The 230686-nt window shown below is 45.9% G+C and carries 194 protein-coding genes, 30 tRNA genes, 10 rRNA genes, 1 other RNA gene and 1 riboswitch (2 of these 236 cut by a window edge); of the genes, 90 read left to right on the top strand and 145 right to left on the bottom strand.

The window, feature by feature from the left end; all coding sequences use genetic code 11:
- The 8 genes from nadC to yacG form a co-directional block, all read left to right on the top strand.
- A protein-coding gene (gene nadC / locus J4N44_RS13885) for a carboxylating nicotinate-nucleotide diphosphorylase (protein ID WP_074050812.1) crosses the window boundary here: on the top strand, positions 1 to 286 show its final stretch. It extends 602 nt beyond the left edge of the window; only the last 286 of its 888 coding nucleotides appear in the window; its start codon lies beyond the left edge, outside the window; the stop codon is at positions 284 to 286.
- A gap of 264 nt (positions 287 to 550) precedes the next feature.
- A complete protein-coding gene (locus tag J4N44_RS13890; protein ID WP_017189133.1) occupies positions 551 to 1009 on the top strand; it encodes a pilin in 459 nt (152 codons plus the stop codon).
- A 5-nt stretch (positions 1010 to 1014) separates the two neighbouring features.
- On the top strand, positions 1015 to 2700 hold the full coding sequence (gene pilB / locus J4N44_RS13895; protein ID WP_049535467.1) for a type IV-A pilus assembly ATPase PilB: 1686 nt from the start codon (positions 1015 to 1017) through the stop codon (positions 2698 to 2700).
- Positions 2701 to 2733: 33 nt separating this feature from the next.
- Positions 2734 to 3957 carry a type II secretion system F family protein gene (locus J4N44_RS13900; protein ID WP_005446256.1) on the top strand — a complete coding sequence of 408 codons (1224 nt, stop codon included), beginning with the start codon at positions 2734 to 2736 and terminating at the stop codon, positions 3955 to 3957.
- 72 nt (positions 3958 to 4029) lie between these two features.
- Complete coding sequence (locus J4N44_RS13905; RefSeq protein WP_005446255.1) at positions 4030 to 4899, top strand: prepilin peptidase; 870 nt, start codon at positions 4030 to 4032, stop codon at positions 4897 to 4899.
- Positions 4900 to 5514 carry a dephospho-CoA kinase gene (gene coaE, locus J4N44_RS13910; protein ID WP_017817675.1) on the top strand — a complete coding sequence of 205 codons (615 nt, stop codon included), beginning with the start codon at positions 4900 to 4902 and terminating at the stop codon, positions 5512 to 5514.
- 27 nt (positions 5515 to 5541) lie between these two features.
- Complete coding sequence (zapD, locus tag J4N44_RS13915; RefSeq protein WP_005446251.1) at positions 5542 to 6282, top strand: cell division protein ZapD; 741 nt, start codon at positions 5542 to 5544, stop codon at positions 6280 to 6282.
- Between the two features lie 62 nt (positions 6283 to 6344).
- On the top strand, positions 6345 to 6539 hold the full coding sequence (gene yacG, locus J4N44_RS13920; RefSeq protein WP_005446249.1) for a DNA gyrase inhibitor YacG: 195 nt from the start codon (positions 6345 to 6347) through the stop codon (positions 6537 to 6539).
- A gap of 366 nt (positions 6540 to 6905) precedes the next feature.
- On the opposite strand, the gene rplS is transcribed toward yacG, so the two are convergent.
- The 5 genes from rplS to ffh form a co-directional block, all read right to left on the bottom strand.
- Complete coding sequence (gene rplS, locus J4N44_RS13925; RefSeq protein ID WP_005379971.1) at positions 6906 to 7259, bottom strand: 50S ribosomal protein L19; 354 nt, start codon at positions 7257 to 7259, stop codon at positions 6906 to 6908.
- A 41-nt stretch (positions 7260 to 7300) separates the two neighbouring features.
- Positions 7301 to 8044 carry a tRNA (guanosine(37)-N1)-methyltransferase TrmD gene (gene trmD, locus J4N44_RS13930; RefSeq protein ID WP_005446247.1) on the bottom strand — a complete coding sequence of 248 codons (744 nt, stop codon included), beginning with the start codon at positions 8042 to 8044 and terminating at the stop codon, positions 7301 to 7303.
- Positions 8045 to 8071: 27 nt separating this feature from the next.
- A complete protein-coding gene (gene rimM, locus J4N44_RS13935; protein ID WP_005446245.1) occupies positions 8072 to 8620 on the bottom strand; it encodes a ribosome maturation factor RimM in 549 nt (182 codons plus the stop codon).
- 28 nt (positions 8621 to 8648) lie between these two features.
- A complete protein-coding gene (gene rpsP, locus J4N44_RS13940) occupies positions 8649 to 8897 on the bottom strand; it encodes a 30S ribosomal protein S16 (RefSeq protein ID WP_004410028.1) in 249 nt (82 codons plus the stop codon).
- 210 nt (positions 8898 to 9107) lie between these two features.
- Complete coding sequence (gene ffh, locus J4N44_RS13945; RefSeq protein WP_005446242.1) at positions 9108 to 10490, bottom strand: signal recognition particle protein; 1383 nt, start codon at positions 10488 to 10490, stop codon at positions 9108 to 9110.
- Between the two features lie 213 nt (positions 10491 to 10703).
- Here ffh and J4N44_RS13950 point away from each other — a divergent pair, with 213 nt between their 5' ends.
- Together J4N44_RS13950 and J4N44_RS13955 are read left to right on the top strand one after the other, a co-directional pair.
- Positions 10704 to 11498 (top strand): cytochrome C assembly family protein, encoded by a 795-nt coding sequence (locus J4N44_RS13950; protein WP_005446240.1) that lies wholly within the window; start codon positions 10704 to 10706, stop codon positions 11496 to 11498.
- 154 nt (positions 11499 to 11652) lie between these two features.
- Complete coding sequence (locus J4N44_RS13955) at positions 11653 to 12927, top strand: HlyC/CorC family transporter (RefSeq protein ID WP_047512919.1); 1275 nt, start codon at positions 11653 to 11655, stop codon at positions 12925 to 12927.
- Positions 12928 to 13019: 92 nt separating this feature from the next.
- Here the strand turns inward: J4N44_RS13955 and luxS are convergent, their stop codons facing one another.
- From luxS to pncC, 25 genes are all read right to left on the bottom strand, one after another.
- Positions 13020 to 13538, bottom strand: coding sequence for an S-ribosylhomocysteine lyase (gene luxS, locus J4N44_RS13960; protein ID WP_005448429.1), 519 nt, complete (start codon positions 13536 to 13538; stop codon positions 13020 to 13022).
- An 86-nt stretch (positions 13539 to 13624) separates the two neighbouring features.
- The gene (locus tag J4N44_RS13965; protein WP_029790340.1) at positions 13625 to 14230 is read right to left on the bottom strand and encodes a transglycosylase SLT domain-containing protein; all 606 of its coding nucleotides are present in this window, start codon (positions 14228 to 14230) and stop codon (positions 13625 to 13627) included.
- A 19-nt stretch (positions 14231 to 14249) separates the two neighbouring features.
- Complete coding sequence (gshA, locus tag J4N44_RS13970) at positions 14250 to 15818, bottom strand: glutamate--cysteine ligase (RefSeq protein WP_017817672.1); 1569 nt, start codon at positions 15816 to 15818, stop codon at positions 14250 to 14252.
- A 163-nt stretch (positions 15819 to 15981) separates the two neighbouring features.
- The gene (locus tag J4N44_RS13975) at positions 15982 to 18825 is read right to left on the bottom strand and encodes a M16 family metallopeptidase (protein ID WP_252044565.1); all 2844 of its coding nucleotides are present in this window, start codon (positions 18823 to 18825) and stop codon (positions 15982 to 15984) included.
- 9 nt (positions 18826 to 18834) lie between these two features.
- Positions 18835 to 19296: a YqaA family protein gene (locus tag J4N44_RS13980; RefSeq protein ID WP_009698760.1), complete on the bottom strand. Its 462-nt coding sequence runs from the start codon at positions 19294 to 19296 to the stop codon at positions 18835 to 18837.
- Positions 19290 to 20240 (bottom strand): NADP-dependent oxidoreductase, encoded by a 951-nt coding sequence (locus tag J4N44_RS13985; protein ID WP_252044566.1) that lies wholly within the window; start codon positions 20238 to 20240, stop codon positions 19290 to 19292. Before J4N44_RS13985 ends, J4N44_RS13980 begins: the two co-directional genes overlap by 7 nt.
- Positions 20241 to 20388: 148 nt before the next feature.
- Positions 20389 to 21519: a sodium ion-translocating decarboxylase subunit beta gene (locus J4N44_RS13990; RefSeq protein WP_005448436.1), complete on the bottom strand. Its 1131-nt coding sequence runs from the start codon at positions 21517 to 21519 to the stop codon at positions 20389 to 20391.
- A gap of 9 nt (positions 21520 to 21528) precedes the next feature.
- A complete protein-coding gene (gene oadA / locus J4N44_RS13995) occupies positions 21529 to 23322 on the bottom strand; it encodes a sodium-extruding oxaloacetate decarboxylase subunit alpha (protein WP_252044568.1) in 1794 nt (597 codons plus the stop codon).
- 33 nt (positions 23323 to 23355) lie between these two features.
- Positions 23356 to 23613, bottom strand: a complete 258-nt coding sequence (locus J4N44_RS14000; protein ID WP_005448441.1) for an oxaloacetate decarboxylase subunit gamma — start codon at positions 23611 to 23613, stop codon at positions 23356 to 23358.
- A 595-nt stretch (positions 23614 to 24208) separates the two neighbouring features.
- Positions 24209 to 24285, bottom strand: a tRNA-Arg gene (locus tag J4N44_RS14005).
- A 57-nt stretch (positions 24286 to 24342) separates the two neighbouring features.
- A tRNA-Arg gene (locus J4N44_RS14010) sits at positions 24343 to 24419 on the bottom strand.
- A gap of 57 nt (positions 24420 to 24476) precedes the next feature.
- Positions 24477 to 24553 (bottom strand) — tRNA-Arg (locus J4N44_RS14015).
- 57 nt (positions 24554 to 24610) lie between these two features.
- A tRNA-Arg gene (locus J4N44_RS14020) sits at positions 24611 to 24687 on the bottom strand.
- A gap of 57 nt (positions 24688 to 24744) precedes the next feature.
- Positions 24745 to 24821 (bottom strand) — tRNA-Arg (locus J4N44_RS14025).
- A gap of 57 nt (positions 24822 to 24878) precedes the next feature.
- Positions 24879 to 24955 (bottom strand) — tRNA-Arg (locus J4N44_RS14030).
- Between the two features lie 56 nt (positions 24956 to 25011).
- A tRNA-Arg gene (locus J4N44_RS14035) sits at positions 25012 to 25088 on the bottom strand.
- 85 nt (positions 25089 to 25173) lie between these two features.
- Positions 25174 to 25265 (bottom strand) — tRNA-Ser (locus J4N44_RS14040).
- 29 nt (positions 25266 to 25294) lie between these two features.
- Positions 25295 to 25371 (bottom strand) — tRNA-Arg (locus J4N44_RS14045).
- 31 nt (positions 25372 to 25402) lie between these two features.
- A tRNA-Ser gene (locus J4N44_RS14050) sits at positions 25403 to 25494 on the bottom strand.
- Positions 25495 to 25736: 242 nt separating this feature from the next.
- Complete coding sequence (csrA, locus tag J4N44_RS14055) at positions 25737 to 25934, bottom strand: carbon storage regulator CsrA (RefSeq protein WP_004415691.1); 198 nt, start codon at positions 25932 to 25934, stop codon at positions 25737 to 25739.
- 92 nt (positions 25935 to 26026) lie between these two features.
- Positions 26027 to 27214 (bottom strand): aspartate kinase, encoded by a 1188-nt coding sequence (locus tag J4N44_RS14060; protein ID WP_005452123.1) that lies wholly within the window; start codon positions 27212 to 27214, stop codon positions 26027 to 26029.
- Between the two features lie 202 nt (positions 27215 to 27416).
- Positions 27417 to 29999, bottom strand: a complete 2583-nt coding sequence (gene alaS, locus J4N44_RS14065) for an alanine--tRNA ligase (protein WP_252044569.1) — start codon at positions 29997 to 29999, stop codon at positions 27417 to 27419.
- 142 nt (positions 30000 to 30141) lie between these two features.
- Positions 30142 to 30609, bottom strand: a complete 468-nt coding sequence (gene recX / locus J4N44_RS14070) for a recombination regulator RecX (protein ID WP_009698765.1) — start codon at positions 30607 to 30609, stop codon at positions 30142 to 30144.
- 206 nt (positions 30610 to 30815) lie between these two features.
- Positions 30816 to 31859, bottom strand: coding sequence for a recombinase RecA (gene recA / locus J4N44_RS14075; protein WP_053050623.1), 1044 nt, complete (start codon positions 31857 to 31859; stop codon positions 30816 to 30818).
- Positions 31860 to 32060: 201 nt separating this feature from the next.
- Positions 32061 to 32543 carry a nicotinamide-nucleotide amidase gene (pncC, locus tag J4N44_RS14080; RefSeq protein ID WP_005452118.1) on the bottom strand — a complete coding sequence of 161 codons (483 nt, stop codon included), beginning with the start codon at positions 32541 to 32543 and terminating at the stop codon, positions 32061 to 32063.
- Positions 32544 to 32628: 85 nt separating this feature from the next.
- Between pncC and mutS the strand changes: the two genes are divergently transcribed.
- Positions 32629 to 35190: a DNA mismatch repair protein MutS gene (mutS, locus tag J4N44_RS14085; RefSeq protein WP_252044570.1), complete on the top strand. Its 2562-nt coding sequence runs from the start codon at positions 32629 to 32631 to the stop codon at positions 35188 to 35190.
- A 93-nt stretch (positions 35191 to 35283) separates the two neighbouring features.
- Here the strand turns inward: mutS and rpoS are convergent, their stop codons facing one another.
- The 13 genes from rpoS to rlmD form a co-directional block, all read right to left on the bottom strand.
- Positions 35284 to 36267 (bottom strand): RNA polymerase sigma factor RpoS, encoded by a 984-nt coding sequence (gene rpoS / locus J4N44_RS14090; RefSeq protein WP_005452115.1) that lies wholly within the window; start codon positions 36265 to 36267, stop codon positions 35284 to 35286.
- 80 nt (positions 36268 to 36347) lie between these two features.
- Positions 36348 to 37271 (bottom strand): peptidoglycan DD-metalloendopeptidase family protein, encoded by a 924-nt coding sequence (locus J4N44_RS14095; protein WP_252044571.1) that lies wholly within the window; start codon positions 37269 to 37271, stop codon positions 36348 to 36350.
- 14 nt (positions 37272 to 37285) lie between these two features.
- Positions 37286 to 37912, bottom strand: coding sequence for a protein-L-isoaspartate(D-aspartate) O-methyltransferase (locus J4N44_RS14100; protein WP_005452113.1), 627 nt, complete (start codon positions 37910 to 37912; stop codon positions 37286 to 37288).
- Positions 37912 to 38688, bottom strand: a complete 777-nt coding sequence (gene surE / locus J4N44_RS14105; protein ID WP_009698768.1) for a 5'/3'-nucleotidase SurE — start codon at positions 38686 to 38688, stop codon at positions 37912 to 37914. The genes J4N44_RS14100 and surE overlap by 1 nt, the downstream gene beginning before the upstream one ends.
- Positions 38688 to 39731 carry a tRNA pseudouridine(13) synthase TruD gene (gene truD, locus J4N44_RS14110; protein ID WP_252044572.1) on the bottom strand — a complete coding sequence of 348 codons (1044 nt, stop codon included), beginning with the start codon at positions 39729 to 39731 and terminating at the stop codon, positions 38688 to 38690. Before truD ends, surE begins: the two co-directional genes overlap by 1 nt.
- Before the next feature lie 45 nt (positions 39732 to 39776).
- Positions 39777 to 40253 (bottom strand): 2-C-methyl-D-erythritol 2,4-cyclodiphosphate synthase, encoded by a 477-nt coding sequence (gene ispF, locus J4N44_RS14115; RefSeq protein ID WP_009698769.1) that lies wholly within the window; start codon positions 40251 to 40253, stop codon positions 39777 to 39779.
- 14 nt (positions 40254 to 40267) lie between these two features.
- Positions 40268 to 40978 carry a 2-C-methyl-D-erythritol 4-phosphate cytidylyltransferase gene (gene ispD / locus J4N44_RS14120; RefSeq protein ID WP_038899663.1) on the bottom strand — a complete coding sequence of 237 codons (711 nt, stop codon included), beginning with the start codon at positions 40976 to 40978 and terminating at the stop codon, positions 40268 to 40270.
- 1 nt (position 40979) lies between these two features.
- Positions 40980 to 41261: a cell division protein FtsB gene (ftsB, locus tag J4N44_RS14125; protein WP_005452106.1), complete on the bottom strand. Its 282-nt coding sequence runs from the start codon at positions 41259 to 41261 to the stop codon at positions 40980 to 40982.
- A gap of 992 nt (positions 41262 to 42253) precedes the next feature.
- Entirely contained in the window at positions 42254 to 43555 is a 1302-nt protein-coding gene (eno, locus tag J4N44_RS14130; RefSeq protein WP_005425372.1) for a phosphopyruvate hydratase, read from the bottom strand.
- A 77-nt stretch (positions 43556 to 43632) separates the two neighbouring features.
- Entirely contained in the window at positions 43633 to 45273 is a 1641-nt protein-coding gene (gene pyrG / locus J4N44_RS14135) for a CTP synthase (protein WP_252044573.1), read from the bottom strand.
- Positions 45274 to 45424: 151 nt separating this feature from the next.
- Positions 45425 to 46222, bottom strand: coding sequence for a nucleoside triphosphate pyrophosphohydrolase (gene mazG, locus J4N44_RS14140; protein WP_239911504.1), 798 nt, complete (start codon positions 46220 to 46222; stop codon positions 45425 to 45427).
- A gap of 213 nt (positions 46223 to 46435) precedes the next feature.
- Positions 46436 to 48655 carry a GTP diphosphokinase gene (gene relA, locus J4N44_RS14145; protein WP_252044575.1) on the bottom strand — a complete coding sequence of 740 codons (2220 nt, stop codon included), beginning with the start codon at positions 48653 to 48655 and terminating at the stop codon, positions 46436 to 46438.
- A 127-nt stretch (positions 48656 to 48782) separates the two neighbouring features.
- Complete coding sequence (gene rlmD, locus J4N44_RS14150) at positions 48783 to 50102, bottom strand: 23S rRNA (uracil(1939)-C(5))-methyltransferase RlmD (RefSeq protein ID WP_050902232.1); 1320 nt, start codon at positions 50100 to 50102, stop codon at positions 48783 to 48785.
- Between the two features lie 192 nt (positions 50103 to 50294).
- On the opposite strand from rlmD, the gene barA reads away from it, so the two are divergent.
- On the top strand, positions 50295 to 53093 hold the full coding sequence (barA, locus tag J4N44_RS14155) for a two-component sensor histidine kinase BarA (protein ID WP_017189116.1): 2799 nt from the start codon (positions 50295 to 50297) through the stop codon (positions 53091 to 53093).
- 90 nt (positions 53094 to 53183) lie between these two features.
- On the opposite strand, the gene acpS is transcribed toward barA, so the two are convergent.
- From acpS to rpoE, 11 genes are all read right to left on the bottom strand, one after another.
- Entirely contained in the window at positions 53184 to 53564 is a 381-nt protein-coding gene (acpS, locus tag J4N44_RS14160) for a holo-ACP synthase (RefSeq protein ID WP_005449797.1), read from the bottom strand.
- A gap of 12 nt (positions 53565 to 53576) precedes the next feature.
- Positions 53577 to 54308, bottom strand: a complete 732-nt coding sequence (pdxJ, locus tag J4N44_RS14165; protein ID WP_005426507.1) for a pyridoxine 5'-phosphate synthase — start codon at positions 54306 to 54308, stop codon at positions 53577 to 53579.
- Positions 54305 to 55036, bottom strand: coding sequence for a DNA repair protein RecO (gene recO / locus J4N44_RS14170; RefSeq protein WP_009701980.1), 732 nt, complete (start codon positions 55034 to 55036; stop codon positions 54305 to 54307). Before recO ends, pdxJ begins: the two co-directional genes overlap by 4 nt.
- 128 nt (positions 55037 to 55164) lie before the next feature.
- A complete protein-coding gene (gene era / locus J4N44_RS14175) occupies positions 55165 to 56127 on the bottom strand; it encodes a GTPase Era (protein WP_005449795.1) in 963 nt (320 codons plus the stop codon).
- Positions 56120 to 56797: a ribonuclease III gene (gene rnc / locus J4N44_RS14180; protein WP_005449793.1), complete on the bottom strand. Its 678-nt coding sequence runs from the start codon at positions 56795 to 56797 to the stop codon at positions 56120 to 56122. The genes era and rnc overlap by 8 nt, the downstream gene beginning before the upstream one ends.
- A 20-nt stretch (positions 56798 to 56817) precedes the next feature.
- Positions 56818 to 57717, bottom strand: a complete 900-nt coding sequence (gene lepB / locus J4N44_RS14185; RefSeq protein WP_009703966.1) for a signal peptidase I — start codon at positions 57715 to 57717, stop codon at positions 56818 to 56820.
- A 104-nt stretch (positions 57718 to 57821) separates the two neighbouring features.
- Positions 57822 to 59615, bottom strand: a complete 1794-nt coding sequence (lepA, locus tag J4N44_RS14190) for a translation elongation factor 4 (RefSeq protein WP_005449790.1) — start codon at positions 59613 to 59615, stop codon at positions 57822 to 57824.
- A gap of 127 nt (positions 59616 to 59742) precedes the next feature.
- The gene (locus tag J4N44_RS14195) at positions 59743 to 60213 is read right to left on the bottom strand and encodes a SoxR reducing system RseC family protein (protein WP_005449788.1); all 471 of its coding nucleotides are present in this window, start codon (positions 60211 to 60213) and stop codon (positions 59743 to 59745) included.
- Entirely contained in the window at positions 60210 to 61175 is a 966-nt protein-coding gene (gene rseB / locus J4N44_RS14200) for a sigma-E factor regulatory protein RseB (RefSeq protein ID WP_005449786.1), read from the bottom strand. The genes J4N44_RS14195 and rseB overlap by 4 nt, the downstream gene beginning before the upstream one ends.
- Complete coding sequence (locus tag J4N44_RS14205) at positions 61172 to 61798, bottom strand: sigma-E factor negative regulatory protein (protein ID WP_005449785.1); 627 nt, start codon at positions 61796 to 61798, stop codon at positions 61172 to 61174. The genes rseB and J4N44_RS14205 overlap by 4 nt, the downstream gene beginning before the upstream one ends.
- A 26-nt stretch (positions 61799 to 61824) precedes the next feature.
- Positions 61825 to 62403, bottom strand: coding sequence for an RNA polymerase sigma factor RpoE (gene rpoE, locus J4N44_RS14210; protein WP_005449784.1), 579 nt, complete (start codon positions 62401 to 62403; stop codon positions 61825 to 61827).
- Positions 62404 to 62961: 558 nt separating this feature from the next.
- Between rpoE and nadB the strand changes: the two genes are divergently transcribed.
- Positions 62962 to 64569, top strand: coding sequence for an L-aspartate oxidase (gene nadB, locus J4N44_RS14215; protein WP_005449783.1), 1608 nt, complete (start codon positions 62962 to 62964; stop codon positions 64567 to 64569).
- A 34-nt stretch (positions 64570 to 64603) separates the two neighbouring features.
- Here the strand turns inward: nadB and J4N44_RS14220 are convergent, their stop codons facing one another.
- Positions 64604 to 65044: a protein YgfX gene (locus J4N44_RS14220; protein ID WP_309491745.1), complete on the bottom strand. Its 441-nt coding sequence runs from the start codon at positions 65042 to 65044 to the stop codon at positions 64604 to 64606.
- Positions 64992 to 65252 (bottom strand): FAD assembly factor SdhE, encoded by a 261-nt coding sequence (locus J4N44_RS14225; protein WP_009698777.1) that lies wholly within the window; start codon positions 65250 to 65252, stop codon positions 64992 to 64994. The genes J4N44_RS14220 and J4N44_RS14225 overlap by 53 nt, the downstream gene beginning before the upstream one ends.
- A 236-nt stretch (positions 65253 to 65488) precedes the next feature.
- Here J4N44_RS14225 and ygfZ point away from each other — a divergent pair, with 236 nt between their 5' ends.
- The 3 genes from ygfZ (at position 65489) to J4N44_RS14240 (ending at position 67782) form a co-directional block, all read left to right on the top strand.
- Positions 65489 to 66457, top strand: coding sequence for a tRNA-modifying protein YgfZ (ygfZ, locus tag J4N44_RS14230; protein ID WP_252044577.1), 969 nt, complete (start codon positions 65489 to 65491; stop codon positions 66455 to 66457).
- On the top strand, positions 66450 to 66923 hold the full coding sequence (locus J4N44_RS14235; protein ID WP_009698779.1) for an aminoacyl-tRNA deacylase: 474 nt from the start codon (positions 66450 to 66452) through the stop codon (positions 66921 to 66923). Before ygfZ ends, J4N44_RS14235 begins: the two co-directional genes overlap by 8 nt.
- 652 nt (positions 66924 to 67575) lie before the next feature.
- A complete protein-coding gene (locus J4N44_RS14240) occupies positions 67576 to 67782 on the top strand; it encodes a DUF1107 domain-containing protein (RefSeq protein WP_005449772.1) in 207 nt (68 codons plus the stop codon).
- Between the two features lie 78 nt (positions 67783 to 67860).
- On the opposite strand, the gene J4N44_RS14245 is transcribed toward J4N44_RS14240, so the two are convergent.
- From J4N44_RS14245 to J4N44_RS14255, 3 genes are read right to left on the bottom strand one after another with little or no spacing between them, the layout of a single operon-like run.
- Positions 67861 to 69069 carry an FAD-dependent 2-octaprenylphenol hydroxylase gene (locus J4N44_RS14245; RefSeq protein ID WP_009698780.1) on the bottom strand — a complete coding sequence of 403 codons (1209 nt, stop codon included), beginning with the start codon at positions 69067 to 69069 and terminating at the stop codon, positions 67861 to 67863.
- Positions 69070 to 69096: 27 nt separating this feature from the next.
- Positions 69097 to 70275 carry a 2-octaprenyl-6-methoxyphenyl hydroxylase gene (gene ubiH / locus J4N44_RS14250; RefSeq protein ID WP_252044578.1) on the bottom strand — a complete coding sequence of 393 codons (1179 nt, stop codon included), beginning with the start codon at positions 70273 to 70275 and terminating at the stop codon, positions 69097 to 69099.
- 40 nt (positions 70276 to 70315) lie between these two features.
- Entirely contained in the window at positions 70316 to 70894 is a 579-nt protein-coding gene (locus J4N44_RS14255) for a YecA/YgfB family protein (protein ID WP_252044579.1), read from the bottom strand.
- 250 nt (positions 70895 to 71144) lie between these two features.
- Here J4N44_RS14255 and J4N44_RS14260 point away from each other — a divergent pair, with 250 nt between their 5' ends.
- The 5 genes from J4N44_RS14260 to serA all read left to right on the top strand — a co-directional run bounded on the left by J4N44_RS14260 (position 71145) and on the right by serA (position 74449).
- The gene (locus J4N44_RS14260; RefSeq protein WP_005449766.1) at positions 71145 to 71447 is read left to right on the top strand and encodes a cell division protein ZapA; all 303 of its coding nucleotides are present in this window, start codon (positions 71145 to 71147) and stop codon (positions 71445 to 71447) included.
- Positions 71448 to 71461: 14 nt separating this feature from the next.
- Positions 71462 to 71646, top strand: a non-coding RNA gene (gene ssrS, locus J4N44_RS14265) — 6S RNA.
- A 5-nt stretch (positions 71647 to 71651) separates the two neighbouring features.
- Positions 71652 to 72245, top strand: coding sequence for a 5-formyltetrahydrofolate cyclo-ligase (locus tag J4N44_RS14270; RefSeq protein WP_005449765.1), 594 nt, complete (start codon positions 71652 to 71654; stop codon positions 72243 to 72245).
- 58 nt (positions 72246 to 72303) lie between these two features.
- Entirely contained in the window at positions 72304 to 72960 is a 657-nt protein-coding gene (rpiA, locus tag J4N44_RS14275; protein ID WP_005436473.1) for a ribose-5-phosphate isomerase RpiA, read from the top strand.
- Positions 72961 to 73219: 259 nt separating this feature from the next.
- Complete coding sequence (serA, locus tag J4N44_RS14280; protein ID WP_005449764.1) at positions 73220 to 74449, top strand: phosphoglycerate dehydrogenase; 1230 nt, start codon at positions 73220 to 73222, stop codon at positions 74447 to 74449.
- A 73-nt stretch (positions 74450 to 74522) separates the two neighbouring features.
- Here the strand turns inward: serA and J4N44_RS14285 are convergent, their stop codons facing one another.
- Together J4N44_RS14285 and J4N44_RS14290 are read right to left on the bottom strand one after the other, a co-directional pair.
- Positions 74523 to 75218, bottom strand: a complete 696-nt coding sequence (locus tag J4N44_RS14285) for an oxidative stress defense protein (RefSeq protein WP_009698785.1) — start codon at positions 75216 to 75218, stop codon at positions 74523 to 74525.
- A gap of 254 nt (positions 75219 to 75472) precedes the next feature.
- Positions 75473 to 76369, bottom strand: a complete 897-nt coding sequence (locus tag J4N44_RS14290; RefSeq protein ID WP_005449760.1) for a LysR family transcriptional regulator ArgP — start codon at positions 76367 to 76369, stop codon at positions 75473 to 75475.
- Between the two features lie 141 nt (positions 76370 to 76510).
- Here J4N44_RS14290 and J4N44_RS14295 point away from each other — a divergent pair, with 141 nt between their 5' ends.
- Positions 76511 to 77140 carry a LysE/ArgO family amino acid transporter gene (locus J4N44_RS14295; RefSeq protein ID WP_017189102.1) on the top strand — a complete coding sequence of 210 codons (630 nt, stop codon included), beginning with the start codon at positions 76511 to 76513 and terminating at the stop codon, positions 77138 to 77140.
- A 25-nt stretch (positions 77141 to 77165) separates the two neighbouring features.
- Positions 77166 to 77648 carry a YbaK/EbsC family protein gene (locus J4N44_RS14300; RefSeq protein ID WP_029790316.1) on the top strand — a complete coding sequence of 161 codons (483 nt, stop codon included), beginning with the start codon at positions 77166 to 77168 and terminating at the stop codon, positions 77646 to 77648.
- A gap of 62 nt (positions 77649 to 77710) precedes the next feature.
- On the opposite strand, the gene mscS is transcribed toward J4N44_RS14300, so the two are convergent.
- The 4 genes from mscS to epd form a co-directional block, all read right to left on the bottom strand.
- Positions 77711 to 78577 (bottom strand): small-conductance mechanosensitive channel MscS, encoded by an 867-nt coding sequence (gene mscS, locus J4N44_RS14305; RefSeq protein WP_005436480.1) that lies wholly within the window; start codon positions 78575 to 78577, stop codon positions 77711 to 77713.
- Positions 78578 to 79033: 456 nt separating this feature from the next.
- Positions 79034 to 80110, bottom strand: coding sequence for a class II fructose-bisphosphate aldolase (fbaA, locus tag J4N44_RS14310; RefSeq protein ID WP_005449757.1), 1077 nt, complete (start codon positions 80108 to 80110; stop codon positions 79034 to 79036).
- Positions 80111 to 80265: 155 nt separating this feature from the next.
- Positions 80266 to 81426 (bottom strand): phosphoglycerate kinase, encoded by a 1161-nt coding sequence (locus J4N44_RS14315; protein WP_005436484.1) that lies wholly within the window; start codon positions 81424 to 81426, stop codon positions 80266 to 80268.
- A gap of 153 nt (positions 81427 to 81579) precedes the next feature.
- A complete protein-coding gene (epd, locus tag J4N44_RS14320) occupies positions 81580 to 82617 on the bottom strand; it encodes an erythrose-4-phosphate dehydrogenase (RefSeq protein ID WP_252044580.1) in 1038 nt (345 codons plus the stop codon).
- A gap of 198 nt (positions 82618 to 82815) precedes the next feature.
- Here epd and J4N44_RS14325 point away from each other — a divergent pair, with 198 nt between their 5' ends.
- The gene (locus tag J4N44_RS14325) at positions 82816 to 83052 is read left to right on the top strand and encodes a hypothetical protein (protein WP_252044581.1); all 237 of its coding nucleotides are present in this window, start codon (positions 82816 to 82818) and stop codon (positions 83050 to 83052) included.
- Positions 83053 to 83102: 50 nt separating this feature from the next.
- On the opposite strand, the gene tkt is transcribed toward J4N44_RS14325, so the two are convergent.
- Positions 83103 to 85112 (bottom strand): transketolase, encoded by a 2010-nt coding sequence (gene tkt, locus J4N44_RS14330; RefSeq protein ID WP_047512970.1) that lies wholly within the window; start codon positions 85110 to 85112, stop codon positions 83103 to 83105.
- Positions 85113 to 85481: 369 nt separating this feature from the next.
- Here tkt and metK point away from each other — a divergent pair, with 369 nt between their 5' ends.
- The 8 genes from metK (at position 85482) to ruvX (ending at position 92140) form a co-directional block, all read left to right on the top strand.
- The gene (gene metK, locus J4N44_RS14335) at positions 85482 to 86636 is read left to right on the top strand and encodes a methionine adenosyltransferase (protein ID WP_005449748.1); all 1155 of its coding nucleotides are present in this window, start codon (positions 85482 to 85484) and stop codon (positions 86634 to 86636) included.
- A gap of 283 nt (positions 86637 to 86919) precedes the next feature.
- Positions 86920 to 87717, top strand: coding sequence for a DUF2189 domain-containing protein (locus J4N44_RS14340; RefSeq protein ID WP_005449746.1), 798 nt, complete (start codon positions 86920 to 86922; stop codon positions 87715 to 87717).
- Positions 87718 to 87784: 67 nt separating this feature from the next.
- The gene (locus J4N44_RS14345; protein WP_009697583.1) at positions 87785 to 88282 is read left to right on the top strand and encodes a SprT family zinc-dependent metalloprotease; all 498 of its coding nucleotides are present in this window, start codon (positions 87785 to 87787) and stop codon (positions 88280 to 88282) included.
- A 151-nt stretch (positions 88283 to 88433) separates the two neighbouring features.
- Positions 88434 to 89129, top strand: coding sequence for a deoxyribonuclease I (gene endA, locus J4N44_RS14350; RefSeq protein WP_005449743.1), 696 nt, complete (start codon positions 88434 to 88436; stop codon positions 89127 to 89129).
- Between the two features lie 146 nt (positions 89130 to 89275).
- Positions 89276 to 90007: a 16S rRNA (uracil(1498)-N(3))-methyltransferase gene (rsmE, locus tag J4N44_RS14355; protein ID WP_252044582.1), complete on the top strand. Its 732-nt coding sequence runs from the start codon at positions 89276 to 89278 to the stop codon at positions 90005 to 90007.
- 14 nt (positions 90008 to 90021) lie between these two features.
- The gene (gene gshB / locus J4N44_RS14360) at positions 90022 to 90972 is read left to right on the top strand and encodes a glutathione synthase (RefSeq protein ID WP_005449741.1); all 951 of its coding nucleotides are present in this window, start codon (positions 90022 to 90024) and stop codon (positions 90970 to 90972) included.
- 129 nt (positions 90973 to 91101) lie between these two features.
- Positions 91102 to 91665, top strand: a complete 564-nt coding sequence (locus J4N44_RS14365; RefSeq protein ID WP_005449740.1) for a YqgE/AlgH family protein — start codon at positions 91102 to 91104, stop codon at positions 91663 to 91665.
- 49 nt (positions 91666 to 91714) lie between these two features.
- Positions 91715 to 92140 (top strand): Holliday junction resolvase RuvX, encoded by a 426-nt coding sequence (ruvX, locus tag J4N44_RS14370; protein WP_005449738.1) that lies wholly within the window; start codon positions 91715 to 91717, stop codon positions 92138 to 92140.
- Between the two features lie 59 nt (positions 92141 to 92199).
- Here ruvX and J4N44_RS14375 read toward each other — a convergent pair whose 3' ends face one another.
- Positions 92200 to 93306 (bottom strand): PilT/PilU family type 4a pilus ATPase, encoded by a 1107-nt coding sequence (locus J4N44_RS14375; RefSeq protein WP_252044583.1) that lies wholly within the window; start codon positions 93304 to 93306, stop codon positions 92200 to 92202.
- Between the two features lie 31 nt (positions 93307 to 93337).
- Entirely contained in the window at positions 93338 to 94378 is a 1041-nt protein-coding gene (locus J4N44_RS14380; protein ID WP_005425810.1) for a type IV pilus twitching motility protein PilT, read from the bottom strand.
- 28 nt (positions 94379 to 94406) lie between these two features.
- On the opposite strand from J4N44_RS14380, the gene J4N44_RS14385 reads away from it, so the two are divergent.
- The 7 genes from J4N44_RS14385 to hemW all read left to right on the top strand — a co-directional run bounded on the left by J4N44_RS14385 (position 94407) and on the right by hemW (position 99359).
- Positions 94407 to 95117: a YggS family pyridoxal phosphate-dependent enzyme gene (locus tag J4N44_RS14385; protein ID WP_252044584.1), complete on the top strand. Its 711-nt coding sequence runs from the start codon at positions 94407 to 94409 to the stop codon at positions 95115 to 95117.
- A gap of 131 nt (positions 95118 to 95248) precedes the next feature.
- Positions 95249 to 96067 carry a pyrroline-5-carboxylate reductase gene (proC, locus tag J4N44_RS14390; RefSeq protein ID WP_017817652.1) on the top strand — a complete coding sequence of 273 codons (819 nt, stop codon included), beginning with the start codon at positions 95249 to 95251 and terminating at the stop codon, positions 96065 to 96067.
- Positions 96068 to 96120: 53 nt separating this feature from the next.
- On the top strand, positions 96121 to 96678 hold the full coding sequence (locus J4N44_RS14395) for a YggT family protein (protein ID WP_005425806.1): 558 nt from the start codon (positions 96121 to 96123) through the stop codon (positions 96676 to 96678).
- Positions 96678 to 96968: a DUF167 family protein YggU gene (gene yggU, locus J4N44_RS14400; protein ID WP_005425805.1), complete on the top strand. Its 291-nt coding sequence runs from the start codon at positions 96678 to 96680 to the stop codon at positions 96966 to 96968. The genes J4N44_RS14395 and yggU overlap by 1 nt, the downstream gene beginning before the upstream one ends.
- A 60-nt stretch (positions 96969 to 97028) precedes the next feature.
- Positions 97029 to 97460, top strand: coding sequence for a DUF4426 domain-containing protein (locus J4N44_RS14405; protein ID WP_005425804.1), 432 nt, complete (start codon positions 97029 to 97031; stop codon positions 97458 to 97460).
- A 105-nt stretch (positions 97461 to 97565) separates the two neighbouring features.
- Positions 97566 to 98168 (top strand): XTP/dITP diphosphatase, encoded by a 603-nt coding sequence (locus J4N44_RS14410; protein ID WP_252044585.1) that lies wholly within the window; start codon positions 97566 to 97568, stop codon positions 98166 to 98168.
- 18 nt (positions 98169 to 98186) lie between these two features.
- Positions 98187 to 99359, top strand: a complete 1173-nt coding sequence (hemW, locus tag J4N44_RS14415; protein WP_020197222.1) for a radical SAM family heme chaperone HemW — start codon at positions 98187 to 98189, stop codon at positions 99357 to 99359.
- A 170-nt stretch (positions 99360 to 99529) separates the two neighbouring features.
- Here hemW and glsB read toward each other — a convergent pair whose 3' ends face one another.
- The 3 genes from glsB to trmB all read right to left on the bottom strand — a co-directional run bounded on the left by glsB (position 99530) and on the right by trmB (position 102312).
- Positions 99530 to 100450, bottom strand: coding sequence for a glutaminase B (glsB, locus tag J4N44_RS14420; protein ID WP_252044586.1), 921 nt, complete (start codon positions 100448 to 100450; stop codon positions 99530 to 99532).
- Between the two features lie 102 nt (positions 100451 to 100552).
- The gene (locus J4N44_RS14425) at positions 100553 to 101581 is read right to left on the bottom strand and encodes a TRM11 family SAM-dependent methyltransferase (protein WP_038899447.1); all 1029 of its coding nucleotides are present in this window, start codon (positions 101579 to 101581) and stop codon (positions 100553 to 100555) included.
- A gap of 11 nt (positions 101582 to 101592) precedes the next feature.
- On the bottom strand, positions 101593 to 102312 hold the full coding sequence (gene trmB, locus J4N44_RS14430) for a tRNA (guanosine(46)-N7)-methyltransferase TrmB (RefSeq protein WP_005449665.1): 720 nt from the start codon (positions 102310 to 102312) through the stop codon (positions 101593 to 101595).
- A gap of 203 nt (positions 102313 to 102515) precedes the next feature.
- Here trmB and mutY point away from each other — a divergent pair, with 203 nt between their 5' ends.
- The 16 genes from mutY (at position 102516) to J4N44_RS14510 (ending at position 108618) form a co-directional block, all read left to right on the top strand.
- On the top strand, positions 102516 to 103592 hold the full coding sequence (gene mutY, locus J4N44_RS14435; RefSeq protein WP_050922738.1) for an A/G-specific adenine glycosylase: 1077 nt from the start codon (positions 102516 to 102518) through the stop codon (positions 103590 to 103592).
- 19 nt (positions 103593 to 103611) lie between these two features.
- Positions 103612 to 103884 carry an oxidative damage protection protein gene (locus J4N44_RS14440; protein ID WP_005425792.1) on the top strand — a complete coding sequence of 91 codons (273 nt, stop codon included), beginning with the start codon at positions 103612 to 103614 and terminating at the stop codon, positions 103882 to 103884.
- Positions 103885 to 103966: 82 nt separating this feature from the next.
- A complete protein-coding gene (gene mltC, locus J4N44_RS14445; RefSeq protein WP_252044587.1) occupies positions 103967 to 105106 on the top strand; it encodes a membrane-bound lytic murein transglycosylase MltC in 1140 nt (379 codons plus the stop codon).
- 100 nt (positions 105107 to 105206) lie between these two features.
- A tRNA-Phe gene (locus J4N44_RS14450) sits at positions 105207 to 105282 on the top strand.
- A gap of 52 nt (positions 105283 to 105334) precedes the next feature.
- Positions 105335 to 105410, top strand: a tRNA-Thr gene (locus J4N44_RS14455).
- Between the two features lie 7 nt (positions 105411 to 105417).
- Positions 105418 to 105493: transfer RNA gene (locus tag J4N44_RS14460), tRNA-Phe, on the top strand.
- A gap of 43 nt (positions 105494 to 105536) precedes the next feature.
- A tRNA-Asn gene (locus J4N44_RS14465) sits at positions 105537 to 105612 on the top strand.
- Between the two features lie 70 nt (positions 105613 to 105682).
- Positions 105683 to 105758: transfer RNA gene (locus J4N44_RS14470), tRNA-Thr, on the top strand.
- A 7-nt stretch (positions 105759 to 105765) separates the two neighbouring features.
- Positions 105766 to 105841, top strand: a tRNA-Phe gene (locus tag J4N44_RS14475).
- 43 nt (positions 105842 to 105884) lie between these two features.
- A tRNA-Asn gene (locus J4N44_RS14480) sits at positions 105885 to 105960 on the top strand.
- Positions 105961 to 106252: 292 nt separating this feature from the next.
- A complete protein-coding gene (locus J4N44_RS14485) occupies positions 106253 to 107878 on the top strand; it encodes a methyl-accepting chemotaxis protein (RefSeq protein ID WP_252044588.1) in 1626 nt (541 codons plus the stop codon).
- A gap of 233 nt (positions 107879 to 108111) precedes the next feature.
- Positions 108112 to 108187 (top strand) — tRNA-Phe (locus J4N44_RS14490).
- 51 nt (positions 108188 to 108238) lie between these two features.
- Positions 108239 to 108314, top strand: a tRNA-Thr gene (locus J4N44_RS14495).
- 21 nt (positions 108315 to 108335) lie between these two features.
- Positions 108336 to 108411: transfer RNA gene (locus J4N44_RS14500), tRNA-Asn, on the top strand.
- A gap of 40 nt (positions 108412 to 108451) precedes the next feature.
- A tRNA-Thr gene (locus J4N44_RS14505) sits at positions 108452 to 108527 on the top strand.
- Positions 108528 to 108542: 15 nt separating this feature from the next.
- Positions 108543 to 108618 (top strand) — tRNA-Asn (locus tag J4N44_RS14510).
- A 158-nt stretch (positions 108619 to 108776) separates the two neighbouring features.
- Here J4N44_RS14510 and J4N44_RS14515 read toward each other — a convergent pair.
- Positions 108777 to 110213, bottom strand: a complete 1437-nt coding sequence (locus tag J4N44_RS14515; RefSeq protein WP_017817589.1) for an NAD-dependent succinate-semialdehyde dehydrogenase — start codon at positions 110211 to 110213, stop codon at positions 108777 to 108779.
- Between the two features lie 86 nt (positions 110214 to 110299).
- Here J4N44_RS14515 and J4N44_RS14520 point away from each other — a divergent pair, with 86 nt between their 5' ends.
- Positions 110300 to 110461 carry a hypothetical protein gene (locus J4N44_RS14520; protein ID WP_009697573.1) on the top strand — a complete coding sequence of 54 codons (162 nt, stop codon included), beginning with the start codon at positions 110300 to 110302 and terminating at the stop codon, positions 110459 to 110461.
- 390 nt (positions 110462 to 110851) lie between these two features.
- Here the strand turns inward: J4N44_RS14520 and J4N44_RS14525 are convergent.
- The 15 genes from J4N44_RS14525 to J4N44_RS14595 form a co-directional block, all read right to left on the bottom strand.
- Positions 110852 to 110928: transfer RNA gene (locus J4N44_RS14525), tRNA-Asp, on the bottom strand.
- A gap of 31 nt (positions 110929 to 110959) precedes the next feature.
- Positions 110960 to 111076: ribosomal RNA gene (gene rrf, locus J4N44_RS14530) — 5S ribosomal RNA — on the bottom strand.
- Between the two features lie 17 nt (positions 111077 to 111093).
- Positions 111094 to 111169 (bottom strand) — tRNA-Thr (locus tag J4N44_RS14535).
- Positions 111170 to 111269: 100 nt separating this feature from the next.
- Positions 111270 to 111386: ribosomal RNA gene (gene rrf / locus J4N44_RS14540) — 5S ribosomal RNA — on the bottom strand.
- Positions 111387 to 111516: 130 nt separating this feature from the next.
- A 23S ribosomal RNA gene (locus J4N44_RS14545) occupies positions 111517 to 114404 on the bottom strand.
- Between the two features lie 264 nt (positions 114405 to 114668).
- Positions 114669 to 114744 (bottom strand) — tRNA-Ala (locus tag J4N44_RS14550).
- A gap of 43 nt (positions 114745 to 114787) precedes the next feature.
- Positions 114788 to 114864, bottom strand: a tRNA-Ile gene (locus J4N44_RS14555).
- A 105-nt stretch (positions 114865 to 114969) separates the two neighbouring features.
- Positions 114970 to 116521: ribosomal RNA gene (locus J4N44_RS14560) — 16S ribosomal RNA — on the bottom strand.
- Together the 16S, 23S and 5S rRNA genes with 4 tRNA genes alongside form the textbook arrangement of a ribosomal RNA operon.
- A gap of 556 nt (positions 116522 to 117077) precedes the next feature.
- Positions 117078 to 118328, bottom strand: coding sequence for a cyclic di-GMP phosphodiesterase (locus J4N44_RS14565; protein WP_252044589.1), 1251 nt, complete (start codon positions 118326 to 118328; stop codon positions 117078 to 117080).
- Positions 118329 to 118473: 145 nt separating this feature from the next.
- Positions 118474 to 119472 (bottom strand): LacI family DNA-binding transcriptional regulator, encoded by a 999-nt coding sequence (locus J4N44_RS14570; protein ID WP_009698790.1) that lies wholly within the window; start codon positions 119470 to 119472, stop codon positions 118474 to 118476.
- Positions 119473 to 119574: 102 nt separating this feature from the next.
- Positions 119575 to 120330, bottom strand: coding sequence for a chitin disaccharide deacetylase (chbG, locus tag J4N44_RS14575; RefSeq protein ID WP_017187877.1), 756 nt, complete (start codon positions 120328 to 120330; stop codon positions 119575 to 119577).
- A 17-nt stretch (positions 120331 to 120347) separates the two neighbouring features.
- Entirely contained in the window at positions 120348 to 121670 is a 1323-nt protein-coding gene (locus J4N44_RS14580) for a 6-phospho-beta-glucosidase (RefSeq protein WP_017187878.1), read from the bottom strand.
- A gap of 10 nt (positions 121671 to 121680) precedes the next feature.
- The gene (locus J4N44_RS14585) at positions 121681 to 121992 is read right to left on the bottom strand and encodes a PTS lactose/cellobiose transporter subunit IIA (RefSeq protein WP_005448800.1); all 312 of its coding nucleotides are present in this window, start codon (positions 121990 to 121992) and stop codon (positions 121681 to 121683) included.
- A 47-nt stretch (positions 121993 to 122039) separates the two neighbouring features.
- Positions 122040 to 123374, bottom strand: a complete 1335-nt coding sequence (locus tag J4N44_RS14590; RefSeq protein ID WP_029790579.1) for a PTS sugar transporter subunit IIC — start codon at positions 123372 to 123374, stop codon at positions 122040 to 122042.
- Positions 123375 to 123462: 88 nt separating this feature from the next.
- Positions 123463 to 123768 carry a PTS sugar transporter subunit IIB gene (locus tag J4N44_RS14595; RefSeq protein WP_005448803.1) on the bottom strand — a complete coding sequence of 102 codons (306 nt, stop codon included), beginning with the start codon at positions 123766 to 123768 and terminating at the stop codon, positions 123463 to 123465.
- 404 nt (positions 123769 to 124172) lie between these two features.
- Between J4N44_RS14595 and J4N44_RS14600 the strand changes: the two genes are divergently transcribed.
- Together J4N44_RS14600 and J4N44_RS14605 are read left to right on the top strand one after the other, a co-directional pair.
- A complete protein-coding gene (locus tag J4N44_RS14600) occupies positions 124173 to 124622 on the top strand; it encodes a type III secretion system chaperone (RefSeq protein ID WP_005448805.1) in 450 nt (149 codons plus the stop codon).
- Positions 124623 to 124652: 30 nt separating this feature from the next.
- On the top strand, positions 124653 to 126323 hold the full coding sequence (locus J4N44_RS14605; protein WP_252044590.1) for a hypothetical protein: 1671 nt from the start codon (positions 124653 to 124655) through the stop codon (positions 126321 to 126323).
- A 653-nt stretch (positions 126324 to 126976) separates the two neighbouring features.
- Here the strand turns inward: J4N44_RS14605 and J4N44_RS14610 are convergent.
- Positions 126977 to 127061 (bottom strand) — tRNA-Leu (locus J4N44_RS14610).
- A 176-nt stretch (positions 127062 to 127237) separates the two neighbouring features.
- A complete protein-coding gene (locus J4N44_RS14615) occupies positions 127238 to 127903 on the bottom strand; it encodes an SDR family NAD(P)-dependent oxidoreductase (RefSeq protein WP_252044591.1) in 666 nt (221 codons plus the stop codon).
- 245 nt (positions 127904 to 128148) lie between these two features.
- On the opposite strand from J4N44_RS14615, the gene J4N44_RS14620 reads away from it, so the two are divergent.
- Positions 128149 to 128628, top strand: a complete 480-nt coding sequence (locus J4N44_RS14620) for an RDD family protein (RefSeq protein ID WP_005448808.1) — start codon at positions 128149 to 128151, stop codon at positions 128626 to 128628.
- 74 nt (positions 128629 to 128702) lie between these two features.
- Here the strand turns inward: J4N44_RS14620 and lptG are convergent, their stop codons facing one another.
- Positions 128703 to 129773: an LPS export ABC transporter permease LptG gene (gene lptG / locus J4N44_RS14625; protein ID WP_005441983.1), complete on the bottom strand. Its 1071-nt coding sequence runs from the start codon at positions 129771 to 129773 to the stop codon at positions 128703 to 128705.
- Positions 129774 to 129776: 3 nt separating this feature from the next.
- Positions 129777 to 130877: an LPS export ABC transporter permease LptF gene (gene lptF / locus J4N44_RS14630; protein ID WP_005448809.1), complete on the bottom strand. Its 1101-nt coding sequence runs from the start codon at positions 130875 to 130877 to the stop codon at positions 129777 to 129779.
- Between the two features lie 200 nt (positions 130878 to 131077).
- Between lptF and pepA the strand changes: the two genes are divergently transcribed.
- From pepA to J4N44_RS14655, 5 genes are all read left to right on the top strand, one after another.
- Complete coding sequence (gene pepA / locus J4N44_RS14635) at positions 131078 to 132586, top strand: leucyl aminopeptidase (protein ID WP_005432840.1); 1509 nt, start codon at positions 131078 to 131080, stop codon at positions 132584 to 132586.
- Between the two features lie 115 nt (positions 132587 to 132701).
- On the top strand, positions 132702 to 133151 hold the full coding sequence (locus J4N44_RS14640) for a DNA polymerase III subunit chi (RefSeq protein ID WP_005432852.1): 450 nt from the start codon (positions 132702 to 132704) through the stop codon (positions 133149 to 133151).
- Between the two features lie 94 nt (positions 133152 to 133245).
- Positions 133246 to 136104: a valine--tRNA ligase gene (locus J4N44_RS14645; protein WP_252044592.1), complete on the top strand. Its 2859-nt coding sequence runs from the start codon at positions 133246 to 133248 to the stop codon at positions 136102 to 136104.
- Between the two features lie 226 nt (positions 136105 to 136330).
- A complete protein-coding gene (locus J4N44_RS14650; RefSeq protein ID WP_005441986.1) occupies positions 136331 to 136729 on the top strand; it encodes a DUF2061 domain-containing protein in 399 nt (132 codons plus the stop codon).
- 115 nt (positions 136730 to 136844) lie between these two features.
- Positions 136845 to 137750: a bifunctional helix-turn-helix transcriptional regulator/GNAT family N-acetyltransferase gene (locus J4N44_RS14655; protein WP_017817397.1), complete on the top strand. Its 906-nt coding sequence runs from the start codon at positions 136845 to 136847 to the stop codon at positions 137748 to 137750.
- Positions 137751 to 137766: 16 nt separating this feature from the next.
- Here J4N44_RS14655 and J4N44_RS14660 read toward each other — a convergent pair whose 3' ends face one another.
- Positions 137767 to 138567: a glycosyl hydrolase 2 galactose-binding domain-containing protein gene (locus J4N44_RS14660; RefSeq protein ID WP_252044594.1), complete on the bottom strand. Its 801-nt coding sequence runs from the start codon at positions 138565 to 138567 to the stop codon at positions 137767 to 137769.
- A 171-nt stretch (positions 138568 to 138738) separates the two neighbouring features.
- Complete coding sequence (rraB, locus tag J4N44_RS14665) at positions 138739 to 139155, bottom strand: ribonuclease E inhibitor RraB (RefSeq protein ID WP_005432867.1); 417 nt, start codon at positions 139153 to 139155, stop codon at positions 138739 to 138741.
- Between the two features lie 584 nt (positions 139156 to 139739).
- On the opposite strand from rraB, the gene arcA reads away from it, so the two are divergent.
- The 6 genes from arcA (at position 139740) to J4N44_RS14690 (ending at position 144371) form a co-directional block, all read left to right on the top strand.
- Positions 139740 to 140960: an arginine deiminase gene (gene arcA, locus J4N44_RS14670; protein ID WP_005432859.1), complete on the top strand. Its 1221-nt coding sequence runs from the start codon at positions 139740 to 139742 to the stop codon at positions 140958 to 140960.
- 157 nt (positions 140961 to 141117) lie between these two features.
- Positions 141118 to 142122, top strand: a complete 1005-nt coding sequence (locus J4N44_RS14675) for an ornithine carbamoyltransferase (RefSeq protein WP_005432863.1) — start codon at positions 141118 to 141120, stop codon at positions 142120 to 142122.
- Between the two features lie 69 nt (positions 142123 to 142191).
- A complete protein-coding gene (locus tag J4N44_RS28215; RefSeq protein ID WP_005432831.1) occupies positions 142192 to 142317 on the top strand; it encodes a hypothetical protein in 126 nt (41 codons plus the stop codon).
- Between the two features lie 90 nt (positions 142318 to 142407).
- Positions 142408 to 143337 (top strand): aspartate carbamoyltransferase, encoded by a 930-nt coding sequence (pyrB, locus tag J4N44_RS14680; RefSeq protein WP_005432845.1) that lies wholly within the window; start codon positions 142408 to 142410, stop codon positions 143335 to 143337.
- A gap of 17 nt (positions 143338 to 143354) precedes the next feature.
- The gene (gene pyrI / locus J4N44_RS14685) at positions 143355 to 143816 is read left to right on the top strand and encodes an aspartate carbamoyltransferase regulatory subunit (RefSeq protein WP_005448817.1); all 462 of its coding nucleotides are present in this window, start codon (positions 143355 to 143357) and stop codon (positions 143814 to 143816) included.
- A gap of 165 nt (positions 143817 to 143981) precedes the next feature.
- The gene (locus J4N44_RS14690) at positions 143982 to 144371 is read left to right on the top strand and encodes a RidA family protein (protein WP_005432832.1); all 390 of its coding nucleotides are present in this window, start codon (positions 143982 to 143984) and stop codon (positions 144369 to 144371) included.
- Between the two features lie 84 nt (positions 144372 to 144455).
- Here J4N44_RS14690 and J4N44_RS14695 read toward each other — a convergent pair whose 3' ends face one another.
- The 8 genes from J4N44_RS14695 to mlaF all read right to left on the bottom strand — a co-directional run bounded on the left by J4N44_RS14695 (position 144456) and on the right by mlaF (position 149908).
- Positions 144456 to 145181, bottom strand: coding sequence for a 1-acylglycerol-3-phosphate O-acyltransferase (locus J4N44_RS14695; RefSeq protein WP_005444408.1), 726 nt, complete (start codon positions 145179 to 145181; stop codon positions 144456 to 144458).
- A gap of 147 nt (positions 145182 to 145328) precedes the next feature.
- Positions 145329 to 146594, bottom strand: a complete 1266-nt coding sequence (murA, locus tag J4N44_RS14700; protein WP_005444406.1) for a UDP-N-acetylglucosamine 1-carboxyvinyltransferase — start codon at positions 146592 to 146594, stop codon at positions 145329 to 145331.
- A 9-nt stretch (positions 146595 to 146603) separates the two neighbouring features.
- Positions 146604 to 146858, bottom strand: coding sequence for a BolA family iron metabolism protein IbaG (gene ibaG, locus J4N44_RS14705; protein WP_005432865.1), 255 nt, complete (start codon positions 146856 to 146858; stop codon positions 146604 to 146606).
- A 3-nt stretch (positions 146859 to 146861) separates the two neighbouring features.
- Positions 146862 to 147182 (bottom strand): STAS domain-containing protein, encoded by a 321-nt coding sequence (locus J4N44_RS14710; protein WP_005444403.1) that lies wholly within the window; start codon positions 147180 to 147182, stop codon positions 146862 to 146864.
- Complete coding sequence (gene mlaC / locus J4N44_RS14715) at positions 147182 to 147820, bottom strand: phospholipid-binding protein MlaC (RefSeq protein ID WP_005444401.1); 639 nt, start codon at positions 147818 to 147820, stop codon at positions 147182 to 147184. Before mlaC ends, J4N44_RS14710 begins: the two co-directional genes overlap by 1 nt.
- A gap of 3 nt (positions 147821 to 147823) precedes the next feature.
- Complete coding sequence (gene mlaD / locus J4N44_RS14720) at positions 147824 to 148321, bottom strand: outer membrane lipid asymmetry maintenance protein MlaD (RefSeq protein ID WP_005436386.1); 498 nt, start codon at positions 148319 to 148321, stop codon at positions 147824 to 147826.
- A gap of 2 nt (positions 148322 to 148323) precedes the next feature.
- Complete coding sequence (mlaE, locus tag J4N44_RS14725; RefSeq protein WP_252044595.1) at positions 148324 to 149115, bottom strand: lipid asymmetry maintenance ABC transporter permease subunit MlaE; 792 nt, start codon at positions 149113 to 149115, stop codon at positions 148324 to 148326.
- A complete protein-coding gene (gene mlaF, locus J4N44_RS14730) occupies positions 149105 to 149908 on the bottom strand; it encodes a phospholipid ABC transporter ATP-binding protein MlaF (protein ID WP_005444397.1) in 804 nt (267 codons plus the stop codon). Before mlaF ends, mlaE begins: the two co-directional genes overlap by 11 nt.
- A gap of 399 nt (positions 149909 to 150307) precedes the next feature.
- Here mlaF and J4N44_RS14735 point away from each other — a divergent pair, with 399 nt between their 5' ends.
- The 11 genes from J4N44_RS14735 (at position 150308) to mgtE (ending at position 159092) form a co-directional block, all read left to right on the top strand.
- On the top strand, positions 150308 to 151273 hold the full coding sequence (locus J4N44_RS14735; RefSeq protein ID WP_005444395.1) for a calcium/sodium antiporter: 966 nt from the start codon (positions 150308 to 150310) through the stop codon (positions 151271 to 151273).
- A gap of 35 nt (positions 151274 to 151308) precedes the next feature.
- The gene (kdsD, locus tag J4N44_RS14740) at positions 151309 to 152280 is read left to right on the top strand and encodes an arabinose-5-phosphate isomerase KdsD (protein WP_017187891.1); all 972 of its coding nucleotides are present in this window, start codon (positions 151309 to 151311) and stop codon (positions 152278 to 152280) included.
- Between the two features lie 90 nt (positions 152281 to 152370).
- Complete coding sequence (gene lptC, locus J4N44_RS14745) at positions 152371 to 152934, top strand: LPS export ABC transporter periplasmic protein LptC (protein WP_005444391.1); 564 nt, start codon at positions 152371 to 152373, stop codon at positions 152932 to 152934.
- A complete protein-coding gene (gene lptA / locus J4N44_RS14750; RefSeq protein WP_005444389.1) occupies positions 152915 to 153409 on the top strand; it encodes a lipopolysaccharide transport periplasmic protein LptA in 495 nt (164 codons plus the stop codon). Before lptC ends, lptA begins: the two co-directional genes overlap by 20 nt.
- A 1-nt stretch (position 153410) precedes the next feature.
- Positions 153411 to 154136 (top strand): LPS export ABC transporter ATP-binding protein, encoded by a 726-nt coding sequence (lptB, locus tag J4N44_RS14755; RefSeq protein ID WP_005444387.1) that lies wholly within the window; start codon positions 153411 to 153413, stop codon positions 154134 to 154136.
- 50 nt (positions 154137 to 154186) lie between these two features.
- Complete coding sequence (locus J4N44_RS14760) at positions 154187 to 155653, top strand: RNA polymerase factor sigma-54 (protein WP_005444386.1); 1467 nt, start codon at positions 154187 to 154189, stop codon at positions 155651 to 155653.
- Positions 155654 to 155677: 24 nt separating this feature from the next.
- Positions 155678 to 155965, top strand: a complete 288-nt coding sequence (hpf, locus tag J4N44_RS14765) for a ribosome hibernation promoting factor (protein WP_005444384.1) — start codon at positions 155678 to 155680, stop codon at positions 155963 to 155965.
- A 2-nt stretch (positions 155966 to 155967) separates the two neighbouring features.
- Positions 155968 to 156414 carry a PTS IIA-like nitrogen regulatory protein PtsN gene (ptsN, locus tag J4N44_RS14770; protein WP_005444382.1) on the top strand — a complete coding sequence of 149 codons (447 nt, stop codon included), beginning with the start codon at positions 155968 to 155970 and terminating at the stop codon, positions 156412 to 156414.
- Between the two features lie 14 nt (positions 156415 to 156428).
- Entirely contained in the window at positions 156429 to 157292 is an 864-nt protein-coding gene (rapZ, locus tag J4N44_RS14775) for an RNase adapter RapZ (RefSeq protein ID WP_005444380.1), read from the top strand.
- A gap of 2 nt (positions 157293 to 157294) precedes the next feature.
- Positions 157295 to 157570, top strand: a complete 276-nt coding sequence (locus J4N44_RS14780; RefSeq protein ID WP_005442213.1) for an HPr family phosphocarrier protein — start codon at positions 157295 to 157297, stop codon at positions 157568 to 157570.
- Between the two features lie 166 nt (positions 157571 to 157736).
- On the top strand, positions 157737 to 159092 hold the full coding sequence (gene mgtE, locus J4N44_RS14785; protein ID WP_005444378.1) for a magnesium transporter: 1356 nt from the start codon (positions 157737 to 157739) through the stop codon (positions 159090 to 159092).
- Positions 159093 to 159175: 83 nt separating this feature from the next.
- Here mgtE and pmbA read toward each other — a convergent pair whose 3' ends face one another.
- Entirely contained in the window at positions 159176 to 160519 is a 1344-nt protein-coding gene (pmbA, locus tag J4N44_RS14790) for a metalloprotease PmbA (protein ID WP_005444376.1), read from the bottom strand.
- A 110-nt stretch (positions 160520 to 160629) separates the two neighbouring features.
- Here pmbA and yjgA point away from each other — a divergent pair, with 110 nt between their 5' ends.
- Entirely contained in the window at positions 160630 to 161154 is a 525-nt protein-coding gene (yjgA, locus tag J4N44_RS14795) for a ribosome biogenesis factor YjgA (RefSeq protein ID WP_005444375.1), read from the top strand.
- Positions 161155 to 161219: 65 nt separating this feature from the next.
- Here the strand turns inward: yjgA and J4N44_RS14800 are convergent, their stop codons facing one another.
- Together J4N44_RS14800 and rluA are read right to left on the bottom strand one after the other, a co-directional pair.
- The gene (locus tag J4N44_RS14800) at positions 161220 to 162182 is read right to left on the bottom strand and encodes a D-2-hydroxyacid dehydrogenase (RefSeq protein ID WP_252044596.1); all 963 of its coding nucleotides are present in this window, start codon (positions 162180 to 162182) and stop codon (positions 161220 to 161222) included.
- A 32-nt stretch (positions 162183 to 162214) separates the two neighbouring features.
- Positions 162215 to 162967 carry a bifunctional tRNA pseudouridine(32) synthase/23S rRNA pseudouridine(746) synthase RluA gene (gene rluA / locus J4N44_RS14805; protein ID WP_050924442.1) on the bottom strand — a complete coding sequence of 251 codons (753 nt, stop codon included), beginning with the start codon at positions 162965 to 162967 and terminating at the stop codon, positions 162215 to 162217.
- Between the two features lie 238 nt (positions 162968 to 163205).
- Here rluA and J4N44_RS14810 point away from each other — a divergent pair, with 238 nt between their 5' ends.
- Positions 163206 to 164471 (top strand): NRAMP family divalent metal transporter, encoded by a 1266-nt coding sequence (locus tag J4N44_RS14810; RefSeq protein WP_252044597.1) that lies wholly within the window; start codon positions 163206 to 163208, stop codon positions 164469 to 164471.
- Positions 164472 to 164571: 100 nt separating this feature from the next.
- On the opposite strand, the gene rapA is transcribed toward J4N44_RS14810, so the two are convergent.
- Positions 164572 to 167481 (bottom strand): RNA polymerase-associated protein RapA, encoded by a 2910-nt coding sequence (gene rapA / locus J4N44_RS14815; RefSeq protein WP_085319115.1) that lies wholly within the window; start codon positions 167479 to 167481, stop codon positions 164572 to 164574.
- 536 nt (positions 167482 to 168017) lie between these two features.
- Here rapA and J4N44_RS14820 point away from each other — a divergent pair.
- Positions 168018 to 169394, top strand: a complete 1377-nt coding sequence (locus tag J4N44_RS14820; RefSeq protein ID WP_005444370.1) for a PhoH family protein — start codon at positions 168018 to 168020, stop codon at positions 169392 to 169394.
- 167 nt (positions 169395 to 169561) lie between these two features.
- Here J4N44_RS14820 and tldD read toward each other — a convergent pair whose 3' ends face one another.
- The 26 genes from tldD to J4N44_RS14950 all read right to left on the bottom strand — a co-directional run bounded on the left by tldD (position 169562) and on the right by J4N44_RS14950 (position 200618).
- Positions 169562 to 171007 (bottom strand): metalloprotease TldD, encoded by a 1446-nt coding sequence (gene tldD / locus J4N44_RS14825; RefSeq protein WP_005444369.1) that lies wholly within the window; start codon positions 171005 to 171007, stop codon positions 169562 to 169564.
- A gap of 11 nt (positions 171008 to 171018) precedes the next feature.
- The gene (locus tag J4N44_RS14830; RefSeq protein WP_074050843.1) at positions 171019 to 171840 is read right to left on the bottom strand and encodes a carbon-nitrogen hydrolase family protein; all 822 of its coding nucleotides are present in this window, start codon (positions 171838 to 171840) and stop codon (positions 171019 to 171021) included.
- Positions 171841 to 171879: 39 nt separating this feature from the next.
- Positions 171880 to 175758, bottom strand: a complete 3879-nt coding sequence (locus J4N44_RS14835) for a YhdP family protein (protein ID WP_252044598.1) — start codon at positions 175756 to 175758, stop codon at positions 171880 to 171882.
- An 11-nt stretch (positions 175759 to 175769) separates the two neighbouring features.
- Complete coding sequence (gene rng / locus J4N44_RS14840) at positions 175770 to 177239, bottom strand: ribonuclease G (protein ID WP_005444363.1); 1470 nt, start codon at positions 177237 to 177239, stop codon at positions 175770 to 175772.
- Between the two features lie 18 nt (positions 177240 to 177257).
- Entirely contained in the window at positions 177258 to 177827 is a 570-nt protein-coding gene (locus J4N44_RS14845) for a Maf family protein (RefSeq protein WP_009703017.1), read from the bottom strand.
- Between the two features lie 4 nt (positions 177828 to 177831).
- Complete coding sequence (gene mreD / locus J4N44_RS14850; RefSeq protein ID WP_005444359.1) at positions 177832 to 178320, bottom strand: rod shape-determining protein MreD; 489 nt, start codon at positions 178318 to 178320, stop codon at positions 177832 to 177834.
- Positions 178310 to 179200, bottom strand: coding sequence for a rod shape-determining protein MreC (gene mreC, locus J4N44_RS14855; protein WP_005444357.1), 891 nt, complete (start codon positions 179198 to 179200; stop codon positions 178310 to 178312). The genes mreD and mreC overlap by 11 nt, the downstream gene beginning before the upstream one ends.
- A gap of 147 nt (positions 179201 to 179347) precedes the next feature.
- Positions 179348 to 180391 (bottom strand): rod shape-determining protein, encoded by a 1044-nt coding sequence (locus J4N44_RS14860; RefSeq protein ID WP_005381144.1) that lies wholly within the window; start codon positions 180389 to 180391, stop codon positions 179348 to 179350.
- Between the two features lie 152 nt (positions 180392 to 180543).
- Positions 180544 to 184851, bottom strand: a complete 4308-nt coding sequence (locus J4N44_RS14865) for a DUF6701 domain-containing protein (protein WP_252044599.1) — start codon at positions 184849 to 184851, stop codon at positions 180544 to 180546.
- Between the two features lie 8 nt (positions 184852 to 184859).
- Positions 184860 to 185303 (bottom strand): MSHA biogenesis protein MshP, encoded by a 444-nt coding sequence (locus J4N44_RS14870; RefSeq protein ID WP_045491890.1) that lies wholly within the window; start codon positions 185301 to 185303, stop codon positions 184860 to 184862.
- Positions 185293 to 186006 carry a PilW family protein gene (locus tag J4N44_RS14875; protein WP_252044600.1) on the bottom strand — a complete coding sequence of 238 codons (714 nt, stop codon included), beginning with the start codon at positions 186004 to 186006 and terminating at the stop codon, positions 185293 to 185295. Before J4N44_RS14875 ends, J4N44_RS14870 begins: the two co-directional genes overlap by 11 nt.
- Positions 186006 to 186587 (bottom strand): type II secretion system protein, encoded by a 582-nt coding sequence (locus tag J4N44_RS14880; RefSeq protein WP_252044602.1) that lies wholly within the window; start codon positions 186585 to 186587, stop codon positions 186006 to 186008. Before J4N44_RS14880 ends, J4N44_RS14875 begins: the two co-directional genes overlap by 1 nt.
- Positions 186584 to 187132 carry a type II secretion system protein gene (locus J4N44_RS14885; RefSeq protein WP_252044603.1) on the bottom strand — a complete coding sequence of 183 codons (549 nt, stop codon included), beginning with the start codon at positions 187130 to 187132 and terminating at the stop codon, positions 186584 to 186586. Before J4N44_RS14885 ends, J4N44_RS14880 begins: the two co-directional genes overlap by 4 nt.
- 119 nt (positions 187133 to 187251) lie before the next feature.
- Positions 187252 to 187482 (bottom strand): type II secretion system protein, encoded by a 231-nt coding sequence (locus J4N44_RS14890; RefSeq protein WP_005432800.1) that lies wholly within the window; start codon positions 187480 to 187482, stop codon positions 187252 to 187254.
- A gap of 68 nt (positions 187483 to 187550) precedes the next feature.
- A complete protein-coding gene (locus J4N44_RS14895) occupies positions 187551 to 188042 on the bottom strand; it encodes a type II secretion system protein (protein ID WP_017187904.1) in 492 nt (163 codons plus the stop codon).
- A gap of 290 nt (positions 188043 to 188332) precedes the next feature.
- Positions 188333 to 188794, bottom strand: coding sequence for an MSHA biogenesis protein MshF (locus tag J4N44_RS14900; RefSeq protein ID WP_252044604.1), 462 nt, complete (start codon positions 188792 to 188794; stop codon positions 188333 to 188335).
- Between the two features lie 4 nt (positions 188795 to 188798).
- On the bottom strand, positions 188799 to 190022 hold the full coding sequence (locus J4N44_RS14905) for a type II secretion system F family protein (protein WP_009700370.1): 1224 nt from the start codon (positions 190020 to 190022) through the stop codon (positions 188799 to 188801).
- Positions 190023 to 190030: 8 nt separating this feature from the next.
- Positions 190031 to 191755, bottom strand: a complete 1725-nt coding sequence (gene mshE / locus J4N44_RS14910) for an MSHA fimbrial ATPase MshE (RefSeq protein ID WP_005444338.1) — start codon at positions 191753 to 191755, stop codon at positions 190031 to 190033.
- A complete protein-coding gene (locus tag J4N44_RS14915) occupies positions 191752 to 192849 on the bottom strand; it encodes a tetratricopeptide repeat protein (RefSeq protein WP_252044605.1) in 1098 nt (365 codons plus the stop codon). Before J4N44_RS14915 ends, mshE begins: the two co-directional genes overlap by 4 nt.
- Entirely contained in the window at positions 192834 to 193679 is an 846-nt protein-coding gene (locus J4N44_RS14920; RefSeq protein ID WP_252044606.1) for an ExeA family protein, read from the bottom strand. Before J4N44_RS14920 ends, J4N44_RS14915 begins: the two co-directional genes overlap by 16 nt.
- Positions 193680 to 193724: 45 nt before the next feature.
- Positions 193725 to 195368 carry a pilus (MSHA type) biogenesis protein MshL gene (gene mshL, locus J4N44_RS14925; protein ID WP_029789687.1) on the bottom strand — a complete coding sequence of 548 codons (1644 nt, stop codon included), beginning with the start codon at positions 195366 to 195368 and terminating at the stop codon, positions 193725 to 193727.
- A gap of 20 nt (positions 195369 to 195388) precedes the next feature.
- Positions 195389 to 195718 (bottom strand): hypothetical protein, encoded by a 330-nt coding sequence (locus tag J4N44_RS14930; RefSeq protein WP_009698822.1) that lies wholly within the window; start codon positions 195716 to 195718, stop codon positions 195389 to 195391.
- Positions 195711 to 196361: a type II secretion system protein M gene (locus J4N44_RS14935; RefSeq protein ID WP_005444327.1), complete on the bottom strand. Its 651-nt coding sequence runs from the start codon at positions 196359 to 196361 to the stop codon at positions 195711 to 195713. Before J4N44_RS14935 ends, J4N44_RS14930 begins: the two co-directional genes overlap by 8 nt.
- Positions 196358 to 197806 carry an MSHA biogenesis protein MshI gene (locus J4N44_RS14940; RefSeq protein WP_005444325.1) on the bottom strand — a complete coding sequence of 483 codons (1449 nt, stop codon included), beginning with the start codon at positions 197804 to 197806 and terminating at the stop codon, positions 196358 to 196360. The genes J4N44_RS14935 and J4N44_RS14940 overlap by 4 nt, the downstream gene beginning before the upstream one ends.
- 11 nt (positions 197807 to 197817) lie before the next feature.
- On the bottom strand, positions 197818 to 199827 hold the full coding sequence (gene csrD / locus J4N44_RS14945; RefSeq protein WP_009698823.1) for an RNase E specificity factor CsrD: 2010 nt from the start codon (positions 199825 to 199827) through the stop codon (positions 197818 to 197820).
- Between the two features lie 251 nt (positions 199828 to 200078).
- Complete coding sequence (locus J4N44_RS14950) at positions 200079 to 200618, bottom strand: single-stranded DNA-binding protein (protein WP_005444320.1); 540 nt, start codon at positions 200616 to 200618, stop codon at positions 200079 to 200081.
- 294 nt (positions 200619 to 200912) lie between these two features.
- On the opposite strand from J4N44_RS14950, the gene J4N44_RS14955 reads away from it, so the two are divergent.
- From J4N44_RS14955 to J4N44_RS14970, 4 genes are all read left to right on the top strand, one after another.
- Entirely contained in the window at positions 200913 to 201557 is a 645-nt protein-coding gene (locus tag J4N44_RS14955; RefSeq protein WP_009698824.1) for a LuxR C-terminal-related transcriptional regulator, read from the top strand.
- 161 nt (positions 201558 to 201718) lie between these two features.
- Positions 201719 to 202591 (top strand): UTP--glucose-1-phosphate uridylyltransferase GalU, encoded by an 873-nt coding sequence (gene galU, locus J4N44_RS14960; RefSeq protein WP_005444317.1) that lies wholly within the window; start codon positions 201719 to 201721, stop codon positions 202589 to 202591.
- Between the two features lie 137 nt (positions 202592 to 202728).
- Entirely contained in the window at positions 202729 to 205551 is a 2823-nt protein-coding gene (uvrA, locus tag J4N44_RS14965; RefSeq protein WP_252044608.1) for an excinuclease ABC subunit UvrA, read from the top strand.
- A 67-nt stretch (positions 205552 to 205618) separates the two neighbouring features.
- The gene (locus J4N44_RS14970) at positions 205619 to 207403 is read left to right on the top strand and encodes a PglL family O-oligosaccharyltransferase (RefSeq protein WP_252044609.1); all 1785 of its coding nucleotides are present in this window, start codon (positions 205619 to 205621) and stop codon (positions 207401 to 207403) included.
- A 57-nt stretch (positions 207404 to 207460) separates the two neighbouring features.
- On the opposite strand, the gene J4N44_RS14975 is transcribed toward J4N44_RS14970, so the two are convergent.
- The gene (locus J4N44_RS14975; protein ID WP_252044610.1) at positions 207461 to 208582 is read right to left on the bottom strand and encodes a pyridoxal-phosphate-dependent aminotransferase family protein; all 1122 of its coding nucleotides are present in this window, start codon (positions 208580 to 208582) and stop codon (positions 207461 to 207463) included.
- A 223-nt stretch (positions 208583 to 208805) separates the two neighbouring features.
- Positions 208806 to 208984, top strand: a riboswitch (Lysine riboswitch).
- Between the two features lie 123 nt (positions 208985 to 209107).
- Here J4N44_RS14975 and lysC point away from each other — a divergent pair.
- Positions 209108 to 210460, top strand: coding sequence for a lysine-sensitive aspartokinase 3 (gene lysC, locus J4N44_RS14980; protein WP_009698828.1), 1353 nt, complete (start codon positions 209108 to 209110; stop codon positions 210458 to 210460).
- Between the two features lie 67 nt (positions 210461 to 210527).
- Here the strand turns inward: lysC and metH are convergent, their stop codons facing one another.
- A complete protein-coding gene (gene metH, locus J4N44_RS14985; protein WP_009698829.1) occupies positions 210528 to 214208 on the bottom strand; it encodes a methionine synthase in 3681 nt (1226 codons plus the stop codon).
- A 189-nt stretch (positions 214209 to 214397) separates the two neighbouring features.
- On the opposite strand from metH, the gene J4N44_RS14990 reads away from it, so the two are divergent.
- The gene (locus J4N44_RS14990; protein ID WP_017187915.1) at positions 214398 to 215723 is read left to right on the top strand and encodes a cation:proton antiporter; all 1326 of its coding nucleotides are present in this window, start codon (positions 214398 to 214400) and stop codon (positions 215721 to 215723) included.
- A gap of 653 nt (positions 215724 to 216376) precedes the next feature.
- On the opposite strand, the gene J4N44_RS14995 is transcribed toward J4N44_RS14990, so the two are convergent.
- From J4N44_RS14995 to J4N44_RS15050, 12 genes are all read right to left on the bottom strand, one after another.
- Positions 216377 to 216453: transfer RNA gene (locus tag J4N44_RS14995), tRNA-Asp, on the bottom strand.
- A 68-nt stretch (positions 216454 to 216521) separates the two neighbouring features.
- Positions 216522 to 216638: ribosomal RNA gene (gene rrf, locus J4N44_RS15000) — 5S ribosomal RNA — on the bottom strand.
- A 92-nt stretch (positions 216639 to 216730) separates the two neighbouring features.
- Positions 216731 to 219620 (bottom strand): 23S ribosomal RNA (locus J4N44_RS15005).
- 259 nt (positions 219621 to 219879) lie between these two features.
- Positions 219880 to 219955, bottom strand: a tRNA-Ala gene (locus J4N44_RS15010).
- Positions 219956 to 219998: 43 nt separating this feature from the next.
- Positions 219999 to 220075 (bottom strand) — tRNA-Ile (locus tag J4N44_RS15015).
- 65 nt (positions 220076 to 220140) lie between these two features.
- Positions 220141 to 221689, bottom strand: a 16S ribosomal RNA gene (locus J4N44_RS15020).
- 315 nt (positions 221690 to 222004) lie between these two features.
- Positions 222005 to 222121 (bottom strand): 5S ribosomal RNA (rrf, locus tag J4N44_RS15025).
- Between the two features lie 92 nt (positions 222122 to 222213).
- Positions 222214 to 225100, bottom strand: a 23S ribosomal RNA gene (locus J4N44_RS15030).
- A 277-nt stretch (positions 225101 to 225377) separates the two neighbouring features.
- Positions 225378 to 226924 (bottom strand): 16S ribosomal RNA (locus tag J4N44_RS15035).
- 656 nt (positions 226925 to 227580) lie between these two features.
- Complete coding sequence (locus tag J4N44_RS15040) at positions 227581 to 228360, bottom strand: phosphoadenylyl-sulfate reductase (protein ID WP_005451533.1); 780 nt, start codon at positions 228358 to 228360, stop codon at positions 227581 to 227583.
- Positions 228353 to 230089, bottom strand: coding sequence for an assimilatory sulfite reductase (NADPH) hemoprotein subunit (gene cysI / locus J4N44_RS15045; RefSeq protein WP_252044611.1), 1737 nt, complete (start codon positions 230087 to 230089; stop codon positions 228353 to 228355). Before cysI ends, J4N44_RS15040 begins: the two co-directional genes overlap by 8 nt.
- A protein-coding gene (locus J4N44_RS15050; protein ID WP_252044612.1) for an assimilatory sulfite reductase (NADPH) flavoprotein subunit crosses the window boundary here: on the bottom strand, positions 230089 to 230686 show its final stretch. Its footprint extends 1277 nt past the window's final position; 598 of the gene's 1875 nt are visible here — the last part of the coding sequence; the start codon falls outside the window, past its right edge; it ends in the stop codon at positions 230089 to 230091. The genes cysI and J4N44_RS15050 overlap by 1 nt, the downstream gene beginning before the upstream one ends.

Genomic DNA, 230686 nt, shown 5'->3' on the forward strand with positions numbered 1-230686 from the left:
AAAATCGTTGAACCCAGGTAAACCAGTTGAAGTGGAAACGGAAAGCTTGGACGAGCTAAAAGAAGCGATTGAAGCAGGTGCAGATATCATCATGCTCGATAACTTCACTACAGATATGATGCGTGAAGCCGTCGCTATCAATGCAGGACGCGCTGCGTTAGAAAACTCTGGCAATGTGACTCTAGAAACCATCGCTGAATACGCAGAAACAGGCGTAGATTACATCTCGGTGGGCGCTTTAACTAAGCACCTAAAAGCGATGGATCTTTCGATGCGCTTCAAGTAATCCAAACTAAATAAGCAAAAGTAACTCTCGTTAACTCATAGAGTTACTGCCATTAAACACCAATAAAGAGCCGCACGGCTCTTTATTTTTATCCGCATAAAAAATAACACCACTCGCAAAACCTTGCATGCAATATGCAACTTGAGTGTAAAGATTTTTATCTCAGTCGAGAGCTTCTACCTTCCCAGTTTTCTCTTTTCCCTACTCTTTTTACTCTTCTGCCCTATGCATAAGCATTAACTAAATTTATCTTAAGGAAACAAGATGAAAACGAATAAACAGAAGAAGCAGCAGGGTTTTACTCTAATTGAATTGATGATTGTGGTAGCGGTTATTGGTGTTTTAGCTGCGATTGCAATTCCTCAATATCAAAAATATGTAGCGAAATCAGAAGTCGCATCCGCATTAGCTACATTAACTGGTGTAAAAACTAACGTTGAAGCTTACGCTGTAGAAAATGGCGCTTTTCCTGATGGTTCAACAGCAAACCAAACAGAAGCAGATCTAGGTGTACCGAGCACAATCCCTTCAGGTGTTATCGCATTTTCAACTGCTAGTTCAGCGGGTGGCACTATCAAGTTCACGTTCAATGCCTCAGGCGTAAGTAACCTCATCACTAGCAAAAACTTTGAATTGGTTCGTGCTTCTGATGGTACTTGGACATGTCAAGGCTCCTCAGCTAGCCCTGTTACAGACGATTTATTACCAAAAAACTGTCGCTAGTATAGATGCTAACCAACCTCTCAACGGTTCTTCGTCAAGCGGGAATACTGACTTTTTCCCAAGAAGAATCGTTACTTGAGCAAGCAAAAGCTTCTGGCATTTCGATGCCGGAGGCTTTGCTCAGTTCTGGCTTTTTTCAATCTCACGAATTGACTGAGCACCTGAGTTCTATCTTTGGACTTTCCTGCACATCACTCAGTCAGTATGAGTACTCGTCGCTGTGCCAAAAGCTTGGCTTGCGCGATCTGATCACTCGACATAATGCCTTGCCACTCAATCGCACATCTTCGACATTAATACTCGCAGTTGCAGACCCAACTAACTTGCAAGCGGAAGATGACTTTCGTTTTGCTACCGGTTTACAAGTCGAGCTTGTTCTGGCGGACTTTAAAGAACTCACCGCAGCCATTCGTCGTTTATATGGTCGTGCACTCGGTCAAGAAAAGTCCGGTCTTAAAGAAATCAACCAAGATGAACTGGCAGGTCTCGTTGATATTGGTGAGGACGAAATTGAGAACATTGAAGATCTCAGCCAAGATGAATCGCCTGTTAGTCGTTATATTAACCAAATTCTGCTCGATGCCGTTCGTAAAGGGGCTTCTGATATTCACTTCGAGCCCTATGAAAACATGTATCGAGTGCGTTTGCGTTGCGATGGCATCTTGATCGAAATTCAACAGCCTCCGAGCCATTTAAGCCGTCGCCTCTCAGCCCGAATAAAGATCCTATCTAAGCTTGATATCGCTGAGCGCCGTTTACCACAGGATGGTCGCATCAAGCTCAAATTAAACCAAGACACCGCGATTGACATGCGAGTCTCCACGCTGCCAACTCTGTTTGGGGAGAAAATCGTACTGCGTTTGCTCGACAGCAGTTCTGCAGCATTAGATATCAATAAACTCGGATACAGCGATCATCAAAAGCAATTGTATTTAGAAGCACTGCGCCGCCCACAAGGCATGATCCTAATGACAGGACCAACAGGCAGCGGCAAAACGGTTTCTCTTTACACTGGTTTGAGCATTCTCAATAAAACCGAGATCAACATTTCCACCGCAGAAGACCCCGTTGAGATCAACTTACCCGGCATTAACCAAGTTCAAGTTCAACCTAAGATCGGCTTTGGCTTTGCAGAAGCGCTTCGCTCTTTCTTGCGTCAAGATCCCGATGTGGTCATGGTGGGTGAGATCCGAGATCTCGACACGGCAGAAATCGCGATCAAAGCGTCACAAACCGGGCACTTAGTCCTTTCTACCCTGCATACCAACTCCGCCGCCGAGACGGTTATTCGCTTATCAAATATGGGGGTAGAAAGCTTTAACCTCGCATCCTCTCTTAGTTTGATCATCGCTCAGCGTTTAGCTCGAAAACTTTGTCCACATTGCAGACTACCTCAAGAACCAAACAGCCAACTTCAACATATTGGAATTACCAGCACTGAAGATATCTTCCAAGCGAACCCTGACGGTTGTAACGAATGCACCCAAGGATACTCTGGTCGCACAGGCATTTACGAAGTGATGAAGTTTGATGAATCCCTGTCAAATGCGCTCATCAAAGGCGCTTCAGTACATGAATTAGAAAAGCTAGCGATTGCCAATGGTATGCAGACTCTACAAATGTCCGGTGTTGAAAAGCTCAAACAAGGCGTCACCAGCTTTAGTGAGCTGCAACGCGTTCTCTATTTTTAACTTCTCAGATTTTATTAGGCAATTACTTACACTATGAAAACCATCGCTCCACAACTTAAGAACTACCGTTGGAAAGGCATTAATAGCTCGGGTAAAAAAACCTCTGGTAACGTGCTCGCAATGACAGAAGTCGAGGTAAGAGAACGCCTTGATGCTCAGCACATCAAGATAAAAAAACTCAAAAAAGGCAGTATTTCTTTTATCACCAAGATAAGTCATCGAGTAAAAGGCAAAGACATTACGGTGTTTACTCGTCAAATCGCCACCATGTTGATGACTGGCGTCCCTATTGTTCAGGCACTCAAGTTAGTTTCAGAGAACCATAAAAAAGCTGAAATGAAGTCGATTCTAATGAGTGTGACGCGAGCGGTAGAAGCAGGGACACCGATGTCGAAAGCCATGCGTACCGCTAGCACGCACTTTGATCCACTTTACACCGACTTAATAGCAACAGGTGAGCAGTCCGGTAACTTATCCCAAGTCTTTGAGCGTCTGGCAACCTACCGAGAAAAAAGCGAGCAGTTGCGTGCAAAGGTTATTAAAGCGCTCATTTACCCGGCGATGGTGGTATTAGTAGCACTTGGGGTTTCTTATTTAATGCTGACAAAGGTTATTCCTGAGTTTGAAAAAATGTTTACAGGTTTTGGTGCCGAATTACCCGCCTTCACCCAGATGGTACTCAACCTTTCTGCTTGGACCCAAAATTGGGGTCCCTTCATTGGGCTGAGCTTTGTGAGCTTACTCATTTCTGGCAAAATCATGTCACAACGCTCCGACTCATTTCGTCTTTTGACTGCACGGTCGAGTTTAAGAGTACCTATTTTAGGACCAGTTTTATCCAAAGCTGCCATTGCGAAGTTTAGCCGTACTTTGGCGACCAGTTTTAGCGCAGGTATTCCTATCCTAACCGCCTTGAAAACTACCTCAAAAACCTCTGGTAACATGCACTATCAATTGGCAATCGAAGAGGTATATCGAGATACTGCCGCTGGTATGCCAATGTACATTGCCATGCGTAACTGTAACGTCTTCCCAGAATTGGTATTGCAAATGGTCATGATTGGTGAAGAGTCAGGTCGCTTAGATGACATGCTCAACAAGATAGCCGCTATTTATGAGTTCGAAGTCGATAACACCGTCGACAACCTAAGTAAGATTTTGGAACCGTTGATCATTGTTTTTCTGGGTGTCGTTGTCGGTGGTTTGGTGACAGCAATGTACTTACCAATCTTTAACTTGATGAGCGTATTGGGATAGAATGATCCTTTAGCAAATTAATTCTATCAAAACAGCACCTTGCTCGTTTGATTTACCGCTCAAGAGACTGATATGGAAGTATTCCAGTACTACCCATGGCTATTCGTTGTATTTACCGCTATTTTTGGTTTGATCGTGGGTAGCTTCCTCAACGTAGTTATTTACCGTTTACCTAAGATCATGGAACTAGAATGGCGACGCGAGTGCGCTGAATCATTCCCTGAATACAAGATCGAGCCACCAAAAGAGACATTAACCTTAAGCGTGCCACGTTCATCTTGTCAGCAATGCGGTACACATATCCGCATTAGAGACAATATCCCTGTGATTAGTTGGCTATTACTAAAAGGTAAATGCCACAACTGCCAATCACCTATCAGTGCCCGTTACCCTCTTATCGAACTGCTTACCGCTTTTTGTTCGGGTTTTATCGCTTTTCATTTCGGTTTTAGCTACTTCACTGTGGCGCTGGTTTTCTTTACCTTTGTATTGATTGCTGCCACATTTATCGACCTTGATACCATGTTGCTGCCAGACCAACTCACACTACCATTGATGTGGGCGGGTATTGCTCTTGCTCTTGCCGGTATCAGCCCTGTGAGTCTTCAAGATTCTATTATTGGAGCAATGGCAGGCTACTTATGTCTTTGGAGTGTTTATTGGTTATTCAAACTCCTCACAGGCAAAGAGGGAATGGGCTATGGCGACTTTAAACTCCTTGCTGCATTAGGAGCTTGGTTGGGCTGGCAATCTCTGCCGATGATCATTTTGCTTTCTTCGGTAGTAGGCGTCATTTTTGGTCTTATCCAACTGCGCTTGCAAAAGCAAGGTATCGAAAAAGCCTTTCCTTTTGGCCCTTACCTTGCAATTGCAGGATGGGTGAGCTTAATTTGGGGCAATCAAATCCTCAACTGGTACTTTACGTCGATTCTAGGAGTGTAAATGGCTTTTGTTATTGGCCTAACCGGCGGTATTGCGAGCGGCAAAACCACCGTGGCAAACCTATTCAAACAGCAGTTCAAAATAGACATCGTTGACGCTGATATTGTGGCTCGTGAAGTCGTAGAGCCAGGCACACCTGGACTTAATGCCATCATTGAGCACTTTGGCACTGATATTGTCCGAGATGATCAAACACTTGATAGAGCCAAATTGAGAGAAAAAATCTTCTCTAACCCAGAAGAGAAAGCATGGGTGAATGGGTTATTGCACCCAATGATTCGCGAAAAGATGATCGAAGACTTGGAGCAAGTCACATCAGACTACGCTCTTTTAGTTGTACCTTTGTTGGTAGAAAACAAGCTCGATAGTTTGTGCGATCGTGTACTTGTCGTTGATGTCGAGCCACAAACCCAGATCTCAAGAACGGTGAAACGCGATAACGTGAGCGAAGAGCAAGCAAAAGCTATCTTGGCATCTCAAGCATCTCGTGAACAACGACTTGCTCTGGCAGATGATGTGGTTAAGAATAATCCAGATGACCCAGATCTTTTGCTTCAAATCACAGATTTACACGAAAAGTACCTAGCCATGTGTAAGAAAAATCTGCGAAAATAGGAATGAAACTCACCAAGGCTACTGTCGATGACCACGCACAAATTTGAACATCCGCTAAATGAAAAAACTCGCATTTATTTAAGAGTTGAGTCTTTGTTGCGTCAGGCTCATCTAGCCTCTGGTTTTGCTGACAATCATCAGTATCAACTGTTCTTCCGTGCACTCTTTGATATGATCGAGATCTTTGAGCAAATTCAATTAAAAAGCGAACTGGCAAAAGATCTTGAAAAGCAACGTTTAGCTTATCGCAATTGGCTTAATGTCGATGGTGTCGATCAGCAAGCCCTTAGCGAACTCTTAAAAGAGATCGACGTGGTCCATAGCCAACTGATGACTGCTGAGCGTTTTGGTCAGGCACTTAAAGAAGATCGCTTCTTAAGTTCAATTCGCCAACGCTTTAACTTACCTGGAGGGTCATGTTGTTTTGATCTTCCTGCGTTGCACTACTGGCTTCATTTACCTATTGAGCGTAAAAAACACGATGCGGAACAGTGGCAAGCGAGTTTAAAACCTTTATCTGATGCCTTAGCACTCTGGCTCAAGCTGACTCGAGAAACAGGACATTTCAAAGCACAAATCGCTCGCACTGGATTCTTCCAAAGCGATGCAGACGAAGCCAACATCCTGCGTTTACACATTCCAATGGAATACGGTGTCTACCCGATGATCTCGGGTCATAAAAACCGTTTTGCCATCAAATTCATGGCTTTTGAAAGCGGTCAAGCTTGTACTCAAGACGTTGAGTTTGAACTCGCTGTTTGTAGCTAAACGCAACTCGCACTACTATTGCCATAACACCTTTGAACACCGAATAAATAGGACGAATGACGATGTCTAAAATTACAGTCGTTCCATGCCCACAATGTGGTGCCGACGTAGAGTGGGGAGAGCAAAGTCCTCACCGCCCTTTCTGTAGCAAACAGTGCCAAATGATTGATTTTGGCGAATGGGCTGACGAAGAAAATACCATTCCTGGCGCACCAGATATGTCGGACAGTGATGGTTGGTCTGAAGACCAATACTAAGAAGCTAGAACTCAGAAACGAGAGCACCACGCTTCGAGAATAAAAAGAAGGGTTGATGTGAGAACATCGGCCCTTTTTGTTTTTTATTACGCCGAAAGAGAGATTCCGACAATGCGCATTCGTCGCTTTCGGGAATGACACCGTTTGGGTTCATTTGTTTTTTATTCGTCATCCTCAAGAGCGAGGGACGAGCGAGTTGGGGATCCCTTTTTTACTCTCTCGCAGGATAAATGCCGCTCACTAACCGAAGCGCTCTACTATATCAGAGCAAGTATTCCTGACTCTCGAAGCATAACGTCCTTTTTCGCGCATAAAAAAACGGAGCCCAAATGGGCTCCGTTTACTATGAGAACGCTAGTTATAGCATTACTTCTTAGCAAGTTTCTCTTTGATACGAGCAGACTTACCAGAACGCTCACGTAGGTAGTACAACTTGGCACGACGTACTGCACCACGGCGTTTAACTTCGATGCTATCAACGATTGGAGAGTGTGTTTGGAACGTACGCTCAACACCTTCACCGTTAGAGATTTTACGTACAGTGAAAGCAGAGTGAAGACCACGGTTACGGATTGCGATTACAACGCCTTCGAAAGCCTGTAGACGCTCACGGTCACCTTCTTTAACTTTAACCTGAACTACAACAGTGTCACCTGGTGCAAATTTAGGTAGGTCTGATTTCATTTGCTCTTCTTCAAGAGCCTTGATGATGTTACTCATTTTTTAAATTCCTAGAATAAACTGATACTAAATAAATTAGGTTACTTTGCACTATGTTCACTAATGAACTCAGCAAGTAATTGTTCCTGTTCGTCAGTCAGAGCTAGGTTTTCCAGGAGCTCTGGTCTTCTAAGCCAAGTTCGGCCCAGCGACTGTTTTAGTCGCCATTGACGAATGTCCTTGTGATTGCCTGACATCAGTACCGCTGGTACTTCTTTGTCATCCAATACTTCTGGACGCGTATAGTGAGGGCAATCTAACAAACCATTTGCAAAAGAATCTTCTTCTGCTGACGCGAAATCCCCTAGTACACCCGGAACAAACCGAGAGACAGAATCGATTAACGTCATGGCAGGTATCTCACCACCCGTCATCACAAAATCCCCAATCGACCATTCTTCGTCGACTTCAGATTGAATGATGCGCTCATCTACCCCTTCGTAACGACCACAAATCAGAAGTAAATTCTCATTCGTTGCCAGTTCTTCAACGCCTTTCTGGTCGAGCTTACGACCTTGAGGAGAAAGGTAAATGACTTTCGTCTTACCCGGTGAGGCTGCTTTCGCGGTATGAATGGCATCGCGCAAAGGCTGAACCATCATTAACATACCAGGACCACCACCGTAAGGTCGATCATCGACAGTGCGATGTTTGTCATGAGTGAAATCACGAGGATTCCAAGTCTCAATCGACAAAAGACCTTTTTTAACCGCTTGACCTGTTACCCCAAAATCAGTAACAGAACGGAACATTTCAGGAAAAAGGCTAATAACGCCAACCCACATGTTTATCTCGCTCTGTAATTTTGGAGATTAGAATCCAGGATCCCAGTCAACTTCGATCCGTTGAGCTTCGCGATCAACTTTGATGATCACTTGCTCTTCAAGGAACGGGATTAATCGTTCCTTTTGCCCGAAAGCATCTTTTAGATTTGCTTTAACAACCAGAACATCGTTTGAGCCAGTTTCTAGAATGTCAGATACGACACCGAGATCGTAACCTTTAGTGGTTACTACTTGCATCCCAAACAATTCACGCCAGTAGAACTCATCTTCTGACAATTCAGGTAGTACCGCAGGGTCAATAGCAATCTCAAAGTTCGTCAGTAAGTGTGCGTCTTCACGAACTTCCAGACCTTCAAGCTTAGCCACCATACCTTTGTTATGGCGCTTCCAGCTTTCTACTTTGAACTCAACCCACGTACCCTTTTGGTTAATAAACCAAGGGCTGTAATCGAAAATGCTTTCAGCATTGTCTGTGTAGGAAAAAACTTTAAGCCAACCACGAATGCCGTAAGTAGCACCAAACTTGCCTACAACAATCTTTTCGTTGCTCATTGTTTCTTTACCTTTCATCGACATAAACTAGTTTCTACTTCTAAAGTAAAAATTAAGCCGCTTTTTGAGCGTCTTTAACTAGCTTAGCAACGCGGTCAGATAGAGACGCGCCTTGACCAACCCAGTGGTTAACGCGGTCTAGGTCTAGACGTAGACCTTCTTCTTGACCTTGTGCAGTTGGGTTAAAGAAACCAACTTTCTCGATGAAACGGCCAGTTGCAGCGTTGCGGCTGTCCGCTACTACGATTTGATAAAATGGACGCTTCTTAGCGCCGTGACGTGCCAAACGAATGGTTACCATGTCGTCCTCTTTGCTTTCTCAAAAATAAAATTAACCCCAACAATCATCCAAAAAACTGAATAATCTGGGGTCTCGTGCCAAAATAAAGCTCCGGAATTTTACTCTTATCCCGGAGCAATGCAAGGGGTTTAGTTACTTTTTCACCAACATAAATTGAAATCCAAGTTTGTGACGTAGCTAACACCCTGAAACTAAAGTCTAGGCAATCGTTTAACGACCAAATGGGTTGAAGCCACCGCCTCCCCCCATGCCACCCATCATGCCTTGCATGTTACGCATCATGCCTTTCATGCCGCCCTTCTGCATTTTCTTCATCATCTTCTGCATTTGGGTGAACTGTTTCAGCAGACGGTTAACGTCTTGAACCTGAACACCAGAACCCGCAGCGATACGTTTCTTGCGCGACCCTTTGATGATTTCTGGGCGTTGACGTTCTTTCATTGTCATTGAGCTGATGATCGCTTCCATTTGCTTGAACATCTTGTCATCAACTTTGTCTTTCACGTCTGATGGTAACTGAGACATGCCTGGAAGCTTGTCTAGCATGCCCATCATGCCACCCATGTTTTGCATTTGACCCAGCTGTTCACGGAAGTCTTCAAGGTCGAAGCCTTTCTTCTCTTTGAACTTCTTCGCTAGCTTCTCTGCTTTGTCTTGGTCAACATTGCGTTGTAGGTCTTCAATCAGTGACAGTACGTCACCCATGCCTAGAATACGCGATGCAACACGATCAGGGTGGAATGGTTCTAGTGCGTCGGTTTTCTCACCCACACCGAGGAATTTGATTGGCTTACCCGTAATGTGACGAACTGATAGCGCCGCACCACCACGTGCATCACCATCCACTTTAGTCAGAATCACACCAGTTAGTGGTAGTGCATCACCGAATGCTTTTGCTGTGTTCGCCGCATCTTGACCTGTCATTGCATCAACAACGAACAGTGTTTCAACCGGGTTAATCGCTGAGTGAAGATCTTTAATCTCACCCATCATTTCTTCATCGATAGCCAAACGACCAGCGGTATCGACAATTAATACGTCGTAGAATTTCTTCTTTGCGTGGTCAATTGCTGCATTAGCAATATCAAGTGGCTTTTGATCTGGTGAAGATGGGAAGAAATCGACACCGATGTCTGATGCTAGGGTTTCTAGCTGCTTAATCGCTGCAGGACGGTAAACGTCGGCAGACACAACCAAAACTTTCTTCTTATCACGCTCTTTTAGAAGCTTAGATAGCTTACCTACCGATGTAGTTTTACCCGCACCTTGTAGACCCGCCATCAAAAGCACTGCTGGCGGCTGCGCTGCTAGGTTCAGTGCTTCATTAGATTCACCCATTACCGCTTCAAGCTCAGCTTGAACGATCTTGATGAACTCTTGACCCGGCGTTAGGGATTTAGAAACTTCTACGCCCACCGCTTTTTCTTTAACGCGGTTTACAAATTCACGTACAACAGGAAGCGCAACGTCCGCTTCCAATAGTGCCATGCGTACTTCACGTAGGGTTTCTTTAATGTTGTCTTCGGTCAGACGACCTTTGCCACTGATATTCTTCAGCGTTTTGGATAATCGATCCGTTAAATTCTCAAACATCTTTGTCTCTTCGCTAAAATGGCGATTAATTAGTGTGAGTATACCTTAGCCAACGTCACAGTCATACCCGAACACAGCTCTTATCCTTAACTTGAGGGCTAACTCGTTAATTTCAATATCTCATCTCTCGTGATTGATGAGGCATAGCCCATAGCCCCAAAGAGTAATGCAAGGTATAATTTTCACCATTGTGCACAATAACTCTTAAGATTCATGGATAGCTTAATTGCCATCGCAGCCGCCATTCTTTACGTTCTGGCAATTGCGACCATCATTCCCGGACTCTCTCAACAGTCAGGAATTAAAGCGAAAACCGTATTTGCCAGCGCGGCATGTGCGTTGGTTTTTCACGCTTGGATTCTGAGTGATCTGATTTTCGACGGTTCAGGGCAAAACCTCAGCATTCTTAATGTCGCCTCTCTTATCAGCTTTATTATCTCACTGGTGATGAGCGTTGCGATGCTGAAGAACCGCTTGTGGTTCCTTCTTCCTGTGGTTTATAGCTTTGCTGCCATCAATTTAACTGCTGCTACTTTCTTACCAAGCACTTTTATTAAGCATTTAGAGAACGACCCTAAGCTACTTATACACATTTCCTTTGCGCTCTTTTCCTACGCAACTTTAACTATCGGTGCCCTATACGCACTGCAACTTGCGTGGCTCGACCACAAACTAAAAGCCAAGAAGTCGTTAGCAATTAATCCGAATTTGCCACCTTTGATGATGGTAGAGCGTCAACTGTTCAAGATTATTTTGATTGGTAACTTGCTCCTAACGGGAACCTTGATTACTGGTTTTGTTTTTGTACAAGACATGTTTGCTCAAGGAAAAGCTCATAAAGGTATCCTTTCTTTCATCGCTTGGGTTGTGTACTCAATTCTACTTTGGGGGCATTACCAGAAAGGCTGGCGAGGCAAGAAAGTGACATGGTTCGCGGTAGCAGGGGCGACCTTGTTAACCTTAGCGTACTTCGGTAGTCGCTTTGTGAAAGAAATCATCTTAAGTTGATGTTCTCCATCTATAAAATGCAATTAATAAGGAGCCTAGGGCTCCTTATCCTTTATATTAAAGGGCAAATAAAATAGAGTAACCCTTATTGCATTGACTTAATGGCCAAGCTCGGTCATAAATTAACCAAACACATACAAGGAACAGCAGCGTTTTGGACGACATATCTACGGGTATCTTATTTGCGCTACTCGCGTGTCTTATCGTCATATCAGGTTACTTCTCCGGTTCAGAAACAGGGATGATGTCTTTGAACCGATACCGCTTAAAGCACTTAGCCAATAATGGGCATAAAGGGGCGAAGCGAGTCGAAAAACTACTAGACCGCCCAGATCGACTGATTGGTCTTATTCTTATCGGTAACAACCTCGTCAATATTCTCGCGTCTGCCATCGCGACCATTTTAGGTATGCGGTTATACGGAGACTTAGGGGTTGCGATTGCCACTGGCGCACTCACCATGGTTGTCCTTGTGTTTGCAGAAGTCACACCGAAGACCATCGCCTCGCTTTACCCTGAGCGCGTCTCTTACGCGAGCAGCATTCTCCTCACCATTCTAATGAAAATTCTGTCACCTCTGGTGAGGTTAGTTAACTTCATTACTAACGGTTTTATCCGTTTGATTGGTGTGAAAGCCGATCACACCACAGAAGATCATCTAAGCTCAGAAGAACTGCGCACCGTCGTTAATGAAGCAGGCGGTCTTATCCCTCGTCGTCACCAAGACATGCTGGTATCGATTCTGGATCTAGAACACGTCACCGTTAACGACATCATGGTGCCACGCAATGAGATCACAGGGATCGACATCAATGATGATTGGAAATCTATCGTCCGTCAGCTTACTCACTCTCCTCATGGTCGCATTGTGTTGTACCGTGATCAGATTGATGAAGTCGTTGGTATGCTGCGCCTACGTGAAGCATACCGATTAATGCTAGAGAAGAATGAATTCAACAAAGAAACACTACTGCGCGCTGCTGATGAGGTGTACTACATCCCAGAAGGTACGCCACTGAATGTGCAGATGTTGAAATTCCAGCGTAACAAGCAGCGTATCGGTTTGATTGTCGATGAGTATGGTGACATTAATGGTCTCGTCACTTTGGAAGATATCTTAGAAGAGATTGTTGGTGAATTTACGACTTCCATTGCACCAAGCTTGTCAGAAGAGATTACTCCTCAAGGTGACGGCAGCTTCCTGATTGAAGGTAGCGCCAACATTCGTGACATCAACAAAGGCTTGAAATGGAAACTACCAACCGATGGTCCACGCACTTTGAATGGTCTGATTCTAGAGCATTTAGAAGACATTCCTGAAAGCCACTTGAGTGTGCAAGTTGCCGGACATCCAATGGAAATTGTCGATATTGAAGAGAACCGCATCAAGCTGGTGAAGGTGTACCCAAAGCTCAAGAAGAGCGGTTAACTTCACCACTTTGAATATTCTAATCAACAAAAAAATAGCCTGACAGTGTCAGGCTATTTTTTTGTTTTCAGAGATCTAAACTCAACGCTAAGTTAGTCGATACGTAACTCTTTCAGCATAGATTCTGGCAGTGCCAAATCATCATTCTTATTGACTGCAACGCCCGCTTCTAGAATGTTTTTCGCGATTTGCTTTGCCTCATCTAAAGAGTGCATTGCAGCTGTACCACATTGGTATTCATTCAGCTCAGGGATCTTGTTTTGACTTTCTACTTTCAATACGTCTTCCATTGCTGCAACCCAAGCATCCGCCACTTGCTGCTCTGAAGGCGTACCAATCAAGCTCATGTAGAAACCGGTACGGCAACCCATTGGTGAGATATCGATGATCTCAACGCTATCACCGTTTAAGTGGTTGCGCATAAAGCCAGCGTACAAATGCTCTAAAGTGTGAATTCCCTTCTCAGAAAGGATGTCTTTGTTCGGTGCAGTAAAACGTAAGTCAAATACTGTGATGGTGTCTCCCTTTGGAGTTTGCATCGTTTTAGCCACACGAACTGCTGGCGCATGCATACGTGTGTGGTCTACGGTAAAACTGTCTAATAAAGGCATTACATCTCTCCTGATTGTAACCTCCAATACTTACACGTATTGGTCATTATTTCTGTTCATTTCCCCTCTGACTATTAGGGGGGAGACTAAAAGAACCAGCTGCTGTTGTCTTCTAATTCCTGACGACATTGCTTCAGCTGCCAGCCATAAGTCTTGGCGGTTTGCTCCACGCGTCTTGCAACTTTAACTAAGCTAGGTTTGCTTTTATAGGTCCCACGCTTATAGCCACCACGTCCTTCATGGTACGCAAGATACTGGTTGTAAGGGTCCCATAACGAAATGCCTAATTGACGACGAGTCTCATGGGTATACCAACCGACAAACATCATTGAATCGTCAAAATTGGTGCGTGAACCACCTTGTCCTGTCGCTTTTTGAAAATCTTCCCAAGCAGGGTCTTGAGCTTGAGCATAACCGTAAGCACTGCTGACACGTCCCCATGGAATAAAACCGAGAATGTAATCTTTTGGCGGTCGAGCATCATGACGAAAGCTACTTTCTTGCTTAATGATCGCCATGGCAACATTTATCGGTGTGCCCCACTCTTCTTCCATGTCTTTGGCATCTTCGTACCAACCGGATTTTTCTCGGAATATTTCACATAGGTTATCTTGTTGTTTTGGGGGCGCAGTTGCACAACCGGCTAACATCACGCTCCCAAGCACAGACACCACTAACGGCTTAATGTCCAATCCCTGCCCTTACTGCTGGTTATTGTTTTAAGTAAGCAAAGTAATCTTCTAGGAAATCATCGAACGATAGAGTATCGCTTTGCTCTGCTTGTTTTTGTTTCTCTACCGATGTTGCAACTTCCGTTTCCATTGCATCGGCTGAATATTGTTCATAGTTGTGTGCTAGGTTTTCTTCGCGGAATTTCATGCCAAGCGCACACCCCACTTTACCTAAACCACCATGCTCTTTTGTCAGCTCAAGCAACTGACCAGAAATGGTTAGCTCTGGCTCATCAATCCAAGACTCAAGTTTGTCACAAACTGCTTGGTACGCATTTCCACCAGCAACCGAGTCCATTTCAACCGCAATCTGACGAAGGTCAGCAAACACACGATGTGCCCAGTCTTGTAGAGACAGGCGCTCACCTTGGCAACCGATTTGTAACATCAAACCTTTCTCACGACCAGACACAATGACCTTGTTCCAGTTGTCACGCCAGCATTCAAGCTCACAGTTGTCCATTGGGTCAGAATCTGAAAGTGCCGCCCAAGTAAGGAATAGATCAAGGAAGCGAACCTGCTCTTCACTCACACCAACGGCGCTGAACGGGTTCACGTCTAGCGAACGAACTTCAATGTACTCTACACCGCCACGTTTAAGCGCTTCAGAAGGTTTTTCACCGCTCTTAGTTACACGTTTAGGACGAATTGGCGCGTACAGTTCGTTTTCAATTTGCAGAATGTTCGAGTTAAGTTGACGATATTGACCATCCACTTTTACCCCAATCTGAGCAAACTCTTCCGATGGGTGACGAATTGCATCGTCTAGACCATCAAGATACTGCTCGATAGAGTTAAAGCCAATCTTAAGTACGCTTTGTGCGCTGTTGGTGTAACCGAGATCACTTAGGCGCAGCGACGTCGCTTTAGGCAAGTATAGAGTGCCGCCAACTTTCTCAAATGGTAGGTCAGTTTCACGACCTTGAATGAATGAACCACAAAGTGCTGGTGACGCCCCAAAGAAGTACGGAATCATCCAGCCAAAACGGTAGTAATTACGAATCAGCGCAAAGTACGCAGCAGATTTCGTTTCTTGGCGTGCTTCTTCATCTTGTTCGCCATGCAGAGCGTCCCAGAATGATTCAGGAAAAGAGAAGTTAAAATGCACGCCCGAGATAATTTGCATCAGGCTACCGTAGCGGCGTTTTAGACCTTCACGATAAAGCGTTTTCATTTTAGCTGAGTTCGATGAGCCATATTGTGCCAGCTGAATATCATCCTCCGAGCCCACGTAACATGGCATTGAAAGTGGCCACATTTTCTCTTCACCCATTTTGGTTTGAGTGAAGTGATGGATATCTTTCAACTGCCCCATTAATTCAGGGATCTCGTGCGATACAGGAGTGATGAACTCCAGCAGGGATTCTGAAAAGTCGGTCGTAATCCATTTGTTTGTGAACGCTGAGCCCAAACCCTCGGGATGAGGTGTTGTTGCTAGGTGTCCATCCTGACGATAGCGCAAAGTTTCTCGCTCAACACCGCGTCCAAACTGCTTAAATACTTCTGGGTTTGATGCAACTTGTTTTAGTCGCGCAGCAAAATCAGTCAAAATGAGGTTCGCTTATATTGGGAGCAGGACACTCGCCAAGCGTGGCAAGTGAAAGCTAAGTTATTGATATATAATCCATCTAGATAAATAACCCATCAAAAAGTCATTTATCTAGTTAGAAACGAATAGCGGAGAGTCTCCTCTCCGCTATTAAATGTGTACTCTATCGAATGATTTCAAGCTCTTCCACGTCTTTCCCTAACTTTTCTAGTTGAGGGCGAAGGGATTTCGCGTCCCCGACAACAACTACCTGGTAGTCATTCGGGTCGAACCATTTCTGTGCTAGAGCGTTGAGAGTCTGTTTGTCGACAGTCTCAACAATAGCGTTTCGTTGCTGTAAGTAGTCTTTGTCTAAGTTGTATTTCAAAATATCACTGATGAGTTTGCTTTTCTGTGTAGGCGTCTCATATTTCAGTGCATCTTTTTGACCGACTGCTTGGCGCATAAATTTCAATTCATCTTCAGTCATGCCCGATTGTGAGAACTCATTCAACTCATTCTCCATTTCTACAATAGAGGCAATGGTCGAATCCGCACGCACTTGCGCTGTAAATACAACAGAACCCGTTTCTACATTTCCAGAGAAATAGCCATAGGCACCATAAGTGTAGCCTTTGTCTTCACGAAGGTTTTGGTTGATACGACTGTTAAAGTTACCGGCTAAGTTGAAGTTTGCTAACTGACCCAGATAGAAATCTCCCGTCGCATCATAAGGCATGCCTTGACGGACCATCATGACCACACTTTGCGGAGCTCCTGGCTTATCCACCAAATGAACTTTTTGTGGACCTAGCGGAGCAATGGCTTGAGGGGCATACAAAGGTGCCGCTTCATCTTCCCAATTTGCCCAAAACGACAATTGTTTCTCAACGTCAGCTTTGCTGATATCACCAACCGCAATAATTTGCGCACTTTGAGGTGTGTAGTGCTTCGCATAGAAATCACGCACGTCATCGAGAGTCAGAGCTTGGAGCCCCGCTTTGGTGCCATCTTTTGGACGAGCAAAAATAGAATCTCCGTACAATACTTGACGGCTAGCTTGCGACGCCATCCAACTTGGTTTTTGATGCTCATACACCAAGCCTTCTAACGCTTGCGTCTTAACTCGGTCAAAGTCTTCTTGCTTAAATGCCGGAGACAACAACATCTCTTCGACAATCTTAAGTGTTGGCGCTAGATTTTTCTTCAGGGCGGAAACACTAATGTCTGTTGTGTAACCTGTTGCATCGACAGAAATAACACTACCCAACTTATCAAGTTCAGCTTGAATCTCTTCTACTGAACGTTTGGTTGTTCCTTCTTGCAGCATAGCGGCAGTCAGTTGAGCCAAACCTTCCTTACCAGCTTCAACGAAACGTGTTCCAGCAGGTAAACTAAACTGCATGGTGACGGTTGGTGTTTCACTGCTTACTGTACCCAACAACTCAGAACCATTGTTGAAGTGGATGTCATACAACTTCGGCATGGTTGCCTCAACAGGCTCACCCACTGGCGGTTGAATAGAACGGTCAAAGTTGTCAGTTGCTCGGCGGTAAGCCAATTGATCGTCTGAGATTTTTTCATACTCAGGAAGAGTGCGTTTTGGTGTCACGAATGTCGCTGGTTTCACAGCAAGCTCTGTTTTACCTTTTGGCACAACACTCAAGGTGACCTTGTTCTTACCTTGAATAAAATCACTGTATGCTTTTTCTACCGACTCAGGCGTTACAGCACGAAGTTGCTCAAGCTGTTCCTCAATCAAATCTGGCTTGCCGAAGAAAGTTTGATTCGACGCTAGCTGTGTCACTTTACCTTTCACACTTTCTAAAGCGAAAATCGCATCGGCTTCAGATTGACCTTTAAGTTGCTCCAAACGATCTTTCGTCACCCCGTCCTTCGCAAACTTACCCAACGACGTCATCAGCTCATCATATAGCTTGGTGAGGTCGCCTTTATCACCAGAATCACCCATCGCGTAGACGTAAAAATTACAAGAAAGCTCAGCACAGTCATGGAAAGAACCTGCATCTACTGCTTTTTGTGTTTTCACTAGGTCTTGGTAAAGCACGCTGTTAGTACCACTACCTAACACGCTTGATAGAGTATCAAGTGACGCTTGAGTGGCTTCGCCATTGTAGGTTGTCGGCCATGCCACCATAACCATTGGTTGCTGGATACGATCTTCTAAGGTGATGAATTTGCTTTCTGCTAGCTTTGCAGGCTGCTTAGGTGCATTTTCCACTTCAGGTCCGCGAGGGATTGAACCAAAGTACTTATTTACCCACGCTAATGTTTGCTCAACATCGATATCACCACCAATGGTTAGTACTGCGTTGTTTGGGCCATACCAACGCAGGAAGAAGGCTTTCAGATCGTTCACATCAACGCGGTCAAGATCTTCAACGTAACCGATCGTTTGCCACGAGTATGGATGACCTTCTGGGTACAGCGCCTCTGCCATGCGTTCCCAAATCAAACCATAAGGACGGTTGTCATAACGCTGCGCGCGTTCGTTTTTAACTGTTGAGCGTTGAATTTCAAACTTATGCTGTGAGACGGCATCGAGCAAAAAGCCCATGCGGTCTGACTCAAGCCACAACATTTTTTCTAACTGATTAGCAGGAACAGTTTCAAAGTAGTTCGTGCGGTCACGGTTAGTCGTGCCGTTTAGTGTACCGCCAGCTTCTGTAATGATCTTAAAGTGCTCTTGGTCACCAACGTTCTCAGAACCTTGGAACATCATATGCTCGAAGAAGTGAGCAAAACCAGATTTGCCAATTTCTTCACGTGCCGAACCAACGTGATATGTGACATCAACGTGTACAAGTGGATCCGACGCTTCAGGTGCCAGAATGACCGTCAAACCATTGTCCAACTGATACTTCTGGTATGGAATTTTCACTTTGCCTTCTTCCGCTTTTGATGACTCTACGAAAGTAACTCCATCAGGCAATGATGATACAGGGGAGTTTGATGCACAGCCCGTGATCACTAATAGTGAACACGCACTAACCCAAAACATTCTCATGCGCTTTCCTTAAAATAAACCGAGATAGATGGCGGCCAACAAGCTATACCTTGCGGCTTTGCCTAAAAATATAAGAACCAAACACGGCAGAAATTTCATCCTTAACCATCCTGCCGCTAAACATAGCGGGTCGCCAATCACTGGCAACCAACTAAAAAACAATCCCCAATACCCGTATTTGGACAGCCACTTCAATGCGGTATGCCCATGCTTCTCATCCTGAGTTCTATTTGGAATCCACAAACCCAACCAATAGTTGGTGAGACCGCCCAAGGTATTACCAATGGTGGCAACAATAATGATGGAAGAAACCGAGTATTGGTTTAACGATAAGGTGGCAATCAATCCAGCTTCAGAGCCACCTGGCAATAGAGTGGCACTAAGAAAACCAGTAATGAATAGCACCCACAATGCGGAGTCAGAAAACCATAAAGCTAAGTTTTCAAAGGCAGCATTAAATGCCTCTAACATGTCATATCAAGCAAGATCTTGCCTCGCGTCCGCCCCGATTCGACTTGTTTGTGAGCTTCAATAACATCGGTCATCGGATAGACGTGTTGTACTTCAGTTTTTAACAGCCCAACGCCAACCATGTACAACAAAGTGTCAAGTTGTTCACGGTCAGGTTCGACTAACATACCGCTGGCTTCAAAACCAAGTAACTTGGCTTTCTCACAAATCAGTTCTGCAGTAATCGTTGGAACAGTAATGACTCGAGCGTTATCAGTCAGGCATTTGAGTGCGTCTAAAGCGGCATCGCCACCAACAAGATCAATCAAAACATCCACATCTTCAACACGTTCTGACACTGGTGCAAATTGATAGTTCACTGCGTGTGCACCTAAAGTAGCGAGGTAGTCCAAATTTCGTTCACTACAGGTGGTAAACACTTCTGCTTTGGTCGCAACTGCAATTTGCACGGCTAAGTGACCGACACCACCAGCTCCGGCAAGTATCAATACACGGTCACCTTCAGTCACATTAGCTTTACTCAGCGCTTGAGCCGCAGTTTGACCTGCAAGTGGCAATACTGCCGCTGCCTCTAAGGCGACCGAATTGGGAACGTGACTTAATTCAGATTCAGGAACACAAACGTATTGGCTGTAACCGCCTCCTCGAATAGGGAAACCGATAAAGCCAGCTACCTCATCATCCTCTTGAAAACGAGAGGTATCTTCGCCACATGAAACGACTTTCCCCGAAATATCATAACCGGGTACCCAAGGTAAGTTGTCTTTGTTTTGTGCAGCAGCCCAACCAAGCCCCGCTCGCGTTTTGACATCAATAGGGTTAACGCCAGAGTATGCCACTTTAACTAAGACTTCCCCTGTTTGTGGGGTTGGTGTTGAGGTAGTTTGAATTGCAAGAACTTCTGCGTTGCCGAATTCGGTAATAGCGATCTGTTTGTGTTCCATAACCCATTCCCTGAGAGAAAACAAAAAGGGATGCAAGAGCATCCCTTTGACTATAAACCATTTTGTTTACCGAAGTTAATCGTCAATTTGTAAATTGGTAGATAATTCTATTTCACCAATTTTCCAACAAACAACTCAAGATGGTGTACTACCCCACCAGTGCCAGTAAGATACCAGCGGCAACCGCCGATCCAAGAACACCGGCTACGTTTGGTCCCATTGCGTGCATCAGCAAGAAATTTTGTGGGTTTGCTTCCAAACCGACCTTGTTCACAACACGCGCTGCCATTGGTACTGCAGAAACGCCTGCAGCACCGATAAGTGGGTTGATGTCTTCTTTCGAGAACTTATTGAGAAGCTTCGCCATCAAAACACCTGCCCCAGTACCGATACTGAATGCGACTGCACCGAGTCCCAAGATACCTAGCGTTTCTAGATTCAAGAACTGCTCAGCTTGCAGCTTAGAGCCCACACCAAGACCTAAGAAGATCGTTACGATATTGATCAGCTCGTTCTGAGCGGTTTTCGATAAACGATCCACCACGCCAGCTTCACGCATCAAGTTACCCAGACAGAACATACCAACCAACGGTGTCGCGGAAGGTAAGAACAAAATCGTCATCAGTAACACAGCAAGCGGGAAGATTACTTTCTCCCACTTACCAACGTGACGCAGCTGGGCCATCTTGATCTGGCGTTCTTCCTTCGTGGTTAGGGCTTTCATGATCGGCGGCTGAATGATCGGCACCAGTGCCATGTAGCTGTATGCCGCCACGGCAATCGCACCTAACAGGTCTGGAGAGAGCTTACTCGCTAAGAAGATCGCCGTTGGGCCATCCGCACCACCGATAATCGCGATAGACGACGCATCCGCCATGGAGAACTCCATACCCGGAACATAGTTAAGCAGAATCGCCCCAAACAGCGTCGCGAAAATACCAAACTGCGCCGCAGCACCTAGCCACAAGGTTTTTGGGTTTGCAATCAAAGCACCAAAATCAGTCATCGCCCCCACGCCCATGAAGATCAGCAGCGGGAACACGCCCGATTCGATACCAATGTAATAAACGTAGTAGAGCAAACCACCTGGTTCGGTAAAGCCAGCATTGGGAATGTTCGCTAAAATGGCACCAAAACCAATAGGTAATAACAGTAAGGGTTCAAAGCCTTTTTTGATCGCCAAAAACAGCAAGGTGCAACCAACCAGCATCATACAGATTTGGCCGAACTCAAAGTTAGCGATCCCTGTTTCTGACCATAAGGTCATCAATCCGTCCATGATACTCCCTTACGCCAGACTCAGCAGCGGTGAACCAACAGTAACGGCATCACCTTCTTTCACGTTCAGTTCTTGAACCACCCCACCGCGCGCAGCACGAACTTCAGTTTCCATCTTCATAGCTTCTAGGATGAGTAGAACGTCACCTTCCGCTACTTCAGCACCGGGCTGAACATTCACTTTAAAGATGTTACCAGCAAGAGGTGCAGGAACCGCTTCAGCAGCACTATTAACAGGAGCATTTGGCGCTGCAGGTTGAACCGGTGCGGCTGCCCCACTTGGCGTTACCGATGTTAATTGCCCCTGCGGACCTACTTCAACTTCATAAACTTGCCCATCAACTCGCACGCTGTATGTTTCAAGACCACCAGCAGCAGCCTGTGTTACTTGTGCAGCGGCAGGTTTCGCAGCTTCTAACGTTGGTACTGGCTCAAACGCATCTGGGTTGCCACGGTTTTTCAGGAATTTCAGACCAACTTGAGGGAATAACGCGTAAGTTAATACATCATCGACACGTTCGCTTGCAAGCTTAATACCTTCAGATTGCGCTTTCTCCATCAAATCAACAGTTAGGGTTTCCATTTCCGCTTCAAGCAAGTCCGCTGGACGACAGGTAATTGCCTCTTTACCATCAAGTACTTTCGCTTGTAATTCAGCATTAACTGGCGCAGGAGCGGCACCGTATTCACCTTTTAAAACACCTGCCGTTTCTTTGGTGATGCTCTTGTAGCGCTCACCTGTCAGAACGTTGATTACCGCTTGAGTACCAACAATCTGAGATGTCGGCGTGACCAGTGGAATAAAGCCAAGATCTTCACGTACACGTGGGATCTCTTCCAATACTTCATCAATTCGGTCCGCAGCGCCTTGCTCTTTTAACTGACCTTCCATGTTGGTCAGCATGCCCCCTGGAACTTGGGCGATTAGAATGCGTGAATCCACACCTTTTAGCTGACCTTCCCACTTCGCGTATTTTTTACGTACTTCACGGAAGTAAGCCGCGATAGGCTCGATTTGGTCTAGTTTCAGATTAGTATCTCGCTCAGTGCCTTGCAGCATCGCAACCACGGTCTCAGTAGGCGTATGACCGTATGTACAACTCATCGAAGAAATCGCAGTATCAAGAATATCGATACCCGCTTCTACAGCTTTCACGGCAGTAGCAGTAGATAGACCGGTCGTTGCATGACAGTGAAGCGCTAGTGGCACATCACAAGATGCTTTGATGCGTGTGACCAGCTCTTCCGCTTCATAAGGTTTAAGCAGACCAGACATATCTTTAATACAAAGAGAGTGACAACCTAAGTCTTCAAGACGTTTAGCAAGGTCAACCCATGTGTCTGCGTTATGCACTGGGCTCGTGGTGTAAGACAATGTTCCTTGCGCATGTGCACCAACATCAACAGTGGCTTTCACCGCTTTTTGGAAGTTACGTACGTCATTCATTGCATCAAAGATACGGAATACATCCATACCATTCACGTGCGCACGCTCAACAAACTTCTCTACTACGTCATCGGCATAATGGCGGTATCCTAAAAGGTTTTGACCACGCAGTAGCATTTGCATTGGTGTATTTGGCATTGCTTTTTTCAATTCGCGTAGGCGTTCCCATGGGTCTTCACCCAAGAAACGGATACACGCATCAAATGTTGCGCCACCCCAGGTCTCTAACGACCAGTAACCAACCTTATCTAACTCAGCTGCGATAGGCAGCATATCTTCGATACGCATACGCGTAGCAAACAGGGATTGATGGGCGTCACGAAGGACCACATCAGTGATAGCTAGTGGTTTAGACATGCTCTTAAACTCCTTTTTAATCCTATCTTTCGGCTACTTCGCGACTGAGGCGCGATGTTTATGAATCGCAGCCGAGATCGCCGCCACTACTTGTGGACTAACAGCTGAAGAGGTTGATTGAACGTTGGTATTTGTTTTCGGTGCTGCGATCGGCGCTGGTACTTCTTCTGGCACCAATTTAGACATTAGCCGAACGAGATAAACTAGAATGGTGAGGAAAATAAATACGACCGCCATCCCCGTTAGCATCAGGGTGGCCGCATCTACTAGCAGGCTTCCTATATTCGTCATGTTGCTTCCTTTCTTTGTCATCCTGACAATGCGCAGGACTTTAATAGCGTCAAATCCCGACCAATGGATTATCTCGATTGGTTAAATTTTGTCAATTTTGTTTAAGGAAGCTTTTAAATAATCTCTAACATTGATTATTTATTCACTACTCAGATCACAAATTGCACTAAAATTCACTTCCCTAGTGGGATCGCTCAACATATAACCACACTAAATTAAAGTACTTGCAAAAACTGCGATTGGGATTTCAAAATGAAAAGAGGCTTTAAGAATAAAGTGAAATAAAAACAAAAGGATAGAACAAATTAACACATCAAAAACACGACATTAACAATAATAAAACATTAGTTTTATTATCGATGTTTGGATGGGGTTCTCTACCATCGTAAATCAATCAGGCTCGAGAAAGCGCAAGGTGGAGCTTTAAGATGACTATTTAAGCGAAACAAGCGTATTAGCGAAAATAGCTCAGGATCAGGCGCTTGAAGCAGAATCTAGCGCGAAGAAGCGGTGATAAATACGCAAGAGAGACACAATATCTTAGCCAAACAGCAGATACAAAAAAGCCTCGCATAAGCGAGGCTTTTTTAAAGAATGGCGCGTCCTGGAGGATTCGAACCTCCGACCGCCTGGTTCGTAGCCAGGTACTCTATCCAGCTGAGCTAAGGACGCACGGTTTTCGATATCAGTCTTCCCAATATCAGGAGTTCACAAGGAAACCCTAAAGAGTGGCGCGTCCTGGAGGATTCGAACCTCCGACCGCCTGGTTCGTAGCCAGGTACTCTATCCAGCTGAGCTAAGGACGCGCAGTTTTCGATATCAGTATTACCAATATCAGGAATTCACAAGGAAACCCTAAAGAGTGGCGCGTCCTGGAGGATTCGAACCTCCGACCGCCTGGTTCGTAGCCAGGTACTCTATCCAGCTGAGCTAAGGACGCGCAATTTTCGATATCAGTATTACCAATATCAGGAATTCACAATGAAACCCTAAAGAGTGGCGCGTCCTGGAGGATTCGAACCTCCGACCGCCTGGTTCGTAGCCAGGTACTCTATCCAGCTGAGCTAAGGACGCGCAGTTTTCGATATCAGTGTTACCAATATCAGGAGTTCACAAGGAAACCCTAAAGAGTGGCGCGTCCTGGAGGATTCGAACCTCCGACCGCCTGGTTCGTAGCCAGGTACTCTATCCAGCTGAGCTAAGGACGCGCAGTTTTCGATATCAGTATTCCCAATATCAGGAGTTCACAAGGAAACCCTAAAGAGTGGCGCGTCCTGGAGGATTCGAACCTCCGACCGCCTGGTTCGTAGCCAGGTACTCTATCCAGCTGAGCTAAGGACGCGCAGTAATCTTTATTTTACTTTGTATAACCCGTTTATCAAACGAATTATTAAATAGTGGCGCGTCCTGGAGGATTCGAACCTCCGACCGCCTGGTTCGTAGCCAGGTACTCTATCCAGCTGAGCTAAGGACGCGCAGATCTTCTTGCTAAGAAGTTGTGAAGTAAATCACATTCATTTCTTACGAAACAAAAAAAAGGCCGTTGGGCCAGTCAATGAATGGCGGTGAAGGAGGGATTCGAACCCTCGATACGGGATAAACCGTATACTCCCTTAGCAGGGGAGCGCCTTCAGCCTCTCGGCCACCTCACCGTTTTCATTGTTATATCTCAAAAGAGATATGGCGCGTCCTGGAGGATTCGAACCTCCGACCGCCTGGTTCGTAGCCAGGTACTCTATCCAGCTGAGCTAAGGACGCACTTTTTGTTGATTTCTCAACGTTGCAAGAATGGCGGTGAAGGAGGGATTCGAACCCTCGATACGGGATAAACCGTATACTCCCTTAGCAGGGGAGCGCCTTCAGCCTCTCGGCCACCTCACCGTCTTGCGGAGGCACATATTACGTTTTACCGAAAATATGTCAAACACTTTCTTTGAAAAAAACGCAAAAATCGCTTAACCGATGCGGATTTAATCAAAGTGACTATTAAACAAACTTTACCACCCTATTATGATGAAAAAAAGAGAGTCTTCTCTTAAAAAATGACATTAATCAGAAACTAAAAAGGCTAGCCCTTCGGCTAGCCTTTTTCATTCAAACTAAGCTCTGTAAACAGGAGCAGCTTAGTAGTTACCAGAAGCAACGTTACCATTGCCTTTTTCAGCTTGAATGCGCATGTAGATTTCTTCACGGTGAACAGAAACCTCTTTCGGAGCGTTAACGCCGATACGTACTTGGTTACCTTTAACACCTAGTACAGTTACAGTCACTTCATCACCAATCATAAGTGTTTCGCCTACGCGGCGAGTCAAAATTAGCATTCTTTGCTCCTTGAGTAATCTCTAAATTTTCTTGCTACAAAGCTATTATCCAACAAAAGTTATATTTTCGTAAACTACCTTGTCACTGAAAATTAGCCCAAAAAGGCATGTTTTTGCTGAATGTTCAATGCTTCACTAGATGTAACGTAAGCATCATGAAGAATGTTTGCTGCTGCATCCACACACATAGGTGGTAAGACTAGCATCATAGTGAGTGCATTCGTTGAACAGAAATTGATTGCAATATCTTGCTGTGCCAACAATTCACAGGCATGGTCAACCATTCCATTGGCTTCTAGCCCCACAGCGGTCAACAGGCTTACAGCTTCACTATTACGGATTTTATCGCTGAACACCAGATCCAACTTGGCACATGCATCTTGTTTTATCATGATACCTGTTCGTTCTGTTTCCTCGATCACATTCCAAATGTCGATACCCAACATCTGACATTGCTTTGTAATGCTAGACAAATGTTCGTTGTCGACTTCAATAATGGCAAGGTCACGTTGAATGGCTATACCAGAGACGGCTTTTGAGCCTGCTTCCCCTTTTACCAAACTGCCTTCGTTCAAATCAAATGTCGAAAGCACGCGTAGCGGTACATTGTTCTTCCACGCATACTGCACAGAAGGAAGATGTAAGACCTTTGCTCCGCGGCTAGCCATCGCTTCCATCGAAGGAAAATCAATAACTGCCATCTTTTGAGCGTTTTTTACTACACGTGGGTCACAAGTATAAATACCATCAACGTCGGTAAAGATTTGACACTCATCAGCGCTTAACGCACCAGCCAGTGTCACTGCGCTCGTATCTGAGCCACCTCGACCTAATGTGGTGATATCCCCATTTTCATTCACACCTTGGAATCCTGCCACGATCACGATTTGGTCTTGTTCAAGTAAATCCAGAATCGTAGAAGTATCAATGTGTTTAATCGTCGCGTCATTGTGTTGATTGTCCGTCACAATGTTCGCTTGTGCTCCGGTAAGTGAGCGTGCAGCGTAACCCAATTTATTCAGAGTCATTGCTAGCAGTGCCATCGACACTTGCTCACCAGCAGAGAGCAAAACATCAAGTTCTCGAGCAGTTGGAACGCTATCTACTTGCTTAGCCAGTTCCATTAGTCGGTTTGTTTCGCCTGACATTGCAGACACAACAACGACAACTTGATTACCATCATTCTTCGCCTTAATGATGTGTTCAGCTACCTGGTGGATTCTTTCAATTGAACCCACAGAGGTTCCACCAAACTTTTGCACGATAAGGGGCTTTTTCACCAGTCTTCACCTTCCCAAGACCAAAGTCTCATTAGGACCACTCATACTCCATTGAGATAAATTATATAAGCGGTAGTTACAATAAAAACCAAGCAGCGTAAATGACCTGGTTAAAATACGGTCAATTAAACCACTTGGTTACCATAAAAAAATTACGCCCAATCAAAGAAGCTTGATTGAGCGTAAATCATTTTTTAAAAGCTTATAGGCGTTCTTCTAGCCAAGGCTGTACAGATTGAATCGCCGCAGGTAGCGCTGCAACATCAGTACCACCTGCTTGCGCCATGTCAGGACGACCACCGCCTTTACCGCCAACTTGCTCAGCAACCATCTTAACTAGGTCACCCGCTTTCACTTTGCCGATAAGGTCTTTGGTTACACCTGCAATCAGACCGATCTTGTCATCGTTCACGTTTGCAAGAAGGATAACGCCGCTACCGACTTGGTTTTTGATGTCATCAACCATAGTACGTAGGTTCTTGTTATCTGCGCCTTCTAGAGCAGCAATCAGTACTTTAGTACCGTTGATATCCTGAACTTTACCCATGATGTTTGCGCTTTCTGCCGCAGCCATCTTGTCTTTCAGTTTCTGGATTTCTTTCTCTAGAGATTTTGCTTTCTGTGCTGATTCAGCCAGTTTCTCTTCGTACTTAGCCGCTTGAGCTTCGATTGCATCTAGTGCACCTTCACCCGTTACCGCTTCGATACGACGGATACCTGCTGCGATACCACCTTCAGATGTGATCTTGAATAGACCGATATCACCTGTGTTTGAAGCGTGGATACCACCACAAAGTTCAGTAGAGAAGTCGCCCATAGACAGTACGCGTACTTCGTCGTCGTACTTCTCGCCGAATAGTGCCATTGCGCCTTTCTTCTTCGCAGACTCAATGTCCATCACGTTAGTTTCAATCGTGTGGTTGCGACGAATTTGCGCGTTGACTAGACGCTCTACTTCTTTCAGCTCTGCTGCCGTTACGGCTTCTAGGTGTGAGAAGTCGAAACGTAGGCTGTCAGCTTTCACTAGAGAGCCTTTCTGCGTTACGTGCTCACCAAGAACTTGGCGAAGTGCTGCGTGTAGCAAGTGCGTTGCTGAGTGGTTTAGAGAAATAGCTGCGCGACGCTCTGCGTCAACGATAGTTGCTACTTCGTCACCTTTCGCTAGAACGCCTTCTGCCATTACACCGTGGTGTGCGATTGCGTTACCTAGTTTTTGAGTGTCTTCAACACGGAATACACCAGACTCAGTGCGGATTTCACCAGCGTCACCACACTGACCGCCTGACTCTGCGTAGAATGGTGTTTCACCAAGCACTATGATTGCTTTGTCGCCTGCAGACAGAGATTCTACTTCGTTGCCTTCAACGAACATCGCTGCTACAGAGCTAGAACCTTTAGTGCCTGTGTAACCACAGAATTCTGTTTGCGTATCAACTTTGATCGCTGCGTTGTAGTCAGTACCGAAGTTACCAGCTTCACGCGCACGTTGACGCTGCTCTTCCATCGCTTTCTCGAAACCTTCTTCGTCGATTGCGAACTCACGCTCACGTGCAACGTCGTTAGTTAAGTCAGCAGGGAAGCCGTAAGTATCGTAAAGTTTAAATACGGTTTCGCCGTCTAGAACTTTACCGTCTAGGTTATCTAGCGCTTCGTTTAGAATCGTCATACCGCGCTCAAGTGTACGACCGAAGTTTTCTTCTTCGATACGCAGTACTTTTTCAACCACAGCTTGTTGACGCTTCAGCTCTTCACCAGCCGTACCCATGATTTCCGCTAGTACACCAACCAGTTTGTGGAAGAATGCACCTTGTGCGCCTAGCTTGTTACCGTGACGAACTGCACGACGGATGATACGACGTAGAACGTAACCACGACCTTCGTTTGAAGGCATAACGCCATCAACGATCAGGAATGAACATGAACGGATGTGGTCAGCGATAACGCGTAGCGATTGGTTTGATAGATCTTCGTAACCAATCACTTCAGCAGCAGCTTTGATAAGAGCTTGGAATACATCGATTTCGTAGTTTGAGTGAACGCCTTGCATGATTGCAGAGATACGCTCGATACCCATACCAGTATCTACCGATGGTTTTGGTAGCGGTTCCATAGTGCCGTCTGCGTGACGGTTGAACTGCATGAATACGTTGTTCCAGATCTCGATGAAACGGTCACCATCTTCTTCAGGTGTGCCAGGACGGCCACCCCAGATGTGCTCACCGTGATCGTAGAAGATTTCAGTACATGGACCACAAGGCCCCGTGTCACCCATTTGCCAGAAGTTATCTGACTCGTATGGTTTACCACCTTTCTTGTCGCCGATGCGAATAATGCGGTCTGCTGGAACGCCTACTTTTTTGTTCCAGATATCGAATGCTTCGTCGTCTGTCTCGTAAACTGTTACAAGTAGACGGTCTGCTGGCAGCTTAAGGGTTTCTGTTAGGAATTCCCATGCGAAAGAAATTGCGTCTTCTTTGAAGTAGTCACCAAAGCTGAAGTTACCTAGCATTTCAAAGAAAGTGTGGTGACGAGCAGTAAAGCCAACGTTTTCCAGGTCGTTGTGTTTACCACCAGCACGTACACAACGTTGAGCCGTAGTCGCTCGAGTGTAGGCTCGTTTTTCTAAGCCTAAGAAACAATCTTTAAATTGGTTCATACCCGCGTTTGTGAACAGCAGGGTTGGGTCGTTATGTGGAACTAACGATGAACTTTCTACGATTTGGTGTCCTTTGCTCTCAAAGAACTTGAGGAACGCGTTACGAACCTCATCAGTGCTCATGTACATGCAGCTCTTCCTGAAAATAGTCGAGTTAGAATTTTGCCGTATTGTAGATCATGCAATCAGCTACGACTAGTTTTCTTGCGGAAAAGAGGCATTAGAAGAAAAAATTTGAAGCAAAACAAAAAACAGTGCGAACGACTGACCGTTAATCTTCGTCCTCAAAGCTCAGCGCATAGCTAATTTGGTCAAAACTGTAGCCACGATATTGCAGAAATCGCACCTGTTTAGCGTACTCTTTCTGGTCTTTGGCTTTTATTCCTTTGAATTTCTTCTCTGCAGCCATTCTTGCCAGTTCAAACCAGTCTTGGGGCTCTTCTGCCATTGCCATATCGATGATGGATTCTGCTACACGTTTTTGGTTCAATTCTTGACGAATTCGGCGCTCGCCATGCCCTTTGTAAACATGTTGACGCACTTGGCTTTTGGCATAACGCAGGTCATCCAAATAGTTGTGGTCGAGACAAAAATTGATTGCCGATTCTATGTCTGCCTCTTCATAACCTTTTAGAGCCAGCTTTTGGTATAACTCGTATTGCCCATGGTCTCGACGGCTCAATAATTGAATAGCCGCTTCTTTGCTAGATAGAGCCGGCGCTTGACGCTTTTGGTACATGGTGATCCTAAAACTGTTTTTGCTGTACAGGATTTATCTCAATCGTAGTAAATAACCGCTCACTCTAACCTACTAACACGCTAGTTCTGATCGCTTGCCTACCCTAATTGATATAAGCCCAGCCTTTGTTTTTTCGATTTTTATTTCAGCAGATACAACAAAGCCCCGCATAGCAGGGCCTTGTTCAATATGACTCAGTAAGAAGATTAAAACTCTTCTTCTTGCTCTGATTTTTCACCTGATTCTGGTGCTTCAGGTAATGCTGGTGAAAGTAGCATTTCACGCAGTTTAGTATCGATAGTCTTACCGACTTCTGGGTTTTCGCGTAGGTAGTTACAAGCGTTTGCTTTACCTTGACCAATCTTGTCGCCTTGGTAGCTGTACCATGCACCTGCTTTTTCAACTAACTTGTGCTTCACGCCTAGGTCAATCAGCTCACCTTCACGGTTGAAACCTTGGCCGTACATGATTTGCGTGTTTGCTTCTTTAAACGGTGCAGCAATCTTGTTCTTAACAACTTTGATGCGCGTTTCGTTACCTACTACTTCGTCACCTTCTTTGATTGCGCCAGTACGACGGATATCTAGACGAACAGAAGCGTAGAACTTAAGTGCGTTACCACCAGTCGTTGTTTCTGGGTTACCGAACATCACACCAATCTTCATACGGATTTGGTTGATAAAGATACACATACAGTTAGACTGTTTTAGGTTACCCGTTAGCTTACGCATTGCTTGAGAAAGCATACGTGCTTGAAGACCCATGTGGCTGTCACCCATTTCGCCTTCAATTTCTGCTTTTGGTGTTAGTGCTGCAACAGAGTCAACCACCATAACGTCAATAGCACCAGAACGTGCAAGTGCGTCACAGATCTCTAGCGCTTGCTCACCCGTATCAGGCTGAGAAACCAATAGTGCATCGATATCAACGCCAAGTTTCTTCGCGTATACAGGATCTAGCGCGTGCTCTGCATCGATAAACGCACAAGTTTTGCCTTCACGTTGCGCAGCAGCGATCAGCTCAAGAGTTAGCGTTGTTTTACCTGAAGATTCTGGACCGTAGATTTCTACGATACGACCCATTGGTAGACCACCAGCACCCAAAGCGATATCAAGAGAAAGAGAACCCGTTGAGATGGTTTCTACGTCCATTGCGCGGTTATCACCAAGGCGCATAATAGAGCCTTTACCGAATTGCTTTTCAATTTGACCTAGCGCAGCGGCGAGCGCTTTCTGTTTGTTCTCGTCCATTACTTTCTCCGATTTATTCATCTTGTTTTGGGCGACGAATAGTAATTCATTTTTCTTAAGCAGAAGAACTGCTCAGCAATGAAAGTTATTATACTGTTGATTCATACAGTGTCTATACCTGTATGAAAAAAATTTGACTGACCTAAAGTCATGATTTGCTCTAGCCCTTATAAAATCTGGGCTAAGGCAATTTCACAAATTCTAAATCAGATGTTGATACAATTGAGTCAGTGCGTGTTCGACCGCTTTTTTGCGAACTTGAGCACGGTCACCGGTGAAATGCATGGTATCCACTTGCTGCCAGTTTTGGTTATCAGCGAAGGCAAAACAGACCGTACCGACAGGTTTCTCTTCACTGCCTCCTCCTGGTCCAGCAATACCACTGATGGACGCGCCGATAGTAGCGTTCGAATTACGAATGGCACCTTGTACCATTTCAATCACGACAGGTTCGCTCACCGCACCATGTGCCTCCAACGTTGAAGCTTGTACACCAAGCATCTCTATTTTGGCTTCGTTACTGTAAGTGACAAACGCCCGGTCAAGCCACGCAGAACTGCCGGCAATATCAGTAATAGCAGTTGCAACGCCGCCACCCGTGCATGATTCTGCCGTCGTTAAAACATGTCCATGCTTAGCCAATAATGCACCTAAATCGGCACTCAATTTTGTTGCTCGTTCCATAGCCAAAAATGCCCTTTGTCTCTTTTTACTTGATAGGGATTCACGTATCCTAAGCCGCTACGGAAATAAACAAAAGTACTTACCTGTGAAAGCTGAACAAAAACACACTCCGATGATGCAGCAATATCTCAAGCTAAAGGCTGAGAACCCAGAAATCTTGCTGTTTTACCGCATGGGCGACTTCTACGAACTCTTCTACGACGATGCTAAACGCGCATCTCAATTGCTTGATATTTCGTTGACTAAACGTGGTGCATCGGCAGGTGAACCTATCCCGATGGCTGGCGTTCCATTCCACGCCGTTGAAGGTTATCTAGCCAAACTTGTTCAGCTTGGTGAGTCTGTCGCGATCTGTGAACAGATTGGCGATCCTGCAACAAGCAAAGGTCCAGTTGAACGTAAAGTAGTACGCATTGTTACACCAGGTACAGTAACCGACGAAGCACTGCTGTCAGAGCGTATCGACAACCTGATTGCGTCTATTTACCATCACAATGGTAAGTTCGGTTACGCGACATTGGATGTGACTTCGGGTCGCTTCCAATTAGTTGAGCCTGAAACCGAAGAAGCAATGGCTGCTGAACTGCAACGTACTGCACCTCGTGAATTACTCTTCCCTGAAGATTTTGAACCCGTACATCTGATGTCGAACCGTAACGGTAACCGTCGTCGTCCTGTCTGGGAATTTGAGCTAGATACCGCTAAGCAGCAATTGAACCAACAATTTGGTACGCGCGACTTGGTAGGCTTTGGGGTTGAGCACGCTTCACTGGGTCTGTGTGCTGCGGGTTGTTTGATCCAATACGTAAAAGATACTCAGCGTACTGCCCTACCACACATTCGTTCATTGACGTTTGATCGCCAAGATCACTCAGTCATTCTTGATGCGGCAACACGTCGCAACTTAGAGTTGACGCAAAACCTATCTGGTGGGACCGATAACACGCTAGCCGAAGTACTCGATCACTGTGCGACCCCAATGGGCAGCCGTATGCTGAAGCGCTGGTTACATCAACCAATGCGCTGTGTCGATACTCTTAACAACCGTCTTGATGCAATTGGTGAGCTCAAAGATCAGAGCTTGTTCACCGACATTCAACCAATCTTCAAACAAATTGGTGACATCGAGCGTATCCTAGCCCGTTTGGCGCTGCGCTCAGCACGTCCGCGCGATATGGCTCGTCTACGCCATGCGATGCAACAGTTGCCAGAGTTGAAAGCAGTTACTTCTTCTCTAGCTCACCCATACCTTAAAAAGTTGGCTCAATTTGCTGCGCCAATGGATGAGGTATGCGACTTACTTGAGCGCGCAATCAAAGAAAACCCGCCAGTGGTTATTCGCGAGGGAGGCGTGATTGCAGAAGGCTACAATGCGGAACTTGATGAATGGCGAAAGCTTGCAGACGGCGCAACCGAGTATCTTGAAAAACTCGAAGCAGACGAGCGTGAACGTCATGGTATCGACACCCTAAAAGTTGGCTACAACGCTGTACACGGTTTCTTCATTCAGGTTAGCCGTGGTCAAAGCCACTTGGTTCCACCACACTATGTACGTCGCCAAACACTGAAAAATGCAGAACGCTATATCATTCCAGAGCTGAAAGAGCACGAAGATAAAGTTCTGAATTCAAAATCAAAAGCGCTAGCAGTTGAGAAAAAACTGTGGGAAGAACTATTTGATTTGTTGATGCCAAACCTTGAGAAGATGCAAAACCTTGCTTCGGCGATCTCTCAGTTGGACGTACTACAAAACCTAGCCGAGCGTGCAGATTCACTTGATTACTGTCGCCCAACATTGGACAAAGAAGCGGGCATTAGCATTCAAGCGGGTCGTCATCCTGTCGTGGAGCAAGTAACAAGCGAACCATTTATAGCTAACCCAATTGAACTGAGCTCAGATCGTAAGATGTTGATCATCACCGGTCCAAACATGGGTGGTAAATCAACCTACATGCGCCAGACTGCATTGATTGCTTTGATGGCTCACATTGGTTCATACGTTCCTGCAGAATCAGCTCATATTGGCTCTCTAGACCGCATCTTTACTCGTATCGGCGCATCTGATGATTTGGCATCTGGCCGTTCAACCTTCATGGTAGAAATGACTGAAACAGCCAACATTCTTCACAACGCCACTAAGAACAGCTTGGTGCTGATGGATGAAATTGGTCGCGGTACCAGTACTTACGATGGTCTGTCTTTGGCATGGGCAAGTGCAGAATGGCTTGCAACTCAGATTGGGGCAATGACTCTGTTCGCAACGCACTACTTCGAACTGACTGAGCTGCCAAACTTGCTGCCAAATCTCGCTAACGTTCACCTTGATGCGGTAGAACACGGTGACAGCATTGCTTTTATGCATGCCGTTCAAGAAGGCGCGGCAAGCAAGTCTTATGGTCTAGCGGTTGCTGGTTTAGCGGGCGTTCCAAAACCAGTCATCAAGAATGCACGTCACAAACTGTCGCAGCTTGAACAATTAGGTCAAGGTAATGACTCACCTCGTCCGAGTACCGTTGATGTGGCAAACCAACTCAGCCTGATCCCTGAACCTAGTGATGTTGAACAAGCATTGTCGAATATCGACCCTGATGATTTAACGCCGCGTCAGGCACTGGAAGAGCTATACCGCTTGAAGAAGATGCTCTAGTTCTTGGGCTAACTGGTACAGTAAAACGCAAAAAGGCTATGGTCACCCATAGCCTTTTGTTTATTCTGATCTAGCCTCTATCGCTGCCTACGTTTAGTCGTCTTCTACGTTGAACAAGTTTTCCATGTTCAGACCTTGTTTAATCAAGATCTCGCGTAGTCGACGTAAGCCTTCCACTTGGATCTGGCGAACACGTTCGCGTGTTAAACCAATTTCACGTCCCACTTCTTCAAGCGTTGATGGCTCATAACCAAGCAGACCAAAACGACGTGCCAGCACTTCTTTCTGTTTTGGATTCAGCTCTTCTAGCCAATGGATCAATGAAGATTTGATGTCATCGTCTTGAGTGGAAACTTCAGGATCCGAGTTGTTTGCATCAGGAATAATATCCAGTAACGCTTTCTCGCCGTCACCACCGATTGGAGTATCGACAGAGCTAATACGCTCGTTAAGGCGAAGCATTTTACTTACGTCTTCTACTGGGATATCTAACTGTGCAGCAATCTCTTCTGCTGTTGGTTCATGGTCGAGCTTCTGAGAAAGTTCACGCGCTGTACGCAGATAAATGTTCAGCTCTTTAACCACATGAATTGGCAGACGGATTGTACGAGTTTGGTTCATCAACGCACGTTCGATCGTTTGGCGAATCCACCACGTCGCGTAAGTTGAGAAACGGAAGCCTCGTTCTGGATCAAACTTCTCGACCGCACGGATCAAACCTAAGTTACCTTCTTCAATAAGATCAAGAAGCGCAAGACCACGATTGCTGTATCGGCGAGAGATCTTCACTACAAGACGCAAGTTACTTTCGATCATGCGTTTGCGAGCGGCTTCATCGCCACGCAGTGCACGTCGTGCATAAAGTACTTCTTCTTCTGCAGTAAGTAGAGGTGAGAAACCAATTTCACCTAGGTAAAGCTGAGTCGCGTCTAGGCTCTTGCTGCTCGCATCAAACTCTTCGCGTGCTGCTGTTTTGGTTCCGTTAGATGGTTTTTCAAGTCCGTTAGAAATGCCTTCCGATTGTGCATTATCATATTCGAACTCTTCAACTTTGGTTACTGTGTTGCTGATACTCATAACGCCTCCCCCTGGCGAGTTAGCAAGACATGACAACTCAATATGTCGCTAAATGATGTCGCAAGTTGTTATTCAAAGTTCTACGGTAAATAGCGCTTTGGATTCACTGATTTACCTTGATAGCGAATTTCAAAGTGAAGTTTGACGGATTTAGAACCAGAACTACCCATGGTCGCTATTTTTTGTCCGCTCTTAACACTTTGTCCTTCTGAGACCAGCAATCTGTCATTGTGTGCGTATGCGCTTAAATAATTGTCGTTATGCTTCACTATAATTAGGTTGCCATAACCTCGTAGCGCATTACCTGAGTACACGACTGTGCCGGCTGCGGTTGAAACGATTGGCTGACCACGCTGTCCTGCGATGTCTATGCCTTTATTTCCTTGTTCTCCCGCTGAGAAGTTCTTGATTACTCTCCCTTTTGTTGGCCATAACCACTTCGATACTTTATCGTTTTTCGCGGTAGTTACTGGCGGTTTCGGTTTAACATTCTGATTACCTTTTGACCCAACATACTCCTTTGGTTTGGATTGTTCAACCTTCTTTGGAGGCTGTTTTTGTGCAACTTGAGTCTTAGTCGGTTTAGGTTTTTGAGTAGAGCTTTTACTTGAATTTGACGGCTTTGACGCTGTTGATGTTTTAGTCATTGGAACAGGTTTCGCCGCAACTACAGGAGCAACAACGGGTTCCACTTTATGACCATATTTAGGCGCAACATATTTCGGAGCCCAAAGTTTTAACTTCTGCCCCGGGAAAATCGTGTAAGGCGCAGACAATTCATTGTAACGAACAAGATCATTTACATCCTTATCTGTGACGTAGGCAATAAAATAAAGGGTATCACCTTTCTTTACTTCGTAATAACTCCCTCTATAACTACCACGCTCAACCGTCGAGTAATCTTTATTTAGGCTTGAAACAGGTGCAGGTGAATGAGCCGCGCAACCAACCAGTCCCGCAGCCAATAAACAGCTAATACCAAAACGACGTAATAACTTCTTCACCTAGTCTTTAACCCTTAAGCTAAATCACCTGCAACTAATGGCACAAATCTTACCATTTCTACCACGGTCGACAGATATTGTTCACCCTGACGTTCAATTTTTAATAGTTGTTGTTCATCTTCACCAACAGGAATGATCATCTTACCGCCCTCTTTCAGCTGGGATAGAAGTGCTTGGGGAACACTTTCCGCTGCCGCAGTGACAATAATCGCATCGAATGGACCTTTCGCTTCCCATCCAAGCCAACCATCTCCATGTTTGGTAGAGACGTTATAAATATCCAGTTGTTTCAGACGACGCTTAGCATCCCATTGCAAAGACTTAATGCGTTCAACGGAATAGACATGATCGACAATTTGCGCAAGCACTGCAGTTTGGTAACCCGAGCCCGTGCCGATTTCTAAAACATTACTGTCCGATTTTAGATCAAGCAGCTCTGTCATTTTTGCAACGATATAAGGCTGAGAAATAGTTTGTCCCTGACCAATCGGCAGCGCATTGTTGTCGTACGCTTGGTGCATCATTGCTTGTGAGACAAAGCTCTCACGCGGTAGTCGATAAATCGCATCCAACACACGTTGATCACTGATGCCACTGGAGATAAGAAACGCTATCAACCTGTCAGCATGTGGGTTACTCATTAACTCTCTTCCTTTAACCAACTGTCCATTGCGCGCAGCGACTCATGAGCGGTGAGATCGACTTGCAGCGGCGTGATTGAAACAAAACCATGTTCAATGGCATAAAAGTCCGTACCGATGCCAGCATCTTGCTCTTTACCCGGAGGACCAAGCCAATAAATATCATGTCCGCGTGGATCTTTCTGCTTAATCATATTCTCAGCGTGATGACGCGCACCCAAGCGAGTCACTTCTATCTCACCAAGTTCTTCAAACGGAAGATCAGGGACGTTTACATTCAATAGACGGTTGGTTGGAATTGGGCGAATCAGATGCTGCTCAACCAACTGGCGAGCAATTTTAGCAGCAGATTCAAAATGTTGTTTACCGACTAGAGAGAAAGCAATCGCCTGCACGCCAAGGAAGTGTCCTTCCATAGCAGCAGCCACCGTGCCGGAGTACAAAACGTCATCACCTAGATTTGCGCCATGATTGATGCCTGACAGCACAAGGTCTGGCAAATCATCTTTCATCAACTCATTCAGCGCAAAGTGTACACAGTCTGTTGGCGTACCTTGCACAGAGAATGTCTTTGGCGCAATCTCGGTGACACGCAGCGGTTGCTCCAGCGTCAATGAGTTAGATGCACCAGAGCGGTTTCTGTCTGGTGCGACAATCGTTACTTCGGCAATGCTTCTCAGCTCATCAGCAAGCGCATGAATTCCTTGAGCATGAACACCATCATCATTGCTGAGCAGTATTCTTAATGGCTTCGCGTTGTGTGAATCCATTTCCATTAATATTCTCTTTCTACCTTTTCTTCGATGACCAGCTCACGCACGATTGAGGTCGCAAATGAACCCGCATCCAGCGAGAATGTCATCGTGATGTTATTACCATCGACCGTCCAAGCTAGGTCTTGTGGCTTGAGTGCGATATCGCGGCGGTCGTGACGCATACGGTTACCGCGAATCAGTGCCATCAAATCTGGTTCTTCATCTAAGAACGGTTGTTCTAAGGTTAGCGCATCCGCTTGAGTTGGTAGTGCGTTATCGCCCGCCATTGCCGCGGTGATCGCCACTTCGCCTTGAGCAAATTGTGCTTGTAACTCGGCGATGTTGCTTGCATCAACTAACTGAGTACCAGAAGCTGTCTGCGCAACATCACCGTCGATGAACTTGTCAAATACACCATTCTCTAGGCGAGCTGAAACAATGCGGTTGAAGATCCACGAACGAGCCGCTGACAGATACATGCTGCGTTTGTTTTGATTGCGGGTACGAACGTTCTCGCGTCCCCATCGACGTGCTTCTTCAAGGTTGTTGCCATCGTTACCAAAACGCTGACTACCAAAGTAGTTTGGCACACCCACTTGTTTCACTTTTTCAAGACGTTGTTCAACATCCGCTATATCTGTCACTTCAGACAAAGTAACCTCGAACTCGTTCCCTACTAAGTCACCAGGGCGCAGTTTTTTATTGTGACGATCCGTTGCTAGGATCTCGATGCTCGGGTATTGCGCCAAAAATGCTGAAAAATCTGGCGTTTCACCTTTTGGTAAATGCACACTTAGCCACTGTTCAGTCACAGCATGACGGTCTTTAAGACCCGCCCAGCTAACGTCTTTCGACTTAACACCACAGGCTTTTGCTAGTTCGTTAGCAACGAAACTGGTGTTCTCACCTGTTTTACGGATACGAACCATTAAATGCTCGCCTTCACCCGTAAAGGCAAAACCTAAATCTTCGCGAACCTGAAAGTGCTCTGGCTGCGCTTTGATTTTTGCAGATGCAACTGGCTTACCTGTTAGGTAAGCCAATGAAGATAAAATGTCTGACATGATGTATTTCCGCTGATATCACAGCTTAGAGGAGCAAATTGCTAATTATTGCTTAAACAGAAGTACAACTGCTTCCGTTGCAATGCCTTCTTTGCGTCCAGTAAAACCAAGACGTTCTGTCGTCGTTGCTTTTACGTTAATGTTGCTAATGTCGGTTTCAAGGTCTTCGGCAATAGCAGCACACATTGCGTCAATGTGCGGCGCCATCTTCGGCGCTTGTGCCATGATAGTGACATCGGCATTACCAAGACGGTAGCCTTGCTCTTTGACTCGGCGATAAACGTCTTTCAGTAGTTCACGACTGTCTGCACCTTTCCATTTTTCGTCCGTATCAGGGAAGTGACGACCAATGTCGCCTGCAGCAATAGCGCCAAGCAGGGCATCCGTTAACGCATGCAGCGCTACATCACCGTCAGAGTGTGCAATCAAACCTTGTTCGTAAGGGATCGCTACACCACCAATGATTACCGGACCTTCACCACCGAATTTATGTACGTCGAAACCATGACCAATTCGAATCATTTTCTATCCTTTCTTTATTCGCCGCGCTCACGGCTTAGATAAAACTCGGCTAACGCAAGATCTTCTGGCTGAGTAATTTTTATATTATTCGCATTCCCTTGAACAAGTGCCGGCTTTTCACCTAACCATTCCAAAGCCGAGGCTTCATCAGTGATGGTTGCACCTTGTTCTAATGCGTCAGTCAGTGCTTGAGTAAGCTGCTGAGTTTTAAACATTTGTGGAGTTAATGCATGCCACAATGCTTCTCTATCTACCGTATGATCGATATCTTGTGCTGCGTTTGCTCGCTTCATTGTGTCTCTCACTGGAGATGCGAGGATGCCACCCGTTGGGTGTGCGCTACAAACGTCGATCAAATGGTCAATATCGGATGTTAATACACACGGTCTTGCAGCGTCGTGGACTAATACCCACTCGCTTTCCAGATGTGTACTTACATAGTTTAGCCCTGATAACACAGAGTCTGCCCTTTCTTTACCACCAGCCACACGAATCACATCAGGGTGCTGAGCAATGGAGAGTTCAGGGTAGTATGGGTCGCCGTCGGTAATAGCCACGACAACCTTAGAAATTTTGGGGTGAGAAAGCAGTTTCTCTACGGTATGTTCCAGTACCGCTTTGCCGTCAATCAACAGGTATTGTTTTGGGCGATCTGCCTTCATGCGACTGCCAACACCTGCGGCTGGCACAATAGCAATATGGGTTGGAGTGTTAGTATCCAACATATTAATGCTCTTCCTCATCGACAATTCGGTAGAAGGTTTCGCCATCTTTAACCAAACCAAGTTCATGACGTGCACGTTCTTCGATTGCATCAAGACCTTGTCGTAAGTCATCAATCTCAGCGAACATCTCGTTATTACGAGCTTGCAGCTTGCTGTTTACTTGCTGCTGCACTTCAATTTCATCTTCTACTGTGTAGTAGTCAGACACCCCGTTTTTGCCAAACCAGAGGGTATATTGAAGCCAGCCAAACAGTAACGTAAGGGCTATAACAAAGATTCGCATATCGTTGCTAACATTCTGTACCGGAAGGGATTAGATAAGGTGACATATATAGCATAAATGCGTGGTTGGCTCTAGGGTAGAAAAAGAGACTCACACGCTCCTTACAGGAAAAAAGCAGCAAAATGAAACAAAGAGATTCCCTACTCTCTCCTTCGTCGTTCTAGGGAATGACAAATCAACGTAAGCGAAAGACATCCAAAAGCAAAGCCTGTTCTCATGTATCCAAGTGAAGTGCTCTCGAAGAGCCAAGTCCGCTCCTACCTTTCGAAGAGAAGCGCTCCCGAAGGGCGAAGCCCGTTCCTGCCTCTCGAAGCATAGCGTTCTCATATGTTAGATACAAAAACGCCCCGCAAGTGCGAGGTGTTTTTAAAAGCTTTAAGTTAAGCCGTTAACTCAGTTAAGAATTAAGCCTGGCCTTTAACTTCTTTGAGACCGCTTCCTTGAAACATGGAGGAGCGCGCTCACTTAGAGCTTCCGTCATATAAAAAAACGCCCCGCAAGTGCGAGGCGTTTTCAAAAGCTTTAAGTTAAGCCGTTAACTCAGTTAAGAATTAAGCCTGGCCTTTAACTTCTTTGAGACCGCTTCCTTGAAACATGGAGGAGCGCGCTCACTTAGAGCTTCCGTCATATAAAAAAACGCCCCGCAAGTGCGAGGCGTTTTCAAAAGCTTTAAGTTAAGCTGTTAATTCAGTTAAGAATTAAGCCTGGCCTTTAACTTCTTTGAGACCGCTTCCTTGAAACATGGAGGAGCGCGCTCACTTAGAGCTTCCGTCATATAAAAAAACGCCCCGCAAGTACGAGGCGTTTTCAAAAGCTTTAAGTTAAGCTGTTAATTCAGTTAAGAATTAAGCTTGACCTTTAACTTCTTTGAGGCCGCTTCCTTGAAACATGGAGGAGCGCGCTCACTTAGAGCTTCCGTCATATAAAAAAACGCCCCGCAAGTGCGAGGCGTTTTCAAAAGCTTTAGGTTAAGCTGTTAATTCAGTTAAGAATTAAGCTTGACCTTTAACTTCTTTAAGACCGTTGAAAGGAGCGCGCTCACCTAGAGCTTCCTCGATACGGATTAGTTGGTTGTACTTAGCAACACGGTCAGAACGGCTCATAGAACCAGTTTTGATTTGACCTGCAGCTGTACCTACCGCTAGGTCAGCGATAGTTGCATCTTCAGTTTCGCCAGAACGGTGAGAGATTACTGCTGTGTAACCTGCGTCTTTAGCCATCTTGATTGCAGCTAGAGTCTCAGTTAGAGAACCGATTTGGTTGAACTTGATAAGGATAGAGTTAGCTACGCCTTTCTCGATACCTTCAGCAAGGATCTTAGTGTTAGTAACGAATAGGTCGTCACCTACTAGTTGAAGCTTGTCACCTAGTAGTTCAGTTTGGTGCTTGAAGCCAGCCCAATCAGACTCGTCTAGACCGTCTTCGATAGAAACGATTGGGAATTGGTTAGCTAGCTCAGCTAGGTAGTGGTTGAACTCTTCAGAAGTGAAAGTTTTACCTTCGCCTTTCATGTTGTAGATGCCAGCTTCTTTGTCGAAGAACTCAGATGCTGCACAGTCCATAGCTAGAGTAACGTCTTTACCTAGTTCGTAACCAGCAGCTGCAACAGCTTCTGCAATAACTTCTAGAGCTTCAGCGTTAGACTTAAGGTTTGGAGCGAAACCACCTTCGTCACCAACTGCAGTGCTGTAGCCTTTAGACTTAAGAACTTTAGCTAGGTTGTGGAATACTTCAGCACCGATACGTAGACCTTCTTTAAGAGTCTTAGCACCAACTGGTTGGATCATGAACTCTTGGATGTCAACGTTGTTGTCTGCGTGCTCACCACCGTTGATGATGTTCATCATTGGTAGAGGCATAGAGAACTGACCAGCTGTGCCGTTTAGCTCAGCGATGTGCTCGTATAGAGGCATGCCTTTAGCCGCTGCAGCAGCTTTAGCGTTTGCTAGAGAAACAGCTAGGATAGCGTTCGCACCGAACTTAGATTTGTTTTCAGTGCCGTCTAGTTCGATCATTACTGCGTCGATTGCAGCTTGGTCTTTAGCGTCTTTGCCAACTAGAGCTTCAGCGATTGCGCCGTTTACAGCTTCAACAGCTTTAAGAACACCTTTACCTAGGAAACGTGCTTTGTCACCGTCACGTAGCTCAAGAGCTTCGCGAGAACCAGTAGATGCGCCAGATGGAGCTGCCGCCATACCTACGAAACCGCCTTCTAGGTGTACTTCAGCTTCTACAGTTGGGTTACCACGTGAGTCGATGATTTCACGACCTAGAACTTTAACGATCTTAGACATTAATGTTTCCTCTCGTTCAAATATAAATGTCAATTTTAAAGGGCAGCAGCACAACCTTCGCCGCCGCCCGTATCCTTTTACTTCTCGAATTCGCCGCGAGCGTTTTGACCAGCAGCTTTAACGAAACCTGCGAATAGTGGGTGACCATCGCGAGGAGTCGAGGTGAATTCTGGGTGGAATTGAGCCGCTACAAACCATGGGTGAGCTGGGTTCTCAATCATTTCCACTAGTTTCTTGTCCGCTGATAGACCAGATACTTTCAGACCTGCTTTTTCGATTTTCGGACGAAGAACGTTGTTTACTTCGTAACGGTGACGGTGACGTTCGTGAACTGTCGCGCTACCGTATAGTTCACGAGCTTTCGTCCCTTTCTCTAGGTGACATAGCTGTGAACCAAGACGCATCGTACCACCTAGGTCAGACGTTTCAGTACGTTCTTCAACTTTACCTTCGCCGTCTACCCATTCAGTGATCAAACCTACCACAGGGTACTTAGTGTCTTTGTTAAATTCTGTTGAATGTGCACCTTCCATACCCGCTACGTTGCGCGCGTATTCGATCAGTGCGACTTGCATGCCTAGACAGATACCTAGGTAAGGTACTTTGTTTTCACGAGCGTATTGTGCTGCGCGAATCTTACCTTCGATACCACGGTCACCGAAGCCACCAGGTACTAGGATTGCATCTAGACCTTCAAGTACTTCTACGCCTTTCGTCTCAACATCTTGAGAGTCTACGTATTTAATTGTGACGTTTAGACGGTTTTTCAAGCCTGCGTGTTTAAGTGCTTCGTTTACTGACTTGTAAGCATCTGGTAGTTCGATGTATTTACCGACCATACCGATAGTTACTTCGCCAGTTGGGTTCGCTTCTTCATAGATAACCTGTTCCCATTCAGACAGGTCAGCTTCTGGTGCGTTGATACCAAAGCGAGCACAAACTAGGTCATCTAGACCTTGAGACTTAACAAGTTGAGGGATCTTGTAGATTGAATCTACGTCCTTCATTGAGATTACCGCTTTCTCAGGAACGTTACAGAATAGCGCAATTTTCTTACGCTCGTTCGCTGGGATCATACGATCAGAGCGGCAAACAAGAATATCTGGTTGGATACCGATAGATAGCAGCTCTTTAACAGAGTGCTGAGTTGGCTTAGTTTTCACTTCACCAGCAGCGGCTAGGTAAGGAACTAGCGTTAGGTGCATGAACATTGCACGTTCACGACCTAGTTCTACAGCAAGCTGACGGATAGCTTCCATAAATGGTAGTGATTCGATATCACCTACCGTACCACCGACTTCAACGATAGCAACATCATGGCCTTCAGAACCTGCGATTACGCGGTCTTTGATAGCGTTAGTGATGTGAGGGATAACCTGAATGGTTGCACCTAGGTAATCGCCGCGACGTTCTTTACGTAGTACGTCTGCATAAACACGACCAGCAGTGAAGTTGTTACGCTTAGTCATCTTGGTGCGGATGAAACGCTCGTAGTGACCAAGGTCAAGGTCAGTCTCTGCGCCATCTTCCGTAACGAACACTTCACCGTGTTGAGTTGGGCTCATTGTGCCTGGATCAACGTTGATGTAAGGGTCAAGCTTCATCATAGTCACTTTAAGACCACGAGCTTCTAGAATAGCTGCAAGAGATGCTGCTGCAATACCTTTACCTAGAGAGGATACAACCCCGCCAGTAACAAAAATGTAATTTGTCGTCATGTTTAACCTGAAATTGGTTGAATGAGGGAAATGGAGTGCTTCTGGACGGGACGTAAATATACCAGAAGCTCCTAACCGCCACAACGTGAAATCTATCACACCGTAATTTTTTATTTTTTGCTTCAAATCAAAGTCGAGTATTCATGCAATTTCAGCTTCGCTCTTCTCGTTTCACTTCATCCCACATGGAATCGAGTTCATCTAGAGTAAAGTCTGTCAGCTGTTTACCGTGCGCTGCAACTTTAGTTTCCACGCCTTTAAAGCGTTTCGAGAACTTTAAGTTGGCTTTTGCCAGTGCCACTTCAGGGTCTTTCCCTAGGTGACGAGACAGGTTCACGGTAGCAAATAAAAGATCGCCTAATTCGAGTTCAACTTTCTCCTCATCCGGAGTAATTTGAAGCACTTCTTCCATTACCTCTTCAATTTCTTCCTGCACTTTTCCGACAACGGGACCAAGCGAGCCCCAATCAAAGCCGAATTTTGCGCACTTTTTCTGGATCTTTGTAGCACGCGAAAGCGCAGGTAGAGAGTTTGGTATTGAGTCTAGGATACTTTCTTCAGCTTTGCCTAATTGTGCTTTCTCTTTGGCTTTTTCCGCTTCCCAGTTGGCGTTAATCGCTTCTTCAGAATCGAATTCTACTTCTGAAAAAACATGCGGGTGACGACGCGTCAGCTTCTCGTTAACGGTTTCCACCACATCAGAAAACTCGAACAATCCCTGCTCTTTCGCCATTTGGCTGTAGAAAATCACTTGGAACAATAAGTCCCCCAACTCTTCTTGCAAGTTCGACCAATCGCGGTTTTGAATCGCATCCACCACTTCGTAGGTTTCTTCAATAGTGTGAGGAACAATGGTGTCGAAGGTCTGCTTTAAGTCCCAAGGGCAACCGCTTTCTGGGTCACGCAACTTCGCCATGATTTGTTCTAACTGTTCAATTGGATGACTCATTTTCTGTTCCTTTAAACCTTTCTATCTAAAGAAAAAGGTGAGCAGCCAAAACCACTCACCTTCTAGATTATTTTATTTTCTCAGCGGCTTTCACTAAGTAATTGTTACTTTGACAAGGCAACAAGTTTTCGCGACTCCTGAGCATAGCTCGCCTATGTGATGGAGCAAGAAAACGCAGTTAACGCAGTAAAAGTGACAAGTACGACGTGAAAGTTAGCCTAAGCGTTTCACCGACATTACATCCTTGATCTGCTCAACACGTTTCGAAACGCGTGAGAACACCTCAAGGTTGGTCACTTCAAGGTCAAAGTCCATGATCGACATTTGCGTGCGGTAATCGACGCGACTCTTCATGCTGGTGACTTTGATTTTCTCGTTCGCAAATAGCGTTGTGATGTCTTTTAGTAGACCACCACGCTCCATCGCTTCAACACGAACCGTCAAGATGTAAGAGCCGACAAAGCCGCTCCCCCAGACAGTATCAATGATACGTTCTGGTGCGTGATGACGAAGTTCTTCTAGTTGCTCACAGTCACTACGGTGCACCGAAATACCACGACCTTGAGTGATGTAACCTGAGATCTCATCACCTGGGATCGGCTGACAACAGCGCGCTAGGTGTGTCATTAAGTTATCGACACCTTCTACCACAACCGCATCTTTCTTCGGACGGCTTTGCGCTGGCGCGCGATTTTCTGCTTCTTGCAGTTTTTCCAGCGCTTGCTGGTCTTCCTCTTCCGCGGTTGGCTTGTTCACTAACGCGTTGATGTGGTTGATGATCTGGTTAATGCGCAAGTCACCACTACCAATACCAACATACAATTCATCGGCACTATTAACGTTAAAGCGTTTTAGTGCGTAGTGATCTGCGTCTTTCAGTGTCGCGCCGATTTTCGCCAATTCGTGCTCTAGGATTTCACGACCCGCTTCTAGGTTCTTCTCACGACTTTGTTTGCGGAACCATGCGTTGATTTTCGCACGTGCTCGGCTCGACGTCACAAAGCCCAGAGTCGGGTTCAACCAGTCACGTGAAGGGTTTGGTTCTTTCTGGGTGATGATTTCAACCTGATCACCCATTTGCAGTTTATGGGTGAACGGTACAATACGACCCGCAACTTTAGCGCCGATACAACGGTGACCCACTTCGGAGTGAATGTGGTAAGCGAAATCGAGCGGTGTTGCGCCCATTGGTAGGTCGACAACATCGCCACGTGGGGTAAAGGCATACACGCGGTCATCAAATACCTGACTACGTAGCTCGTCCAACATCTCGCCAGAGTCAGACATCTCTTCTTGCCAATCGAGTAGCTTACGTAGCCATGTGATCTTCTCATCGTAACCGCTGCGGCTGCTTGCACCTTCTTTGTATTTCCAGTGCGCAGCAACACCTAGCTCAGAATCTTCGTGCATCTCTTTAGTACGAATCTGGATCTCAATGGTCTTGCCTTCAGGACCAAGAATCACGGTATGGATAGACTGGTAGCCGTTTGGTTTCGGGTTCGCTACGTAATCGTCGAACTCGCTTGGTAGGTGTTTGTATTTGGTGTGAACCACACCTAGAGCGGCATAACAGTCTTGAAGTTTGTCAGCGATGATACGTACTGCACGTACGTCAAATAATTCATCAAACGCCAGACTCTTCTTCTGCATTTTGCGCCAGATACTGTAGATGTGCTTTGGACGACCACTGACTTCTGCGTTGATGCCGCATACGGTCATTTCTTGGGTAAGGTCGTCGACAAAGTCTTTGATGTATTGTTCACGGACAATACGACGCTCAGCCAATTGCTTCGCGATTTGCTTGTAGGTTTCTGGTTGTTGGTAGCGGAAGGCGTAATCTTCGATTTCCCACTTCAACTGACCAATACCAAGGCGGTTTGCCAGAGGCGCATAGATGTTTGCACACTCTTTTGCCGCAGCACGACGAACTTCGTCCGGCGCTTTTTTTACTTCAATCAGGTTGCAGATACGTTCCGCCAGCTTGATGACCACGCAGCGGAAATCATCCACCATTGCCAACAGCATGCGACGAACGTTATCTACTTGAGACGAGGCAGCACCACCATCCATTGTTACATTTAGTTGACCAATTGCCGCCATTTCGTCGACACCATCGATCAGCTTAATGATTTCTTTGCTGTATTTTTCCTCAAGGAGCTCTCTATCAAAAGCACCGCTTGAGACCAAAGGGAACAGTTGCGCCGCGACAAGTGTCGCTTTGTCCATCGACAAGGTGATCAAGATTTCGATCATCTCTCGTCCACGCCACAACAAAAGCTCCGCCTGTTCGTTATCCGCCAACACAGATTGGCAGTCACGATACACTTCGGTTAAGCGTTTCGCTGTGTTCTTCTCTTGACCTAGGCTAGCCACCCAGTTTTCAAGTTCAAACTGTTCACCTTGGTTTAAATGCGCGCTTCTTACCGCAACCATCTCATCATCCTAATTATTATATTTGTGTGGTTTGACTAACACCATCCAGGTTAGTTCTTTCGCCAAGCTTTAAGCGTTGGCTTATTGACCACCCACCACGTGTAAGTGATCAACAAAGTCCCAATTATCAGGACTTTTCAAACAGTGCCATCGATTCTAGATGGCTGGTATGAGGGAACATGTCCAGCATACCTAATTTGGTCAATTGGTAGCCTTGCTCCAGCAAGCTCTGGCTATCCCTTGCAAGGGTAGCAGGATTACACGAAACATAAACTACACGCTGTGCGCCAAGCGCAGAAACTTGATCGATGATCCCACTCGCGCCCGCACGTGCCGGATCAAGCAGCACTTTGTCGAATTGTTCAGCCGCCCAAACTTGCCCTTCAAAATCCTGCTCAAGGTTAGCGTGATAAAATTGCGCGTTATTGATTTGGTTCAAAGATGCATTATTTGCCGCCTTTTCCACCATTTCTGCCACGCCTTCTACGCCAACCACGTGTTTTGCACGTTTTGCGATTGGCAAACTGAAGTTACCTAAACCACAGAACAAATCTAACACTCGCTCGTCACTTTGTGGGTCTAACCACTCCACTGCCTGAGCGACCATTTTCTGGTTTACCGCTTGGTTCACTTGAATAAAGTTATTTGGCGTAAATGGTACGGTGACACCTGCTTCTTGATAGAAAGGCACTTCACCTTCAATCAAATCAAGCTGATCGGTTTCTGGCATCAAGTAGAGCGATGCATGGTGACGCTTCGCTAATTCCACCAAGGTGTTGGTTTCTTTTTCAGTCAATTTGCTCAGATGACGCAATGTTACGCATGGACCATTATCGCCTAGCACCAACTCTACGTGACCAAGTTGCTCTGGCTTCTTAAACGCTTTTAACGTCGAGTAGATTTCTGGCAATAGCACATTCAACTCAGGTGCGAGCACTGGGCAGTCCGTCACTTGCGCAATTTGCTTACTCTGTTTCTTACGGAAACCAAAGTGCAACTGACGAGTCTTTTTATCCACGAACAAGCTCACACGAGCACGGCGACGGTAGCCAAGAGACTCACCCAACACAGGCGCATCCAACTCGATATCACTGCCGGCAAATTTTCTCATCAACTGACGAAGCGTTTGCTGCTTGTGCGTCAATTGTTGGTCATAGTTCAAATGCTGCAGGTCACAGCCACCGCATTCATGGTAGTGCGGACAAAATGGCTCCACGCGAGCGTCACTCGGTTTAAGGATTTTAATCAACTTACCGCGAGCGAACTTGCTCTTTTCTTCCACCAATTGGGTTACCACTTCCTCACCCGGTAGCGCACCATCGATAAACAATGGTTTCTTCTTAAGGTAAGCAATGCCTGCGCCGTGGTGATCCAAACGCTCGACTTGTACCGCTTGGTGGCGGGTATTCAGTTGCGTTTTCTTTTTAGGTTGAAAGATACGTGCCATGCTCTGTGCCTGATTTGTGTCTAATTGCTCTACTGCTTCACTATTCTTGATTGCAGCCGTTGTGTGATTCGAGTGACTTGATTATGCTTACCGTTTATCCGGTGACGTCACTTCTTTGCTCAAGGCTTTATCGTGCGCTTGAGAAATAATGCGTTATTTTCCCATATCCAGACTCCGATGTAATTAGATAACATGACCAGATATGGCTTAAGAGCACGTGTAATTACACTAACTCTCGCTCCCACTCTCATTATTGGTTTATTACTGAGCGGCTTTTTCTCATTTAACCGCTACCAAGACCTCGAGAAACAAGTTATCACCACAGGCAATAGCATCATCGAACCGCTTGCGATTGCCAGTGAAACTCACCTACTTTCCGAAAGTCGCGAAGCCGTTCGTCGCCTTATCAGTTACGCCCACCGCAAAAACTCGAAGCTGGTTCGTAGTATCGCGGTGTTCGATGAAAATCATGAGCTTTTCGTCACTTCTAACTTCCATCCCAACTTTGAAGCTCTGATGTTCCCGAAGGATAAGCCTATCCCTCAATTAGGCAATTCGGAAATCTTCGATAACTCGCTTATTCTGCGCGTGCCGATTCTATCTGAAGGTCACTATCTTTCGGAGCTCTCAAATGAGAATCAGGGCACAAAAGCCATCGGCTACATCGCAGTAGAAATGGATCTTTCGTCACTTCGATTGCAGCAATACCAAGAAGTGTTCTCTGCGTTCTTGGTATTGATCCTCGGTCTTGGTCTCGCGAGTGTGTTCGCCTCTCGCCTCATGCATGACGTTACTCAGCCGATCACGCACATGAAGAACGTTGTTGACCGTATTCGTCGTGGTCACCTTGATGTGCGTATCGAAGGCAAAATGCACGGTGAATTAGACCAACTGAAAAACGGTATCAACGCCATGGCGGTCTCGCTGTCGGAATACCACGTTGAGATGCAGCACAGTATAGACCAAGCGACATCAGACTTGCGTGAGACTCTGGAACAGCTAGAGATTCAGAACGTGGAGTTGGACATCGCGAAGAAGCGTGCCCAAGAAGCAGCACGTGTGAAATCCGAATTCTTGGCGAACATGTCTCACGAACTTCGTACTCCGCTGAATGGCGTGATTGGCTTTACCCGTCAAATGCTGAAAACACAGCTCTCGAACAGCCAAACGGATTACTTGCAGACCATTGAGAAGTCCGCAAACAACCTACTGAACATCATCAACGACATCCTCGACTTCTCGAAACTGGAAGCCGGTAAGCTAGCACTGGAAAACATTCCGTTTGAATTCCGAGAAAGCTTAGAAGAAGTAATCAACCTACAAGCCACCAGCGCGCACGAGAAAGGTTTGGAAATCACCTTGAAAGTGGATCCAAAGATCCCGCAAGGCTTGGTGGGTGACCCACTTCGTATCCAACAAATCCTCACCAACTTAGTCGGCAACTCCATCAAGTTTACTGAGCGCGGTAACATCGACATCAGCGTTGAGATGCGCTCACAATCTGGTGATTCGGTCGAACTGCAATTCATGGTGCGCGATACTGGTATTGGTATCTCCGAACGTCAACAAGCGCAGTTGTTCCAAGCGTTTAGCCAAGCGGATGCGAGTATTTCACGTCGCTATGGTGGTACCGGTCTTGGTCTGGTTATCACTCAGAAACTGGTGAGCCAGATGGGCGGCGAAATCAGCCTAACCAGTCGCCTACACCAAGGCTCTACCTTCTGGTTTACGGTTCGCTTGCACTCAACTGAAATGCCAATGAGCGATCTGATTGAAGTCGAACTACTAACTGGTAAGCAATTGCTGTTGGTTGAACCAAACATGCAAGCGGCGTCAGTGACACAGCAGATCCTGAGCCAAGAAGGCATTCTGGTGACTTACCGTTCTTCACTGCCAGAAAACGATGAGAACTACGATTACGTCTTGTTGAACTTGGCTGCCAACCAAACCTACGATGATCAATCGGTAGCAGCTTGGATTGAGCAAGCCAAACGCATGGCGCCGAGTGTGATCATGGGTACGCCGAGTACCGAACTGGCACTGGCAGATCAAGTGATGAACGATCATCAGATCCAATGTCTGACTAAGCCATTATCACGCCGTAAGCTTCTACAAAGCCTAATAACGGATCACGTCGAAACGCCTCAAGCAGTGATTGCACCAATTGAGCCAGTGGTGAATGAACGCTTACCACTGACGGTACTTGCGGTCGACGATAACCCAGCTAACTTGAAACTGATCTCTGCGCTATTGAAAGAGCGTGTAGAAACGGTAACAGCGTGCAGCAATGGCCAGCAAGCGGTGAATCTCGCGACTGAGAAGAAATACGATCTGATCTTCATGGACATTCAAATGCCATTGATGGACGGCGTGACGGCTTGTCAGCACATTAAAGAGCTAGAGCTGAACAAAGATACCCCAGTAATTGCGGTAACCGCGCATGCCATGGCAGGCGAGCGTGACCGACTATTAGCAGCGGGGATGGATGACTACCTAACCAAACCAATCGAAGAGCATGTGCTGCAACAGGTTTTGGTCCACTGGAACCCAAATACCTGTACTGAGAGTGTCGATAAAATTGCGCCATCCTATGTCGAACCAGTTGTGGAAACTGCACCATCAGCGCCAGAAAAGCCACAGCAAGATGTCATCATCGACTGGCAAGCGGCATTGAAACAAAGTGCCAACAAGGAAGACTTAGCCAAAGACATGCTGCGCATGCTGATTGATTTTATTCCTGAGGTGGAAGAAGTGGTCGATCAAGCATTAGAACAAGAAGACTTCTCGCGTGATGATCTTATCCATGTGGTACATAAACTTCACGGCAGCAGCTCTTACTGTGGCGTGCCGAGATTAAAGTCTCTGTGTGCAACCTTGGAACAAGCACTGCGCTCGGGCGCTGACATCGAAGACATCGAACCGGAAATGTTCGAACTGCAAGATGAGATGATTAAAGTCACCACGACGGCGAAACTCTATCTTGAACAGTAGAAAATAACGGATTAAATCAGAGACATAAAAAAGCCAGAGCATCGACTCTGGCTTTTTCGTATTCGGTTATTAATCCGTAATCAGGCTAAGTTAGGATTCAAAAATCACCGTCGCGACCGCGTAATGACGTTCATCCGAAATCGACAGATGAACATGATTGACGCCCATCGACTCGGCGATTTGCTTCGCCACACCGGATAAGGTCAATATCGGTTTACCGAACTCATCATTCGAAACTGTAAAATCATGGAAGGTCACGCCTTTTGCGATGCCTGTACCTAGCGCTTTTGAGGCAGCCTCTTTTACTGCGAAACGCTTCGCAAGGTAGCGCCCTTTTTGCTTCAATTCAGCAAACTTTACCATTTCATCTTGCGACAAAATGCGCTTTGCGAAGGGCTCACCCGTTCGACCGAGCGCTTTTTCAATGCGCTCAATCTCTGCGATGTCAGTGCCTAATCCTAAAATTGCCATGCTTAAATCTGATTACTTACGAGCCGCAACCATGATGGCTTTCATTTCTGCCACAGATTTTTCTAAACCATCGAAAACCGCACGACCAATGATCGAGTGACCGATGTTAAGCTCGTAGATTTCTGGCAGTGCCGCGATTGGTGCAACGTTGTGGTAAGTCAGACCGTGACCTGCGTTTACGATGATACCTAGGTCATCAGCGTAGCTTGCGCCTGCTGCAATCTTCTTCAGTTCATCTTGCTGATCTTCTTCTGTTGTCGCATCTGCGTAGTGACCTGTGTGAAGCTCAATGTAAGGTGCGCCACAAGCTTTTGCCGCATCGATCTGTTGACGGTCAGCATCGATGAATAGAGAGACTTTAATGCCCGCTTCAGTTAGCTTTTGCGTTGCCGCTTTCACTTTCTCAAGTTGACCGACAACATCCAGACCACCTTCTGTTGTCAACTCTTCACGTTTTTCAGGAACCAGACAAACGAACTCAGGCTTAGTTTGTAGCGCAATCTCAACCATCTCGTCCGTTACCGCCATTTCAAGGTTCATACGAGTTTGAATGGTTTCACGTAGGATACGTACGTCACGATCTAGAATGTGGCGACGGTCTTCACGTAGGTGGATGGTAATACCGTCAGCACCGGCACGCTCTGCGATCTCAGCAGCATGAACTGGATCTGGGTATTTAGTACCACGTGCATTACGTAGAGTGGCAATATGGTCGATATTAACGCCTAAGTAGATTGAGCTCATTTTCCGTTACTCCGTGCTCGATATGTCTGAATGAATAATTCGCGACTTTTTAAAGGTTTGCCGCCAAGATACGGCTTTAATGCCATACGTGTAAAGCGTTTCGCCGCTTTTAATTGCTCTTTAGTGACGAATCGCCGTTCACTAATCGCAATCAATTCATTACCTAAAAATGTCAGATTGTCGCGCCTTACTGAAGCTATGAATCCCTTTTGTTCACGATAACGGTAAGTCATCTCAGGATCGACAGGCTCACCCGTCCCGGCACAATGCAAGAAATCAACGCCATAGCCCATTGAAGACAGCAGAGCCAGTTCAAAACGACGCAAGCCCGGTTCAGGGTTATCACTCTGAGCCAATTCCGTTAGTGCATGCAGGTAATCATGAAACAGCGCAGGCATCGGCACTTCCGCAATTAACACGCGCCCGACTAATTCATTTACGTACATTGCGGAGTAAAGGTTTATCCCAAACAACGGCAAACCCAAACTGATTGGCTCAGCCTGACGTAAGGTTTTCATTGAGCCTTTGCCGGACCATTTCAACAATAGTGGCGTGAAGGGCTGTAATGCCCCTTTAAGATTGGAGCGTTTGCTGCGCGCGCCTTTCGCCATCAACGTGATACGACCATACTCCTCGCTGAATACATCAAGGATCAAGCTCGATTCACTGTAAGGGCGTCGGTGCAATACAAAGCAGCGCTGGAAGCCTTCTGAAGACTGGTTGCTCATTTCAATCAGTGTGCCTAAGTCGGTAATAAAAAATAAGGAGCCAAGCGGCTCCCTATTCTAATCGATATTATATTTTAGTCGATGTTGGAACGAAGTGTCTTCGTTACCAAACTTACAAGCAACCAAGCTTATAGATCGTCAATGTAACCTAGTGAGCGTAGAGCACGTTCGTCGTCTGCCCAACCAGATTTCACTTTTACCCAAGTCTCTAGGTAAACCTTACGACCGAATAGCTCTTCCATATCTAAGCGCGCTTCACGACCAATTGTCTTGATCTTCTCGCCACCTTTACCAATCACCATTTTCTTCTGACCATTACGTTCAACAAGAATCAGGGCGTTGATATGGAAACCGTCAGTTTCTGGGTTGTAATCGAAACGCTCAATCTCAACCGTTACCGAGTATGGCAGCTCTTCACCAGTAAAACGCATCAGTTTTTCACGCACGATTTCAGACGCCATGAAACGCTGAGAACGGTCTGTTACGTATTCTTCTGGGAAGTGGTGCGTTGCTTCTGGCAAGTGATCGCGAACGTGCTTGCGCAGTACGTCGATGTTTTTACCTTGCTTTGCAGAGATTGGCACAACGTCAACGAAGTCCATCTTCTTCGACATGTCGGCCATGTGCATCATTACTTCGTTACGATCTTGCACGTTGTCTACCTTGTTCACACAAAGCACAACAGGGAAGTTCGACTTTTGAAGCTTAGTCAGCACCATCTCATCGTCTTTGGTCCAATGCGTACCGTCGACTAAGAAGAATACTAGGTTCACATCACTTAGAGATGAGTTTGCCGCACGGTTCATCAAACGGTTGATGGCACGTTTTTCTTCAATGTGAAGTCCCGGCGTATCTACGTAGATCGCTTGGTAATCACCATCTGTATCCACACCCATGATGCGGTGACGCGTCGTTTGCGGTTTACGAGACGTGATCGAAATCTTCTGACCCAAGATTTTGTTCAGAAGCGTCGATTTACCTACGTTTGGACGACCAACAATCGCAATGAAGCCACAGTGTTGGTTCTCTGGTGAACTTACTTCACCGTGTGATGCGAAAAACGCATCAATGTCGAATTCGTTATCAGCCATTCGTTAATTGCTCAAGTGCCGTTTCTGCAGCCGCTTGTTCTGCCTTGCGGCGGCTGGTGCCTTTACCGATTACAGGCTTATCCACACCTGCTACGTCACACTCAACCGTGAACTCTTGGTTGTGCGCTTCACCTTTAATATTAGTCACTGTGTAGACAGGCAGCGGTTTTCTTCTGCCTTGCAGGAACTCTTGTAGGCGAGTTTTTGGATCTTTTTGTGATACACCAGGCTTAATCGCCTCAAGACGCGAGTTGTACCAGCTCAGTACGATACCGCGAACTTGTTCAATATCACTATCAAGGTAAATCGCACCAATAATGGCTTCTACCGCATCGGCTAGAATAGAGTCTCGGCGGAATCCGCCACTCTTCAATTCACCTGGACCTAATTTTAAATAATCTCCTAGATCGAATTCACGACCCAGTTCCGCCAATGTGTGCCCACGAACCAAGGTCGCGCGCATACGGCTCATGTCACCTTCGTTCACTTTCGGGAAACGATGGTACAGATCATCAGCGATGACAAAACTTAAAATTGAATCGCCCAGAAACTCAAGACGTTCATTGTGCTTACTATTGGCGCTGCGGTGAGTCAGCGCCAAGTTGATAAGCCCAGCATCCTTAAATTGGTAGCCGAGCTTTCTCTCTAGTTTCTCAATTGGAGAATTCATACTCTCTCGATATGTAATGGTTAGTGAATGCCACCGACGCGGTTAAAACGCACACCAGTTGGAATCCATGAAGGTAGAACACTATCTGCGCCACGATCAAACTCGAAGCTGATCCAGATCGCAACAGCTTTACCGACTAAGTTTGCTTCTGGAACAAAGCCCCAGTAACGGCTGTCAGCACTGTTGTCACGGTTATCACCCATAACGAAGTACTGACCTTGTGGTACAACCCACTCGTTAACACCTGGACGTGGTTGGTAGTTCTGCACGCGGTCACGAGTTAATGGGTTCACCAAAATTTGGTGCTCAACTTCACCCAGTTTTTCATTCATCTGAATCAGAGGAATACCGTTTTGGATGAATTGACTTTCTTCAACATTGTTCAGCTTAACTGGCTTACAAGATGACTCACCTTTCGATTGAATACATACCTGCTTATCCGCAGAGTAACGAACGGTATCACCAGGCAAACCTACCACACGTTTAATGTAGTCAACGTTTGGCTGTGGTGGGTACTTGAATACCACGATGTCGCCACGCTCAGGCTTGCCAGTTTCCACTAGCTGCGTGCGCCATACCGGATCTTTCAATCCGTACGCGTATTTCTCCACCAAAATGAAGTCACCCACTAGTAGGGTTGGCATCATTGAGCCTGAAGGGATTTGGAACGGTTCATAGATAAAAGAACGTAATACCAATACGAATGCAAGCACTGGGAAGATAGAAACGCTGTTCTCTACCCACCACGGTTGGCTTTCTACTTTTTGTAGCGTCACCGCATCCAGACCATTGGTTGTTTGCGCTTGGATCTCCGCTACTTTCGCTTGACGTTTTTTCGCAAACACCAGCTTTTCTAGTAGCCAAACTACGCCAGTTACCAAAGTCACGATAACTAGAATCAGTGAGAATGTATTCGCCATTAAATTCCCTTATCTAAAAATACGAAAGTGAAAGAGCCGAAACCCTTTCACTTATTTTACTATCTAACGTCTTATGACAGACAAGAGCACGAGATAGTTCAACTCTAGTCTTTACCAACGTGAAGAATTGCTAGGAACGCTTCTTGAGGCAGCTCTACGTTACCGATCTGCTTCATACGTTTCTTACCTTCTTTCTGTTTCTTCAGAAGTTTCTTCTTACGGCTCACGTCACCACCGTAACATTTCGCGATTACGTTCTTACGTAGCTGTTTCACTGTAGAACGTGCGATGATGTGGTTACCGATAGCCGCTTGGATCGCGATGTCGAACATCTGACGAGGAATGAACTCTTTCATTTTCTCAACAAGCTGACGACCACGAGTCTGAGACTGATCTTTGTGCGTAATCAGCGCTAGCGCATCCACTTTGTCGCCGTTCAGTAGTACGTCTACACGTACCATGTTCGATGCTTCAAAGCGTTGGAAGTTGTAATCCAGAGACGCGTAGCCACGTGATGTCGACTTCAAACGGTCGAAGAAGTCCAGTACCACTTCTGCCATTGGGATGTCGTAAGTGATCGCAACTTGGTTACCATGGTAAACCATGTCCACCTGAACGCCACGCTTCTCAACACATAGTGTGATTACGTTACCTAGGTAGTCCGCTGGTACTAGGATGTTACAGCGCGCGATAGGCTCACGGATCTCTTCGATGTCGTTAACCGCTGGCAGTTTTGCAGGGCTATCAACGTATAGAGTCTCACCGTTAGTTTGTTCTACTTCGTAAACTACCGTTGGTGCCGTTGTAATCAGGTCGAGGTCGTATTCACGCTCTAGACGCTCTTGGATGATTTCCATGTGCAGCATGCCTAGGAAACCACAACGGAAACCAAAGCCTAGTGCTGCTGAGTTTTCTGGCTCGTAGAATAGCGATGCATCGTTTAGGCTAAGTTTACCTAGTGCGTCACGGAAGTTTTCGTAATCATCAGAAGATACTGGGAACAGACCCGCGTATACCTGAGGTTTTACTTTCTTAAAGCCTGGAAGTGGCTTCTCGCTGCCGTTTTTCGCTAGCGTCAGCGTATCACCTACTGGTGCGCCTAGGATGTCTTTGATACCACAAACTACCCAGCCTACTTCGCCAGTACGCAGAACATCAGTGTCCACTTGCTTAGGCGTGAAGATACCTAGACGATCCACACCCCAAGTTTGACCTGTGCTCATTACTTTGATCTTGTCGTTTTTCTTCAGTGAACCGTTTTTAATACGAACCAAAGAAACAACGCCAAGGTAGTTATCGAACCATGAGTCGATGATCAGCGCTTGAAGTGGCGCGTCTGGATCACCTTCTGGTGCTGGAATTGCTGATACGATGTTTTCTAGAACGTCGTCAACACCTAGACCTGTCTTCGCAGAACAGCGGGTTGCTTCCATTGCATCGATACCAACGATCTCTTCAATTTCTTCCGCTACACGCTCGGGATCAGCAGCTGGTAGGTCAATCTTGTTCAGGATTGGCACAACCTCTAGATCCATTTCGATTGCGGTGTAACAGTTAGCTAGGGTTTGAGCCTCTACACCCTGACCTGCGTCAACCACCAGTAGCGCGCCTTCACAAGCAGCTAGAGAACGTGATACTTCGTACGCAAAGTCAACGTGTCCCGGAGTATCGATGAAGTTCAACTGGTACGTTTCGCCGTCTTTAGCGGTGTAGTTCAGCGTCACACTCTGAGATTTGATGGTGATACCACGCTCACGTTCAAGATCCATAGAATCCAGAACCTGTGCGGCCATTTCACGATCGCTTAATCCACCACAAACTTGGATTAGACGGTCAGATAGGGTCGACTTACCATGGTCGATGTGGGCGATAATCGAAAAGTTACGAATGTGCTTCATAGATTTAGGGTGACTAACTCTTTACAAATAGGGACATTAAGAAAGCCGTCTGTTGACGGCATTTCAATCAAGTTGGCAGATTCTACCCAATTTCGTTAACGGGCGCACCTTATTTAAAGTCTAGAACTTATTGAATAGGTTCACCGAGAACTCGAATGAGGGTGACTTGGCGTTTTGACTCATCTTCTAGTGGGCGTGACACACGTTTTGCGAGCCACATACCACCTGCTGCGAACAATACCGAAGCTAGGATGGTAATGCCCTCACCGCCTGCAGTTAAAGGTACTAGCAGGAAGTTGCCAATTACAGCACCGAGAATCAAACCAAACAAAGGAAGAAGGTAGACCGCCATAGCTGATTTGATAAGGCTTGCTTCGGGGAAACCAATTTCCACGACCTGACCAACTTTGACGGATTTTGGGGTACGCAAATGCCACGACAGCGTTTTGTTACCGATCGCTTTGGTAACCACGCCTGTGCCGCAGCTTTTTTGCGATGAACAGCTGCTGCAACTGGTCTGTTGCTCGCAGCTGATATCGACATCATATTGCTGACCGTGACGGTGAACGCCCGTCACGGTAGCCAATGCAGTCATCATTGCACTTCACTCTTTGTTACATTAAAAGTGACCGATTGTGCGATACGCTGAGCCGTTGCCGGCGGAATATCACCAACAACTGAGATTTCATGGTTGCCGCTGACAAAGCTGTGCAATGTACGGCGACCTTGACGAACCAGTTGACCTTTCAACGAGTGCTCGTCTTTGTCAGCTACATACACTGAAAAGCTAAATAGTCCATCAGAGTAAAGTTGGCTTTCTACCATTTGGTCAGTCACTGCCATGCGGTAACGGTTCAGTTCATTTGGATGGAACCCTTCCGGTGTCCAACCCACGGTCCAGTTACTGGTACCGATATCGCCTTTTGGCATTGTCAGAACCGCGGGTAATTGAACCTCTTCCAAACCACTCATCAGTTCACCAATCTTAGGGTTCACTGAGTAAGAAATAGTACGGTACTGCTCAAGCATTTCACCATCACGATCAACGAGATCAGCACGCAGTGGCAGTTTACTCTTCTCATCAATCCACAATACGTAAGAGTAACGTAGCCCATCTTTTGGCACGATGCGCAGCACTTGTGTTGGAACACCAGCCTCACGGGCACGACCTACTTTTACGTAGTCGTAGTACAAGTTTAGCTCGTCGATGTTAGCGTTCAGCATCGGCATGATTGGAGCAACCATTTTACCCGATTCGATGGTAAACGGTTCTGCGCCAGTTTCGATATAGCTTACTTCTGTGCCGCGACGGATCACTTCACGTACAGGACCACTCAAATACACAAGATGTGCGTACTGGTCTTTGTCGTGAGTCGCGTGACGATACAGCAAAGGTTCAATGCTGTTCTTTTTGATAAGGATATAAGAGAGTTCGTAGCTTAAATTCTTGCTCGCCTCGCTCATTTGATGCAATAAAGCCTCCGCTGGCTTATCACCAGCAAAGGCTTGCGAAGACATCAGACTGAACAGAGCGCAAGCGCTGATCAGAAATTTTTTCATTCAATATCCGGTGTCAGATGTGCATCTTGTTGAGACGCATCACTGTTAATTCTTAGCTGCAGTTCGTAGTCACGAAGCATAGCATGAACGCGTTTGCGTTGCTCTTGCATATTTGCTTCACCAACGGAACGCTCTACGGATTCACGCGTCAAGCTTACTGGTTCAGCGCTGCCCGCAAATGGCACAGTCTGAAGCACAGGAAGTTGGTCAGCTTGTGGCGACATTGGGTCGCTACCGCCGTACTGTTGAACGCCTAATATCACAACAAGTGACACACACGCAGCAACGGCAACTTGACCAAACTGAGTCAACCATGCAGGCAACTGGCGTTTCGCTTTTTGTGGCTCTGGTTGCGACTCTTTTGGCGCGTCGTTAATTGAAATTACGTTAGCACTGCGCGAATCGATAGCACGATGCACAGGCTCGTCTTCTAACGCTAACGCTACGCTTTCAGCAATATTCCACTCAGGCTTTGCTGGCGCTTCGCCTCGCATCACATCACCAATCAGGTGATAGTTCTGCCAAGCATCACGGCTCTCTTGGTCTTGCTCTAATTCTTGAATTAAAGCCTTATCGACCAATTCTCCATCCATGAGAGCTGAAAGTTTTTCTTTGTCAGCCATTATTTTCACCATAGTTATCACTTGTACTAGCGCTGCAAAAGAGGTTTGATTTTCTTTTCCACCGCCTCACGAGCACGGAAGATACGCGATCGTACCGTTCCTACCGGGCAATCCATTACTTCAGCAATTTCCTCGTAGCTCAAGCCATCAAGCTCGCGCAGAGTCATTGCGGTTTTTAAATCTTCAGGTAAGGCTTCGATTGCACTGAACACTACCCGTTGCAATTCTTTGGACAACGTTAAGTTCTCAGGGTTCGAAATTTCTTTAAGTGCATTACCTGTTTCGTAAAATTCAGCTTCTTCAGCATCAACGTCTGTTGCAGGTGGTCTACGACCTTGAGCAACGATGTGATTTTTCGCAGTATTCACTGCAATGCGATACAGCCACGTGTAAAACGCACTCTCCCCACGAAAACTAGGGATAGCTCGGTAAGCCTTGATAAACGCTTCTTGTGCTACATCTGGAACATCGCCAGGATTACTTACGTATCTGGAGATAAGGTTACATACCTTGTTCTGGTACTTTGTTACCAGCAGGTTGAATGCTTGCTTATCGCCATTCTGAACTCGCTCAATCAATACTTGATCGGTCAGCTGCTCGTTCATTCGAGCGGATACTCCTATTTGTTATGCCCCTACTCTTCTCAGATATGGGTACTAATTATGCAAAACGTAGTATTGACACCACTGCTTACTTGAGCACTATTGTGACCCTGACGTGAATGAGAAAGTTCCATGGTTTCTCAAATTTTTTGTCATTGTTTTTTCACAGTGTGATGTCACTAGCCAAATCCCGCTCCTCGTCCGACTTAAGTCTCGTTTTGACAAGCGAGCATACTGGTGGGGAAATGGGTATAATGGATGATCTCTGTCCCAGATTGTGCTGGGTAGAGCATAGAAAAGCAATGGCATTGACAAACTATTACTTTTCATTTGCATGGCTAATGGCTATCAGAACATCGCGTTACAAACAAAACTCAGGAAGCATCTGCATGCCCAAGGCATGGCAAAATAAGAGTGGCTGAAGTCACCAAGGTAACGCCGATTTCGATACGTCTCCCAACTTAGCCCTTAGCGACGGATGTCGCGTTAATGGAATGCACATGGTGTGCAAAATATACACAAGGTAGCCTTGTTACCTTAGCTTGGGATTGTAAAAGTAATATGAACACAAATCGTGAACATGAATGTGATGTGTTAGTGGTAGGGAGTGGCGCCGCGGGCTTGTCGTTGGCTTTGCGTGTCGCAAACCACTGTAAGGTAATGGTTCTAAGTAAAGGACCGCGAAGCGAAGGCGCAACGTATTACGCGCAAGGTGGTATCGCTGCCGTATTTGATGAGTCGGACACCATTGAGTCTCACGTTGAAGATACGCAAATTGCCGGGGATGGAATCTGTGATGAAGAGACTGTTAAGTTCATCGCGGAAAACTCAAAAGAGTGTGTACAGTGGTTGATTGATGGTGGTGTACCATTCGATCGTGAAGATGATGATTCTGACGATGAGCCACGTTATCACTTAACTCGCGAAGGCGGTCACAGCCGTCGACGTATTTTGCACGCTGCTGATGCCACTGGCATGGCAATGCAAACCTCTCTACAAGACAATGCACACAGCCACCCAAACATTCATGTTCTTGAGCGCCATAATGCTCTGGATTTGATCACCGAAGATAAAATCGGCGGCGACAAAAACAAGATCATTGGCGCTTATATTTGGAACCGCAACGAAGAACAAGTTGAAACTGTTCGCGCTAAATTTGTTGTTCTCGCAACGGGCGGCGCTTCCAAAGTTTACCAATACACTTCTAACCCAGACGTGTCATCTGGTGATGGTATCGCAATCGCGTGGCGTGCAGGTTGTCGTGTTGCGAACCTAGAGTTCAACCAATTCCACCCAACCTGTCTTTACCACCCAGAAGCACGTAACTTCTTGTTGACTGAAGCATTGCGTGGTGAGGGGGCGTATTTACGTCGTCCAGACGGTTCACGTTTTATGCCGGATTTCGACGAGCGTAAAGAGCTTGCTCCACGTGATGTCGTGGCTCGCGCGATCGACTTCGAAATGAAGCGCTTAGGTGCTGATTGCATGTATCTCGATATCAGCCATAAGCCTGCGGATTTCATTACTAAGCATTTCCCAACTATCTACTCTCGTTTGATGGATTTGGGTATCGACATGACTAAAGAGCCGATCCCCATTGTACCTGCGGCGCACTACACATGCGGCGGCGTCATGGTCGATCAAAATGGTCATACCGACCTGAAGAACCTCTATGCGATTGGTGAAGTGAGCTATACAGGCTTGCACGGCGCGAACCGTATGGCATCGAACTCACTACTTGAGTGTGTGGTTTACGCATGGTCGGCAGCCAAAGACATTCTTAAACATCACAGCGAAGTAGAACTAGCATCGCAGGTTCCATGTTGGGATGAAAGCCAAGTGACCAACAGTGATGAAGAAGTGATCATCCAACATAACTGGCATGAGCTGCGCCTATTTATGTGGGATTACATGGGTATCGTTCGTACCGATAAACGTCTTGAACGCGCTCTGCGTCGTATTCAGATGCTGCAACAAGAGACGCATGAGTACTACAGTCACTTCCGCGTATCAAACAACTTGCTAGAGCTACGTAACCTGCTGCAAGTCGCAGAGCTAATGGTGCGTTGCGCGATGCAGCGTAAAGAGAGTCGTGGTCTGCACTACACCTTGGATTATCCAAATCAGCTAGAAAATAGTGGTCCAACAATTCTTACGCCAAACAAATAGCACTGACACTAAAAAGTAAGAGTCAGATATAAGATCAAATGGGAGCTTCGGCTCCCATTTTCCATTGTCGTAATATCAAACACAGTTGACGATATGCCACGTCTTCACAACTGTCTCGCCAAATCGTGACTTTTTCACCCGACGTTAATTCAAACGTGACTTTGAACATCGCCGCCGACACATCAACGCTCGATAATGTAGAGGTTTGCTTGTCATTACGTACCGTGCCATCACGATGTAAATACCAGCCACCACGAGCAGAAGGCACGACAAAACCGCCCTGCATTTGGCAGCGAAGAATCAGTAATAACAGATAAGTTGATAAGGCGAGTGGGATAGCAGAGCAGATAAGCGCCCAAACGCAACCTAGGAGAAGAAGTTGGTTGGCAATTTGGGCGTACAGAGAAGTGTTAACCTTGAGATTAACGAACCTTGCTGAGGTTGTGCGCGACAATTTTATCAACCATCGATGCATGACCTAGGTTTTCGCTGCGACCGTGTCCCATCACCCAAGTAAACAGATCTGGGTCATCACATTCTAATAATGAGACAAAATCACGCTGCTCTTGTTCATTCAGTGCTTCAAAGCACTCTTCAAAAAACGGCATAATCACCACGTCAAGCTCAAGCATGCCACGACGACAAGCCCATTTAATACGCGCCTTTTCTTCCGCAGTGTACATTCAGTATTCCTTCATAGATGTCTTGTTCTTAGTGCGGAGTGTAACAAGGGATGTGCAACGTCACTAGTGTGCGGGTCACAATATGTAGCCAAGTCGCTGCAAATCCTGAACGCATTTAATAAACAAACGTTCAGCAAAGCCAAACACCTTAAAATTGCGTGGTTATATTGAGTGCTGACAAATGCCAATTCTGCAATTAACATAGCTGAAAAATATCTTCAAAAGGCATTGTAATCATGGAATGGCAAACTCGCTTTTCACCGCTGAACCTATCGACACAAGACGCACTACCTGGGCTATCTATCTCGCTATTGGATAATCTGGGCATGATCACCATGGTCGGAGACGACAAAAAGTCATACCTACACGGTCAAGTTACCTGCGATGTGGTTTCTCTTGAGAAAGACCAATCAATGTTGGGTGCCCATTGTGATGCAAAAGGTAAAGTATGGAGCATCTTCCGCCTATTCCACCATAACGATGGCTATGCAATGGTTCAGCCGAAATCAGCGATTGAAGTAGAACTGAAAGAAATCAAAAAGTACGCGGTGTTCTCGAAAGTGACCATCGAAGAATCAAACGACATCGTGCTGGGTGTTGCTGGTGAGAATGCAGATGCGTTCATCTCAACATTAAATGCTGATTTTGGCGACGTGCGTACTGTGGCTGGTGGCACTGCAGTCAAAGTGGCTACAAACCGCTGGTTGCTTGCGCTTACAGCAGAAGCAGCACAATCGTTATTAGAAGACAGCAAAGCAACGCTGACTACTCACGAGCTTTGGACTCGTTTCGATATTGAAGCAGCACTACCATACGTGGCAGCTGATGCGCAAAACGAGCACATTCCACAAGCACTAAACGTACAAGCGCTGGGGGGCATCAGCTTTACGAAAGGCTGCTACACAGGTCAAGAAACCGTAGCGCGCGCGAAATACCGCGGCACCAACAAACGTGCAATGTACATTGTTAAAGGTGCAACTGCTGAAGCCTTAGGTGAAGGTGCGATTGAACTGGAGCGTAGCGTTGGTGAAAACTGGCGTTCAGTAGGCGCATTGCTCACGCATTACCAATTCAGCGACAACCAAGCGATAGGACTCATTGTATTGCCAAACAACCTAGACGATGACACTCGTCTGCGCTTGGTTGCTCAACCAGAGTGTGAATGGGAAATCGCAGCACTGCCGTACAGCCTTGAAGATGAGTAATACCATTCGTACTCCTTTGATGCAGTTTTTGGCGGACCAGAACATCGAGTTCCGTCTTCTTCCTCATCAAAGACCAGCAACAACTATTGAGGATGCCGCGCAACAACGCGGCATTCGCCCTTCTCAAATGGTCAAAGCGATTCTTTTGCGCGATATGGGGAATCAATATGCGCTTGCTTGTGCACCAGGTGATCGTAGTGTTGATCCAAAGAAGGTGCGCGCATTACTGCAGTGCCGTCGTATGACGTGTGTTGATCAAGCAGACGTAGAAGCGATTACCGGATACAAGATTGGAACTGTCACACCACTACTCTTAAAACGCTACATGCCGATCGTATTTGACCCAAGTTTACTTGAAGAAAAAGAAATCACCATAAGCAGTGGAGATCGCATGGCAGGCTTAGCGCTATCCATCGATGATCTAATCCAATTGTGCCAACCAACCGTGGCTGATATCTGCCGCTAACATGTAATCAAGCGCAGGATTCTCACTCCTGCGTGATCTCACTCATATCTCTCCGATTACACTCAAGAATTTTTAATCATTTTTAAAACATAAATAGTCAAAAATGAAAAACTCGTATATGCTGAATTCGTTGGTTAAGTTTTCAACAACGACTCAGCCAACGTAAAGTGAATCTGCTGACTTGTATGACAGCGTTCATTAAGTCAGTCGTCCACTTTTGTGTAATGCATCTGTGACTATTCGCCCGCCGAAGCGGGCTTTTTTTTGCGTGGAACTTTTTTCCTTTTCCTTCCTCTAACTCAATGAAAGCAATGCATTTGAGGTTTCAACCTCGTCAAAACGAACAAAATGCAACCCATTGAGTAAAAACATTTAGCAAACAATCATTTTCCTTCTATTCTTATTTCTGTAACAAAACTGTTGCTTAATGCACCACGTAAGAACAGGAGAGCTCAAGGACTGGTTCCTTCGACAATGATTTTTTGAGGTAATCCTCACGCTATTTGAGATATGACTCTGTCAATTTGTCTAAGACAGCACAAATCTCTAAAGCCAAGTACCTCAACTGCACTTAATACTATTGCTGTCACAATAATTTTTACGCGAAAAACGTAGAATAACTGGGCTAGGTAAGAGATAAGGAAGAGTAAATATGAGACTGTTTAAGCGCTATACACCAGGTATGATTGCTAAACACATAAGTCGTCTTTTTAAAGGAAGAATCTATATTTACGGAGTCGGTAAGTTCGAGTTTGATAACGGAAAATTGATGTTGCCAGAGAAAGCTGAGAAGCGTCACTTTCAGGCAGTAAAAGAGATTAACCAAGAGATTATGAAGCTCAGATGCGCATACGCTTAGCTTAAACATCGATGTAAAAAGAAAGGCTGGATTAACCAGCCTTTTTTGTATCTTTTGTTTGCGAAGCGAAGAACGTGTTTATTGACGCGCTAGTTCCGGCAGGTTGCCTTTCAAACCTAATGCACGCTTCATGATTTCATCTTTCGCACCCGGCAGTTGTCCTGCTAGGCTCAAACCAATACCACGAACCAATTTCTTGGCAGGATTCTCACCAGAGAACAGATCACGGAAGCCTTGCATTGCCGCTATCATCTTCGCCGCTTCGGCTTTACGCCAACGCTCGTAACCACGTAGATTGCGTTTGGTGCCAATGTCTTGCCCTTGCTTCCACAGTGCCAACACTTCTTGCGCTAAGCTTGCTGCATCTAATAAACCAAGATTCACACCCTGCCCTGCCAGCGGATGAATGGTATGGGCAGCATCGCCAACTAACGCCACGCGTTCAACCACAAAGTCACGCGCATAACGCATCTTAAGTGGGAATGCTGCACGTTCGCCAACTACTTCACACAAACCTAAACGCGCATCGAATTCGCTAGTCAGTGCTTTATTAAACTCTTGCTCGTTCATCGCCAGCAGTTGCTCTGCGCGATTTGGATCGGTAGACCAAACAATCGAACACATGTGCGGATCAGACATTGGCAGGAAAGCCAATGGACCTTGCGGTGTAAAGATCTGACGCGCAACACTGTTGTGTGGGTCAGCGGTTTTCACGTTCGCAACAAGGGCACTATGACCGTAATCCCAATGCGTTAGTGGGATATCCATTTGGTTACGCAGCCAAGAATTTGCACCATCAGCGCCAACCACTAACTTCGCTGTCATAGCTTGACCATTATCGAGCGTTAGCCAGCTTTCTTGCTCACCCACCGCAAGCGTTGCACAACGAGCAGGCATAAACAGCGTCACGTTATCAAGCTTTTGAACTTGCTCTAGCAGCGCCAATTGAATTACGCGGTTTTCAACGATATGACCAAGATCCGGTTGAGCCATGCTCTGCGCATCAAATGCGATATTCGCGAAGCTGTCTTGCTCCCACACTTCCATCGCATGGTATGGTGAAGCGCGACGCTGCTCGATACCTTGCCAAGCACCAAGCTTGCGAAGGATGGTTTCACTTGAACGGCTCAACGCCGACACACGTACATCTGGCAGTTCATTTAGGGTGTCGTTTGGCACTGCACCTTCGATAACGGCTACTCGCAGGTCACTGTCCTTAAAAGCGGCAGCTAATGCTAAACCCACCATTCCACCACCGATGATGGCGATATCTACACTTTGCATCATTGCTTTTGTTACCTAATTCGTTGCCGTTTATCGTTTCACTAGACCAAGTGTATGGCGTAGCAGCGGCTGCTTAAAAGTAGAAAGGTTATCCATCGTTGCGAGAGCAAGGTTACGCCCAATTCGCATCGCCGGTAAATCATTTGAGAAAATATTCACGAGAGAGCTAGTTAACCAAATCGTTTCGCTGCGATCATCTTCACGGCGCTGGCTAAATCGCATCAAACCTTGGTAGCGACCGGCATCTTCAGCTTGCTTAACCACCTCTTCCGCTAATGATGCCACATCACGAATACCAAGGTTGAAGCCTTGCCCAGCAATCGGGTGAAGCGTTTGTGCAGCATTGCCGACAATAGCAAAGCGGTGCGAAATGTTCTGCTTACGATGACGCAGAAGAAGCGGATAGCTCGCGCGTTGTCCGACTTTCTGCATCGCACCTAGTCGCCAACCAAAATCGTTCTGCAAGCGCTCAAGAAACTCTGCGTCAGACAAGTTCACGACGCTTTGCGCCTCTTCAGGACGCAGACACCATACTAACGACATACGGTTATCACTCATCGGCAACAGTGCGACTGGACCATTCTCTGTAAAGCGCTCAAAAGCGCGACCTTGATGAGGCTCTTGCGTCACAATATTCGCGATCACAGCCACTTGGTCGAAATTATGCTCAGACAGCTCTAAACCGATTTGCTGGCAACATTGCGACACAGCGCCATCAGCAGCCACTAGCAACTTAGCTTCCAGCTTCTCACCGCTGCTCAACTCTATGTGTGCTTTGTCTTGCTCACGCTCGATGTTCGCAACCGAATCAGGGCAAAACAGAGTGATTGCTTTGCTCTTATCCAAGAGCTCTTGGTAGACACGACCTACATCGGCAAGTTCCACTACGTAGCCAAGGGCTTCAACGCCAACTTCGTGCTTGGTAATCTCAGTCATGCCCGCATGAGAGCGGTCAGAAACATGAATATGTTCAATTGGAGTTGCACAAGGCTCGATAGCAGACCACAACTGCAAGTGACGCAGAATGTTAACGGTACCGTAGGACAAAGCAATCGAGCGCGAATCAAAGCCCGGATGTTGATCCGATTGAGCTTTAAAAGGCTCAACAACCGCAATTTGCAGCGCGCCTTTAGATAAACGGTCGATTGCCAACGCAAGTGTGGCACCTGCCATGGCTCCACCAGCAATTACAACGTCATATTGCCTCATGCTAACCTCTAGAAGCTATTCGATAATGGGAAACAAGTGATTAATGAATCGTTGGTTTGTTTTCGTTGCTTTCAGGACGAGCACCAAACTCTGCATGAATAGTTAATACGCAGGCTTTAACGTGTTCGATTACTTGCTCTAACAATAATGCTTGCTCGCCTAGATCATCATCTTCATCAATGCCCAGTTTGGCAATTTCTTCTAGATCCGCTAAGACTTCTTTTGCATCGTCTGACGCTTTATCAATCGCAATACCCGCTAAACCCATTCCTGAGATAAAGTGGTTCACAAAATCAGACACACCATCTGCTAGTGCGAACAAACCTTCTTCACCCGTTTCATCAGGAAGCAGCAAAGATAACTCCATAGAAGTGCCAGTTAGCTCGTTAACGGTTACTTGGTACACGCTTTGTGCCAGTGCTAATGCGCTTGATGGCCAGCCCATACCTTCGTTGGTGTAATCAAACAGAATTGGTTGCCAGGTTTGGTCGTTAATCGCCAATCCACCACTGAGCATGCCAACAAGTAGACCATGCAATTCTGCTGGTGTCACAGCAAGGCTTGCAGATTTCAATTCGGCAGCAATAGATTGGTATTCAGGAAGGGTGATTTCACTCATAATCTTGGCTCATTCTTGCGTAATAATGTATCGACATATCCTACCATCAAGCCTAGTCGGCTGAAACGGCTATCAAATTCAATTTTGGACACCATTTGAGCAATTTGCCCAATTCCTGTGTGATCACTTCACCATTTTTCTTTCTGTGAAGGGAAATGCTTGAATCTTAATAGCGGTTTTCCTATAGTTTCCTCCTCGGTAGTTGTATAACGCAACGCCTTAGATAGCGCGAATATAGAGTTTATTCATCATGAGCAATCAAGCGATCGACGTTGAAATCCTTGGCAAAATGACACGAGTGAATTGTCCTGCGGGGCAAGAAGAGTCACTAATTACAGCGGCTAAAGATCTTGATCGTCGATTGAAAGAGATGAGCGAGCGTACTAAGGTAACCAATGAAATTCAGCTACTGACCTTTGCTGCATTGAACATTTGCTATGAATTGCATACCAAATCATACGAATCTAACGGTCAGCAACAAGAAATTACTGAGCGAATGGAAAAGCTCACCGCGTCTTTAGAAAGCGCGCTTAGTAAAGTGAAGCAAGGATAGCAGTAGATACCAAATTTACCCTGGGGTGTGCGTCAGTTGGATTTAAGTCCCTGAGCCGATAAGCAATACCAAAGGGTTAGTACTTGATAGCTATTGAGCAAGCTTGGCATGCACCGAGAAGCCTACGGTTATCATTGCTGATCCGCCTTGAACCAGCTGGTTCAAGGGCCACAATCCTCAACGGCACCCTGGGGTATCCTCTCTATGTCTGACCTATCTCGACAAGAATTCCGCAAACTTATCCGCGAAAAACGCAACGCACTTTGCAGCGATACTCAGTTTCAAGCTGGACGCGATCTCGTTCACCAGTTTTCGCAGTTACCGGAAATCAAAAGCGCACAGCACATTGCTATCTATTTGTCTGCCGATGGCGAGTTAGACACCAAACCTCTGATTGAATCACTATGGCAGCAAGGTAAGTCGATTTACCTGCCCGTCATTCATCCTTTCTCTAAAGGTCAATTGCTCTTCTTGCAATACATCGATGATGAACAGTTGATATACAACAAATACGGAATCTTAGAACCTGCGCTTGATATCCGCTTCCTCAAACCAGTTCGTGAGCTTGATGTCATTTGCACGCCACTAGTCGGATTTGACAGTGTTGGGCATCGCCTGGGAATGGGCGGAGGCTACTACGACCGGACGCTTTCACGTTGGTTTAGTACTGGAGAAGGCGCAAAACCTATCGGCATCGCCCATGATTGTCAGCATGTCGAGCATCTTCCCGTCGAAAGTTGGGATATTCCATTACCTAAGATCGTGACTCCAAGCCAAATCTGGCAATGGGAAAAGTAACGCTTAACCGCTATAATCACGCCGCAAACGTTAACGAACATCTATTCAGGAGATTGGCATGACTCAAGATGAAATGAAGAAAGCGGCTGGTTGGGCAGCACTTAAATATGTTGAGAAAGGCAGCATTGTCGGTGTTGGTACTGGCTCTACCGTGAATCACTTCATCGATGCCCTAGGCAGTATCAAAGATGATATCAAAGGCGCAGTGTCTAGCTCTGTAGCTTCTACTGAGCGTCTAAAAGAGCTTGGTATCGAGGTTTACGAGTGTAACGACGTAGCAATGCTAGATATCTACGTTGATGGTGCAGATGAAATCAACGCAGCGCGTGAAATGATCAAAGGTGGCGGTGCTGCACTGACTCGTGAAAAGATCGTTGCGGCTATTTCAGAAAAATTCGTATGTATCGTTGACGGCACAAAAGCCGTTGACGTACTTGGTCAGTTCCCACTTCCTGTAGAAGTTATCCCAATGGCACGCTCTTACGTGGCTCGTGAATTGGTAAAACTAGGTGGTGACCCTGCATACCGTGAAGGTGTAACAACAGACAACGGCAACGTGATCCTAGACGTACACAACATGCAAATCACTAACCCGAAAGAACTTGAAGACAAGATCAACGGCATTGCTGGCGTAGTAACGGTGGGTCTATTCGCTCACCGCGGTGCAGACGTGGTTATCACTGGCACACCAGAAGGTGCGAAAATAGAAGAATAAATCATTAGATGATTTAAATTTTCTGTTATTTCATTACAGACGGCGCCCTAGGGCGCCGTTTTTTCTTCCTTTTTCTAAGAAAAGCATGCCTTATTCCGTAATTTTCTTACCCAAAGCAAAAATTTTTTGTTACTTTATTGAACAGAAGACGCACAAGGAAACGTTTGTCTTCCGACAAAACTGTTAATTATCCCCTTTTTAATGGTTTTGCTTTATGTGCGCCACATTAGCCCACCTTTCCATTTTAAGGACGAGAAAAATGGCCAAAGTTTCACTGGAAAAAGAAAAGATTAAGATCCTCTTGCTAGAGGGACTCCACCCTTCTTCAGTTGAAGTTCTTCAAGCAGCTGGCTACAGCAACATTGAATATCACAAAGGTTCCCTTCCGGAAGAAGAACTGATTGAAGCAGTAAAAGACGTGCACTTCATCGGTATCCGTTCCCGAACGAACTTATCAGAAGAAGTGATCAATGCAGCGAACAAGCTAGTTGCAATTGGCTGTTTTTGTATTGGTACCAACCAAGTTGATTTAGGCGCGGCAGCAAGCCGTGGTATTCCTGTTTTTAATGCACCATTCTCAAACACGCGCAGTGTTGCTGAACTAGTATTAGGTCAGATCCTACTCCTTCTTCGTGGTATTCCGGAAAAGAACGCGCTAGCGCACCGTGGTATTTGGAAGAAGAGTGCAGACAGTTCTTACGAAGCACGTGGTAAGCGTCTGGGCATCATCGGTTACGGTCACATCGGTACTCAGTTGGGTATCATTGCAGAAAACTTGGGGATGCGCGTTTACTACTACGACATTGAAAACAAATTGTCGCTAGGTAACGCTACGCAAGTGTTCACTATGAGTGAGCTTTTGAACAAGTGTGACGTGATTTCTCTACATGTACCAGAAACACCAGAAACCAAGAACATGATGGGCGAAGAAGAGTTTGCACGCATGAAGCCGGGCGCTATCTTTATCAACGCCGCGCGTGGTACCGTGGTAGACATCCCTGCTCTATGTCATAGCTTAGAATCTGGTCATATCTCAGGTGCAGCGATTGACGTGTTCCCTGTAGAGCCGAAAACTAACGCCGATGCATTTGAGTCTCCACTGCAGAAGTTCGACAACGTAATCTTAACTCCGCACGTCGGTGGTTCAACGCAAGAAGCGCAAGAAAACATTGGTGTTGAAGTTGCTGGTAAACTAGCGAAATACTCTGACAACGGTTCAACTTTATCAAGTGTGAACTTCCCAGAGGTATCATTGCCTGAGCATCGTGAATGTTCACGTCTATTGCACATCCACAAAAACCGCCCTGGTATCCTGACGCAAATCAACACCATCTTTGCTGAAGACGGCATCAACATCGCAGGTCAGTACCTACAAACTGCCGCTGAGATCGGTTACGTAGTTATCGACGTTGAGACTTCTCGCGCAGAAGAAGCACTAGTGAAACTAAAAGGCATCGAAGGCACAATCCGTGCTCGTATCCTTCACTAATCTATTTGAACAAACACAAAAGGCAGGGATTCCCTGCCTTTTTTCGTTTTATTCGTCCGTATTTACTTAAGCATTATTTCAGCCTGTAAACCACATCCACTTGGTCACGAATCACGAGTGTAGAGTCTTGGTAACTGTTTGTACTTTCTCTTGCATCCATTGCCATTGAACGCATCAATACCGGGCGAGCATGCATTTGGTTATAGTTGATCTGCCAAACGTCTCCTAACTTCTTATCAAATCCAGTCGCTAATGAGGCAGCTTTACTCTGCGCGTCTTTAATCGCTGCCATGCGTGCCTTTTGCTGATACTCAGACTGGTTGCTCACTTTTAACTGAATATTGTCGACTTGGTTGATGCCGGCTTTCAGCGCCATGTCCAAGTACTCATTCAAGTTCGCAAGATCATTGACCGTCACGTCAATGCTACGTGATGCACGGTAACCCACGAGTTCTGCCTTGCCCGATTTTGGGTAGTGATATTGTGGAGCCAAGTATAAGTTTGAGCTAGTAATGTTATCTTTTGATAAACCTGCATCTGCAAGGCTCTTAAGAAACGCATCAACTGTATTGTCGACCGATTGCTTCGCTTGCTCTGCTGTCATTGTCGTATCAACTACCTTCACAGAAAAAGTAGCCATATCTGGTGTTGCAACTACCTCACCGTAACCAGTGGTTGATACATGGGCAAAACTTGGTACATCGCTCGCAAACACAGAAATACTGGTAAGGCTTAATGCAGACGCCAATAAACATGAAGACAGTTTCATTCGACAAATCCATCCGTTTTGAAAGATTAAGGTCACTCCAGTGCCAGATCTCATCTCGAGAGATTCGGTGAATACTGTAGCAACTGAGTTGGTATCCTAGCTTCAACGAGGAGAGACACCAATGAACTGGAGTGTATATAGACTCATCATAGAAACTTCTGTCAATTATCCAAGCGCCCTACGCGACTTCTAACACAACTTTGACTGTGTTACTTCACAGTAATTTCAACTTAAAACGCGAGCCAACTGGGAACTTATTGCGGTAAATGTTGTTGAGCGTAACCAATAATCGCTTGTGAGATTTCTTGAAGAACCCCCGTTTCTAACTGCCAGTGGTGCCAGTAAATTCGATAGGACATCAAAAAACCCGGCGTAATATCAATCAACTTACCATTTTCTAATTCATCGGTGATCTGTAATCGAGGAATCAAACAATAAGCCACACCTGCTAACGCCATCTTGAGGAAAGCTTCTGAGCTACTAATATTGTGATGAATGACACTGTCAGGTCTTACGTTGAAATGTTCAGTCAAAAACTTCTTATGCAGATCATCATATTGGTCGTAAGACACCGCCGGCGCTTTCGCGAGTGTTTGATTGTTAACCCCTTCAGAGAAATAGCGTTGATAAAATTCTGGGTTGGCGACACAGACATAATCGATGCGACCGAGATAGTCGGCACGACAGCCCGGGATGGCTTGAGATTCCAAACTGATAGCCCCTGCAACCTCACCACTTCTTAGCTTTTCAATTGAGCGCGATTCACCGTAGATGGTTAACTTAAGCTCCACTTGGCGATGCTTCATTACATCCTGCAGCGCAGGTAACAACCATGTTGCGAGGCTATCTGCATTCGTCGCCAAGGAGAGTTGTACAGGGCGAGTGGTAGTGTCGTTCTTCAGTTCAGGGAGGATTTCATGCTCAAGAAGTCTAACGCGGCGATATAGTCCAAGTAACTTCTTACCAATCGGTGTCGGCTTTGGTGGTTGCTCACGGATAAGCACAGGTTGAGCAAGATACTTTTCGAGCTGTTTAATTCGCTGGGAAATAGCTGATTGTGAAACAAATAAGTGTTCTGCTGCTCTGTCAAAACTGCCTTGATGCACGACGGCATCTAAAGCTTCTATCCATTTATAATCCAATCCTCGCACGTGCTTTTCCTCCCTAACAAACGCCAAACACGCAAGATAAGTAACACTAATAATATATTAAAATCATTAATTATACTTATTTCAATAAAAGCTATATCTTCCATTTCTCTGTTGTTCTATTGCTAATTTTTGAGGTGTGTTGTGAGCTTTTGGGTGTTATTACAAGGATTCGGTTTAGGTGCGACGATGATCATTCCAATCGGTGCGCAGAATGCGTACGTCCTTAACCAAGGTATTAAGCGTCAACATCACCTGACGACTGCGACTATCTGTAGCATCCTAGATATGATCTTCATTTCGCTCGGTATTTTCGGTGGCGGTGCGATCCTGTCGCAAAATGAAATCCTACTGACATCGGTGACATTAGGTGGTATCGCTTTCTTGAGCGTTTACGGTTTGCTGTCACTAAAGAGCGCATTCAAACCATCTGATGCATCGGAGTCAAAAAGTGAAGTGGTCGCACGCGGTCGTCGCACTGTAATTCTTGGCGCACTTGCCGTCACCGTTTTGAACCCACACCTATACTTGGATACTGTGGTGATCTTGGGATCCATCGGTGGTCAGTTCGAAGGCAACGATCGCATCGCATTTGCAATGGGAACCATCATGGCATCATTTGCGTGGTTCTACACGCTGTCATTAGGTGCGGCGAAATTAGGTCCGACGCTCTCAAAACCAAAAGTGAAAAAAGGCATCGATATTGCGGTTGCCGTTATGATGTTTACTATCGCTTTTGCTCTCGCAAATGAGCTAATCACACAATACTGGTAAAGAAAAAATAGGAAAGAAATACGACATGGAGTCACTGCAGAAAATCTACCAACTCAATCGAGAGCGGTTTAGTGCGCTCTCCATCCCCTTTCGAGAATGGCAGCATGAAGCCATTCTCGACTTTGAAACCGATATCAAAGTTGCCGCTGAACTCGGCTGGACAGGCACTCACACCAAGAGCCTTTTTCTCAAACTGAAAGGGTTAGGTTACGCCATATACTTGACCGACAAAGACTCGCGTTTAGACTCTAAACAAATCAAAACCATTACCGGCAAACGACCTTCAATTTGTAGTGATGATGAAATGATCGAACAACTAGGCTGCGTACCCGGTGCGGTTTGTCCGATAGGGTTACCAGAGCATGTCACTATCATTGTGGATACTGCACTTTATCAACATGAAGAATTGCTCTATACCCCGGGTTTACCCGAATCGACTTTCGGTTTTGCAGGCAAAGAACTCAAGCGACTACTCCGAGCCGGCAGTAATACTTTATTAGAAATATAAAAGCCCTAGAGATAAAAAAAGCGAGGCAAACACCTCGCTTTTCATGTTCTCAATCGAAGTGATTAAGCTTCTACTTTGTTCAAGTGAACATCCATTTGTGGGAATGGTATTTCGATGCCTGCTTCGTCTAACGCTTCTTTGATTGCTTGAGTAGAATCGAAGTAAACATCCCAGTAATCCGCTGTTTTACACCATGGGCGAACCACAAAGTTTACTGAAGAGTCAGCTAGAGCCAGCACACCAATTTGGATCGCTGGATCTTTAAGGATACGCTCATCTTTTTCTAGCACATCACGGATAACTTGCTTAGTTTGTTTAAGGTCAGCGCTGTAAGAAACACCGATAACTAGGTCTACACGACGCGTAGCGTGGCGAGAGTAGTTAGTGATTGCACCACCGATAACTGATGAGTTCGGTACAACAACCATTTTGTTGTCAGGTGTTTTTAGTACAGTTTGGAAGATTTGAATTGCTTCAACACTACCCGCTACACCGCCAATTTCTACGTAGTCACCAGACTTGAATGGACGGAATGCAACAATCAGTACGCCCGCAGCGAAGTTAGATAGTGAACCTTGTAGAGCAAGACCAACAGCAAGACCTGCCGCACCGATTACCGCAACTACAGATGCAGTTTGAACACCGACACGACCTAGTGCCGCGATAAGTACGATAACGAATAGAAGGTAACGAACTAAACCATTGACGAATTCAACAACAGCTTTGTCCATCTTTTTCTTTTCAAGCACTTTTGAAACGCTGTTTGCTACCGCTTTAACGATAATGTTACCGATAAATAGGATCAGCAATGCAGAAATGATGTTCACACCGTATTGAATAAGAAGATCTGAGTTGTTATTTAGCCATGTTTCAGCTTTGCTCAAACCATCTGTTAAAGAGGTATCGATACCCATCGATTCACCTGCCATAATTCGTATCCTCAAAATAAAGATATTAAATCTAATTGCCGTTAATTTATGAACCTTGTTTTTTATAGGTTCTTATTCACAACAACATCCCTATTGTTTTCCTGAACAGTGTCAGATTTTTGGCACAATATCTCAAAACTGAAATTTTGCAAAGTCAGAGTTTAGCAAAGACCTACAAAACAAAGCTTTATCAGAATTTTCTGATACCGGCATGTTACAGAGTACGCAATGGATTTACATTCCGCCACACTTTTTACTTGGTTTTCTGCCACTTGATGCGGAAATGCGCTGAGTTTCGAAATTTGTACCAACATGAAGGGATATGAAGTGAGGCGATCATATAGCAGCTGACTAAGTTATCAATTGCACGCAGAGGAAGAATAGGATTTGTCTCATTGTTTAGACATAAAAAAACCCGCTCTAAGAGCGGGTTTTTAGAAACTCAGTTGAGACGAATTATAGTACGTCTACTGCGTTTAGGTCAGCAAATGCTTTCTCTAGGCGAGCTACCATTGAAGCTTGACCAGCACGTAGCCATACGCGTGGATCGTAGTACTTCTTGTTTGGAGCGTCTTCGCCAGTTGGGTTACCGATTTGACCTTGTAGGTAATCGTGGTTGTCAGCTTCGTACTGACGGATACCATCCCAAGTTGCCCACTGTGTATCAGTATCGATGTTCATTTTGATAACACCGTAGCCGATAGACTCTTGGATTTCTGCTTCAGTAGAACCAGAACCACCGTGGAATACGAAGTTTAGAGCGTTTGGTGCGATACCGAACTTCTCTGCACAGTATGCTTGAGAGTCACGTAGGATAGTTGGAGTTAGAACAACGTTACCTGGCTTGTAAACGCCGTGTACGTTACCGAAAGAAGCTGCGATAGTGAAGCGGTGTGAAACAGCGCTTAGTTTCTCGTATGCGTAAGCAACGTCTTCTGGAGAAGTGTATAGCTCAGATGCGTCCATGTGAGAGTTATCAACGCCATCTTCTTCACCACCAGTACAACCAAGTTCGATCTCGATTGTCATGTTCATCTTAGCCATGCGCTCTAGGTACTTAGCACATGTTTCGATGTTTTCTTCTAGAGACTCTTCAGAAAGGTCTAGCATGTGAGAAGAGAATAGAGGTTTACCAGTTTGAGCGAAGAACTCTTCACCAGCGTCTAGTAGACCGTCGATCCATGGAAGAAGTTTCTTAGCAGCGTGGTCAGTGTGTAGGATTACTGGCACACCGTAAGCTTCAGCTACAGTGTGAACGTATTTAGCACCAGCTACAGCACCAAGGATTTGAGCACCTTGACCTTCAAGTTTCACGCCTTTACCAGCGAAGAAACCAGCACCGCCGTTAGAGAACTGAACAACAACTGGAGCTTTAACTTTTGCAGCTGCTTCTAGTACTGCGTTTACAGAATCAGTACCAACAACGTTTACTGCAGGAAGAGCAAATTTGTTTTCTTTTGCTACTTCAAATACTTTCTGAACGTCATCGCCAGAGATAACACCTGGTTTTACGAAGTCGAAGATCTTAGACATGGATGTAATCCTATTTATCTGTCGTTTTTTAAACAAAACTTGTTAAATTGAAAAATCTTGCAAACGTTTGCTCACAACTGAGGCTATTCTAGCAGAGTTCCACTCTCGTTGCAGCAAACAAGAAAGCGGGAGATGACTCCCCCGCTTTGCGATTATTACTTAGCGCGTGCTTCTAGCATTTCAACTGCTGGAAGTACTTTACCTTCTACAAACTCAAGGAAAGCGCCGCCGCCAGTAGAGATGTAAGATACGTCAGCTTTGATACCGAACTTGTCGATAGCTGCTAGCGTGTCACCACCACCTGCAACAGAGAAACCTTCAGAAGCTGCGATAGCTTCAGAGATACCTTTAGTACCTGCTTCGAAGTTCTTGAATTCGAATACGCCTACTGGACCGTTCCAAAGGATAGTCTTAGCGTTCTTAAGGATTTCTGCTAGTTCAGCAGTTGAATCTGGACCAAGGTCGAAGATCATGTCGTCGTCTTGTACTTCAGAAACGTGCTTGATTTCAGCTTCTGCGTTCTCATCGAATGCTTTCGCACATGCAACGTCAGTTGCTACTGGAATTGCACACTCGTCCATTAGCTTCTTCGCTGTTTCAACTAGGTCTGCTTCGTATAGCGACTTACCAACGTTGTGACCAGCAGCTGCGATGAATGTGTTAGCAATACCACCGCCAACAACTAGTTGGTCAGCGATTTTAGATAGAGACTCAAGAACAGTTAGCTTAGTAGAAACTTTTGAACCACCTACGATAGCAACCATTGGACGAGCAGGCTTGTCCATTGCTTTACCTAGTGCTTCTAGTTCGTTTGCTAGTAGAGGACCAGCACATGCTACGTCTGCGTGCATACCAACACCGTGAGTAGATGCTTGTGCACGGTGAGCTGTACCGAATGCGTCCATTACGAAGATGTCACATAGAGAAGCGTACTGCTTAGATAGTTCTTCTTCGTTTTTCTTCTCGCCTTTGTTAAAGCGAACGTTTTCAAGAACGACTAGTTCACCAGCGTTTAGCTCTAGACCGTTTAGGTAGTCTTTCGCTAGTTTAACTTCGCAGTCTAGTGCGTCGTTTAGGTAGTTAACTACTGGTTGTAGAGAGAACTCTTCTGCGTATTCACCTTCAGTTGGGCGACCTAGGTGAGAAGTAACCATAACTTTAGCACCAGCTTCTAGACAGTGCTTGATAGTTGGAAGAGATGCGATGATACGTGCATCTGAAGTTACTTTACCGTCTTTTACTGGCACGTTTAGGTCAGCACGGATAAATACACGTTTACCTGCAAGATCCAGGTCAGTCATCTTGATTACAGACATGATGTGTCCTCTCAAATATTAAATAATTAAAGTTTTTAAAAACTCGGCAATCCTGCCAAGCCCGTTAATTCTTCAAACTGGTTATTGATATGGAGATACGTCAGATTTATTTCAAGGCTTGAAATAAAAATTTTCTCCATCGCTTATTCACTCTTATTGCTCCACCTGTGAAGAAGCTTGCATTGCTAAAGCGGTATCCAGCATCCGGTTAGCAAAGCCCCATTCGTTATCGCACCAAACGAGCATTTTTACGAGTTGCCCGTTACTCACTCTTGTCTGAGTTCCATCCACAATTGCACTATGGGGATCGTGATTAAAGTCGATGGAAACGAGTGGCGATTCAGTATAGTCAACAATGTCACGTAATGTACACTGAGATGCGTTAACAATGGTTTGATTTACGTCATTAACTTTCACATTTGTACTAATTGTGACACTTAAATCCATCGCAGTGACGTTAACTGTTGGAACTCGAACCGAAATTGCTTCAAATTTGTTAGAAAATTTCGGGAAGATTCTTTCAATTCCTTTATGCAACTTAGTGTCCACCGGAATAATCGATTGACAGGCAGCACGAGTGCGACGTAAATCATTGTGATAAGCGTCGATAACCTGCTGATCGTTCATTGAAGAGTGAATCGTTGTGATAGTACCCGACTCTATGCCGAACGCCTCATCCAAAACTTTGATGATAGGGACAATACAGTTGGTGGTGCATGAGCCATTCGACACCACGCGGTGTTCGTCTTTGAGAGTTTCGTGGTTCACACCATAGATAATGGTGTTATCGAGATCGCTTGCGCCAGGGTGTGAGAACAGAACTTTATGAGCCCCCGCTTCAATATGGGCTTGTCCGTCAGCTTGTGAGCCGAAGACGCCAGTACAATCCAGTACGATATCGACTTCTAAGTCACGCCATGGCAAAAGTTCGATTTCAGCAAGGTGGAGGATTCTAATTGGATCGTATTCGCCACTGTCGTGGTGAACGTAGAGGTGTTCTTGGTCATGCGAGATTTTCTTTCCGAAGCGACCATGACTAGTATCATACTGAAGAAGATGTGCCATCGCTTCTGGTTGAGCCAGTTCATTAACTGCAACAACCTTGATCTGCTGGTGCTTACCGCTCTCGTATACTGCTCGCAGTACATTACGACCGATACGTCCAAATCCATTGATCGCAACTTTTAGCATTTATCCTTCGCCTCACCAAAAATTCGTGTCACAGATAGTACCTGATACGAAGACTGAACGCATTAAGTAAGTGATCTCCCTCGCGGTAAACTATCTTTTCACTTCCCGAAATATTCATTTCACTAATATATTGATTTCTGACATCGCATGTTTCGCTTGGCATTTTAACTCCTTTTTGACCACCAAAAGGAAATGCGTATGTCAGGTTTTCCCACTGCTCACTTTTGCAAGCGATGCAATAGAGAAACACCACACTCAGAGGTGCAGGTCCGTAAACCAAGCAGTTACGATACGGATAAATCGATTCTTGGAACCTTAAAACTTTGGGCTCATACCCTGATAAACGGCGGTCACTATTACGATATGGATCGTTATGTCACTTGTAAGGAATGTGGACACAAAGAGAAGGATAACTGGGGAAACGAATTTGAATAGGCACAAAAAAACCGAGCCCTAATGCTCGGTTTTTCATTTCTAGCGCTAAATTACGCTAATAGTTCTTTTGCTGTGTTCACTACGTTTTCTACAGTGAAACCAAACATTTCGAACAGTTGGTCAGCCGGTGCAGATTCACCGAATGTTGTCATACCGATGATACGACCGTCGAAACCAACGTACTTGTACCAGAAGTCTGCAATGCCAGCTTCTACAGCGATACGTGCAGTTACGTCTGATGGCAGTACTGATTCACGGTAAGCTGCGTCTTGCTTGTCGAATGCATCTGTTGATGGCATTGAAACAACGCGCACTTTCTTACCTTCAGCGGTTAGTTGCTCAGCCGCTTTCACTGCTAGTTCAACTTCAGAACCAGTTGCGATTAGGATTAGCTCAGGCTTGCCATCACTGTCTTTCAGGATGTAAGCACCTTTCGCGATGTCCGCTACTTGCTCAGCCGTACGCTCTTGTTGTGCAAGGTTTTGACGAGAGAAGATAAGTGCAGATGGTGCATCTTTACGTTCAATCGCCAGTTTCCATGCAACTGCAGACTCAACTTGGTCACATGGACGCCATGTGCTCATGTTTGGAGTCAGACGTAGAGACGCGATTTGCTCAACTGGTTGGTGAGTTGGACCATCTTCGCCAAGACCGATAGAGTCATGCGTGTAAACTTGGATGTTCTGAACTTTCATCAAAGCAGCCATACGCATAGCGTTACGAGCGTATTCCATGAACATTAGGAATGTTGCACCGTAAGGAACAAAACCGCCGTGTAGTGCGATACCGTTCATGATCGCTGTCATACCAAATTCACGTACACCGTAGTGGATGTAGTTACCAGAGAAGTCGTTCGCTTCTAGAGACTTAGAACCAGACCACATAGTTAGGTTAGAAGGCGCTAGGTCAGCAGAGCCGCCCATGAATTCTGGAAGCATTTGACCAAACGCTTCTAGTGCGTTTTGAGATGCTTTGCGTGATGCGATGTTCGCAGGGTTTGCTTGAAGGTCTGCAATGATTTGATTTGCTTTCTCTTCCCACTGCGCAGGAAGTTCGCCATTTAGACGACGCTTAAGCTCTGCTGCTTCTGCAGGGTAAGCCGCTGCATATGCTTCGAACTTCGCGTTCCAAGCCGCTTCTTTCTCAGAACCTGCCGCTTTAGCATCCCACTCAGCGTATACGTCCGCAGGGATTTCAAATGCTGGGTGTTCCCAACCTAGGAATTCACGCGCTGCTGCGATTTCTTCAGCACCTAGTGGCGCACCGTGACAGTCGTGAGAACCAGATTTGTTTGGAGAACCAAAACCGATGATAGTTTTAGTACAGATAAGTGTAGGGCGTGGATCTGCTTTCGCAGCGATGATTGCTGCGTTAATCGCTTCAGAGTCATGACCATCTACAGCAGGGATTACGTGCCAGCCGTAAGATTCAAAACGCTTAGGCGTGTCGTCAGAGAACCAACCTTCAACGTGACCATCGATAGAGATGCCGTTGTCATCCCAGAATGCGATCAGTTTGCCAAGACCTAGCGTACCAGCAAGAGAACATGCCTCGTGCGAGATACCTTCCATCAGACAGCCATCGCCCATAAACACGTAAGTGAAGTGGTCAACGATGTCGTGGCCTTCTTTGTTGAACTGAGCCGCTAGTGCTTTCTCAGCCATCGCCATACCAACAGCGTTAGTGATGCCTTGACCTAGAGGACCCGTTGTAGTCTCGATACCAGGTGCGTAGCCGTACTCTGGGTGACCAGGAGTCTTAGAGTGAAGCTGACGGAAGTTCTTAAGATCGTCGATAGATAGCTCGTAACCGCTCAGGTGCAGTAGAGAGTAAATCAGCATAGAGCCGTGACCGTTAGACAGTACGAAACGGTCGCGGTCAGCCCACTCTGGGTTAGCTGGGTTGTGGTTTAGGTGAGAACGCCAAAGAACTTCAGCGATATCAGCCATACCCATAGGTGCGCCTGGGTGGCCAGAGTTAGCTTGTTGAACACCATCCATGCTAAGAGCGCGGATTGCATTTGCGAGCTCTTTGTTTGAAAGAACGTTACGAGAAGACATGTCTGCTCCTGAGTGCATTAAGCGAATTGATAAAGGAATGTGGGCACATTAACCGAGTAAACTGGGCATAAAAAGTGCGGACAACATTCTCTCAAAGCCAAAATCCGACTGCAAACGTTTTACTCACCATTTTTGCGGTTTTAACTCAATCTTTTCGCACTTAATAGGTAATTTATTAGAAATTCACCCCATCAAAAGCAAACGATTGGGAAATAAGCTAGGCGAATTCAAATCGAAAAAGAGCTTGTAATTCGACTGTGGGAAATTAAAATAGACGTCTAGATGTAGAAACACCTACAAACTGTATTGTATTTTTCGTGGCAAGCTTGCGTTAGTTAGCCATGAGTAAACCTTAAGATTGGAGCTATCATGGCTAAGCACCTGTTCACTTCTGAGTCGGTATCAGAAGGTCATCCAGATAAAATCGCAGACCAAATCTCTGACGCAGTTCTTGATGCAATTCTTGAGCAAGACCCGAAAGCACGTGTTGCTTGTGAGACTTACGTTAAAACCGGCATGGTTATGGTTGGTGGTGAAGTAACGACTTCTGCATGGGTTGATATCGAAGAAATCACTCGTGAAACTGTTCGTGAAATTGGTTACGTTCACTCTGATATGGGCTTTGATGCGAACTCGTGTGCGGTTCTAAACACCATCGGTAAGCAGTCTCCAGACATCAACCAAGGTGTTGATAAAGCAGACCCTAAAGAGCAAGGCGCAGGTGACCAAGGCATCATGTTTGGTTACGCTACAAACGAAACTGAAATTCTAATGCCAGCTCCAATTACTTACTCTCACCGCCTTGTTCAAAAACAAGCTGAAGTTCGTAAGAGCGGTAAACTAGATTTCCTTCGCCCAGATGCGAAATCTCAAGTAACTTTCCAATACGACCAAGGTAAGATTGTTGGTATCGATGCTGTTGTTCTTTCAACTCAACACTGTGATTCAGTAACAACACCTGACCTACGTGAAGCGGTAATGGAAGAGATTATCAAGCCAGTATTGCCTTCAGAGTGGATCACTAAAGACACGAACTTCTTCATCAACCCAACCGGTCGTTTCGTTATCGGTGGCCCAATGGGTGACTGTGGTCTAACTGGTCGTAAAATCATCGTAGATACATACGGCGGCGCAGCTCGTCACGGTGGTGGTGCGTTCTCTGGTAAAGATCCATCGAAAGTAGACCGCAGCGCAGCTTACGCAGCACGTTACGTAGCGAAAAACATCGTAGCAGCTGGCATGGCTGACCGTTGTGAAATCCAACTTTCATACGCTATCGGTGTTGCTGATCCAACGTCTATCATGGTTGAAACGTTCGGTACTGAGAAAGTATCACACGAAATCATTATTGAAGCGGTTCGTCAACACTTCGACCTACGTCCATACGGTCTACAAGAAATGCTTAACCTGCTTCAACCTATCTACAAGCAGACGGCAGCATACGGTCACTTCGGTCGCGAAGAGTTCCCATGGGAAGCAACGGATAAAGCAGCTATCCTACGCGATTTCGCAGGCATCAAGTAATCGAGCCACGCAAGAATCGATAAAGCCCTCGCCTCTGGCGGGGGCTTTTTGTTTCTGCCCCTTCTTCTCCTTCTCATGTCTTCTCTTGAACAAAAATTCAGCAATTATTTGTAAATTGCCCCATCTCTGCCAATAGTTAACATAATGTTAAATGCACTTTTCGATGTATATAAAGTAAAGAACTATGATGCAGGCTCACGTGGCTAATAGAGTCATGAAAAACGTCAGCCAAACATCTTTATATGGCCTAGGTGCCACCGTGGGAATAAATCAAGGAGGAGTTATGCCTCGTACCGTGAACCCATCTGACTTCCAAGGTAAACGAAAGGAAGTTCCAGATAATGAATACGCCAGAACCATTCCGTGCAATACCGTTAGCTTATCGGCACCATTCCATTGGCTCGCGTTGGGTCTGCATGACTTTGTCCGCATGCCGCTCATCAGCGCCTTCTACGGCATCTGCTTTATGGCAGCTGCGATTGGTATCGTGCTTCTGGTTCAATGGCAAGGTACGCATCTTGTCGTGATGCCAAGCCTGATTGTTTACATGTTAATCGGGCCATTCTTAGCCCTCGGCTTATATGATGCAAGTTGGGAGAGAGAACGCGGACACAAACCAAGCTTATTCCATTCAATGAAAGCCATTGGACGCAACTCTAGCTCTCAGTGGGCATTTGCTGTGATGCTCGCGGTATGTATGATTTTCTGGATGCGAATTGCTGCCCTGCTCCATGCTCTATACCCTTCTGTACAAGGCGCTCCACTGACTGAGTTCTTGCCTTTCTTAGTTATTGGTTCGCTAGTAGGTTTTGTCTTGGCTTGCGTGGTATTTAGCATTTCAGCTTTCTCAATTCCACTCATGATGGAACGTCGCGTCGATATGATGACTGCCGTTTTCACCAGCTTTAACGCCGTGAAATCCAACATCCCTGCGATGATCGTATGGGCAGCCATAATTTGTGGTGGTATCTTAATCGGCTTCGCGACGTACGGTATTGGTATGCTCTTCACCATGCCAATCCTAGGTTACGGCACATGGCATGCGTACCACGCGACAATTAAGAAAAAACACACACCTTAGAAAACTGATGCTATGATCCAGCCCTCGCAAACGCGGGGGCTTTTTTATTGAATAAACGGAGTGAGTTGTGGATATAGAACTGAGCTACAAAGCCAAACAAGTGATGGCAGATTGCATCGCGATGGCAGAGCAAGCATTCAAACGTTCTTTTATCATCCCTTCTCTGGCTTTCAATGTTCGTGGTAAAGCAGCCGGCAAAGCCTACTTGCAGTCGAATGAAGTTAGATTGAATCCGAAGCTCTTTAAAGAAAATCCTCAAGCTTTTCTTGAAGAAGTGATTCCACATGAAGTCGCGCATCTCATTACTTATCAAGTGTACGGTCGCGTTCGACCTCACGGAAAAGAGTGGCAAGGCGTGATGGAAGCGGTATTTAAAGTTCCAGCTAAAACCACTCACAGCTTTGATGTGGCTTCTGTGCAAGGTAAAACTTTTGAATACCGCTGTGCTTGTATGACTTACCCACTTTCAATTCGTCGTCACAACAAAGTGCAGCGCAAAGAAGCGATGTATTCTTGCCAAAAATGTCGCCAACCGCTGAACTTTACTGGTATTCAGCTCTCGTAACGCCCATCCTTTTACTCCTTTAGCCTTCAAAAAATAGAGACATACGCACTCAAATTGCTGCTTTTTACTCACTATTGTCAGGTTACTCATCACTAAAGCTAATTTATGCGTGTTAGAATGAATAAAGTCATACTTTATAAAGACTTTAATCATGAAATACCTGTTCTCTCTATTCCTATTTGCGCTTTCTAGTACAGCGATTGCTGCGCCTCCAAGCTCTTTTTCCGCCGCTAAGCGTGAAGCGGTAAAAATCTACGCCGATCACCCAACCAGCTTCTACTGTGGTTGTGACATTAAATGGCAAGGCAAAAAGGGCGTGCCGGATCTCTCTTCTTGTGGCTATCAAGTTCGCAAGCAAGAAAAACGCGCATCTCGCATCGAGTGGGAGCACGTGGTTCCTGCATGGCAGTTCGGCCACCAGCGTCAATGTTGGCAAAATGGTGGACGCAAAAACTGCACAAGAAACGACAAAGTCTTCAAATCTATGGAAGCCGATCTCCACAACCTAACTCCGGCTATCGGAGAGGTAAACGGTGACCGCTCTAACTACAACTTCAGTCAGTGGAATGGCATGGATGGCGTCAGCTACGGTCGTTGTGAAATGCAAGTGAACTTTAAGCAGCGTAAAGTCATGCCACCCGATCGCGCACGCGGCTCAATTGCGCGTACTTATCTGTACATGAGCAAAGAATACGGTTTTAAACTTTCGAAGCAGCAGACTCAATTGATGAGTGCTTGGAACAAAACCTACCCTGTAGATAAGTGGGAATGTGAGCGTGATGAACGCATTGCCAAGATTCAAGGCAACCACAACCCATTCGTTCAAGAGGCTTGTCGCGCACTGTAATTCTTCCCGTAATTACCGCAGTACACCTCCACTATTCGAGGCGTTGTCATTTACTGGAATGGAAACGCCTCTTGCCCCTTGTTTTTTCGGTAGAAAGCATCCATGTTAGTGTCTAAACACTCGCGTATGCAGGAAATCGAAACACTATGCGTATCCCTCGAATTTATCATCCAGAAACCATTCAACAACTTGGCATCATTGCTCTAAGCGACGATGCAGCAGGTCACATTGGTCGTGTGCTTCGCATGAAAGAAGGTCAAGAAGTCCTATTATTTGACGGCAGCGGTGCTGAATTCCCAGCTGTCATCAGCGAAGTCAGCAAAAAGAATGTGATGGTTGAGATCTCTGAACGCGTAGAAAGCAACATTGAGTCACCGCTTGACCTTCACCTTGGTCAGGTCATTTCGCGTGGCGATAAGATGGAGTTCACCATCCAAAAATCAGTAGAACTTGGCGTGAATACAATTACACCGCTGCTCTCTGAGCGTTGTGGCGTGAAATTAGACCAAAAACGTTTCGAGAAGAAGCTAGCTCAGTGGCAGAAGATTGCGATCAGTGCGTGTGAACAGTGCGGTCGCAACATAGTACCTGAAATTCGCCCTATCATGAGCTTAGAAGAGTGGTGCCAAGAAGAGTACGACGGCTTGAAGCTTAACCTGCATCCACGTGCGAAGTACTCAATCAACACCTTGCCAACACCTGTTGAAAAAGTTCGTCTATTAATTGGTCCTGAAGGCGGTCTATCTTCTGACGAGATCGACATGACTCGCGAATATCAATTTGAAGAGACGCTACTCGGCCCTCGTGTTCTGCGTACCGAAACAGCGGCTCTGACAGCAATTACAGCCTTACAAGTTCGTTTCGGCGATCTTGGTTAAAACGGAGAAAAATAATGATCAAACTCGGTATCGTAATGGACCCAATCTCGTCCATTAACATCAAGAAAGACTCTAGCTTTGCCATGATGCTTGAAGCGCAACGCCGCGGCTACGAAATCCACTACATGGAAATGAATGATCTGCACCTAGACCAAGGTAAAGCAATCGCAGACACCAAAGTGGTTGAGTTAAAAGAAGATCCAACGGGTTGGTACGAATTCAAATCAGAGCAGACCATTGAACTGTCTGAACTTGACGCTGTGCTAATGCGTAAGGATCCTCCGTTCGACACAGAGTACATCTACGCAACTTACATCCTTGAGCGCGCTGAAGAGCAAGGCGCACTGATCGTTAACAAGCCACAAAGCCTACGTGACTGTAACGAGAAACTTTTCACAGCTTGGTTCCCAGAGCTAACACCAACCACTATTGTGACGCGTAAAGCTGAGAAGATTAAAGCCTTCCGTGAAGAACACGGTGATGTGATCCTAAAACCACTTGATGGCATGGGCGGCGCATCTATCTTCCGCGTGAAAGAGAACGATCCAAACGTATCAGTTATCATCGAGACACTAACAAACCATGGTCAAAACTACGCGATGGCGCAAACCTTCGTGCCAGATATCAGCAATGGTGACAAGCGCATCCTAGTGGTTGATGGTGAGCCAATGCCTTACTGCCTTGCTCGTATCCCTGCAAAAGGTGAAACACGTGGTAACCTAGCGGCAGGCGGCACAGGTGAAGCTCGCCCACTTAGCGAAACTGATATGAAGATAGCTCAAGCGGTTGCACCGACCCTAAAAGAAAAAGGTCTTATCTTTGTGGGTCTTGATGTGATTGGCGACAAGCTAACGGAAATCAACGTAACGAGCCCAACCTGTATTCGTGAAATTGAAGCGGCTTTTGATATTTCAATCACAGGCAAGCTAATGGACGCGATTGAGCGCCGAGTGAAAGGCGAATAACTCAAACTGTATTACAGTTAAATAAGAGCGTTGTGGATTAACTTAAGCAAACTCATGCACATACCCGTACAGGTGAAAACATGGGGTTTGCTTAAGTATTTTTAATAGCCTTATAAGGTCGAGATGAGAATGAACCTCACAAACCATTTCTTAGTTGCCATGCCGGGAATGAAAGATCCCTACTTCCAGAATAGCGTTATCTACGTCTGTGAACACAACGAAGAAGGCGCTATGGGGTTGATGATCAACGCACCTGTCGATATCACGGTTGGTAGTATGCTCAATCAAGTCGAAGTGCAACCTGTGCACCCTCGCCTGTTTGAAGCAAGCTTAGATAGACCAGTGTACAACGGCGGCCCTGTTTCTGAAGATCGTGGTTTTATCCTGCACAAACCAAAAGACTACTACGAATCAAGCATTCAAATGACTGACGAACTGGCAGTTACCACGTCTAAAGACATCTTGTCAGTACTTGGTACAGAAGCGGAACCAAGCGACTATTTAGTGGCACTTGGATATTCCGGTTGGAGTGCAGGTCAATTAGAAACTGAGTTGGCAGAGAATTCTTGGCTGACCATCGAAGCGACGCCAGAGATCATTTTCGATACTCCAATTATCGATCGTTGGAAAAAAGCAGTCGAGAAATTAGGCATCGATCCAAGCCAGCTATCTTCGGATGCAGGGCACGCTTAACGCGCTTCCACACTCAACCTATTTTATTTAGTTAGATTCGAGACACATTATGTCACGCACAATCATGGCCTTCGATTTCGGTACCAAGAGCATTGGTAGTGCTATCGGGCAAGAAATCACCGGCACGGCTTCCCCACTTAAAGCATTCAAAGCGAATGACGGCATTCCAAACTGGGACGACATCGAGAAACAAATTAAAGAGTGGCAACCAGACCTATTGGTGGTGGGTTTGCCAACAGACTTGCACGGTAAAGACTTAGAAACCATCACGCCACGAGCGAAGAAGTTCGCCAATCGCCTGCACGGTCGTTACGGCTTACCCGTTGAGTTGCATGATGAACGCCTATCAACAGCAGAAGCACGCGCAGAGTTGTTCAGTATGGGTGGCTACAAAGCGCTATCGAAAGGCAATATCGACTGCCAATCAGCGGTCGTGATTCTTGAGAGTTGGTTTGAAAACCTTTGGGGTGAGTAAACACTTCAAGCACAATGAAAAAGGTTGGTTTCGCCAACCTTTTTCGTTTCTGAATTGGATTAGTCCATATCGATCTTAACGTTCGCCAAACTGCCCGTAGAGAATGTTTCACCACGTTGCGTCTTCAACATCAAACGCAGATCGTTGGCAGAGTCCGCACTGTGCAATGCATCTTCTTCACTGATCTTACCTTGCATCACTAACTTGTAGAGCGATTGGTCGAAGGTCAACATCCCAAATTCATTGGATCGAGCCATGGTTGCTTTCAACTCATGAAGATCGCCTCGACGGATCAGATCGGATACACGCGGGCTATTTAATAAGATCTCAAACACGCCATGACGCCCCTGACCGTTCTTATCACGGATCAACTGCTGACCTACTACGCCTTTTAAGTTCATCGACAGATCAAACAAGAACTGATCTTTCTGGTCTTTCGGCACCAAGTGCAAAATACGTTCAAGTGCTTGGTTTGCGTTGTTGGCGTGCAATGTAGCCATGCACAAGTGACCAGTTTCAGCAAAGGTCATTGCGTATTCCATCGTTTCTCGGCTTCGGATCTCACCAATCAAAATCATGTCTGGTGCCTGACGCAACGAATTCTTCAACGCCACTTCATAGCTGTCAGTATCCAAGCCCACTTCACGCTGAGTCACAATACAACGTTTATGCTCATGCACAAATTCAATTGGGTCTTCTACCGTAAGAATATGACCAGTCTTGTTGTTGTTGCGATAACCCGTCATCGCAGCCATGGTGGTCGACTTACCAGAGCCTGTCGCACCAACCACCAGCACCAAACCACGCTTGGCAATTGCAAGATCTTGCAGCACCAAAGGCAACTTAAGCTGCTCAAACGTTGGAATATTGGTTTCAATACGACGAATGACGGCTCCCGGTAATTCACGTTGGAAGAAGGCACTGACACGGAAGCGACCGCAATCACGGACAATGGCAAAGTTCGACTCACGGCTTTTGCGAAACTCTTGTCGTCGCTCCGGGTCCATTGCACTATCAAGCAACAAGGCTACGTCATTTTCGCTCAGCTTATCGCCTTGCGGACGCAATTCGCCATCCACACGAAACAAGATCGGGGCACCGACAGTGATGTATAGATCCGACGCTTTTAACGCCAGCATGCCTTCGAGAAATTTATTCAGATCCATCGTCCGTATTCGCTATTTCCTAAGTAATTCGTTACGAGAATTGCTGCGCTTCAATTTCAACTTTCTTATCCACTTCTTCACGCGATACCATGCCTTGTGCCATCAATTGACGAGCATTCTGCTCCATGGTCTGCATGCCATGCGCCGCACCGGTCTGAATGATCGAATACATCTGCGCGACTTTGTCTTCACGAATAAGGTTACGGATCGCAGGTGTCGCCATCATGATTTCATGACAAGCAATACGACCACCACCATTACGTTTTAACAGTTTTTGTGCAATAACCGAACGCAGCGACTCCGACAGCATCGAACGCACCATGTCTTTGTCACTACCTGGGAATACGTCGATAATACGGTCGATGGTTTTCGCTGCTGAGCTAGTGTGCAGCGTACCGAAAACAAGGTGACCCGTTTCAGCAGCCGTCAGCGCCAAACTGATGGTTTCTTTATCACGCATCTCACCAACTAGAATCACATCCGGGTCTTCACGTAATGCGCTGCGCAGTGCGTTTTGGAAGCTGTGTGTATCACGGTGTACTTCACGTTGATTGATCAGACACTTATTGTTGGTGTGAACAAATTCAATCGGATCTTCAATTGTTAGGACGTGCTTATTGTGATTACGGTTAATGTAGTCAACAATGGCTGCCAAGGTAGTCGATTTACCAGAACCCGTTGGACCGGTAACCAGTACCAGGCCTTTTTCAGCATTGGCAATCTTTCTGAAGATCTCTGGGGCTTCTAGCTCTTCCAGTGTTGGAATGCTACTTGGGATGGTACGGAACACAGCCGCACAACCGCGAGATTGGTTGAAAGCGTTGACACGAAAACGGCCAACGTTATGCAATTCAAATGAAAAATCGACTTCGAGTTTTTCTTCGAACTCACTGCGCTGCGCATCGTTCATGATTTCAAAAACCAAACGATGCACTTCTTGGTGTGTAAACGCTGGAATGCCCAGCTTTCTTACATCACCATCAATACGAACCATTGGTGGTACACCTGCAGAAAGATGTAGATCCGAAGCATTATGTTTTACACTAAAATCCAGTAACTCAGTGATATCCATTTAAAATCCTTAAGTCTAAAGTACAGCTATGAGTAGTATTCAACAAAACATTGAACATATCACCTCTCAAATTCGACACGACGAACAAAAATGCGGTCGTGCTCCAGAGTCAGTGCAACTTCTAGCAGTAAGCAAAACTAAACCTGTCGAGGCAATTCTCGAAGCTTACCAAGCTGGCCAAGAGGCGTTTGGTGAAAACTACGTCCAAGAGGGCGTCAGTAAAGTTCAGCACTTTGCCGAGCATTATCCAGATAATCGAATCGAATGGCACTTCATTGGTCCAATTCAATCCAATAAATCACGCCCTGTTGCTGAACATTTCGATTGGGTTCACACCATTGATCGCGCTAAGATCGCTCAACGCCTCAATGACCAGCGTCCAAGCGAGCTAAAACCACTGCAAGTTCTGATTCAAGTTAACACCAGTGGTGAAGAGTCAAAATCTGGCGTTGCTGATGCAGAAATATTCGAACTGGCTGAGTTGATTTCTCGCCTTCCAAACCTCACGTTAAGAGGGTTGATGTCGATTCCTGCCAACGTGCCAGATTACGAATCGCAACTTCGCGCATTTAAGCAACTTGAAGAGCTAAAGCAAAAGCTAGCCCAGCAGTACCCGGATGTCGACACGCTATCCATGGGTATGAGCGGAGACATGGATGCGTCAATCGAAGCAGGTAGCACTATGGTGCGAATTGGCACAGCGATTTTTGGCGCGCGTGACTACAGCAAACAGCAATAAAAGCGACTCGTTGTTAGACACTGCGAATTTGAGTCTGAGTGCCTTCTATTTCGGCACTCAGAGCAAAGTGGTGCAATTATACACCTGAGCGCACAACAAATTGTAAGAATTTATATTTGGAAATCAGACATATGGAACATAAAAAGATTGCCTTTATCGGCGCGGGAAACATGGTGCGTGCGATTGTTTCTGGTCTCGTAGCAAATGGCTACCCAGCACAGAACATCGTTGCGACCGCCCCATCGGAGACACGTCGCCAACCTCTTGAGCAAAACTTTGGTATCCGTACCACCAGCGATAACATCGCAGCCGCGACAGAAGCGGATGTTGTGGTATTGTCTGTGAAGCCACAAATGATGGAAGAAGTGTGTAAACCACTGCAATCTATCGACTTCAGCAATAAACTGGTTATCTCTATTGCGGCTGGCATCAACTGTTCACGCTTGGATGACATGCTAGCGACTAAGCTCAACTTGGTTCGCGTGATGCCAAATACACCATCGCAACTTGGTTTGGGCATGAGTGGTCTTTACGCGCCTGAACATGTGCAAGAACAAGATAAAACCTTCGCGGCAGAGCTAATGCAAGCCTGCGGTAAGGTATGCTGGGTCGAACAAGAATCTGGCATCAACAATGTGATTGCCGCGGCAGGCAGCGCACCAGCTTACTTCTTCCTGTTTATGGAAGCGATGCAAGCAGAAGCAATTGCTCAAGGTTTCGATAAAGACACGGCTCGCACGTTAGTTCAACAATCCGCACTTGGCGCAGCAAGCATGGTAGTGGAAAATCCAGAAACTGAACTTTCAACACTGCGCGAGAACGTGACATCAAAAGGTGGCACAACGGCAGAAGCGCTTCGTACGTTCAACGAGCACCAACTGTCTGATATTGTGGCGAAAGCAATGCAAGCTGCGGTTGCTCGCGCTGAAGAAATGGAAAAACTGTTTTAATGACTTGAGTGATACCCACTCTGTGTCACTCACTTACTTGTTAAGGGTACCTTATGAATTCAATGAGTTTTCTCATCTCAACCCTATTTGACCTGTACATCATGGTCGTCATTTTGCGTATATGGTTGCAAGCTGCTCGTGCAGATTTCTACAACCCATTCTCGCAGTTCATCGTCAAAGCAACCCAACCGGTTGTGGGTCCACTGCGCCGCGTGATCCCATCCATTGGTAGCATCGACCTAGCGACAGTGCTGTTTGCTTACGTATTGTGTGTGCTTAAGTTTGTTGCGCTGATCCTGATCGCTTCTAGCGGGTCAGTTTCATTTAGCATGGACTTCCTATTCCTAGGCTTATTGTCTCTGATTAAAGCCGCTGGCGGCTTGTTGTTCTGGGTACTATTGATCCGTGCAATCCTGAGCTGGGTTAGCCAAGGTCGCAGCCCTATCGAGTACGTATTCCATCAACTAACTGAACCAATGCTAGCGCCAATCCGTCGCATCATCCCTGCAATGGGCGGCTTCGACTTGAGCGTGCTAGTGCTGTTCATTGGTCTGCAATTTGCTAACTTCCTGATGGGCGACATGATTGGTCCTATCTGGTATCAACTATAATGTCAGAAGCAGTTTGGCATGACGGCGAAGATGTGGTGCTTCGGCTCTACATCCAACCAAAAGCAAGCCGCGATAAGATCGTCGGCTTGCATGGTGAAGAGCTCAAAATTGCCATCACCGCACCGCCTGTCGATGGTAAAGCGAATGCACACCTAACCAAGTTTTTAGCCAAACAATTTAAAGTTGCTAAAGGTTTGGTTCACATAGAAAAAGGTGAACTGGGACGTCATAAACAAATTCGGATAGAATCCCCAGTGCAAATACCTACAGAAATTAAAGCCATCATTTGATGGCTTTTTATTTACGAAATTCGTACCAATAATAAAACGCCCGATTCCGAGGAAGTGATAATGAGCAAATGGATTACCGCCCTACTGATCAGCCTGTTGTCTTTACCAAGCATGGCAGGTCAGTTCAAAACCATGAAAGACATCGAGGTCCACTACATCGCGTTTAACTCGACCTTTTTAACCCCAAAGATCGCCCGTAGCTACGACATCAAGCGCAACGGCTACAATGCAGTACTGAACATCAGTGTGCTAGACAGTGCCTCTCTGGGTAAGCCAGCCGTTGAAGCTAAAATCAGTGGTCAGGCGAAGAACCTTATCGGTCAAACGCAAAAGCTCACCTTCCGTGAAGTGAAAGAAGGCGATGCGATTTACTACCTAGCAGAGCTCGGTATTACTAACGAAGAAACTTTTACCTTCGATATTGACGTTAAAGCTGGAAACAAAGGCTCAGGTAAGCTTAAATTCACCCAGAAATTTTATGTCGAAGAGTAATTAGGTTGTGATGATCTAAAAGCTTTTAGAACATCATAACTTTAGAACCAATTTAATCAGGGAGAACACTGCGTTCTCCCTTTATCGCTACAGAAAGAGACGACCATGAAAAAGATAGTGCTAGCAACAGGCAACCAAGGCAAAGTTCGTGAGATGGCAGATCTGCTGTCTGACTTCGGTTTTGAAGTATTGGCGCAAAGTGAATTCAACGTATCTGAAGTAGCAGAAACTGGCACGACTTTCATCGAAAACGCGATCATCAAAGCTCGCCATGCAGCACAAGAAACGGGTCTTCCTGCGATTGCGGACGACTCTGGCTTAGAAGTCGATTTCTTGAAAGGCGCTCCGGGCATTTACTCTGCGCGTTATGCAGGTGAAAAAGCCTCTGACCAAGAGAACCTAGAGAAGCTGCTTAAAGCAATGCAAGGCGTACCAGAAGCAGAGCGCACCGCTCGTTTCCACTGCGTATTGGTTTTGATGCGTCACGAGAACGATCCAACCCCTATCGTTTGTCACGGTAAATGGGAAGGTCGCATTCTAACTGAAGCACACGGTGAAAATGGCTTTGGCTACGACCCAATCTTCTTCGTACCTGAAGACAACTGCGCGTCAGCCGAGCTTGAACCAGCACGTAAAAAACAACTGTCTCACCGCGGTAAAGCACTCAAGTCGTTGTTTGCTCAACTGTCTGAGCAAGTGTCTCAGTAATCACGAGCGAATTAGACCATGTTAACGCCCCCAGCACTGAGCTTGTATGTACACATCCCATGGTGTGTACAAAAGTGCCCGTATTGCGACTTTAACTCTCACGCACTTAAAGCCGAGATCCCAGAAGAAGAGTACATCAATGCTCTTCTTGAAGATTTGGATACCGACATTGAGAAATACCGTCTTAACGAAGCACCACGTCCACTGCATTCAATCTTCATTGGTGGTGGTACGCCAAGTTTGATTTCGGCAGAAGGCATCGAGCGTCTGCTTAAGGGCATTGAAGCGCGAATTCCGTTCAAGCCTGAAATCGAAATCACCATGGAAGCCAACCCAGGCACCATCGAAGCTGAGCGTTTTATTGGCTACCGCAAGGCTGGTGTAACGCGCATCTCTATCGGCGTGCAGAGCTTTGAGCAACAGAAGCTTGAGCGTTTGGGGCGTATTCACGGTCAAGACGAAGCTGTCAACGCTGCTAAGCTGGCGCACCAAATCGGTTTGAACAGCTTTAACCTCGATCTCATGCACGGCTTACCTGATCAAAGCATCGAACAAGCCTTGGCTGATTTGGACAAAGCGATTGAGTTGGCGCCACCGCACCTGTCTTGGTATCAGCTGACCATCGAACCAAATACCATGTTCTACTACAAGCCACCGACTCTGCCAGATGACGATGACTTGTGGGATATCTTCGAACAAGGACATGAGAAACTCGCAGCGGCGGGTTATGTTCAATACGAGATTTCTGGTTACAGCAAGCCGGGCTATCAGTGTCAGCATAACCTGAACTACTGGCGCTTTGGTGACTACCTTGGCATTGGTTGTGGCTCACACGGTAAGCTGAGCTTTGCTGATGGCCGCATCATTCGTACCACTAAGGTCAAACACCCGCGTGGCTATCTGATGGCATACCAAAACATGGTGAAGCCATACTTGGATAGTGAACAGCTTGTGGCTGATGAAGATCGTCCGTTTGAGTTCTTTATGAACCGTTTCCGCTTAATGGAAGCGTGCCCGAAACAAGACTACATCGATACAACAGGTCTGCCGTTGAGCTCGATTCAAGAGACTATCGATTGGGCGCTAGAGATGGGTTACCTGAGTGAAACCGAGACTCACTGGCAAATTACCGAGAAAGGTAAGCTGTTCCTGAATGATTTGCTTGAAGCTTTTATGGCGGAAGAGGAATAAGAAAAGGAATCGAGATTCGGGAACGGACTGCGTCCTTCGAGAAACAAAAAGGGTTGGCGCTCAAACGCCAACCCTTTCTTTTATTCGTAACAACACTTATCTAAAGCGAAGCGTTCCTAAGTCCCTAATACACAAGGACGAAGTCCGATCTCGCTTCTCGTCTCTTTTCCTTAGAAAATCGAACGACCAATGCGCTCGGCAAGTAGTTCAAGTGCTTTAGTGCCAGCGAGTGAGTTACCAGATGCATCAAGCTCTGGAGACCAAACGGCAATCGTCATTTCACCCGGTACGACAGCGATGATGCCACCACCAACACCTGATTTACCCGGCATACCAACGCGGTAAGCAAATTCTCCAGCACCATCGTACAAACCACATGTTGCTAGTAGTGCATTCAACTGCTTGGTTTGCGTTGGTGATACCACAGGCTTACCCGTTTGCACCGACGTACCTTTATTGGCTAAGTAGCTAAAGGTCTTTGCGAGATCGACACAGCTCATCTTCAATGCACACGCATGGAAGTAGTTTTGCAGAACAGGGATAACCTCGTTCTCGAAGTTACCAAATGAACGCATCAAGTACGCAATCGCAGCGTTACGGTCACCATGCATCATTTCAGACGCTGCAACCACTTTGTCGTATACGATATGAGTATCACCAGATAGCTGACGAGCAAATTCCAACAGACGCTGACGAGGCGCAGAGAGACGGCTTTGCAGCAAATCAGCAACCACAATAGCACCGGCGTTAATGAACGGGTTACGTGGAATGCCCTGCTCCATCTCTAACTGGATCATCGAGTTAAACGCTTGACCAGAAGGCTCTTTACCTACACGACACCAGATCTCTTCTTGCTTGTACAAGCACATTGCCAGAGTCAGGCTCAACGCTTTTGAGATCGACTGAATCGAAAATGACTCTTCTGCATCGCCCGCTTTAATCACTTTACCCTCATTGGTGTATACCGCAATACCCAGTTTGGTATTAGGTACTTTTGCCAATGCGGGAATGTAGTCGGCGACTTTGCCTTGACCAATTAGAGGGCGAACTTCCGCTAGAATGTCTGTCAAAATTTGCGCTGTAGGTTTCATCTTCTACCTTCTTGTCACAAGAACCCAAATGGCTGAGTTCAGAGGTAAAAAAAGCCAACGCGGACGTTGGCTTTTCCATGGAATTGATTCGACTCAAGTCGATTATGGTTTTATTGCCACAATGATGTTGCGGTTGATGGATTGATCAACACGGTGAAGATAACCGATGTAAGGCTCTTCTGAAAGTACCTTCCACCCTTGCTCTTCAAATAATGCCGCCACGTCTTTCCACTTCAAGGTGAATTCGTTGAAAGACAGCACCACAGAGCCTTGCTTCTTCAGAACCACTTTCCATGCAGGCAGAGCCTCTTTTAGAAGCTCCAGTGGGCTGCGGTTCAGTTTGCTGTCTTTGGCATTTTTGCTGCCGTGCTGCACGCCGTAAGGCAAGTCAGACACCATCACATCTACCGAGTTCTTCTTCACAACTTGGTCAGCAATACGCGTATCTGCTGAGTACAGCTTCATCGTTTGAAGATTACCTTTGTTGTAATCATCTTTGTCTGCTGCTGCCTCAACCACGAAGCCATCTGCCACTTTTTTACCACCAGAAGTGCGCTTTTCTTTGCTCACTTTGTGCTTAAAGCGACCATTCTTCATGAACTTAACGATGAAGGTTTGGATCTCTTGAACCCATTTCTGGTTGATCTCAACACCCACAACATTCAAGCCGTGGATCAAACCTTCAAACAGTGTTGTACCTTTACCACACATAGGATCCATCAGCGTTAATTGCGCACTGCCCGTGTTGGCAGCACTGACGCCTAGGTTCACCATCAAACGCGTAAACTGCTCGTTTGTTTTACCTGTGTAACGCAGGATCTGACTCATGCTCTCAGGGAAAGTATTGAATGCAGGCGCCTGAATTGGACGTAATAAGCCATCTTCACGCACTTCAAATAGCGCGTAGTAGATAGATGACGCAGCAATCTTGCCTGCCTGTGCTTCACTTAGTTCGGTTTCGCAAGAGAACACAAGTGCAGCAGGCAGACCCACGTCTTTGTTGCCAATTTCAGTTACTTCAACACCTTCCGACGCCAAAATCGCTTTCAGCTCAGAACATGCAATCGTTATTGCGCTATCAAAGTAAATACGGTTATGACCCGGATTCGCTAATATCGCGTAGTGGTACATCTACTGGCTCCTTAAGCAGTACGCTTGAATTTGATATCCCACACACCGTGACCTAGACGGTGACCACGAGCTTCAAATTTAGTCAGTGGACGCTCTTCTGGACGAGGAATGAAGTCGCCTTCTTCAGCGATGTTTTCGAAACCAGGTGCTTGGTTCATGATTTCAATCATGTGCTCAGCGTAGTTTTCCCAGTCTGTCGCCATGTGGAAGATACCTTCATTAAGGATAAGCTTCTGACGAACCATTTCAGCGAACTCAAGCTGTACGATACGACGCTTGTGGTGACGCTTTTTGTGCCATGGGTCTGGGAAGAACAGTTGTAGCGTTGCTAGGCTACCATTTGGGATCATGTGTTCGAATACTTCTACCGCATCGTGACACATTACACGTAGGTTCGTGATACCTGCTTCGCGAGCATCTGCAAGACAAGCACCAACGCCTGGACTATGCACTTCGATACCGATGAAGTTTTTCTCTGGCGCGTTCTTTGCCATTTCAACCAATGAAGCACCCATACCAAAACCGATCTCAAGCACTACTGGGTTATCGTTGCCAAATACTTCTTTCCAATCAAGAAGTTCAGCTTTGTAGTCGATACCCATTGTTGGCCAGCACTCGTTCATCGCATTTTCTTGGCCCTTAGTTAGACGACCTTCGCGACGCACGAAACTGCGGATTTTACGGATCATTTTACCGTCTTCGTTGTATTCGTTAGTGGTTACTTCACTCATTGATTTTGCCTGCACATTGATTAATCAAAGCGGGGATTATCCAAAGAATTCACTTAGGTGCAAGTATTTGTTGAGCTATCGGACTATGGCAGCCCAAAAGCAAGCAAACCAGACACAATATCCCCACAGTTTATCTGTTGTACTTACACCACAATCTGTGGTGCAATTTTGCTCCTAACCAATAATAGAATACAGAGCAAGTCGTGACACCTTTCGCCAGTGCCATCTTAGAATGGTATGACGCATATGGAAGAAAAGATCTTCCGTGGCAACAAAACAAGACCGCTTATAGTGTCTGGTTGTCTGAAATCATGCTTCAGCAAACTCAGGTCACTACGGTTATTCCTTATTACCAACGCTTTTTGGAGCGCTTCCCGACCGTGGTCGATCTTGCCAATGCCGAGCAAGATGAAGTGCTGCATCTTTGGACCGGCTTAGGCTATTACGCGCGAGCTCGTAACCTTCATAAAGCTGCGAAAGAGGTCGCCCATAAATACAATGGTGAGTTCCCTCTAGACCTAGAGCAAATGAATGCCCTACCGGGGATTGGTCGCTCCACCGCAGCTGCGGTACTGTCGTCTGTCTATAAACAGCCGCATGCAATATTGGACGGCAACGTAAAACGCACACTTTCACGCTGCTTTGCTGTTGATGGATGGCCAGGACAAAAGAAAGTCGAGAATCAATTATGGGAAATCGCAGAAACGCACACACCACAAACGGATGTCGACAAATATAACCAAGCCATGATGGATATGGGGGCCATGATGTGTACCCGCAGTAAGCCTAAGTGCACCTTGTGTCCGGTCAACGAAATTTGTATAGCAAAAAAACAAGGTAATGTGCTTGATTACCCTGGTAAGAAGCCGAAGAAAGACAAGCCGGTTAAGCAGACACGTTTCGTCATGCTGCACCACAAAAATGGTGATAGTCACGAAGTGTGGCTAGAACAAAGACCACAGACAGGTATTTGGGGTGGGCTCTTTTGTTTCCCACAAACCGAACATATTGATGTAGAGAGCGATATTGAATTACTACTAGAACAACGTGGTATTCAAGCCAACGATATTAAACATCAAGAGACTCTAATTACATTCCGCCACACATTCAGTCATTACCACCTTGATATCACGCCGATTTTGATTGACCTGTCAAAGCAACCTAATGTGGTGATGGAAGGTAACAAAGGTCTTTGGTATAACTTATCTAAACCTGAAGAAGTCGGTTTGGCAGCCCCAGTAAAACTCTTACTGGAAGCTCTGCCCCACGAACTTCGTTAATTAATTGCAAGGAGTCATTATGAGCCGCACTGTTTTTTGTGCTCGACTAAAGAAAGAAGGCGAAGGTCTAGACTTTCAACTTTACCCAGGTGAACTAGGTAAACGTATTTTCGATAATATCTCGAAAGAAGCTTGGGCTCAGTGGCAACACAAACAAACGATGTTGATCAATGAGAAGAAGCTTAACATGATGGATCCTGAGCATCGTAAACAACTTGAAACAGAGATGGTGAATTTCCTGTTTGAAGGTAAAGATGTACACATCGAAGGCTACACGCCACCAAGCGAATAAAGCAAACTTGTTTTAAAACAATGACATCACAACCAACCTTGTGGTGTCATTTTTGTATTAACGTCTAACAACCCTAATAACTATGAAAAAGATTGCCTTTATCGCTACTGCACTTTTAATGGCTGGTTGTAGCCGTGAATTCGTCGAAAAAATTTACGACGTCGATTACGAGCCAACCAACCGTTTTGCTAACAACCTTGCAGAATTGCCGGGACAGTTTGAAAAAGATACCGATGCACTCGACGCACTGATCAACAGCTTCTCAGGCAACATTAAGAAACGTTGGGGACAACGTGAAGTGAAGTTTGCCGGTAAAAGCAATTACGTAAAATACATCGATAATTATTTGAGTCGTGCTGAAGTCGACTTCCAAAAAGGTGTTATTACCATCGAAACGGTTTCTCCCACCGAACCGCAAAAACACCTAAAGAACGCCATTATCACCACGTTGTTAACGCCAGATGACCCGGCTAATGTCGACTTATTCTCTTCTAAAGAGATCAAACTTGAGGGGCAACCTTTCCTGTATAAGCAGGTTGTCGACCAAGACAAAAAGCCGATTCAGTGGTCATGGCGAGCAAATCGCTTTGCCGATTACTTGATCGCCAACCAAGTCAAAACTAAAGATGTCGACTTTAAGAAAGCGTATTACGTTGAAATCCCGATGGTAGAAGATCACTTCTCGCAGCGCAGTTACCAATATGCGGACATCGTACGTCGTGCATCAAAGAGATACGATATTCCTGAAGATTTGATTTACGCCATCATCAAAACCGAAAGTAGCTTTAACCCATACGCAGTAAGTTGGGCAAATGCATATGGCTTGATGCAAGTCGTACCTAAAACAGCAGGTCGAGACGTATTTAAGCTAGTGAAGAATCGTTCTGGGCAGCCAAGTCCTGAATACTTATTTAACCCAGAAAACAATATTGATACTGGAACGGCTTACTTTTACATCCTTAAGAACCGTTATTTAAAAGACGTACAGCATCCAACTTCATTAGAATACAGCATGATTTCTGCCTATAATGGCGGAACTGGTGGTGTTTTGAACACTTTCCATCGCACTGATCGCAAACGCGCGATGAGAGATTTAAATTCTTTGCAACCAAACCAAGTTTATTGGGCACTTACCAAGAAACACCCGAACGCAGAAGCGCGTCGTTACCTAGAAAAAGTTACAAATTTCAAAAAGGAATTTAACTCCAGACACACTTTGTAGTGACAGTTGAATAAAAAGCGTTCGAACAACCACTTTTTTGAAATTATTTAAAAAAAGTGGTTGACGCAAAGCGGGAAAATCCGTTTAATAGCGCTCCGTCGCCCGGATAGCTCAGTCGGTAGAGCAGAGGATTGAAAATCCTCGTGTCGGTGGTTCGATTCCGCCTCCGGGCACCACAATTTAAAATTGTTGGTGCTTAGCACGAACAGTTAAAAAAGAAAACGGTACGCCGACTTAGCTCAGTAGGTAGAGCAACTGACTTGTAATCAGTAGGTCACCAGTTCGATTCCGGTAGTCGGCACCATTCTTTTGCCTCGATAGCTCAGTCGGTAGAGCAGAGGATTGAAAATCCTCGTGTCGGTGGTTCGATTCCGCCTCGAGGCACCATATTTGGTGCGCTTGCTTAAAGTAAGGCACAAAACAGAATAGTTCCTCCTTAGCTCAGTTGGTAGAGCGACGGACTGTTAATCCGCAGGTCACTGGTTCAAGTCCAGTAGGAGGAGCCAACTTCTAGAGTTTCATGTAAATGAGATTCTAAAAAATGGAGAGTTTACTCTTCAAAAAAGAAAACGGTACGCCGACTTAGCTCAGTAGGTAGAGCAACTGACTTGTAATCAGTAGGTCACCAGTTCGATTCCGGTAGTCGGCACCATTCTTTTGCCTCGATAGCTCAGTCGGTAGAGCAGAGGATTGAAAATCCTCGTGTCGGTGGTTCGATTCCGCCTCGAGGCACCATATTTGGTGCACTTGCTTAAAGCAAGACACAAAACAGAATAGTTCCTCCTTAGCTCAGTTGGTAGAGCGACGGACTGTTAATCCGCAGGTCACTGGTTCAAGTCCAGTAGGAGGAGCCAACTTTGAAAGCCAAGTCTTCGGACTTGGCTTTTTTCTTATCTGCATTATAAAAACACTTATCTACTTTCAGTATCTCCATTTATCTTTAAGACACCTCCCCTTCAAAAACCCTTATAAACTCAAGATTCATTTAATAAAACACACTTATTTCACGCTAAAAATTTAATCCAAATCATAATTTCAACATTGATGCATAGGCGCGTGTATACATCTTCAATATGATGAATTTATTATTACGCCCCCTAATAAGCTATGCATTGCATAGTATTAAATACGTCTCGTGAGCTAACTATGAAATTAAAAACTCAAGCCTATTTATTATCTGCAATCATCTTGATTGCGTTACTTGCTCTTACTGCAACAGGTCTTTGGACACTACGCGTCGCAAGTAACCTTGATAACAAAGCTCGAGTGACTGAGCTATTTAAGAGTGCATACAGCATTCTAACTGAAGTTGAGAAAATGGCAGTGGAAGGCAAGATGCCTGAAGATGAAGCCAAAGCATTGGCTACTCGCCTACTTCGCAACAATATCTACAAAGACAACGAATACGTTTATGTTGCCGACGAAAACATGATTTTTGTGGCAGCACCGCTCGACCCTCAATTGCATGGCACCAGTTTCCATGATTTCCGCGATGGCGACGGCAACAGTGTTGGTCAATTAATCTTAGATGTCCTAGGTCGTAAAACAGGTCAAATCGTTGAATACACTTGGACACAAAAACTCCCTGACGGCACGATCGAAGAAAAACACTCCATTGCAGAGAAAACGCCCCATTGGAACTGGGTGGTAGGCACTGGCATCGGTTTTAATGAGGTCAATGCTCGCTTCTGGTCAACAGCTCAATGGCAACTAGCACTGTGTCTAGCAATTGCGGGGGCGATACTAGGTGGGTTGATTATCTCCATCCGTAAGATGCTTAATCTACTCGGCGGTGAGCCAAATGACGTACGTGACGCGGTTCAAGCCGTTGCTCAAGGAGATATCCAAACCAGCTTTGAATATACCGCACCAAAAGACAGCATCTATGGTGCTGTACAAGAGATGAGTCAATCTCTGGCTAAGATGGTAACTAACCTGGACGAATCAATGCACGCCTTGCGTTCAGAGCTATCAGCGGTAGAGTCTCGCTCTAATTCGATCGCTGATCTAACCATGTCTCAGCAACAATCGACGGCAATGATCGCAACAGCAATGACAGAAATGGCTTCTTCGGCTAACCATGTAGCAAGTTCGGCAAGCGATACAGCACAAAACACCGATGAAGCAGATAAACAGAGTCAGCACACGCAATCATTAATCCATAGCACTGTAGACAACATCCAAGGGTTGGCGACTCAGTTGAATACGGCAAGTAAAGCGGTTGCGGACCTTGATCAAGATGTAAACAGTATCGTGAAAGTTCTCGACGTGATCGGCGATATTGCAGAGCAAACTAACCTACTGGCGCTAAATGCCGCGATTGAAGCAGCCCGTGCAGGAGAACAAGGTCGAGGCTTTGCAGTTGTTGCCGATGAGGTACGCAACCTAGCAGGTCGCACGCAAGACAGTACAAAAGAGATTCAACAGATGATCTCTAACCTTCAAGAGGGTTCGCGCAATGCTATCCATACAATGGAGATATGTGCCGAGACCAGCGAAAGCACAGTAACTGAATCAATGAACGCCTCAGAGGCACTTCAACAGATAGTAACCGCGTTAGAGTCTATTACTGCGATGAGCCAACAAATTGCAACAGCAGCGGCTGAACAAACGCAAGTGAGTGATGACATTGCACACCGCATCAACCTAATTGAAGAAAGCGGCAGCCAGCTAAATACGGTGGTAACAGAAAGCCAATCAAGCACCCAAACATTGGCATCTTTAGCTGATGAACTTGAAGGTTGGGTGAACAAGTTCTCAGTAAAGCACTAGTTTAAAGTCAATTGTTCAATAAAAAGCACGTTTTCAGACGTGCTTTTTTGTTTTTATCGCCTTTATTTTGCGACAGAACGCCCTACTTTTCTTAAAACAGCGCTTAAAGCATGGTGCATTGCTGCTCAAAATGCATAAAAACAGCCCACTCCGAGCACAAATCCATCAAACGATAATTTATTTTAATTTTATTGTTGACCTGAAAGCCGAAAAGCCTTTTAATACACCTCGTCGCCCGGATAGCTCAGTCGGTAGAGCAGAGGATTGAAAATCCTCGTGTCGGTGGTTCGATTCCGCCTCCGGGCACCACAATTTAAATTTGTTGGTGTCTAACACGAACAATAGAAAGAATAACGGTACGCCGACTTAGCTCAGTAGGTAGAGCAACTGACTTGTAATCAGTAGGTCACCAGTTCGATTCCGGTAGTCGGCACCATTTATTCTTAAACAAGATAATTCCTCCTTAGCTCAGTTGGTAGAGCGACGGACTGTTAATCCGCAGGTCACTGGTTCAAGTCCAGTAGGAGGAGCCATCTTTCGGTTAGTAAGTCGATTACTTATTAACGAAAATGTGCCGACTTAGCTCAGTAGGTAGAGCAACTGACTTGTAATCAGTAGGTCACCAGTTCGATTCCGGTAGTCGGCACCACTTATTAAAATTTGTTCCTCCTTAGCTCAGTTGGTAGAGCGACGGACTGTTAATCCGCAGGTCACTGGTTCAAGTCCAGTAGGAGGAGCCATATTAGAAAAAGCCGCATCACTTGATGCGGCTTTTTTGCATCTGAAGAAAACGCACCGCTCCCTCTCTTCATCCAACTTTATCTCAATAAACAAAAAGCCAGGCGATGTACCTAGCTTTCTCTTTTTGTATCGTATCAATGAGTGTCTAAGCGGAAGGCTAGCTCAAACCGCCAAGGCAGATGTACTTCGTCTCTAGATACTCATCCATGCCTTGCTTAGCCCCTTCACGACCAATGCCTGATTCTTTGATCCCACCAAACGGTGCCACTTCCGTAGAGATAATTCCTTCATTTACCCCCACCATGCCATATTCCAAACCTTCACTAAATTTGATGATGCGCTTCAAGCTATCGGTGTAGAAGTAACAAGCTAAACCATATTCAGTGTCATTCGCCATCGAGAGCACTTGCTCATCATCATCAAAACTAATGACTGGCAGAACCGGGCCAAACAGCTCTTGTTGCACTATCGCCATACCTTGTTCCACATTATCTAAGATAACAGGCTCCATAAAGCGCCCAGAGCGTTTTTGAGGCAGATTAAGCATCGTTGCCCCTTCTTGTACTGCCTGATCGATCACTGCTTCTAGACGATGCTTAGAAGCCATTGTAATCACAGGACCAAGAGTTGTATTTTTCTCAAGACCATTACCGACCGTCAGGCTTGTTACCTTATCTAGAAGCTTAGTTAAGAACGCCTCTTTTACGTTCTGATGCACATACAAGCGGTTGGTACACACACAGGTTTGTCCGGCATTACGAAACTTAGAGGCAATCAAGCCATTCGCCGCAGCTTCTAAATCTGCATCGTCAAAAACAATAAAAGGCGCATTGCCACCTAATTCCATAGAAGCGGCTTTAACCGTATCACTTGCCTGCTTCATCAAGATCTTGCCGACACGTGTCGAACCCGTGAAAGAGATCTTCTTAATTCGCGGATCGGTACTTAATACCAAACCAAACTCTGCCGCTTGCTCAGAAACAACGGTAGACAATAGAGCTTTAGGGATACCAGCCTGGTGAGCAAGCTCAACCACAGCCAGAGCAGTCAAAGGCGTTAATTCAGAAGGTTTAATGATCATCCCACATCCCGCAGCCAAAGCAGGAGCCGCTTTTCGAGTGATCATTGCAATAGGGAAATTCCATGGTGTAATCGCAGCACACACGCCGACAGGCTGTTTAATGGTAGAGAGTCGTCTATCTACCGCTGGTGCAGGTATAACCTCACCATAGGCGCGCTTAGCCTCTTCTGCGAACCATTCAACAAAAGATGCTCCATATGCGACTTCTCCACGACTTTCAGAAAGCGGTTTGCCTTGTTCTAAGGTAATGATGTTAGCAATATCTTCCGTGTGCTCTACAAGCAATTGAAACCACTTTTTCAGCGAAGCGGAACGTACTTTAGCACTGAGTTTTTCCCACTCAACTTGAGCCGCTTTACACGTTTCTATTTGCACATCTAGCTCGTCCAAAGAGCTAGGTTTTAAGCGAATCAGTTCTTGCTCAGTCGCAGGGTTAATAACTGCAATCCCATCTTGAGAAGACAGGCTTTCGAATAAGACTCTTAGTGTTTCACTTTGTATCTGCTGCATCATTAGGTTGTACTCCCAAAAGAACCTTTACTAGGTTAATCCTTCTGACAAATAAGAGTAAAGCAAACAAAGTTTTCTTCAGCGTAAATATGAGAAGTGATGACCAAGTACAGTTAACCAGTGATACAGAGAAGGGAACACAAACAGAGATTGCTATGATTGAAGAAGATAAGTATTTGGTGGGTCATAAGATAAACCCTGTCTTTGATGTAAGAGAGCAAATAGAGGGTATCTCAGACGTAACCAAATGATAGGTTAGATTTCTCAATACTCGTGGAAAGACTGGGGTGCGAATGTAGAGCTTTATCTGAATAAGTGGTTGAGCTTGTAGACTACAGATAAAACCTTGCGAGACTTATTTACCCATAAGAGAAAATCATGTTTCCTAAAACGACAAAACCCACTCCGGAGACTGGACTTCTAAATAAATGGCGGACGGCCGGGGTTGCGGGCAACCGGGACTCATTCCCTGAAAAGGAAATTATTCTGTTCAAAAACGATAAAACCCAGTCCGGAGACTGGGTTTCTAAATAAGTGGCGGACGGCCGGGGTTGCGGGCAACCGAGACTCATTCCCTGAAAAGGAAATTAGTCTGTTCAAAAACGACAAAACCCAGTCCGGAGACTGGGTTTCTAAATAAGTGGCGGAGCGGACGGGACTCGAACCCGCGACCCCCGGCGTGACAGGCCGGTATTCTAACCAACTGAACTACCGCTCCGCACTGGTTAGACTCTGGAGTCTAAATGAGAACCTGGCGATGTTCTACTCTCACATGGGGAAGCCCCACACTACCATCGACGCTACTTCGTTTCACTTCTGAGTTCGGAATGGAAGTCAGGTGGGTCCAAAGCGCTATGGTCGCCAAGTAAAATTCTGATTGTAATGGTGCTGATACCCAGACTCGAACTGGGGACCTCATCCTTACCAAGGATGCGCTCTACCACCTGAGCTATATCAGCATCAAGATGTCCCTTTAGGACTAAAAAAGCCCGCTTTTTCAAACGGGCTCTCTTAACTTTTGTCTTCACCTTTTTTAAAAAGGCAAAAACTAAATTTAAAGCCTGGCGATGTCCTACTCTCACATGGGGAAGCCCCACACTACCATCGGCGCTAATTCGTTTCACTTCTGAGTTCGGAATGGAAGTCAGGTGGGTCCAAATCGCTATGGTCGCCAAGCAAATTCTTGCTTTTACTTTCAGCTTTTTCTAAAAACTGAAGGCAAAAAACTTGGAAAACTGATTTTAAGTTCTACTTACACACATTCAATGTTCTTACATCGAGTCCATCAAAACCCCTTGGGTGTTGTATGGTTAAGCCTCACGGGCAATTAGTACAGGTTAGCTCAACGCCTCACAACGCTTACACACCCTGCCTATCAACGTTCTAGTCTCGAACAACCCTTTAGGATACTTAAAGTATCAGGGAAGACTCATCTCAGGGCTCGCTTCCCGCTTAGATGCTTTCAGCGGTTATCGATTCCGAACTTAGCTACCGGGCAATGCGTCTGGCGACACAACCCGAACACCAGAGGTTCGTCCACTCCGGTCCTCTCGTACTAGGAGCAGCCCCCTTCAATCTTCCAACGCCCACGGCAGATAGGGACCGAACTGTCTCACGACGTTCTAAACCCAGCTCGCGTACCACTTTAAATGGCGAACAGCCATACCCTTGGGACCGACTTCAGCCCCAGGATGTGATGAGCCGACATCGAGGTGCCAAACACCGCCGTCGATATGAACTCTTGGGCGGTATCAGCCTGTTATCCCCGGAGTACCTTTTATCCGTTGAGCGATGGCCCTTCCATTCAGAACCACCGGATCACTATGACCTGCTTTCGCACCTGCTCGAACCGTCATTCTCGCAGTCAAGCGGGCTTATGCCATTGCACTAACCTCACGATGTCCAACCGTGATTAGCCCACCTTCGTGCTCCTCCGTTACGCTTTGGGAGGAGACCGCCCCAGTCAAACTACCCACCAGGCACTGTCCGCAACCCCGATTAGGGGTCAACGTTAGAACATCAACACTACAAGGGTGGTATTTCAAGGACGGCTCCACACAATCTAGCGACTGTGCTTCAAAGCCTCCCACCTATCCTACACATGTAGGGTCAATGTTCAGTGCCAAGCTGTAGTAAAGGTTCACGGGGTCTTTCCGTCTAGCCGCGGGTACACTGCATCTTCACAGCGATTTCAATTTCACTGAGTCTCGGGTGGAGACAGCGTGGCCATCATTACGCCATTCGTGCAGGTCGGAACTTACCCGACAAGGAATTTCGCTACCTTAGGACCGTTATAGTTACGGCCGCCGTTTACCGGGGCTTCGATCAAGAGCTTCGACCGAAGTCTAACCCCATCAATTAACCTTCCGGCACCGGGCAGGCGTCACACCGTATACGTCATCTTACGATTTTGCACAGTGCTGTGTTTTTAATAAACAGTTGCAGCCACCTGGTATCTGCGACTCTCAATAGCTCCATCCGCGAGGGACTTCACCGTCGAGAGCGTACCTTCTCCCGAAGTTACGGTACCATTTTGCCTAGTTCCTTCACCCGAGTTCTCTCAAGCGCCTTGGTATTCTCTACCCGACCACCTGTGTCGGTTTGGGGTACGATTCCTTACAATCTGAAGCTTAGAGGCTTTTCCTGGAAGCATGGCATCAATGACTTCACTACCGTAGTAGCTCGACGTCGTGTCTCAGCCTTAAAAAGAGCCGGATTTACCTAACTCTTAAGCCTACGCACTTGAACCTGGACAACCGTCGCCAGGCCCACCTAGCCTTCTCCGTCCCCCCATCGCAATTGTAAGAAGTACGGGAATATTAACCCGTTTCCCATCGACTACGCCTTTCGGCCTCGCCTTAGGGGTCGACTTACCCTGCCCCGATTAACGTTGGACAGGAACCCTTGGTCTTCCGGCGAGGAGGTTTTTCACCCCCTTTATCGTTACTCATGTCAGCATTCGCACTTCTGATACGTCCAGCATGCGTTACCACACACCTTCAACCGCTTACAGAACGCTCCCCTACCCAATGCACTAAAGTGCATTGCCGCAGCTTCGGTTTACTACTTAGCCCCGTTACATCTTCCGCGCAGGCCGACTCGACCAGTGAGCTATTACGCTTTCTTTAAATGATGGCTGCTTCTAAGCCAACATCCTGGCTGTCTGAGCCTTCCCACATCGTTTCCCACTTAGTAGTAATTTGGGACCTTAGCTGGCGGTCTGGGTTGTTTCCCTCTCCACGACGGACGTTAGCACCCGCCGTGTGTCTCCCGGATAGTACTTACTGGTATTCGGAGTTTGCAAAGGGTTGGTAAGTCGGGATGACCCCCTAGCCTTAACAGTGCTCTACCCCCAGTAGTATTCGTCCGAGGCGCTACCTAAATAGCTTTCGGGGAGAACCAGCTATCTCCAGGTTTGATTGGCCTTTCACCCCTAGCCACAAGTCATCCGCTAATTTTTCAACATTAGTCGGTTCGGTCCTCCAGTTGATGTTACTCAACCTTCAACCTGCCCATGGCTAGATCACCTGGTTTCGGGTCTATATCCAGAGACTGAACGCCCAGTTAAGACTCGGTTTCCCTACGGCTCCCCTAGATGGTTAACCTTGCCACTGAATATAAGTCGCTGACCCATTATACAAAAGGTACGCAGTCACACCACGAAGGTGCTCCTACTGCTTGTACGTACACGGTTTCAGGTTCTATTTCACTCCCCTCACAGGGGTTCTTTTCGCCTTTCCCTCACGGTACTGGTTCACTATCGGTCAGTCAGTAGTATTTAGCCTTGGAGGATGGTCCCCCCATATTCAGACAGGATATCACGTGTCCCGCCCTACTCGATTTCACTTTAAATGCGTTGCCGGTTACGGGGCTATCACCCTGTATCGCACAACTTTCCAGAAGTTTCACCTGACGCATAAAAAGCTTAAGGGCTAGTCCAATTTCGCTCGCCGCTACTTTCGGAATCTCGGTTGATTTCTTTTCCTCGGGGTACTTAGATGTTTCAGTTCCCCCGGTTCGCCTCGCTGCGCTATGTATTCACGCAGCGATACTACTTATGTAGTGGGTTTCCCCATTCGGAAATCCCAGACTCAAATGGTTTTTACTACCTAATCTGGGCTTATCGCAAGTTAATACGTCCTTCATCGCCTCTGACTGCCAAGGCATCCACCGTGTACGCTTAGTCACTTAACCATACAACCCGAAGGAGTTTCGAGTTGATGAACAAGTCACCAAAGTTGTCTGCAATTTTTATACATGATGCAGACTCGATTTTGCCGGACTCAAATTCCAAGAACACTTGAATGTGTTGTATTGGTGTTTGTCATAAAGACAAACATTGAGAACTTTACAAACAAACTTAAAAGTTTGTTTTGTCAGCTTTCCAAATTGTTAAAGAGCTAATCACTTCTAATGAAGTAACCATTTTTAAAAGCACTCATCGAATGCGCTTAAAGATGGTGGAGCTAAGCAGGATCGAACTGCTGACCTCCTGCGTGCAAGGCAGGCGCTCTCCCAGCTGAGCTATAGCCCCATCAAGGTGTCGATACTGTATACCAATTCCTTGGGAAGGGAATTGGTGGGTCTGAGTGGACTCGAACCACCGACCTCTCGCTTATCAGGCGAACGCTCTAACCACCTGAGCTACAGACCCAGTATCGTCTCTTTTACTTTATAAACCGTATCAATCTGTGTGGACACTCATCGTGACTCATTTGTCTTCACTTTTTAAAAGTGAAAGCAAACTATCCGTATCGTATAAGGAGGTGATCCAGCGCCAGGTTCCCCTAGCGCTACCTTGTTACGACTTCACCCCAGTCATGAACCACAAAGTGGTAAGCGTCCTCCCGAAGGTTAAACTACCTACTTCTTTTGCAGCCCACTCCCATGGTGTGACGGGCGGTGTGTACAAGGCCCGGGAACGTATTCACCGTGGCATTCTGATCCACGATTACTAGCGATTCCGACTTCACGGAGTCGAGTTGCAGACTCCGATCCGGACTACGACGCACTTTTTGGGATTCGCTCACTCTCGCAAGTTGGCTGCCCTCTGTATGCGCCATTGTAGCACGTGTGTAGCCCTACTCGTAAGGGCCATGATGACTTGACGTCGTCCCCACCTTCCTCCGGTTTATCACCGGCAGTCTCCCTGGAGTTCCCACCCGAAGTGCTGGCAAACAAGGATAAGGGTTGCGCTCGTTGCGGGACTTAACCCAACATTTCACAACACGAGCTGACGACAGCCATGCAGCACCTGTCTCAGAGTTCCCGAAGGCACCAATCCATCTCTGGAAAGTTCTCTGGATGTCAAGAGTAGGTAAGGTTCTTCGCGTTGCATCGAATTAAACCACATGCTCCACCGCTTGTGCGGGCCCCCGTCAATTCATTTGAGTTTTAATCTTGCGACCGTACTCCCCAGGCGGTCTACTTAACGCGTTAGCTCCGAAAGCCACGGCTCAAGGCCACAACCTCCAAGTAGACATCGTTTACGGCGTGGACTACCAGGGTATCTAATCCTGTTTGCTCCCCACGCTTTCGCATCTGAGTGTCAGTATCTGTCCAGGGGGCCGCCTTCGCCACCGGTATTCCTTCAGATCTCTACGCATTTCACCGCTACACCTGAAATTCTACCCCCCTCTACAGTACTCTAGTCTGCCAGTTTCAAATGCTATTCCGAGGTTGAGCCCCGGGCTTTCACATCTGACTTAACAAACCACCTGCATGCGCTTTACGCCCAGTAATTCCGATTAACGCTCGCACCCTCCGTATTACCGCGGCTGCTGGCACGGAGTTAGCCGGTGCTTCTTCTGTCGCTAACGTCAAATAATGCAGCTATTAACTACACTACCTTCCTCACGACTGAAAGTGCTTTACAACCCGAAGGCCTTCTTCACACACGCGGCATGGCTGCATCAGGCTTGCGCCCATTGTGCAATATTCCCCACTGCTGCCTCCCGTAGGAGTCTGGACCGTGTCTCAGTTCCAGTGTGGCTGATCATCCTCTCAGACCAGCTAGGGATCGTCGCCTTGGTGAGCCATTACCTCACCAACTAGCTAATCCCACCTAGGCATATCCTGACGCGAGAGGCCCGAAGGTCCCCCTCTTTGACCCGTAGGTATTATGCGGTATTAGCCATCGTTTCCAATGGTTATCCCCCACACCAGGGCAATTTCCTAGGCATTACTCACCCGTCCGCCGCTCGACGCCGTTATCGTTCCCCGAAGGTTCAGATAACTCGTTTCCGCTCGACTTGCATGTGTTAGGCCTGCCGCCAGCGTTCAATCTGAGCCATGATCAAACTCTTCAATTTAAAGTTTTTGATTCCCTAAATAAATAGGGAGAGGCTCAATGAATACTGACTTCAAAACTACTAATGTAATTTTAAAGCTATTATCGTTCCAACAGAACGATAATGAATTGACTGTGCCAAGTCCGAAGACTTGATTGGTCACTTCGTTTCATTGAAACCTAATTTGAAACCGCTCTTTATTAAGAGAAATTTCTAATTGGATTATCATCAACGAGTGCCCACACAGATTGATAGGTCTATATTGTTAAAGAGCTTGCTTATCGAGAAGTTTTTCTCTCAAAGCGGAGGTGCATTCTAGCGAGATAATTGAGAGTGTCAAACACTTTTTTCAACTAATTTTTCGTAGAAGCTTTTCACCTATCCGACCCTGCTGAAGCCTTGTGGCGCCTGCCGTGTCGATGGATGCGCATTATAGGGAGAAGATTTTCTTTGGCAATACTAAAAATGCATTTTTTCTAAAAAAACATGCCAAATGGATACTTTCCATCCAACCTTAAAATTACCCAGAAATAACACTCAGGATTTCTACAATTTACCCACAAAAAGCTGTGGATAACTACTCATCACTATCGAAGAAATAAGAAATGCGTGAACGTGGATTAAGGTATTCTTTGATTTTCTCCGGCAATTTAGACGGATGAATCGCATTAACTATCTTTATGTCCTTTGATGCAAGGTCAATGATTGGCGCTTGAGTTCTTGGAACTGCTGGGTCATAGACCAGTACATTTGGAAATAGTAAGTGGGACGCATTAACAGAGATAACCAATCCCACCATATTATTGGAGAGCTGAACCACTGTTCCCGGTGGGAACACCCCCATAAACTTAATAAGGATGTTGAGGTTCTCTTCTTTATATAAGTGTTTGCAATTCTTATAGAGGTGGGAAAGCGCCGTATATGGAATTTTTTGTTCAGTAGCAATCGAGGTGTGACATAAATTATCAAAAGCATTCGCAACGATAATCACTTGAGCGAGTTCATCAATCTCATCTCCCTTCAAACCTTCAGGATAGCCAGAGCCATCACGCAATTCATGATGTTGCGCTATCACTGTTTTTGCACTGTCAGGAAAGTCTTCAATTTGATTAGCCATATCCAAGCCATACTTAGTATGTAGCTTTAGATAATTGCTTTCTGGTTCAGTGAGTGGAACTTGCTTCCTTAATATAGCGGTTGGAATTTTGATTTTGCCCATATCATGGAACAAAGCAGCAAAAGAAAGCGCTTTAAGTTGCTCCGCTGAATACCCCTTCGCACGTCCAATCATCATCGCGATTACCGCAACATTAAGGGAGTGGAAGTAGATATCTTCAAACTCGTTTTTACCGTTCATTAAGTGCAGTGTCACATTGTCATCACACATTAACTTATCAACGATGTCATCGATCAGTTGTTGTGCCTCCCCTACTGCATCGACAGGGCGGTTGCGAATTTTGGTCATCACTGAACGCATTCTCGCAAGTGAACGCTCAAACTCTTTTTCACATTGAATGACACGGCGTCGATACGCGCTTAACTTTTCTATGCGTTTTTGCTTTTCTTTCCAAAGCTTTTGCGCTTCAAGATCTAATGTATTGTCTTGCGTTACTTCGACCTGAGGTTGATTTGCAGGTAAAGGAGACGCATCGCTTTGCTCGGGATTGAAATAAACGAACTTCACACCAAGATGACGAATCATCTCAACTTGTTCTTGGTCTTTGATTTTGAAGCTATTGAGTAGGAATGGGTGATCATTCCACTTTAGCGGAAGACGGATATGTAACCCGGGCTGAATACGATCCACTGTAAGTTTAATTGCTGCCACTTTTCCACTACTGATTCGGTTTTCCTGATAAGCCTATAATAGTAGTCAATTTTGTAAATGAATTCATCAATAAGGAGGATGTATCAAGCACCTCTGTGCATGTCGTCAACAAAGTTGCACTAACCAGGTCGATAAGAAAGGGAAACTAAGTAATTATTCGGTCGGCTTTGCGCAGCTTTAATTGCGCTTCAAATTCGGGTTGAGTCATCAATGGTTGCTCTTTTATTAAGCCTATCAACGTTTGCACCGCTACTCTGGCCATATCACTGATCGGGAAATGTACCGCTGACACAGTTGGGTACAAACTTTCACACAAATCCACACTGTCGAAGCTCACCAATGAGATTTGCTTCGGTACGGAGATACGATGCTCATGAAGAAACTGCATGGCACCCACGGTCATTTCTTCACTGCATGAGAACACTGCGGTCAAATCGGGATGCCTTCTATAAAGAGCAGCCATTGCATCGTACCCACTTTGACGACCGTAGTTTCCTTCTTCACACCAACTCTCATCGATGTCTATACCCGCCGTTTTCACTGCATCAATATAACCTCGCTTTCTCAACAAACTGTTTTGGCGTTGAGAGGGACCAGCGATGCAAACTATTTTTTGATGGCCACCAGCGATTAAATGCTCAACAGCAATTCGGCTCGCGTGATGATGGTTAAAGGTCACACAGCGTTCTTCAATGCCCTCGACATACCGATCGAGCAGTACAAATGGTGTTGGTAGTTTGGCAAGTTCTCTCAAATCATCATCAGAAAGATAACGACTATGGAGCACATAACCATCACAGCGCAAATCATTAAAACGCTGAATTGCCTCTCGCTCCCCTTCCGCTGAATGATGTCCTTGTGCCGTGATGAGGAACTTCTTGTGCATATCCAACTCAGTCTGCACTTGTTCCATCATTTCACCAAAGAACCCACCCGTGTAGTACGTCACCAAAAGGCCAACCATATTACTAGAAGAGGTCGCGAGTGAACGCGCGATTGCACTAGGGCGATAGTTGAGCTCTGCCATCGCAGCTTCGACTTTCTTTCTCGTTTCTTCTCGGAACTTCCCTTCTCCATTAATGATACGAGAAACCGTTGAGCGATTTACTCCTGCGAGTTCGGCTACATCTTTAATCCTTGCCATAATGCTGCTTAATCCAACTTCCTGTTTTGTTAATCATGACTTAGCGAAAAGTGGCTGCCAGCAAATCGTAAGGTGTATAGGGGGCGATGCTGACAGCCTTAATCATACACTGGCGACTCCACTTGAAGAAACGAGAGCAGAGTAATCCGTGATTGCCATACCATGCTGAGCAAGTTCTTGTTTAAAAACGGGAGAAGTCAGGACTTGAAGTTCCACCTCTCTTTGTTGGGCGTAGCTACTTTTCGACAATAGAGATTGGTCCGCTTCCGCCGGGTGACACATCACTTCAACTACGTCATATTGAGCTTTCAAACTCAATAAATGCTTCATAATGCCTTCCAAACTAACCCCTTGATCATAGAACTCAGCAGTAAAGTAATACTTCACACTGTTCTCTATGTGGCACAAACCGCTACCACGCAAAGGTACTTTGTATTTCTGAGCAACCTTTCGAATCACCGGAAGCAGCTGTGGATGTGTATGCGCATGGTGGTGACTATCTAAATGACTTAGTGGTAGACCCAATTTAAGAAATGCTTCCACCTGGGCCACCGCTTCTTGATAGACCACCTCTTCTTCGAAATCTTGTATCTTCCATAGCTCATCGTAACTAACAAACTGAGTTTGACCACGAGTAAGATTTGGATGTCCCGTTAAAGGAATACCGGTAGTAAAACGAAGGTGCACACCAACGTTCAAATTTGGGTTCTGCTTTGCTAATTCAATCGCGTGCCGCTCTGCATCCATTCCCACCATCATTGTTGTTGACTGAACCACACCCTGTTGATGGGCTTTGATAATTCCCTTGTTCACACCCGGAGTTAAACCGAAATCATCTGCGTTAAAGATCACTTTCATTGGTGCGGTTCCTTACTTTACAAAGTCGTCAATTTGAATTGAGGCAGATACGCGGCGTTTACTTCTAAAATCTCATCCAAAATGGACTTAGCCCGTCCGATATCAGGAACAAGTGGATTATTGGTTAACGCCATTAACGCTTTTTCGTAGCTTCCTTCCACTGCTGCTTCAATAGCGAGTTGTTCATAAGCTTTGACCTGATGAAGTAGTCCTTTGATATTGCTAGACAGCTCACCAACTGCCAGCGGCTTCGCTCCCCAACTGCCGATCACTGCACTGCATTCAATCACCGCACTATCCGGTAAGCCATTGATAGCACCATTGTTTAGCACGTTCACTACATGAATACTGTTACGATTGTTGTAAATTGCATCCACGAGATTCAACGACGCGTCAGAATAGTAAGCGCCTCCTCGCTCTTCCAATTCCTTTGGCTTGTGGTCTAAATTAGGATCTTGGTAAAGCTTAAATAATGCGCTTTCTGTTTCCATCACCTGCTCAGCACGTGTCCCTTGCTCTCCTGCACTCTGCTTTTCTTCCGCTAGCATCGCATCTGTTTGATAGAAATAACGATGATACGGACAAGGTATGGCTCCAAGCGCTTTAAGAAACGCAGGATCCCACGGCTCTTCCCATATATTTTTCATGCTGAAGTTGGCACCATCCCCAACTTTTTCCAGAACGGTTTGCGTAACGTCTTCTCCTTTCAACCAAGCCTTGAGCACCCAAACAAGATGGTTTAAACCAGCAAACTCAAGCTGAAGCTCTTTTGGCTCGCAATCCATCATTTCGGCAATCATCATTTCCATAGATACAGGAACGTTGCACAAACCTATACTTTTTACGTTGGAGTATTTACTGACCGCTTCTGATACTAAACCTGCAGGGTTAGTAAAGTTCAACATCCACGCGTGTGGAGAAAGTTCTTCAATGTCCTTACAGATATCGAGAATGACAGGAATAGTGCGCAGCGCTTTTGCAAAACCTCCGGGCCCCGTGGTTTCCTGACCGATAACGTCATACTTGATTGGAATTCGCTCATCATTCGCTCGTGCCGTTAGTCCGCCAACGCGAAATTGAGTCATTACAAAATCTGCATCTTTTATCGCTTCACGACGATCAAAGCCGGCTTTGATTTCAATATCAGCTCCTGCTTTATCAATCATCCGTTGTGCCAAGCCTTTGATGATCTCTAATTTCTCCGCACCTGATTCAATATCGACAAAGTGCATCTGTTTTACAGGCAAGAACTCCAAACGCTTAATTACCCCCTCAACAAGCTCTGGGGTATAACTGCTTCCACCACCTATAATGGCGAGTTTGATTGCATTTCTTGGCATCGTACCGTCCTTATCTCGCTGCTAACTGCTTGTTCAACGCAACGATTTCCACTGCCATTTCTTGCGCTAAGATAGTTGTCATTAAGTGGTCTTGTGCGTGTACCATAACAAGAGTCATTGGCACTTTGCCCTCCCCTTGATCTTCTTCAATCAATTGGGTTTGAATCAGATGCGCTTTGTTAATGCACTCTTTTGCTTGAGAAAGCTTTTCCTCTGCGGCGGTAAAATCTTTCTCTCTCGATAGACGCAACGCTTCGTAGCTCAAACTCCTGGCTTCACCTGCATTACAGATAATTTCCATTACGACTAGTTCTTGTTCCATTTCTTCTCTCCGGAAATGAAGGCTGCCAAGCGACAGCCAAATCATGATTAAGCTGTCACGCCCTCGCCTGATGGCTGTTCAGCGTCTTTACTTTCTTTGCTCGTAGGTAACTCTTGTTCCATAACCTGCTTTTCAAACATCTTGAAGAACGGCAGATAAATGAAGAGGTCAAGAATCAGAAGCCCAATCACCAACAGCACAGGTGAGAATGTCCAACCGCTCCCCCATGAGGCACCAATTAACGCCGGAGTCGTCCATGGCGTGGTCGCAACCCCCATACCAACAAAGCCGAGTTGTACTGCAAAGTAAGCAATGGTTGCGTTGACGATTGGTGCAAACACAAATGGAATGAATAGAATTGGGTTCATTACGACTGGGCTACCAAAAATCACCGGTTCATTAATTTGGAAAAAACCAGGTACCGCACTCATGCGACCAATACTCTTTAGGTGAGCAGAGCGGCTAAATGACATCAACATAACAAGGGCAAGCGTTGCGCCCGAACCACCAATAAAGATGTAGAAATCCCAGAATGGTTGAGTGAATACGTTTGGAATTGGTTGACCCGCGACAAACGCATCAATGTTGGCACTGATGTTGGTTAGGAAGATTGGAGACAATAAACCAACCACAATTGCGGCACCATGAATACCAGCAAACCAAAGTAGCTGACACACAAGCAATGCACCGATAATTGCTGGTAAGGTGTTGGAAGCACTGATCAATGGCTTAAACATCGCCATCACTGCATCAGGGATCAACATGTCATATTGGGTTTGAACAAAGATACTTAATGGGTACAGTGTTAGAAATACAGCCAGTACCGGAAGAAGAACTTCGAAAGAGCGAGCAATCGCAGGTGGTACTTGTTCTGGCATGCGGATAGTAATGTTGTGTTTTTTCATGAAGCGGTATAGCTCAACAGCAAAGAAGGCGCACATTACCGCTGTAAAGATCCCGGTCCCCCCCATATGTTTCATAGCAAGCGCTCCGTCTTTTGCAGGTGCAGCTACCAGCAAAAAACACATCAAAGACAATACGGCGCTGGTGATACCGTCCATCTTGTACGCTTTCGCCAAACTATAGGCGACGCCAAGCGAGACAAATATGGTCATGATGCCCATCGACATATTGAAGGGCATCATAATGGTATCGAAATGCGTGGTCGCAAAATCCAACCAAATTCGTCCTAGTGCAAACGTCGTGTCTTCAGCAAATGGTGGGAAAGCAAAAATTAAGATAAAACTACCAACAATAATAAACGGCATTGCCACAATAAATCCGTCTCTCATTGCTCTGACATGAGGCTGATTACCTACTTTCGCTGCAATTGGGGCTATATGTTTTTCGACTATTCCTATAATCGCATCATAGAGCTTCATAGAATCCATCCTTATTTTCAGACAAAAGAATCCCACACCAAATATTGATATTTAGTGGCAACTCTTATTTCTATTTAAAATTATTGAATTAGTTAATAAGTTCTAAAGCTTGCTGGAGTACTTCTTCTCCTTTCATCATCCCGTAGGCTTGTGGAGAGATTGCATCAATATTCTTACCATGTTCCTGTGCTGTTTTGCGCAACTCCTCTAACTGAAATCGCACTTGCGGACCTAACAGACAGACATCGTACTCTTTAATTGCCTCATCAAACGCATTAACTGACAGTGCATCAATCTTACACTCAAGCCCTTGCTTTTCAGCAGCTTGCTCCATTTTCTTCACTAGCATACTGGTCGACATTCCAGCACTGCAGCATAAGAGGATCTTTTTCATAGCCTTGCTCCCATTGTGTAAATTTCGAACTACAAAAACTGTAGCAAAAATAACCAACACAAAAAAGCGCAACCGGTTGCATTGAGTATGAACAAGATCTCACTTTCAATATAAAACAAAGGAGTAATTACATAAAAATAGGAATTAGACAGGAAAAGACAAAGCTAAGTATATATTTACAATTTTCATATTTATTCAATTAAAACATTAAATTAAAAACAAGAAATTTATTATCAACCTCGCCATTTAGATGCATAAAAACCATGATAATAATCATTTGAATTTCATGTCATTAACTATTTAATCCTCTTAGTAACCTAAAACATCACAACCGTCATTGACAGATTTCTCGACACAGCTCTTATACATTGCCATCAACTAAATAAACCATTGAGACTGCTGACGTGAGCACATTAATTGAGCAATTATTTCAAGAATTAGTTACAGACCTAGGCATCGACACACTCCAGCCCAACGAAGACGGGCATTGTACTTTGATGGTTGATGAAACTCTTTTACTAGACATCGAGTTGGACCCTAAACGTGAACGGCTGATCCTGACATCGCTAGTAGGACCATTAAGTTCCCAACAAGGCATAAAACAATTATCAAGCTTAATGCAGTTCAATAAAGCCTTATATAAAGAACTCAATATGTCTCTAAGCCTTGAAACTCACACAGCGAGTATCGTTTTGACATACAGCGTGGATGCTGGTCTTTGTACTGTGTTTGACCTAGAAAGCGCACTGTCGTGTTTCATCAGTCAAACAGAGAAATGCCGTCATTTGCTAGAGAGTACCCAAGAGGACTCGCCCCCTAAAAATAGCATGCTCAATACTGCTATCTGCGTTTAATTTTCCTCAAGAATTTATAGAGATACCGATATGGCTATACAACTACAACAGTTTCTTAGTGTTGCTAAAAATAACACTGTGGTTGCCAATCAAAACAATCAAGGAGAGGTCACTTTAAAAAGTGGTCGTTTTGAAGGCAAAACGCTTTCTCCTTTTGCAAAGCACACTCAAACTCAATCCAATCTTAACCTTCAAACCATGGGGCTCTTTCTCAACTCATTACAGAAAGAGTACGGAAGTGATATCACCTCACATCTAGCTTCTAAGTTAGATATTACCTCCGGTAGTAAGCCGTTAAGCGGAAAAGTCATCCAGACCATTGTTGGTGAGGCGAATGCCATCAGCAAGGCCATGACCGCTTTCAATGCCCAAGCCGTTCATGATTTTATTGCCTCTCCAAATGGCGCTCAAAAATTACTTGCTAACAACGACCACGAGCAATGGTTGGCTCCAAATAATGCAGCAGGAAAACAATTTGAAGGCTTACTTCACGAGGCATGCGACAAACAACACCATCAATTGACTCAACGAGAAATTGCCGAGATCGCCCAAACCGTTGTTGATGACATACATCGTCTTCCACAAGGTATTCAAGAAGACTTCAACCAAGTAGCGGATGCATTCAATCAGAAAGATCATTATCAAGTACTTCACAACCTCGATAATTGTGCGCAAAAGATCATGCTACGCGCGCAATTTGACTTAGCTGATGTCGATAAGCAAAAGCTTGGCGCTGACGACAAGAGTGGTTACCAGCAACGTATCGTGTCTGAATTAACGCAAGGCTTATCTCAGACTCAAGCCAGCGAATTACTCAACTCTATTCTTAATCATCCAACCAGCAAAGAACTGGTCCAATTGCTCAACTCTCCAGGATTCAAAATGCAAGTAATGGATGACCTAGAGCAAGCCGATATTCCACATGAAGAGCAGTTGTTAACACTGACTAAACTGTGTCGAACTGAAACACTGCTTGATGCACTAATTACAGAGTTAGATAAACGCGCACATGGTAGTGACAAAGCATCGCAACGTTTAAATGATTGGGTTAGTTACTATGGACAGGGTATTGGTGCTGGTGAGATTTCAGCATCAGATCCTGAGTTTGCTTCTGCTTTTTTGACGATGCAAGCCAATGACAACCACTTAAATCTTGACGATTGTGGGCTTACTCAAGAGCCTGTTGCTGCGCAAACCAAACAATATGTCACGCTGACTAACCCCACAGTCGTCACCAATGCACTCAAAGAAATAGCCGCAAAAGTGGATGAAAAACGCAGTGAGCAGTTTGAGAAAGACTTTGATCGTGCAACTTATCTAGTTGATGGTGCACAAATCAGTCGCAATGAAGATTCAACATTAGATGACATCAGTAAAATGCCGACAGGCGTAAGCTACTTTGCTAACCAAGAGTTGTTTGCAAGCGTCCTTATCTCTTTGATGAATGAACAAGGCATCACGCCAATAGGCGACCCAACATCCACGTTCAATTTGTACAATAAAGAAGATGGCACAATGGAACTTCATGCCCAATTGGACATGCAACTTAAAATGATGATTGGTTTAGACGAAGAGCCATTAGATCCGGATAAAAGCTCGCTGCATCTTGAGGTCAATCTAACGATAGCAGCGCACAATAGCCAAATTGATGCCAAGTTAAATGGACCAATTAACGTCGACTATCGAGTCGCTCCTCTTTAATCCCGCGTAATAAGATTCCAACAAATAACCAAGCCTCGATAGTGTCGAGGCTTTTTGTTAGCCTGAAATGCGTCAGTTTTTAGGGACATAATCCCGCTAACTACCACCTTGATCATCATGCTGGATTTGAATTCACAAAACCCAGATACAACAAAGCCCCGACGTTTGTCGAGGCTTTGTCTTGGAATATGGCACCGGTGGGCGGAGTTGATTGGACAGGCACGCCTACCGCCACGCTGGATTTGAATTCACAAACCTCAGATACAACAAAGCCCCGACTTTCGTCGAGGCTCTGTCTTGGAATATGGCACCGGTGGGCGGAGTTGATTGGACAGGCACGCCTGCCGCCACGCTGGATTTGAATTCACAAACCTCAGATACAACAAAGCCCCGACTTTCGTCGAGGCTCTGTCTTAAAATATGGTACCGGTGGGCGGAGTTGATTGGACAGGCACTCCTGCCGCCACGCTGGATTTGAATTCACAAACCTCAGATACAACAAAGCCCCGACTTTCGTCGAGGCCCTGTCTTGGAATATGGTACCGGTGGGCGGAGTTGATTGGACAGGCACGCCTGCCGCCACGCTGGATTTGAATTCACAAACCTCAGATACAACAAAGCCCCGACTTTCGTCGAGGCTCTGTCTTGGAATATGGTACCGGTGGGCGGACTTGAACCGCCACGCCCGAAGGCAACGGATTTTGAATCCGTCGTGTATACCAATTTCACCACACCGGCATCTCTGGGCTATTGCCCTTTGATGGTTGGCATTATACGTAAGCTTTTGACCTGCGCAAGCAGAAAAACCTTAAATAACTATCGTTTGCTGATAATTTCGCCACAAAGTGTGACAAAGAAGAGCTCATCTTAGCTCAGTCTGCCATTTTGCTTTGTTGCAATACCACCATTCAGTCCTATAAACGGTTAACGGTAATATCCGAAACGTAACCATTACCGATATTAGATAGCGCACCATGAATCATCCGCGCTGCATCACCTGCGCTCATAAAACTACTAGTGTCTAAAGACTTACCACTCGTCTCCCAAAACTCAGTCGCCATACCTCCAGGATACACTGCGATAATTTTCATTGGTTTGCCTTTTAATTCCATACGAACGGATTCAACCAAACCTTTGACAGCCCACTTCACCGCACAGTAGGTCGATTCTTGTGCCTTAGGCTGTTGTGCCGCTGTCGACATCACCATCACAACATTTATCGGCTGATCTTGATAACGCTTTACCAACTCTCTTAAGACATGGATTGCTGAAGTGAGATTGTTTTCAATCAGCTTTTGAATCTCTTGTGGGTCTTGCTCGGCTAACAAACCAAAATAACCACTTCCCGCACAATGAATCAGAGTTGAAGGCACTTGAGGCAACTCATCAAATAACTTCTCGACTTGAGATGCGTCGATAAGATCGCAACTTCTTACCTGAGCTTTACTCGAGAGGTGTTGGGCAAGCGTATTTAACTTCTTTTCGCTGCGACCAGTTAACAGTGTTTCTTCGCCTTGAGCATCATACAACTTAGCTAACTGCGCACCTAAGCCACTGCTCGCGCCTGTAATTACGATCATCTTGTACCTCTATCACGTCATTCGTAATCTTGTGTTCTAAGCAAAGTAACCCATGTTTGATGCTTTCACAGATTGCATGATAGGAAGTTTGAACTCGGTTACTTTGTTGGATAGTTGATTAGCGATAGAGTCGTATTCAAACTTGTGATTTGCCCACAATTGAAGACTCTGTGCGTCAGCTCTCTTTTCACAAGCTAATGGAATCTATATTCTGACGCACAATTTTAAAGGTAAGTGATGGAATTATGACGACTTCTACAACTCTTCCACCAGCGGGCTTTTTCCGTCGACTCGCAGCATTGTTTTACGACACGCTGATCATCCTAGCGATTGAGATGATGGCAGCAGGCGTAGTAATGGCGATTGTTTTTGCGCTTAATGCGGCAGGCTTGCTGAGCTATGGGGAATATGTGGATGCAGCAGATATGCTAGGAAAGCATCCAGTTCTAAGCCCATTGTTCACGCTGTATCTGGCTGTGGTGTGGATCTACTTCTTTGTATTCTTCTGGACCCGCGCAGGACAAACACTGGGCATGCGAGCTTGGAAAATGCAAATTCGTAACAGTAAGGATGGTGCGCCAATTACGGTTACTCAGGCTTTAATTCGTTTAGGTACGTCGGGCTTTGGTTTGGCTAACTTGACTGTACCAATCGACCCACAAAAACGTGGCTTCCACGACATTTGGGCAAAAACTGAAGTCGTTGTCTTGCCGAAAGCAAAATAGCGAAACCGCGCAAGCAGAATAGAAAAAGGAAGGCACAGTGCCTTCCTTTTTTATGTTTATCGCTTTTTGAAAGCCTACAGTTTTCTTCTTAGCAAGGATACCGCAATTGCTAGGAACACCAAACTAGGGGCCAAGGCACCGAACACTGGCGGAATGCCATATACCAAGGTCAGAGGTCCAAAGAACTCACTGGATATGTAGAAGGTAAAACCTGCAACTACCCCTGAGAGCACCCTTGCACCCATGGTGACACTACGCAATGGACCGAAAACAAACGACAACGCCATCAGCATCATTACTGCGATAGAGAGTGGTTGAGATAGCTTGCGCCAAAATGCGAGTTCATAACGCGAAGCATCTTGTTCCGAGGCTTTCAAATAGGTCACATAGTCATATAAGCCACTTAAAGAAAGCTCTTCTGGTTTCACCGTTACCACCGCCAACTTATCTGGTGCTAATGAGGTGTGCCATTCCATCTGCTCTAAATCGCGCTTGGTAATGACGTTTTCATTTTCCATATCGGTGATTTGCACATAACGCATCAACCAATTGTTATCTTGTTGGTAGTCGACTTCTTCTGCGAAGATAACTTTGTCTAAGTTCTTATCTTCATCGAAACGCCACATGTTCAAGCCGTAGAGTTTGTCATCCTCCACTTTACCGATAAAGATAAAGTCGTTGGCATCGCGAGCCCACACCCCAGCCCGCACCGACACAATACTACCGCCAGATAGAGCAAATGCACGTAGGTCACGCGCCATCTTTTGCGCCTCTGGTGCGCCCCATTGACCGAGCGTCATAACGATAAGCATTAAAGGTACTGCGGTTTTAAGTACTGATAAGCCGATATCCAACTTAGAGAAACCCGCGGCTTGCATAACCACAAGTTCAGAACTTGAAGCAAGCATGCCCAAACCAATCAAGGCTCCCAGCAGCGCCGCCATTGGGAAGAACATTTCGATATCGCGAGGAATACTCAGCAAAACAAAGTAAAGCGCATGCATTAGGTCGTAAGCACCACGACCAACTTTACGCAACTGTTCTACGTACTTGATGATGCCCGACAAGCCGACGAAAGTCGCCAGAACCAAGGCTGTGGTAGAGATGATCGTTCTACCGATGTAAAGGTCTAAGAGTTTGAACACAGCTTACGCGAGCCTCTTCTTGCGGAATTTGTCTTTAATTCGTCGAGCTGGAACACTGTCCATCATGTTAGCCAAGATAGCGACAATCAATAACATGGCATTAATTGGCCACATACCAATAGCAGCAGGAATAGCACCATCTTCTAGCGCGGATTTCGTTGCACTAATCGCAAGGAAGTACGCCAAGTAAATCAAGATAGCCGGTCCCATTTTAGCAAAGCGTCCCTGGCGCGGGTTCACTGCCGACAAAGGAATAACCAGCATCGTTAATAGTGGAATACACACGAACAACGAGATACGCCATTGCAGCTCAGCCTGCGCTTCAGGATCTGGGTGACCAATCAAGTCTGCCGTTGGGTACGCTTCCCAATCGCGACCTTTTTGCTTCACTTCACGCTGACCAATCAAACCTTCGTACTGATCGAACTTAGTAACCATGTATTCAACACGAGTTGGCACACCTTCATAGCGCGTACCTTCATGCATAGTGATGATCTGACGCCCATCCGAAAGTTCTTTTACTTCACCAGAAGAGGAAAACATCACGCTTGGTAAGATGGAATCACGCGGACGCATCTGTGCTACAAACACATTACTTAACGTGCTGTCTTTGATGTCATCAATAAAGACAACCGAAGAACCATCTGGCGTGCCTTGGAACTGACCTTTCTTCAATAAGTCGACACTGTTTTCTGCCGCGACTTGCTCATAAAGTTGCTCAACACGGTCTTGTGACCAAGGCGATAGCCATAATGCATTGAACGCTGCCACACCCGATGTGATGATCGCCAAGTACAACGCAGCTTGTACCAGGAACTTATTCCCGATACCCGTCGCGTTCATCACCACGATTTCACTTTCCGCATATAAACGACCAAATGTGATCAATATGCCGATGTACAAACTTAATGGCAGCATTAATAGCCCCATTGCTGGCATGTTTAAACCAACAACTGAGAAAATTAACCCAGCAGGAATATCCCCGTCCGAAGCATCAGCAAGAACACTGATAAACTTCTGGCTCACAAACACCAAAAAAAGCACGAAGAAAATCGCAAATTGGCTCTTGAGTGTTTCGCGGATCAAATATCTAACAATAATCACGCTGAAATTACCTATACAAAACTTGTTTTTTTGGTCGAATCACTATAGTTTCCCGTTGAACCATTTATTTTTTTAAAAATTATAAACTAGATGTTAGCGCTTAAATCAGCTCTGTTGGTAAGACCTGAGCTTAAATTCAACAAGTAAGCGATCATTATCTAACATTTAGAGCAATTTGTCTTCAGGATGTAGGAGTACGCATGGAGTTCAGTGTTAAAAGTGGCAGTCCAGAGAAACAACGTAGCGCATGTATCGTTGTTGGTGTGTTTGAACCACGTCGCCTTTCTCCAGTAGCCGAGCAACTTGATAAAATCAGTGACGGTTACATCAGTTCACTACTTCGCCGTGGTGATCTAGAGGGTAAACCTGGTCAGATGCTGCTACTGCATCAAGTACCAGGTGTTTTGTCAGAGCGCGTTCTACTCGTAGGTTGTGGTAAAGAACGTGAGCTAGGCGAGCGCCAGTACAAGGAAATCATTCAAAAGACGATCAGCACACTTAACGAAACAGGTTCTATGGAAGCAGTATGTTTCCTAACTGAACTACACGTTAAGGGTCGTGATACTTACTGGAAAGTTCGCCAGGCAGTAGAAGCGACTAAAGATGGTCTTTACACATTCGATCAGTTCAAGAGCGTTAAGCCAGAAACTCGTCGTCCACTGCGTAAGCTAGTATTCAACGTACCAACGCGTCGTGAACTAAACCTAGGTGAGAAAGCAATCACTCACGGTCTAGCTATCGCATCTGGTGTGAAAGCATCAAAAGATCTTGGCAACATGCCACCAAACATCGCAAACCCAGCGTACCTCGCTTCTCAAGCACGTCGCCTTGCTGACGATTACGAAACTGTAACCACCAAGATCATTGGTGAGCAAGAGATGGAAAAACTGGGCATGACATCTTACCTAGCAGTAGGTCGTGGTTCGAAGAACGAATCAATGATGTCGATTATCGAATACAAAGGTAACCCAGAATCAGAAGCAAAACCTATCGTACTAGTCGGCAAAGGTCTGACGTTCGATTCAGGCGGTATCTCTCTAAAACCTGGTGAAGGTATGGATGAGATGAAGTACGACATGTGTGGTGCTGCGTCTGTATTCGGTACAATGAAAGCGCTAGCGAAGCTAAACCTACCAATCAACGTTATTGGTGTTCTAGCAGGCTGTGAAAACATGCCAGGCAGCAACGCTTACCGTCCAGGTGATATCCTAACAACCATGTCAGGTCAAACCGTAGAAGTTCTAAACACGGATGCAGAAGGTCGTCTTGTTCTTTGTGACGCACTGACTTACGTAGAGCGTTTCGAACCAGACTGTGTAGTAGACGTTGCAACGCTAACTGGTGCTTGTGTTATCGCACTAGGTCACCATATTAGCGGCGTAATCTCTAACCACAACCCACTTTCTCATGAGCTAGTAAACGCTTCTGAGCAAGCAAGTGACCGTGCATGGCGTCTACCAATGGCAGACGAGTACCACGAGCAATTGAAGAGCCCGTTTGCTGATATGGCAAACATCGGTGGTCGTCCTGCTGGTACTATCACTGCGGGTTGCTTCCTGTCTAAGTTTGCTAAAAAGTACAACTGGGCACACGTCGATATCGCAGGTACTGCGTGGAAATCAGGCGCAGCGAAAGGCTCAACGGGCCGTCCTGTCTCAATGCTTGTCCAATTCCTTTTGAACCGCAGCGGCCAAGAGACAGAAGAGTAATTTCTGAACAACATCTAAAAGGGCCGCAAGGCCCTTTTTTATTACCTCGATTTTCTTGATTGAAAATCGGATTTAAGATGGTCTTAGGAAGAGACCAACGGCAAGCGAGAGAATGATGCAAACTGCAACCTTCTACATCATTAACGAAGAGAGCCCGCAAGCAACGGTGGCTGGCTTTGAAGAATACATCGTGTTTTTGGCTCAGCACTTTGCTCGCCAAGGCGCAAAAGTGTATCTGAATTGCCAAGACAAACCGCACGCCGAGCAGCTCGCCGAAGCCTTTTGGCAAATTGATGCAGACAAGTTCATGGCACATAATCTTGTAGGCGAAGGACCGAAATACGCCACCAATATTGAAATCGGCCATGAAGGAGTAAAACCTAATTGGAACCGTCAGCTGGTAATTAATTTGGCGGAAAATGAGACAACCTTTGCGAACAAGTTTGCTCAAGTGGTAGACTTCGTGCCTTGCGAAGAAAAAGCTAAACAGCTCGCAAGAGAAAGGTATAAAATTTACCGTCAGGCAGGTTATCAACTGCAAACGATCGAAATTCAATATCCTTAACGGTCAATCCTTATAGTTAAGCTCTCCACTCAGAGAGTTCACTTATAAAGATTGACTTAGATTCAACCATCAACGTATCCATTAAAAGAGCGCTATGGAAAAGACATACAACCCAACTTCAATCGAACAAGCTCTATATCAGACTTGGGAAGAGAAAGGCTACTTTAAGCCACACGGTGACACTACTAAAGAATCATACAGCATCATGATCCCGCCACCGAACGTCACTGGTAGCCTACACATGGGCCACGCGTTCCAAGATACGATCATGGATACGCTTATCCGTTGTGAGCGCATGAAGGGTAAAAACACTCTTTGGCAAGTAGGTACGGACCACGCAGGTATCGCAACTCAGATGGTTGTTGAGCGTAAGATCGCTGCAGAAGAAGGCAAAACAAAACACGATTACGGTCGTGAAGCTTTCATCGACAAAATCTGGGAATGGAAAGGCGAATCTGGCGGCACTATCACTAAGCAGCTTCGTCGTCTTGGCGCATCTGTAGACTGGGATCGTGAGCGCTTTACGATGGACGATGGTCTATCTAACGCCGTTCAAGAAGTGTTCGTACGTCTATACGAAGACGACCTAATCTACCGCGGTAAGCGTCTAGTTAACTGGGATCCAAAGCTACACACAGCGATTTCAGATCTAGAAGTAGAGAACAAAGACACTAAAGGCAACATGTGGCACTTCCGCTACCCACTAGCAGATGGCGTTAAAACAGCGGATGGCAAAGACTACATCGTTGTTGCAACGACTCGTCCAGAGACCATGCTAGGCGATACTGGTGTTGCAGTTAACCCGGAAGATCCACGTTACAAAGATCTTATCGGTAAAGAAATCATCCTTCCTATCGTTGATCGTCGCATCCCAATCGTGGGCGATGAGCACGCAGATATGGAAAAAGGTACTGGCTGTGTGAAAATCACACCTGCGCACGACTTCAACGACTACGAAGTTGGTAAGCGCCACCAGCTACCAATGATCAACATTCTGACTTTCGACGCGAACATCCGTGACGCTTCTGAAGTCTTCAACACCAACGGCGAAGCAAGCGACGCTTACAGCACTGAACTACCAGCTAAGTACCACGGTATGGAGCGTTTTGCCGCTCGTAAAGCTATCGTTGCTGAATTCGACGAGCTAGGTCTACTTGAAGAAGTGAAAGATCACGATCTACAAGTTCCTTACGGCGACCGTGGTGGCGTGGTTATCGAACCAATGCTAACTGACCAATGGTACGTACGCACTGCACCTCTAGCAAAAACAGCAGTTGAAGCAGTAGAAAACGGCGACATCCAATTCGTTCCTAAGCAATACGAAAACATGTACTTCTCTTGGATGCGTGACGTTCAAGACTGGTGTATCTCTCGTCAGCTATGGTGGGGTCACCGCATCCCAGCTTGGTACGACAACCAAAGTAATGTTTACGTAGGTCGTGACGAAGAAGAAGTTCGTAAGAACAACAACCTAGAGTCAGTTATTGAACTGCACCAAGACGAAGACGTACTGGATACATGGTTCTCTTCTGCACTATGGACGTTCGGTACTCAAGGTTGGCCAGAGCAAACTGACGATCTGAAAGTATTCCACCCTTCAGACGTACTAGTAACTGGTTTCGACATTATCTTCTTCTGGGTTGCGCGCATGATCATGATGACCATGCACTTCGTGAAAGACGAAAACGGCAAACCACAAGTACCATTTAAGACAGTTTACGTTACTGGTCTAATCCGTGACGAAAACGGCGACAAGATGTCTAAGTCGAAAGGTAACGTACTTGACCCAATCGACATGATCGATGGTATCGACCTAGAGTCTCTAGTAGAGAAGCGTTGTGGCAACATGATGCAGCCTCAGCTAGCGAAGAAGATCGAGAAGAACACTCGTAAAACGTTTGAAAACGGTATCGAAGCATACGGTACAGACGCACTACGTTTCACTCTTGCTGCAATGGCATCAACAGGTCGCGATATCAACTGGGATATGAAGCGTCTTGAGGGTTACCGTAACTTCTGTAACAAACTATGGAACGCAAGCCGTTACGTAATGATGAACACAGAAGAGCAAGATTGTGGCTTCAACGGTGGTGAGATTGAATACTCACTAGCGGACAAATGGATCGAGTCTCAGTTTGAACTTGCAGCGAAAGCGTTCAATAACCATATCGACAACTTCCGTCTAGATATGGCGTCTAACACGCTTTACGAATTCATCTGGAACCAATTCTGTGACTGGTACCTAGAGCTAACTAAACCAGTTCTATGGAAAGGTACTGAAGCGCAACAGCGTGGTACTCGCCGCACACTAATCACGGTTCTTGAGAAGACTCTACGTCTAGCTCACCCAGTGATCCCTTACATCACTGAAACTATCTGGCAAAGCATCAAGCCACTAGTTGAAGATGTAGAAGGTGAGACAATCATGCTTCAAGCACTGCCTCAATTCGACGAAGCAAACTTCAACCAAGAAGCGCTAGACGATATTGAATGGGTGAAAGCGTTCATTACCAGCATCCGTAACCTACGTGCTGAATACGACATCAACCCTGGTAAGCCGCTTGACGTTATGCTGAAAGCTGCAAACGCAGAAGACGCAGCGCGTCTAGAAGCAAACAAACAAGTACTGATGTCTCTAGCGAAACTAGAATCTGTACGCGTGCTTGCTGCTGACGAAGAAACGCCAGCGTGTGCAACAGCATTGGTTGCTAAGTCTGAGCTGATGATCCCAATGGCGGGTCTGATCGACAAAGACGCTGAGCTTGCTCGTCTAGATGGCGAAATTAAGAAGACTCACGGCGAAATCAAGCGTATCGAAGGTAAGCTAGGTAACGAAGGCTTCGTAGCGAAAGCACCTGAAGCAGTTGTTGCTAAAGAGCGTGAGAAGCTTGAAGGCTACAAAGAGACACTAGCTAAGCTAGAAGAGCAGAAGACAACGATCGCTGCACTTTAATCGCTAAAAGCTAGAATAAAAGAATCAAAGGGTTGGTGTGAAAGCATCAACCCTTTTTGCATTTTATAGCTCGGAAAGCTTTCAAAGATATTCGCTCTTCTCTCCTACTTCCCCTCCTATTTAATAGTTTTTACCTATCAAACTAATCTTAGCTGCCCATTAGATTTAATGATAATAATTCTCAATAATAGACCTATCGAAACAACACAACGATTGAGTAATTATCATGAAAAAGACACTAACCTTTGCAGCACTCCATTTTACTATCGCGTTTAGTGTCGCTTACGTGCTTACTGGCGACATTCTAATTGGTAGTTTAATTGCCATGATTGAGCCTTCAGTGAACACCGTCGCTTTCTACTTTCATGAAAAGGCATGGGCAAAAGTCCCAGCGCTTAAAGCTCGTCAGTGGATGACCAAATTAAAAACCGCAAGCTTTGCCACTATCCACTTCAGTGTTGCCTTTAGTGTGGTTTACTTGCTAACAGGTGATGCGTTTGTCGGCGGTATCATGGCGATGCTAGAGCCAAGCTTGAACACAGTGGCTTACTATTTCCACGAGAAAGTATGGATGCGTAAATCAGATAGCCAAGCCCCACAATTTTGCCTACACCAACACGCTTAAACATGGAGGCTCAATACGCCCCCGAACAAGCAAAATGACATTTGCCATTGACAAAGTTGCGCACCGCAATTAATTTAATTGCGGTGCGCAACTTTATTTTCAGAGGTAAGTGATAATGAATGCTCGTCAACTCCGACACTACTCCCGTCAAGCCGTCCGATTGCTTGGTATGCTCGATAAACAATGCGGCGATGTCGCTCTTACTCCAGTACAAGCGCATGCATTAGGTGAAATCCAGCTGCAGCCGTTGACCATCAATAAACTGGCACAGCAACTCAATGTCGACAAGTCCAATGCGAGCCGAACCGTTACCGGTTTGATTAAATTAGGCTTGGTTGAGAGCATCGAAAACCCAAAAGACAAACGTAGCCAACTTGTCGCGCTTACAGAGCAAGGGCAACAGGCGTTATCGCAACTAGACCAGCAGCAAAACAGCTTCTTTGAACAACTGCTTACCCAACTCGATGACAACGAGCAAGAGCAACTCAAACTTGGTCTAGAGACTTACCTAAAAGGGCTAACGAAAGTGTGCCAGGCTGAGGAATACGTTCTTCGACCTCTTACCAAAGCAGATAACTCGCAAGTTGCGGACGTGATTCGTAAAGTCTCTGCAGAATACGGTTTAACTGCAGATAAAGGTTATGGTGTGGCAGATCCAACGCTTGATGACATGTACTCGGTTTACGATCAACAAGGCGCAGCCTACTGGGTAGTCGAGTACCAAGGCGAGATTGTGGGTGGCGGCGGCTTTGCACCTTTAGCTGGTGAGCCAAATGTGTGTGAGCTGCAAAAGATGTACTTCTTACCTCAAACGCGAGGACACGGCTTAGCCAAACGCATCGTCGCATTAAGCTTACAACTGGCGAAACAGTTTGGGTATCAGCAGTGCTATTTGGAAACGACCGAATGTCTGAGAGAGGCGGTAGGTTTGTACGAAAAGCTAGGCTTTGAGCATCTCGATGCCCCGCTAGGACAAACAGGGCATGATGCATGTGAAGTCGTGATGCTTAAAACGTTATAGCACTTTATCCCCAAACTTAAAGTACAAGATGGGTAACACAGAGCTCTTGGCTAAGCGCCACTGTAAATGCTTGGCGTTGCCCATCCAACTCCACCACGAGTTCGTAGAGATCTTTTGGATCGGGATCGTTAAGATCGGCATACTTTGGCGCTTCGATCTGGAATAAAGCACTCGCATGATCCGCTCGGACATCAATAGGAATATGGTAAGTCATGCCATTAAATTTAACCGATGCCGATACTAGACCCGGCGCAAAAGTTTGATAGTACAAGTCTACTTTAAACTCACAACCACCACCATGGTGCCAAATCTGCTCGGTTGCTACACGGTCTAAACGCACATTGCGAATAAACTGCAGATACGGCTCTTGCCATACCCCCAAGCGCTCATCACTCTTTTGATATTCATGATCCGCAAGTGAGCACAACTCTGGTTTATCCTCATCCAGCAGAAGCTCTTCTTCTTCCTCAAGGAACAGGATCTCAAAACGGTTACGCCCCATCTGCATGAACGGACGAATGTCTTTCTTGTACACGCTTTGTGAACCGTCACAGTCGAACAATGCTACCCCGTTTAAACGCACTTCAGCATGGTAATCCACACCACCCAACACCATTTCTACCGCTGGGAATGCCATCATGGATTCGTCCACTTCAATGTCGTGCATCAGATGCCACTCTTGCTGACGAATCACGTCTTCAGTCAGTTCAGCAGGCAATACCTGACTCAAAGGAGCAGGGAAAGTAATGTCATCCTGTGGGATAGAAAGGTCCGTCAGTGGAGAGACTTGCCATAAACCGGCGAGTGAGAGTTGCATAGTTACCTTGAGCTAGATCAATTTTCACGCATTATATACACAAGTAACTTAGGGTTACAGGCAATAAGCACACAAACTCAATGAGAATTATTTATCGTTACCTGCGGTTATCATTTTCAAGGCACAAAAAAGCCAGCGATAAACGCTGGCTTCTTAGATTGAATAAGAGGATTACTCTTCGTCTTCATCATCTTCTTCAGGGTAAAGCGCATCTTCGCCTTCGTAGTAAGTACCCCAACCGTCGTAAATGATGTCGTATTTTTCTGCAAGATGAACCAGTTTCTCAACCTGTGCATCAATTGCTTCTGCGTTTAGTGCAGATTCCATTGTTGCATCACAGCAAAGCAGTTTGTTGCCGTCTTCATCTTCTGTTTCTTCAGCTTCAAGAACTTCAAAGCCCATCTTGAACGCTTCAACAACCGCTTTTTCTAGCGTATCGAAGTCTTCAGCAAATAGGTGGTGCTCGATTTCGTATAGTGAATCTGGATCGCTGCCATCTTCTAGCAATGCTGCAATGATATCGCGAGTCTCTTCCTTTTGAATCTCAATTAATTCTTCTACTGATAGATATTCATCTTCGTGAGACATGTTTTGGCTCCAGATTAGTTACTTGATGGAAACACTATACTCTAAACTGAGTACGTTAATGCGGTGAAATATGGCACGGATTGCGATGAAAAGCCACAAACAAACACCAAACTGCGGTGATTCTTGATGATAATTTTTACTCACAAATCTAAACCTCGCTCACAGAAACAAAAAATTAACAAAAACGGCTAATCTTTAATATTCAGAAGATCCTAATTGAGCCTGAGACGAGTAATTTTAGGCTTGTTTGCGTGTTTATGATCTTGGAGTGAATACAGCAACGGCTCGTTAATTCTGACCTAACGAATAAAAGAAAGCCAAAAACTGCATATTTCAGAATGGTTATGCACGTTTTATGCACTTTTGATGTATGACTTCTTTCTCAAACGAAAAAGAATAAAAACGCACTTTTTAAAACTCATGAACAAACAACAAAATATAGAATTAAAATACACCAAGGAAGCATTTGCAAAATATAACGCCAAAAAATTATATTTTTTCAATATATAAGCAAAGTTCTAAGACTTGCATCTTTGCACCAAGCTTGTCATAACTAACGGCTGGAATATTTGTAAGGATGCAAAATGAGTAAGCTGTACGTTGGATCAGAAGTTGGTCAACTAAGACGAGTTCTATTAAACCGCCCAGAGCGCGCCCTCACCCACCTAACGCCATCGAACTGCCATGAGCTACTGTTTGATGACGTATTAGCGGTAGAAGCGGCAGGTGAAGAACACGACGCGTTTGCGCGCACACTGCGTGAACAAGATGTCGAAGTACTACTACTTCATGATCTACTGGTTGAAACCCTTGCGGTTCCAGAAGCAAAACAATGGTTGTTGAATACTCAGATCTCTGACTTCCGTTACGGTCCGACTTTCGCTCGTGACTTACGCCAGTACTTCGCAGAGATGGACGATGAGCATCTAGCAAGCATTCTCCTTGGCGGCTTGGCTTACTCGGAACTGCCAATCAAATCTTCATCAATGTTGCCGAAGATGAAGCGCCCACTGGACTTCGTGATCGAACCTCTGCCTAACCACCTCTTTACCCGTGACACGTCATGCTGGGTATACGGCGGCGTTTCTCTTAACCCAATGATGATGCCTGCGCGTCAACGCGAGACCAACCATCTGCGTGCGATTTATCGCTGGCACCCAACCTTCGCTGGTCAAGACTTCATTAACTACTTTGGTGATGAAGACCAACACTACGACAATGCCAACGTTGAAGGTGGCGATGTACTGGTTATCGGTAAAGGTGCAGTTCTAATTGGTATGTCTGAGCGCACAACCCCGCAAGGTGTAGAAAACTTAGCGGCGAGTTTATTTAAATCTGGTCAGGCGAAAGAAGTGATTGCTATCGACCTACCAAAACACCGCTCGTGCATGCACCTTGATACGGTCATGACGCACATGGATGTAGACACTTTCTCGGTATACCCAGAGATCATGCGTAAAGATTTAGACACTTGGCGCCTAACACCTAAAGGCAACGGTGAAATGCATGTCGAGGCGTCACACAACTATCTGCACGCCATTGAATCGGCACTTGGCTTAGACCAATTGAAGATCATCACGACGGGTGGTGACAGCTACGAAGCTGAACGAGAGCAATGGAACGATGCCAACAACGTACTGACGGTGAAACCTGGTGTTGTGATTGGTTACGAACGTAACGTCTACACTAACGAGAAGTACGACAAAGCTGGTATTGAAGTCCTGACTATTCCGGGTAACGAGCTTGGTCGCGGTCGTGGTGGTGCACGTTGTATGAGCTGCCCAATCGAACGTGACGATATTTGAGAAACCTCTCCCACCAAATAAAACCAATTGAGACTAAGGTTGATGTGAATGCATCAACCTTTTTTTGCTTTTAATTAAAATAATTATTCACAATAAAAGCATTTATATGTTTTAATGCTTTTATTCTTTATCAACCAAACGACCTAAGGGACGAGCTATGGCTTTCAATCTACGTAATCGCAACTTTTTGAAGCTATTGGACTTCTCAACTAAAGAGATCCAGTTTTTGCTCGAACTGTCTGCAGAGCTGAAAAAAGCTAAATATGCAGGAACAGAGCAGAAGAAACTTCAAGGTAAAAACATCGCACTAATCTTTGAGAAATCTTCTACTCGTACCCGATGTGCGTTTGAAGTCGCGGCCTTTGACCAAGGCGCTCAAGTCTCTTACATCGGTCCTTCTGGCTCACAGATCGGTCATAAAGAATCAATGAAAGATACCGCTCGTGTTCTTGGTCGTATGTACGACGGCATTGAATACCGTGGCTTTGGTCAATCCATTGTTGAAGAGCTTGGTACTTATGCTGGTGTACCTGTCTGGAATGGTTTAACGGATGAGTTCCACCCTACCCAAATCCTTGCAGACTTCCTGACCATGCAAGAGCACGGACGTGGGAAACAACTGCATGAGATGACGTTTGCTTACCTTGGTGATGCTCGCAATAACATGGGTAATTCACTCATGGTTGGCGCAGCAAAAATGGGCATGGACATCCGCCTTGTAGCGCCAAAAGCGTTCTGGCCAGAAGAAGCATTGGTGGCAACTTGCCAAGAAATTGCCCAACAAACTGGCGCGAAAATCACGCTGACTGAGAACGTTGAAGAAGGCGTTAAAGGCTGTGACTTCTTATACACCGACGTTTGGGTCTCGATGGGTGAGTCGGCTGAGGCTTGGGATGAGCGTGTTGCTCTGATGACACCTTACCAAATCAATATGGATGTGATTAAGCAAACGGGTAACCCTCATGTGAAGTTCATGCACTGCCTGCCAGCCTTCCACAACGATGAAACGACTGTGGGTAAAGAGGTAGCAGAGAAATACGGAATGAAAGGGCTTGAGGTCACCGAAGAGGTGTTTGAGTCTGAATACTCTATCGTATTCGACGAAGCCGAGAACCGCATGCACACCATCAAAGCCGTGATGGTGGCAACGTTAGGCAGCTAAACCAAAGCATTAAAAATGGTAACAAAAACCATGATGTAATCGCTTGCGCTCACGAAAGTTAAGCGTATAATGCTCGGCAATTTGTCTGAGGATTACGAAATGACCACGCCGATTGCTGACGTAAAAACGCGATTTGCTCTAGCTAAGCGACTACGCTTACGTGCTGTTATTTTCGTTAATTCTATTGAATTTTAAAACCTCCCCAATTGGGGAGGTTTTTTTATGCCTAAAATTCCATCGCGGTGAATTTTGGGGATAGTCACCACTGTTATAGGGAAGAAGATCATGGCGAACTCGCTTTACCAGAAGCACATCATCTCTATTCCAGAGCTTTCACGTGAAGAACTGGAACTGATTGTAGAAACTGCAGGTCAGCTAAAAAAAGAACCTCGTCCAGAACTGATTAAAAACAAGGTTGTAGCAAGCTGTTTCTTTGAGCCATCCACACGTACTCGCCTGTCATTCGAGACAGCAATTCAACGTATCGGTGGCGATGTTATTGGTTTTGATAACGGTGGTAACACCTCTCTGGCGAAAAAAGGCGAGACGCTATCTGACTCAGTTCAAGTTATCTCTTCTTACGTCGATGCATTCGTAATGCGCCACCCTCAAGAAGGCGCAGCGCGCTTAGCGTCTGAGTTCTCTAACGGCGTACCAGTTATCAATGCAGGTGACGGCGCAAACCAACACCCAACGCAAACGCTACTCGACCTATACACCATCGCGGAAACGCAAGGTCGTCTAGACAACCTAAACGTTGCGTTTGTTGGTGACCTAAAATACGGTCGCACCGTGCACTCGTTGACTCAAGCATTGGCAAAGTTCAATAACATTCGCTTCTTCTTTGTTGCACCAGAAGCACTCGCAATGCCAGATTACATCTGTGAAGAGCTAGATGAAGCAGGCATTCAATACAGCCTACACACAGACATGGAAAGCGTGATTCCTGAGCTCGACATTCTGTACATGACTCGCGTACAAAAAGAGCGCTTTGATGAATCCGAATACGCGCACATCAAATCAGCTTACATCCTAACGGCGGCACTACTAGAAGGTGCACGTGAAAACTTGAAAGTACTGCACCCACTGCCACGCGTGGATGAAATCACCACAGACGTCGACGTCACACCACACGCTTACTACTTCCAACAAGCAGAAAACGGCGTTTACGCGCGCCAAGCGTTGTTGGCACTGGTTCTTAACGAAACACTGTAATCGAGGGAGAAAAAGACATGGCTAAAGAAACTCAATTGCAGGTTGAAGCAATCAAAAACGGCACAGTAATCGACCACATCCCAGCACAAATTGGTATCAAAGTGTTGAAGCTGTTCGATATGCACAACTCTTCTCAACGTGTCACCATCGGTCTGAATCTGCCTTCATCTGCACTCGGTCATAAAGACCTACTCAAGATTGAAAACGTGTTCATCAACGAAGAGCAGGCAAGTAAACTAGCACTGTACGCACCACACGCGACCGTTAACCAAATCGAAAACTACGAAGTAGTGAAGAAGCTAGCGCTAGAACTCCCTGAGCGAATCAACAACGTGTTTGAGTGTCCGAACAGCAACTGTATTACACACAACGAACCGGTTGCGAGCAGCTTCCAGGTGTTCGAGAAGAAGGAAGAAATCCGTCTGAAGTGTAAATACTGTGAGAAAGTTTTCGCACGTGAGATCGTAACTGAGCGTTAATTTTCTGCTCCGATTCTTGCTAACGATAAATTGACTGATACCCCGCCAATGCGGGGTATTTTGCACTTTACGTGCTTCATGTTTAAAGGCACACTGCTTATTCTTAAGAACACTCAAGATGTTTGAGTAAACTCTTTATTCCCCTAAACAGATGGAACAATTCAAATGACGAAAGTACTTCACACTGAGTCTGCACCAGCAGCAATCGGTCCTTACGTTCAAGGCGTAGATCTAGGCAACATGGTTCTAACTTCTGGCCAAATCCCAGTAAACCCAGCGACAGGTGAAGTGTCTGCAGACATCGCAGAGCAAGCTCGTCAATCTCTAGAGAACGTAAAAGCAGTTGTGGAAGCATCAGGTCTTAAGGTTACTGATATCGTTAAAATGACAGTATTCGTGAAAGACCTAAACGACTTCGGTACTGTGAACGAAGTTTACGGCAAGTTTTTCGATGAGCACGAAGTAGCAAACTACCCTGCACGTTCTTGTGTAGAAGTAGCTCGCCTGCCTAAAGATGTCGGTATCGAGATTGAAGCAATCGCAGTTCGCAAATAATTGCCCTTGCTGACAAGCATAAAAAACGGGTAGCTCAAGCTACCCGTTTTTTATTGTCTTTTTGCGATGATATCGCCGTAAAACTCAAGCTGCGTTGCGCTGTTTCACTTCTTCATCCAAGGCTTCCAGTTTCGCTTTCATCTCTTCACGACAAACATTAGCTAACTCACGTACGCCCTCTTTGCCGTAACCTTCCGTGCTTACCGGAGGTAACATTTCAATGATCACATGACCATTGTTCCAACGGTTCAGTTTAATGTGACCTGTAGAGCTGCACACGATTGGAATGATTGGCACTTCTGCACCGATAGCTGCATGGAATGCACCAGTTTTAAATGGCAGTAAACCACGACCACGTGAACGTGTACCTTCAGGGAACATCCACACTGAAACGTCGCTGTTTTTGATGCTATCTACAACTTGGTCGATAGTACCTTTTGCTTTAGAGCGGTTTGCACGATCAATCAAGATGTTACCTGTTAGCCAGTAAAGCTGACCAAACAAAGGCATCCACGCAAGACTCTTCTTACCTACCGTTACTACCTTAGGTGTAACAGCTGAAGATACAGTGAAAAGGTCCCAGTTGTTCTGGTGGTTAGCAATGTAAACATGCTGACCGCGAGAATACGCATCTTCCGGAATACGCAATTCTAGCTTGATACCAAATACACGTGACATTTTGCCGAATAGACGACCGAACGTGAAAACGTGCTTAGGGTTTCTAGGGCTAAGTAGGCAGTAACCACAACCACCAATAAACATCACAATTGCGAAAATTGCGACAGCAAATACACGTAACAGTGCAATCATTGTTGTTCTCCAAGAACCGGCTTTGCGCCAGCTACAGCTATTATTGTCTCTTTGAACATAGTCATGAACTATGAAAGAAAACGCGATATAAAAAAGCCGAAACCTACGTTTCGGCTCTCTTCATATCTAGGTCAACTGCGATGCAGTTTAACCCGCCTCACTTACGCGCTCAATATTTGCACCAAGTGCAGACAGTTTATTTTCGATTTTGTCGTAACCACGGTCGATGTGGTAGATACGGTCAACGATGGTTTCGCCTTTCGCGATACAACCAGCAATCACCAAACTTGCCGAAGCTCGTAAGTCAGTTGCCATCACTTGTGCACCACTTAAAGAATCTACATCACCGCAAATTACTGTGTTACCTTCGATTTCCGCTTTCGCGCCCATACGCATCAATTCAGGCACGTGCATGAAACGGTTTTCAAAGATAGTTTCAGTGATCACGCCGCCACCTTTCGCCATCATGTTTAACAGCGTAAATTGTGCTTGCATGTCCGTTGGAAAACCTGGATGTGGTGCAGTACGAATGCTCACAGCTTTCAGCTCGCGATCTGTCATATCAACAGAGATCCAATCTTCACCAGTTTCTACCAACGCGCCCGCTTCTTCTAGCTTAGCCAGTACCGCTTCTAGCAGGTGACCATTGGTGTTGCGACATACCACTTTACCGCCAGACACGGCAGCTGCAACTAGGAATGTACCTGTTTCGATACGGTCAGCCACAACGCTATGTTTGCCGCCACCTAAGCGCTCAACACCTTCAATAGTGATGGTGTCAGTACCTGCTCCAGAGATTTTCGCGCCAAGTTTGTTTAGGAAGTCAGCCGTATCAACGATTTCAGGTTCACGCGCCGCGTTGTCTAGTGTTGTCGTACCTTCAGCAAGTGCTGCTGCACACATGATAGTGATGGTTGCACCAACACTCACTTTGTCCATCACGATGTGCGCGCCTTTAAGGCGACCATCGACTTCTGCTTTAACGTAACCATCTTCAAGAGTGATGGTCGCGCCAAGCTGTTCTAGACCAGTAATGTGTAGATCAACAGGACGAGCACCGATAGCACAACCGCCAGGTAGAGACACCTGACCTTGACCAAAGCGCGCGACAAGAGGACCAAGCGCCCAAATAGAAGCACGCATGGTTTTTACTAAATCATAAGGAGCGCAGTATTCATTAATGCTGCTTGGATCGACATGAACGGAACCATTACGACTTACTTTTGCGCCTAGACGCTTTAGTAGTTCCATGGTTGTGTCGATATCACGAAGGTGTGGCACGTTTGCCACTTCTACTGGCTCTTCCGCCAAGATAGACGCAAATAAAATCGGCAGTGCTGCGTTTTTTGCACCTGAAATGGTCACTTCACCAACCAGTGGTTTATCTGACCCAATAACTCGAAACTTTTCCATCAATAAACCTTAAAGCGACATTAGCTTCTTATCACGAGCCCACTCTTCTGGAGTGAACGCTTTGATTGATAGCGCGTGAATGTCGTTACGCTGGATGTAATCCATCAGAGGACCGTAAATTAACTGCTGCTTCTTAACGCGGCTCATTCCATCGAAACAAGCATCAACAGCAACCACTTCATAGTGGCTCCCTTCACCTTTTACATGCACTTCTTGAAGGTTTAATGCTTCTTCTAGTAACTGTTGTACTTTTGCGCTATCCACAATTTACCCCTGATAATTCTGTATATGTTTGGCCACTAAAGATTCAACGTTGCTCAATTGAAACAAAGTGCGCAATTGCGCTGGCACGAAACTGAGCATTATATGACAGTTTTGCTTTTTTGCATGCTCTAATAAGTGGATTAACATCACCATTCCCGCAGAGTCGATGCGTTCAATCTCTTGGAGTGAGCATTCTAGCTCGGTTTGAGAAGGTCGCCATTGCTGTGCCACCGCCCACAAAGACGGCACCGAATCGCGATCCAGCGCCCCTGTAAGCTTAAGAATGTCTGCCTGTAAATGCCACTGAGAATGAGACTGTGCCATTACTTTGCTGCCTCGAAGCGAATTGGCTGTGCAGCCAGTTTCTCTAAATCTTTAGCGACCGCAAGAATACCTTCTTGGCGAATTTGTGTATTCCACTCCGATTGTTTGCTTGATAGTAGGCTAATACCCTCAGCCACCATATCGAATGCTAACCACTCACCGGTCTTCTTATCTTTGCGCAGTTTAAATTCAAGTTTGATATTTGGACGCGGTGCGTCGATGATTTCAACCTTGACGCTAGTAATGCGCTTAGAAGGATCCAGTTTTGGCTCCGGACCAAACTCAATTTGTTGATCCGTATATTGCGTTAATACTTGCGCGTATGACGTCACCAAGTAAGCACGAAATGCTGTGATGAATTCACCCACATCTTCACGCTTCGCCCCTTTTAGGTTTGGACCAAGCAGTTTCAATGCCGCATAGCGATCGTTGACATAAGGCATAAGCTCTTCTTCAACGATGGTTTTTAGCAAGTTTGGATCTTTTTTGATTTGCGGTTGCTCCGCTTTGAGACGCTCAAACGTCACTTCTGCAACCTGCTTCATCATTTGGTATGGCTGAGTTTTATCTACTTCAGCAGCAACGGCTCCAAATGCAGTAAATGCTGCTAAGAAAGAAAGTAATAGTCTAGAAAACATGGATTATTCCTTACTCGTGTCACCAGAATCGCCTGAGCCACCAATGCTGTATAGAACCTGACCGATCAGGTCTTCTAGTACCAATGCAGATTTGGTGTCTTCGATGGTGTCACCATCAACAAGCATTTCTTCATCATCAAAAACAAAGCCCGGTACCAAGCCAATGTACTGCTCACCAATCAATCCAGATGTCAAAATTTGCACGCTAGAAGTTTCTGGGAATTGGTTATATTGGCTGTTAATCGACAAGCTCACTACAGGTAATAGGCTATCAGGGTTAAGTGTAATGTTACTTACACGACCGATAACAACGCCACCTACTTTCACAGGAGAACGTACTTTCAAGCTACCAATATTATCGAACTCGGCTTTCAGGGTGTAAGTATTGCCAGAGCCAATGCTTTTTACGTCAGCAACCTGAAAAATCATCACAAGAATCGCGCAAATTCCTGCTAATACAAAGCTGCCAACCCATAATTCTGTTTTACGTGTTTGTTGCATGATTAATTCCCAAACATCAATGCGGTCAGTACAAAGTCTAGTCCCAGTACTGCTAAAGAAGAATGCACAACAGTGCGCGTCGTTGCTCGGCTGATCCCTTCCGAAGTTGGAATAGCGTCATAGCCATTAAATAGAGCGATCCAAGTAACGGTAATCGCGAACACAATACATTTGATCATGCTGTTACCGATGTCTTGACCTAATTCCACTGAAGATTGCATCGCAGCCCAGAAGCTGCCGTGGTCTACGCCTTTCCAATCCACACCAACAAGCTGAGCGCCCCAGATACCAACTGCCATAAAGATCATAGCTAATAATGGCATTGAGATAGCCCCAGCCCAAAAACGTGGTGCGATGACACGTTTTAGTGGATCCACAGCCATCATTTCCATGCTTGAAAGCTGCTCCGTTGCCTTCATCAACCCAATTTCTGCAGTCAGTGCTGAGCCAGCGCGACCAGCAAACAATAACGCAGTTACTACCGGTCCTAACTCACGTAGTAGCGAAAGAGCGACCATTTGACCCAGGCTGCCTTCTGCTCCGTAATCCACCAGCACAACATAACCTTGCAAGCTAAGCACCATGCCGATGAACAAGCCAGAAACGACAATGATCGCCAGCGATTGCACACCTACGGAGTAAAGCTGTTTAATCAACAGAGGAAAATTCTTGATTGGCTGAGGTCGAGTCACTAATGCGCCAACAAGCATCAAGGTCGCACGACCAAAGGCTTCACAGATGGTTAATGTTCGTTTACCTAATGAAGCGACAAATTGAATAAAGCTATCGACCATCAAATAAGTCCTTTTCGATACTTTGAGCAGGAAAGCGAAACGGCACGGGACCATCGGCTTCCCCTTGTAAGAATTGCTTCACACGTGGGTCGGGATTATCAATCAACTCTTGTGGCGTACCAAAAGCAATGATTTTGCCATCAGCCATCAAGTAGACCCAATCCGCGATACTCATCACTTCAGGCACATCATGAGAGACGACGATTGAAGTCAGCCCCAATGCGCGATTCAAGTTGCTAATTAGCTCAACCAAAACGCCCATAGTGATTGGGTCCTGCCCAACAAAAGGTTCATCGTACATGATGAGATCTGGGTCTAAGGCTATGGCACGAGCTAGTGCAGCTCGTCGAGCCATGCCGCCGGAAAGCTCACTTGGCATCAATTCTGCCGCACCTCGTAATCCGACCGCTTCAAGCTTTAGAAGCACCATGGTACGAATTAATTCTTCGGAAAGTTCCGTGTGTTCACGCAAAGGAAACGCCACATTGTCGAACACATTCAAGTCAGTAAACAAAGCTCCCGACTGGAACAACATGCTCATTTTTTTGCGTGCTTGATAAAGCTTTTTACGAGACAGGGATGGAATATTATCGCCATCAAACCAGATCTCCCCTTGCTCGGGATAAATCTGCCCACCAATAAGGCGCAGCAGTGTCGTTTTACCAATCCCCGACGGTCCCATAATGGCCGTCACTTTTCCTTTTGGCACATGCAGATCAATGCCATCGAAGATCTTGCGCTCTCCACGTGAAAAAGTGAGATTGTTAACGGTAACTAAATCGTTGTTCGACATACTATCTCTTCTACTAGTTGTGAGCGGTTCTCACAGAGTTGCAATCCAACTCAACCCCGATTGTTTTCAAGATATTACGTCGAGAATATCCTAAAGTGACTTCGGTACACTTATTAGGCTGCAATCATAAGCACAATGAACCTGAATTAAAAGCACTGTTCGATTAAATAAAGCCGACGAAATTCAAGCAATTCAGCATAAAATATGACGAAACCCAAGGAAGGTGTTTAAATCCCATTCCAGAATAGCCGTATTCCAACAGACAAGTGAATGAGCAACAATTAAACACAATTTCGTTACTAACCTTTAATTTATTTGTTGTTTATCTTCCATTTTTGGCCGCAAAAGGTCAAAATTAGCGGTTACTCATTTCACTTATTTTATTACTTAGGAATCATCATGCTCGAAGCCGTTGCGTTGCTTATCGTCGGTCTTGTTTTACTTGTTTGGAGTGCAGATAAACTTGTTTTTGGCTCTGCCGCTCTGGCCCGCAACGTCGGTATTTCACCTCTAGTGATCGGTATGACAATCCTAGCAATGGGTTCATCTGCGCCGGAAATGATGGTTTCGGCGACAGCAGCATGGGATGGAAAAACCGATACTGCCGTTGGTAACGTATTGGGTTCCAACATTGCCAACATTGCTTTAATCCTAGGTATTACAGCGCTTATTAAGCCCCTTTCTATCAGTTCTGCAGTTATTCGCCGTGAACTGCCTTTGATGATAGCAGTAACCGTATTGGCGGGTATTTTGCTATGGGATAGCCATTTAGGTTTTTACGAAGGCGTGCTGCTGTTCATTCTGTTTGGTGGTTTCTTGTTTGCAATGTTGCAAATTAGCCGTAAAGAGCAAAAAGCGGGTGATGCGTTTGTTGAAGATCAAGAGTCTGAAGTACCAGAAGGCGTGAGCAACTCAAAAGCGGTGATGTGGGTAGTGATCGGTCTGATACTGCTTCCTTTGGCAGCAAGTATGTTGGTTGATAACGCCGTGATCATTGCGAAGTACTTTGGCATGAGTGACCTCGTGATCGGTTTAACCATTATTGCCATTGGTACTAGTCTTCCTGAGCTGGCAGCTTCTCTTGCTGGTGTTCTAAAGGGCGAAGACGATATGGCAGTTGGTAACATCATCGGCTCAAACGTATTCAACATTCTTGCGGTAATGGGTCTACCGGGCATTATTAATCCATCAATGCTAAGCGAATATGCAATGGGGCGTGATTTCTGGGTAATGCTGGGTGTATCTCTACTACTTGTAGCGATGTGCTTGGGTAAATCTCGTAGCATCAACCGCATTGAAGGTGGCATTTTGTTTGTGTGTTTCTTGGCTTACCAAGTTTACCTATTCGCAAACATGGCTGCTTAATAACATAATAAGTAAAGACAAATTGGAGCACTGATATGTCCACTCAATTTGATTTTCGCGCTGCTGCTAAACAAGTACTCGATATCGAAGTGAAAGCACTACAACAGCTAGACCAATACTTTGATGCGCAGTTTGAGCAAGCTTGCGAATTGATTCTTTCCAACAACGGCAAGGTTGTCGTGATGGGTATGGGCAAGTCAGGTCACATTGGCAATAAGATTGCCGCTACGCTTGCAAGCACAGGTACCTCTGCATTTTTTGTTCACCCAGGTGAAGCGGCTCACGGTGATCTCGGTATGATCAGTGCTGGCGACATTGTTATCGCCATTTCAAACTCAGGTGAATCGCATGAGATTTTATCTCTGTTCCCTGTTTTGAAACGCTTGAACATTAAGATCATCAGCATGACAGGTAAGCCGGAATCTAACATGGCGAAACTGTCCGATCTCCACTTGCAAATTACTGTACCAAAAGAAGCTTGTCCGCTTGGTCTTGCTCCAACCAGCAGCACCACGGCAACGTTGGTTATGGGCGATGCACTGGCAGTTGCACTTCTCCAAGCTCGAGGGTTCTCTGCAGAAGATTTTGCGTTATCACATCCAGGTGGCGCCTTGGGAAGAAAATTGCTGCTTAAGCTGTCTGATATTATGCACTTTGGTAATTCGCTACCAAAAGTGTCACCAGATGCTTTAATTCGTGACGCACTGCTTGAGATTTCGGAAAAAGGCTTAGGCATGACCGCTATCGTCGATGAGCACGATGCTATGCTTGGTATATTCACTGATGGCGATTTACGTCGTACGTTAGATAAACGCATTGATATCCATACCACAGCCATTGGTGAAGTGATGACGAAAAACCCAACTACCGCCCATCCTGAGATGCTGGCAGTAGAAGGCTTAAACCTGATGCAAGACAAAAACATCAATGCTCTGATCTTGTGTGATGACAATAAAATTGTCGGCGCACTGAATATGCATGATTTATTAAAGGCTGGCGTGATGTAATATCGCGTCACCAAAAAGACTTAACGATTGATTTAACAGATTAAGGCAATGGTCAGGGAAGTACTGAGCTAAGATAAAGGCCTTTATTTTATGAGTTTTACTCGCCTTATTTATTTGCTCTTGATTTTTGTTGTTGCGTGGTGCGGTTATTACCTCATGACGCCAAAAAGCAATGAAAATATCCAAGTAGCACCAAATTTAGAACTGCCTATGTTCAGTGGTACTGGACTAGAAAACATCACTTATGGTGAAGATGGTGTCCGCAGTTACATCATCCGTTCCACTAATTTGGATCATTATGCCAAAAGTGGAGACACGATATTTAAGAGCCCAACACTCATGGTGTACCGCGAAGGTAGTGTGGTTGAGTGGAAGGTGACTGCAACCAGAGCAGTCTTAGATGAAGACCAAATTCTGACGCTGTACGACAACGTACTGATGCAAAACCTTTTGCCTGGTGCAAGTTTCGATACCATGGCGACAGACAAATTGGTGATTAATCTAACCAATCGTGATTTTAAAGCCGATCAACAAGTGATGTTGGTTGGACCGCAATTTGAAACTACTGGGGGCGCAATGCAGGGCAACTTAAAGGCTCACACTGCGACTCTAACTGATGAAGTTCAAGGTCGATATGAAACCGTTACACCTTAGCCTATTGGCATTGGTTTTAGCAGCGCCACAAGCGTTAGCACTTAAGTCGGATACACAACAGCCGGTTTACATTAATTCAGACACTCAACAAGTGGACATGAAGAGTAATCAGGTGATCTTCAAAGGGGATGTATCGCTTAAGCAAGGTAGCATCAATATCGATGCTGATAGAATCGTGGTGACTCGCGATCCTAAAACCGAGTCTATCAAACAGATCCAAGCATTTGGCAAACCAGCTACCTTTTCTCAGTTAATGGACGATGGCAAAACGCTCAGTGGTCAGGCGACTGAGTTAGACTACCGTATTTCTACTGATGAATTGACCATGAAAGGTCAAGCGCAACTGGCTCAAGACGGAAACACCATCAAAGGTTCGTCAATTCGTTACCAAATTGGTCAACAGAAGCTAGTCGCTGACAGCTCGAAGGATGAGCGCGTAACAACCATCCTGCAACCGAACCAAGTCGAGAACTAATATGGCAGTACTAAGTGCAAAGAACCTTGCTAAAAGCTACAAAAAACGCAAGGTGGTAACTGATGTAAGCCTTGAAGTAGAGTCTGGTCAGATTGTCGGTCTATTGGGTCCTAACGGTGCGGGTAAAACCACATCGTTTTATATGATCGTTGGCTTGGTACCACGTGACGAAGGCACCATTACAATCGACAACCAAGACATCAGTATTCTGCCGATGCATAGCCGCTCTCGTATGGGTATCGGTTACCTGCCACAGGAAGCCTCCATCTTCCGTAAGCTGTCGGTTGAAGACAACATCATGGCGGTTCTGGAAACTCGTCAAGAGTTAACGCGAGAAGAGCGTCAAGATAAGCTGGAAGATTTGTTAGAAGAATTCCACATACAGCACATACGCACCAGTGCGGGTATGGCACTATCGGGTGGTGAGCGCCGCCGTGTAGAAATCGCGCGAGCACTAGCTGCTAACCCTCAGTTCATTTTGCTGGATGAACCATTTGCGGGTGTTGACCCTATTTCGGTTAACGACATCAAAAAAATCATCGAACACCTGCGCGATCGCGGTCTTGGTGTACTGATCACTGACCACAACGTTCGTGAAACCTTGGACGTATGTGAAAAAGCCTATATCGTAAGCCAAGGACATCTCATCGCATCGGGAACTCCGGATGAAGTTCTCAATAACGAGCAGGTGAAACAAGTTTATCTCGGCGAACAATTCCGTCTATGATTACATTAGGAACGGTAAGATTCTGAGCATTACAAGGTAAGTAACACTGAATGAAACCTTCATTACAACTCAAGCTAGGTCAACAGTTAGCCATGACGCCGCAGCTGCAACAAGCCATCCGTTTGTTGCAATTGTCGACGCTCGATCTTCAACAAGAAATTCAAGAAGCGCTGGATTCCAACCCGCTATTGGAAGTTGAAGAAGGTCACGATGAACCTCAAGTAAATGGTGAAGATAAGTCAGCATCCGAAGCCGCTGAAGCCAGTGCCAACGACACCTCAGAACCCGATCTTCCAGACAGTTCAGACGTAATTGAAAAATCTGAAATCAGTTCTGAACTAGAAATCGATACCACCTGGGATGACGTTTACAGCGCTAACACTGGCAGTACAGGTCTAGCGCTTGATGACGACATGCCGGTCTACCAAGGTGAAACCACTGAATCACTGCATGATTACCTCATGTGGCAATTAGATCTCACGCCTTTCAGTGAAACAGACCGCACCATCGCACTCGCGATCATCGATGCTGTCGATGATTATGGCTACCTCACTCTTTCTCCTGAAGAAATCCATGAGAGCTTCAATAATGAGGAAGTCGAGTTAGATGAAATCGAAGCAGTGCGTAAGCGTATTCAACAATTTGACCCGCTTGGTGTTGCATCCCGCAACCTACAAGAATGTTTACTGCTGCAATTAGCGACCTTCCCAGAAGATACGCCGTGGCTAGCAGAAGCGAAAATGGTATTGAGCGATCATATCGATCACCTTGGTAATCGCGACTACAAGCTAGTCATCAAAGAGACTAAGCTTAAAGAAGCTGACCTGCGTGAAGTCTTGAAGCTAATTCAACAACTTGATCCTCGCCCAGGCAGTCGCATCACACCGGATGACACTGAATACGTCATTCCAGATGTGTCCGTATTTAAAGATCATGGTAAGTGGACCGTATCCATTAACCCTGACAGCATTCCAAAACTAAAAGTAAATCAACAATATGCGCAGCTAGGCAAAGGCAACAGTGCGGATAGCCAGTACATTCGCAGCAATTTGCAAGAGGCAAAATGGCTGATTAAGAGCCTAGAAAGCAGAAACGAGACGCTTCTCAAAGTTGCAAGATGTATTGTTGAACATCAACAAGATTTCTTCGAGTATGGTGAAGAAGCCATGAAACCAATGGTACTAAACGATGTAGCATTGGCAGTGGACATGCATGAATCAACGATTTCTCGTGTGACAACACAGAAGTTCATGCACACACCACGTGGCATTTTTGAATTGAAGTACTTCTTCTCTAGCCATGTCAGTACAGACAATGGTGGAGAATGTTCGTCCACAGCAATTCGTGCTCTCATCAAGAAACTGGTCGCAGCGGAAAATACCGCTAAACCTTTAAGTGATAGCAAGATTGCTGCTCTTCTGGCTGACCAAGGGATTCAAGTCGCAAGACGAACGATTGCGAAATATCGCGAATCCTTGGGTATCGCCCCTTCAAGTCAGCGTAAACGCCTACTTTAAGGCACCAACTGAAAAGGAAAGTCTATGCAAATCAATATTCAAGGCCATCACGTTGATCTTACCGATTCAATGCAAGACTATGTTCAATCTAAGTTTCAGAAGCTCGAAAGGTTCTTCGACCACATTAACCAAGTTCACGTGGTACTAAAAGTTGAAAAACTTGACCAAATAGCGGAAGCTACACTCCACATAAATCAAGGCGAAATCCACGCGTCATCGAACGACGAAAATATGTATGCAGCAATTGACTCGCTGGTGGATAAATTAGTTCGTCAACTTAACAAGCACAAAGAAAAACTAAACAGTCATTAATCATGCAACTGAGCGAGATACTGTCACTGGACTGCACCAAAAGTGCAGTCCATTGTACAAGTAAGAAACGTGCCCTAGAGATGATCAGTCAAATTGTTGCTGAGAACACGGGTCAAGATTCTACGGAACTGTTTGAGTGTATGCTCAGCAGAGAAAAAATGGGTAGTACTGGTATCGGTAACGGTATTGCTATCCCCCACGCAAGAATGCAATCAAGCGACAAAGCCATCGCGGTGTTACTTCAATGTGACGAGGCGATTGAGTTTGATGCTATCGACAATCGACCTGTCGACCTTCTTTTTGCTCTCCTTGTTCCAGAAGAACAGTGCAAAGAGCACCTCAAAACATTATCCTCTATGGCAGAACGCCTAAGCGACAAGCAAGTACTTAAGAGCTTGCGTAACGCTCAGAGCGATGAAGAACTCTACGACATTATGATTCATCAGTAATCAGGACGATCACCATGCGATTAATCGTTGTTAGTGGGCACTCTGGTGCCGGGAAGAGTGTTGCTTTACGTGTGCTTGAGGACTTAGGCTACTATTGTGTAGACAACCTACCAGTTAACTTGCTTGATGCGTTTGTTCAATCGGTTTCCGATAGCAAACAGAACGTGGCAGTAAGTATCGATATTCGCAATATCCCTAAGAAACTCAAAGAACTGAACACCACACTTGAAAAGCTAAAAGCTGAACTGGATGTGACAGTACTTTTCTTAGACGCCAACAAAGAAACCCTACTCAAGCGCTACAGCGAAACTCGTCGAATTCACCCACTGTCACTTGGCAGCCAGTCGCTCTCTCTTGATCAAGCTATCGAACTTGAGCACGACATCCTAATGCCACTAAAAGCTCATGCAGACTTAGTGTTGAACAGTAGTGGTCAATCTCTTCATGACCTTAGCGAAACGGTACGCATGCGAGTTGAAGGCAGGGAACGCAAAGACTTGGTGATGGTGTTTGAATCATTTGGTTTCAAGTACGGCTTACCATCAGACGCGGATTACGTGTTCGATGTACGCTTCCTACCAAACCCACACTGGGAGCCAGCACTGCGCCCTCTCACTGGTTTAGACGCTCCAATCGGTGCGTTCTTAGAGCAGCATCAGTCTGTACTTGACCTGAAATACCAAATTGAGAGCTTCATTGAGACTTGGTTACCTCTACTAGAGAAAAACAACCGCAGCTACCTTACAGTTGCGATTGGTTGTACTGGTGGCAAGCACCGCTCGGTTTATCTCACTCAAAAAATCGGTGAGTTCTTTGCTGATAAAGGACACCAAGTACAAATTCGCCACACTTCATTGGAAAAGAACGTTAAGGAATAACGGTGGAAATAAGTCGTAAAGTACTGATCCAAAACCGCTTAGGGTTGCACGCTCGTGCTGCGGTTAAACTGGTAGAGCTGGCGCAAAGCTTCGATGCGGTGATCACCATCGACAACGAAGAAGACAAAACCGCGACCGCAGACAGCGTCATGGGGTTGTTGATGCTGGAGTCCGCCCAAGGACAATACGTGACTATCCACGCAACTGGCGACCAATCCGAGCAAGCTCTTGATGCTGTTTGCCATTTGATTGAAGATAAGTTTGATGAAGGCGAGTGATTCACTCGCTTTTTTATTATCTATAGCCAGATATCCCACATAACTTTCACCTCCTGCTTAAATTCCGATAAATAATTTTGTCGACTTTCATAAGTTGTTATTAAAAGGTGCCTAGAATTAAGTTATTATTCAAAGCATTGTAAATATCAGGAATTAGGAGGAATGAATGGCAGAGCAAATAGAATTCGACCAAGCTCACCAAGCCCTCCAAGAAGTCACTGAAGCACTGGAAAACGGTCGCTTCGTCCATGTTCGTCGCCAACTACAGGACATGGAACCTGAGGATATCGCCCACCTTTTAGAAGCTTCGCCGCGTAAAAGTCGTGAGGTTCTTTGGCAACTTACCGACCCAGAAGATTACGGTGAGATTCTTGACGAACTGAACGAAGACGTTAAAGACAGTCTTGTGTCCAAAATGGCTCCCGAAGCGCTTGCAGAAGCGACGGAAGGCATGGACACCGATGACGTGGCTTACGTCCTACGTAGCTTGCCTGACGACGTCTCACGCGAAGTTCTGTCTCAGATGGATTCAGCGGATCGCCTACGCGTCGAAACCGCCCTATCCTACCCTGAGGATACCGCGGGTGGACTGATGAACACCGACGTAATCACCATTCGTGGTGACGTTGATGTGGATGTAGTCCTGCGTTATTTGCGTATGAAAGGCGAACTGCCTGAAGCAACTGACGCACTATACGTGATTGATGATGACAGCAAACTGATTGGTGAACTACCGATCACCACGCTGATCACCACGCAACCTGATGTCAAAGTCAGTGAAGTGATGGAAGATGCGGATGATGCGATTACTGTTGATACTAGCGACTCTGACGTAGCAAGCCTGTTTGAACGTCGTAACTGGGTATCAGCTCCGGTTGTGGATGAAAACCAGCATCTTGTCGGTCGTATCACCATCGATGACGTAGTCGACGTTATCCGTGAAGACGCTGAACACTCAATGATGAGTATGGCGGGTATGGACGACGACGAAGATACCTTCGCGCCTGTGGTAAAGTCTGCTCGTAAACGTAGCATTTGGCTTGGTGCCAACGTACTTGCTGCACTAGCCGCTGCTTCTGTCTCCAACATGTTTGAAGCGACTCTAGACCAAATGGCTGCGATTGCTGTCCTAATGACCATCGTGCCTTCAATGGGTGGTGTAGCAGGTAACCAAACCGTTGCACTTGTAATCCGTGGCTTAGCTCTCGGTCATATCGGTGACTCGAACAAACGCGAACTCTTGATGAAAGAGGCGGCTATCGGCTTGCTAAACGGCATCATGTGGGCGCTGATCATCGGTGGTATTGTGGTTGCATGGAAAGGAAACTGGATGCTTGGTGGGATTATCTCGGCAGCCATGCTAACCAACCTGCTTGTGGCAGGTATTGCGGGCGTTACCATTCCAATCCTACTCAAGAAAATGAACATCGATCCAGCTCTCGCTGGTGGTATGGCTCTGACCACAGTAACGGACGTAATTGGTCTATCAGTCTTCCTCGGTCTCGCAACCTTAATGATTTAAGCTGTGTAGCGAACCGCCAATAACGAGCAATAAAAAAGCCTGATGAACACATCAGGCTTTTTCGTATCTAGCGGTTAGCAAGCTTATTCACCAGCAACCTTCATGGTATCCAACAAGATAGAACCAGTTTGGATTTGCGAGCGTGTTTCTACGTCGCTGCCCACAGCAACAATCTGGTTGAACATATCTTTCAAGTTACCCGCAATGGTAATTTCAGACACTGGGTATTGGATTTCACCGTTCTCAACCCAGAAACCCGCTGCGCCGCGAGAGTAATCGCCAGTTACAACGTTTACGCCTTGACCCATAGTTTCTGTTACCAGTAAACCTGTGCCCAGCTCTTTTAGCATTTGCTCGAAATTTTGACCTGTCGACTTCACATACCAGTTATGGATACCACCAGCGTGACCCGTTGGGTCCATCTTCATCTTGCGAGCGGCATAGCTAGTTAGCAAGTAGGTTGCTAAAACACCATCGGTGATGATTTCACGATCTTGCGTGTAGACACCTTCGCTATCGAATGGGCTTGAAGCTAACCCACGTAGTACGTGCGGACGCTCAGAAATGTTGAACCACTCCGGCAATACTTGCTTACCAAGGTGATCCAATAGGAAAGAAGATTTGCGGTACAGGTTACCACCGCTGATTGCCATCACTAGGTGACCAATCAAGCCTGTCGCTACGTCCGCAGCAAACATCACTGGGTATTTGCCCGTCTTAAGCTTTTGCGCGTCAAGGCGACTGATGGTTTTCTCTGCCGCTTTGCGACCAACCATTTCTGGTGACCAAAGATCGTCACGATGGCGCGCAACGGTATAGCTGTAATCGCGTTCCATCTCGCCGTTTTGACCCACGCCAATCACACAACAGCTAGTACTATGGCGGCTTGATGCGTAACTTGCTAACAAGCCATGGCTATTACCGTAAACCTTAACGCCGTAGTGACTATCGTAGCTTGCACCATCGCTTTGCTTAATAGCGTCGCTGTAGTTCAGCGCTTCTTTTTCAGCTGCGATAGCGACCTGCGCTGCGTAGTCTGGATCAGGAGCATCTGGGTGGAAAAGGTCTAAGTCTGGCACCTCTTTCACCATGTATTCTTTTGGAGCAGGACCTGCGAACGGGTCTTCTGATGTGTATTGAGCGATGTCTAGTGCTGCTAGAACGGTTTGCTCAATAGCAGCTTCGCTCAAGTCAGATGTGGAAGCACTGCCTTTACGTTGACCACGGTAGACAGTAATGCCTAGTGCGCCATCGCTGTTGAATTCAACGTTTTCCACGTCACCCATGCGAGTGGAAACACTCAAACCCGTACTCTTGGTGATTGCGACTTCAGCGGCATCAGACTTCGCCGCAGCGATTTCTAGTGCACGTGAAACGGCTTGTTCTAGCTCGGTACGTTGCTCAGCAACCTGCTGTTTAATATCCATTGTCTTTCACATCATGTATTCGATGCACAATAGAATAACAAGAATTTCGCTTTCTCCCCACGATTCTTGTTAAAATAGTCATAATATTAATCAAAACACAGGCAACTGAAATGGCACGTAAGAATCAAAAAGCGCCATGGGAACCAGAAGAAGAGATCATCTGGGTTAGTAAATCCGAGATGAAGCGAGACATGGAAGAGCTGCAAAAGCTTGGTGAAGAGCTAGTTGGTCTTAAGCCGGCGGTTCTAGAAAAGTTTCCATTGAGCGAAGAACTGCGCGAAGCGGTTGCTGATGCACAACGCTTTAAAAACGAAGCACGTCGTCGTCAGCTACAACGCATTGGTAAGCTAATGCGCTACGAAGATCCAGAACCAATTCAAGCGGCTCTGGATAAAATCCGCAACAAGCACTCACAAGCGACAGCTGCTCTGCACAAGCTAGAAGCGCTGCGTGACCGCGTTGTAGAAGAAGGCGATAAAGCGATTGATGACGTAATGGAACTGTACCCAGAAGCGGATCGTCAACGTCTACGCCAACTTGCTCGCCAAGCAGCAAAAGAGAAGAAAGCCGGTAAACCAGCAAAATCTTACCGTGAAATCTTCCAAATTCTGAAAGCATTTGAAGAAGAAATGTAATTCAACGCTTAAGAAAGTAAAAAGCAGACCTGTGAGTCTGCTTTTTTCATGCCTATTTTCAGGTATTACGCCAAGCGATTGAGGCTTTCACCACGCTCAAAGGCGTTAATATTCTCAATCAAGATCTCAGCCAAACGCTGAATCGATGAGTCACTGCCCCAAGCGACGTGTGGCGTTAACAATAGATTGGGTAAGTGCATATTGGCAACCAACGGATTACTCTCATCGGCGGGCTCTTGGGTAAAGACATCAAACCCTGCACCAGCAATCTCACCTTGTTTTAAGCTATCCACTAAGGCTTGCTCATCTACCAAGCCACCACGTCCGGTATTAATCAAAATTGATGTTGGCTTCATCTGCTTAAGTTCCGCTTCGCCAATCAAATTACGTGTTTCATCATTCAATGGACAATGCAGAGTGATGGCGTCCGCTTGATTTAGCATTTCAGTAAAAGAGACATAGCCTTCTCGGCACTCGGTTACGCCTTTGCGCTCCGCAAACACCACGTTCATACCTAACGCTTTCGCTAATTGTGCCGTCGCCAGACCTAATGCGCCGCTGCCAACCACCCCCAAAGTGCTACCTGCAACGTCCCCAATTGGATGCGTAAAGAAACAAAACTGTTTATTACGTTGCCACTCGCCTGCGGCAATGTCTTGATGATAACCAAACAAGTTGCGGCGCAAGGCAAAAAGCATCGCAATGACATGTTCAGGCACCGAGCGAGTCGCATAGCCACGCACGTTGGCGACCGCAACATTGTGCTCGGCGCAATAGTTGATATCGACGTTATTAAAGCCCGTTGCCGCGACGGCAATCATCTTGAGGTTAGGAAGTTGAATGAGAACAGATTGGTCGAGCACCACCTTGTTGCTGATCACGATATCCGCATTAGCGAGACGCTCAACAACTTGCTCAGAAGAAGTCAGATCGTATTCCCCCCAATCATGGGCAAAGCTTGGACGAGGTATTTGAATTTGAGTGGGGATGGTCGCGCGGTCGAGGAAGACCACTTTAGGCAGTGACATAACAACTCCTTGTTCACTGCCTAAAGATGAATTTATGGGCGAGGCAGTGTTTTGTAATCTGGTAATTTACGCGCTGGGTCGAAATAGTCAAAGATCATAGCTTCCGCTTCCGGGTAAAAATCACAAGGAACAAAGATGTTGCGCAGCCAATGGCATTTCGGATGGTAAAAGCTCAACTCAGCGGCATGCAGTTCTAGGCGCTCAGAGAAAGCTTTTGCTTCTTCAGTTGCGTAAAATTCATCCCCCACAATCGGGTGACCTAATGCTTGCATGTGGACACGCAATTGGTGTGAGCGACCAGTGATAGGCAGTAAACGTACAATCGTCGTCTTCGCTCCATCAGGGTGCTCTTCTCGCTTCGCCACTTGGAATAGCGTCTTAGAAGGTTTGCCATCTTCAAAACACACTTTCTGCAGTGGACGGTTAGGCCAATCGCAAATCAGCGGCAGGTCAATCTCACCTTCTTCTTGCTCTACGTGCCCCCAAACTCGTGCATAGTAGATCTTATGCGTCAATCGATATTGAAACTGCTTCTTTAAAGCACTTTCTGCATGTTTGTTCTTCGCCAGAACCATCAAACCGGAAGTCGACATATCCAAACGGTGTACCACTTGAATGTCTGGATACTGCTCAGTGAGGCGACTCCACATACTGTCATAGTGCTCAGCGAGACGGCCCGGCACAGAGAGCAGACCGGATGGCTTATTCACAGCCAATATTTGCTCATCTTCAAAAACGACATCAATCCAAGGATCGGTTGGTGGATTGTACTCAAGCATTGCCATGGGCAGGATCTCTACAGAATAAAAACGCGCTGATTATACCCAAGAGCCCTCAAGATGCATGCACAAAACACGTTTAATTTTATCGCGAACCAGAGTCGATATAACTTTTTGAAATAACAAAAATTAACAAGTCAAACCACCAATAAAAATAAATCCAAACCAAGTTGTAAATTTAAATTGACAACCATGCTGGGCATGTTACTTATAGTTTATCGTTGATGAACAAGGACAATAACAAATGGAATCGGCAGTACCAGATCAACCCCAATCCAAAATCTCCCAATTTGTACGCTCGTTGGGTCCCGGCATTCTCATGGCTTCTGCGGCGGTGGGTGGCTCTCACCTCGTTGCTTCAACAAAAGCTGGTGCCATTTATGGCTGGCAACTCGCCGTGCTTATCCTGCTAGTAAACCTTTTTAAATACCCATTTTTTCGAGCAGGCGTGCAATACACCATGGGCACAGGTAAAACCTTGGTTGAAGGCTACGCTAAGCTTGGTCGCCCCTACCTGTGGTTGTTCTTGCTTCTCAGCTCCGTTTCTGCGGTGATCAATACAGCAGCGCTTCTGATGTTCAGTGCGAGCTTGTTGGGCTACTTCATTCCATTTTCATTGTCGATGGCATCACTCAGTATCATTGTATTGGTCACGTGCTTGGTGATCCTATTTGCTGGTCATTACAAAGCGCTGGATACGCTCTCGAAAGTCATCATGACAGTACTGACCATTGCGACATTACTAGCAGTGGCGATTGCATTTGGTAATCCGGTAGAGCCCGTTGCGAACTTTGAATCCCCCTCTCCTTGGTCAATTGCAGCTATCGGCTTTATCGTTGTAACCATGGGCTGGATGCCAGCACCAATCGAGATCTCTTGTTTGACGTCTGCGTGGCTCAAACGCCAAACTAGCCAACAAGAAGTCACCGCAAAATCTGCGTTGTTTGATTTCAATGTCGGCTATATTGGTACTGCGGTATTGGCTTTGGTGTTTGTATCGCTAGGTGCGTTGATGCTACACGGCTCAGGCATCGAGCTTAAAAGCTCTGGCGTGGGCTTCTCCCACCAGCTAGTCGGCTTGTACGCTGCAACTATTGGTGAATGGTCACGCTACCTAATTGCGGTGATTGCGTTCTTCTGCATCTTCGGCAGTACAATTACGGTAATTGATGGCTACTCTCGTGTGATTTCAGACTCTCAACGTCTACTGCGCTCGCAACCAGAAACGAACCCAAAAGCCACGTCTGCGATCATGCTAACGGTATCGGTCTTAGCATTAGGTATTGTGGTGTTCTGGGCGTCAGCACTACTACCAATGCTGAACTTTGCCATGGTACTGGCGTTTATGACGACACCGTTCTTCGCGCTACTGAACTACATTCTGGTGAGCAAAACCGACTTGCCTAAGCCATTGGCATTGGGGCGTAAATTGAAGTGGTTGTCGATTGCTGGCTTGATTTACTTATTCGGCTTCTTAGCGCTGTTTATTTGGTGGAAGTGGCTAATGTAATTGGCTACGAGCGATTAACTGAACCGCTGAGATAAACCAAGCTCAGATAAAGAAAAAGGTCTTCAATTGAAGACCTTTTTTTCGTGTGTTTGAACGCTGATTAGTTGTGGCTGACCACAATCAGACGTAGCGAATCTAGCTGAACCTGAGCTTGGTTGATGTAACCTGTTAGCTCTTTGATTTGTTCTTCAATCGATTCAATTTCTTCATCACGGATATTCGGGTTAACCGCTTTCAGTGCTTGTAGACGCTCAAGCTCGGCATTCAAGCTTTGTTGCATGTCTTGATGCGCTTGTTTGCGAACGTCTTCCACTTTCTGCTCAACCAATGCGTCACCCGCTTCGATTAGGCTGTGAATGTCTTTCTGTACTGATGTCACTAGCTTGCTGCCTAGGTGACGGTTTACAGGGCTAAGCTGACGGTTGAAGCCTTCAAACTCAACCTGAGAAGACAGATCGTTACCACGAGCATCCATCATCATGCGAATTGGTGTCTTCGGTAAGAAACGAGTAATACCGCTGCGTTTTGGTGCTTGTGCATCCACCGCGTATACCAATTCAAGTAGGATAGTGCCCACTGGTAGCGCTTTGTTCTTCAGCAGAGAAACCGCAGAGGTACCCACACCTTCGCTCATCAGCAGATCAATACCACCTTGAATCATTGGGTGTTCCCAACTGATAAAGTGCATGTCTTCGCGAGATAGCGCTGTATCACGATCAAATGTGATAGTCGCACCTTCGTATGGCAAACCTGGGTAGCTTGGCACCATCATGTGCTCAGATGGCGTTACCACAAGTGCATTTTCGCCTTTGTCGTCTTGGTTCAAACCAATGGTGTCGAACAGAGACAACGCGAATGTAACTAGGTTTGTGTCACCATCTGTCGATGAGATTTTCTCAACGATCTGCTGCGCTTTCTCGCCGCCGTTTGAATGCATCTCTAGCAGACGGTCACGACCTTGCTCAAGTTGTGATTTCAGCTCTTTGTTCATCTTCGCTGATTCTTCAATCACTTCATCAAGGTTTGAAACATCACCAGACGCCAGCATTTCAATCAGCGCATCAGAGTACTTATCGTAAACCGCGCGACCTGTTGGACAGGTTTCAGCAAACGCGTTCAGACCTTCATCGAACCAACGAGCAAGAATCGCTTGTGACGTATCTTTTAGGTAAGGCACGTGGATATCGATATCACGCTTCTGACCGATACGGTCCAGACGACCAATACGCTGCTCTAGCAAGTCTGGGTTGAACGGTAAATCGAACATCACAAGCTGGTTAGCAAACTGGAAGTTACGACCTTCTGAGCCGATTTCACTACAGATAAGAACCTGCGCGCCGCCCTCTTCTTGCGCAAAGTAAGCAGCCGCTTTGTCACGCTCAAGAATCGACATGCCTTCATGGAATACAGTTGCACGAATACCTTCACGCTCACGCAGTGCCTGCTCAAGTTGCAGCGCAGTACTTGCACGAGAGGCAATAACCAATACTTTGTCGCTGCGTTTCTCTTTTACTTTCTCAAGTAGCCAGTTCACACGTGAGTCGAACTGCCACCAGCTTGAATCTTCACCTTCAAATTCTTGGAAGATTTCTTCTGGATAAAGGTTCTTCACCGCGCGCGCTTCTGGTGTCATCTTGCCGCCGATCATGCCTGATACACGCATTGACGTGGTGTACTGCTGCGGAATGTCCATTGGCATTAGATGCACGTTGCGCTTCGGGAAGCCTTTGATTGCTGCGCGCGTGTTACGGAACAGAACGCGACCAGTACCGTGACGGTCCATTAGGTTGTCGATCAGTTCTTGGCGCGCTGATGCTTTCGCTTCTTCATCGCTGTCACTTTCGATAATGCGGAATAGCGGCTCAACGTCTTGTTCAGAAAGCAGTTCCGTAATTTGGTTTTTCGCTTCGTCAGGCAGTTTCTCACCAGAGAACAGCGAAGTGATAGCATCCGCCACTGGTGCGTATTGCTCTTCTTCTTCAACAAATGCGTCGTAATCGTAGAAACGATCTGGATCTAGAAGACGTAGACGAGCGAAGTGACTCTCACGACCTAGCTGCTCTGGTGTTGCCGTTAGCAGTAGCACACCCGCAGTGCGTTCTGCCAAGCCTTCTACCACTTGGTATTCACGGCTTGGTTTGTCTTGGCTCCATTCTAAGTGGTGCGCTTCATCGACAACCAATAGATCCCACTCGCCTTCTAGCGCTTGCTCGAAACGCTTTCGGCTCTTACGTAGGAAATCCAGTGAACACAGCACGTATTGCTGCGTATCAAATGGGTTTTCCGCTTCTGCGAATGCTTCAATACAACGCTCTTCATCGAAGATAGAGAAGTGCAGGTTGAAACGACGCATCATCTCAACGAGCCACTGGTGTTGCAGTGTCTCAGGCACCACGATAAGGATACGTTCAGCACGACCTGACAGCACTTGCTGGTGGATGATCATGCCCGCTTCGATGGTTTTACCCAGACCAACTTCATCCGCTAGCAATACGCGAGGCGCGTGACGACGACCGACTTCGTGCGCGATGTAAAGCTGGTGAGGGATCAAGCCTGCACGCATGCCACACAGACCACGCATTGGGCTCTTGTGTTGCTCAAATTGGTTTTGTAGCGCACGGTAGCGAAGTACGAAGTTGTCCATGCGGTCGATTTGACCTGCGTACAACTTGTCTTGCGGCTTGTTAAAACGAATGTGGTTGCTTAGGAAGATTTCACGCAACACGATCGCCGTTTCTTGCGTGTCTTCACGAGTACCGAAATAGGTGTATAGACCTTCATCTTCCAGTACTTCTTCAACTTTTAATGACCAACCTTCTTGGCAATCGATGACATCACCGACGTTGAACGTTACTCGGGTAACTGGTGCATCGTTACGTGCGTAAACTCGGTTTTCCTCTGATGCTGCAAACATCAATGTCACAGTACGAGCATCCATTGCTACTACGGTACCTAAACCTAAATCGCTTTCCGTATCGCTAATCCAGCGCTGCCCCAAAGCAAATGTCATGAATTGACTACCTCGTTGTTGTTTCTTGTTGGTCTCTACCCATCCCGATGGGCATGGATAATAGTTTAGATCTGATTCTGGCTTCTGCTATGCCAATCGTGCTTGTCATGCCACTTTGTGCTGTGCATTTTTAAGCCAGCTGAACATGATAAATCGGGCGTAGCCTATACGCAGAAAAAGGTCGCTAATCTTACTTGAAGCTGTGATTTAGGTCACGCCGAAACCGCCCAGAGGGGCAACTTTTTTTCCTGAATTAGGAATGCAATCAAATTGTAAAAAACTCATGACAATTATTAAGTTGTAAGAAGTAAATTTTACGTATACTTCTAATGAGGGGCGCTTAGAGTCATCAAGCATGATTTGAGCGCATTAAGTACACGATTAGGATCAACACGGGTTTGCAGTAAGTTGTCTTGCTACTCGGTTGCGCACTAACCGACATTGCCCGACAACCTCTATTGCAAGCAATCAGAGTTAGGAAGACTGTTCCTTCTTAGCTACTAGCCAGCAAAGCCGCGCTGCGGCAAGGAGACGCTATGGGCGATACCGATCGGAAACTGTTTGTACTCGATACCAACATTCTTCTTCATGAACCCTTCGCCATCTTCTCTTTCCAAGAACACGATGTCGTCATCCCAATGACCGTGTTGGAAGAACTCGACCGAATCAAAGACAGTAAACGTGATGTAGCAAGGGATGCACGCGTTGCGATTCGCGCTTTGGAAGATCTGTTTAAAGACGCAACACCCGATGAAATCTCAGAAGGTATTCCAGTTTCTAAAGATAACCCAAGCCAAGGCACCATCTCTATTTTGGCGGACTTCGAATTGCAGGAAACCGTCAAAGCCTTCGCCGACAAAGCCGGTGACAACCGCATACTCAATGCGGTGCTTTATCTGCAAAACAAACGCGCACCACGTGAAGTCGTGCTCGTAACCAAAGACATCAACATGCGTTTGCGAGCCAAAGGCGCTGGCGTACGTTTCGTTGAAGACTATCGTACGGATCAACTGATTGATGATATCCAATATCTCACCAAAGGCTTCCAACAACGTGAAGGTGATTTTTGGAGTGATGTGGATGAAGTTGAGAGTTACGCGCTGGGTGGAAAAACGTTCCATAAACTCAACCGCGAACCGTTCGAGCCGACCTTTATCAACCAATACGTGATTGATGAAGAGAGTGATTTTGTAGGTCGAGTAGAAACCATTAATGAGGATAAGGTTACGCTGCTCGACCTGAGTCGTGAGCGCATGATGCATCGTCGCGCTTGGGACATTACACCGAAAAATATCTATCAAGGTATGGCGATGGATGCCTTGCTTGATCCTGATATTGATTTGGTGATTCTGACCGGCGCTGCCGGTAGTGGTAAAACGCTCCTTGCAATGGCAGCAGCACTAGAGCAAACCATTGAAAAAGGCATGTTCGATAAGATTATCGTAACGCGGAACACGCCAGATATTGGTGAGTCGATTGGTTTCTTACCGGGCTCGGAAGAAGAGAAAATGATGCCGTGGTTAGCCGCAGTGACCGATACCTTGGAAGCACTGCACAAGAACGACCATTGCACCGAAGGTTCGATGAAGTACATCTGCGATAAAGCCAACATTCAGTTTAAATCGATTAACTTTATGCGTGGTCGCTCTATCCAGAATGCGTTTGTCTTGCTCGATGAGTGTCAGAACTTAACCGCTTCACAAATCAAAACCATCATCACCCGTTGTGGTGAAGGCACTAAGATTGTGTGCTCGGGTAACTTGGCACAGATTGACTCCCACTACCTAACCCCAGTGACGTCTGGTTTGACGTATATGGTTGAGCGCTTCAAGAACTTTGAAGGCAGCGCCAATATTCACCTCAATGGTGTGGTGCGCAGTCGCTTGGCAGAGTTTGCGGAAGAGAATCTATAGCGAATCATCTCCCCCTAAAACAAAAGAGCGCTCAATGGGCGCTCTTTTATTCTTTAATAGCTTAACGTTTGATGCTCTAGGCTAAAAGTCGAGACTCCCTATCATCGCTCCTTCGTCGCGGTAAGGAATGACGATCTTTAACGTCATAGCTAATTGGTAGTTAATGCTTACTCAGTACCACCCACGGTGATTGAATCGAGCTTCAATGTTGGTTGACCAACGCCAACTGGTACGCTTTGACCCGCCTTACCACATACGCCAACGCCTCTGTCGATGCTTAGGTCGTTACCCACCATAGAAACTTGTTGCATTGCTTCGATGCCTGAGCCTATCAACGTTGCGCCTTTCACTGGGCGAGTGATTTTGCCATCTTCAATCAAGTACGCTTCCGATGCAGAGAACACGAACTTACCAGAAGTGATGTCCACCTGACCGCCCCCGAAGTTTGGTGCGTACAGACCTTTCTTCACTGTAGAGATGATCTCTTCTGGCGTGTGCTCCCCCGGCAGCATGTAAGTGTTGGTCATACGTGGCATTGGTAGATGCGCGTAAGACTCACGACGACCGTTACCTGTAGGATTCACACCCATTAGGCGTGCGTTCAACTTATCTTGCATGTAGCCCTTAAGCACACCATTTTCGATAAGTGTGTTGTATTGACCGTTCACACCTTCATCATCCACGTTCAATGAACCGCGCAGATCTTTTAGCGTGCCATCATCCACGATCGTACAAAGCGGAGATGTCACTTGCTCACCCATCTTGCCCGAGAACACTGACGACTCTTTGCGGTTGAAATCACCTTCTAAACCGTGACCTACCGCTTCGTGCAGCAATACGCCCGGCCAGCCAGAACCAAGTACCACAGGCATCATGCCTGCAGGTGCTGCTTCTGCTTCTAAGTTCACTAGCGCCATACGAATCGCTTCATCTGCGAATTGGAAGGCTTGTTTCACGCCGTTCGTTTCAGATAGGAAGAAGTCGTAACCGAAACGACCACCACCACCAGCGCTACCGCGTTCACGGCGATCGCCTTTTTCAGCAAGAACACTGATTGATAGACGAACAAGCGGGCGAATATCGCCAGCGTAAGTACCGTCGGTTGCTGCAACTAGCATTTGCTCGTGCACACCGCTGATGCTTATCGACACTTCTTTGATGAGTGGCTCTTTGGTACGAATGTACGCATCCAGAGACAATAACAGTTCAGTTTTTTGTTGCTTTTCCCAGCTTGCTAGTGGGTTTACCGCATCGTAGTAAGCTTGGTTATCAGAACGCTTGAATGCGTGCACTTTGCCGTTTTGACCTTGCTGCGCAATACCACGCGCCGCAATCGCACTTTGCTTCAAACCTTCTAGTTGAATTTGGTCTGAGTAGGCGAAACCGGTTTTCTCGCCTGTGACTGCTCGTACTCCGACACCACAGTCAATATTGAAAGAGCCATCTTTAATGATACTGTCTTCTAGAACCAGAGACTCATGCCAGCTGGACTGAAAGTAAATGTCCGCATAATCGATCTGGCGCGTCGCAATGCTCGCTAGTGTGTCAGCGATGTCTTGCTCTGTCAGACCGTTTGGGGCAAGGAGTGCCTGTTCTATTTGGTTTATGCTCATAGTTAGCTCTTTTATTTCCGTTTCAATTCATTTTGAAAGCGACTGTGTTGAGTCAGCGGCATATTCTGCCTTACTTGCTGGTTGTGTGACAAATCTATCTCTGCCACCAGCAATCCTACTTGGTCATTCAATTGTTGGTGAACGCGCCCCCAAGGGTCAATCACCATGGAGTGCCCCCAGGTTTGACGACCACATGGATGCGTCCCCGTTTGCCCGCAGGCAAGAATCCAGCACTGGGTTTCAATCGCACGCGCTCTTAGCAGTACTTCCCAATGCGCCTCTCCCGTGACGGCGGTAAAGGCAGCGGGCACAACGATAACTTGTGCTCCTGCTAAGCGTAGTGCTTTAAACAGTTCAGGAAAGCGTACGTCGTAGCAAATACTTAAGCCTACCGTACCAATATTGGTCTCTGCCGTCACGATGCGATTACCTGCATTAAAGGTATCCGACTCACGATAACTGCCATGCCCATCGGCTACATCCACGTCAAACATATGCAGCTTATCGTAATGAGCAATACGCTCACCTTGCGGTGAGAAAACTAATGTCGTGGTAGTCACGCCTTGTTCAGTGCGAATCGGCATGCTGCCGACTATTAGCGTTAATTGATTGCGTTGTGCGATCTCAGACAAACACTGCTGGATAGGACCGTCACCCAAAGTTTCTGCTTTCTGGTGATACGCCTCTCGATTGGCAAACTGCGTAGCGTTTTCTGGTGTCACAACCAGCTTCACACCTTGCTCAGCAGCCAATGCACATTGCTTGGCAATGAAGTCCAGATTCTCCTCGATATCTGGACCTGATGTCATTTGAATGATGCCAACACGTTCCATGTATTCAATTCCTTGTTCGTCAGAAGACTAACCGCGCAATTACTTCGCTTGCTCACGCAGTTTTTCTGGCAACTTGTATTCACCTTTGCTTCGTGAAATCTCTTTTACAGTAGGTGAATCCAGAGGACCTTTCACTTCGTAGTTTACTTGCGTGAAGACTTCCACTACTGGAGAAATAACCGTCGAAATCGCCAGTACGTACAACGCCGTTTGAGGCGCTACAGCAAAGGCAGTCAGCATAGGCAAACCTGAAGTAATGTCCGGAGTAAAGTTCACTTCCGCATCCACCAAGCGGGTGTTCATATCGGCGATGCCACGAATCTTCATTTCACCGGCCAGTGCATCCATCACAATATCGTTGGTGATAAATACACCATCTTGGATTTGGCCTGTACCCGTAATTGAGTTGAATGCCATCCCTTTGTCGAACACGTCAGTAAAGTCGAGCTGCATCTTACGAATGATCGAATCAAGACTAAACAGACCGAGCAATCGCGCCGCGCCACTCACTTCGGTGATCACGCCTTTACCAAATTCGGTAGAGACGTCACCTTGCAAACTTTGAGTCTTCATCGACCACGGCGCGCCATCCCAGTCTAGGTTGGCATTGATTTCAAACGGCGCTTGTTGGATGCCAGAGGTTATCCCAAAGCGCTCCATCAAATCACTGTTATTATCACCCTTAACTTTCATGGATAGGTTTGAATGACTTCGCTCTTTGGTTAGCTCCCACCAACCGCTCATATCAATACGGTTTTGACCACTACTGAAAGTTACGTTCTTCCATTCAAGTCGATTATTGCCACGCTCGACATCCACGTTTACCTTGCCGACCTTGTAACCTTGCAACCAGAAATCATCAATGTTCAAAGTTAAGTTTGGCATTTCTGCATGGAACTTGCGGTCAAAGTTTGAGATTAGTGGTGCGCTCTGATCTTCACTAGCGAACAGAGAACTGCGCTCTTTCGTCATCTCATCAAAACCTGGAATATACAGGTGTAAATGCTCCAATGAGACGGACAAATCATACGGTTTGAGGTAATTGGCTTTGCCTTTCACTTCTTGACTATCAACATCGAGCTGCCAGCTTAGATTCTTCTTACGTGCATTCAAATCCACATCGTGAAACTCGATACCACCAAGCTCCAAATTCTTCACATCCATGCTAATACGCGTTGGAAGTGGAACAGTCGGTGTTTTCATGCTCGACAAAACAGACTGTGTGGTACTTTGTGGAACGTGCATTAAATCCGCCCACTTATCGAGGCTCAAATCATCCAAACGAATTGAGGCGTCGTGTCCTACCACAGGGCTGATTTTGAAACCGCCGTTCCCCACAACGAGATTTGTTGCGGTCAATACTGGGACATCGCCTGAAATGTCGATTTCCGTTTGGTACTTCGCATTTGGGATCTGCAAACGAGCCGAAACACTTTCTTGGTTTCCAGAAGCTTGGAGCTTCGCTTGCCCTTTTTCGCCCCGTTTTTTCCCAAGCGGGTACGGATATTCACTTGCTAACTGACTAAGCTGAGCAAGCACATCCACTTGATAGGTAAAACCCACATCGTTGAGTTGTAGATCGATGTCCATTTGCCATGGTGCATGACCTGAAACAAGGCTTAACCAACGCTCGCCAAGGTAAGGTTTGAGTGGGTCTACCTCCCAATCACCAAGGGTATTGATGGTCACATTGTAGCCTTGCTCGGCGTTCTCACCACGAAAGTCCAGTGAGATTGGCTGCTTCAATAATTCAGCAGATAGACCAGAAGTAGTCACTACATCGTTATCGAACTTGATACGGCCAGTCGCGTTCTCTAACGTCATCGGCGGCGCATCAATATCTACGCGGTTGTTCTTAAGATCCGCATAACCCCATGCGCGAGCATCTTTCTCGGTATCAAATGGGATATTGAGTTGGAATTCTGAATAAACAGGACCACTAACTTGCAGTGCGGTCAACGCAGCCCCCACGGAGTCAACCAGTGGCGTTGCCATCATGTAGTCACGAACTTCATTACCCGGTGCGCTTGCTTTCGCTTCGATCTCGATATGGCCACCTTCTGCAAGCTCAGGAATACGACCTGTGATTCGCTTCGCTTTCACACCATTTAACGTGGCAGACTTCGAATCCAAGTACATGGCATCGTTTTCAAACAACAAATCGAGTTGTAAATCTGTGATAGTTGGCCAAGCAGTATCAAAGCTGAACTTCGCATTCTTCAATCCCACCCATGCTTGGAATATGCCGTTATGCTCTTTATATGGGAAGTCACCTAGCTCGCCATACCAAAGCAGCTTCGCAGTATTGACCTTACCCCCCTGAATCGCAGTAGATAGGTAGTCTGTCAAATCTTGCCCAAGTGCTAGAGTTGGAAGGTAACGCCACGTTTCACCAGCGTTGTAGAGATCAGCTTCTGCATAAAACGACAGAAATGGGCTTTGCTCTTTCGGGAAATCGAGACGGAACGCACCCAGCACTTGCAGATCGGGTGTCGCCGCAGTCACTTTATCAGACCACAAACGCCAACCATCTTCATCTTGCTGCCAAACGATGTCGACTTCACCCTGCTTGATGTTTAAAGGCGCTTGGAATACGTCCCCATATGGGAAGACATCATCGATAACCGTCACTTTCGCTTTTGCTTGTTCTAGGTTACCCGATACTTTGCCTTGCACATGACTAAAGCCAGGCAGCAGCTCCCACTGCGTTAAACCCAATTCATCCAGTTCGGCTGAGTAACGTAGCGTATCTAAACCACCATTCATCGACAGGCGAATGTCTTCCACTCGTCCTTTCGGCGCTAGTTTATCTAGCAAATCCGTAGTGGATTCTGATTTAGGTGCTAACTTAACGAGCGGGGTTAACGCTTCAATGTCTAATTGGGATAAGTTGAGTAGCCAGCCATCTGGTTGCCAATCAAAGGCAACATCCAGCTCAGGCCATGGTCGGTCATCGGTGCGGATTTGCAGTGAGTGACCATTTACTTTCCAGCCTTCTTTATCTGGTGAAAGCTTGAAAATACCAGACTCCAGCAGCAGTTCATGACGCCCTTTCTCATTCCACACTAACTCAGAGGGTTGCAGATCGACATAAGCGTAACTTGGTTGGCTGTGTTGCAACGTCAACCAAGTGTTGAGACTCACTTTGCCTGACTCAACGCCAGACTCATCTTGCATGTAAGTGGTTAGCCAAGGCGTCACGGACACATCTTTTGCACTTACGTAAAATTCACCTGAGATATCACGCAGCGAACCATAATCTTTGAAGTTAGCACGCACTAACAATGAGTTGAGACTTGCGTCCGCAATGCTCACTGTACCTTCCGCTAAGTGATGCTTACCTTGGTTGCTCCAACGTAATTGCTCGATGTCCAAGCGGCGTGTTTCACCAGACACTGACTTGTACCAAATACGTGAGTCGGTAATCGTGAAATCTTCAAACTGACGCAGTAACAAGGAGTCCAACTGATCAATCAGCTTTGATTCACTTTGGCTGACATTCGCTGCTGGGTCGTTACTTTCTGATTTAGACAACAAATCAACGGTACGAATATCTAACGCCAAGTCATCAATGGTGAGATCCGCGACCACAGGCTTAAACTTTAGGAGAGATTGAATCAAGTCGAATTCAATATGAATTTCATCCACGGCAAAGCGCGCGTCTTGGTTATTCGGCAGATTCGCTTCTAGGCCTTGCAGTGCGATAGAGGGATGGCTATTACGCCAAGAGCCAGCAACGCTGGCAATAGAAAAGTCAAAACCTGTGCCTTGCTTGACCCAGGTTTTGATCTCATCTTGGAAGTGGTTAAGTTGTGGCAATGCTACGCGTAGTGTGGTTACTAAGATGGCTAAAAGCACCAATAACGTCACTAAAGTCCACGCGCAGAAACGCCCGAAACGGTTAAAACCAGAATTCACAAATTTTCCAATTACATCATGACGACGTCAAACTGCTCCTGAATGTACAGGGGTTCAGCTTGAATACGAACTTGCTTACCAATAAATACTTCGAGTTCAGCCAGTGCGTGAGATTCATCACCCAATAGTGTTTCCGCTACGTATGGTGACGCGTATACGACAAAGTTGTCTGCATCATAAGCACGGTTCACTCGGGTAATTTCACGTAGGATCTCGTAACACACGGTCTCTACTGTCTTCACGCTACCGCGACCTTCACAAGTAGGACAGCTAGAACATAAGATATGTTCAATACTTTCGCGCGTACGCTTACGAGTCATCTCAACTAAGCCTAGCTGAGTAAAGCCATTAATGTTGGTCTTCACTCGATCTTTTGAGAGCGCCGTTTCCAACGAAGTTAGTACACGCTTACGATGTTCTTCTGACGCCATATCGATAAAGTCGATAATGATAATGCCGCCTAAGTTGCGTAGACGCAGCTGACGAGCGATCGCTTGAGTCGCTTCAACATTAGTGTTGAAGATGGTTTCTTCAAGATTACGACGACCGACAAACGCGCCAGTATTGATGTCGACCGTTGTCATTGCTTCAGTTTGATCAATGATTAGGTAGCCACCTGACTTAAGCTCAACTTTACGTTCCAGAGAGCGTTGAATTTCGTTCTCTGTGTCGTACATATCGAAGATAGGTTTATCCCCTTCGTACAACTCAAGCTTATCAGTCAGCTCAGGAACATACTCAGACGTAAACTCTTTCAGGTTCTCGTATTCAAGACGAGAGTCAACCATAACCTTGTCTAGCTCAGTGCCAACAAAATCACGCAGGATGCGTTGTGCCAAGCCTAACTCACCGTACAAGGTCGAACGGGTTTTGTACTTCGAGCGACGCTCCATGACTTTCTGCCATAAGCGCTTCAAAAATGCCGCATCTTGAGAGAGCTCTTTTTCGTCTGCACCCTCTGCCGCAGTACGAATAATAAAACCACCGTGCTCGTCGCAGTAGTGGTTAACCACTTTCTTGAGACGCTCACGTTCACTTTCACTTTCGATACGCTGAGAAACGCCAACATGGCTAGCCCCAGGCATAAAGACAAGATAACGTGATGGGAGGGTAATATCAGTCGTCAGGCGAGCGCCCTTGGTGCCTAGTGGGTCTTTAACCACCTGCACAACAATATCCTGACCTTGGCGAACCAACTCAGAAATATCACGAACTTGAAATTGTTGCTTTTCGTTTTCCGCCACACACTCAGTATGCGGAACAATATCTGACGCGTGCAAGAATGCCGCTTTATCTAAACCAATATCGACAAACGCCGCTTGCATGCCCGGCAATACTCGGCTCACTTTGCCTTTATAAATATTGCCAACAATGCCACGGCGCGATTCTCGTTCTATATGAACTTCTTGTAGTACTCCACCTTCAATCATGGCCACACGAGTTTCACTCGGGGTCACGTTAAGCAGCAATTCTGCACTCATGTGCACACCTCAAAACAATTATAAAAATTCTTGAATTAGCTGATCGGTTTCGAACAAAGGTAAGCCTACTACGGCGTGATAACTGCCTTCGATTCGGGTGACGAAACGCCCACCGAGTCCTTGAATACCATAACTTCCAGCTTTATCGCATGGTTCGCCTGACTGCCAGTATCGTTCTATTTCTTCTTCAGTCAGAGTTTTGAACCACACGTCAGTGATAACGACCACTGAGTGTTGTTGTTCTTTTGATACGACGCTCACCGCAGTCATCACTTGATGCTGACGACCCGATAAATCGCTGAGCATGCGTTTTGAATCTTCGAAATTTTTTGGTTTTTCTAATACGTGGTTATCGCACACCACCACGGTATCGGAGCCCAATACAACGGAATCAGGCTTAGCCATCGCTAAGCCTGCTTGAGCTTTTTCCAGAGAGAGACGCAAAACATAGTCTTTTGCTTGCTCGTGATCTTGTTTGGCTTCCTCTATATCAGGAAGCACAATATCAAAGTCATAACCTAGTTGAGCAAGCAACTCTTTTCTTCTCGGAGAACCCGATGCGAGAACGAGGGATAAGCCCTTTTTCACAACGCTACCTTACGTGCCATGCGCGACGGACGCGTCGCATTAATAAAAACATCCATGGCCAAAGTATACAGTTTATTGCCGCAGTCCACAGAGATAATGGATTAAATACTACGTCCTGGTTCAAATATTCCCCACAGAATATAAGAAGTTCCAGTAGCACGGTAAAAAAGGCAATCAAAATCGATTGTTGCCACAATGCCATGTTACGAATCACCAAGAAGTTCAACGCAACTAAGTAGATAACGATCGACATCATCATCCCTCGGATCCCGAGCGTCGAGCCAATCAAAATATCCCAAAGCAAACCTAAAACCAGAGCGGTACCAACGTTGACACGATGCGGTAGTGCCAGCACCCAATAACAGGTAACGAGGAACAGCCATGATGGACGTAGTAAATCCAAAACGCCTGGCCATGGAATAGTTTGCAGGACTAGCGCGACGAAGAAGCTGACGCCGATGACCATTCGGCTTCTAAATACACTATTGGCCATCGGTTACCTCTTGTTCTGAACCTTCTTCTACATTGGACTGCAGTACTTTGTGTTGACGGTCTTCATTCGGCCAAATCAATAGCAAGTAGCGCAGACGATCAAACTCAACCACAGGTTCAGCTTTGATTGATGCGAATTCTTGGCGAGTATCGTGATCCACATTCGTAACAGTTGCGACTGGGTAGCCTTCTGGATAAATACCCCCAAGACCCGATGTCACCAGCAAATCGCCGACTTGAATATCGGTACTGGTTGGGATGTGCTCTAGTTGGATTTCATCCACTTCACCATTACCGGAAGCGATAACACGAATATCGTTACGAATCACTTGGACTGGAATTGCGTTTTTCGCATCTGTTAACAACAAGACACGTGCGTTGTGCGCGGCCACAAACGTTACCTGACCAACGATACCTTTCTCGTTGATAACAGGTTGACCAACGTAAACGCCATCAATACGACCTTTATCAATCACCACTTGGTGGCGGTACGGTGACGTGTCCACAGCCATCACTTCTGTGACGACTTTCTTCTCGTCACGGACGAATGAAGAGCCGAGCAGTTTACGCAGGCGTTGGTTTTCTTCTTTATACTGGTCGAGCAAGATCAGCTCGCTCTTCAGGCGAAGCACTTCGCGCTTCAAATTGCGATTGCCTTCAATCAGTGCCTGACGAGTATTTAAACTCTCGAACATTCCATCGAACATGCTACGAGGCAAATTAGCTGCGTATTGGATTGGCGCAACCATACTGTTCAATAGGTATCGGACGTTGGAAAACGTATCTAGACGGTTATCAGCCAGCATCAAGCTCGCCGACACGATGACAGCAAAAAACAGACGCAATTGCAGAGATGGACCTCTGCCAAAAATCGGTTTCATCTTGTTTTTAACCTGATTGCTACCATGATTATTGAGCCTTACTTGGCAACCTGAGAATCTGACATGAAGAGATTCTAGGTATGGAGCAGATTGAAATTACAGAGAGCGGAAATGAAGGTGAAGCCCATATGGACTCCACCCTGCACTTTATTCTTCAGAGAATAGATCGCCACCGTGCATGTCGATCATTTCTAGTGCTTTACCGCCGCCACGAGCCACACAGGTTAGTGGATCTTCAGCGATAACCACTGGAATACCAGTTTCTTCCATTAGTAGACGGTCTAGGTCTTTCAGTAGTGCACCACCACCTGTTAACACCATACCGTTTTCAGAGATATCAGACGCAAGCTCTGGTGGACACTGCTCTAGTGCAACCATCACTGCCGATACGATGCCTGACAGTGGCTCTTGTAATGCTTCTAGGATTTCGTTTGAGTTCAGGCTAAAGCTGCGTGGCACACCTTCTGCTAGGTTACGACCGCGAACTTCGATCTCTTGAACTTCATCACCAGGGTAAGCAGAACCGATTTCGTGTTTGATCTTTTCAGCCGTTGCTTCACCGATCAAGCTGCCGTAGTTACGACGTACGTAGTTGATCACAGCTTCATCAAAGCGGTCACCACCAATACGTACAGAAGAAGAGTAAACCACACCGTTTAGTGAGATAACCGCAACTTCAGTTGTACCACCACCGATATCAACCACCATTGAACCTGTTGGCTCAGAGACACGCAGACCTGCACCGATTGCTGCCGCCATTGGCTCATCAATTAGGTAAACTTCGCGCGCACCAGCACCTAGTGCAGATTCACGAATCGCACGACGCTCAACTTGAGTAGAACCACAAGGAACACAAACCAGTACACGTGGGCTTGGTTTAAGGATGCTGTTGTCATGCACTTGCTTAATGAAGTGCTGAAGCATTTTTTCTGTTACGTAGAAGTCAGCGATAACGCCATCTTTCATTGGACGGATAGCTGAGATGTTACCTGGCGTACGACCAAGCATCTGTTTTGCCGCATGGCCTACAGCAGCAACGCTTTTTGCAGAACCTACACGATCTTGACGAATAGCAACTACAGAAGGTTCATCAAGGACAATACCCTGTCCCTTTACGTAAATTAGAGTGTTGGCAGTACCTAAATCGATAGATAGGTCGTTTGAAAACATGCCACGAAGTTTTTTAAACATATTCTTCGCTCATCCTGCAAAAATTTAGAAGACAAAAATTGTCCTAAATGTACCAATGCCTCGCTGTCACAGCAAGGCATTGGTACACAAACATGAGCAGAAAGCCTCAATTTCTTGCAGTTTCCTTACTTAACGCAAGAAACCGAAGTTTGTTATTGTCCGGTTAAGCCCGGTTCACCACGATAAATCACTCGGTCATTGCCTCGATGAATACCAAACGTGACTACCGATGATGGGTTTTCTTCGGAGCCATCTTTATCCCAGTCGTATTTGAGCCAAGGGAGCGAATTGCCACCTCCTTCAAGATTAAGCCATACGCGAGTTTGCTGGCGATACGGCTCTGCTTCTTTTGCTGTTACAGAACGAGAATGACCAGAAGCGACCTCTCCACCAGCCCCTAACGTGACATCCTTAGGTTTCGCATTATCACCTTTAGGCCAAATATGCTCTTGTTTAGCCTTCACACCAGTAACATCGGTTTGGCTGTCATTTGGGTTAGCAATAAAGCGGCTACCATTCCAGTATTCAACTCGTAATGGCACTCTCAACGTCGAGCCTTGGTTGCCACCGACATCATCTAGGTCTACACGACCAAAGCGGATATCAGGTTGGGTAGGCAATAACCCCTCACTACCATCGATAGATACTGGATCCTTATTATCATCCGCGGATTTGATTGATATCGCCGTATCTTTCGCGTTCTCGTTAAAGTTGAGCGGACCATCTGGGTAACTTGAGCCAGAACCTTTTAATAGCTCTAACCCATCCGTCGTTGAACCAGTAAACTTACCTAGACTTCTTGAAGTGACATAAGCAGCACCATTATTCACCCAAGTCCCCGTATAGGTTTTGTTCAAAATAAAACGAGGCTGATAAGAGCTAGTATCTTTCAAACCAAACTTTGCTTGTAAGCCACTAGAGAAGAAGGCGTAGTTTGTTAAAGCGCCTTTATCCGCATTTAATGCCTCAACATAAAACTCCTCGACGCCAAAGCCTTGTTTCATATAAGCAAAGTTTTCTTGATGCGGGTAAGCCCATTGATTTCCTTTCGCTTCATCAAGTCGGAAATACTTAGGGTAGAAACGACCAATATTTTCTTCTGCTGGCGTAATGGTGAAAGCTTTACTGCCGAGATACGTTTCAGGTGGTGTAATCGTAAAGTCAAAAGCACCAACTTCGGACACAGTTTGCGTCACTGACCCCGTACCATTAGTTAGATTGATATGATCGTATGTGGTCGTCCCTAAAGTGCCAGGAATCGCACTATCAAACTGCGGGTAAGATACTTTATGACTAATCGTTAAACCTGATTGTTGATAGTTTTGTGCTGGCTTCTTGTCATCACCAAATTGATAGGCCGTCACTTTCATTGTGAACTCTTCTCCAGCAGCAACAAGTTTCTGGCTACAAGAGCCTGAACCGCACAGACCACCATCAACCGTCAATTTGAGATATGCTGGAAAACTCACAAAGCTATTCTGTCCTAACGAATCCTTTTCATCTTTTATTTTCGCCTTCAGCGCGACTTTGCCTGCCTCTGGATACTTTAAGTTGAAGTAAGCTTTACCTTGCTTATTAAAGTAGACATCAGCAACCTCAACAGTATTTGTCCCAACGGTAACCTCGTTACTGAAAGAACCATCTCTCTTTTTGAAAGAGACATAAGCGGGGACTGATACTGCATTGCTTGTCGGTTCGATTCTTTCAATGGATAACTGAACATCTCGATTTTCGCCGTCACCGCCCTGTTGGCTTGGTGAGCTACAAAACTCCAAATAAGGCGAACGTTGATTGCTATATTGTGCCTGTCCTTTGGTATTGAAGAATGGCTTACCAGCGACCTTATCTGGAACCGTTACACCCAACGCCGCAGAGTTAAATGCGATATTACAGTTTTGCTCAGATAGCGGACCACCAGCGATACGACACTTCGCTCCGTCAAAGCCAAACTGTGGAACCGAGCTACTTGCAATTCCAAGTTTTGCTGAGCCTGATTGGAGCGCTTGTAGCTTCAACGAAACAGAGTCAGAGAATGTAACACGATCTCCCCCTTCCCATGCGACGAGAGAATCCGATTGTGGCAATAAGGACACCGTCACAGGATCAACCGTTGCTCCTGGGTTCGAGCTCAATACTGAAGATGGGTACGTTTTCGAACAAGAAGCATCCATACATGCTCGTAGTGTTACCTCGGACGCCTGACAAATACTGCCAGTACCAGCGTAATCAAATTCGAAGTGGTGAATGCCTTCCGTTATTTTCTGGTATTTATCTGCACAAACTTGGAAGTTATCCATTTCATGTACGTTGGTAATGTCACCAGTCGAGGCGGTAATCGACACGCGGAAATTTTCTGGAGGCGTGGTTTGCCCAAAACCTCTCATAACATCAAATTTGGAGATCAATGTTGTCCAAGAGTTCGCACTACCGATCTTACGCTGAATCGTAATGTAGACTTTACCTTGTTGTTTAGAATCAATGATAACTTTGTATCTATGATTAGGATCGCGGCGTCTATCTAAGTCACCAACATTGTGGTTACCTTTAATATAGCGATAACCTCCCATCCATTGCCCAGACCCGTTCTTAATCCCAGAACCACGAATTGCGACTGTATTTGGCTTAAACCCTGGTCGGTAATGACTATCCTCAAAGCTACCTTCTCTTGAGTAGTTGCCGTATTCATCGATACCAAACCCAAGCCAACCGCCAGCAAAGCCTTGTATGTTAGGTTTCACGCCATAGCCAAGTGGACCACCAAATGCCCCAGTTTGTGGCGGCACATTAGCATCAGATAAAACCAATGCCACACCATCAGCCCCAGAGCCGGAGTGCGCATAGTGGTCAAACTCCACTTCAAGGTAGTTATCTTTCGAAGGGAATAGATAGTTGTATGCCGATGCTGTTGCTTGATTTCTTTGAGACGAGTTTAAAACGAATCGACCACCAGATGGCGTAGGTTTGATGCTTTGCCCAAAGCCAATAACAGACCAGTTGCTAATATCATTAGCATTGAAGTCTTCCATTGGAAGTAAGTTACATTGTTGTACTGGGGGCTCAACCGGACAAGAGTAATCAGGTTTCTGAATCACAACTCTCTTTTTCATCGTAAGATGACGTGCAGTAACGGAGCCATAAACTGTTATCGGGTTATTGAAATTAACAGTATCAGCTAGAATAAACCCATAAAATTTTTCAGATCTGGTTTGGAAGTTCACCGTAGCATTTGGTGCATAAATCGTTGCATAGTAGCTTGTTGTCACATCAATAGGGTTAGAGAAAACAACTGAGCTACCACTCACATTAATCCTTGAGTTGTTATAAAAATAGTACTTTGTGTGACCAACGTGCTCCCAACTACCAAAAGTCACTGTCGAATTTTGAGGAATAACAATTTGTAAATCATCACGTGAGCCAGACTCAGCCTTAAAACTACGAATATTAGTTCCATCAGGTAAAATTACTTTTACCTGCTCTGAAGGAGAACTATATTGGCTAACCCATAAGCTATCAAGATTACTTTTTATTCGAACTTCAATGCCACTTTTACCATCGATATTGTAACGAGTTGTGCTACACAAGCCTGTTCGACTGCATTGATACTCAATATCATTCCCTCGTAGAGTTAACGAACTATATCCAAAATTTGTAGGAACGCCGAGAGGTTCAGAAGCTTTTCTTGCTTCTATATGCCCATCCTTATTACCAACATCACATCCAGTATTACTCCCACAAACTGGAGAACGATATAATCTATCTCGAGCATCATTTATATTCGCCTTATCAAAACCCGCAAGAATATATTGAGCTTTATTTGGTTGTTGAGCATTTGACGAGTAATAAAATAGGTCTTCTTTATTTGTGACCGTATAGAAGCTTTTGTAGTCTTCCGACCAACCTAATGCACGCGCACTCTTGTTTGGCACATTAAGTGTGTTTGCTGAATAACCTTTCATCCCCTGAATTGGCTCAGGGAAATATTGACAAATATTGCTAGGTAATTCAGGTTCTATTGGAGCAGGTAGACCGCCATCGCAATCAAGTTCACTTGGGCTTCCTTGTTCATAAAGACTTAACTTACCATTTTTCAAGTTAACATTATTCATTGTACTAATTAGTTGCCAGTCACTTTCCCCAGCAAACTTACGGTAGTATTTTAATGTCCCTGAGCGTCCATTTGCTTGGTGCTCAAGACGAATATTGTAAACCTGATCTTTTAATAAGTTTGGCTCATAAAAATAAAAACGAGCCCCCCAATATTTATAACCGTTATACCAAAGAACTTCGCGAGGATGATGCCCGCTGTGCTCTAAATACACATAGCTATTTGATGCAGGGCCAACCACATTAAAGGTTACAGTAAAGTCTTTATTTCCCCACACATCACAAGTAGCAGCTTGAGCAGGAACATTAAGCAGGCAAGCAAGCATTGTAATTATGATTAATATTATTTTTTTCATTATTTTATTTACTCCCTAACCCAAATCTCTTGTTGGCGCTGTACTTGTGCAACCCCGGAACCACAAATTGCTGTGGCTTGCACTCTGAAAAGAGATTCAGCTTCAGAGGTACCTGCATTAAAGGTACCGATATTTGAACATGTCATAGTATTGATTCGGCAACCCGAGCCTTGTGTAATCTGTGTAGGAGGAGATGTATTACCGTTTTCAATCTTAGAGCAAACATCAGCGATGACGGAGCCATCTGTGTTTAATGGATAAAGCTGAGTTAGTGCCCACTCATTGGCAGATTGAGCAATAAACCAAGCTTTGGTACCTAAGAATTCTCTCGTTAATGTACTTTGGTTTGACCAACTTACTCTCATCAAAGAAGCAGCTAAGTATCCCATCACAATGATGACAAACAACACGACGATCAGAACACTACCTTGTTGGACATTTCTACGGAACATTGAGCACCTGCACGTCTTGTTGGTAAACACTACGCTCCCCGTTTTGAGTGAACTCTAAATTGATGTGTACAAGACCACCACGCTGCAGCGTTGGCTCTAGATAGTGCATATCACTTACAGAAGTATCGACACTATCCGCGACTGTAATTCCATTGCGCGTTATTTGATTGTTTTCGAAGCAGTAACGTACTTCAGATTTATCTTGATAGACGTAATGACGGCTCGAAATAGAAGAGCCCCCAATCGTACTGGCAGCCCCACTAATAACAAAGGCATCACCAGTTTTGGCTAGACCACCAACATCTAAACTTTGTGAAGAAGAAGGTTGCAGATCTTCATAACGGCTCGGATTAATAACCATCCAAGCGTTAGCGGGCATTGGGTTTAACGTGGCGTCATTACCCAATAAGAACTCCAAGTCGTTATTTGTCAGTGTGTAGAACCCTGAATACTCAATAGGTACAAACTCTAAACACTTCGTCGTGTCATCAGGCTCATGAAAACTATTCGGTACCGCATGGCGAATTTCTCGAGACATTTTCTCCAACACAAACTGGGCTTGAGTTTGCATACGTTGTCGGTCAATTGTATCCGCATAACCTTTCATACCAAGCTGAACATAACCCGCAATACCCAGCATGATAAAACTCCCGATCACAATGGTGACGATCATTTCCATTAAGGTAAAACCACGATCTTTCATCAGTAGTTCCCTCTTATGGCAGTGAGTGTTAATGGCTGAGTGTTGCTTGCAAAAATAGTAATAGTGATTTTTTTATAGTTAGTGATGCCTGTCGTTTTTGCCGTAGATAAGTTGTCGTACGCAACTCCGACCTCAACACGGAAATTGCGATATTTATCTTCACCGCTCTTCCCTAATACATCAGCAATACTCCCACGCTTCGCTCCTTGGCACTGACCTACCGTTGTAGACGTACTCCAACACCCGATATAGTCATCTACATCATTAAAATCATTAGGCGTTGCCTCCAAAGAACCGTCGAGTTTTCTATCAGCACCTAATTTACTCATCTCAGTGCAATTCACACCATTCTCACCACATCGAACAGTACCACCATCGAAGTCACTGTTTTCATCAAAGCCGCGCGCCAATATTTGCGACATAAATCCCTGCCCTAAGGCTGCTGCACGCATTTGGTAATGAGGCATTGCTGAATCACGAATTTGAGGAACTAAAAAAGACGTAAACGCTACCATCGCAATCCCCATAAGAACGATGGCAATGATCATCTCAATAAGCGTCATACCAATGTGCTTTCTCATGAGCATGCTCCCTCCGAAACATAACCCTGAGGGTTGATCAATACTCGGCACTGGCTTTGACCGTTTTTATCTTGAATAAGAATAGAAATACCAGCAGAGGAAACATTGAGAGGATTACCCAATAGATCAAATTCAATGGGACTAGAGGCACCATTAATAATAGAAAACTGTGCTGAGTTATCGACAACAACATCGCTTCGAGCATCTCGTTCCTTACTAACCAGATTGCACGCTGCACTGGCTCCTATACAAGTACTCGTAATCGATAGACAAAAGTTAGTGTAGCTAGAGTCCTCTCCAACTTTGTAGCTACTGGGTAGACATCTTTCAGGATAAGACTTGTTTGGGATATTGATATTCGACTGCATGCGATTCACTTGAACTTGGCGAATCACAGAAATGGCTTGTTCTTGAAGTGCAAATGCAGACACACTGCCTTTGCCTATAAAACGGCTGGCAGCAAATAGGGAGAGAATAGATAAGAGAACGATCACTAAGATCAATTCCATCAAGGTAAACCCTAATGTAGAGCTGCGAATTTTCATAACCCAACCTTAGGCTTAAGACAAGCGAAGTAAGTATACGATGAAATTATGAGAATAATGATAGGTTTATAAGTTTTAAATTCGAAGTGTGAGCAAGTGTACAAATAACCACCAATAAGTTATTTCTCTCCTTTCGAGCGCTCCAATTCTTCTTCAATTCGATCGTAGGTTTCTTTATTGCTTAGGGTTTCAGAAACGTGCTCAGCGGTTTGCTTAGTTTGCTCCCACTTCGCTTCGTAAGTTTCTGGTTCAAAGCTGATAAATCTTGGCAATACCACATAACCGATCACACCTAAGATAATCAGCACAACTACAAATTCGATTGCACTAAGACCCGATGATTTACGCATATGAACTATTCCGAGATTAATCAAAATAAGGAGATAAAGGCCAGACTAGCTGGCCTTTATAACACCGATTAACAACCAGTATCTGTTACAACAGTTGTAGAAACTGCTGCTGAAGTTGCTTCAGTATAAGTCACGTAACAGTTACCTGCTTTTACCTTAGCTGCAGTGTTGCCTAAACCTTTTTTAAGGTCACCACTAATAAACGTAGCAACAAGTTTATTAGGAGTCGTACCCTCTAAAGCTAAAGCCCAATCTTCATCCAGACCAGTTACTGCATTGTTAAGGCCGTTATCTGCTGCTACTGGGTAACCGTAACCAACTAAAACATCCTCAACTTTAACATCGCTTCCTGGAGCTTTAGTTTCGATACCATCAATTGCTGATTTACCGAAAACAATACCCGAAGCACCATCAATCGCACCTTTTAGACCTTGCAATGAAGATTCACGAGCATCCGATTGCAGGTTAAGGAAACGTGGTGCTGCAGTTACCGCTAGAATACCTAGGATTACAATTACCACTACCAATTCGATAAGGGTGAAACCACCTTGTCTTTTCATTGTTTACTCTCTCTATGTAAGCATGCAGAGTGACTGCAAAGTTTATCGGTCACACGACCATTTTGGATATTGTCAAAACGGTTTTGCGTCTCAACACACTAAGCGAAATTAGTTAGGTGAGTACTTTCTCTACCGCTTGAGCAGAATGACGATTCGCCATTGTTAAGTAAAAGCTGCGCTAAAAAGTGAATAACCAAATGGTTTACTTTCAATTACAACCTTTTTCTTATGGTAATGTTTGCATTATACCGACTTTCATTCCTATTTATAGTACTTAAGTGTCAAAAAATTCACTCCGCCGACATTTCGACGTCTATTTTCAGGTAATTAGCGTCAGATATAACGACAACTCTCTGTCCATTTTCATAAGTATAGTGACATGTATAACTATTACTTTTAATTGCTCCACGAATTTCTAACAACTCGCTCGCCATAATTTTACGTTGCGGGTAATGCACCGCTAACCAAAAGCCACAATCCAGAACCCCGTCTTGACGAAATGGCGACACTAGACCTGCTTCTGTCATATCAAGTTCAAACCCATCCATCGACATATGTTTGGGCTCACCATGAACCATCCACGCCTGATGATAACGTTGCACACTATCTTGCATCCAAACCTTGGCAAGCTTGGCTCCGGTGACTTGCGCTTGCTGTTCTACTGGCTTGAGGCTGTGCACAAACACCACCAGCAAAATTAACCCAATAACGCCTGCAAGGATAAGCGTTGCGCGACTCTGATTTTCAACCACTGGTTTAGCCGCCTTTGATGATGTCCAGCATCCCCCACATTGGAAGGAAAATACCCAGTGCGAGCACCATAACCATGCCTGCCACAATGACCAAAAGTAGTGGTTCAATTCGAGCGGTCAGTGTCTTCAAGTCGTAATCCACTTCTCGATCGTAGAAGTCCGACACTTCTAAGAGAAGCTCATCGATACGACCAGTCTCTTCACCAACCGCTATCATTTGAATAACCAAAGGCGTAAAAATTTTACTGTTGATTGCCGTGACAGAAATGGTACTGCCCGCTTCAATAGCAGACTTCATTTCTAAAATTCGGTTTTCCAAGAACTTGTTGCCAAGCGCCTCACCGGCCAGAGCTAAAGACTGGTTTAGAGGTACACCGGATTTCAGCATCAACGAAAAGGTTCTTGAGAAACGAGATAGCTGTGCTCGGTTTACGATATCGCCCACGATTGGCAATCGTAGACGGAACTTATCGAACTTCTCTCGACCATCTGCGGTTGCAACCCAAGCTCTAAATAAAAAGAATGCCCCAACGATTGCCGCAATGAGCAGCCCCCAAAAATTCACAAAGAAGTTAGAGGTCGCAATCAGGATTCTGGTCGGCAAAGGAAGATCCACTCCAAAGCGGGTAAACATCGATGCAAACTCTGGGATCACCAGAATGTTCAAAATAAACATCGCTATAGTGATGAACACAATAACGAATGTTGGGTAACGCATTGCTGCTTTAATTCGCTTACGAGTTTCCAGCTCTTGCTCGTAGTAATTCGCCAATTGCAATAAAGCTTGGTCTAGTCGACCTGTGTTTTCACCAACGTTGATCATAGAGACAAACAACGGGCTGAATACCTTGGAATGTGGCTGCATTGCCGAGGACAAGCCACGACCATTGCTCAGCTCCGCTACCACATCTTCAAGCGCTTCTTTGAGCTGTTTGTTTTCGCAGTTTTGCAGCAGACCACGCATAGAACGCAGCAGCGGTACACCAGCCTTCGTCAAACTAAATAGCTGGCGAGAAAACAGGATAATCACTTCAAGCGGAATCGCCGGTACGAACAATTTAGACAGGCTAACTTTGCTCTTTACCGCTTCTTTTTCCAAACGCAGGTTAAGAGGAATGATCCCCTTATTCATCAATGCTTCCGCTGCAGCTTCAGAATTAACAGCATCGACTTTGCCACTGGTGGATGAGCCGTCTAAAGTGCGACCTTGATAACGAAAAGTTGGCATTCACTTACCTACATGAAAATTGGGTCGGTTTTACCAGAAGCATCCCCTTCACCTAGGGTCATCACTTCATCCAAACTAACAATACCTTGCAATGCCAGTTCCATCGCTGAAGCAAGTAGTGGCTTGTAATTCTCGGAACGTCTCGCTGCTTGAGCGAACCCTACCGCGTCATTCGCACGCAGCTTGTCCATCATTTCATTCTCTAGCTCAAGCATTTCGAACACACCGATTCGACCTCGATAGCCCGTCAAGTTACAGTTTTGACAACCCGCACCTTTGTGGAAAGTGGTGCCGACTTGATTCGGGAAGCGACCAGCCAACCATTGCTGGCGCGATTCATCCAATACATCCGTGGTTTTACAGTCGGGACAAACACGACGAACCAGACGCTGAGCAACCACAGCTCGGACCGCACTCGCAACTAGATAACCAGGCGCACCCATATCAATCATACGTAGCGCACTGTCTACTGCGTCGTTTGTGTGTAACGTACTTAACACTAAGTGACCAGTCAGTGCAGCGCGTAAACCAATCTCTACTGTTTCTTGGTCACGCATCTCACCAACGAGGATGATGTCCGGGTCCTGACGCAGGAAGGTACGTAGCACGCGAGAAAACGTTAGGTCGATCTTACTGTTGATCTGAACCTGAGTAATACGTGGTAGGCGATATTCCACCGGGTCTTCTGCAGTGATGATCTTCTTACCCGGTTCATTCAACTCACTCAGCGCGCCATAAAGCGTGGTGGTTTTACCAGAACCTGTCGGTCCCGTAACCAAAATCATACCGTGAGGACGAGAAAGCTGTCGCCGTAAGCGAGCAAGCAGTTCTGGAGGTAGGCCAGAGTCTTCAAGTTTGCGCAAACCAGAAGATTGGTTGAGCAAACGCATCACCACCGACTCACCGTATTGCGTTGGTAGTGTCGACATACGAATATCGATCGATTGACCACGAACTTTGATATTAAAGCGACCATCTTGTGGCAAACGCTTTTCAGAAATATCTAAGTGCGCCATCAGTTTAAGGCGCAGAACCAGCGCAGAGGCAATGTTAACTTCATTTAGAAGCGTCTCGTGCAATACACCATCAACACGTTGACGTAAGCGAAGCACTTTGTCATCAGGCTCGATGTGAATATCTGACGCGCCGACTTGCACCGCATCTTCAAACATCGAGTTAACCAGTTTTACGACGGTAACTTCTTCACTATCACCTTCATCAATACCATAGTCAAAGCCTTCAACGTCCTGGTGCTCAGCCTGAAGCTGCTCAGCAAACGAGGCGATTTCTTTTGTACGACGGTAGTAACGGTCAAAGCTTTCGACTAACTGACGTTCTGGCGCAATGATGAACTCTAGGTCATATTCACCAAGCAAGTTCATCAGGGATTCTTGAGTAAACAAGTCCGCAGGATCACTCATTGCAACGCGTAGCGTGTCACCATTTCGAGCAACGACCATGGCACGCAAGCGTCGCGCGTGCACTTCAGGCAAAACTTGTACAGCATCGGCATCAATCGGGGCTCGGCTCAAATCAATCAATGGCAAACCGAGCTGCTGAGATAAGAACTCCAGCATCTGCTTTTCGCTGATAAAACCAAGGTCAATCAACGCATCACCCAGTTTTTGTCCTGTGCTGTGCTGAGCACTCAATGCTTGCTGAATTTGTTCTTCAGAGACAATCCCCTCTTCAACAAGTAGATCACCCAAGCGCTTTCTCAACTGAATTTTCATTGCGCGTTCTCCAGTTGTTTTAAGATGTTCAAACGGTCACGAATAAATGCCTGAGACTGATTCGAAATACCCACTTTACCCAATGCTTGTTGATAAGCGGCAATAGCAGCAGAAAAATCCAATGCTCGCTCTTGCTGAATACCTAAACCAAGCCACCAGCGCGCGTTGTCAGGTTCGCGCTGCGTCAGCAGTTGGTAGCTTTCTAGAGCAATTTGGTTTTGTTTTTGCTTTTGTGCCAAAGCGGCACGCATCGCTAGATAATCACGGCTTGGTGCAGGAGGCAGATGCACTAGAGGGCTCAGCGCCGCTTCTGGTTGATCTGCTTTCACCAATAACTTTGATAACGCTAAGCGAAGTGACTGGTTATTCGTATCTAGCGAGATACCAGCTTGTAGGATTTCGTAGGCTTTGCGCGTGTCACCTTTGCCAAAATACAATGCGGCTAGCTTTTGACGAGCTTCAAGGTTCGTTGGTTGGTAACGAAGTGCTTCATTAAAAGATGACAATGCGGTTTTCATGTCATTCGCATCCATCGCTTTATCCGCACGTGCCAACGCTTTTTCAGCTAACTCTTGATGGGTCAGTTCTACTTGCTCAATTCGCATCGAATGCTCTTGCTCAACATTCGATGAATTCGTCACATTATTGCTCAGACTCGCCAACAACACTGGCTGCTCGACCGTGCTGCTCACCTCATTACGAGGAACATAATCATCCACCTCTGGCGTTGATTTCGCAGCAGATAATGCAACTTTTACCTTCGGTTTTTCAATTCGTTGCGTGTACACCACATCATTTAATTGTGGCGTTGTCTTATTGGTTGGAGATTGGCTTACTTCAACTACGGGCAAAGGTGGAACATTCTCCATATTAGTCGTTGAAGACGAAACTGTTGCAATCTCTTCAATAGAAGCGGGACCTTGAGATACCGCCCAGCCACCGACAGCTAAGCTCAACGAAAAGCCCCCCACAAGCCATAGCCATGGTTTGCTTCGAGAAATACTCGGGATCTCTGCCTTGGTTAGTTCCGAAGGCGATTCTTTTTCAGCAAGTTCTGATAATGCTTTATTGATGGCACTCAAGGCTGACTCCATCCCCAAAATACGGGAGATTTAAACTTAGGTTTACGTGCGTCAAAAGTGTCATGCATGGCAACGTAAACATGATGATTTTTCAAAAGCGTACAACGGTCATTGAACGCAGTAAGTAAAGCTTTATGGCTGATCTGATTAATCAATCTCGGGATGCCCATCGCCGAGCGCCAAATGGCTTTCTTTTGTTCAATAGAGAAGATATGCGTCCCATTACCCGCTTTATCTAGACGATTGTTGATGTAGGCAACGCCCTCTTCGATCGAGAGAGGACGCAGTTGGCAACTGAACGTAATGCGTTGACGAAATTGGCGCAATTCGTGAGTCTCTAATCGCTCATCTAATTCGGGTTGACCAAACAAGACCAATTGAATCAACTTATCTTGTTCCGTTTCCAAGTTGCCAAACAAGCGCAAGGTTTCTAACGCTTCAGAAGACAGAGCTTGTGCTTCATCAACAATCAGTACCGTTTTTTTCCCTGACACGTGGACTTGGATCAGCCGCTCTTGGATCAGTGAAACGACTTTAAGTGGGTCAGTATCTTCAATCCCAAGCTCTCTGGCCACTGCAAACTGCAATTGCTCACCACTTAGAACCGGATTTGGCAAATAAACTAATTCGACTTGTGATTCAATTTGCTCAATCAGTTTTCGGCACACCATGGTTTTACCCGTGCCCACTTCACCTGTTATTTTGATGACCCCTTCCCCCATTTTGACGGCTGCCATAATGGTCTGAATCGCCTCATAATGAGGTACCAGCCCCAGAAACATTTCTGTATTTGGGGTTAGTGAGAAAGGTTGAACTCGAAATCCAAAATGTGACAGGTACATACTCGAATCACAACACCACGTTAAACAGAGACTTCCTAACGCCAATTACTCAGCGTCAGGAAACCACTCTTGCAGTAAATCACGTGAGCGCTCTAGCTCTTTCTGCCATGTATTTACGCCCACAACTGTTGGTTTCAAAAGAATGACGAGTTCTGTTTTCTGCGATACGTTATTGATAGTTCGGAACAAGTTACCAAGAGCAGGCACATCACCTAGGAACGGTACTTTTGACACTTGCTCGATATTTTGCTGTTTCATCAAGCCGCCAATAACCACCACATCGCCATCTTTTGCGCGAATCACTGAGTCAGATTCTCGAATCGAGCTTTTTGCCAGCGGGAGTTGAACGTTGTTGAAGTCACCACCAAGGTTTAGCTTTTTAATCTCTTCTTCCACTTCAATTACGGCAGGGTGAACATGCAGGAATACGTTACCTTTGTTGTCAATCTGTGGCGTAACATCTAGAGAGATCCCTGAGAAGAAAGGCGTCAACTCAACTTCAGGAACCGCATTAGAGTTTTCACCATTACCCGCATTACTAGAAAGTTCGGTTACAAAGTACTCGTCGGTACCGACTTTAATAACTGATTTCTGGTTATTTGCTGCGGTAATACGTGGGCTAGAAAGCACGTTCAAGTCGCCCTGCGTCGCCATAAAGTTCATCACGGCTGAGAAGTTACCATCACTGATGGTGATATTAGTTTGCCCACCTAAAAGTGAACCAATCGCATCCAATGGAGGTAGACCACCTGTAGGACCTGGACGGTTGATAACTACGCTACCTGAATTACCAATAGAAGCAGTCATATTCGACCAGTTGATACCTTGCTGGTAACCGTCACTTAGCGTCACCTCTAAAATCTTCGCTTCTAGGATAACTTGGCGCTGCATACGCTCCTGAGAAACGCCCAAGAACTCACGAACTTCACGAATTTCATCAGGGAAAGCACGTAAGGTGATCACACCCGCTTGTGGCGTAACAACAACACTTTGGCCTTGACCTGAGCCAATTAGGTTTGCAACGGCTTGTTGCAGCATCGGCCAAAAATCACTTTCGGTGATGGTTTCAATGCGTGTACCGCCAGTCGATGTGGTTGAGCTATCACCGTTGTTGTTATTTGAATCAGAAGAATCTGAATCGTCAGAACTGCCACCAGAGCTAGAAGTGCCCGCAGATGTCACAGAACCCGTCACGATACTGGTCAGTGAGCGGCCAGAACGTTTGAACTGAAGATAATCAACAGGAATGGTCACTGTGCGCATACCAGCAGGATAAACCTGAATCACTTTGCCTGATTTCACAACATCGTAGCCATACATGTCTTGTACAACGTTGAGCACTTCATCTAAGGTGACGTCGGAAAGGTTAACGGTGATGTTGCCTTGCACTGCTGGGTGGATAGCCACACTGTATTCAGTTCCTTTCACCAAAGAGGCAAAGAAGCTACGAGCTTCTACTGCGTTCGCTTGGATTCTAAAACGCTTTAAAGTGCCTTGCTCTGAAGACACGCTAGTGTCTAAGTTCGGCATAAGATCGGCTTCTACAGAAGAAGGGATCTCTTCTAGTGCACGGCTATTTGCTTCATTGATAGACTCATTAAGTGCTTGCTTCACTTCCACTGGGTCTCGGTGACCCATAGAACAACCCATTAAGGAAGCAACCACGATTCCTACAACTAATTTGCGCATATCTGATCAGGCTCTGGTTATTATTTTTTTACGTTTAAACCAAAAAGCTCTAGTTTCCACTGACGGTCACCACGCTTTAAAGTTACAAATTCACTGTTGATACTGGCTACACGGTAGCCATTGAGTTTCGCTCCCGGCTCAACAATACGGTTATTCAAAATCGCCACGCATTGAGTATTTGGTTTACATACAATACTGTTCAGTGTTGGCAAGCGATATTGTTTTGCTTTCGGCTTTGTTTGCTCTGTGACTGGCTTTTGCCAGCCTAATGGTGCTGTTGGGTCTTGGCTTGCCCAGCTATGACCAGCAACAACTGTCAGCATTAGGGAGATTATGATTTGCTTAACCACCAATAAACTCCTCTCGTGAACCTAAGGTGTAAACTTCCAGTACAAGTTTTGCTTTTGGATATTCTTCCACGTTGTAGCTAAAGCTTCGCCAGTAGTAACTCGCTGGTAAACCTTCTAATTTCGTCAGATAGTTAGCAATTGAAAAGTAATCGCCAGTCAACTCCATGCGCACAGGGTGTACGTAATAACCCGAGTATTGCGACGCTTCTTTGTCTTCTGTAATTGGTTCAGCAGGTAAAGTTTGTAGAGATACCAAATGAATACCACTTTGCTGCTCTAAGACACTCTCCAACAAACTTGCCATTTGCGAAGGAGTAATCAAATGTTCGATGATCTCTGAAAGTTGCATTGAAAGGTGTTGGCTTTCCATAAGCAATTGAGAGATAGCTTGATCAATTTCCGCGTTCGGATCTTTTTTCAACTGCGCTTGAATACGTAAGATCTCGATTTCTGTCTGTTGATTCGTCTGTTTTAAGTTACGTAGCTGCTTATCGTTACTCGTAACCTCATTCAGTTTTGGCTCCAAGACCAAAGTGAAAAGCAACATCACTACCGTCACTAAACCACACAGTGCGATGAGTACTTTTTCACGCCCGCTCATTTCATCGAAGCGCTCTTCTAACGAGGACCAAAACTCATTCATTTCTCTTTGTCTCCGCGCGTCTTCAATTCAAAGGTCACGATGTTGTCTTCATTACGTCCGATTTTTACGTCATCAAACGTGCGCCCTACAAGGCTAATTTCATTTTTAAACTGGCTTACCCAATTCGGAACTGCGCTTGGCGATCTCGCCAAACCTTGGAGATCTAAAGTCGATGCATCAATACGAATTGCAGACAAAGAAATATTGTTGCTGCCCAACTTGGCTAAAGCCTGCATTACGCCAGAGTAGCCTGTACGTTGTGAATCATCGTACTTACCAACGGCTTTTAATGAGTCACGCTTCGCTTTTACTTCACGCTCTAAACGCGCTTTGGCCGCGATCTTATTGGTGTCTGGCTGATGCTTACGTAATTTGGCTTGTTGGTGTTGAAGTTCTGACTTCATGATATCGCCCTTGCTTTTCACAATCGCAATTTCATCTTCTACACCTTGGCTTTGCCAAGTCACATAACCGTAAGAAACAAAGATCAACGCAGCCGCAACACCCCAAGAAATAGCAACGTTTTTGAGGGTTAATAAATTCTTCTTCGGTTTAAGGAAGTCTGGATAAAGATTGACACGTCGCTCACTGGACGTAGCTAACGCCGTATCTGCCAATACATGACCAGATAGTTCGTGTTCTTCAGTAAGCAGCGGAGAGACTTTGGTGCTTAAGCGGTAGTTAAGCGATTCCACCAGTTCTTGTTCATCTTCATCGTCACAACACACCTTCAGTTGGTGCAACTGAACATGACGCAGTTGAGAAGAGAGGTAATCGATTGAACGCTGTAGCTCTAGCGACAAGCTATCCATTTGCAAGTCACTCGAAGGTACGCCCGTTAGTGGTGGCGTTACACTGCGAATAGAACGGTGGAAAGCGATAGTATGATCAACGAATGCGCTGATACGGAAGTGTCCGCGTGCGCTGCGTTGTAGCAATAAGAAATTACCAAGTTCACCTGAGGTATCACCCCAGATGTCATCTTCAGGAATAATCGCTTCAAGGCTCAGTTGAACTCGACTCGCAAGCAGTACAATCTTATCGAGAATTTTGCGAGAAAGAACATAAGCTTGGACTTTATTCGAGTTTGGTAGCTCTACTGCATCGGCAATAATGTCAATAGCACGCTCAGATATCAGCTCTTTTAACAAAAACGGCAACGCCGATGGCCACTCATTGCGAGGCATAGCAGGCTTGTCGATTTGGTACATCTGATAGTAGTTGTGAGCTAACACAACCGTTAACGAATCATAAGAGCTTGCAGCTACACTTAATGCCTGTTCACAGGCACGTTCCCAATTTGATTCTGAGATCTCAAATTTAGATGGTCGGCTGCTTTTCGTCGGTGATGATAAATAAACTGCGTCTGGCTGAATAACCAAAAAGCAAGTGCGACCACCGACCGATGATCGCTTGAGCTTGTCGAGTACTGCTTTAAAATCCATGATTATTATCTTTATTTTTTTCGCCAGCGATTTCTTCGTCCCAGTTTAACTTGGGATTCAGATTGAGAAGTCGGCGCCGGTGTAGAACGAGGAAGGTACTGCTCTTCAGAAGAGAAGTAACGCCCTTGCCCACCGTGAACACCCAACTCATTAAGCGTGTTCAACTCGTGCTTATTCTCAATACCCACTGCTATTATTTTTGTTTTGCTGTTTGCGGCCGCACCCAACATACTGCGAACAAACAACTGGTTTTCATGTCTCTGATCGATCTTTGTTACCAAGCTGCGATGAAGCTTGAGATAACGAATGTCTACTTCTTTTAAGTAATGCGTGCTGACAATGGTACGTCCGGCCTGCCCAATCATTACGTAGCATTCTAAACCGGACAGCATTTTAGCGACTGGTCGCATAAAGTCTAAGTGTCTTACAAATTGTGCTTCCACAAACTCAAAAATGAGACACTTTCTTTGCTCCCGTGACAATTGTAAGAGTTCATCACGGAACCACTTGAAATATTCTCGCTGCCCAAAAGGCACAACATGAAGATTAAGCACATATTGCTTAGAGCTATCAAAGTTGTGTTTAAAGTCTTTTAAGAATGTACCAATAACGGCGCGATCCATTTGCGCTTCATAGCCGACTTGACGAACGGCAGAAATAAAACGAGAAGCTTTAACAATGCCATTTTCCGGATCGCGAATCCGACATGTTAACTCTTCGTGCAATGGTTTTTTATGCGCCACATCACTTATTGAATAGGCTGATTGTGCGTAGAGTATCACATTTTCAGACGTGAGTGCTGTGTCAAATAGCGTACGCCATCTCACACTGCCTCGTGCTTCTTCATCATGATTCCACTTTTTAAAACGGCTCCAATTATTGTTGTTCTGCAATTGGGCACTACGCAATGCGGTTTCTGCTTCATCAATGATTTGGCTATGACGCTCTCCTTCTTTGTACATGGTGATTCCGATATGACACCAGTTATCAGAATCCAATGGATAAGGAGGATGGAGTTTTTCTAATTGACGAATACATTGAGACGCCAAGTTTGCGACATCTTTCGCTGCTTGGTGAGGTAAGAAAAGCGCAAAGTCAGCATCGTAGTAACGAGAAAATACGACATCGGGATAACGTTGAACTAAATTGGACAGCAAACTACCAATCTCAACGATAAATTCATCGCAAGTTTGTTTGTCCTGTTCTTCTTCTACAGATTTCCAGTCTTGAACTCGTATCAGCATCACTGCACCACGAGCCCCACTTTCTAACAGCGCCGATTCAAGCTTACTATCAAACAAAACTCGGTTTGCTGTACCAGTTAACTTATCGAGGAAAGTTTGAGTACGAATAAAGGTATCAAAGCGACTGCGCTCTTGGCGGGCATCTTGCAGCTCTTCAATTAATACATCCAATGCTTCGCTTGCCGTGTATGGCCATTCTCGCTCATCACCTTTCGCGTATTGCTCAACCCGCCCAGCTAAGATCATACGACCGCGCTCTTCGAGCATTTCAGAGCCAGCAAGTTGTTCTTTGAGCCATGCAACACCACGCATCAAGCAGAAGATGATCAAGATGACCGCGAGCGTAATCGACCACAAAGCTTGCATTGAATAGCCGTAGCCTAAATAAGGAGGAATAGCCTTAAAGTAGATGACATAGTCTTGGTTGTGAGTGAGCTGAAACTCATGCTCAAACAACATGGAACTGTCTATCTTGTGGGAGGTGTCTTTGAAGCGGTATACGACGGCGTTATTCGTCGAGAGCGTCATCTCAACAATGTTACTTGCCTGTAGCATCTTTGGCATCCAACGCTGCATGGAATATGCTGCGTCAGGGTCTTCCATCTCTTTATCAACCACTTCAACGATCCCTTCCAAATAATGGTTGAGATACTCTTGCCCTAGTCGCTTAAAAGAGAGGGTGCCGCCGACAAACAAGATAAACATTGCGCAAATGACGATCATGGTGACAAAAGCCACCAGCCGCGTGCTTAGCTTAAGAGTTGGGGTATACCTCATGAATACCAAATTCCTTTTCTATTCATCATATACCTTGTTGAAATGTTTATACTTGATAAGCGTTCAGTAAACAATCGCATTCGTATGAATGTGAGAAGCTGAGGCGGAAAGAAACAAGGCATCATTCGATATTTGAGAGTTGCTGCCTTTTTGTGGCGATACGGAAATAATGTGAACCACAATGACAGAACATAACGGGAATAAAAAAGCCGCGAAATTCGCGGCCTTTTAAATTCAATATCAATTAGATTTTAGAACGGGATATCGTCGTCAAAATCCATTGGCGGCTCGTTATATTGCGGCTGTTGTTGCTGCGGAGCCTGTTGTTGCTGTTGCTGAGGAGCGTTGTATTGCTGCTGTTGAGCCGGTTGTTGAGGTTGACCCCAGCCGCCTTGTTGCTGCTGTTGTTGACCGCCACCCATTGGAGCGCCACCTTGAGCACGACCGCCAAGCATTTGCATTACGCCATTGAAGCCTTGAACAACCACTTCTGTTGAGTAGCGATCTTGACCACTTTGGTCTTGCCATTTACGAGTTTGAAGTTGACCTTCAACGTAAACTTGAGAACCTTTACGTAGGTACTCACCCGCTACTTCAGCAAGCTTGCCGAATAACACAACACGGTGCCATTCTGTTTTTTCGCGCTGTTCGCCAGTCGCTTTATCACGCCATGACTCAGAAGTTGCAATCGTGATGTTTGCTACTGCACCGCCATTAGGCATGTAACGAATTTCAGGGTCGTTACCTAGATTCCCCACCAAAATAACTTTGTTAATTCCACGGCTGGCCATGATGTGCTCCGTTTCACTCTGGATCTATATATAAAATTTTAGCGCATAAGAATACACGCTTTGGTGTTTTGATTAAAGCCTAATCCCATTGTGTTCTGAGATTAGAAATTGTGGAATCAAAATCTCACTCCAACCTCTAGGCGTAGCATTTTTGATTCGTTTTGCAGATATCGTTTCGCGAACCTTTGAATCTCAACGCATTTCCTCTCTAACGCTATAGCTCCAAATTGTGATTGATGACACCGTATTTGCGTTTTTGACCTCATGGAACTTCACTCAAGGAGATTAGGGCGCGTGAAAAAATCAGCTTATGCGAGAAAATTGTTTTTGATCAGTATGGAAGACGACGCAGAGAAAAAAGTCGAAGCGCTCGTGAAATACACTGATATTGATATCCCTGTCATCTCCACACAAGCACTGATGGAAGCCAATCCAAAGCATCGCAATAAAATCCTGTTGATTGACTTTAGTGAACATAAAACACTCGTACAATCGATCAAAAACTTGCCTTTAATTTGGAAGAATTTTGAAACGGTCATATTCAATGTTCCTAAACGCTTAACCACCGATGAGTTGTTGTCTTTTGGGCAACTAAAAGGCGTATTTTATCAGGAAGACTCTCTAGAGCAGGTAGGTGAAGGCTTGAGAGAAATCGTGAATGGTCAGAACTGGTTGCCAAGAAATGTCACTAGTCAATTGCTTCACTATTATCGCAATGTCCTCAGCACGCACACCGCCCCAGCAACCGTGGACTTAACCATCCGTGAGTTGCAAGTTTTACGTTGTCTTCAGGCAGGAGCATCTAACAATCAAATGGCAGAAGAATTGTTCGTCAGTGAATTCACCATTAAATCTCACCTTTATCAGATATTCAAAAAGCTCTCCGTAAAGAATCGCGTTCAAGCTATCGCTTGGGCAGACCAAAACTTGTTGTCATAAATCAGATGAACAACACAATTTCGCTCATACAGTGATGGCTCATGCTTATTTAGGCTCAAATTGACGTACTTTTTCCTACTTAATTCATGATTCATATGCATCTCTCGTGTTAAAGTGATGCCCAGATTCTTGATTAAAAAATGAGAAAGGATATTCCCCCAATGATTAAAAAATGTCTGTTCCCTGCAGCTGGCTATGGTACGCGCTTCCTCCCAGCGACTAAGTCTATGCCTAAAGAAATGATGCCTGTAGTGAACAAGCCACTGATTGAGTACGGTGTAGAAGAAGCCATCCAAGCTGGCATGAATGGCATGTGCATCGTAACAGGTCGTGGTAAGCACTCAATCATGGACCACTTCGATAAAAACTACGAACTGGAACACCAAATCAGCGGAACAAACAAAGAAGAACTATTGGTTGATATCCGTGAAATCATTGACTCTGCAAACTTCACTTACATTCGCCAGCGTGAGATGAAAGGTCTAGGTCACGCAATCCTTACTGGTCGCGAATTGGTCGGTGATGAACCATTTGCAGTAGTACTTGCCGATGACCTTTGTGTGAACGAGCAGGAAGGCGTGTTGGCTCAAATGGTAGCGCTATTCAAACAGTTCCGTTGTTCAATCGTTGCTGTTCAGGAAGTACCAGAAGAAGAAACTCATAAATACGGCGTAATCTCTGGTGAGATGATTAAAGATGACATCTACCGCGTAGACGACATGGTTGAGAAACCAGAACAAGGTACTGCGCCAAGTAATCTAGCGATCATCGGTCGTTACATCCTAACTCCAGACATTTTCGAACTGATCGAAAACACGGAACCGGGTAAAGGCGGCGAAATCCAAATTACTGACGCACTGCTTAAGCAAGCAAAAGCAGGTTGTGTATTGGCGTACAAATTTAAAGGTCAACGTTTCGACTGTGGTAGCGTAGAAGGTTACATCGAAGCCACAAACTACTGCTTCGAAAACCTATACCTAAAAGACGAAAAGAAGTCTGAGCTAGGTAAACACGCAACAAAGAAAGAAGTGTAAATAACTCAAACTTACTGATTCTAAAGCCCAGCTTAATGCTGGGCTTTCTTTTACTGTTTTTTTGTCCAGTATTTTCTTTGCACATTTCTCACACTATGTAATACTTGCGTCACTTGGTTATACATAGAGCAAAAACGATGGATAAAATAGAAGTTCGTGGTGCCCGCACCCATAACCTCAAAGACATCAACCTCACTATCCCCCGCGATAAACTGATTGTCATTACTGGTTTGAGTGGTTCTGGTAAATCCTCTCTCGCATTCGATACTTTGTACGCTGAAGGTCAAAGACGTTACGTAGAATCGCTATCAGCTTACGCACGTCAGTTTTTGTCTCTAATGGAAAAACCAGATGTTGACCACATCGAAGGTTTATCTCCTGCGATCTCGATTGAGCAGAAATCAACATCACACAACCCGCGTTCTACCGTTGGTACTATTACTGAGGTGTACGACTACCTACGCCTGCTTTACGCGCGCGTTGGTGAACCTCGTTGCCCAACACACCATACACCTTTGGCAGCACAAACCATCAGCCAAATGGTCGATAAAGTCTTAGAGTTGCCAGAAGGTAGCAAAATGATGCTACTTGCACCTATCGTGAAAGAGCGTAAAGGTGAGCACGTTAAGACACTAGAGAACCTAGCAGCTCAAGGTTTCATACGCGCACGCATCGATGGCGAAACTTGCGATCTTTCTGATCCACCACCGCTAGAGCTACACAAGAAACACACTATTGAAGTGGTTGTCGACCGCTTTAAAGTTCGCCCAGATTTGCAGCAACGTTTGGCTGAATCATTCGAAACCACACTAGAGCTATCTGGTGGTATTGCGGTTGTGGCACCAATGGACGGCGACGGCGAAGAGGTGATCTTCTCAGCTAACTTTGCTTGCCCTATTTGTGGCTACAGCATGCAGGAACTTGAGCCTCGTTTGTTCTCGTTCAACAACCCAGCTGGTGCTTGCGGCACTTGTGATGGCTTAGGTGTGCAGCAATATTTCGACCCAAGCCGAGTTATTCAAGATGAAACGCTAAGCTTGGCACAAGGTGCGATTCGCGGTTGGGATCAAAAGAACTATTACTACTTCCAGATGCTGACAGCACTGGCGGATCATTACGGCTTCGATCTTCACGCACCATTTAACTCTCTACCAAAGAAAACCCAAGACATCATTCTTAAAGGATCGGGGCGTACTGAAGTTGAGTTCAAATATATAAACGATCGTGGCGACATTCGTGTAAAACGCCATCCTTTTGAAGGGATCCTGAATACACTTGAGCGCCGTTACCGCGATACCGAATCTAACTCGGTACGTGAAGAACTTGCGAAATACATCTCGACCAAGTCTTGTTCAAGCTGTGGCGGTACTCGTCTGCGCCTAGAAGCTCGTAACGTCTTTATTGCCGATACGACACTACCGGAGATTGTAGAACTCAGCATCGCCGACGCATTGGAATTCTTCCATTCTTTGAAGCTAGAAGGTCAACGTGCCCAAATCGCTGAAAAAGTGATGAAAGAAATCAACGATCGCCTGCAATTCTTGGTTAACGTAGGATTGAACTACCTCAACTTATCACGCAGCGCGGAAACCTTATCAGGTGGTGAAGCTCAACGCATTCGTTTAGCGAGCCAAATTGGTGCCGGTTTGGTAGGTGTTATGTACGTACTGGATGAGCCATCGATTGGTCTCCACCAGCGTGATAACGAACGCCTATTGAAAACCCTGACCCACCTAAGAGATTTGGGTAACACAGTGTTAGTGGTTGAGCACGATGAAGATGCGATTCGTTGCGCTGATCACGTGATCGATATCGGTCCAGGTGCAGGTGTGCACGGTGGTAACGTGGTCGCTGAAGGCACGATGGACGAGATTATCGCCAATCCAAACTCACTGACTGGTCAGTACCTCAGTGGCGCGAAAGAGATTGCGGTACCAAAAGAGCGTACACCACGCGATCCAAAGAAAACCGTTGAACTACTTGGTGCGACAGGTAATAACTTAAAGAATGTTGACCTTTCCGTTCCTGTTGGCTTGTTCAGCTGTATTACTGGTGTATCCGGCTCAGGTAAATCAACGCTGATTAATGATACCTTCTTTAAGATTGCTCATACCCAGTTGAATGGTGCAACAACGGCGCACCCTTCACCATATAAAGCAATCAAAGGGTTAGAGCACTTCGATAAAGTTATCGACATTGACCAAAGCCCTATCGGTCGTACACCACGTTCAAACCCAGCCACTTACACTGGAATCTTTACTCCGATTCGTGAACTGTTTGCGGGCACGCAAGAGTCACGATCTCGTGGTTACAAACCGGGGCGCTTTAGCTTTAACGTACGCGGTGGTCGCTGTGAAGCCTGTCAGGGTGATGGCGTAATCAAAGTAGAAATGCACTTCCTACCTGACGTCTACGTTCCTTGTGATGTGTGTAAAGGTAAACGCTACAACCGCGAAACACTTGAAGTACGTTACAAAGGCAAGACCATTGATGAAGTACTGGAAATGACGGTAGAAGATGCACGTACTTTCTTCGATCCAGTACCTGCGATTGCTCGTAAGCTGCAAACTCTGATGGATGTAGGTTTGTCTTACATTCGCTTAGGTCAAGCAGCAACGACGCTGTCAGGCGGTGAAGCTCAGCGTGTGAAACTGGCTAGAGAGCTGTCTAAGCGTGATACGGGCAAAACCTTATACATTTTGGATGAACCGACAACCGGTCTGCACTTCCACGATATCCAGCAGTTATTAACCGTACTGCACCGTCTGCGCGACCACGGAAATACCGTTGTCGTCATTGAGCACAACCTCGATGTAATTAAGACGGCAGACTGGATTATTGACTTAGGTCCTGAAGGTGGACAAGGCGGCGGTGAGATCATCGCGCAAGGAACTCCTGAAGATGTGTCTCAGATCGAAGGTTCACACACAGCTCGCTTCCTTAAGCCTATGTTGAAGTAGAAAAAACAGGTAAAGTACAAAGACCAGCCATTGCTGGTCTTTTTTCATTCAAAACAACAAAATAACTATGGCTACTATACACGTCAGTGGAACTAAGCTTTCTCCAGATAAAGTGCAAGTTCCTCTTAACCGCAAGTTTCTCATCGCGTTAGCAGCACTCTTTCTGCTGGCGATGCACTTCTTCATGCCTAATCCGGGTGGCTCTGGACTAGCACTGTCTTTTAATGCGACCACGTGGATTGCGTTCAGCTTTGCACTTGGTATTGGCTGCTACCAACTTGCGACCAATCGTGTATTACGCTACTCCAAATTAACAATTGGTCTGTTGATCAGCTGTATCATCATGACGCTGCCTATCTTCTACCCCAATGCGGATAGTGCGCTTGCGGCAAATAAGCTGATTGGTCTGTGGTGTGGCATGTTGTTCTTCATCGTGCTGCAGCAATTCCATTTCAGTAACAAGCACCGTCAGCGATTATTATGGTTTATTGTGCTTGCCGTCGTTATCGAAGCGATTTTCGGTTTAACGCAATATCTTTACCTTAAGCCAGGAAACGTATTTGGATACGACACGGTAGCCAACCGCCCTTATGGCATCTTCCAGCAACCAAATGTCATGGCGAGCTTCCTTGCAACTGGTTTAGTGATTGCCAGCTATCTACTCGCCAGACAACCTTACAAATATTCTCGTAAACTCAGCGATATTTACCTGTTGTACGCCGTACCTGTACTGACACTGCCTCTTATCGTTGCCCTTGCCTCTCGTACTGGTTGGCTAGCATCCATCATTGCTATTTTGCTGGTGATTCCATACATGTATCGCTTTGCAACGCGTGCACGTTTTGTTCGATGGGTGATGGCGATGGCAACAGGTCTCGCGCTGTCGATTGTGGTGATGAATATTGCCTTCCCAGATGGAAACGGTCTTGCCAGTGAAAAGGTGAATATGGAGTCACCACGTGCTTACACCTTCCCACAAACATTGGACATGGTGATTGAGAAGCCATTCACTGGGTACGGTTACGGCAAGTTTGAGTCAGAATACATGCTATACACAGCGCGTCAGCATGCACTCAATGAAAGCTATCCTGCGGGCTTGCCATCGATGGATCACCCGCACAATGAATTGTTGTACTGGGCGGTAGAGGGCGGATTGTTGCCAATTCTGGGGATCTTTTTGGCAATGGCGTTAGTGCTATATCGCATCTACCAAGCCAAACGCGGTACTCGCTTAGCACTGCTGGCACTGTTTATTCCAATCGTGCTGCACTCGCAATTAGAATATCCCTTCTATCATTCATTGGTGCATTGGCTGATCTTTGTGATTCTGCTTTATTGGGTCGACCAACGAGTTTCTCGTTACCGCCAAGCACCGTTTAGCAAAGTAACCAAAAGTTTATTGCGAGTATGTAGCCTAGTCATTCCTACTGTGTTTACTTTCTACATGGTTAGCGCATTGCACACCAACTATGTCTTAACCAAGTTTGAAACTACGCGCCCAACTAACCCGGATATTTTGAATCAAGTGACGAACCCTGTGGTTTGGAAGGATCGTTTCGATTGGGATGTGTACAGTACTTTCTTAAACATTGGCTTATACAAGCAAGATCCAACCTTGATTCAGCCTTACATTGATTGGTCATTGGAAATCATTAAAGACAAGCCACGCCCGGCGTTTTACAACAACTTGATACTGGCATATCAAGGGTTGGATGACACAAGCAAGGCGGAACAAATTCGTGCAGAGGCACAGTTCCTGTTCCCTAAAATTGATTTCAGTGGCGTCAACTATCAGCCACCTTCTCAAGCCATATCTGCCTCACCAACACCGACTTCAGGTGCTGAGCAATAAATACAAAAAAAGCGAAGGAATAACCTTCGCTTTTCTTTACCTCATTACCGAGTCGATTTATTCAGTCAGTGACTCTTCTAAAGCTCGCAAACACAAAGCTACATTTTCAGGTCGAGCACCATAGCCCATCAAACCAATTCGCCATGCTTTACCAGCCAGTGCACCAAGACCTGCACCAATCTCTAGATTGTAGGTTTCGAGTAAGTGATTACGCACTTTTACTTCATCAATTCCTTCAGGGACATAAATCGCATTCAATTGCGGTAGTCGATACTCTTCTTCTACCACAAATTCAAAGCCTAGTTTTTGCAGACCTGCTTTGAGCTTCTCGTGCATTAACTGGTGACGCGCCCATGCATTTTCTAAACCTTCATTTTTAAGGATAAGTAGAGCTTCATGCAGAGCATACAAGCTGTTCACTGGCGCCGTGTGGTGATAACTGCGTTTGCCTTCTCCACTCCAGTAACCTAATACTAAGCTTTGATCCAAGAACCAGCTTTGAACCGGTATCGTTCTTGATTGAATCTTCTCAATAGCTGCTGGAGAAAGCGTGACAGGCGATAAACCTGGAACACACGAAAGACATTTTTGGCTGCCCGAATACACTGCATCTAACTGCCACTCGTCAACTTTAAGAGGTACACCACCAAGCGAGGTCACAGCATCAACAATCGATAACAGACCGTATTGCTTCGCGAGTAGACCCAGAGCTTGCGCATCACTTACCGCGCCTGTCGATGTTTCTGCATGAACAAAAGCAAGAATCTTCGCATCAGGGTGCTGCTTTAATGCTTCTTCAACTTTATCGACAGATACAGGGGTTCCCCACTCATCATCGACGACAACCGCTTCACCACCAGCACGAACCACGTTTTCACGCATACGCTCACCGAAGACACCGTTACGGCAGACGATGACCTTGTCGCCCTTTTCTATCAGGTTAACGAAGCACGTTTCCATGCCCGCACTGCCCGGCGCAGAAACTGCGATAGTAAATTCATTTTCTGTTTGGAAAGCGTATTTAAGTAGTTGTTTTAATTCATCCATCATAGCAATGAAAAGTGGGTCTAGGTGACCAACTGTTGGACGGCTAAGCGCTTGTAAAACCTGAGGTGAAATATCAGATGGACCAGGTCCCATTAAAATACGATGTGGGGGAATAAAGCTTTGGATCGGCATGTCAGCTCCTTGATTGCAGTCATTCATCCTGAGCGTTATAAAAGTTCTATTCAAAAGGTTGGCTCAGGTATCAAAGTTTTCACCCTAATAGATTTTTCCTCTATCGGCAATTAGCCCTAAGTATAGAGGTCAAACCACTGTCACAAATTCGTTAATAAAAACTTTCATAATGGTTGAGATATTGGTTGACAATGTGACAGCAAAACCGTTCAATGTTTAAGCTTTATGCAGAAGAGGAGCACTGCCCAGGCAGGTGATTTGTGGAGCCGCAATTCCAATACCAATCACTCAGGGGGAGCAGTGCCGAGGTAAGTCAAAGTTGCAGGATTTGACTTGTCGGTTGACTTGGGTTGAGTCCCATCAACTGTCATCAGCGCCGTATGATGAAGAGCTTCTGAGGGTAAATTTTCAAATTACATTCTAACTACCTCTCTATTTGCTCTGTTCCTTTCCTCACCAAACATTGGATGTATTGGGCAACCAATTAATTGTTGTTATTTTTTCAGGAAGTCGTGGGAGAACGCAGTGAGCGCATTTAACGTAGCAAAATTCGGTGGAACCAGTGTTGCCAACTTTGAGGCAATGAGTCGTTGCTCCACTATCATAGAAAACAACCCAAATACTCGTCTTATCGTCAGCAGCGCTTGCTCAGGTGTCACTAACTTATTGGTTGAGCTGGCAAATGGTGTTCAAGACCAAGAACATCGAGCAGAAGTACTTCAGAAACTAGCAGGTATCCACGAATCGATTCTGTCGCAGCTAGAAAACGCAACCGAAGCAGCAGCTGAGGTTTATTCGATTCTTGATACCGTCACGAGCTTGGCAGAGGCTGCTTCAATCCAAGCAAGCACCAAACTGACAGACCATTTAGTCGCTTGTGGTGAATTAATGTCGACTCATATCCTTGCACAACTAATGCGTGAGCGTGGTGTGAACGCAGTTCGTTTTGATATTCGCGACGTGCTAAAAACCGATGGTAATTTTGGTCGAGCTGAACCTAATGTCGAGACAATTTCGCAGCTAGCACAAGAAAAGTTAGTACCACTTTGCCAAGAATATGTGGTTATCACCCAAGGTTTTATTGGCTCAGATGAAGAAGGCAATACCACCACGCTTGGCCGTGGCGGCAGTGACTACAGTGCAGCACTCATTGCAGAAGGTGTGAAAGCAGCAGGTCTAGAGATTTGGACCGACGTACCGGGCATCTATACCACAGACCCACGTATCGCCTCAAAAGCAGCGCCAATCCCAGAGATCAGCTTTAGCGAAGCATCAGAGATGGCAAACTTCGGCGCAAAAATTCTACACCCTTCAACGCTAGTTCCGGCACTTCGTCACGACATCCCTGTATTCGTAGGCTCGTCTAAAGAACCGGAAAAAGGTGGTACATGGATCCGCCACCAAGTAGAGAGCTCACCTTTATTCCGAGCACTTGCTCTGCGCTGCAACCAAACCATGGTGACATTACGCAGTGCTAACATGTTCCACGCATACGGCTTCTTAGCCAAAGTATTTGAGATCCTAGCGAAGCACAAAATCTCTGTAGATCTGATCACCACATCTGAAATCAGTGTGTCACTCACTCTTGACCAAACAGACACGTCTGGCGGTGCTCCTCAGTTACCACAAGCCGCGCGTGAAGAGCTTGAAGAGCTATGTAAAGTAGAAGTAGAACACGACCTATGTCTCGTCGCTCTGATTGGTAACAACATGAGTGAAAGCAAAGGCTACGCGAAGCAAGTATTTGGCACGCTAGAAGACTTCAACCTACGTATGATCTGTTACGGAGCAAGTCCACATAACCTGTGCTTCCTTGTTCACGAGTCCGTATCTCGCCAAGCGATTCAAAAACTGCATACTGAATTGTTCGAGCAATAAGACTGCTTTCATTCACTAATAAACAAGGGCTGCACATGGCAGCCCTTTTCGTTTCTATATGGTTTGGTTAACCGTTAATGTTCGGACCTAACCATTTCTCCGCTTCGATCCTATCCCAGCCTTTACGATCAGCATAGCTTTGCAACTGATCCTCTTGGATCTGAGCGATCGCAAAGTAACGAGAGTCAGGATGCGAGAAGTACCAACCCGATACAGATGCACCTGGGTACATCGCATAGCTCGATGTCAATGACATACCAATGTTTTCTTCAACATTCATCAGCTCCCAAAGCGGTCCTTTCTCAGTATGCTCTGGACATGCTGGGTAGCCAGGAGCAGGACGAATACCTTGGTATTTCTCACGAATCAGGTCTTCATTCGACAGAGCTTCATCCGCAGCGTAACCCCAAATCTCTTTACGCACACGCTCATGTAGATACTCAGCAAATGCTTCCGCCAGACGGTCCGCTACCGCTTGAATCATGATGGCATTGTAATCATCACCTTGCGCTTTGTATTCGTCGGCAAGTTCACGCTCACCGATACCACCAGTTACTGCAAAAGCACCAACCCAATCGCGCTTACCAGACTCTTTCGGTGCAACATAATCAGACAGACAGTAGTTGAAGCCTTTTGGTTTCTCCGTTTGCTGACGCAAGTTATGCAGCACTTTCGCCACTTCAGTACGCGACTCGTCGGTGTAGACTTCGATATCATCACCCACGCTTGCAGCAGGGAACAGACCACACATACCTCGCGCTTTGAGTAAGCCTTCACGCTCAACACGATCCAATAACTCATTAGCGTCTTTGTACAGGCGCTGCGCCTCTTCACCCACTTCTTCATGGTCAAAGATTGTTGGGTATTTACCGACTAATGACCAAGTCATAAAGAAAGGTGTCCAGTCGATGTACTTACGCAAAGTAGACACTTCAAAGTCATCAAAAATGTGGATGCCCGGCTTCACAGGGGCAGGAGGCGTATACTTATCCCAATCAATCGCGACTTTGTTCGCTCTCGCTTCTTCTAAAGTAACAGGCTTGGTGCGCGGCTTCTTACGGTTATGCTGATCACGTACGCGTTCATAATCCACGTCAAGTTTCTCAACAAAGCCAGGACGAAGTTCGTCTGAAAGTAATGATGTACATACACCAACCGCACGAGAAGCGTTATTGACGTAAACCACTGGATGTTTGTAGTTTTGCTCAATCTTTACCGCCGTATGCGCTTTGGATGTTGTCGCACCACCAATCAGAAGCGGAAGATCAAAGTCAAGACGCTCCATTTCTTTGGCTACATGCACCATTTCATCGAGGGACGGAGTAATCAAACCAGAAAGACCAATGATATCGACGTTTTCCTCTTTGGCTACCTTGAGGATCTTCTCACATGGAACCATTACGCCAAGATCGATGATCTCGTAATTGTTACATTGCAGCACCACACCAACAATATTCTTACCTATATCGTGAACGTCACCTTTTACCGTAGCCAACAAAATCTTACCGTTGGAAGAGCCCGCTTGCTTCTCTTTATTAATAAAAGGTTCTAAGTGCGCTACTGCCTGCTTCATAACACGCGCTGATTTCACTACCTGCGGAAGGAACATCTTACCTTCACCAAATAAGTCACCCACCACGTTCATACCGTCCATCAACGGACCTTCGATTACTTCCAGTGGTTTGGATGCATTAAGGCGAGCTTCTTCGGTATCTTCAACGATGAATTCAGTAATGCCTTTAACCAACGCATGCTCTAGACGTTTTTCTACCGCCCAAGTACGCCACTCTAGTGCAGACGCATCTTCTTCTTTACCAACGCCTTTACCTGCGTATTCTGCGGCGATATCAAGTAGTCGCTCAGTCGAATCATCACGACGGTTAAGAACCACATCTTCTACCGCCTCACGCAGCTTATCAGGAACGTTATCGTAAATTTCCAACTGACCCGCATTAACGATGCCCATGTCCATACCATTTTTAAAACAGTGGTATAGGAACACCGCGTGAATCGCTTCACGAACGTAGTTATTACCGCGGAATGAGAAGGAAACGTTAGACACACCACCAGAGATCATCGCGTGAGGTAAGTCGCGCTTGATGTCAGCAACAGCTTCGATGAAATCCACGGCATAGTTGTTGTGTTCTTCGATGCCCGTCGCAACCGCAAAGATGTTCGGGTCAAAGATGATGTCTTCTGGTGGGAAGCCGACTTCATCAACCAAGATACGATAAGCATTAGTACAGATTTCTAGCTTACGCTCACGTGTTTCTGCCTGACCAACTTCGTCAAACGCCATAACGATAACTGCAGCACCATAGCGACGGATCAGCTTTGCTTGCTCAACAAACTTCTCTTTACCTTCTTTCAAAGAGATGGAGTTTACGATGCCCTTGCCCTGAATACACTTCAGACCCGCCTCGATAACCTCCCATTTAGAAGAGTCGACCATGATAGGCACTTTAGAGATCTCAGGCTCAGATGCGCATAGGTTTAGGAAGCGAACCATACAGGCTTCTGCATCCAACATGCCTTCATCCATGTTGATGTCGATGATCTGAGCGCCGTTCTCAACTTGTTGTCGGGCGACCTCTAACGCTTCATCATAGAGTTCTTCTTTGATCAGACGTTTAAATCGAGCAGAACCAGTTACGTTAGTACGTTCACCCACGTTGATAAACAGCGTCTCTTTTTCAATAGTAAGAGGCTCAAGACCGGATAAACGACACGCAACCGTAAGCTCAGGCAAATCACGAGGTTTCACACCTTCAACTGCCATTGCCATATGGCGAATATGCTCTGGCGTGGTACCACAACAACCACCAATTAGGTTGAGGAAACCGCTCTCCGCCCACTCTTTAACGTGTTCCGCCATATCTTCTGGCGAAAGGTCATACTCGCCAAAAGCGTTCGGTAGACCCGCATTTGGGTGAGTAGAAACAAAAGATTCCGAAATACGAGAAAGCTCTTCTACGTACGGGCGCAGTTCATCAGGACCAAGCGCACAGTTCAAACCAAATGAAATAGGGTTAACATGACGAAGAGAGTTATAGAAGGCTTCCGTTGTTTGACCAGAAAGCGTACGTCCAGAAGCATCGGTAATGGTACCGGAGATCATAACTGGCAACTCGATGCCTAGTTCTTCGAAGACGCTATCAACCGCGAATGCACAAGCTTTCGCGTTAAGTGTATCGAAGATAGTCTCGATCAGAATAAGGTCAGAGCCACCTTTGATCAGCGCTCGAGTTGATTCTGAATAAGCTTCAACAAGCTCATCGAAGCTGACGTTACGATAGCCCGGATCGTTTACATCAGGGGAGATAGAACAAGTACGGTTTGTTGGACCAAGCACACCCGCGACATAACGTGGGCGCTCTGGCGTTTTTGCCGTCCACTCATCAGCGGCTTCACGCGCAAGCTTTGCAGCGGCAAAGTTGATTTCCTCACTCAGGCTTTCCATCTCATAGTCAGCCATCGCAATCGTCGTCGCGTTAAAGGTGTTGGTTTCAAGAATATCAGCGCCTGCTTCTAAGTAAGCGCTGTGAATTTCCTTAATCAATTGAGGCTGAGTGAGCACCAACAAATCGTTGTTGCCTTTTAGATCACAATGCCAATCCGCAAAGCGCTCTCCTCGATAGTCTTGCTCTTCAAGTTTATATCCCTGAATCATGGTGCCCATACCACCATCGATCAGCAAGATACGTTGCTTTAATTGAGCTTCAATCTGTTGTCTTACATTACTTCCCACAGTACAGCCTCATTCCTTTAGTTATCTCTCCATCCTATCACACAAATTAAAGGAGTCTAGACGTCTAAAATACGAATTACTGATTATTTTGTCTCCGTCGAGTTACAAAATAATCTCGAAAAAATGTTTGCTATTTAGTCAACATCGTCCGAGAATTCCATTCATAAAATGTTACAAATAGAGAGCTCTATGTCGGTCTATCATACTTTATGTTTTCTATCTGCAGCGGCAATGGTTATTGCCTTTGTAAACAGTAAGATAGGAAAGATGCAAACCACCATCGCAATCACTGCCGGTTCGATGATTCTTTCACTCCTCATTCTAATCGCAGGTCAAAATGATTGGTTTCATCTCACCGAGATAGCGACCGAAACGGTTACCAGCATTAACTTCGAGGACTTTCTTCTTAAAGGTATCCTCGGATTCCTACTTTTTGCCGGTGGTTTGGGTATAAAACTCCCTAACCTCAAAGACCAAAAATGGGAAATCACCGTACTCGCTTTAGGTGCAACACTCTTCTCAACCTTCTTTATTGGTTTTGTACTTTACGGCTTCTGCCAAGCTATCGGCATTCAATTCGACCTCGTCTACTGCCTGCTATTCGGTGCGCTTATCTCCCCAACCGACCCGATTGCAGTACTCGCCATTGTTAAAAAGCTTAATGCACCAAAACGAATCTCTACACAGATCGAAGGTGAATCTCTGTTTAACGACGGCTTTGGTCTGGTTATTTTCGTAACACTATTCACCATCGCCTTCGGTACTGAAGCTCCAACGGTAGGTAGTGTGACAATGCTATTCATTCAAGAAGCGATTGGTGGCATCGTTTACGGCTTCGTACTAGGTTTAATTTTCCATTACCTAATCAGCGCAACTGATGACCACTCAATGGAACTACTACTTACTATAGGTGTACCAACCGCTGGTTACGCATTTGCAGAATACCTTCACGTATCTGGACCACTTGCGATGGTGGTATCGGGTATCATGATCGGTAATTGGACGCGCTTCATTGGCTTCTCTAAAGAGAGTGAAGATCATCTAGACCACTTTTGGGAATTGGTCGATGAGTTCCTAAATGGCGTGCTATTCCTTCTTATTGGTATGTCGATGCTGTTGTTCGAATTCCACAAAGAAGACTGGATCATGATGGCAATTTCAGTACCACTAGTACTGGCTGCTCGCTATCTAAGCGTGTTCATTTCTTACATCGGATTTAAGCGCTATAGAAAATATAATCCTTGGTCTATTAAGATCTTAACTTGGGGTGGCTTGCGCGGCGGCCTCGCTCTAGCTATGGCACTATCAATCCCATCGGGTATCTTAGTTATTCCAGAGAAATTGATTGATGTGAAAGAGATCATCATGGTGATGACCTACTCGGTGGTTGTGTTCTCAATCCTGATTCAAGGCTCCACCATTACGCCAATGATCGAGAAAGCGAAACAAGCAGAGAAAGACATGGAAGCAAAAGTTTCATCGGAACCACAAGAAGCAAAAGCATCTCAAGAATAAGTACCGCGACAATTCTTAAAAAAAGGCAGCCAACTGGCTGCCTTTTTTATACTTTGTTCGCGACTAGACCTCTAGACAATATTCTATTCCCTAGCCCAGCACCTTTTATAGTTCGATCAACCAAATACAGCCAAAGTGGTAATGAATAGCTTCAACTTGAGAAAAATCTACAGGAATGCATAAAGATGGCTAGCAAAATCTATCAGATTCACTTTTGCAAACCTCAAGATCTTTACTAGCGAGGACAAGACGTTCTATGTGAGTGTGACTAAGTCCAAACATTAATGCTCAAGCAAATTTACGAACCACTGAGCTCTAGTTGAAAAGTTAATGAGTATCTAAATACAAAAGTTGTTCTGTCGAACCACGTCGTTGTGTGGTGTTTTTCTGAATAACAGTAATTAAGGTAGGGCGTCGGAAGAAATTGCAGGTTATCTGAAACTTTTGCGGGCTCGTTTTCTAGAAAGAGGGAATCGTACTCTAGAAATGACAAAACCCAGTCCGGAGACTAGGTTTCTAAATAAGTGGCGGAGCGGCTGGACTTGCACTCAATTGGACTCACACACGAGCGGAGTTCATACACCAATAGGTGAATTTGAATTGTCAGATACGAAAAAGCCCTAGCATTTCTGCTAGGGCTTTGTCTGAATAAGTGGCGGAGCGGACGGGACTCGAACCCGCGACCCCCGGCGTGACAGGCCGGTATTCTAACCAACTGAACTACCGCTCCGCACTGGTTAGACCTAAAGTCTAAGTTTTTGTCTTCACTTTTTCATAAAAAGTGAAAATAAAATACAAGCCTGGCGATGTCCTACTCTCACATGGGGAAGCCCCACACTACCATCGGCGCTAATTCGTTTCACTTCTGAGTTCGGAATGGAAGTCAGGTGGGTCCAAATCGCTATGGTCGCCAAGCAAATTCTTTAATCTGGAAAACTGATTTTAAGTTCTACTTACACACATTCAATGTTCTTACATTGAGTCCATCAAAACCCCTTGGGTGTTGTATGGTTAAGCCTCACGGGCAATTAGTACAGGTTAGCTCAACGCCTCACAACGCTTACACACCCTGCCTATCAACGTTCTAGTCTCGAACAACCCTTTAGGATACTTAAAGTATCAGGGAAGACTCATCTCAGGGCTCGCTTCCCGCTTAGATGCTTTCAGCGGTTATCGATTCCGAACTTAGCTACCGGGCAATGCGTCTGGCGACACAACCCGAACACCAGAGGTTCGTCCACTCCGGTCCTCTCGTACTAGGAGCAGCCCCCTTCAATCTTCCAACGCCCACGGCAGATAGGGACCGAACTGTCTCACGACGTTCTAAACCCAGCTCGCGTACCACTTTAAATGGCGAACAGCCATACCCTTGGGACCGACTTCAGCCCCAGGATGTGATGAGCCGACATCGAGGTGCCAAACACCGCCGTCGATATGAACTCTTGGGCGGTATCAGCCTGTTATCCCCGGAGTACCTTTTATCCGTTGAGCGATGGCCCTTCCATTCAGAACCACCGGATCACTATGACCTGCTTTCGCACCTGCTCGAACCGTCATTCTCGCAGTCAAGCGGGCTTATGCCATTGCACTAACCTCACGATGTCCAACCGTGATTAGCCCACCTTCGTGCTCCTCCGTTACGCTTTGGGAGGAGACCGCCCCAGTCAAACTACCCACCAGGCACTGTCCGCAACCCCGATTAGGGGTCAACGTTAGAACATCAACACTACAAGGGTGGTATTTCAAGGACGGCTCCACACAATCTAGCGACTGTGCTTCAAAGCCTCCCACCTATCCTACACATGTAGGGTCAATGTTCAGTGCCAAGCTGTAGTAAAGGTTCACGGGGTCTTTCCGTCTAGCCGCGGGTACACTGCATCTTCACAGCGATTTCAATTTCACTGAGTCTCGGGTGGAGACAGCGTGGCCATCATTACGCCATTCGTGCAGGTCGGAACTTACCCGACAAGGAATTTCGCTACCTTAGGACCGTTATAGTTACGGCCGCCGTTTACCGGGGCTTCGATCAAGAGCTTCGACCGAAGTCTAACCCCATCAATTAACCTTCCGGCACCGGGCAGGCGTCACACCGTATACGTCATCTTACGATTTTGCACAGTGCTGTGTTTTTAATAAACAGTTGCAGCCACCTGGTATCTGCGACTCTCAATAGCTCCATCCGCGAGGGACTTCACCGTCGAGAGCGTACCTTCTCCCGAAGTTACGGTACCATTTTGCCTAGTTCCTTCACCCGAGTTCTCTCAAGCGCCTTGGTATTCTCTACCCGACCACCTGTGTCGGTTTGGGGTACGATTCCTTACAATCTGAAGCTTAGAGGCTTTTCCTGGAAGCATGGCATCAATGACTTCACTACCGTAGTAGCTCGACGTCGTGTCTCAGCCTTAAAAAGAGCCGGATTTACCTAACTCTTAAGCCTACGCACTTGAACCTGGACAACCGTCGCCAGGCCCACCTAGCCTTCTCCGTCCCCCCATCGCAATTGTAAGAAGTACGGGAATATTAACCCGTTTCCCATCGACTACGCCTTTCGGCCTCGCCTTAGGGGTCGACTTACCCTGCCCCGATTAACGTTGGACAGGAACCCTTGGTCTTCCGGCGAGGAGGTTTTTCACCCCCTTTATCGTTACTCATGTCAGCATTCGCACTTCTGATACGTCCAGCATGCGTTACCACACACCTTCAACCGCTTACAGAACGCTCCCCTACCCAATGCACTAAAGTGCATTGCCGCAGCTTCGGTTTACTACTTAGCCCCGTTACATCTTCCGCGCAGGCCGACTCGACCAGTGAGCTATTACGCTTTCTTTAAATGATGGCTGCTTCTAAGCCAACATCCTGGCTGTCTGAGCCTTCCCACATCGTTTCCCACTTAGTAGTAATTTGGGACCTTAGCTGGCGGTCTGGGTTGTTTCCCTCTCCACGACGGACGTTAGCACCCGCCGTGTGTCTCCCGGATAGTACTTACTGGTATTCGGAGTTTGCAAAGGGTTGGTAAGTCGGGATGACCCCCTAGCCTTAACAGTGCTCTACCCCCAGTAGTATTCGTCCGAGGCGCTACCTAAATAGCTTTCGGGGAGAACCAGCTATCTCCAGGTTTGATTGGCCTTTCACCCCTAGCCACAAGTCATCCGCTAATTTTTCAACATTAGTCGGTTCGGTCCTCCAGTTGATGTTACTCAACCTTCAACCTGCCCATGGCTAGATCACCTGGTTTCGGGTCTATATCCAGAGACTGAACGCCCAGTTAAGACTCGGTTTCCCTACGGCTCCCCTAGATGGTTAACCTTGCCACTGAATATAAGTCGCTGACCCATTATACAAAAGGTACGCAGTCACACCACGAAGGTGCTCCTACTGCTTGTACGTACACGGTTTCAGGTTCTATTTCACTCCCCTCACAGGGGTTCTTTTCGCCTTTCCCTCACGGTACTGGTTCACTATCGGTCAGTCAGTAGTATTTAGCCTTGGAGGATGGTCCCCCCATATTCAGACAGGATATCACGTGTCCCGCCCTACTCGATTTCACTTTAAATGCGTTGCCGGTTACGGGGCTATCACCCTGTATCGCACAACTTTCCAGAAGTTTCACCTGACGCATAAAAAGCTTAAGGGCTAGTCCAATTTCGCTCGCCGCTACTTTCGGAATCTCGGTTGATTTCTTTTCCTCGGGGTACTTAGATGTTTCAGTTCCCCCGGTTCGCTTCGCTGCGTTATGTATTCACGCAGCGATACTAGCTTATGCTAGTGGGTTTCCCCATTCGGAAATCCCAGACTCAAATGGTTTTTACTACCTAATCTGGGCTTATCGCAAGTTAATACGTCCTTCATCGCCTCTGACTGCCAAGGCATCCACCGTGTACGCTTAGTCACTTAACCATACAACCCGAAGGAGTTTCGAGTTGATGAACAAGTCACCAAAGTTGTCTGCAATTTTTATACATGATGCAGACTCGATTTTGCCGGACTCAAATTCCAAGAACACTTGAATGTGTTGTATTGGTGTTTGTCATAAAGACAAACATTGAGAACTTTACAATCAACAATAAATTGTTGATTTGTCAGCTTTCCAAATTGTTAAAGAGCTAGATTTCTTTCGAAACCATTTTTAAAAGCACTCATCGAATGCGCTTAAAGATGGTGGAGCTAAGCAGGATCGAACTGCTGACCTCCTGCGTGCAAGGCAGGCGCTCTCCCAGCTGAGCTATAGCCCCATCAAGGTGTCGATACTGTATGCCAATTCCTTGGGAAGGGAATTGGTGGGTCTGAGTGGACTCGAACCACCGACCTCTCGCTTATCAGGCGAACGCTCTAACCACCTGAGCTACAGACCCAGTATCGTCTCTTTTGTATAAACCGTATCAATCTGTGTGGACACTCATCGTGAGTAATCATCGTATAAGGAGGTGATCCAGCGCCAGGTTCCCCTAGCGCTACCTTGTTACGACTTCACCCCAGTCATGAACCACAAAGTGGTAAGCGTCCTCCCGAAGGTTAAACTACCTACTTCTTTTGCAGCCCACTCCCATGGTGTGACGGGCGGTGTGTACAAGGCCCGGGAACGTATTCACCGTGGCATTCTGATCCACGATTACTAGCGATTCCGACTTCACGGAGTCGAGTTGCAGACTCCGATCCGGACTACGACGCACTTTTTGGGATTCGCTCACTCTCGCAAGTTGGCCGCCCTCTGTATGCGCCATTGTAGCACGTGTGTAGCCCTACTCGTAAGGGCCATGATGACTTGACGTCGTCCCCACCTTCCTCCGGTTTATCACCGGCAGTCTCCCTGGAGTTCCCACCCGAAGTGCTGGCAAACAAGGATAAGGGTTGCGCTCGTTGCGGGACTTAACCCAACATTTCACAACACGAGCTGACGACAGCCATGCAGCACCTGTCTCAGAGTTCCCGAAGGCACCAATCCATCTCTGGAAAGTTCTCTGGATGTCAAGAGTAGGTAAGGTTCTTCGCGTTGCATCGAATTAAACCACATGCTCCACCGCTTGTGCGGGCCCCCGTCAATTCATTTGAGTTTTAATCTTGCGACCGTACTCCCCAGGCGGTCTACTTAACGCGTTAGCTCCGAAAGCCACGGCTCAAGGCCACAACCTCCAAGTAGACATCGTTTACGGCGTGGACTACCAGGGTATCTAATCCTGTTTGCTCCCCACGCTTTCGCATCTGAGTGTCAGTATCTGTCCAGGGGGCCGCCTTCGCCACCGGTATTCCTTCAGATCTCTACGCATTTCACCGCTACACCTGAAATTCTACCCCCCTCTACAGTACTCTAGTCTGCCAGTTTCAAATGCTATTCCGAGGTTGAGCCCCGGGCTTTCACATCTGACTTAACAAACCACCTGCATGCGCTTTACGCCCAGTAATTCCGATTAACGCTCGCACCCTCCGTATTACCGCGGCTGCTGGCACGGAGTTAGCCGGTGCTTCTTCTGTCGCTAACGTCAAATAATGCAGCTATTAACTACACTACCTTCCTCACGACTGAAAGTGCTTTACAACCCGAAGGCCTTCTTCACACACGCGGCATGGCTGCATCAGGCTTGCGCCCATTGTGCAATATTCCCCACTGCTGCCTCCCGTAGGAGTCTGGACCGTGTCTCAGTTCCAGTGTGGCTGATCATCCTCTCAGACCAGCTAGGGATCGTCGCCTTGGTGAGCCATTACCTCACCAACTAGCTAATCCCACCTAGGCATATCCTGACGCGAGAGGCCCGAAGGTCCCCCTCTTTGACCCGTAGGTATTATGCGGTATTAGCCATCGTTTCCAATGGTTATCCCCCACAGGGCAATTTCCTAGGCATTACTCACCCGTCCGCCGCTCGACGCCGTTATCGTTCCCCGAAGGTTCAGATAACTCGTTTCCGCTCGACTTGCATGTGTTAGGCCTGCCGCCAGCGTTCAATCTGAGCCATGATCAAACTCTTCAATTTAAGATTTTGTTCGGCTCAATGAATACTGAACATTACATAAGTAATGTTTGAATTGACTGTGCTGAATCTTTCGATTCAATGGTCACTTCGTTTCATTGAAACCTAATTTGATACCGAAGTATCTAATTGGATTATCATCAACGAGTGCCCACACAGATTGATAGGTCTATATTGTTAAAGAGCTTGCCTTTCAGTGCCTTAGCACTTAAGCGAGGTGCGTATAATACGCTTTCCACTTTGAAAGTCAACATAAAACTCTAAATTTATTTAGAACTTTATGGTGACTCGTCTGTATTCAGACAAGTCGGAAATAAAGCCTGGCGATGTCCTACTCTCACATGGGGAAGCCCCACACTACCATCGGCGCTAATTCGTTTCACTTCTGAGTTCGGAATGGAAGTCAGGTGGGTCCAAATCGCTATGGTCGCCAAGCAAATTCTTTAATCTGGAAAACTGATTTTAAATTCTACTTACACACATTCAATGTTCTTACATTGAGTCCATCAAAACCCCTTGGGTGTTGTATGGTTAAGCCTCACGGGCAATTAGTACAGGTTAGCTCAACGCCTCACAACGCTTACACACCCTGCCTATCAACGTTCTAGTCTCGAACAACCCTTTAGGATACTTAAAGTATCAGGGAAGACTCATCTCAGGGCTCGCTTCCCGCTTAGATGCTTTCAGCGGTTATCGATTCCGAACTTAGCTACCGGGCAATGCGTCTGGCGACACAACCCGAACACCAGAGGTTCGTCCACTCCGGTCCTCTCGTACTAGGAGCAGCCCCCTTCATCTTCCAACGCCCACGGCAGATAGGGACCGAACTGTCTCACGACGTTCTAAACCCAGCTCGCGTACCACTTTAAATGGCGAACAGCCATACCCTTGGGACCGACTTCAGCCCCAGGATGTGATGAGCCGACATCGAGGTGCCAAACACCGCCGTCGATATGAACTCTTGGGCGGTATCAGCCTGTTATCCCCGGAGTACCTTTTATCCGTTGAGCGATGGCCCTTCCATTCAGAACCACCGGATCACTATGACCTGCTTTCGCACCTGCTCGAACCGTCATTCTCGCAGTCAAGCGGGCTTATGCCATTGCACTAACCTCACGATGTCCAACCGTGATTAGCCCACCTTCGTGCTCCTCCGTTACGCTTTGGGAGGAGACCGCCCCAGTCAAACTACCCACCAGGCACTGTCCGCAACCCCGATTAGGGGTCAACGTTAGAACATCAACACTACAAGGGTGGTATTTCAAGGACGGCTCCACACAATCTAGCGACTGCTTCAAAGCCTCCCACCTATCCTACACATGTAGGGTCAATGTTCAGTGCCAAGCTGTAGTAAAGGTTCACGGGGTCTTTCCGTCTAGCCGCGGGTACACTGCATCTTCACAGCGATTTCAATTTCACTGAGTCTCGGGTGGAGACAGCGTGGCCATCATTACGCCATTCGTGCAGGTCGGAACTTACCCGACAAGGAATTTCGCTACCTTAGGACCGTTATAGTTACGGCCGCCGTTTACCGGGGCTTCGATCAAGAGCTTCGACCGAAGTCTAACCCCATCAATTAACCTTCCGGCACCGGGCAGGCGTCACACCGTATACGTCATCTTACGATTTTGCACAGTGCTGTGTTTTTAATAAACAGTTGCAGCCACCTGGTATCTGCGACTCTCAATAGCTCCATCCGCGAGGGACTTCACCGTCGAGAGCGTACCTTCTCCCGAAGTTACGGTACCATTTTGCCTAGTTCCTTCACCCGAGTTCTCTCAAGCGCCTTGGTATTCTCTACCCGACCACCTGTGTCGGTTTGGGGTACGATTCCTTACAATCTGAAGCTTAGAGGCTTTTCCTGGAAGCATGGCATCAATGACTTCACTACCGTAGTAGCTCGACGTCGTGTCTCAGCCTTAAAAAGAGCCGGATTTACCTAACTCTTAAGCCTACGCACTTGAACCTGGACAACCGTCGCCAGGCCCACCTAGCCTTCTCCGTCCCCCCATCGCAATTGTAAGAAGTACGGGAATATTAACCCGTTTCCCATCGACTACGCCTTTCGGCCTCGCCTTAGGGGTCGACTTACCCTGCCCCGATTAACGTTGGACAGGAACCCTTGGTCTTCCGGCGAGGAGGTTTTTCACCCCCTTTATCGTTACTCATGTCAGCATTCGCACTTCTGATACGTCCAGCATGCGTTACCACACACCTTCAACCGCTTACAGAACGCTCCCCTACCCAATGCACTAAAGTGCATTGCCGCAGCTTCGGTTTACTACTTAGCCCCGTTACATCTTCCGCGCAGGCCGACTCGACCAGTGAGCTATTACGCTTTCTTTAAATGATGGCTGCTTCTAAGCCAACATCCTGGCTGTCTGAGCCTTCCCACATCGTTTCCCACTTAGTAGTAATTTGGGACCTTAGCTGGCGGTCTGGGTTGTTTCCCTCTCCACGACGGACGTTAGCACCCGCCGTGTGTCTCCCGGATAGTACTTACTGGTATTCGGAGTTTGCAAAGGGTTGGTAAGTCGGGATGACCCCCTAGCCTTAACAGTGCTCTACCCCCAGTAGTATTCGTCCGAGGCGCTACCTAAATAGCTTTCGGGGAGAACCAGCTATCTCCAGGTTTGATTGGCCTTTCACCCCTAGCCACAAGTCATCCGCTAATTTTTCAACATTAGTCGGTTCGGTCCTCCAGTTGATGTTACTCAACCTTCAACCTGCCCATGGCTAGATCACCTGGTTTCGGGTCTATATCCAGAGACTGAACGCCCAGTTAAGACTCGGTTTCCCTACGGCTCCCCTAGATGGTTAACCTTGCCACTGAATATAAGTCGCTGACCCATTATACAAAAGGTACGCAGTCACACCACGAAGGTGCTCCTACTGCTTGTACGTACACGGTTTCAGGTTCTATTTCACTCCCCTCACAGGGGTTCTTTTCGCCTTTCCCTCACGGTACTGGTTCACTATCGGTCAGTCAGTAGTATTTAGCCTTGGAGGATGGTCCCCCCATATTCAGACAGGATATCACGTGTCCCGCCCTACTCGATTTCACTTTAAATGCGTTGCCGGTTACGGGGCTATCACCCTGTATCGCACAACTTTCCAGAAGTTTCACCTGACGCATAAAAAGCTTAAGGGCTAGTCCAATTTCGCTCGCCGCTACTTTCGGAATCTCGGTTGATTTCTTTTCCTCGGGGTACTTAGATGTTTCAGTTCCCCCGGTTCGCCTCGCTGCGCTATGTATTCACGCAGCGATACTAGCTTATGCTAGTGGGTTTCCCCATTCGGAAATCCCAGACTCAAATGGTTTTTACTACCTAATCTGGGCTTATCGCAAGTTAATACGTCCTTCATCGCCTCTGACTGCCAAGGCATCCACCGTGTACGCTTAGTCACTTAACCATACAACCCGAAGGAGTTTCGAGTTGATGAACAAGTCACCAAAGTTGTCTGCAATTTTTATACATGATGCAGACTCGATTTTGCCGGACTCAAATTCCAAGAACACTTGAATGTGTTGTATTGGTGTTTGTCATAAAGACAAACATTGAGAACTTTACAAACAAACTTAAAAGTTTGTTTTGTCAGCTTTCCAAATTGTTAAAGAGCTATGTTAGCTACAAGCTTGCGCTTGTGAACTATCAATCTGTGTGGACACTCATCGTGAATAATCATCGTATAAGGAGGTGATCCAGCGCCAGGTTCCCCTAGCGCTACCTTGTTACGACTTCACCCCAGTCATGAACCACAAAGTGGTAAGCGTCCTCCCGAAGGTTAAACTACCTACTTCTTTTGCAGCCCACTCCCATGGTGTGACGGGCGGTGTGTACAAGGCCCGGGAACGTATTCACCGTGGCATTCTGATCCACGATTACTAGCGATTCCGACTTCACGGAGTCGAGTTGCAGACTCCGATCCGGACTACGACGCACTTTTTGGGATTCGCTCACTCTCGCAAGTTGGCCGCCCTCTGTATGCGCCATTGTAGCACGTGTGTAGCCCTACTCGTAAGGGCCATGATGACTTGACGTCGTCCCCACCTTCCTCCGGTTTATCACCGGCAGTCTCCCTGGAGTTCCCACCCGAAGTGCTGGCAAACAAGGATAAGGGTTGCGCTCGTTGCGGGACTTAACCCAACATTTCACAACACGAGCTGACGACAGCCATGCAGCACCTGTCTCAGAGTTCCCGAAGGCACCAATCCATCTCTGGAAAGTTCTCTGGATGTCAAGAGTAGGTAAGGTTCTTCGCGTTGCATCGAATTAAACCACATGCTCCACCGCTTGTGCGGGCCCCCGTCAATTCATTTGAGTTTTAATCTTGCGACCGTACTCCCCAGGCGGTCTACTTAACGCGTTAGCTCCGAAAGCACGGCTCAAGGCCACAACCTCCAAGTAGACATCGTTTACGGCGTGGACTACCAGGGTATCTAATCCTGTTTGCTCCCCACGCTTTCGCATCTGAGTGTCAGTATCTGTCCAGGGGGCCGCCTTCGCCACCGGTATTCCTTCAGATCTCTACGCATTTCACCGCTACACCTGAAATTCTACCCCCCTCTACAGTACTCTAGTCTGCCAGTTTCAAATGCTATTCCGAGGTTGAGCCCCGGGCTTTCACATCTGACTTAACAAACCGCATGCGCTTTACGCCCAGTAATTCCGATTAACGCTCGCACCCTCCGTATTACCGCGGCTGCTGGCACGGAGTTAGCCGGTGCTTCTTCTGTCGCTAACGTCAAATGATAGTGCTATTAACACTACCACCTTCCTCACGACTGAAAGTGCTTTACAACCCGAAGGCCTTCTTCACACACGCGGCATGGCTGCATCAGGCTTGCGCCCATTGTGCAATATTCCCCACTGCTGCCTCCCGTAGGAGTCTGGACCGTGTCTCAGTTCCAGTGTGGCTGATCATCCTCTCAGACCAGCTAGGGATCGTCGCCTTGGTGAGCCATTACCTCACCAACTAGCTAATCCCACCTAGGCATATCCTGACGCGAGAGGCCCGAAGGTCCCCCTCTTTGACCCGTAGGTATTATGCGGTATTAGCCATCGTTTCCAATGGTTATCCCCCACATCAGGGCAATTTCCTAGGCATTACTCACCCGTCCGCCGCTCGACGCCGTTATCGTTCCCCGAAGGTTCAGATAACTCGTTTCCGCTCGACTTGCATGTGTTAGGCCTGCCGCCAGCGTTCAATCTGAGCCATGATCAAACTCTTCAATTTAAGATTTTGTTCGGCTCAATGAATACTGAACATTACATAAGTAATGTTTGAATTGACTGTGCTCTTATTGGTTTTCACTTTCAAAAAGTGAAATAAAACAGCTCAAGGCTGCTTCCCAATTCGAATGGTCACTTCGTTTCATTGAAACCTAATTTGATACCGAAGTATCTAATTGGATTATCATCAACGAGTGCCCACACAGATTGATAGGTTCTTATTTTTAAAGAGCTACTCTTCTTTGTGATTTACATCACTTCGGAAGAGGCGGTCATTCTAGCGAGATAATTTTCTGTGTCAAACACTTTTTGCTATTTATTTTACTTTTTAAAAGTAAAGGCAATTAATTATTTCGCTTTTCTTTCTGACCTTGCCGACTTAGCTTCGAACCCTTGTGAGCTCTGCCCTGTCGACAAGGAGGCATTATAGAGATCGCGCTCACATTGGCAAGCGTTATTTTGCAAAAATTGCAAAAATAATAGTTAAACGACGACTTTTCGATCAAAGCCTTATTTATCCAACTTTACCCCAAGACTGCATACAACTTATCCACAGAGTTATCCTTTTTATGCTCCTTTTTCTTTCACTATATATAAAGAAAGCTGCTTTACAGCAGCTTTCTTTATTTACCCTAAACACGGCTTTTGCCAGATTAGCATCTAAATACCTGAGCCATCCTGCTCACTACCATCGTCTTCATGCAATCCACATTCACGCTTTAAACCAAAGAAACGAGTTTCTTCTTCCGACATGCCCGGTTCCCACTTTCTAGTTGTATGAGTGTCACCGACAGAAAGGTAACCTTGATCCCATAGAGGGTGATAACTCAAACCATGCTCTTCTAGGTAGTAGTGCACATCTTTATTCGTCCAGTCGATCACAGGTAAGAATTTAAATACGCCATTTTGGATCGACAAGATTGGAAGACCAGCACGAGATTGACTTTGCTCTCGACGCAGTCCTGAAAACCAAGTACCGACATTTTGCTCACGCAGAGCTCGTCGCATTGGCTCGACTTTGTTTATCTTGTTGTACTTTTCAATTCCCTCTATACCCTGTTCCCAAAGTTTTCCATAACGTGCTTCTTGCCAATTCGCACTTTCTTTAGCTTGATACACTTTAAGGTTAAGGTTCAGTTGCGCTTTCAACTGATCGATGAATTGATATGTCTCTGCAAATAGATAGCCGGTGTCCGTTAGGATAATTGGAATATCCGGTTTTTGTTGTGTCACAAGATGAAGCATCACTGCGGCTTGGATACCGAAACTGGACGAGACAGCGAACTCCCCTTCCAAATTCTCCAATGCCCACTTTACTCTATCTTGTGCCGAAAGCTGTTCGAGCTCGACATTGATTTGAGCAAGACGGAGGATTTGCTCCGTCTTAGTTAATGTCAGTAACTCTGTTAGCTCCGGTTTGGACGCTACAGAATCAAGCATGGAAGTCCCTCTTTGATACGAATACTTCTTGGATAATGCCAGCTCGAATCGTGAAATCGCCAAATGCCTCGCCTTCTTCACGTTCAGCAGCCCAACGAGCCACCAGCAGATCAATCTCTTCTAAGATTTGCTTATCCGTAATGTTCTCTTTATACATCTTCGGTACACGAGTACCGCCTCGGTTACCACCTAGATGTAAGTTGTATCGACCTGGCGCTTTACCAACTAAGCCGATTTCTGCCAGCATTGCTCGCCCACAACCATTTGGACACCCTGTTACACGAAGAATGATATTGTCTTCTTCAGGCAGACCATGCTTTTCTAGAATATCTTCTACATCGGTTACAAATTGAGGAAGGAAGCGCTCTGCTTCTGCCATGGCTAATGGACACGTTGGAAACGCCACACACGCCATCGAGTTCTTACGTTGTTCACTTACGCCGTCATCCATCAAACCATGTTCACGAGCAATCTTCTCGATCTTCGTTTTTTGGCTTTTTGGTACACCAGCAACAATCAGGTTTTGGTTTGCAGTCATACGAAAATCGCCTTTATGGATTTTGGCAATTTCAGCAACACCCGTTTTAAGTGGTTTACCTGGGAAATCTAATAGACGACCATTTTCAATGAAGAGTGCTAGGTGATGCTTACCATCGATACCTTCAACCCATCCGATACGGTCACCACGTTCCGTGAATTCGTAAGGACGGCTTTGCTCAAACTTAACACCGGCACGTTTTTCTACTTCCGCTTTAAACACATCACTACCGACACGATCTAATGTGTATTTGGTTTTTGCATTCTTACGGTTAGAACGGTTACCCCAATCACGTTGAGTTGTTACTACAGCAGCAGCAACATCAAGCGTCTTCTCTAATGGAATAAAACCAAAGTCATCCGCTCTACGTGGATAAGTCGATGTATCGCCATGTGTCATCGCTAGACCACCACCAACAAGCACGTTAAAACCAACTAGCTTGCCGTTACCTGCAATCGCTACGAAGTTAAGATCGTTAGCGTGTACGTCTACGTCATTTTGCGGTGGGATAACCACTGTGGTTTTAAACTTACGTGGTAAGTAGTTCTTACCTAGAATCGGTTCGTCTTCTTCCGTGCTTTCTACTTTTTCACCGTCCAACCAAATCTCTGCATAAGCGCGCGTCTTTGGTAATAGATGCTCGCTGATCTTCTTCGCCCATTCGTAAGCTTCTTGGTGTAGCTCCGACTCCACTGGGTTAGTGGTACACAACACGTTACGGTTAACGTCACCCGCAGTTGCAATCGAATCAATACCAATGCTGTTTAGCGTTTGGTGCATCAACTTGATATTTGGTTTTAGCACGCCATGGAACTGGAACGTTTGACGAGTAGTAAGACGAATACTTCCATATAAAGAGTGCTCGGTTGCAAACTTGTCGATCGCTAGCCATTGCTTTGGTGTAATGATGCCACCCGGCATACGAGCACGAAGCATGACGTTATGCAGCGGCTCCAACTTTTGTTTAGCACGCTCGTTACGGATATCACGGTCATCTTGCTGGTACATTCCGTGAAAACGAATCAATTGGAAGTTGTCCGCAGTAAAACCGCCAGTAATACGGTCTTGCAGATCTTGTTCAATCGTTCCACGCAGTAAATTACTTTCTCTTTTAAGGCGCTCATTATCCGAGAGTGGACCAAGCACCTCACCTAATACTTCTTGGCTGTTTGATTGTTGATTCGCGCTCATTAGTACACATCCCTTTGGTAACGTTTCGCTTTACGTAGATCGTTGATAAATGCTTCGGCTTCTTCACGAGATAGCTTGCCTTGTTGCTCGGCTACAAATACCAGCGCATCGTGAACATCTTTTGCCATACGAGTGGCATCACCACATACATAGATGTAGGCTCCATTTTGAATCCATTGCCACACTTGTTCAGCGTTTTCTAAGATGCGATGTTGAACATAAACCTTCTCTGCTTGGTCACGACTAAACGCAACATCAAGGCGAGTCAGCAAACCTGACTTGAGGTACTTCTGCCATTCAACTTGGTAAAGGAAATCTTGAGTAAAGGTACGGTCACCAAAGAACAACCAGTTCTTGCCTTCCGCGTCACGGTTATCACGCTCTTGAATAAAGCTACGGAAAGGCGCAATACCGGTACCAGGGCCAACCATGATGATTGGTGTGTTGTCATCTTGTGGCAGTTTGAAGTTATTGTTGTGCTCAACAAACACTTTCACTTCGCCGCCTTCTTCTAGACGTTGAGCGAGGAAACTCGATGCTCCGCCATAGCGCTTTTCATCACCTTTGTCGTATTCAACCAAGCCTACGGTAAGGTGA

The sequence above is a fragment of the Vibrio sp. SCSIO 43155 genome (assembly GCF_023716605.1).
Taxonomy (GTDB): Bacteria; Pseudomonadota; Gammaproteobacteria; order Enterobacterales; family Vibrionaceae; genus Vibrio; species Vibrio harveyi.

What these genes read in the sequence shown, in the direction of transcription:
- J4N44_RS13890 (WP_017189133.1), top strand. Translation starts at nt 551, where the DNA reads ATGAAAACGAATAAACAGAAGAAGCAGCAGGGTTTTACTCTAATTGAA.
- pilB (WP_049535467.1), top strand. Translation starts at nt 1,015, where the DNA reads ATGCTAACCAACCTCTCAACGGTTCTTCGTCAAGCGGGAATACTGACT.
- J4N44_RS13900 (WP_005446256.1), top strand. Translation starts at nt 2,734, where the DNA reads ATGAAAACCATCGCTCCACAACTTAAGAACTACCGTTGGAAAGGCATT.
- J4N44_RS13905 (WP_005446255.1), top strand. Translation starts at nt 4,030, where the DNA reads ATGGAAGTATTCCAGTACTACCCATGGCTATTCGTTGTATTTACCGCT.
- coaE (WP_017817675.1), top strand. Translation starts at nt 4,900, where the DNA reads ATGGCTTTTGTTATTGGCCTAACCGGCGGTATTGCGAGCGGCAAAACC.
- zapD (WP_005446251.1), top strand. Translation starts at nt 5,542, where the DNA reads ATGACCACGCACAAATTTGAACATCCGCTAAATGAAAAAACTCGCATT.
- yacG (WP_005446249.1), top strand. Translation starts at nt 6,345, where the DNA reads ATGTCTAAAATTACAGTCGTTCCATGCCCACAATGTGGTGCCGACGTA.
- rplS (WP_005379971.1), bottom strand. Translation starts at nt 7,259, where the DNA reads ATGAGTAACATCATCAAGGCTCTTGAAGAAGAGCAAATGAAATCAGAC.
- trmD (WP_005446247.1), bottom strand. Translation starts at nt 8,044, where the DNA reads ATGTGGGTTGGCGTTATTAGCCTTTTTCCTGAAATGTTCCGTTCTGTT.
- rimM (WP_005446245.1), bottom strand. Translation starts at nt 8,620, where the DNA reads ATGTCGATGAAAGGTAAAGAAACAATGAGCAACGAAAAGATTGTTGTA.
- rpsP (WP_004410028.1), bottom strand. Translation starts at nt 8,897, where the DNA reads ATGGTAACCATTCGTTTGGCACGTCACGGCGCTAAGAAGCGTCCATTT.
- ffh (WP_005446242.1), bottom strand. Translation starts at nt 10,490, where the DNA reads ATGTTTGAGAATTTAACGGATCGATTATCCAAAACGCTGAAGAATATC.
- J4N44_RS13950 (WP_005446240.1), top strand. Translation starts at nt 10,704, where the DNA reads ATGGATAGCTTAATTGCCATCGCAGCCGCCATTCTTTACGTTCTGGCA.
- luxS (WP_005448429.1), bottom strand. Translation starts at nt 13,538, where the DNA reads ATGCCTTTATTAGACAGTTTTACCGTAGACCACACACGTATGCATGCG.
- J4N44_RS13975 (WP_252044565.1), bottom strand. Translation starts at nt 18,825, where the DNA reads ATGAGAATGTTTTGGGTTAGTGCGTGTTCACTATTAGTGATCACGGGC.
- J4N44_RS13980 (WP_009698760.1), bottom strand. Translation starts at nt 19,296, where the DNA reads ATGTTAGAGGCATTTAATGCTGCCTTTGAAAACTTAGCTTTATGGTTT.
- J4N44_RS13985 (WP_252044566.1), bottom strand. Translation starts at nt 20,240, where the DNA reads ATGGAACACAAACAGATCGCTATTACCGAATTCGGCAACGCAGAAGTT.
- J4N44_RS13990 (WP_005448436.1), bottom strand. Translation starts at nt 21,519, where the DNA reads ATGGACGGATTGATGACCTTATGGTCAGAAACAGGGATCGCTAACTTT.
- oadA (WP_252044568.1), bottom strand. Translation starts at nt 23,322, where the DNA reads ATGTCTAAACCACTAGCTATCACTGATGTGGTCCTTCGTGACGCCCAT.
- J4N44_RS14000 (WP_005448441.1), bottom strand. Translation starts at nt 23,613, where the DNA reads ATGACGAATATAGGAAGCCTGCTAGTAGATGCGGCCACCCTGATGCTA.
- csrA (WP_004415691.1), bottom strand. Translation starts at nt 25,934, where the DNA reads ATGCTAATTTTGACTCGCCGCGTAGGCGAAACACTTATGATTGGTGAT.
- alaS (WP_252044569.1), bottom strand. Translation starts at nt 29,999, where the DNA reads ATGTACATGAGCACTGATGAGGTTCGTAACGCGTTCCTCAAGTTCTTT.
- recX (WP_009698765.1), bottom strand. Translation starts at nt 30,609, where the DNA reads ATGTACCAAAAGCGTCAAGCGCCGGCTCTATCTAGCAAAGAAGCGGCT.
- recA (WP_053050623.1), bottom strand. Translation starts at nt 31,859, where the DNA reads ATGGACGAGAACAAACAGAAAGCGCTCGCCGCTGCGCTAGGTCAAATT.
- pncC (WP_005452118.1), bottom strand. Translation starts at nt 32,543, where the DNA reads ATGGAACGAGCAACAAAATTGAGTGCCGATTTAGGTGCATTATTGGCT.
- rpoS (WP_005452115.1), bottom strand. Translation starts at nt 36,267, where the DNA reads ATGAGTATCAGCAACACAGTAACCAAAGTTGAAGAGTTCGAATATGAT.
- J4N44_RS14100 (WP_005452113.1), bottom strand. Translation starts at nt 37,912, where the DNA reads ATGAGTAACCCACATGCTGACAGGTTGATAGCGTTTCTTATCTCCAGT.
- surE (WP_009698768.1), bottom strand. Translation starts at nt 38,688, where the DNA reads ATGGAAATGGATTCACACAACGCGAAGCCATTAAGAATACTGCTCAGC.
- truD (WP_252044572.1), bottom strand. Translation starts at nt 39,731, where the DNA reads ATGTCAGACATTTTATCTTCATTGGCTTACCTAACAGGTAAGCCAGTT.
- ispF (WP_009698769.1), bottom strand. Translation starts at nt 40,253, where the DNA reads ATGATTCGAATTGGTCATGGTTTCGACGTACATAAATTCGGTGGTGAA.
- ispD (WP_038899663.1), bottom strand. Translation starts at nt 40,978, where the DNA reads ATGTTGGATACTAACACTCCAACCCATATTGCTATTGTGCCAGCCGCA.
- ftsB (WP_005452106.1), bottom strand. Translation starts at nt 41,261, where the DNA reads ATGCGAATCTTTGTTATAGCCCTTACGTTACTGTTTGGCTGGCTTCAA.
- eno (WP_005425372.1), bottom strand. Translation starts at nt 43,555, where the DNA reads ATGTCTAAGATCGTTAAAGTTCTAGGTCGTGAAATCATCGACTCACGT.
- pyrG (WP_252044573.1), bottom strand. Translation starts at nt 45,273, where the DNA reads ATGACGACAAATTACATTTTTGTTACTGGCGGGGTTGTATCCTCTCTA.
- mazG (WP_239911504.1), bottom strand. Translation starts at nt 46,222, where the DNA reads ATGAGTCATCCAATTGAACAGTTAGAACAAATCATGGCGAAGTTGCGT.
- relA (WP_252044575.1), bottom strand. Translation starts at nt 48,655, where the DNA reads ATGGTTGCGGTAAGAAGCGCGCATTTAAACCAAGGTGAACAGTTTGAA.
- rlmD (WP_050902232.1), bottom strand. Translation starts at nt 50,102, where the DNA reads ATGGCACGTATCTTTCAACCTAAAAAGAAAACGCAACTGAATACCCGC.
- barA (WP_017189116.1), top strand. Translation starts at nt 50,295, where the DNA reads ATGACCAGATATGGCTTAAGAGCACGTGTAATTACACTAACTCTCGCT.
- acpS (WP_005449797.1), bottom strand. Translation starts at nt 53,564, where the DNA reads ATGGCAATTTTAGGATTAGGCACTGACATCGCAGAGATTGAGCGCATT.
- pdxJ (WP_005426507.1), bottom strand. Translation starts at nt 54,308, where the DNA reads ATGAGCTCAATCTACTTAGGCGTTAATATCGACCATATTGCCACTCTA.
- recO (WP_009701980.1), bottom strand. Translation starts at nt 55,036, where the DNA reads ATGAGCAACCAGTCTTCAGAAGGCTTCCAGCGCTGCTTTGTATTGCAC.
- era (WP_005449795.1), bottom strand. Translation starts at nt 56,127, where the DNA reads ATGGCTGATAACGAATTCGACATTGATGCGTTTTTCGCATCACACGGT.
- rnc (WP_005449793.1), bottom strand. Translation starts at nt 56,797, where the DNA reads ATGAATTCTCCAATTGAGAAACTAGAGAGAAAGCTCGGCTACCAATTT.
- lepB (WP_009703966.1), bottom strand. Translation starts at nt 57,717, where the DNA reads ATGGCGAATACATTCTCACTGATTCTAGTTATCGTGACTTTGGTAACT.
- lepA (WP_005449790.1), bottom strand. Translation starts at nt 59,615, where the DNA reads ATGAAGCACATTCGTAACTTTTCGATTATCGCCCACATCGACCATGGT.
- J4N44_RS14195 (WP_005449788.1), bottom strand. Translation starts at nt 60,213, where the DNA reads ATGATGACTGCATTGGCTACCGTGACGGGCGTTCACCGTCACGGTCAG.
- rseB (WP_005449786.1), bottom strand. Translation starts at nt 61,175, where the DNA reads ATGAAAAAATTTCTGATCAGCGCTTGCGCTCTGTTCAGTCTGATGTCT.
- J4N44_RS14205 (WP_005449785.1), bottom strand. Translation starts at nt 61,798, where the DNA reads ATGGCTGACAAAGAAAAACTTTCAGCTCTCATGGATGGAGAATTGGTC.
- rpoE (WP_005449784.1), bottom strand. Translation starts at nt 62,403, where the DNA reads ATGAACGAGCAGCTGACCGATCAAGTATTGATTGAGCGAGTTCAGAAT.
- nadB (WP_005449783.1), top strand. Translation starts at nt 62,962, where the DNA reads ATGAACACAAATCGTGAACATGAATGTGATGTGTTAGTGGTAGGGAGT.
- J4N44_RS14220 (WP_309491745.1), bottom strand. Translation starts at nt 65,044, where the DNA reads ATGCATCGATGGTTGATAAAATTGTCGCGCACAACCTCAGCAAGGTTC.
- J4N44_RS14225 (WP_009698777.1), bottom strand. Translation starts at nt 65,252, where the DNA reads ATGTACACTGCGGAAGAAAAGGCGCGTATTAAATGGGCTTGTCGTCGT.
- ygfZ (WP_252044577.1), top strand. Translation starts at nt 65,489, where the DNA reads ATGGAATGGCAAACTCGCTTTTCACCGCTGAACCTATCGACACAAGAC.
- J4N44_RS14235 (WP_009698779.1), top strand. Translation starts at nt 66,450, where the DNA reads ATGAGTAATACCATTCGTACTCCTTTGATGCAGTTTTTGGCGGACCAG.
- J4N44_RS14240 (WP_005449772.1), top strand. Translation starts at nt 67,576, where the DNA reads ATGAGACTGTTTAAGCGCTATACACCAGGTATGATTGCTAAACACATA.
- J4N44_RS14245 (WP_009698780.1), bottom strand. Translation starts at nt 69,069, where the DNA reads ATGATGCAAAGTGTAGATATCGCCATCATCGGTGGTGGAATGGTGGGT.
- ubiH (WP_252044578.1), bottom strand. Translation starts at nt 70,275, where the DNA reads ATGAGGCAATATGACGTTGTAATTGCTGGTGGAGCCATGGCAGGTGCC.
- J4N44_RS14255 (WP_252044579.1), bottom strand. Translation starts at nt 70,894, where the DNA reads ATGAGTGAAATCACCCTTCCTGAATACCAATCTATTGCTGCCGAATTG.
- J4N44_RS14260 (WP_005449766.1), top strand. Translation starts at nt 71,145, where the DNA reads ATGAGCAATCAAGCGATCGACGTTGAAATCCTTGGCAAAATGACACGA.
- J4N44_RS14270 (WP_005449765.1), top strand. Translation starts at nt 71,652, where the DNA reads ATGTCTGACCTATCTCGACAAGAATTCCGCAAACTTATCCGCGAAAAA.
- rpiA (WP_005436473.1), top strand. Translation starts at nt 72,304, where the DNA reads ATGACTCAAGATGAAATGAAGAAAGCGGCTGGTTGGGCAGCACTTAAA.
- serA (WP_005449764.1), top strand. Translation starts at nt 73,220, where the DNA reads ATGGCCAAAGTTTCACTGGAAAAAGAAAAGATTAAGATCCTCTTGCTA.
- J4N44_RS14285 (WP_009698785.1), bottom strand. Translation starts at nt 75,218, where the DNA reads ATGAAACTGTCTTCATGTTTATTGGCGTCTGCATTAAGCCTTACCAGT.
- J4N44_RS14300 (WP_029790316.1), top strand. Translation starts at nt 77,166, where the DNA reads ATGGAGTCACTGCAGAAAATCTACCAACTCAATCGAGAGCGGTTTAGT.
- mscS (WP_005436480.1), bottom strand. Translation starts at nt 78,577, where the DNA reads ATGGCAGGTGAATCGATGGGTATCGATACCTCTTTAACAGATGGTTTG.
- fbaA (WP_005449757.1), bottom strand. Translation starts at nt 80,110, where the DNA reads ATGTCTAAGATCTTCGACTTCGTAAAACCAGGTGTTATCTCTGGCGAT.
- J4N44_RS14315 (WP_005436484.1), bottom strand. Translation starts at nt 81,426, where the DNA reads ATGTCTGTAATCAAGATGACTGACCTGGATCTTGCAGGTAAACGTGTA.
- epd (WP_252044580.1), bottom strand. Translation starts at nt 82,617, where the DNA reads ATGCTAAAAGTTGCGATCAATGGATTTGGACGTATCGGTCGTAATGTA.
- J4N44_RS14325 (WP_252044581.1), top strand. Translation starts at nt 82,816, where the DNA reads ATGTCAGGTTTTCCCACTGCTCACTTTTGCAAGCGATGCAATAGAGAA.
- tkt (WP_047512970.1), bottom strand. Translation starts at nt 85,112, where the DNA reads ATGTCTTCTCGTAACGTTCTTTCAAACAAAGAGCTCGCAAATGCAATC.
- metK (WP_005449748.1), top strand. Translation starts at nt 85,482, where the DNA reads ATGGCTAAGCACCTGTTCACTTCTGAGTCGGTATCAGAAGGTCATCCA.
- J4N44_RS14340 (WP_005449746.1), top strand. Translation starts at nt 86,920, where the DNA reads ATGCCTCGTACCGTGAACCCATCTGACTTCCAAGGTAAACGAAAGGAA.
- endA (WP_005449743.1), top strand. Translation starts at nt 88,434, where the DNA reads ATGAAATACCTGTTCTCTCTATTCCTATTTGCGCTTTCTAGTACAGCG.
- rsmE (WP_252044582.1), top strand. Translation starts at nt 89,276, where the DNA reads ATGCGTATCCCTCGAATTTATCATCCAGAAACCATTCAACAACTTGGC.
- gshB (WP_005449741.1), top strand. Translation starts at nt 90,022, where the DNA reads ATGATCAAACTCGGTATCGTAATGGACCCAATCTCGTCCATTAACATC.
- J4N44_RS14365 (WP_005449740.1), top strand. Translation starts at nt 91,102, where the DNA reads ATGAACCTCACAAACCATTTCTTAGTTGCCATGCCGGGAATGAAAGAT.
- ruvX (WP_005449738.1), top strand. Translation starts at nt 91,715, where the DNA reads ATGTCACGCACAATCATGGCCTTCGATTTCGGTACCAAGAGCATTGGT.
- J4N44_RS14375 (WP_252044583.1), bottom strand. Translation starts at nt 93,306, where the DNA reads ATGGATCTGAATAAATTTCTCGAAGGCATGCTGGCGTTAAAAGCGTCG.
- J4N44_RS14380 (WP_005425810.1), bottom strand. Translation starts at nt 94,378, where the DNA reads ATGGATATCACTGAGTTACTGGATTTTAGTGTAAAACATAATGCTTCG.
- J4N44_RS14385 (WP_252044584.1), top strand. Translation starts at nt 94,407, where the DNA reads ATGAGTAGTATTCAACAAAACATTGAACATATCACCTCTCAAATTCGA.
- proC (WP_017817652.1), top strand. Translation starts at nt 95,249, where the DNA reads ATGGAACATAAAAAGATTGCCTTTATCGGCGCGGGAAACATGGTGCGT.
- J4N44_RS14395 (WP_005425806.1), top strand. Translation starts at nt 96,121, where the DNA reads ATGAATTCAATGAGTTTTCTCATCTCAACCCTATTTGACCTGTACATC.
- yggU (WP_005425805.1), top strand. Translation starts at nt 96,678, where the DNA reads ATGTCAGAAGCAGTTTGGCATGACGGCGAAGATGTGGTGCTTCGGCTC.
- J4N44_RS14405 (WP_005425804.1), top strand. Translation starts at nt 97,029, where the DNA reads ATGAGCAAATGGATTACCGCCCTACTGATCAGCCTGTTGTCTTTACCA.
- J4N44_RS14410 (WP_252044585.1), top strand. Translation starts at nt 97,566, where the DNA reads ATGAAAAAGATAGTGCTAGCAACAGGCAACCAAGGCAAAGTTCGTGAG.
- hemW (WP_020197222.1), top strand. Translation starts at nt 98,187, where the DNA reads ATGTTAACGCCCCCAGCACTGAGCTTGTATGTACACATCCCATGGTGT.
- glsB (WP_252044586.1), bottom strand. Translation starts at nt 100,450, where the DNA reads ATGAAACCTACAGCGCAAATTTTGACAGACATTCTAGCGGAAGTTCGC.
- J4N44_RS14425 (WP_038899447.1), bottom strand. Translation starts at nt 101,581, where the DNA reads ATGTACCACTACGCGATATTAGCGAATCCGGGTCATAACCGTATTTAC.
- trmB (WP_005449665.1), bottom strand. Translation starts at nt 102,312, where the DNA reads ATGAGTGAAGTAACCACTAACGAATACAACGAAGACGGTAAAATGATC.
- J4N44_RS14440 (WP_005425792.1), top strand. Translation starts at nt 103,612, where the DNA reads ATGAGCCGCACTGTTTTTTGTGCTCGACTAAAGAAAGAAGGCGAAGGT.
- mltC (WP_252044587.1), top strand. Translation starts at nt 103,967, where the DNA reads ATGAAAAAGATTGCCTTTATCGCTACTGCACTTTTAATGGCTGGTTGT.
- J4N44_RS14485 (WP_252044588.1), top strand. Translation starts at nt 106,253, where the DNA reads ATGAAATTAAAAACTCAAGCCTATTTATTATCTGCAATCATCTTGATT.
- J4N44_RS14515 (WP_017817589.1), bottom strand. Translation starts at nt 110,213, where the DNA reads ATGATGCAGCAGATACAAAGTGAAACACTAAGAGTCTTATTCGAAAGC.
- J4N44_RS14520 (WP_009697573.1), top strand. Translation starts at nt 110,300, where the DNA reads ATGAGAAGTGATGACCAAGTACAGTTAACCAGTGATACAGAGAAGGGA.
- J4N44_RS14570 (WP_009698790.1), bottom strand. Translation starts at nt 119,472, where the DNA reads ATGGCAAGGATTAAAGATGTAGCCGAACTCGCAGGAGTAAATCGCTCA.
- chbG (WP_017187877.1), bottom strand. Translation starts at nt 120,330, where the DNA reads ATGAAAGTGATCTTTAACGCAGATGATTTCGGTTTAACTCCGGGTGTG.
- J4N44_RS14580 (WP_017187878.1), bottom strand. Translation starts at nt 121,670, where the DNA reads ATGCCAAGAAATGCAATCAAACTCGCCATTATAGGTGGTGGAAGCAGT.
- J4N44_RS14585 (WP_005448800.1), bottom strand. Translation starts at nt 121,992, where the DNA reads ATGGAACAAGAACTAGTCGTAATGGAAATTATCTGTAATGCAGGTGAA.
- J4N44_RS14590 (WP_029790579.1), bottom strand. Translation starts at nt 123,374, where the DNA reads ATGAAGCTCTATGATGCGATTATAGGAATAGTCGAAAAACATATAGCC.
- J4N44_RS14595 (WP_005448803.1), bottom strand. Translation starts at nt 123,768, where the DNA reads ATGAAAAAGATCCTCTTATGCTGCAGTGCTGGAATGTCGACCAGTATG.
- J4N44_RS14605 (WP_252044590.1), top strand. Translation starts at nt 124,653, where the DNA reads ATGGCTATACAACTACAACAGTTTCTTAGTGTTGCTAAAAATAACACT.
- J4N44_RS14615 (WP_252044591.1), bottom strand. Translation starts at nt 127,903, where the DNA reads ATGATCGTAATTACAGGCGCGAGCAGTGGCTTAGGTGCGCAGTTAGCT.
- J4N44_RS14620 (WP_005448808.1), top strand. Translation starts at nt 128,149, where the DNA reads ATGACGACTTCTACAACTCTTCCACCAGCGGGCTTTTTCCGTCGACTC.
- pepA (WP_005432840.1), top strand. Translation starts at nt 131,078, where the DNA reads ATGGAGTTCAGTGTTAAAAGTGGCAGTCCAGAGAAACAACGTAGCGCA.
- J4N44_RS14640 (WP_005432852.1), top strand. Translation starts at nt 132,702, where the DNA reads ATGCAAACTGCAACCTTCTACATCATTAACGAAGAGAGCCCGCAAGCA.
- J4N44_RS14645 (WP_252044592.1), top strand. Translation starts at nt 133,246, where the DNA reads ATGGAAAAGACATACAACCCAACTTCAATCGAACAAGCTCTATATCAG.
- J4N44_RS14650 (WP_005441986.1), top strand. Translation starts at nt 136,331, where the DNA reads ATGAAAAAGACACTAACCTTTGCAGCACTCCATTTTACTATCGCGTTT.
- J4N44_RS14655 (WP_017817397.1), top strand. Translation starts at nt 136,845, where the DNA reads ATGAATGCTCGTCAACTCCGACACTACTCCCGTCAAGCCGTCCGATTG.
- J4N44_RS14660 (WP_252044594.1), bottom strand. Translation starts at nt 138,567, where the DNA reads ATGCAACTCTCACTCGCCGGTTTATGGCAAGTCTCTCCACTGACGGAC.
- rraB (WP_005432867.1), bottom strand. Translation starts at nt 139,155, where the DNA reads ATGTCTCACGAAGATGAATATCTATCAGTAGAAGAATTAATTGAGATT.
- arcA (WP_005432859.1), top strand. Translation starts at nt 139,740, where the DNA reads ATGAGTAAGCTGTACGTTGGATCAGAAGTTGGTCAACTAAGACGAGTT.
- J4N44_RS14675 (WP_005432863.1), top strand. Translation starts at nt 141,118, where the DNA reads ATGGCTTTCAATCTACGTAATCGCAACTTTTTGAAGCTATTGGACTTC.
- J4N44_RS28215 (WP_005432831.1), top strand. Translation starts at nt 142,192, where the DNA reads ATGCTCGGCAATTTGTCTGAGGATTACGAAATGACCACGCCGATTGCT.
- pyrB (WP_005432845.1), top strand. Translation starts at nt 142,408, where the DNA reads ATGGCGAACTCGCTTTACCAGAAGCACATCATCTCTATTCCAGAGCTT.
- pyrI (WP_005448817.1), top strand. Translation starts at nt 143,355, where the DNA reads ATGGCTAAAGAAACTCAATTGCAGGTTGAAGCAATCAAAAACGGCACA.
- J4N44_RS14690 (WP_005432832.1), top strand. Translation starts at nt 143,982, where the DNA reads ATGACGAAAGTACTTCACACTGAGTCTGCACCAGCAGCAATCGGTCCT.
- J4N44_RS14695 (WP_005444408.1), bottom strand. Translation starts at nt 145,181, where the DNA reads ATGATTGCACTGTTACGTGTATTTGCTGTCGCAATTTTCGCAATTGTG.
- murA (WP_005444406.1), bottom strand. Translation starts at nt 146,594, where the DNA reads ATGGAAAAGTTTCGAGTTATTGGGTCAGATAAACCACTGGTTGGTGAA.
- J4N44_RS14710 (WP_005444403.1), bottom strand. Translation starts at nt 147,182, where the DNA reads ATGGCACAGTCTCATTCTCAGTGGCATTTACAGGCAGACATTCTTAAG.
- mlaC (WP_005444401.1), bottom strand. Translation starts at nt 147,820, where the DNA reads ATGTTTTCTAGACTATTACTTTCTTTCTTAGCAGCATTTACTGCATTT.
- mlaD (WP_005436386.1), bottom strand. Translation starts at nt 148,321, where the DNA reads ATGCAACAAACACGTAAAACAGAATTATGGGTTGGCAGCTTTGTATTA.
- mlaE (WP_252044595.1), bottom strand. Translation starts at nt 149,115, where the DNA reads ATGGTCGATAGCTTTATTCAATTTGTCGCTTCATTAGGTAAACGAACA.
- mlaF (WP_005444397.1), bottom strand. Translation starts at nt 149,908, where the DNA reads ATGTCGAACAACGATTTAGTTACCGTTAACAATCTCACTTTTTCACGT.
- J4N44_RS14735 (WP_005444395.1), top strand. Translation starts at nt 150,308, where the DNA reads ATGCTCGAAGCCGTTGCGTTGCTTATCGTCGGTCTTGTTTTACTTGTT.
- kdsD (WP_017187891.1), top strand. Translation starts at nt 151,309, where the DNA reads ATGTCCACTCAATTTGATTTTCGCGCTGCTGCTAAACAAGTACTCGAT.
- lptC (WP_005444391.1), top strand. Translation starts at nt 152,371, where the DNA reads ATGAGTTTTACTCGCCTTATTTATTTGCTCTTGATTTTTGTTGTTGCG.
- lptA (WP_005444389.1), top strand. Translation starts at nt 152,915, where the DNA reads ATGAAACCGTTACACCTTAGCCTATTGGCATTGGTTTTAGCAGCGCCA.
- lptB (WP_005444387.1), top strand. Translation starts at nt 153,411, where the DNA reads ATGGCAGTACTAAGTGCAAAGAACCTTGCTAAAAGCTACAAAAAACGC.
- J4N44_RS14760 (WP_005444386.1), top strand. Translation starts at nt 154,187, where the DNA reads ATGAAACCTTCATTACAACTCAAGCTAGGTCAACAGTTAGCCATGACG.
- hpf (WP_005444384.1), top strand. Translation starts at nt 155,678, where the DNA reads ATGCAAATCAATATTCAAGGCCATCACGTTGATCTTACCGATTCAATG.
- ptsN (WP_005444382.1), top strand. Translation starts at nt 155,968, where the DNA reads ATGCAACTGAGCGAGATACTGTCACTGGACTGCACCAAAAGTGCAGTC.
- rapZ (WP_005444380.1), top strand. Translation starts at nt 156,429, where the DNA reads ATGCGATTAATCGTTGTTAGTGGGCACTCTGGTGCCGGGAAGAGTGTT.
- mgtE (WP_005444378.1), top strand. Translation starts at nt 157,737, where the DNA reads ATGGCAGAGCAAATAGAATTCGACCAAGCTCACCAAGCCCTCCAAGAA.
- pmbA (WP_005444376.1), bottom strand. Translation starts at nt 160,519, where the DNA reads ATGGATATTAAACAGCAGGTTGCTGAGCAACGTACCGAGCTAGAACAA.
- yjgA (WP_005444375.1), top strand. Translation starts at nt 160,630, where the DNA reads ATGGCACGTAAGAATCAAAAAGCGCCATGGGAACCAGAAGAAGAGATC.
- J4N44_RS14800 (WP_252044596.1), bottom strand. Translation starts at nt 162,182, where the DNA reads ATGTCACTGCCTAAAGTGGTCTTCCTCGACCGCGCGACCATCCCCACT.
- rluA (WP_050924442.1), bottom strand. Translation starts at nt 162,967, where the DNA reads ATGGCAATGCTTGAGTACAATCCACCAACCGATCCTTGGATTGATGTC.
- J4N44_RS14810 (WP_252044597.1), top strand. Translation starts at nt 163,206, where the DNA reads ATGGAATCGGCAGTACCAGATCAACCCCAATCCAAAATCTCCCAATTT.
- rapA (WP_085319115.1), bottom strand. Translation starts at nt 167,481, where the DNA reads ATGACATTTGCTTTGGGGCAGCGCTGGATTAGCGATACGGAAAGCGAT.
- J4N44_RS14820 (WP_005444370.1), top strand. Translation starts at nt 168,018, where the DNA reads ATGGGCGATACCGATCGGAAACTGTTTGTACTCGATACCAACATTCTT.
- tldD (WP_005444369.1), bottom strand. Translation starts at nt 171,007, where the DNA reads ATGAGCATAAACCAAATAGAACAGGCACTCCTTGCCCCAAACGGTCTG.
- J4N44_RS14830 (WP_074050843.1), bottom strand. Translation starts at nt 171,840, where the DNA reads ATGGAACGTGTTGGCATCATTCAAATGACATCAGGTCCAGATATCGAG.
- rng (WP_005444363.1), bottom strand. Translation starts at nt 177,239, where the DNA reads ATGAGTGCAGAATTGCTGCTTAACGTGACCCCGAGTGAAACTCGTGTG.
- mreD (WP_005444359.1), bottom strand. Translation starts at nt 178,320, where the DNA reads ATGGCCAATAGTGTATTTAGAAGCCGAATGGTCATCGGCGTCAGCTTC.
- mreC (WP_005444357.1), bottom strand. Translation starts at nt 179,200, where the DNA reads ATGAAACCGATTTTTGGCAGAGGTCCATCTCTGCAATTGCGTCTGTTT.
- J4N44_RS14860 (WP_005381144.1), bottom strand. Translation starts at nt 180,391, where the DNA reads ATGTTTAAAAAACTTCGTGGCATGTTTTCAAACGACCTATCTATCGAT.
- J4N44_RS14865 (WP_252044599.1), bottom strand. Translation starts at nt 184,851, where the DNA reads ATGAAAAAAATAATATTAATCATAATTACAATGCTTGCTTGCCTGCTT.
- J4N44_RS14870 (WP_045491890.1), bottom strand. Translation starts at nt 185,303, where the DNA reads ATGTTCCGTAGAAATGTCCAACAAGGTAGTGTTCTGATCGTCGTGTTG.
- J4N44_RS14875 (WP_252044600.1), bottom strand. Translation starts at nt 186,006, where the DNA reads ATGAAAGATCGTGGTTTTACCTTAATGGAAATGATCGTCACCATTGTG.
- J4N44_RS14880 (WP_252044602.1), bottom strand. Translation starts at nt 186,587, where the DNA reads ATGAGAAAGCACATTGGTATGACGCTTATTGAGATGATCATTGCCATC.
- J4N44_RS14885 (WP_252044603.1), bottom strand. Translation starts at nt 187,132, where the DNA reads ATGAAAATTCGCAGCTCTACATTAGGGTTTACCTTGATGGAATTGATC.
- J4N44_RS14890 (WP_005432800.1), bottom strand. Translation starts at nt 187,482, where the DNA reads ATGCGTAAATCATCGGGTCTTAGTGCAATCGAATTTGTAGTTGTGCTG.
- J4N44_RS14895 (WP_017187904.1), bottom strand. Translation starts at nt 188,042, where the DNA reads ATGAAAAGACAAGGTGGTTTCACCCTTATCGAATTGGTAGTGGTAATT.
- J4N44_RS14905 (WP_009700370.1), bottom strand. Translation starts at nt 190,022, where the DNA reads ATGCCAACTTTTCGTTATCAAGGTCGCACTTTAGACGGCTCATCCACC.
- mshE (WP_005444338.1), bottom strand. Translation starts at nt 191,755, where the DNA reads ATGAAAATTCAGTTGAGAAAGCGCTTGGGTGATCTACTTGTTGAAGAG.
- J4N44_RS14915 (WP_252044605.1), bottom strand. Translation starts at nt 192,849, where the DNA reads ATGGAGTCAGCCTTGAGTGCCATCAATAAAGCATTATCAGAACTTGCT.
- J4N44_RS14920 (WP_252044606.1), bottom strand. Translation starts at nt 193,679, where the DNA reads ATGTACCTGTCACATTTTGGATTTCGAGTTCAACCTTTCTCACTAACC.
- mshL (WP_029789687.1), bottom strand. Translation starts at nt 195,368, where the DNA reads ATGCGCAAATTAGTTGTAGGAATCGTGGTTGCTTCCTTAATGGGTTGT.
- J4N44_RS14935 (WP_005444327.1), bottom strand. Translation starts at nt 196,361, where the DNA reads ATGAATGAGTTTTGGTCCTCGTTAGAAGAGCGCTTCGATGAAATGAGC.
- J4N44_RS14940 (WP_005444325.1), bottom strand. Translation starts at nt 197,806, where the DNA reads ATGGATTTTAAAGCAGTACTCGACAAGCTCAAGCGATCATCGGTCGGT.
- csrD (WP_009698823.1), bottom strand. Translation starts at nt 199,827, where the DNA reads ATGAGGTATACCCCAACTCTTAAGCTAAGCACGCGGCTGGTGGCTTTT.
- J4N44_RS14950 (WP_005444320.1), bottom strand. Translation starts at nt 200,618, where the DNA reads ATGGCCAGCCGTGGAATTAACAAAGTTATTTTGGTGGGGAATCTAGGT.
- galU (WP_005444317.1), top strand. Translation starts at nt 201,719, where the DNA reads ATGATTAAAAAATGTCTGTTCCCTGCAGCTGGCTATGGTACGCGCTTC.
- uvrA (WP_252044608.1), top strand. Translation starts at nt 202,729, where the DNA reads ATGGATAAAATAGAAGTTCGTGGTGCCCGCACCCATAACCTCAAAGAC.
- J4N44_RS14970 (WP_252044609.1), top strand. Translation starts at nt 205,619, where the DNA reads ATGGCTACTATACACGTCAGTGGAACTAAGCTTTCTCCAGATAAAGTG.
- J4N44_RS14975 (WP_252044610.1), bottom strand. Translation starts at nt 208,582, where the DNA reads ATGCCGATCCAAAGCTTTATTCCCCCACATCGTATTTTAATGGGACCT.
- J4N44_RS14990 (WP_017187915.1), top strand. Translation starts at nt 214,398, where the DNA reads ATGTCGGTCTATCATACTTTATGTTTTCTATCTGCAGCGGCAATGGTT.
- J4N44_RS15040 (WP_005451533.1), bottom strand. Translation starts at nt 228,360, where the DNA reads ATGCTTGATTCTGTAGCGTCCAAACCGGAGCTAACAGAGTTACTGACA.
- cysI (WP_252044611.1), bottom strand. Translation starts at nt 230,089, where the DNA reads ATGAGCGCGAATCAACAATCAAACAGCCAAGAAGTATTAGGTGAGGTG.